The organism is Blautia sp. Marseille-P3087 (assembly GCF_900120195.1).
Taxonomy (GTDB): Bacteria; Bacillota; Clostridia; order Lachnospirales; family Lachnospiraceae; genus Blautia_A.
Genome location: NZ_LT635539.1, coordinates 461,372 through 692,057 on the forward strand (window position 1 = coordinate 461,372; position 230,686 = coordinate 692,057).

The following is a 230,686-nucleotide window of genomic DNA, read 5'->3' on the forward strand; positions in this document are numbered from 1 at the left end:
TGATAGTTTTGATTTCTTCAACGGTTTTGCCCTGAGCATCTGCAAGTTTCTTGATGTCAGCTTCTTCAGTAGGAACGAATTCATGAAGTGGCGGATCCAGGAAACGGATAGTAACCGGGTTGCCTTCCAGTGCTTCGAACAGTCCTTCGAAGTCTTCCTGCTGATATGGAAGAATTTTTGCAAGAGCTGTTTCTCTTTCTTCTACTGTTGTGGAGCAGATCATTTCACGGAATGCATCGATACGTCCCTCACCGAAGAACATATGCTCTGTACGGCAAAGTCCGATACCTTCTGCACCAAGCTCAACTGCTTTCTTAGCATCAGCCGGTGTATCTGCGTTTGTACGAACTTTCATAGTTCTGTATTTGTCAGCCCAAGCCATGATACGGCCGAACTCACCAGCGATTGTAGCGTCTACAGTCGGGATGATTCCGTCGTAGATGTTACCTGTTGTACCATCGATGGAGATGAAGTCTCCTTCATGGAATTCTTTGCCAGCCAGTGTGAATTTCTTGTTTTCTTCATCCATAGCGATATCACCGCATCCGGATACACAGCACTCACCCATACCACGGGCAACTACTGCTGCGTGAGAAGTCATACCACCACGAACTGTCAGGATACCCTGAGCAGATTTCATACCTGTGATATCTTCCGGAGATGTCTCAAGACGTACAAGAACGACTTTTTCTCCTCTTTCTGCCCATTCAACAGCATCATCTGCTGTGAATACGATTTTACCGCAAGCAGCTCCTGGAGAAGCACCAAGGCCTTTACCCATCGGTGTAGCAGCTTTAAGAGCAGCTGCATCGAACTGCGGATGAAGCAGAGTATCAAGGTTACGTGGGTCGATCATTGCAACAGCTTCTTCTTCTGTTCTCATTCCCTCATCAACGAGGTCACAAGCGATCTTCAGAGCAGCCTGTGCAGTTCTTTTACCATTACGTGTCTGCAGCATGTAAAGTTTACCGTGCTCTACAGTGAACTCCATATCCTGCATATCTCTGTAGTGGTCTTCCAGAGTTTTGCAAACCTGTTTGAACTGTACGAATGCTTCCGGGAATTTCTGTTCCATTTCGGTGATGTGCATAGGTGTACGAACACCGGCAACAACGTCTTCACCCTGAGCGTTTGTCAGGAATTCACCGAACAGACCGTTAGCTCCTGTAGCAGGGTCACGTGTGAAAGCAACACCTGTACCACAGTCATCACCCATGTTACCGAATGCCATCATCTGTACGTTAACAGCTGTTCCCCAGGAATATGGGATATCGTTGTCACGACGATAAACGTTTGCACGCGGGTTGTCCCATGAACGGAATACGGCTTTGATAGCACCCATTAACTGTTCCTTAGGATCAGTTGGGAATTCAGCACCGATTTTTTCTTTATATTCAGCTTTGAACTGTTCTGCAAGTTCTTTAAGATCTTCAGCTGTAAGTTCAACGTCCTGTTTAACGCCTCTCTTAGCTTTCATTTCGTCGATCAGTTCTTCGAAATATTTCTTACCAACTTCCATAACTACGTCAGAGTACATCTGAATGAATCTTCTGTAGCAGTCCCAAGCCCAACGTGGGTTGTTGGATTTCTCAGCAAGAGTATTAACTACTTCTTCATTTAAACCAAGGTTCAGGATAGTATCCATCATACCAGGCATGGAAGCTCTGGCACCAGAACGAACGGAAACAAGCAGAGGATTTTCTTTGTCACCGAATTTCTTACCGGTAACTCCTTCCATTTTAGTGATTGCTTCCATGATCTGAGCCATGATCTCGTCATTGATCTGTCTTCCGTCTTCATAGTACTGTGTGCAGGCTTCTGTTGTGATTGTAAAGCCCTGCGGTACAGGAAGACCAAGGTTTGTCATTTCAGCAAGGTTGGCACCTTTACCACCCAGAAGGTTTCTCATATTAGCGTTACCTTCTGTAAACATGTAAACCCATTTTGCCATTTTACATTTTCCTCCTAATTATTGTTCTTTTCACATAAAAACTATGTTTTATACGCACATAATTATTGTATAGACTTTAGTACAAATAGTCAAGGTTAAACTGTCAAAAAATGGGGAAAGTTTTTAGCATGATGCAAAAACTTTCCCCATTTGTACGCTGTATTATCAGCGTCTCTTCTTCAGATTAAGTACAAGATGTCTCGGAAGACCATTTACCATAATCGGCTGATAATCTCCCTGAATGAGCGGACTGATATAATCTACAAAGTCTTTTGTAACATAGGTGGCATCTTTATTCATCCAGCTGCGCGGTACGACTTTTTCTTCGTTTGCAATGCGGTGCACATCATAAATACCTGTCGTGGCCATATATGGATCATCAGATACACGGTCAATAACAATCATCTTACCGGTATCTCCTTCATCTGCAGCTTTGACCGCAGCACCGCCAACCATAAATGCCTCATCAATGTCTACTCGGGATGCCATGTGAGAAGCGCTTCTCTGTAAAGTAGAGAGTTCTACTGCTCTCGTCTTGCATCCGCATTCTGCTGCAAGGAAGTTTGCCAGATATGTTGCGGTTCCGGCAAGCTGTTTATGACCGAAGGCATCTACGTAATCACCCGAGCTTCCGAGTTCGCATATATACCGACCGTCAGCAAGGCGGATTCCCTCTGAAACAGCAATAACCACGGAAGATTTTTTCTTAATGAGATCTTTGACTTTGGTAAGAAACTTATCAATATCAAACGGAACCTCCGGAAGATAAATAAGATCTGGTCCGTCACAATCTTCTGTGCGGGCAAGTGCTGTTGCTCCGGTAAGCCATCCTGCATTGCGTCCCATAATTTCCATAATCGTGATCATGCTCTTTTTGTAGGTAAGTCCCTGTGCATCACGGATGACCTCTTTTGTTGATGCGCCGATATATTTAGCTGCACTTCCGAATCCAGGAGTATGGTCAGTCAGTGCAAGGTCATTGTCAATAGTCTTTGGAACACCCAGGAATTTCTGTGTCTGTCCAGTCAGAATCGCATAATCAGAGAGTTTTTTGATCGTATCCATGGAATCATTGCCGCCGATATAGATAAAGGCATCAATATCCAGACGGTTCAGAATGTCAAAGATCTTTTCATAGATGGATTTGTCTTCGTGAATCTCCGGAAGTTTGAAACGGCAGGAACCGAGGAATGCAGATGGTGTCCGTTTCAGTAATTCAATGTCAAGTTCAGAATGAATCTGGGTAGAAAGATCAATGTATTGTTCGTCCAGAAGTCCCTGAATACCATGGAGCATACCGTATACTTTATCAAAGCCACGTTCGATGGCGTTTTTGTATACGCCTGCAAGGCTGGAGTTGATTACGGATGTCGGACCACCGGACTGTCCTACGATGATATTACGTTTTTTTGCCATACTGTTCTCTCCTTTGCGTCGCATATAATGTATAATTTTAACAAGTATTATATAAATAGTCAAGTTTATTTGTGCAGTATGTATTATTTGCAAAATAAAGATAAGTGTATATAAGAAGAAAATGCCTATACAGGGGCACGGACGCAGTATGTATTCTTGTGATTATGCTCATGTGAGAGACTTCTAATATACTAACCAGCCAGAAGATATACTAAAAACGCCCGGCAAAACAGCATAACTCGCTTACGCTCAGACAATGCTGTTTTTTCGGGCAACATATATTTCTGGCTGTTAAGTATATTCACGAAGTATCTCAGGCTCGCAGAATCACAAGAATATAACTGCTGGCCGTGATATTATGAAGCAATTTTTTTATATACATTTACTTTTACGGTAATTTCAACACTACTCTCCTGCATAAACAGTTTCTTGACGGGGAGAGATTGGCGGCGGGCGGAGCCGCCGCGATCCAGATGCCCGCGCCTGCCCGGCGCAGCATATCTTCGCAGAAAAGCTTTACCCCTTCTAAGTACATATAAAGAAAACGTAAAACACCCACCGATCTGATATCTGAATACAAGCGCTCTGCAGGAAACCAGCCAGTTCTTAGATGTGCATGAATCGTATTATATACAAAAATCATACTGTCTGAGCGAAGCGAGTTTATGATTTTTGTATATGCATTTAACGATGAAATTCACATCTTAGAACTGACGGTTTCCGAAGCCTGTTTGTATTTCAGATACCAGTTCCGGTGGGTGATATTTGTTTAATCTTTATTTACTTAGAATGTAAACTTATCAGCGAAATATGCATCAAGTTCATCAATCTTAATACGTACCTGCTCCATGGTATCACGGTCACGTACAGTAACAGCTCCATCATTTTCAGACTCAAAGTCATAAGTAACGCAGAACGGTGTACCGATCTCATCCTGTCTTCTGTAACGTTTACCGATGTTTCCACGGTCATCGTATTCGCAGTTGTATTTCTTGCTGAGCTGCTGATAAATCTTCTCTGCACCTTCATTCAGCTTTTTGGAAAGCGGAAGGATACCGATCTTAACAGGTGCAAGTACCGGGTGGAAATGAAGTACAGTACGTACATCATTCTTCTCAGCGTCAAGCACTTCCTCATCGTATGCACTGCAGAGGAATGCAAGCACCATACGGTCAGCACCGAGTGACGGCTCGATAACATATGGAATGTATTTCTGTTTCTTCTCGTCATCGAAGTATGTCAGATCCTGTCCGGATACATTCTGATGCTGTGTCAGGTCATAATCTGTTCTGTCGGCAATACCCCACAGTTCGCCCCATCCAAACGGGAAGAGGAATTCTACGTCTGTAGTAGCTTTGCTGTAGAAGCTCAGTTCTTCTTTGTCATGGTCACGATAACGAACCTCATCTTCTTTAAGGCCAAGGGAACTCAGCCAGTCAAGGCAGAACTTCTTCCAGTATGCAAACCACTCGAGGTCTGTATCCGGTTCACAGAAGAATTCAAGTTCCATCTGCTCGAACTCACGTGTACGGAATGTAAAGTTACCCGGTGTGATCTCGTTACGGAAAGATTTACCGATCTGGCCGATACCGAACGGGATTTTTTTACGGGATGTTCTCTGTACGTTCTTAAAGTTGACAAAGATACCCTGTGCTGTTTCAGGTCTTAAATAAACTGTATTTTTGGCATCTTCTGTTACACCCTGGAATGTCTTGAACATCAGGTTGAACTGACGGATGTCTGTGAAATTGTGCTTGCCGCAGGATGGACACGCTACTTCGTGTTCTTTGATGAAGTCCATCATTTTTTCCTGAGACCATGCATCTACACTGCCTTCAATCTCGATGTCATGATCTGCACAGAAATCTTCGATCAGTTTGTCCGCGCGGAAACGCTCGTGGCATTCTTTACAGTCCATCAGAGGATCGGAAAATCCGCCAAGATGACCGGAAGCAACCCAAGTCTGTGGGTTCATCAGGATCGCACAGTCAACGCCGACATTGTACGGAGATTCCTGAATAAATTTCTGCCACCATGCACGTTTTACATTATTTTTTAATTCTACACCGAGATTACCGTAATCCCAGGTATTTGCCAGACCACCGTAAATTTCAGAGCCCGGATAGACGAATCCTCTGGCTTTTGCCAGAGCAACGATTTTCTCCATTGTTTTTTCCATGATAGTTCTCCTCTTTGTTTTATTCGTTGCGTTTTCTCAACATTATACCGCATTTAAAATATATTTCAACTTTTTTATTGGATTTACTTACTTCATGACTTCAAGAATCTGAAGACTTTTGAATTTTCTGTCTGTATTTCGTGCTGTATACAGATGGATGATCTGTTCGAGCTCCAGAAGCACTTCCGGTTCTACACGGAAAGAATAAAGCCGCCCCATCGGCGCTGTAGCTATGTAACGCATGGCATATAAGGCGGATGGCGAGATACGTCTTGCATCTCTCTTTCCCAGAGCACAGGATATGCAGAGAATTCCATGCATATCCTGCGAAAAGAAGCAGTCTTCGCCGTCCGAAATCTCTTTTTCGCAGCCGGTGCACTGAAAAAGCTGTGGGCAAAGTCCCTGCTCGACCATCGTACGCAGCTCATAGATACAGCGTATCAGCCGGTTATCCAGCTGCTGGTTCATCAGTGCTTTTACTGTCACATAGAGAAGATTCATCATCTCTTTTTCGTCGGTTCCTTCTCTTCCGAAATAATCCGCCAGCTCCAGAAAATAATATCCATAATAGACTCCCGGCTGCATTGTCGCCAGTTCTACAAAATGATGGGTAACTGATACCTGATTCAGATTGTAGCTTGTCCGCCCCTCATATAATGTAAAATTACCAAATACAAAAGGATCCGCAGCCGCCATGAACGGACTGTTCAGACGTCTGGCCCCTTTTGCAAAGGCGGAAATCTTGCCGCGCTCTCTGGTCAGAAGTACAATACGTTTATCATATTCGCCTACAGGCATTGCCGAGATTACGACACCCTGTACGGTAATAAGATCACTCATCTTTCAGATTCCCTTTTTCAGATTAATCTTTTTAAATTTCTTTCTTGTCATAACCGAAGTTTTTGATCATAAAGTCGCTGTCGCGCCAGTCTTTTTTGACTTTTACCCAGAGTTTCAGGTTGACTTTTGCATCCAGCATACGCTCCAACTCATAACGTGCATTGCTGCCGATCTTTTTCAGCATGGCACCCTGTTTGCCAATGATAATACCTTTATGAGAATCACGTTCACAGATGATGGTCGCGTCAATATCAACCAGACGGTTTTTGCCCGGACGTTCTTTCATTCGGTCAATGGCAACGGCGATTCCGTGAGGAATCTCAGCATCAAGTGCATGCAGTGCTTTTTCACGGATAATTTCCGCGGCGATCTGTCTCTGCGGCTGGTCTGTCACAGTGTCCTCATCATAAAACATCGGACCGTACGGCAGATATTTCAGAATACTCGGAATGATATCTTCGGTATTCTGGTTACGAAGTGCAGAGCACGGAATGATCTCATCAAAATCATAAAGCTTGCGATAAGTATCGATTGCCTTCAGAATTTCATCTTTGTCTACGGTATCTACTTTGTTGATTACCAGAATGACCGGAATATGAAGTCCCTGTAACTGCTCTGCAATATGACGTTCTCCTGCCCCTATAAAAGTTGTCGGCTCTACCAGCCACAGGATAACATCAACGTCTTTTAAGGTACGTTCGGCAACCTGTACCATATATTCACCGAGTTTGTTTTTGGCCTTGTGAATACCCGGTGTATCCAGAAAGACGATCTGACCGTCATCGCAGGTATAAACTGTCTGGATACGGTTACGGGTTGTCTGTGGTTTCTTCGAAGTAATTGCGATCTTCTGTCCGATCAGATGATTCATCAGTGTGGATTTTCCGACATTCGGTCGTCCGATGATTGCAGTAAAACCTGATTTAAAATTTTCTTTCATTTAACAGCTCCTGTAAATTCTCTTTTGTTCAACCATTGATCAGTGGAAGTACAGTATCAAACAGTTCTTTTTCTTTATTGATTGCCGGCTCACTTCCCACGACACAGATTGCATCATTTGAAAGTACTGCTTCAATCAGTGGAGCAAGTGCCTGCATGGATACGGAATCTGCATTCAGGATCTCGTCTCTTTCTTTTTGTGCCATTTCTTCTGTAACACCGCAGAACCATGCATTTTTGGAAATTGCTCCCTGCATCTTCGGAGTACGCGGAACATCTTTGCCGCTGATGGTTCCGATGATATATTTGGTCATTTCTCGTTCATCTGCATTAAAGTTACGTACATATTCCGGAATGCCTTTAAATACATCCAGTGTACGTTTCAGGTGCGGATCACGATAGGATACGAAGAAACTTTCCCCACTGCGTTTAAAGCCGCTCATGCATCCATATGCACCGCCTTTGACACGGATATTTGTCCAGAGATAATCATAGCTCAATGCAACTTTTAAAATATTCAGAGCACCGGAGTATGCAAAACCTTTTTTACGGAAGTTTCCTGTCTGGGCAACATACTGCACCTGACCGGAAGTTGTAAAGGCTTCGTTTTTCTTTTCGCATGTAATGCTCTGTTCGCCGATTTCCACAGCTTCCTGATGAAGTGTCTGACGAAGGGCTTTTACCTGCTTCCGGACATCACTGAGAGATTCTCTCTCTCCGGTATAACTGATGCACAGATATTCCGGACGAAGAAGCTCTCTCATAAGTTCTGTAAGTTCAGCAACCAGAGTTTCTTTTCGTTCTTCAAATTCCCGATCCAGTGTTTCAATAAACTGATAATACGCAATTCCTGCCATCGCATCCTGAAATGCCGCCATCGGAGAAGTATAGGATGCAGCACGAAGAACTGCGGTCGAATGTCCGGCACTTACAAGAGACGACTGGGCTCTTGATTTTACCTGTGAAATAATCTCATGAAGTCTTCTGGTATCTTCAAGGCTGGAAGTATTGAGAATTTCACGGATCATTTTAAAGAGTACATCTGTCTTTGGATACATGGTCTTTCCGCGTACAGAGAAAAATGCCCGAAACTCATCAATCGATTCTGCATGATCAAAAACTTCTACTCCGCACATGATACCACCAGTCTCTGCATTGATCTCATTTGTGAGTTCGCCGTAAGTATAATGCGCAGTATCGACATACCCCAGAACGGACTTGAGAAGTCCGAGATACGGAACTTTCTCTGCCGGAAGATCCTTCACATCAAACATCAGATCAAGATAGCCGATACCGTTAGTAGGTACTTCATGATAAAGGAACAGACTTCCGTCAATATCCAACGCTTCATTTGTAAATGGAGTGATCTCTTTGCGGATGTCTTCTCTTTTCAGCATAGGAATGCATTTTGCAGTTTCCGGATCTTCCGGAGTTTCCTGATATCGTTCAAGCTCGACAGTCTTCTGAACCATCTCTGCCTTTTCTTCATCATTAAGTGATGCAAGATGTGCAGCAAGTTTCTCTTCGAGGGCCTTTGCCCTACGGGCAGTCAGACCTCTTGACGGGTTCAGTGTCAGGATCGAGCCGTGTGTATTATCAAGCAGATATTTCTGAATCAGTCCTTCAAAATATCGCTGATTTTTTAATTCTTTCAGTTTGTCAAACACAGGAATCAGCTGCACCTGTGCAAATGGATGCTCATCATCATAGAGCCAGTTGTCCAGAATATCCAGTCCGTAGATCAGTCCCTTCGGGTAGGAAGAGAAATCTGCTTCTCTGTAACGAAATTCCATGCAGTTGATGCCAGCCTCAAGTGCCTTCGGATCAATACCGTTCTGAACGATTTCTGTCAGAACACGGCGAATAATGGAAACGAACTCTTCTTTGCGTGACGGATCTGCACCTTTTGCAATGACATCGAAGTATGTCTGACGAATACCGTCTTCATAAGAACCATACACATCAGATCCGATCTCTGCATCCAGAAGCGCTTTCTTAAGAGGTGCGCCAGGTGCTCCAAGCAGTGCATAATCCAGCACATCAAATGCAGTACATTCGAGACTGTTCATTGCATTTCCTGTGACAACACTGTATGCAAGATAAGAATTGTTTTCTTCACTCTCGCTCTCGGCAACAGGGTATTCCATGACAAGATCATGCATTTTATCAAATGGTTTCTGCTCCTGAATTTCGGAATCAACATGTAAACTGTCAAATACAGAAAGATATTTTTTGTCAATGAAATCAAGTTTTTCTGTCATATCCATATTTCCATACAGATAAATAAAACTGTTGGACGGATGATAATAAGTTCTGTGAAAATCAAGGAACTCTTCGTAGGAAAGATCCGGGATATTTTCCGGGTCTCCGCCTGATTCACAGCCATACGTAATATCAGGGAAAAGAGAATTCATGATATCTCTTTCCAGAACATCATCCGGTGAAGAAAATGCACCCTTCATTTCGTTATATACAACGCCATTGTAAGTCAGCGGACCTTCCGTGTTTTCAAGATGATAATTCCATCCTTCCTGACGGAAAATTTCTTCTTTTTTGTAAATATTCGGATAAAATACCGCATCCAGATAGACATGCATCAGATTCTGAAAATCCTGATCATTGCAGCTTGCTACAGGATAACAGGTCTTGTCCGGATAAGTCATTGCATTTAAGAACGTATTCAGTGAGCCTTTTACAAGCTCTACAAAAGGATCTTTCAGCGGAAAGTCCTTCGATCCACACAAAACACTGTGTTCGAGAATGTGAGCCACACCGGTGCTGTTTTTGGGCGGGGTGCGGAATGCAATGTTGAAGACTTTGTTTTCATCATCGTTTTCGATTGCCATAACTCTGGCACCTGTTTTGATATGTCGAAACAGATAACCGGTTGAACGGATATCGTTCAGCTTTTCTTTTTTAACTAATTTATATGCCGTTAAACTGTCTAAATTCATTATTGCCTCCGATTTACATAGTACATATAGTATTTCTTAACAGAGCGTATTTATTCCGGGAATCCGCTCTCTTCCGGATATTCCTGCCCATAAACTTCATGAGCGGCTTTTGTGACAAGTGCCAGCTCTTCTTCCAGATTAAGATCCTTTGGAAGACGGATGGCTGTCTCATAAATGTCTCTCTTCATTTTGGCTTCGGAACTTTCTTTTTTGATAGTGATAAGCCCACAAAGAATACTGTTGTAGTTTTTGTCCTGCGCACAAAGAGTCATGTAAAATTTCACGAGATGCTTGCACTCTCTGTAAAGAAGCTCTTCGTGAAGCGGACTTTTGGCACGAATTTCGCGAAATTTGACATCATCGAGTTCTTTCAGGATTTCCTTCTGTGCTTTTCCCGGACCAAATATTTTGTGACCGGCATTGCGGTTAAACTCAAGAGCCATCCAGAATTTCAGATAACCGTCAGCAATGCCGCCATCATTTGTGGTATTTTTGTACCGTGCCTCATAGATTTCACGGCGGATTTCATTTGCTTCCTGATCCTCTCCGGATGCAATGGCCTGATCCAGAAGTTGTTTACGTTTTTTCGGTTCGGTCTCTCTATAATACTGTGCGATAATTGGTGTATCCATATGTCCTTCTCCTTTGATGGTATATTCTTTTGATCAGATTTCAGATATAAAAAAACCCTTTTTCTCCTCAATATGCCTATTATAGCAAATTGAAGTAAAAAAGGGTAGTCCTGTTTTTAGAGGATCAGCATGGCATCCCCAAAGGAGAAAAAGCGGTAACGTTCTTTTACTGCTTCTTCGTAAGCTGCCATGATATATTCTTTTCCTGCAAGTGCAGAAACCAACATAAGCAGTGTAGATTCCGGAAGATGGAAATTTGTAATCAGTCCATCGATCATTTTAAACTTGTAACCCGGATAAATAAAAATTTCTGTCCATCCACTTCCAGCATGGAGAATACCATTTTCATCAGTTGCGGATTCCAGTGTACGGCAGCTTGTCGTTCCTACGGAAATTACTCTTCCGCTGTTCTTTTTGGTATCGTTGATCAGTTTGGCCTGGTCTTCTTCTACCATATAAAATTCAGAATGCATATGATGACTTTCTACATCGTCAACTTTTACCGGACGAAAAGTACCAAGACCGACATGCAAAGTTACATGCGCAATCTTTACTCCTTTTTCTTCGACCTGCTTCATCAATTCTTTCGTAAAATGAAGACCGGCTGTCGGAGCTGCCGCAGAACCGTCATTCTTTGCATAAACAGTCTGGTAACGGTTTTTGTCTTTTAATTTATGTGTGATATACGGAGGAAGCGGCATTTCACCGAGCTGGTCGAGAATTTCTTCAAAAATCCCATCATAATGAAACTGGATCAGACGGTTTCCCTCATCGACAATATCGATAATCTCTCCTGTCAGGATTCCATCACCAAATGTAATCTTTGCTCCCGGGCGTGCTTTCTTTCCTGGTTTTACAAGACATTCCCAGATATCATTTTCTTTGCGTTTCAGAAGAAGGATCTCAATAAGTGCTCCTGTTTCTTCTTTATGTCCGTACAATCTGGCCGGAATGACTCTTGTATCATTAATTACCAGACAGTCTCCTTCTTTAAGATAGTCGAGAATGTCCGTAAAATGTCTATGTTCAAAAGATCCGTCTTCCATTGAAAGATGAAGAAGTCTGGAAGAACTTCTGTCCTCCAGCGGATCCTGTGCAATCAGTTCTTTCGGCAGATCATAATAAAAATCTGATGTTTTCATAAACTGCTCCTTTATTCCTTTGAAGCCTCATTTTCTGCGGCTTTCCACTCTTTTTTCCATTGACGTACCTGACTCCATTCTTTGTTTGTCAGGTCTGCTTTTTTAAGAAGATCCGGTCGTCTCTTTGCTGTTCGCATGACCGACTGCTCACGTCTCCATGCCTCGATATTGGCGTGATGTCCGGAAAGAAGCACCGGAGGAACCTTCTGCCCATGCCATTCTTCCGGACGGCTGTACTGCGGGTATTCGAGAAGATTACCGGCAAAAGACTCTGTCTCACCGGATTCCTGATTGCTCAGAACCCCGGGCACCATTCGGGAAATGGAATCCATCATAACCATTGCCGGAAGCTCGCCTCCGGTCAGTACATAATCACCGATCGATACATAGTCAGTAACGATTTCATCCAGTACACGCTCATCAATACCCTCATAATGGCCGCAAAGAAATACCAAATCCCTTTCTTGGGCAAGCTCTTTCGCCATCTCCTGATGAAAGACTTTTCCCTGAGGGGTCAGATAAACGACTCTTGGACGATAACCGATTTTTTCTTTGATAGCTTCATATGAAAGATAGACCGGCTCTGCCTGCATCAGCATTCCGGCCCCGCCTCCATATGGATAATCATCTACTTTCTGGTGCTTGTTAAAAGCATAATCACGGATATTTACAGCATTTATAGAAAGATAACCGCCTGCAATCGCACGCCCGATGATACTCGTATGCATCCCCTGCTCGATCATCTCCGGAAAAAGTGTTAAAATGTGAAAATTCATTTATAAAAGCCCCTTCATCAAATGTACTGTCATGGTATTTTTCTCAAGATCTACATCAAGAATACATTCTTTGATCGCCGGAAGAAGAACTTCTCCATGCTCATTTGAGTCAATGATATAAACATCATTTGCTCCTGTCTCCATGACATCGCGAAGCGTTCCGAATTCTGTTCCGTCTTCGAGGACAACTTTCAATCCCTGAAGATCAGCAATATAGTATTCATCCTCGCCCAGCTCCTGTGCTTCTTCTCGCGGTATCCAGAGATCTTTTCCTTTGTATTTTTCGATGTCATTAATGTTGTCAATGCCATCGAATTTTAAAATGACAAGGTTCTTAAAAAAACGGACATTTTTGATGTCCAGTCTGCGAAGTTCCCTGCCGGTGTCCAGAAGTACATATTCCAGCTCAAGAAAACGTTCCGCGTCATCTGTTGTAGGAAAAACTTTGATTTCGCCGCGAACTCCGTGAGTTGTGGTGATCACGCCGACTTTTAATAAATCTTCCATAAAAAACTCCCTTTAAAAAAGGAGCTATGTCTCCACAGCTCCGATCCTTTTTATTGCAGAATGTCTACAATTACTTTTTTGCTGCTCTTTGAAGAAGCCGCTTTTACTACAGTACGGATTGCCTTGGCAATACGTCCCTGTCTTCCGATGACCTTTCCCATGTCGGAAGGTCCTACTTTCAGTTCGATGATAACTGCATCATCTTTTTCGTTTTCGGTGACAACCACCTCATCCGGATGTTCTACAAGAGACTTTGCAATTACTTCAACCAATTCTTTCATTACATACCTCCCTGTACTGTCTATGAAAGGACTTCACAGAAATACCTTCTAACATAATAGCTTCGGAAGTATTTCTTATTTCTCGATTCCTGCTTCTTTGAAGATCTTAGCAACAACGTCTGTAGGCTGAGCACCTGCAGCAAGCCATTTTTTAGCTTCTTCTTCGTTTACTTTGTAAGCACTTGGCTCGATGTTCGGATCATATGTTCCGATTTCAGCGATGCATTTTCCGTCACGTTTGCTGCGGGAATCTGCAACTACGATTCTATAAAAAGGTGCTTTCTTCTGTCCCATTCTTCTTAATCTGATTTTTACTGCCATTTTTGTTTTCCTCCATTATAATATCTTTGTTTGTATTTACATTTATTAAAAAGGAAGCTTGAAGCCGCCTCTTTTACCCATTTTACCGCCCATCATACCGGGCATCTGCTTCATAAGCTTTCGACTCTGTTCGAACTGCTTGACCAGACGGTTTACTTCTGTAATATCCACGCCTGCGCCTCTGGCAATTCTGTTTTTGCGGGAAGGATTCAGGATTCCCGGATTACTTCTTTCTTTAGGTGTCATGGAAAGAATGATCGCTTTCGTTCTGTCGAGTGCTTTTTCATCAATCATGCCTTCCAGATCTTTCATCTTACTGCCTACACCCGGAAGCATATTTAAAACACTGCCGATACCTCCCATTTTATTCATCTGTTCCATACTGGTGAGGTAATCGTTGAAGTCAAACTCCATCTTTTTAAGCTTTTTCTGCATCTCAGCTGCCTGATCCTGATCAAGAGCTGCCTCAGCCTTCTCAATAAGGCTCATTACATCTCCCATGCCGAGGATTCGGGATGCCATTCGTTCCGGATAGAACTGTTCGAGATCGGAAAGCTTCTCTCCCATACCGACATAAAGAATCGGTTTTCCTGTAACTGCTTTAATGGAAAGCGCCGCACCGCCACGGGTATCACCATCCATCTTGGTAAGGATGACTCCGTCAATGCCAACCTTTTCAGCAAAAGTCTTTGCAACATTTACTGCATCCTGACCTGTCATTGCATCCACTGTCAGAAGTGTACAGTCTACATTGACATTTGCCTTGATATCTGCAAGTTCCTGCATCATGTTTTCATCCACATGAAGACGTCCTGCGGTATCAATAAGTACTACATTCTGCTGATTTGCTTTTGCGTGCTCGATGGCTGCTTTCGCAATATCAACCGGGTTTTGTTTATCACCCATGGAAAAGACTTCTACTCCCTGCTTCTCTCCATTGACCTGAAGCTGTGTGATCGCAGCCGGACGATAAACGTCACAGGCAACCAGAAGCGGTCTTCTGCCTTTGGATTTTAATTTACCTGCAAGTTTGGCAACGGTCGTTGTCTTACCGGCGCCCTGCAGACCAGCCATCATAATAACAGTGATTTCGTTTCCCTGCTTCAGCGGAAGCTCGGTTGTCTCACTTCCCATCAGACTTACAAGTTCTTCGTTTACAATCTTGATTACCATCTGACCGGGATTCAGACCGTTCATAACGTCCTGTCCTACCGCACGTTCCTGAACCGCCTTCGTAAACTGCTTAACAACCTTGAAGTTGACATCCGCTTCCAGAAGAGCCATCTTTACTTCTTTTAAAGCAACTTTAACATCCTCTTCTGTAAGACGTCCCTTACCGCGGAGCTTTTTGAAAACATTTTGTAATTTATCTGTCAAGCTTTCAAATGCCATACTTTATAACTCCTCTAATATCTCACTGGAGATTTCTGAAATATCACTGGCACCGTACCCTGAGGCAAGCTTTTGAATTTTCTGTACCTGCCTGCGGATATTTACAAATTTCTCAACCAGATGAAGTCTTGCTTCATAATCTTCCAGCGTATGATTACATCGTTTGATCATATCATGTACGCCCTGCCGACTGATTCCGAGATCTTCAGCCACTTCGCTTAAGGAGTAATCTTCCAGAACTACGCTTTCATATACCTGCTGCTGCCGTTCTGTAAGCAGTTCTCCATAAAAATCGTATAACAATGTCTGTTCAACAAACTTTTCCATTTGTAACCACCTTGGCTATCATACATGATTTATATTTGTGTGTCAAGTATTTTTTCTTGACATCGAATTTTTTTATTTTTTATAAAGTGTCTGCCGGATTTTCCGCTTCAAACTCAAATACACAGCGGTCATATGCATTAATCACATGTGTATCCATATATTTGTCATATCGTTTGTGCTGTCTTCCGTAAGACATATGCACATGTCCATGAAGGAAGTATTTCGGATGATACTTTTCGATCAGGCTACGAAAAATTTTAAAGCCCTGATGAGGAAGATCTCTGGCATCATTCAGCTGATAAGCCGGCGCATGCGTGACAAGAATATCAAATCCCCTTCTCCAGAGTATCTTCGGAAGAAGTTTGAATACTCTGTGCCGCATCTGCCACTCCGTATACTGATATTGCCCGGGCTTATATCTCATGGAACCGCCGAGTCCCATGATGCGGACACCCTCATGAACATAAATTTTATCGTCAATGCAGATGCATCCGTCCGGTGGGATCCGTTCATATTTGTCATCATGATTTCCATGTACATACAGAACGGGAGCCGAAGTAAACGTTGCAAGAAAGGAAAGATACCTCGGATCCAGATCCCCGCAGGAAATGATCAGGTCAATTCCCTCAAGCTTGCTCTTTTCGAAATAATCCCACAGATATTTTGATTCTTCATCTGCTATGGCAAGTATTTTCATAAAACTGCTTATCCCTTCTGTTTCTCCACACCAGATTGTTCCGTAACCGGTTGTGCCTGCTCAGTCAGTTCCCATGATGCCGGAATCGCACCGACAACATTATCCGCCAGCCAGTTCATGGTCATGATCTCTTCCGGTGAAAGAATTTTGTTCGGATCTGACTGTATCATACCATCCTGTGAATACAGAATCCCCGAAAACGGATGATATTCGCCCGTCGCAATCGCATGTTTTAACATAGAAAGCAGTTTCTGTGTACCAATCGGAAGTTTCTGTGAATAGATCACATCAATTACTTCTGCAGAAAGTCCCCACCAGTAATTGATTGCTTTAGTCTCATCTTTGTTGTCATCATATTTCCATGTACCATCCATGATCGTGCGGATCAGCTGCTCATAAAATTTGCCCCAGTGCCAGAGCGGCATTGCCAGATTGTGCGGTCCCTCTTCTGTCAGATGATACAGCCCGAAATAGCGGGATGCATCTTCCGGAATAACCATATCTTTACCAGAAACAACGGTAACACCCTTTTTCTGAACATTTTCCATGGCAAGCCTGATATCTACATCTTTTAATGTAGACCATTCCAGATAAACCCTTGCACGGGGATTTATCATCTTTGCCCCCAGTGCGAATGCATTGATATTCGCAATGGTACCGAAAATCGGATAATCTGCAATGTATGCAAGCTGTCCGTTTTCGGACATTGCTCCGGCAACAGCTCCCATAAGAAACTTGGCTTCATACATACGTGCATAATAAGTACGGATATAACGGTGTGACGTATTCAGCGAACAGTTCAGAATTTTTACATTTGGATGGTCGATAGCCGCCTGCACACTTGCTTTTACAAACTCCGGTGTAGTTGTAAAAATAATGTTGCAGTCCTTTCGGATGGCTTCGTAAATTGCTTTTTCTGCAAGATCCTGTGTAAGATTTTCATAGCATTCTGTTGTGACTTCTTCCGGGAAAGTCTGTTCCAGATGCAGTCTTCCAAGTTCATGCGCGTAGGTCCACGCAGAAGTAGCCGGTGTCTTTGCATACAAAAATGCAATCTTCAGCTTCGGCGTACTTGCCGGAAGCAACCGATCCAGCAGAGATTTCTTTTCGGTTCTGGACGGATCCATCTTGAGATCAATTTTCTGATTGTGTTCCAGAAGTTTGAATTCTTCCCAGGTTTTTGCAACCAGTTCTTTCATTTCATTGGTAGTTTTCTGATCAATCACTTCATAATTATAAATTGTCAGGAATGCAAGAAATGCATCTCCGGTCGTGATAGACAGTTTCTTTCCGCCAAGTGCTTCATATTCTATTGAAAAACGCGAATAAACAGAGCTGAACAGCAACCGGTCATCATCTGTCCAGACATCTTTTGGCCCCTTGCCGAATGCAGCCTGAAGTCTAACAAAACTTCCAGGTTTCGTAAACCAGATATAATTGATCTGGGTAACTGCATAGAAATCCACAAACTCATAGTAAAGTTTATTTTCTTTCTGGTCTGTCCGCGGAGGAAGGATTCTGGTCACATATCCGGGCACAGATACCGCATCAAAATATTTCAGGACGCTGACACGTTTGTTGCCTTCCTGTACATAAAATTTATTCATGTATTCGTAAGCTTTGATCGGTTCACGAATTCCTTTATCAATATGACTCTGGCTTAAGGTTGCCCATTTGTATGCAAATTCTGTGTTTTCTCTTAAGATCGGCATAAAATTGCCGGCAAAAGCATTGCTCCTGCCATCACTTTTTGTTCCGACTATCTGATCGATTGGTATCTGTACAAGTCCGAGTGGAACTTCAGAATAAGATCCCTTCGGAGGCAGGATATCATCAAGAACCTGAAGTGTCGGTAATTCCCCCCGCATCATTCTTGCCTGATAATCCTTTTTGCCGAGTTTATAAGCTTTCTGATAATCTTCCATTGTAAATGATGCCATACTCATTCACCTCTGTCTGAATTCTGAATAACGGGATACTTACAGGCTTGCGCGGATTACTTTCGGTCTGCATCCTGCATCTTCTAATGCCTGTACAATTTTTTTCTTATGTTCTGTACCGTATGCTTCCATCGTTACTTTCAGCTCCACAGCCGCATAACGGTTAGTACTGATAAACTGGTTGTGATCAAGTTTGATGACATTACCCTGATTTTCCGCAATAATAGATGCCACACGCACCAGTTCACCCGGTTTGTCCGGAATCAATACGGAAACGGTAAAGATACGGTCTCTCTGAATCAGTCCATGCTGTACCACTGAGGACATTGTGATCACATCCATGTTACCGCCACTTAAGATAGATACCACCTTTTTACCGGTGAAGTTCAGATGACGGAGTGCTGCAACTGTCAGAAGGCCGGAGTTTTCTACGATCATCTTATGATTTTCTACCATATCAAGGAATGCAACAATCAGTTCATCATCATCAATGGTGATCACATCATCCAGATTTTCCTGCAGATACGGGAAGATATGCTCTCCCGGTGTCTGTACAGCGGTACCATCTGCAATCGTATTTACATGTGGAAGTGTCACGACCTCACCTTTTTCAAGCGATGCTTTCATACATGCAGCTCCGGATGGCTCCACACCGATAACTTTGATATGTGGATTGAGGAGTTTTGCAAGTGTGGAAACACCTGTTGCAAGACCGCCTCCGCCGATTGGAACAAGAATGTAATCTACAAGAGGAAGCTCCTGTACAATTTCCATTGCAATTGTACCCTGGCCTGTTGCAACGGCAGGATCATCAAACGGATGGATAAAGGTATATCCCTCTTTTTCTGCAAGCTCCAGTGCATAGGCACAAGCTTCATCATAAACGTCACCTTTCAGAATAACTTCAGCACCGTAACTCTTTGTACGTTCTACTTTGATAAGTGGTGTGGTGGTCGGCATAACGATCACGGCTTTTGCTCCGAATTTGTGTGCCGCATAAGCCACACCCTGTGCATGGTTTCCTGCTGATGCTGCGATCAGACCTTTTGCACGCTCTTCCTCTGTCAGGGTACTGATCTTGTAATATGCCCCACGTACTTTGTATGCACCGGTACGCTGCATGTTTTCTGGCTTCAGATATACTTTGTTTCCGGTGAGATCTGAAAAATAGCTGCTTTTGATCAGCTTGGTTTCCTGAGTTACTTTTTTTACAATTTCTGATGCCTCTTCAAAGCTCTCTAATGTAAGCATTTTTGCTCCTCCTGTAATTTCCTCGGTCTACTCTTCTGTGTGTAATTCGTTCTGGTCAATATCAAACAGTGCATTTACGAATGCATCAGCATCAAATTTCTGCAGATCGTCGATCGTTTCTCCAACTCCAATATATTTTACCGGAATATCCAGCTCGGACTGGATTGCAACTGCAATTCCGCCTTTGGCTGTCCCGTCCAGTTTTGTAAGAATAATACCATTTACATTTGCAACTTCTGCAAACTGTTTTGCCTGTGCAAGCGCATTCTGACCTGTCGTTCCATCCAGAACAACAAGTGTTTCAAGATAAGCTTCCGGATATTCTCTCTCAAGAATACGGTAGATTTTGCGAAGTTCCTCCATCAGGTTTTTCTTGTTGTGGAGACGTCCTGCTGTATCACATATCAGTACATCCGCATTACGTGCTTTGGCTGCCGCCACTGCGTCATAGACGATGGATGCCGGATCAGCACCTTCCTGACCGCCGATCAGGTCTACTCCTGCACGCGATGCCCACTGTGCAAGCTGTTCTCCTGCTGCTGCACGGAATGTATCTGCTGCTGCAAGGATAACTTTCTTACCCTGGTCTTTGAGTTTACCGGCGAGTTTACCGACGGAAGTGGTTTTTCCGACTCCGTTTACGCCGATCACAAGAATTACGGATTTGCGGTTTTCAAACTCATATTCTGTACTGTCAACCCGCATCTGCTCTTTGATACTGTTGATCAGAAGCTGCTTGCATTCCATCGGGTTTTTGATATGCTGGGCGGATACCTGTTCTTTCAGATGCTCAATGATGGATGAAGTGGCATTGATTCCGATATCACCCATGATGAGGATTTCTTCCAGTTCTTCGTAAAAATCCTCATCAATGCTGGAATATCCGCTAAAAATGGAATCAAAGCCAGCCACGATATTGTCACGCGTTTTGGTCAGTCCACTGACCAGCCGCTTAAAAAAGCCTTTCTTTTCTTCTGACATACTCATGCCTCCTTATTTATGAATTTATTTTGTCAGCTGATTTTCTACCAGATCTACCGATACAAGGGTAGAAACACCTTTTTCCTGCATGGTGATACCATACAGACGGTCCGCAGCATTCATCGTGCCACGTCTGTGTGTAATAATAATAAACTGCGTATTTTTTGTTAATTTCTGAAGATAAGATGCAAAACGTCCGACGTTGGAATCATCCAGCGCTGCCTCAATCTCGTCAAGAAGACAGAACGGTGATGGTTTCAGGTTCTGGATTGCAAAAAGAAGGGCAATTGCCGTCAGTGCTTTTTCTCCACCGGAAAGCTGCATCATATTCTGAAGTTTCTTTCCGGGAGGCTGTGAAATGATCCGGATTCCTGCTTCAAGAATATCCTCATCCTCTGCAAGCTCCAGTGTTCCCTTTCCGCCACCGAACAATTCTTTAAAGGCCTTGTCAAATTCCCTCTGAATATCACGGAATTTTTCAGTAAACTGTTTGCGCATTCCCTCGTCCAGCTCCTGAATGATTCCTTCCAGTGTTTCTTCTGCTTTGACAATATCTTCGTACTGCGCGGATAAAAATGTATGACGTTCAAGAAGATTTTTGTAATCTTCGATTGCGTTGACATTGACGGAACCCAGCTTACGGATTTCATCCTTGATACGAAGAACATCTTTTTTGATCGTCTGCCGGTCTGTCAGCTCCTCTTTTCGGTACTGAAGGGCATTGTTCGGTGTGATTTCATATTCTTCCCACATATAGGAAATCTGGGATTCCCGCTGCTCTTCAATTTTTTCTGCCTGACTGCGCAGACGGAAACACTCTTTATCAAGCAACGATGTCTTTTCAGAGAGATGATCCCTCTTTTCGAAAAAAGACTTGTGGCTGGTACTGCGTTTTTCCTTTTCTTCCTGCCATTCGATACGTCTGGCATCCAGAACCTCTTCCTTACCTGTACATTCGGTAACAGCTTTTTTGAGTTCTTCAATACCGTCCTCTTTTTTATGTATTTCTTCGGCACTTCTGGAAAGATTTTCAGTGATTTCTTCGGACTCCCTGTGGTATGCTTCAATCTCATTTTCCAGACGGCTGATATTTTCCTGAAGGAAATGGTTCTGCTGCTCCAGAGATGATTCTTCCAGACGGATCTTTTCAAGTACATGATTTTTCTCTGTCTCTTCTGCCTTCCATTCCTCTAATTCTTTTTGCTTTGTCTCGATGAAAACTTCAAGTTCTTTTTCATCTTTCTGGGAATCTTCCAGTTCACGGGCGATGCTGCTGTGATCCTGACGGATCTCGCCTGCCTGCTGTCGCAATTCCTCCTGTTCGCGTTCGATCCGGCGGTAACTGCTCTGAATTTCATCTTCTTTTTCCTGAATCTGGGCAAGATTCATCTTTGCGGTATTCTGCTCGACATACTTCTGTTGCAGCTGCTGCTGGAAATCAGCAATGGTATCTCGAAGTACATTACGTCTGCTGCGATTTTCACCGATCGCACGCTGCGTCTCTTCAAGTTCTTTCTTGAGGATTCCGACGCTTCTCTCCAGTTCTTCAATCTCACGTCGTCTTCCGAGCAGATTACTGTTATTTTTGAACGCACCACCTGTCATGGAACCGCCCGGGCTTAAAGATTCACCCTCGATTGTAACCATACGGAGACTGTGACGGTATTTTTTACCAATAGCAATCGCATGGTCAATATTATCTACGACCAGCACACGACCAAGAAGATACATAACGAGTTCGCTGTACTCAGCATCTGCTTCTACAAGCGTATTTGCTGTTCCGACAACACCCGGTTCACGCAGGACATCTTTCTGCGCAAGGCCACCACGTCCACTGATATTGGAAAGCGGAAGGAAAGTTGCCCTTCCGTAGCGGTTCTTCTTCAAAAAGCTGATCATACGCTTCGCAGTCTGTTCATTATCTGTAACAATATTCTGGATACTGCCACCAAGTGCTGTCTCGATAGCAACTTCATAATCTTTCTGTACATGAATAATATCGGCAACTACGCCCCGGATACCCGGTTCACGGCTTTTTTGCTCCATAACGCGACGGATACTGTTACCGTAACCATCATACCTCTCTGTAATGTTGCGGAGAGATTCCAGACGGGATGCCTCCCTGTGATATGCAGTTTGTCCGATTTCCATCTGAGAATTCTGTTTCTTTAATTTTTCCTGAATCTGATGGATTTCTTCATCGAGACGTACACATTCTGCATTTGTTGACTGAATTACATTGGTCACCGCATCATATTGTTTCTGCGCTTTCTCACGGTCACTTTCCAGAATTGCTTCTTCACTCTTCAAACGAAGGATACGCTGACTGACTTCTGCCTTACGGATATCAAGCTGTTCCATCATGGCATCAAATCGCTGTGCTTTACCTTTGGTTGTCGCACGGCTGTTGAGAATCTCAATGATCTCATTTTTGCCGTCTTCCACTGCCTGTGTACATTCATCTACATTGGAGACAATATTTTCGAGAGATTCTGTCTCTTTTTTCAGATTGTCTCTGGTTTCTTTTAATCTATTGTAAAGAGCTGCCCTTTCTTCGGTCAGCTTTTCTTTTTCTTCGCTTCGCTTCTGAAGATCGTCTTTTAACACTGTCAGACGTGATCTGAAATGTTCACTGTTTTGTCTGCCGGATGATATCTGTTCTTCAAGGACTTTGACCTGCCCCTCATACTGCTGTTTGAGAAGTGCATTTTCCTGCTGTTCCTCTTTCAGCGCATCCAGCTTTGTATTCAGCTCTTCCAGTTCCTGTTCCAGGCGCTCATACTCTGCCTTTGTCTGTTCGTATGCCGACTGCGCCTCGTCAAGTTCCTGCTGTGCCTGCGAAAGCTTTGTTTCCAGCTCATTCAGAAGTTCGCCTGTACGCTGGTGATCCAGAAGGAAAAGGTTGATATCCAGTTCTTTCAGTTCGTCTCTTTTTGCAAGATAAATTCTGGCTGTTTCGGACTGACGTTCCAGAGGTCCGAGCTGTTTGGTCAGCTCACTTAAAATATCTGTCACACGCACAAGATTCTGTCTTTCTTCATCCAATTTCTTGAGTGTGGTTATTTTTCTTCGTTTAAATTTGACGATTCCGGCAGCCTCGTCAAAAAGCTCCCGTCGTTCTTCCGGCTTACCACTCAGGATCTTGTCAATCTGTCCCTGTCCGATAATAGAATAACCTTCTTTACCGATACCGGTATCATAAAACATCTCCTGAATGTCTTTCAGACGGCAGCCGCTTCCATTGATCAGATATTCGCTTTCACCGGAACGGTAAAGTCTTCTGGCAACAGTCACCTCGTTATAGTCTACCGGAAGTTTGTGATCGCTGTTATCCAGTGTGATTGAAACAGATGCAAAGCTTAAAGGCTTTCTGTTTTCTGTACCGGAAAATATGACATCCTGCATATTTCCGCCTCGAAGCTGCTTGGCGCTCTGTTCACCGAGTACCCATCGTACTGCATCACCGACATTACTCTTGCCACTGCCGTTCGGTCCGACGATTCCGGTGATTCCGTTGTGAAATTCAAAGTTGATTTTCTGAGCAAAGGATTTGAAGCCATATACTTCAATATTCTTTAAATACATATCTCACCTGCCCGTTTAATTTGTGGCTGTCAGAATTTCTTTTCCTGAATCGCCTGATAGGCAGCTGCCTGTTCTGCTGCCTTTTTAGTGTGACCCGTGCCATTTCCCACAACCTGACCGTTAACCTGAACGACTACAGTAAAGCATTTATCATGATCCGGTCCCTCTTCACCTGTAAGTACATATTCAATCGGCTGAAGTCCCTTTTCCTGTACAAGCTCCTGAAGAATCGTTTTGCTGTCATAAAAAAGCTGTTTATGTTCAATATCATTCAGAATAAAATTCAGAACAAATTTTTTCGCATTGGAAAAACCACCGTCCAGGTAGATTGCGCCAAGAAGCGCCTCTGTCGCATCGGAAACGATAGAATCACGGTTACGTCCTCCTGTCATGTTTTCTCCCTTACCGAGAAGCAGAAATTCCGGAAGACCAAATTCTCTTGCGCAATATGCCAGGCTTGGTTCACACACAAGACTTGCACGTTTTTTTGTCAGCTCACCTTCCGGGATCTGCGGAAATTTTTTGTAAAGAAAATCACTGCTGATCAGTTCAAGTACAGCATCTCCAAGAAACTCCAGACGTTCATTACATCCAAGTTTTCCGAGTTTTTTTTCATTTGCATAAGAACTGTGTGTCAGCGCCTGTCTCAGCAGTTTTTTGTTCTGAAATGTATATCCTATAATCTGTTCCAACTGTTCCATTTTATTGTCCTTCTTTTTTTATTCTTTATCCGGTGCCTCAAAATGAACCGACTGAATACGTTCTGCAATTTTTTCGTTGATCTTCTGCTGTTTGAACTGCACACACTGGAAAATCGCGTGTTTGATCTCAACAGCCTTCGCGCTTCCATGCGTCTTGACAACAAGTCCTTTGAGTCCGAGAAGCGGAGCCCCACCGTATTCGGTAGCATCAAAACTCTTCAGAGTCTGTTTCAGTGCAGGTTTTACCAGAAGTGCTCCAATCTTGCTCTTCATGGTACTCATCATTCCTTCTTTTATTTTGTGGATCAGCTCAGAGCTGACACCTTCATAAAGTTTGAGAATGACATTTCCGACAAAAGCTTCGCAGACAATAACGTCTGCATAGCCGGCTGGAATATCCCTTGCTTCAATACTTCCGATAAAGTTGATTCCCTCTGCTTCTTTAAGAAGCGGGAAGGTCTCTTTGACAAGTGCATTGCCTTTTTCTTCTTCTGCACCATTATTGACAATCGCAACACGTGGATTTTTGATTCCGACAACATGCTCCATATAGATGGAACCCATTTTTGCAAACTGTACCAGATGAGATGGTCTTGCATCTACATTTGCTCCACAGTCAATCAGAAGCGAGACTCCCTTGGCGGTCGGAATCAGCGGGGCAAGCGGCGGTCTCTCAACGCCTTTGCTTCTGCCCACCAGCACCTGCCCGCCTACAAGAACTGCTCCGGTACTTCCGGACGAAACAAACGCATCTGCTTTTTGTTCTTTGACCATTTTCAGCCCGATAACGATGGAAGAATCTTTCTTCTTACGGATTGCAAATACCGGAGGTTCTGCTGTTTCGATTACTTCTGTTGCATTTACCACCTCAATCCTGTCTGTCGGATAATCCTGATATTTCTTAAGTTCTGAATAGATCACTTCCTCCTGTCCTGTAAGAATCACCTGAATATCATCCCGCTCCTTCACAGCGTCCACTGCAGCTCTGACTGGTTCCACAGGTGCAAGATCTCCGCCCATGGCATCTACAACAACTTTTACTAATTCTGCCATATTGTTCCTCCTGTATATTCTGTATCTATTTAAAAATGTCCTGTAATGATTGTAAAAAATCTCAAACTTTATCATACTAAAGAATCAGCAGAAAATCAACCCTGTTCCTGGTTGATTCTGCTGATTCCATATATCAGATATAGAATTTTCTATTTCTGTGCTTCAATCTGTTCTGCAAGATCATTCAGATACACCCAGCGGTCCATCTTTTCTTCAAGCTGTGCCTCTGCTTCTTCTTTTTGCTGTGTAAGTTCATTTAACTTACCGGAATTTGTTGCATTAGCCATGATATCAGCATCCAGTTTCTCAATTTTGCTCTCCAGCGCTGCAATATCATCATCAATCGTTTCAAATTCACGCTGCTCTTTGTAACTGAATTTCAGTTTTGAAGGACGATTTTGTTTCCATGTTTTTATGGATTCTTTCTCTTCAGCAGAATCAGCAGAAACATTTTTTGAAGCAGAAGATTTTGCGGACAGTATTTCCTCTGAAAGGCCTTTACGTTTTTTTGCTTCAAGGTAATCTGTGTAGCCACCTTCATACTGTGTAAGATTTCCCTCACGGTCAAACTCAAAAATACGGTCTGCAAGATTATCAAGGAAATAACGGTCATGCGATACGGCGATCACAATACCTGCAAAAGAATTCAGATAATCTTCCAGAATCGTCAGTGTAGGAATATCTATATCATTGGTAATCTCGTCAAGCAGCAGCACGTTTGGAGCAGATGCGAGTACTTTCAAAAGATAGAGGCGCTTCTTTTCACCACCGGAAAGCTTCTCGATTGGTGCATACTGCATGGCAGCATCAAACAGAAACTGCTCAAGAAGTTTTGATGCACTGATCAGTCCATCCTTTGTCGGAATAAACTCTGCAACGTCTTTGATATAATCAATAACGCGCTGCGAAGTATTCATATCTTCGATTTCCTGTGAAAAATATCCGATCTTTACAGTATCACCGATTTCAACCTCTCCGCTGTCCGGCTGAATGATTCCTGCTATGATTTTAAGAAGAGTGGATTTTCCGCAGCCGTTCGGCCCTATGATACCGAGACGCTGATTTTTCAGAACAATATAATCAAAGTCCCTGATGCATACACGGTCACCGAATCTTTTTGAAATATGATGCAGTTCAATTGTTTTTTTGCCCATTCTCGTCTCGACAGAATCGATTGCAACATTGGAATCCCGTACAGGTGCTGACAAATTTTTCATTTCTTCCAGACGGTCAAGACGTGCTCTCTGCTTTGTGCTTCTCGCGCGACATCCACGTTTTGCCCATTCAATCTCCATACGGAGGATACTCTGTTTTTTACGCTCAGAAGCCATTTCCATTTCTTCACGCTGAGCTTTTAATTCAAGAAATTCCGAATACTTTGCTTCATAACTGTAAAGTTTACCGTGGCTGATCTCCAGTATCTTATTCGTAACGCGATCAAGAAAATAACGGTCATGTGTAACCATGATCACAATTCCCTTAAAGCGGTTAAGATAATCTTCAAGCCAGGACGACATCTCATTATCCAGATGGTTGGTCGGCTCATCAAGGATCAGCACATCGGTGGGATTTACAAGCACGGCAGCCAGCGCTACACGTTTTTTTTGTCCGCCGGAAAGATGTGCGATCTCTTCTTCGTGCTCCTCGATTCCCAGTTTATTCAGGACCATATGTGCTTCTGTCTCCGGATTCCAGCTCTGTTCTCTCTGACCCTGTGTCACATAGGAAAGAATCGTAGCCCCTTCCGGGAAAGTCGGATGCTGAGAAAGAAAACTGATACGCAGGCCATTCTGCATGATCACCTGACCGTCATCTGCTTCTTCCAGTCCTGCAAGGATACGCAGAAATGTTGTCTTTCCTGTTCCATTGATTCCGATGATTCCTATCTTGTCTCCCTGATGGATTCCGCAGGAAATATCATCAAAGATCACTTTATCTCCATAAATTTTACTGATATGTTCCAGGTTTAAAACATTCATGTCTTTTTCTCCTCGCCGTTAAATCTGTGATTCTTTTTTTGGAAATTTCATAAAATAATAAATAATAAACAAAACAGCGGTAATTCCCCACGAAACCGGATAACTCAGCATGATCGTGTTGATTCCGGAATGAGTCGGGAAGACACCGAACATCCATATAATACGGATCAAACATACACCGCCACATGTAAGCAGCATCGGAACCAGCACCCGTCCTGCTCCACGGAGTGCACCGGACAAAATACCGATCACAACATACATAAAATATGACGGAAGCAGGAAATGCATCATATCCACGCCAATCCGAACAACTCCCTCGTCCGTCGTAAACAGACGGTAAAGAGGACCTGCCAGTGCATACAGGACACCGCTTACCAGAAACGCTCCTGCATATGCCATCACCATGCATACACCCACGCTCTTTCGCATCCTGCGCACTTTCCCTGCACCAAAATTCTGACCGACAAAGGTTGTGATCGAGATTCCAAAGGCATTGACAACCATCCAGTAAACTGCATCGATCTTTGCAAAGGTTCCCCAGGCAGCCACCGTATCGGTACCAAGTTCGTTGACAAACACCTGAATGATCAGGTTTGCAATCGTGTACATCGTTGCTTCCAGTGCTGCCGGGACGCCGATTCTAAGAACTGCACGAAGAGATACTCTGTAAAAACGAATTTCCCGAAGCTTTAACCGAAACAACGGATGCTCCTTCATCAGCATTGATGTAACCAGAATCGAGCTGATTCCCTGACAGGTGACAGTTGCCAAAGCAACACCCATAACTCCCAGGTGAAAAATCACTACAAGCAGGATATCAAGAACGATATTCAGTCCGCAGGTGACCATCAGGACGTACAGAGGTCTTCTGGAATCTCCTACGGCACGGAGAATTGATGCCCCCATATTATATATAATATTGAAAATCATTCCACAGAAATAAATATGTAGATAAAGTCTGGAATCAGCCATTAATTCCTGTGGTGTCTTCATAAGTTCAAGCACCGTATTCGTAAGAAAAAGCCCGATCACAGCCACCACCAGACCAATCGCAATACCAAATGCATAGGAAGTGTGAAGTGTCTTATTTAAATTCTTTCTATCTTTTGCTCCGTAAAACTGCGCCACAATGACGGAAGCTCCGGATGTCAGACCGACAAAAACTTCCACGACTAGATTTACAATCTGATTTACAGAACCACCGACCGCCGCCAGTGCTTCTTTACCTACAAAACGACCGACAACAATACTGTCGGCCGTGTTATATATCTGTTGAAAAAACGTTCCGATTACAATTGGAAAAAAGAAAATCAAAAGCTGTTTCCAGATCACACCCTCTGTGATCTGATTCTTCTGTTCCATAGAATTCCTCCACGATACTATAATAATTCCTTATCTGTACAAGTATAACAGAGGTAAGTCTGAAAAGCAATGCAGAGAAAAACCGTCCTGCATAAAATTTCTTTTACACAAGACGGCGTCTCTTTTTTACTTTATAGAAAAAAACAGAACCCCGTATCAGGATTCTGTTTCTCATAATCTGTGATTAGTCTTCAACTTTCACGATTTCTTTCTTGTTGTAGCTTCCGCATTCTTTACAAACTCTGTGAGGCATCATCAGAGCACCACATTTGCTGCATTTTACCAGATTCGGAGCGCTCATCTTCCAGTTTGCACGTCTTTTATCACGTCTAGCTTTAGATGATTTGTTCTTTGGACATATGGACATAGGTTACACCTCCTTAAATTTACTAAATATATCACTGATAGCCGCCATACGTGGATCCTTTGGTTCCTCAGCACATCCGCAGGATCCTTTATTCAGATTCTTCCCGCATCGGCTGCAGATTCCTTTACAGTCTTCTCTGCAAAGGACTTTCAAAGGCCAGCTCATCAGTACCTCAAGATAGACCAACCGGTCCACATCCAGGTCCATACCAGTGAGATAGTCGTTCTCATCCAGATCCTGTACTCTTTCAGTATCAGATTTCTTCATATCAAGTTTCTGCTCAATTTCATACGGAATCTTAACAGCAACCTGCTCCAGACAACGATCGCACGGAATACCTACAGTTACACTGCCGATTCCCTTCAGCTCAAGAACCTTATTACCTGTATTTGTTATCTCAAGTTCTACCGGTGTTTTCTCCAGAATCGGATAATCTCCCATCTGAAATGAAATCTTGTCCAACTCAAGTTCCGGCTGGAGCTGTATATGTTTTCCTTCACTGTCTGTAACATCTGATAAATGAATCTGCATAGTTCTCTCCTATTCACACTTTATCAATTATACATAGGAGGTACCTGTTTGTCAACGAAATTTTTATTTTTATTTCTATATTTTTCCGCTGTTTTATTTCTCCACAACTTCACTCCGAACAGGAATGGATGCCGTCGCGCCGGCTCTGGAAACTGCAATCGCGGATGCCTTTGCAGCAAGCTTGAGCCCGTCCTGAACAGGCATTCCATCAATAATAGATGAAATGAAATATCCGGTAAATGTATCCCCTGCCGCTGTCGTATCAACAGCCTTTACTTTAAAAATTCCCTGACGGTAAATTCCTGTTTCATCCTGATATACGGAACCGTCGCCCCCAAGTGTCAGAACGACTTTTGCCTTTGGATAAAGTTCTTTCACTTTCGCAAGAATTCTGTCAGGTTCTTTTTCTCCGGTAATCTGGAATCCTTCGATCTCATTCATCAGGAAAAGACTTATCTTCGACAGATCACATTTTTCAAGTGCACTGTCAAAAGGTGATGGATTCAGAATGATCATCATTTTCTTTTCGTATGCACGGTCAATGATATAATCCAGTTCATTGATTTCATTCTGAAGGAGGATGATATCACCCTCATCAAAAGAATCCAGAACTGAATCTACAAATTCCTTTGTCATACTTCTGTTTGAGCCTCCAAAAAGGAGGATACAGTTCTGACCATTCCGGTCAACCTGAATGACTGTATGACCGCATGGCCCCGGAATCTGCCTGATAAACTCTGCATTTACACCGTTCTCTTTACATACTTCAAGCAATGGTTCGCCGCCTTCTCCGATCAGTCCGGCATGATATACAGGAATCCCGGCCTTTGCCAGTGCAATGGACTGGTTCAGACCTTTACCGCCACAAAAGGTCTGTCTGCTTTTTGATGCCTGTGTCTCTCCGGGAATCAGAATGGATTCCACCTGGTACACATAGTCCAGATTAAGAGAACCAAAATTTAATACTTTCATTTCTTAAATTCCCCCATTTCTTTCAATCGGATTATGATTTATTTTCATATTACTATATGACTGACAGTAGTGAAAAAAAGGGCCTGCCAGTGACAAGCCCTTTTTAATCCATTTATAACTTATTATTTTACTAAAGCTACTGTATCTCTGCAGATTGCAAGTTCTTCATTGGTAGGAATAACTGCAACCTTAACTTTGGAAGACGGAGTAGAGATAACGATTTCTTCGCTGAATGTATCATTTGCTTTGTCATCGATCTCAACACCGAGGTATCCGAAGTAGCTGCAGACATCTTTACGAAGCTGTCCTACGTTTTCACCGATACCAGCGGTAAATACGATTGCATCTACACCGTTCATGGCTGCCACATAACCACCAACGAATTTAGCGATACCATAGCAAAGTACATCATAAGCGTTCTTTGCATCTTCGTTTCCGTCTGCAATTGCAGCTCTGATATCACGCATGTCACTGCCGACTCCGGACATACCCTGAAGACCAGATTTCTTATTCAGGACATTCATAACACCTGCAATATCAAGATTTTCTTTCTTTGCGATAAACTCAACGATTGCAGGGTCAATGTTACCGGAACGTGTTCCCATTACAACACCTTCAAGTGGTGTAAGACCCATAGTTGTATCTACGCATTTACCGTTTTTTACAGCACTGATGGAAGAGCCGTTTCCAAGGTGACATACGATAACTTTGGAGTTATCTTTATCAAGTCCAAGGAATTCAACAGCACGTTTGGATACGAAGCTGTGGGAGGTTCCGTGGAAGCCGTATCTTCTTACTTTATATTTCTTATAGTATTCAATCGGAAGTCCGTACAGATATGCTTTTGCAGGCATTGTCTGATGGAAAGCTGTATCAAATACACCTACCTGCGGTACGCCCGGCATCAGCTCAGAGCAGACATCAATACCGATCAGGTTTGCAGGATTGTGAAGAGGTGCAAGATCATTGCACTCTTTTACTGCTGCGATCATTTCATCTGTGATTACTGCAGAAGCTGCAAATTTCTCACCGCCATGTACGACACGGTGTCCGATTGCATCTACTTCTTTAAGGCTCTTGATTGCACCTGTTTTTTCATTTGTAAGAGCGTCCAGAACGAACTGGATAGCTTCTTTATGAGTAGGCATAGCACATTCTGTGATTTCTTTGTCAAGTCCGGCTTTCTGATAAACCAGTCTTCCATCGATACCGATTCTTTCGCAAAGACCCTTTGCAAGAACGTCTTCTGTATCAGAGTTGATCAGCTGATATTTCAGTGAAGAACTTCCGCAGTTAATTACCAATACATTCATTTTAATATTCTCCTATTCGATATGATTCAGATATGTAGATCTTATTTATCCTCAGCCTGGCACTGTACAGCAGTAATTGCAACAACACCAACGATATCATCTGCAGAGCATCCTCTGGAAAGGTCGTTGACCGGTTTTGCGATACCCTGTGTAACAGGTCCGTAAGCTTCTGCTTTACCAAGGCGCTGAGCAAGCTTGTATCCGATGTTTCCTGCATCAAGGTCAGGGAATACCAGAACATTTGCTTTACCTGCAACTTCGCTGCCCGGTGCTTTGGATGCGCCAACGCTCGGTACGATTGCTGCGTCAAGCTGGAATTCACCATCAAGTTTGAGTTCCGGATGCTCTTCTTTTGCGATTCTTGTAGCTTCTACCATCTTATCTACGTCGGCATGTTTTGCACTTCCCTTTGTTGAGTGTGAAAGCATGGCAACGATCGGCTCTTCCTCAACAAGAAGCTGGAAGGATTCAGCAGAAGAAGCAGCGATAGCAGAAAGTTCTTCCGGAGTCGGGTTCTGGTTCAGGCCGGAGTCAGCAAATACAAATGCACCGTTTGCACCGTATTCGCAATCCGGAACTACGATCAGGAAGAAAGCGGATACAAGCTTTGTTCCCGGTTTTGTTTTCAGAATCTGCAGACATGGACGGAGTGTATCTGCTGTAGAATGGCATGCACCGGATACCATACCGTCTGCATCACCCATTTTTACCATCATTACACCATAGTATGGGTACTGAGTATGAAGGATCTCTTTTGCTTTTTCAGGTGTCATACCTTTTTTAGCTCTCAGTTCTACAAATTTGTCAATGTATGCCTGAGTTTTGTCAGATGTCTCTGGATCAACGATGGTTGCTCCGGAGATATCGAATCCGCCTTCAGCAGCTTTCTTATTGATTTCTTCTTCGTTACCGATGAGGATGATCTTAGCAACTCCCTCTTTAAGAATCTTATCAGTTGCCTCGATAGTTCTCATATCCTCTGTCTCTGGCAGTACGATAGTTTTGATGCTTTTTTTTGCTCTTTCTTTGAGTAAATCAACAAATCCCATGATTAAATGGCTCCTTTCGTTATTTCGGTCAAATGACCGCGTGAGAGTCTGAAACATGATCTCACAGCTAGAATCATTATACCCCCTGTTTTCGCGCATTTCAAGTAGTTGACAAGGAGATTCTTCCAAAGAGTGGTATTTTTTGACGTGCAATCCTGACAGAATGACGAAAAATTCTGCGTTCCGTATTTTAGTGATAATATTGTCACGCTTCCAACACTGTGTTACAATATCGAAATCAGCCAAAATATACAAAAAGAAGTAGGAAGGCAATATGAAAGTAACTGGAATCATAGCAGAATATAACCCTTTTCACAGAGGACATAAATACCAGATAGATTACTGCAAAAAAGAGCTACATTCAGATTATGTGGTCGTTGCCATGAGTGGCGATTATGTACAGAGAGGTACACCGGCGCTTCTCTCAAAACATGCTCGGGCAGAAATGGCACTTCGATGTGGCGCGGATCTCGTGCTTGAATTGCCGGTATCGGTGAGCACAGCCAGTGCGGAAGCCTTTGCTATGGGTGCTGTCTCTATGCTGGATGGACTACGTGTTATAGACCATCTCTGTTTCGGTAGTGAATATGGGAAAGTTTCTGCTTTGCGGGAACTGGCTGCTGTTCTTGTCAGTGAGCCCAAAGAATACCGTCTGTTTCTGAAAGAATTCTTAAGTGCAGGCTGCTCTTTCCCGTCAGCACGCAGTCAGGCACTGGTGGAATATTTCAAAAACCCTCATAACTTCGAAGGAGATACTTTCGACGGCATTCTGACTCCGCTTTTGAATCAGATCACACAAATTTTAAATTCACCCAACAACATTCTCGGAATTGAATATTGTAAGGCTTTAAATCGGCTGAAAAGTAATATAAAACCAGTTACATTGAAACGCCAGGGGATGGGGTATCACGATACGCTTACCGTTGCTTCTTCTGCTCATGCCGTATCTGCTGACATTTCCGGCAAAAATCTCCCCTTCGCCTCTGCTTCTGCCATTCGTGAACTTTTAACTTCCACTCTCACACAGGAAACAATTGCACAGATTTCTGCACAGGTTCCGGATGAGGCTTCCGCATTCTTTGTTTCTTCTCTGCGAAACAATGGATACCTGAGTGAAGAGGTTCTGGACGATCTTCTTATCTATCGAATCATGTACGAAGATGCAGAATCTCTTTCGCAATATCTGGATGTTTCGGGAAATCTTGCAGAACGCATAATAAACTGTCGAAATGAGATCTCCGGTTTCACACAGGCCGCTTCTCTTTTGAAAACAAAAGATCTTACCCAGACACGCATTCAGCGTGCACTGCTTCACTCAATTTTACAGATACGCGAAGCTCCTCTGTTGGTTCCTTATTCACGCGTACTCGGATTTCGCAAAGAAAGCAGTCCGCTTCTGAAAGAAATCAAAAAAAACAGTGCCATTCCAGTGCTTACAAAACTTGCCGATGCCGATGCATTCCTCGATGAGACAGGAAAACGCCTCCTGAGCGAGACAACAGCAGCATCCAACCTTTATGAAAAGCTTCTCTGCAAAAAAAACGGACAGAAATTTATTCACGAATATCAGAAACAGATAGTTATTTTATAACTAAATATGTAAAACAAAAACAGCCGTCATCGATTTGGAAATATTATCTCTTCCCTCTCGATGATGGCTGTTCTGCTATTTGATATTATTCTGACAGCAGGATTCTGTCATTATCAAGAGCCTTTCCGGCTCCGCTTCTGAACTTCTTAAGAAGTCCCTCAACTGTCATGTTCTTTTTCTCTTCGCCACCGATATCCAGAACTATCTTACCGGAATCCATCATTAAAATTCTGTTTCCAAGATCAATTGCGGACTGCATATTGTGTGTGATCATCAGACAGGTAAGCTGATGTTCTTCTACTATACGTCTGGTCAGAGACAGGACTTTCTCTGCCGTTCCCGGATCAAGTGCTGCAGTATGCTCATCCAGAAGAAGCAGTTTCGGCGGATTCATTGTTGCCATAAGAAGTGTCAGCGCCTGTCGCTGACCACCGGAAAGAAGTCCGACCGGATGACTCATGCGTTCTTCCAGTCCGATATCCAGTTTCTTTAATTCTTCACAGAAACGCTCTTTTTCCTGTTTGGTCGTATGGGAAAGCCAGCCACCTCTGCCGGCTGCAAGCGCAAGATTTTCTTCAATCGTCATTCCCGGAGCAGTCCCCCTCATCGGATCCTGATACAGGCGTCCGATACTTTTGGCACGTACATGCTGTGGAGTAAATGTAATATCTTCTCCATCCAGAATAATCGAGCCGGAATCTGTAAGGAAATCCCCGCAGACCGCATTAAAAAATGTAGATTTACCGGCACCGTTAGAACCGATGATCGTGGCAAAATCACCTTTTTTTAATTCAAGCGAAAAATCTTCCAGAGCCTTTTTTTCATTTACAGTGCCCGGATTAAATGTTTTTGAAATATGGCTGATTTTTAACATGGATCATCTGCCTCCTTTTTGGTGTGTCATCCTGCGTCGGATCTGCGGCCACTGTTTTTTCAGATATGGACCGGAAATTGCAAGAACAACAATAACAGAAGATACAAGTTTCAGCATAAATGCCGGCATATTAAACCGGAGCGCGATCGTATATACAAGGCGGAAAATAAAGGAACCAAGTACCATTCCCACTGCTCTTGCAAAGATGCCGCCATGTCCGAGAAGTGTACCTCCAATCAGAAGGGATGCCAGTGCGATGGTGACCATACCCTGTCCGATATTGATATCTACGGATTTCTGCGACTGAGACAGAAGGCATCCGGAAAGTGCGGTAAAAGCATTTGCAACGCACAGACCGATGACTGTTGTAAATACCGGGTTGATGGAAGAAGATTTTACCATATCAGAGTTATTTCCTGTTGCTCTGATCGCAAGACCGAGTCTTGTTTTCAGAAAAAATACAAGAAATATAATTACGAGAATCACCGCGATTGCTGCAATGATGATATCTTCTCTGCCTTTTAACGGAGTTCCGGCAAGTGCATCCTTCATCATACTGAACACCGTTGTTGTACGGTTCATATTGATCAGGGACGAGCCGCCCATGACCGCAATATTTACAGAATATAAAGCTGTATTTACGATAATTCCGGCAAGCAGACTGTCCACACCGAGTTTTGTCTGCAGAATCGCAGTTACAAAACCGGAAAGAACTCCAGCAGCCATTGCTGCCACAATAGACAGAAACGGATGCCCGCTAACAGCTACTACCGCTCCCACAGCGGCACCAAAAGTAAAGCAGCCGTCTGTGGAAAGGTCACAGACATTCAACATAGAATAACTAAGAAACAGGGCAAGAACTGTCAGCGAACAGATCAGTCCAAGTTTCAGGGCAGTCTCTCCAAGAGAGAGCATTGTTGCAATTGTCACGGTAATTTCCTCCAATTGGTATTATTGGTTATAACAACCTTATTTTGTTTCTACATCATCAAAGCTTTCTGCAGTAGTAATTTCATTTACCTGTGTGCAAAGCGGCTCAAATGCTGTCTTGACAGTATCAAAATCAAGACCAAGCGCTTCACATGTTTCTGTGTTGACAGTTGCAGTGCCATTGTCAAATGTTTCAACAGCTGTTTCAGATGGTTTTGCTCCATCTACAAGGATGTCAGCGATCATATCAGCTGTTTTCTGTCCGAGATTTGCATAGTCAACGCCATATCCTACAAATGCACCGTTCAGTGCGAAAGAATCAGCTCCTGTGTAGTGAGGGATGCCTGCTTCAATGAATTTTTCATAGATAGAAAGCTCTGCTGTCATAATGGTATTATCTGTTGGTGTGAAAACTGCATCCACGCCATCGGCGATGAGTGCTTCTGCTGCAAGCTGAACTTCATCTGTTGTTGTTCCGGTACGCTCTACGTATTCGATACCTTCTTCATCAAGATAATCCTTTGCTTCCTGAATCGCTGTTGTGGAAGAATCCTGTCCGACATCATAAAGAAGTCCGACTTTCTTTACATCCGGGTTCTGTGCCTGGATCAGTTTCATAATCGAAGAAGTATCCAGATAATCACTTGTTCCGGTAATGTTTGCTCCCGGTGCTTCCAGAGAATCTACCAGGCCGGAACCAACCGGATCGGAAACAGCGGAAAATACGACCGGTGTATCTGTTCCTTCTGTTGCAGACTGCATACGCATTGCTACCGGTGTAGCTACACCAACCATCAGGTCTACATTGTCAGCCTGGAAGTCGGAAATGATCTGTTCCATAACACTGGCATCTGCATTGCAGTTATCATAAGATACATCAAAAGTAATACCTTTTTCTTCTCCGATCTCTTCCAGACGGGACTGAATATTGTCTACGATCTGATTCAGGGAAGCATCATCTACATAATTGCAGATGCCTACTTTAAAATCATCTGCCATTACCGGGGAAGCCATCATCATACTGGTTGCTACTGCTGCTGCGATTACTAACATTCTTTTTTTCATAGTCTTTTTCCTCTCTCTTTCTACATTTTATGTGCCATGAGAAAAAAAGAACCGTCCCAAGCTATGCTTGAGACGGTAATAATTTCTTATTATCGCGGTACCACTCAAATTGACGTATCGTCCACTTTCTCATGTACAAACATACACTCCTGATTGATAACGGGTTCGGTTCCCGTCAGCGCCTACTCTTATGATCATCATTTCGGGCTGCCCTCGAAAGGCCATTCAATAATCTGCCTCATACAGGATTCCACCACTACCTGCTCTCTGAAATGATTCAGGATTATTTACTCTTCTTTCTCATCGGTTTTGCTGTTTTCTACTTTACCACAGGAAATTGTGAATGTCAATCATTTTTTATAAAACTGAACAAAGGTTTTTTCAGACTGAGTGCCAGTGACAGAGGATCCACATGACCATTGACTGCAAGTATTGCCGGATCGTATTTCCAGAGCTGAATTTCCGACTGTGTTTCTGCATTCAAAAGTTCGTGGCCGCCTGTATAATGAAAGTCCTTTTTATTTACTGCATAGGATGGATAACCTTTTCCTTCTTCTGTGTCTGCTATTATGCCGCCTTTTATAACATCTTTATCAAGATAAATTATGTCTGCCAGCGGTGAAATCAGATACGGTTCCAGTTTATATAAAATCTCATCCGGTGAACTCTTTCCCTTCAGATATTTCTGTACACCGGTCTTTCCTGTTTCAAAACACCCGGTCTTTTCAAGCTGGCGAAAAGCACGTGTTATCGTCATTGCAGAACACCCCAGCGCTTTTACTGCACCATGCATATAGATACAGTTTTCTTTAGCATAGTACCAGTAGAAGAGCAGTAGTTGTGTGGACGGCTGTAACGTTTCCGTACTTTGTATTTCCATTCGATACTTTTCTTCAAGACAGGTACCCATAAACGGAAGATAAATCTGACTGTCCGGCACTATAAATGAAATATGTGCTTTTATGAATGCAGTCCTTCTGTATGCGTCTATCATATCCATAATGAAAACTACAGGCAGTGCTTCTTCCATTTGGATACGACGAAGTTGCTTCTTCAAAGAGCCAATCTGACTTAGTTTATCTTTGGGCCATAGGAAAATACATTTCATTTTATCAAGTTCCACAAGCCGCATTTCATATCGTTCGGTAATGTAATATGGTAACTCCAATTCACCTTTCCAACGATGATATTTCACTGACACACCAAGCATTTTCTCCAGATATTCCATTCTGTTATTCTCCCATATATATTTATAACTTAAAAATCATATTATAACATATATAATGTTATATCATAATTATTATGTTAAATAAAGGATTTTCAATAATTTTGCACAAAAAATCCCCTGACAGAGGATTCTCCGGGATTTCCGGAAATATCTCCTTCAGGGGATTCGTTATTATAACATCGTCCAGTAAAAATCAGACATTTTCTTGTTTCGCATCAGTTCTTGAAGCTGTGGATCGGTGCCGGGATGCGTCCACCGCGCTCTACAAACGCATCACAGGAGAACTTGTTAACCGGCATGATCGGAGCATATCCGAGAAGTCCGCCAAACTCTACTGTCTCTCCTACTCCTTTACCGATAACAGGGATTACACGTACTGCTGTTGTCTTCTGATTGATCATACCAATCGCAGATTCATCAGCAATGATACCCGCAATTGTAGATGCCTTTGTATCACCCGGAATTGCAATCATATCAAGACCTACAGAGCAGACACAGGTCATTGCTTCGAGTTTTTCTAGTGTCAGTGCACCTAGATTTACAGAATCAATCATTCCCTGATCCTCGCTGACCGGAATAAATGCACCGCTCAGACCGCCTACTGCCTGTGCTGCCATAACACCGCCTTTTTTGACCTGGTCATTCAAGAGTGCAAGTGCTGCGGTCGTTCCAGGTGCTCCTACTCTCTCAAGACCAATCTCTTCGAGAATTTCTGCCACACTGTCGCCAATTGCCGGTGTCGGTGCAAGAGAAAGGTCCACAATTCCGAACGGTACATTCAAACGCCTTGATGCTTCCTGTGCAACAAGCTGTCCCACGCGCGTTACTTTAAATGCTGTACGCTTGATCATTTCACATAAGGTCTGGAAATCAGCACCGCGAACAGATTCCAGTGCTGTTTTGACTACGCCAGGGCCGCTGACACCGACATTAATAATACAGTCTGCTTCTGTCACACCATGGAAAGCACCTGCCATAAACGGGTTATCATCCGGTGCATTACAGAATACTACAAGCTTCGCACAACCAAGAGAATCCTGCTCTTTGGATGCTTCTGCAGTTTCAAGAACAATCTCACCCATTAGTTTTACCGCATCCATATTGATACCAGTCTTTGTGGAACCTACATTAACGGAGCTGCATACACGTTCTGTCACTGCAAGTGCCTGTGGAATAGAACGAATCAAGAGTTCTTCTGCCGGTGTCATACCCTTACATACCAGAGCAGAATATCCACCGATAAAGTTTACGCCGATTGTTTTTGCTGCACGATCCAGCGTCTTAGCTATAGATACAAAATCTTCTGTCGTATGGCATGCCACACCGCCGATTAAAGCGATCGGTGTCACGGAAACACGTTTATTCACAACAGGAATACCAAATTCTGCTGCAATCTTGTCTCCTGTAGCAACCAGATCTTTTGCTTTGGTTGTGATTTTGTTGTATATCTTTTCATTCATGATATCGAGATCACTGTCAATACAATCCAGAAGGCTGATTCCCATTGTGATAGTACGCACATCCAGATTTTCCTGCTCGATCATCTTATTTGTCTCATTAACCTCAAAAATATTGATCATGTCAACTCTCCTTTTCTGTATGATACGATTAAATACGATGCATTACATTAAAGATATCTTCGTGCTGACAGCGGATCACTACGCCGATCTTATCGCCGATTTCAGAAAGTTCCTTTGAAAGAGCAGCTGCGTCTTTTTCTGATTTGCTGGTATCTGCAACCATCATCATGTTAAAATATCCCTGTACGATAGTCTGAGAAATATCCAGAATATTTACATTGTTGTCTGCAAGATACGTACATACCTTTGCGATGATGCCTACTGTGTCATTTCCTACTACTGTAATTATTGTTTTTTTCATGACTTTTATCCTTTCTTTTATACGGTAACTACATCGGAAATCAAATCCCGTTTCGCTACCTGAATTCTGAAATCTTTTGATTTGTAAGGGTTGTCTCCCAGTGTTACCTCTGAACAAACAGTCTCGTACGCAAGCTCTTCATAATTATTTTCTCTGCTTAGATGCCCCAGAAAAATTGATTTCATGTTGTCATGAAGCAATCTGCATAACAGTCTGCCTGCGTTTTCATTGGAAAGATGTCCCCGTTCTCCGAGGATACGTTGTTTCAGATAATATGGATATCTGCCTACCTGCAGCATCCGGATATCATGATTTGCTTCCAGAAGAAGAGCATCCAGATTCTGAAGGTTTTCAATGATATAATCGTTATATTTTCCAAGGTCGGTCGCAATTCCCACAGAATGCCCTTCACATTCCAGTCTATAACCGACCGGCTGTGCTGCATCATGCGGAATAGAAAAAGGTTTTACCGTAAGATCTCCGATTTCAAACGATTCATCCTCTTTTATTTCATGAAAAATCTCGTCCGGAATCTTGCCAAGTGCATTGGTACGGGCCATTGCGTCCACAGTGCCTCCTGTCGTATAGATCGGAATTCCGTATTTTCTTGATATAACCCCCAGCCCTTTGATATGATCGGAATGTTCATGCGTGATCAGAATTCCGTCCAGATCACGTCCGGTAAGATCAAGACTGTTTAAACCGGCCTCCATCTTTTTGCCACTGATCCCGGTATCGACAAGTACATGCGTATTCTCTGAACCTACGTAAATACAGTTTCCGCTGCTTCCGCTCGCAATACTGCAAAATCTCATAATTTCTTAATCCCTTCTTCTATCTGGTGCCATGTTTCCTCTGGCAGACCGTTATTTGTAATCACATAATCCGTATTCTGCCGGAAAAACGCCTCGGAAGCCTGTCTCTTTATGATGCTCAGAGCTTTTTCTCTTGTGTAACCTCTGCTGCTCATAAGACGTTCTATACGTATCTCCTGATCCGTATGTACATACCAGACCTGATCACAGAAAGCATCATACTTTTCTTCCAGAAGAAGCGCTGCCTCTACTACGACCAGAGAACAGCCGGCTTCCCTTTGCTGTTCAATCTGGTTCAATATAAATTGGCGAACAGCCGGATGAATAATCGCATCCAGACTCTGACGCATTACCTCACTGCCAAATACTACATCGGAAACCATCTTCCGGTCAATGGTTTTGTCATTTTTTATGACTCGTTTTCCAAATAATGCAACCACACTGTCATAACAGATCCCATCAGGCTCCATAACAAGATGTCCGACCAGATCCGCCTGAATCACATATGCATGATATTTTTCTTTCAGAAAATCAAGCACTGTGCTTTTGCCGGCGCCGACACCGCCTGTAATTCCCAGAATTTTCATCTTATTTTGCCTCGTACCAGTTGCTGCCTTCATGCATGTCTACTTCAAGTTCTACAGAAAGATTTGCCGCACCTTTCATTTCTTCTTCCAGAATTCGGGACACAATCTCCAGCTCGTCTTTCTTTGTCTCGATCAGCAGTTCGTCATGCACCTGAAGCACCAGCCGCGATTTCAGCCCTTCCTGCCTGATTCTCTTATAGACTCGGTTCATCGCAATTTTAATAATATCCGCTGCAGTTCCCTGTATCGGAGAATTCATAGCTACACGTTCACCGAAAGAACGCTGCATAAAATTGCCGGACTTCAGTTCCGGTATCGGACGTCTCCGTCCGAACATGGTCGTCACATATCCTTTTTCTTTTCCTTCGGCAACAAGACCATCCAGAAAACTTTTTATTTTCGGATATGTTTCAAAATACTTTTCAATATACTCTGCTGCTTCTTTTCGGGTAATGCTTAAGTCCTGGCTGAGTCCGAAAGAGCTGATTCCATACACAATTCCGAAGTTTACCGCTTTTGCATTCCGTCGCTGAAGAGACGTTACTTCTTCAAACGGAACATGAAATACCTGCGACGCAGTCAGACGGTGAATGTCCTGCGCCTCCCTGTATGCCTGAATCAGAGTCTCATCTCCGGACATATGTGCAAGTACCCGGAGTTCGATCTGTGAGTAATCGGCATCCAGAAATACGTATCCGTCCTCCGGTACAAAAACTTTACGGATCAGACGACCGAGTTCCATACGTACCGGAATGTTCTGAAGGTTCGGTTCCGTACTGCTAATTCGTCCGGTGGCTGTAATCGTCTGATTAAATGTGGAATGGATTCTTCCATCCGGCTCAATGACTGCCGCAAGACCATCTGCATAAGTAGATTTCAGTTTTGCAAGCTGTCGATATTCCAGAATATCTTTGACGATCGGATGCTCTGGTGCCAGTTTCTCAAGGATATCGGCTGCTGTGGAATAACCGCTCTTTGTTTTTCTGCCTCCGGGAAGTCCCATTTTTTCAAAAAGTATCGTTCCGAGCTGCTTCGGAGAATTGATATTAAATTCTTCACCGGCCTCCTCATAAATCTGTTTTTCCAGTTCTTCAATACGCACCTGAAGTTTTTTTCCATATGTTTTTAATTCTTCACCTTTTACGCAGATTCCATATTTCTCCATAGAATCCAGCGTAAAAATCAATGGAAGTTCAATCTCCCGATAAACCTGCCACATACCACTGTCTTTCATCGAGATTTCGAGTGGAATACGTGCAGTAAGCGCGGTGTATGCCATATAACAGCCATATGGCATCAAACCGTCCGACGAACCCTCCCACACCTTTTTAAGGGAATCTTTACCCAGCAGATCCTCCCGTGTAGGAAGAAGTATTCCGTCCAGATATTCCTTCGCAACATCATCGTATGTGTATGTGGATTTCAGCGGATTCAGAAGATATGCTCCGATTCCGATGTCAAAGACCTGCGTTTCATCTTCGAGCGGCACACGTTTCAAAAACTGTTTGATATCCAGCGCACAAAGAACTGTTGTTTTTGCCAGATCTTTCAGGGATGCGCACAGAAAATCCCCGGTAAGCAGTCCCTCCACTGGCATATAGTATATTTCTTCTTTTTCAAGGGCAATCCCAAGGCCATAAACACTTTCTTTATCTGCAAGAAGCGAAATTCCGACATATGCCTTACCGGCTGCTTTTTTAAATAATGCATCTGCACCGGAAAGGTCATTGCAGACAAAGAAGTTCTGTTCGATTGGATTTTCCGGCACAACCGCTGTATCAAATTTTGAAAGAAGATTTTTGAATTCAAGTCGTTTGCAGAGCTGATATGCCTCTGGCGTATAGAGGTTCTTCAGTTCTGCTTCTTCATAAGAATAATCTATCGGACTATCTGTATTGATTGTCGCAAGTGTTTTACTTAAAACAGCCATATCATAATGTTCACGCAGTGATTCTTTTGCTTTATTCGGCTTCACTTCCTCCAGATGCGCATAGGCGTTTTCTATTGAACCAAACTCTACGACCATCTTTGTTGCTGTCTTTTCACCAACTCCAGGGATGCCCGGAATATTGTCAGCAGAATCTCCCATCAGGGCTTTTAACTCAATGATCTGCGGTGGTGTTACCTGATATTTTTCAATAACTTCCTGTGTATGGAAGTTCTCGATGGTTGTCTTTCCTCTCGAAGTCTTCGGAAGGCGAATCAGGACTTTTTCTGTTGCAAGCTGGAGAAGGTCACGGTCACCGGACAGAATCGTTACATCCATGCCAGCTTTTTCACTTCGTACAGCCAGTGTTCCTAGAAGATCATCCGCCTCAAATCCCGGTTTGTAAACAATCTTGATGCCCATTGCCGTAAGCACATCTTTGATCAGCGGCACCTGTTCCCTTAATTCTTCCGGCATCGGTTTACGGGTCCCTTTGTATGCATTGTAAATTTTGTGACGGAATGTAGGCTCGTGAAGATCAAAAGCAACCGTCAGATATTTTGGCTTCTCCTCCTCAAGGATACGAAAAAGAATGTTAAGGAATCCATAAACCGCGCCTGTATGTCTGCCTTCGGAGTTTGTCAGATCCGGAAGTCCGTAAAATGCGCGATTCAGAATACTATGTCCATCAATCAGTAAAATTTTGTCACTCAAAATGTGTTCCCCCTGTATCTATTTATAGGAAATGTGCTATATCCATGATAAAAAATATAATAAAAATAAGCAACAGAATCGCAAATACTGCCAGCAAAAGACCTGTCAGGAAATGAAACCACCGTTTCTTACGGATATATCTGCGTGATTTTCGGATATCCTGATCCAGAAGTTTACGAAAATCAAGTACCGAACCATCTTCCGGCTCATCCAGCTGCTGTATTGCTTCATGCACAATAAAATATGTCTCAAGTTCATCATAACAGGACGAACAATGACTGATATGATCCAGAAATTCTTCAAGTTCATCGACGCTTAAGCTATGATTGATGTATTTGGTCACCATGCTCTCAGCGGTTCTGCATTCAATATCCGGCATTCTTTCTTCCTCCTGTCCCTGTTTTCACTTCTTTGTAGTATAGCACAAAAAGAGGTACTTCACAACGACCGTTTCGTCGGAAGCACCTCTTTCATATATAAGGTCCTGCTATTCTTCTGTTACAGCAGCCGGAGTTTCTTCCGGTGCCTCGAGTATTTTCATAAATTCATCACCTGTGATCGTCTCATGCTCATACAGATATTTTGCCAGCTCATGAAGTTTGCCGATATTGTCCTGAAGGATCTGCAGCGCTTTCTCATGCTGTCTCTTTACAAGCTCTACAACTTTCTTATCGAGAAGTGTCTGCGTCTCAAAAGAGCAGGCAAGGCTGGAATCTCCGCCTAGATACTGGTTGCTGATATTTTCCATGGCAACCATATCAAAATCATCACTCATGCCGTAGCGTGAAATCATTGCTCTTGCAATCTTGGTTGCCTGTTCAATATCATTGGAAGCACCTGTTGTAATAGAATGAAAGATAAGTTCTTCCGCTGCACGCCCGCCTGTAAAAGTAGCAATCTTATTTTCCAGTTCTTCTTTTGACATCAGGTAATGCTCATTATCATCAACCTGCATCGTGTAGCCCAGCGCACCCGATGTACGTGGAATAATTGTAATTTTGTGAACAGGAGCAGATTCTGTCTGTTTGGCTGCGACAAGTGCATGTCCAATTTCATGATAGGATACGATCAGTTTCTCTTTATTAGAAAGAACACGATTTTTCTTCTGGTATCCTGCAATAACTACTTCAATGCTTTCTTCAAAGTCTGCCTGCGTAGCAAATTTACGTCCGTCGCGAACTGCACGAAGTGCTGCTTCATTGACAATATTGGCAAGTTCCGCACCAGAAGCTCCGGCAGCTGCCTTTGCAATATCATCAAATCGAACAGTATCTGCAATTTTAATTTTCTTTGCATGAACTTTCAGAATCTCTTCTCTACCCTGCAGATCCGGAAGTTCTACCGGAATACGGCGGTCAAAACGTCCCGGACGGAGAAGTGCCGGATCAAGTGAATCCGGACGGTTGGTTGCTGCCAGGATTACAACACCCTTAGATCCATCAAATCCATCCATTTCTGTAAGGAGCTGGTTCAGGGTCTGCTCTCTCTCGTCATTTCCGCCTGTAAAACCGGCACCGTCACGTTTCTTACCAATTGTATCAATTTCATCAATAAATACAATACACGGAGCCTTCTCATTTGCCTGTTTGAAAAGATCTCGTACTTTCGCAGCACCCATACCGACAAACATTTCTACGAATTCAGAACCGGAGATTGAGAAAAACGGAACTTCCGCCTCACCTGCAACTGCTTTTGCAAGAAGTGTCTTACCTGTACCAGGTGGCCCCACAAGCAGAGCTCCCTTCGGCATAGACGCACCAATCTCTGTATATTTCTGAGGATTGTGCAGATAATCTACGATTTCAGTAAGAAGCTCCTTCGCCTCGTCTTCTCCGGCAACATCGGAAAATTTAATTCCTGTGGAGGATTTTACATAAACCTTTGCATTGCTCTTTCCGAAAGACATTGCCCCACCAGGGCCTCCGCCCATAGAGGACATCATCTTCTTACTCAGCCAGCGTCCGATAAAGATAAAGATTACGATCGGAACGATATAGCTCAAAAGAAGTGTCATAAGGATTGATGGACTTTCCGGAAGAACTTCATCCATAGTTACACCCGCATCCAGCAGACGATTGACCAGATCAGCATCATCCATCTTGACTGTCTTGCATAAAACAGTTCCATCTGTATCGTCAGCTTTCATTTCATAATAAATATAACTTTCTTCTACAGTTGCTTTGGTGACGTTGCCTTTCTCCACATTTTCAATAAAAGTAGAATAATCGGTCTTCTGCACACTTCTTTCCTGTACAGCCGGAACCACAAGCATATTCAAAATAATAATAATAATACCTGCAATAATGTAATAGACATACATTGGTATCTTTTCTGGCTTTTTGCGATTAAACTTCATTTATATGTTTCCTCCAAAATCATTTATGTCATGTACCATACCATTTTTATGGTACATATTCAATGTTCTTTCTGTGAAATAAAATGAAATATTATAAACTTTTCATAAAGCTCTGTATATATCCTGTTCAATTAAATACAAAAAAGGATTCTCTGTAAACCAGAGAACCCTTATGCCGCTGGCCGGACTCGAACCGGCACGGTTTCCCGCTTGATTTTGAGTCAAGTGCGTCTGCCAATTCCGCCACAGCGGCAAATGAACCGAAAATTATATTACCATAATTTTCAGTTCACTGCAAGCATTTTAATGTAATAATTGCAAATTATTTTTATAATTTGTCTTCATCTTCAAGCATTTTTTCATAGATCGGGAAGCAGTCAAATGTTGCGAAATAATCTCTTGGTGTTTCTGCACGACGGATCATATCAAAGCTTCCATCTTCGTGAAGAAGAATCTCTGCGGATTTCAGCTTACCATTGTAATTATATCCCATAGCAAATCCATGTGCACCAGTATCATGAATTACAAGCAGATCTCCCATCCCAATCTCCGGAAGATAGCGGTCAATCGCAAACTTATCATTGTTTTCGCAAAGGGAACCGGTAATATCATACAGATGATCGCACGGCTTGTCTTCTTTACCCATAACAGTGATGTGATGGTATGCACCATACATTGCAGGACGCATAAGGTTAACTGCACACGCATCTACACCGATGTATTCTTTGTGTGTATGTTTCTCATGGATTGCTTTTGTAACAAGGCATCCATACGGTCCCATCATGAAGCGGCCAAGCTCAGTATAAATTGCAACATCGCCCATTCCTGCCGGAACCAGAACTTCTTCATATACCTTACGTACACCTTCTCCGATCACGCGAATATCATTTGGTGTCTGCTCTGGTCTGTAAGGAATACCAATACCTCCTGAAAGATTGATGAATCCGATATGGGCTCCGGTTTCTTTCTGAAGTTTTACAGCAAGTTCAAACATAACTTTTGCAAGCATAGGATAATATTCATTTGTTACTGTATTACTTGCAAGAAAAGCATGGATACCGAATTCTTCGGCGCCTTTTGCTTTCAGTGTACGGAACGCCTCAAAGATCTGATCTGTTGTCATACCATATTTGGCATCACCCGGATTATCCATAATGTCGTTACTAATCTTAAACAGTCCGCCCGGATTATAACGGCAGCTGATCGTCTTCGGAATATAACCGACAGCTTTCTCTACAGCTTCAATATGTGTGATATCGTCAAGGTTGATGATCCCACCGATCTCATTTGCATAGCGGAACTCTGCCTCCGGTGTATCATTGGATGAAAACATGATATCACCTTTTTTGCAGCCGATTGCTTTGGAAAGCATCAGTTCAGTCATAGAGGAACAGTCACATCCACATCCGTACTCCTGAAGAATCTGGATCAGATATGGATTCGGTGTTGCTTTAACTGCGAAGAATTCTTTAAATCCTTTATTCCATGCAAAGGCTTCTTTTAATGCTTTGGCGTTTTCACGGATTCCCTTCTCATCATAAAGGTGAAAAGGTGTAGGGAATTTCTCAGTGATTTCCTGCAGTTTTTCCAGTGTTACAAACGGCTTTTTTTTCATAATATTTATCTCCTCGTATAGCATTATTTCACATGCTGATGTGTAAACAGATGATCCTGACAATATTCATAATTGCCATTACATTTTGAACAGAAACGGAATTCCAGATTCGGATCATCCTTTTCTGTGCGTCCACAAATTGCACATTTGTGTTTTGTAATTCCTCCTGTTGCCGGATTCACCCGACTCTGTGCCATGGCTTTCTTAAATTCTCTGCGGCGATGCACTTCTTTCGGGTTATAACGCTGCATATTCCTTGTGCTGAAGAAAAACAGAATAAAGTTAAGCAGTGATGCAAGTATCGGCACTGCCATCACCCACAATCCGACACGGATATAGGAGATCATGTTGTACAGAATAATTGCGCCGTACACACCTGCCATCCATTTCATCTTGATCGGAATCACAAACCATAACAAAATCTGCATATCCGGATAACTCATCGCATATGCCAGGAAGACGGAAAGACTGACATAATAAGTCGTAAACACGCCTCCGCCAATCATATAGGTCATACCATCGATCACTACAAAACCACCTGTAATGAAATAGGTAATAAATGCTGCGATCAGCACAAACAAAAGTCCTGAAAAAATATACAGGGTATAACGAAAACTGCCCCATGTACGTTCCAGTGACGTACCTACCGGATAATAGAAAAACAAAATAGAAATTACAAACAAAAAGAAATTACCGGTACTCGGCGGATAGATGACCCAGGTCACAAGTCTCCAGATCTGCCCCTGAAGAATCTTGGATACATCAAGGCTCATCATACTGAGCATCGAAGGATTCATATAACTCAGCAGATACCCAACCACATAACAGATAATCACATAGACTGTCAGGTTCGGAATTCCTCTTCCCCTGAATTTACGTTCCATTTTATCGATCCAATTCATAAGACACTTTTCTCCTTTTTCTGTTGATTTATACAGTCCGGAAAGATGAATTGTATTTGTTGCCAAATAAATCAAAAATACTTTTTCTTGGACAGGAACATTGCCGCAACAATACTCGCACCGATAGAAATCAGAATTACGATTGCAAATCCCAGTGTTGTGCTTGAAAAAGGCATACCTGACGGAGCAAGGTTCATTCCATAGGCACTGAAAATAATCGTCGGAATACTCATGACAATCGTGATCACCGACAGTATCTTCATCACATCGTTCAGATTATTCGAGATAACAGATGCAAAAGCATCCATCATACTACGCAGGATACCACTGTAGATATTTGCCATCTCGATCGCCTGTGTGTTCTCGATAATGACATCTTCAAGTAGTTCCGTATCTTCGGGATATTTCTTAATACTTTCAACCTTGATCAGTTTCTCGAGTACAGCCTCATTCGAACGCAGAGAAGTCGTAAAGTATACCAGTGATTTCTCCAGTTCAAGTAACTCTATCAGTTCCTGATTTCGTGGTGAAAAATGGAGCTTCTCCTCCACCTGTTCACTCTTTTTGTCTATGATACGCAGATAACGCAGGTACATACTGGCATTGCGGTAAAGAATCTGCAGAATAAAACGTGTCTTCATATAAGTGAAGAAATTACGTACACGGCCCTCCATAAAACGTGTCAGAACCTGTGTATCCTCCAGGCATACCGTAAAGATCATTTTATCAGTAACAATAATACCAAGTGGGATCGTACCATACCAGTCTTTATCATTTCGCTCTTCGATCATAGGAACATCAACCAGAATCAGAGTGTAAGTATCCTCCACCTCAATACGTGACCGTTCTTCTTCATCCAAAGGAGCCCTCAGATCATCAACTTCGATCTGGAACTGTTCAGATATTTCAAATATTTCTGTTGCTGTAGGATTTGTAAGGGCAATCCAACATCCATCCTGCGGTTCCTGAATTTCATGAATGGCACCGTCTGATGTCCGAAACATTCTAACCACGATTACACTCCCCTTCCACTCTCTTTTTGGGTCATATGGTCAATTATAAAATGCCGTATAATTTTTGTCAATTCCAACTGAATTGTATTTACAAAATTTTATTCAATTTATACGTTAAAGTGACATAGTGCAAATTGTAGACTTTCTATATTTAATATGTTAAGATTAACTACAGTTAATAAGGGAGGACTCAATACTTATGAATAAATCCAGCTTCGGCTCACATTTCACCGTAACTACATGGGGCGAATCCCACGGAAAAGCTCTGGGTGCAGTCATTGACGGCTGTCCTGCGGGGCTTTCTCTCTCAGAAGAAGATATCCAGAAATTTCTGGACAGACGCAAACCAGGACAAAGCCGCTATACAACCGCACGTAAGGAGGGCGATCTCGTAGAAATCCTCTCCGGTGTCTTCGAAGGAAAAACAACCGGAACTCCGATTTCCCTGATGGTGCGAAACACTGACCAGCGCTCCCGTGACTACGGTAATATTGCTTATTCTTATCGTCCGGGACATGCAGATTATACCTTTGATGCGAAATATGGCTTCCGTGATTACCGTGGCGGTGGACGATCTTCAGGCCGTGAAACGATCGGACGTGTTGCTTCCGGTGCAGTTGCATCCAGACTCCTTGCATCATTGGGTATTTCGTTCTGCACCTACACGAAATCTATCGGACCGGTCTCTATTAAAGAATATAACCCTGAAGAAATAAACAACAATGCATTCTATATGCCGGATGCAGATGCTGCTGCCAAGGCAGGTACTTATCTTGAGGAATGTATGAAAAATCAGGACAGCGCGGGTGGTGTGATCGAATGCCGCATCAGCGGTGTCCCTGCCGGTCTCGGAAATCCTGTTTTTGAAAAGCTTGATGCCATGCTCTCTCAGGCAGTCATGTCTGTCGGTGCAGTCAAAGCTGTTGAGATTGGTGATGGTATTCAGGTTGCTCATATGAAAGGTTCAGAAGATAACGACGGATTTTTAATCAAAGACAACGTGATAACTAAAACTTCCAATCATGCCGGCGGTATTATGGGTGGAATCAGTGATGGCAGCGAGATCATCCTTCGCGCCTACATCAAGCCAACACCTTCAATCAGTCAGCCTCAGCCGACGGTCACCAGCCAGGGTGAACAGATTTCCCTTGAAATACATGGCAGACATGATCCTGTCATTGTCCCGAGAGCAGTTGTTGTTGTCGAATCCATGTGTGCCCTCACCATTACAGATGCATTATTTGCTAATATGACTTCAAGACTTGATAAAATTCAGGAATTTTACTCAAAATAGCCATAAAAAGATCCCACAGCTTAAAACTGAGGGATCTTTTTAAATTATCGATATTTTATCACAAACTATTACTGCTCATCATCTTCCTCATCAGATAACGGCTTGACAGCTTCAAAATCCTGAGGTACAGGCCACATATGAATGCTGTTTGGAGTCTCAACTTTATGGGGTTTATCATTCATAACGATGATGTTATTGTCATAGTCAACTTTGAAAGTAGTGATAGTATTGCTTGCATGATTTGCGACAGCAATATGCTGGTTATCCGGAAAGATCACAAGATCCTTCGGATAATCTCCACTGATTGGCAGTGTAAACTTCTTTTCGAGAAGTCCTGTTTCTGCATCAATCTCATACATAGAAACTGTATTTTCTCCTGCAGTTGTACAGAACAGATGCTTGCCATCTGGTGCAAGAGCCAGACCGGAAGCTGCATTATGAATCGCATCTTTATCATGCTTTTTACTCAGCGTGGAAACACTCTGTAAAAGCTCAAATTCCGGATTGACTCCGCTGCCATCATACCTGTATACCTTAATCTCGTTGCTCAATTCAAACAAAATGTACGCATATTTGCCATCCGCACTGAAACGGATGATCCTCGGTCCACTCTCTCTCGGACAACGAAGAATATCAACCAGTTCAAGCTTGTGACGTCTCTTATTGATACGATAGATTTTGACCTGATCAATACCATTGTCAACTGCGCAGAGATATTTATTGTCCGGTGTCGGTCGTACGCAGTTTACATGTGGACGGAAGTTACGCTCAGCGACACTTCCAAGTCCTTTATGGAACACGCCGTCCATAATACGTCCAAGACTTCCATCTTTATGCGTATGTACAACAGTCACCTTACCATCATGATATCCTGCTACATACAAATATCTGCCGTCTACGTCTGTGGCAAGAAAACAGCCTCTCATTCCGTCAATTCCCACACTGTTGATACGGGTGAGGTCTCCATGCTCGTCACGCTGGAATACCGCAACACCCTCATCCTCTATGGAATACAGGAACTTACCGTTTTTGGAAACTGCTGTGTGTGATGCATTGCTGACCTTCACTTCGCCTCGCTCGATCAGTTTGCCGTTCTCTACATCTACATCATAGACCTGAATGCCTTTGCTGTTGCCATGGGTATATGTTCCCACATAAGCCACATATTTCTTGTTCCCCATTATACTGCCTCCTAAAATTCGATGAATATGTGCGAAAGCTCTATCCGCATTTGGTGTCCTAATTATAGCACATTCCATTTATAAGAACAAGTTGACATTCTACGTTGAATGTGTATTTTCTTACATACTTTACTTCATAAAATACTCTCGTACTTTAGAAAGTGTGTTTTCAATCACAGCATCTGTATGCGCTGTGGAAAGGAACATTGCCTCAAACTGAGACGGTGCCAGATGAATTCCTGATTTCAGCATTGCAAGAAAATAATCTGCAAATGCCTTTGTATCGGATGTTTTTGCACTTGTATAATCGACCACTTCATTTTCTGTAAAGAAAAGGCTTCCTAAAGATGAAACATGATTTACATGGTATGGCTTTTTATATTCTTTAAGAATCTGTTCGATTCCACCATAAAGTTTTTCGCCCTTTTCTTCCAGTTCCTTATAAACTTCCTGATGTTCATACAGATATTTCAGCTGTGTCAGACCTGCAGCCATTGCAATCGGATTACCACTCAATGTACCTGCCTGGTAAACCGGGCCTGCTGGAGAAACCATCTCCATGATTTCTTTTTTGCCGCCGTATGCACCAACCGGCATACCTGCACCAATAATTTTACCATAAGTAACCATATCCGGTATCACACCAAAATATTCTGCTGCTCCGCCAAATGCAAGACGGAATCCTGTAATAACTTCATCAAAGATCAGTAATGTTCCGTGCTCGGTACAGAGACTGCGAAGACCTTCCAGGAAGCCTTTCTTTGGCGGAACCACACCCATATTGGCTGCAACAGGTTCCACAATCACCGCCGCCACCTGTCCCGGTGCCTGTTCCAGAAGTGCTTTTACGCTGTTCAGATCATTATAAACTGCTGTCATGGTATCCTGTGTGCAGCCTTTTGGTACTCCGGCACTGTCCGGTACACCACTTGTCATCACACCGGAACCGGCACTTACCAGAAGTGCATCACTGTGTCCATGATAACATCCTGCAAATTTGATGATCTTATCACGACCGGTATAACCCCTGGCCGCACGAATTGCACTCATGACAGCCTCTGTGCCGGAATTGACCATACGCACCATCTCAACATGCGGAAGATGTTCACAGATAAATTCCGCCATCTCTACTTCTATCTCCGTAGCACATCCAAAACTCAGACCGTCTGCGCAGGCTTCAACTACTGCTTCCCGGATCTGTGGGAAATTATGACCGAGGATCATCGGTCCCCAGGAATCGATATAATCTACGTATTCATTGCCATCTACATCATAAATGTGACAGCCATCTGCACGTTTGATAAATCTCGGAGCCATTCCGATCGCACCATACGCTCTGACCGGACTGTTGACGCCGCCCGGAATTCTTTTTACTGCACGTTCAAATAATTCTTCTGATCTTCCCATTAGCCGATTCTCCCTTCATCGATAAAGCGGGCAAGCTCTTTTGCATAGTAAGTCAGATAAATAGAAGCTCCTGCACGATAGGCACTTGCAGCCATCTCACAGACAATTCTGTCTTCTTCGATCCATCCCATCTTGGCAGCTGCTTTGACCATTGCATATTCACCGCTTACACTGTAAGTAGCAATCGGAACATTTGTTGCCTTGTAAACTTCCGAAACCATATCCAGATAAGACATTGCAGGTTTGATCATAATGATGTCTGCGCCCTCTTCGATATCTGTCAGTGCTTCTTTCATTCCCTCACGACGATTATGAAAATCCATCTGATAACTCTTACGGTCACCAAAGGATGGAGCAGAACCTGCAGCATCACGGAACGGACCATAAAATGCAGATGCATATTTGACTGCATAGGACATGATCGGAGTTTCTTTATGTCCTGCCTTGTCCAGACATTCACGGATTGCACGTACACGGCCGTCCATCATATCAGAAGGTGCCACCATATCTGCGCCGGCTTCTACATGAGAAAGTGCTGTTTTTGCAAGTAATTCAAGTGTTGCATCATTCTCTACTTCATGACCGCAGAGAACACCGCAGTGTCCATGTGAAGTATATTCGCACATGCACACATCTGTAATATAATAAAGATCCGGGAACTGTTTTTTAGCTTCTCTTAAAGCTTTCTGTACGATTCCGTTTTCATCGTAAGCACCACTTCCCACTTCATCTTTGTGATCCGGGATTCCAAAAAGCATGATATTGCTCACACCAGCCTTCTGTAAACGTTCCAGTTCGTAAGGAAGACGATCTACGCTGTAGCGGTACTGTCCTTCCATAGATGGAATTTCTTCCTCAACACCTGTACCTTCCTTTACAAAAAGCGGATAGATCAGAGAAGATTTATCAATCCTTGTTTCTCTCACCATTTTACGGAGTGTTTCACTTCCGCGAAGTCTTCTTGGTCTCTGAATAAGATCCATTGTTGCTGCACCTCTTTCTTATCTTAAAAATGTTATTTGTTTTTTATCTTCACAACGAGATCGATCAAAGCCTCAATCGTTGCTTTTTCTGCCACATATGTCTGCATGCCGTATGCATCAGCCGCAGCTTTTGTCTGTTTGCCGATACATGCTGCCACAACACCGGAATAATCTGCAAGTGCTGTGCTTTCGACAAATCCTTTTACCGTTGATGCACTTGTAAATACCACACAGTCGATAGAACCTGTACGAATTTCTTCTCCAACATTGATCAGCCGGCTTTTTTCATAGACGGTATCATATGTTGCAATATCATCCACCCTGGCACCATGAGTTTTAAGAATCTTTACAAGATTTTCATTTCCTTTTCGTGCTCTTGGGAGAAGAATTTTCTCTCCGCCTGTGAGTTTTGCCGCAAGGGCTTCTCCCAGTGCATCTCCATCATAAATTTCCGGAATAAGATCTACGAGAATACCTCTTTCTTCCAGTACTTTCGCAGTTCCCTGACCGATTGCCGCAATACGTACTCCTGCCAGACTACGGATATCTTTGTGCGCATTTTTCAGTTCTTCAAAGAAAATCTCTGCGCCTGTCGGACTTGTAAAAGTAATCCACTGATAAGTGTCTATTCTGTCAAATGCATGCCAAAGCTCCGTCTGCTCATCCAGTGCAACAGTTCTGACAGACGGCAGTTCCAACACTTCTGCCCCTCTTCTTCGAAGATCATCTGCGGTACGGGAACTGCGTCCCTTCGGTCTGGTTACAAGCACTTTCCATCCTGCAAGAGAAAGTTTTTCATACCATCCGAAGTCTGCTGCAAGCTTACATACTTTACCGACTACAATAATTGCCGGTGTCTCGATTCCCTGCCTTTCTACCTCTTCTTTCAGAGTGGAAACGGTTGCTACAACGCGCTTCTGATCAGCTGTCGTTCCCTTCTGGAGAACTGCCGCCGGCATATCCGGATCCATTCCTGCATTAAGAAGTCCCTGGCAGATATCAGCAAGTGCTGCAATTCCCATAAGAAAAACCAGCGTTCCCTTCGTATCTGTCAGCGCCTTAAAATCAATGTCATATTTTTTCCCTGCTCTCCGATGTCCGGTAATGATATGCACTGATGAACAGAAATCACGATGTGTAACCGGAATTCCGTTGTATGCCGGTACTGCAATGGAAGATGTAACTCCCGGAACGATCTCATACGGAATTTCATTTTCTGTCAGAAGTTCCAGTTCTTCTCCGCCACGTCCGAAAAGGAACGGATCACCGCCTTTGAGGCGGACAACACGATTTCCCTTCAGGGCTTCCTCCAGAAGCACCTGATTGATTCCTTCCTGTGGAATCGTATGTTTATCTGCACGTTTTCCTACATTTATTAATCTTGCCTCTGTCGGAATTTTTGCCAGAACACCCTGACCTACAAGACTGTCATAAACAACAACATCTGCTGCTTTAAGGACTTCCATTCCCTTCAAAGTAAATAGACCGATATCTCCAGGTCCGGCTCCAACAAGCCATACTTTTCCCTTTTTCATAATGAAAGCCCTCCTGTTATGTCATTTTCATATATATCCTGCATCCGTTTGGCAAGGTCTCTGCCCAGTTTTTCTGCCTCTGATTTCGGTCCCCGGATGCTGTCTTTAAAATAACGACCGTCACATTCCCTGTAATAGAGTCCGCGAAGAAAGAGTTCATCTCCCTCTACCACACCAAAAGCGGCAACCGGCGAAGAACAGCCTCCGTTCAGATATTTTACAAAAGCACGCTCTGCACTGCCTGCAATCCATGCTTTTTCATCTCGATAGCCTTCCAGATAATCATATGTCAGATCCCATCTTCCCTGCACAGCAAGGATTCCCTGACCTGCTGCCGGAAGCATCTCATCCTCTGAAAAATACCGGCAGATTCGATTTCCTAAGCCAAGGCGTTTCAGGCCTGCTGCAGCAAGAATCAGACCGGAATATTCTCCATTGTCCAGTTTCTGTAAACGGGTCTGAAGATTTCCACGAATACTTTTTACTTCCATTTCCGGATATAGTTCTTTAAGCTGAAGCGTACGCCGAAGGCTTGAACATCCCAGCGGTTTCGTAGGATCCAGTTCACCGACTCCCTGCGGGAGCACCAGAACATCCCTCGGATCTTCTCTCTTTGAAAACGCAAGAAGAGGAAGTTCTCCAGGAACTTCCATCGGCATATCTTTCAGGCTGTGAACCGACAACATGGTTCTGCCCTCCAGCAGTGCTTTATCCAGTTCTTTTACAAAGAGGCCCTTGCCTCCGACCTTATCAAGTGTCCGGTCTAAAATTTTATCACCTGTCGTTTTCATTGTCAGAATCTCAACATCCAGCTCCGGATGCTGTGTTTTTATGTAATCGCGCACCATCTCACTCTGCAAAACTGCCAGACGGCTCTCCCTGCTTCCAATGATCACTTTATTCTGCACTTCTGTCTTCACCATCTGATGCCTCCATTGCTTCCTGAATTGCGATACGGACTTTTTTTGCGCGGCTGTGATCCAGCCCACTTGCTGTAATTCCGACAACCACTTCATCCTTCATATAAATACCCGGGAAATAGAAATCGCATTTACTCTTATCGTCGGCAACATTTACATAGATGCCCTCTTCCTTACAGACACGGTAAATCTCATCATTCAGTTTCCAGTCATTTGTTGCTGCGATCACCATATATGCCATGTCAAAATCCGAACGTTTGACCGCGCGTGTGATCAGATGAACATATCCTGTCTTTCCGAGTTCCTGCAGTTCCATCGTACACTTCGGTGCAATTGCAGTAATATTTCTTGTAAACTGCAAAAGTGTCCGTACTCTTCTGGTCGCAATATTGCCACCGCCTACAACGACGATTTTTTTGTCTGACAGATCAATAAACATTGGAAAATATCGTTTAGTCTTCATATACCTTCTCCAATCCTGCAACACATTCCAGAAAAGCTTCCTGATTCAGACTGTCCCTAAGACCGAAAATCATTTTATTAACAACTTTTCCAGCTGCGGTGTCTACTGCCTCAAGAAGACTTGCCCTGTCTTCTTCCTGCATCGGTGTTTTTTTGAGAATTTTTTCGATACGCAGATTCAGATCCTGCACTGCTTCCGCACGGATTTCCTGAATTCTCGGAATAACGTCACGGCCATCCAGCCACTGAAAAAATTCTGCCATCTGTTCTTCTACGATCGAAGCTGCTTTTATAAGACTCTCATGTGCCTCCGGCGAAAGTCTTTCTGTACGGAAGCTGTCCATATCATAAAGCGTAATTCCGTCCCTGCTGCCAAGAGACGGATCAATGTCCCTCGGAACTGCAAGATCAAGAAGCAGGAGCGGTTTTTCCAATACAACATCCTGAAAAAGTTCATCCCTCAGAGTAAAGTTCGGACTGGCTGTAGCACTTACTACAACGTCACAGTTCGGCAAAAATCTCATTCGCTCTCCATAATGAATACGGCTGCATCCAATCGGAATACTGACAAGTCCGCTTCGATACTGGCGGACTGTGACTGTTACATTGGCTCCGGCATCGCGAAGCGTCTGTGCGGCAACTTTTCCCATTTCACCATTTCCGATGACCATACATGTTTTGCCATGCATATCATAACCCTGTTCTTTCAAATGGCTGACTGCCTGATGAATAACAGAAGGATTCCCATGTGCAAGAGGAGCTTCTGTCTTGATCTTTTTTCCAGCGGTTACAGCCATACGAAACAGTACTTCCAGCACACTGTCTGTTGTAAAATGCTCACGTGCAAGATTTAGAGCATCCTTAATCTGCGTTAGAATCTGATCTTCACCGAGAATCTGAGATTTCAGTCCTCCGGCAAGATAAAAAAGATGCTCTACAGCTTCCTTATCTTTGCGTGTGATAAAATATTTTTCGTAAGAAGTATCCTGTATCCCCTTCAGACGGCACAGACACTCATACATGGAAATTTCCTGTTCTTCTTCGTGACTGGTCCATATTTCAAGTCGGTTGCAGGTCGACAAAATGATACAGCCATAAATTCCTGCCGTCTCTTTAAGTCTTTCCATTGCTTCTCCCGCATTTTTCTTTGTAAACGCAAACAGAGCCCGAATATCTACGGGTGCTCTGTCGTGATCAATTCCTATCATGGATATTGTCATGATATTGTGTTTCTCCTTTGTCTGACTATATCCTTTCCTGAATGGGATATACCATATCCGCGTGGATCCTTCAGGAAAACATACTATTTTAATAATAGTATGTTCGAGAAAAGTTGTCAATAAAATTTACATGGGGTTTTCCTGTGTGTTTTGAAAGAAAAACAATATCTTTAAATCTCTACATTTTTTGTTGCAATCATATCCACCCCTGTGTGTGCGACATCACGCAGAATCACATCTCCGATATGTACAGGAGCCGGTACAGTAATTTCCTTCATTGCACGAACACAGGCAAAAATTTTATCTTTCGGAATATCTTCTTTTGTTTTAACAGACACCACAGGTTCCGTTCCACCACTTACACGAACGGTCGTTGTCACGATTCTGGTCGGATTCGTAACCTCTTTTTTTCCATATACGGCACCTCTTTTGCAGCTATTTCCTTCTATACTTATGACTTCTGTGTCCTCAAGTTTCACAGTAAGAGGACATCCCATCGGGCAGCCGATGCATGTCAGATTTCTGATTTCCATATCTATTCCTCCTCGATTTTTAATGTAATTTTCTGCAATAAAAGATTCTTCATTATCTGTTCTCTGGTAAGTTTGATCTGCTCCATCTCCCCCGGAGCTACGACCGGACGTTTGCGGTGAAGGATTCTTTCTCCATCGAGATAGCAGCTTATATAGCAGTTTTTGTATACACCTCCGACGCGGAATCGAACAGTCAGTTCTTCCGGCATATGATCCGGACGTATTACAGACGGAACCGTATAACGTACCCCCTTTTCCGAAAACAGAATGATTTCTTTTTCTGTCAGATTTTTTGTATTTTCCTGGCTTCTGCATGCATTCTGTACATAAAGTGAGGCATTTCGTCCAGCCATAGCCGCTTCTTCCGATACAAAGTCAACCAGGTCATGTACATGAAGCACGTTTCCGCATGCAAAAACACCCTCTATATTTGTCTCCAGACTTTCATTGACTTTCGGACCGGATGTCACAGGATTCATTTCTATACCCATGCCGCGTGATAATTCATTTTCTGGAATCAGCCCGACAGAAAGAAGTAATGTATCACACTCATATTCTTCTTCCGTACCCGGAATCGGTCTGCCCTCTGCATTGACTTCGGCAAGAGTGATTCCTTCCACACGTTCTTTACCTTTAATATCAATTACCGTATGGCTTAATTTCAACGGAATCCCAAAATCATCCAGACACTGCACAATGTTTCGTTTCAGGCCGCCGGAATAAGGCATCAGCTCTGCAACCACCTGCACGTCTGCCCCTTCCAGCGTCATTCTCCTTGCCATAATCAGACCGATGTCACCGGAACCTAAGATCACAACTTTTCGCCCCGGAAGATACCCTTCAATGTTTACCAGACGTTGTGCCGTTCCTGCTGAAAAAATCCCTGCCGGACGATAGCCTGGTATGTTCAGTGCTCCTCTTGAACGTTCACGGCAGCCCATTGCAAGAATTACGGCTTTTGCCTGAATCTGAAACATTCCTTCTTCCTGGTTCATTGCTGTTACGACTTCGTCTGCGCTGATATCCATAACCATAGTATGTAATTTGTATTCTATCCGAAGTTCCTCTGCCTGCGTAATAAATCTTCCCGCATACTCCGGCCCTGTCAATTCTTCCTGGAATGTATGCAGCCCGAATCCATTATGAATGCACTGATTCAAAATTCCGCCAAGTTTGTCGTCACGTTCAAGAATCAAAACACTTTCTGTTCCGTTTTTTCTGGCTGCCACAGCTGCAGAAAGTCCTGCCGGACCTCCGCCGATGATCACAATATCATAATTTTTCATTTTGTTTTCCTCCTCAAAATGTATCCTTATTGATTCCTTCGATAATTCGGGAATTTCCGCCGGATTTTGTAATTTCTTCAATCGATTTTCCAAGCTCACGGCTCAGGATCTCCATAACCTTAGGTGAACAGAATCCCGCTTGGCATCGTCCCATACCGGCACGTGTACGCCTCTTAACTCCATCCAGTGATTTTGCCCCCAGCGGCCTTTTGATTGCATCTATGATTTCTCCCTCTGTCACCATCTCGCAGCGGCAGATGATATTTCCATATGCAGGATTCTTATGAATTATTTCATTCCGTTTTTCAAGCGTCATCGAATTCAGATCCGGTAATCCTGTTCTTGTGGAAATAAAATCTATTTTTTCTTTCAGATCATATTTTTTCTGTACAAGTTTTCCAATAACTTCACCTATTGCCGGTGCACTGGAAAGTCCCGGTGATTCAATTCCCGCACAGTCTATAAAATCATTTTCTGTTTCTCCGATGACAAAATCATCTCCGTCTTCGTGTGCACGCAAACCGGCAAATGAAGTAATCACCTGTCGTGTTGGAATATTTTTCACACTGTCTGCAGATTTTTCAATAACTTGCTGTAACCCGTCCCGTGTTGTATTCACACCTTCTTTATTTTCAATATCCATTGCAGTCGGTCCAATCAGAAGATTTCCATGAACCGTCGGTGTGACAAGAACACCTTTTCCAAATTTTCCCGGAAGAGTAAAAATCGTTCTTCTTACATGATTACCGGCACTTTTATCCAGCAGACAATATTCTCCTTTTCGTGGGGTAATATGAAGTTTCTTTTCACTTACCATATTGTGGATCTTGTCTGCATACACACCGGCTGCATTGACAATACACTTCGCATTGTATTCTCCCTTACCGGTTGTGATTTTCCATCCTTTTGCCTCTCGTTCAATTTGCTGCACTTCCGTATTAAAATGGAATGACACACCATTTGTATATGCGTTTTCTGCAAAAGCAATCGTCATATGAAACGGACATACAATTCCGGCTGTTGGTGCATATAAAGCCGCATAGACTTTATCGGAAACATTTGGCTCCATCGAAAGCACTTCATCTCTGTTCAGGATCTGAAGCTCTTCTACCCCATTTTCGATTCCTCTGTCATAAAGTTTTTTAAGATCCGGATAAGCTTTTTCATCCAGACAAAGCACAAGTGAACCATTCCGTCTAAACGGAAAGTCAAGCTCTCTTGAAAGTGATTCGATCATTTCATTTCCCCTCACATTCAATCTGGCTTTCCATGAGCCCGGTTCTGCATCATACCCTGCATGAATAATCGCACTGTTTGCTTTTGAGGTACCGCAGCAGACATCCTCTTCTCTTTCCAGCACACAGACTTTACACTGATAACGTGACAGTTCCCGTGCAATTGCTGTACCTGTCACTCCTGCACCAATAATAATCACATCATAGTTTTTCATATTTATATCCTCCTGTATCGTAAAAAGCCTGACAAATAAACCCATGTCTTATGGATCTACTGTCAGGCTCTCTTTTCTCTTGCCTAAATATTTAATTTGAATTCAGTCACTTAAAAGTGACTCCTAATCATTAATCTTCTTCGTCTCTTGCCCAGCCATAGGCATATTTGACTGCTTTTTCCCATCCTTTGATTCGCTTAACTCTCTCTGTATCCGCGATCTGGGGAGTAAAGGTTTTATCAATCGCCCAATTCTTAAGTACATCTTCCTTGCTCGTCCAGTAGTTTACTGCAAGACCTGCCAGATAAGCTGCACCCATCGCAGTAGTCTCGACACATTGCGGACGATTTACCGGTGCATTGATGATATCTGCCTGTGTCTGCATCAGAAAATCATTCGCACTCGCGCCACCATCGACTTTCAGTGAAGCAAGCTGAATTCCGGAATCGGCTTTCATCGACTGTAATACATCATTTACCTGATATGCCAGAGATTCCAGAGTTGCACGGATAATATGGTATTTATTTACGCCTCGGGTGATTCCAACGATTGTACCTCTCGCATACTGATCCCAGTGTGGTGCTCCAAGTCCAGTAAATGCCGGAACAACGTAGCAGCCATTTGTATCCTTTACTTTCTTTGCCATATATTCAGAATCTTCAGCAGAATCAATCAGGCGCATCTCATCACGCAGCCACTGGATTGCAGCCCCTGCCACAAAGATAGATCCCTCCAGCGCGTAATTTACTTTTCCATCAAGCCCCCAGGCAATTGTTGTAACAAGGCCATTCTCGGAAAACACCGGTTTCTCACCTGTATTCATAAGCAGGAAACAACCGGTACCATATGTATTTTTTGCTTCACCGGCCTGAAAACAGGTCTGCCCAAACAATGCGGACTGCTGATCTCCCGCTGCACCTGCAATCGGTATCGGACCGCCTAAAAATGACGGATCTGCCATACCGTAAACACAGCTGGACGGTTTCGGTGTCGGAAGCATACATCTCGGAATATCTAATTCTTCAAGGATTTCTTCATCCCACTGTAAAGTATTGATATTAAAAAGCATTGTACGGGATGCATTGGAATAATCCGTAATATGAACCGCACCCTTCGTCAGTTTCCAGATCAGCCAGGTCTCAACTGTTCCAAAAAGCAGATCTCCACGCTCTGCTTTTTCTCTGGCTCCCGGCACATTGTCGAGAATCCATTTTACTTTTGTTGCAGAAAAATAGGCATCTATCACAAGACCGGTCTTCATACGGAATTTATCGGTAAGACCTTTTGCCTTCAGTGAATCACAGTATTCGGATGTTCTGCGGCACTGCCAGACAATTGCATGATAGATCGGGTCTCCGGTGTTTTTATCCCATACGATTGCAGTCTCTCGCTGATTTGTAATACCGATTGCAGAAATATCATGTGCTTCTGCACCAATCATATTCATAGCTTCTACTGCCACACCAAGCATACTTGCCCAGATTTCATCTGCATCGTGTTCCACCCAGCCGGGCTTCGGGAAATACTGATGAAATTCCCTCTGTGCCACACTGCACATTTCACCTTTTTCATTAAATAAAATGCATCGGTTGCTGGTGGTACCCGCGTCCAGCGCCATTACATATTTTTGCATATAAAAAGCCTCCCTCATAAAAGAGTTTCTTTTATAATATCGTTTTTATATTCCTCTTATTTATCTTATTAAACAAAATCTTTTATAATTAGTCAATAGGATATCGACTTCTCAGGATACAATTCTATAATAATCAGATAAATTATCAGGGAATGGAATTACAGTTTCCATACGTTGTGGTTGGTGGAGGATACGGCGGTGGCGCCGGCGGTGAGGGCTCCCATAACGGATTCTTTGTCGATAATGAGACCTCCGGCGATTACGGGTACTTTGATTTCAGAGCAAAGTTTCTGAATGACTTTTGGCATTGCACCAGGCAGGACTTCTATAAAATCTGGATGGACGATATGCTGCTGTGTCAGAATATTCTCGTAAGCCATTGAATCCAGTAGGAAATAACGCAGTACCGTATACAGCGAAAGTTCTTTTGCTTTTTTGATCAATGATGGTTTTGTGGTAATAATTCCATCGGCATCGGTATTATTTTTCAGATATTCAACTGCTATCTCGCGTGGGCTTAATCCTCCGACCAGATCTACATGCACCATGGCAATCTTGCCTGCAGCCTTGATTTTCTTTACAATATCTCCAATCGAACATATATCCCCAAACAAAACAAAGACAACTCGTATGTCCTCCAGCTTACAGCATCCTTCCAGATCATCCATACTTTTTACTGCCGCAATGATCGGATTGTCCTCCACCGCATCCCAAAATTCCTGTTCCATTCCATGCCCTTTCTCTGGTCATAAATCCATTATCTACAACCACCTGGTATTCTATATATTCTAATATATCATATTCATTTTTGATAAACAAACAAAAACAGGTAAGAATTCTGTAAAATTCCTGCCTGTCTTTGGTATTTCCCGTCTTGTTCTTTTAAAGACAATACCATAACTAAATAATATTTGCTCACGTATAAATAATATGCTCATATACGACCGCGTGGCCAACAAGGGGGAGTCTGAGGGGGAAGTGCGGCCTTCGCAACTGTGAGCTCTTCCCCCTCAGATTCTTTTTTCAAATATCAAGGTTTCGGGGCACCCACGAAGGCTCCTAAGGAAGTTCCCTTAGATCACCCAAAAATTATCGGTGCAAACAACTTTTCTGTATGTCTCAAATCTGAACCATTTATTATGCAATTCGGATCTGTTTTCTGCAGTTGCTGCTTTCACTTCTTCGAGGAATTTGTCCAATTCTGCTCTGTTTTTCACAAGCAGTGCCATCCCACGCTCATCCACTACCGGCAGTCCCATGTAGCGATAATCTTCAATCTTCTGAATATCTTCAACTTTACCGTCACGAATCAGGACAGCTGCACCGTCCTCAACGGACAAAATATCAAAGTATTCCGGATATTTGAAGCTGTCACCGGAAACCGGCACTGCATCTCCTACATGATAGGTTTTCCTATCAGATCCTGTTTTGGACATCATAGCATTTTCCAGATTGAAGTAAAATTCTTCAAACACATAACCGCCGACTTTGATATCGTCCTTCTGGAAATATGGTTTTTCGCTGTCATTTTCTACCGTTTCCAGTACACCGCATGCAGAAGTCATATGGCTGACACGGTCGATCAGGATCATTTCACCAAGTGTTTTATGTTTCTTAAATTCATCCAGCACAATTTTTTCTGCCAGTTCGATTTCGCAAAGTGCAATTTCATTTTTTTCGATATAATCAGCAGAAATATGTTCTCCTGTGTTGACATCGATTTTATATTTGATACTGCGGATAAATCCCGGAATCCTCTTAGTACCGAGTTTTACCAGATACTCTTTTCCGAGAGTCAGTCTGCTGTCATCCATCCAGAGAAGCGTTGCTGTAAAGCTTTTTGCAACGGAAAGCTGTGCCTGATCTGTCAGGACACATCCACGGCTGACATCCACTTCTTTGTCAAGCTGGATTGTCACTGCCTGGCCTGTCACTGCTTCCTCTACGGATGTACTTCCATTCAGTAATGTTTTGACTGTTGCAGTTTCATTGCTCGGAAGTGTGGTTATGGTCTCTCCGACTTTGATCCTGCCACTTTCAATCTGTCCCTGAAATCCTCTGAATTCATGATTTGGACGGCATACACGCTGTACTGGCATATAGAATCCGGCTTCGCTCTCAGTCTCTGTCACATCAACCGTTTCCAGATGATCCAGAAGTGTTTTTCCTGTATACCATGGCATATTTTCGGATTTGACAGTCACATTGTCACCTTCAGTCGCGCTGACTGGAACGATCACAACATCCTGAAGTCCGAGACTTTCAGAAAGCTCATTAATGTCTTTTATAATTTCATTAAATCTCTCTTCACTATAATCCACAAGATCCATTTTGTTGACTGCAAATACAAAGTGATGAATTCCCATCAGCTCACAGATACGGCTGTGGCGTCTTGTCTGTACCGGAACACCCTGTTTTGCATCGACCAAAATGATTGCAAGCTGTGCAAAGGAAGCACCAACTGCCATATTTCTTGTATATTCTTCATGACCAGGTGTATCTGCAACAATAAAGCTTCTTTTATCTGTAGTAAAATAACGATAAGCCACGTCGATTGTGATACCCTGTTCTCTTTCTGCCATCAGGCCGTCGAGAAGAAGTGAATAATCGATCGCACCACCTCTGGATCCAACTTTGCTGTCAAGGATCAGGGCTTTTTCCTGATCTGCATAAAGCAGTTTTGAATCATAAAGTATATGTCCGATCAGTGTGGATTTTCCATCATCCACACTTCCGCAGGTAATAAATTTCAGTAAACCACTCATTTAGAAATACCCCTCTCTCTTTCTCTTTTCCATGCTCGCTGCACCACCGTCAGAATCGATGATTCGGCTGGTTCTTTCGGATTCCACAGAACTTAATGTCTCATCAATGATTGCATCAAGTGTATCTGCTTCTGAAAGGATACCTCCGGTCAGCGGATAACAGCCCAGTGTACGGAAACGTACTTTTTTCATCTCCGGTTTTTCTCCCGGTTTCAGACGCATACGCTCATCATCCACCATGATGATATTTCCGTCACGATATACCACCGGACGTTCTTTTGCAAAATAAAGAGGTACGATCGGAATATTTTCTCTCTGTATGTACTGCCAGATATCTTTTTCTGTCCAGTTGGAGATTGGAAAAACACGAATGCTCTCGCCTTTGTTGATCTCAGTATTATAAAGCTTCCACATTTCCGGTCTCTGATTTTTCGGATCCCACGCATGATTTTCGTTGCGGAAAGAAAAGATACGTTCTTTTGCACGGCTCTTTTCTTCATCACGACGGCCGCCGCCAAAAGCTGCTGTAAAACCATATTTGTTCAGAGCCTGTTTCAGAGCTTGTGTTTTCATGATATCTGTATAAGCTGAACCGTGATCGAAAGGATTGATTCCCTGCTTTACACCATCTTCGTTAATATATTCCAGCATCTCGATTCCAAGATCTTTTGCTGTCTTATCACGAAACTCAATCATTTCTTTAAATTTCCATGTTGTATTGACATGTAAAAACGGGAAAGGCGGTTTTTCCGGATAAAAAGCTTTCAGTGCAAGATGAAGCATTACTGAGCTGTCTTTTCCGATGGAATAAAGCATTACTGGTTTTTCGCATTCTGCTGCCACTTCCCGGATAATATATATTGCTTCTGCTTCCAGTTCATCTAAATGTGATAATCCGCTCATATTTGGTCTCCTGTCTTAATATTTATTGGAATTTCTCCGGTCAACACTGATCACAAGTTCGCTGCCGTCTGCTCTGGTGATATTCCAGTTGAGAAGATCACCTTTTTGTGTGACATTCATTGTTCCACCCATGCCGCCGATGTCTGCACCAAGATAGAATTCAATGGCTCCTGCCCTGCATTCTTTTACGCAGGAAACACAGCCCCAGCAATTCTTCGGGTATTTCATGACTGCCTTTTTATCTATGATCTGAATGAGGGTGCCTGGACATACTTCCTGACATTTTCCGCAGCCGATACAGCGGTCTTTACGAATTTGTATGCTCATAAGTATCCCCCTTTATCAGATCCCGGAACAGAATATGGAGCTTGCCGTCTTCCATTCTGGAATTTACATATTTTTCAAATTTTTCATCTGTCTCCGGATGATCAAGATTTTCGTTAAATGAATGCCAGCGTGTTTCTTTTCTGTTTTTGAGATGTTCGATCAGAACCTGACAGACAAGAAGTCTTTCTTTTAACTCGTAAGCAAAAAGGAGCTCATGCATATCCTCTGCCCCGATCTGCTCTGCCAGTTCACTTAAACGCGCGATTTTTTCTTCTGCAAGTTTTAACTGTTTTTCATTAAACTGATAATTGCTTGCGATTCCGCCTGCATATTCGTCCATAACTTTCTGCATGGCTTCTTCCAGATCATCAATTGTAAATAATCCGTTCTGTGTACTGCGGATTTTTTCGTAATCTTTCAAAATCACCTGTGCCTGTTTTTCGATTGTGGACGTTGTTTCATCAGAATCACTTTTCAGCTGTTCGATGATTGCAAAAGAGGCAATCTTGCCCTCAGCCAGAGCACCAGTTACATATTTCTGCGGACATCCGCCAGCAACATCACCGGCCGCATACAGTCCGTGAATGGTCGTTTTTCTCTTTGTATCTACCCAGAAACCACTTGCCGTATGACCACCTACAATATATGGCTCTGTTCCCTGAATCTCTACGTCCTGTTCACTCGGCATTTTGCCGTTTTCAATCCATTTAAGGGTCTGGCTCGGTGCCATGTTCAGATATGCTTTCAGAAGATCCCGATCCTGCTCGGACGTGATACCGGAAGTCTGAAGATAACACGGACCATGTCCCAGCTGGTTTTCTCTGACTGTTCCATAAACTCTCTGGCTGGTTGTCAGGCCATAGATATGCTCGTAAACTTCGCCTTTTGAATTAACCTGCTTTGCCTGTACACCCTGCGCAATGGTTCCGGTCGGAGCAATTGTATCTTTGCATCTCAGTGCAATAAAACGCATCTCAAAGGTTGTCATCTCTGCACCGGAACGGATTCCCATCGCATATCCGGCTCCTGTGTTAAAAGGAGGATACCACATTTTATGTCTGGAAAATCCCGGGTTGTTTGGTTTATAAATGCCTGCAGCGCCACCTGTTGCGATCAGGACTGCCTTTGCATGAATCACATAGGCTGTTTCTTCCATAATGGAAAAACCGACTGCGCCATAAACACTTCCGTTTTCTGTAAGAAGATCTGTAATATTTACGTAATTTAGAACGTCTACATTTTTGCTTTTGTATACAGCATCTGCAAGAAGTGGTTTGAAGTTCTCGCCATTGATCTTAATGTTGCGGTTACCTCTCGCCACATAGTCTCCGTTTTCATCTTTGAGAATTACAAGACCGAGGCTTTCCATGTCTGCTGTTACATTGTTAAATTCTTCGGCTGCCGTCAGAAGCAGGTCATTTCTGACGATGCCTGCTGCATCTTTTGTTGCGTAGTCTACATAATCCTGAGGTTTACGTCCTTTGACGATATATGCATTGATGGCGTTAACACCAGCTGCCAGACAGCCGCTTCGTTTGATATTTGCTTTCTCTGCTACCAGAACAGAAGCATCTGAATTTCTGCTGATTGTAAGTGCCGCGTAACAGCCTGCGGTACCGCCGCCGATAATCAGGACATCTGTATCTATCTGTTTTACCTGTAAGGATTTGCTCATGGTTCTTTCTTCCTGACTTTATTCTGTAATCTCGATTTCGTGGATCGTAACGTTTTTTTCTTTGTCGATTTCAAATGCTTTCAGCACCGGATTTCCTTCCTCCATAAGGGAAAGGATAAGATATTCGATGGTCGGATCAAATGCCAGTCGTTTGTCTTCCTCTGACGGACGGGAAGGGGATTCAGGATGGGAATGGAAGTTCCCTATGATTTTATATCCGTTTGCTCTGGCATCTTTGAGTGCTTTAAGCTGTTCTTTCGGATCCATGGAGAAGTGTTCTATGCTGGCATCTACGTTTGTGAGGAGATAGACTTTTGTGACGGTGATCTCCTCATCTTCTTTGGTTCCTGCGAGGAGGCCGCATGACTCGTTCGGGAGGCCGGCAGTACAGTGTTCCAGGATGGTGGTGTAATCGGATTTTTTCAAATATAGTTTCATAATAAAACTCCTCGATGTTGTCAAGTTACGTGTGTGCAATAATCAATTCAACGAAGATACGCTTTCGCTGCCCTCGACTGGCAGCAGTACATAAGTGACCAGAATACGGTCACTAAGTACTGGCCGTCTCAGAGCATCTTCTTATGAATTATTATTCACACACTGTTTCTCGAAATATGTTCGTCGTACAATTGTCGTGTGGGCCGCAGTAATAGTTACGTTCATAATTGCAAACCAGCAAGTATCTGTATTTAAGAATTTCTATAAGTACTTCTGCAATATACAAATATAAGCCTTTTCTTTCCGGTACATGACATATGTCAGGCTGCGTTACGTCCTGTCTGCAATTTCCAGTGTGTGGATAATTATTTCGTGAGAAGACGCTCTGAGACGGCCGGTACTTAGGGATTGTTTTTTAATCCCTTAGTATCCGCTGCCAGTCGAAGGCAGCGAGAGCGTGTCTTCGATGAAATACTTATCCAACACACGTAGTCCTCGCATTTTCCCACTATCGCAGCATTACATATGCATGTCACATTCCGCCTGCTCGTAGTCGATCAGTTTTGTGATGGTCGGGTGATCGCCGCATACCGGGCAGTCATGGTTCTTAGGAAGTTTGATCGTACGGAAAGTCATTGTCAGTGCATCATAAGTAAGAAGTCTGCCTGTCAGGAGATCTCCTTTTCCGATGATGTATTTCACTGCTTCCATTGCCTGTAGGCTTCCGATGACTCCGCCCATGGCTCCGATAACTCCGGCCTGCTTACAGGTCGGCACTGCATCCTTCGGCGGCGGATCCTTAAATACGCATCTGTAACATGGTCCTTCTCCCGGCACATACGTCATAAGCTGACCTTTGAAACGAATGATTCCTGCATGGGAGAATGGCTTCTGTGCCATGACACATGCATCATTGATAAGGAATTTTGCCGGGAAGTTATCTGTTCCGTCGATGATGAAATCATAATCCTTGATGATGTCCATGATATTTTCTGATGTGATAAACTTACGGTATGTATTAACTTTGACATCCGGGTTGATTGCCTGCATGGTTTCTTTTGCAGATTTTACTTTCGCCTTGCCAAGGTCTGCCGTTGTATGGATGACCTGTCTCTGAAGATTGGAAAGATCAACTTCATCGGCATCTGCAATTCCAATGGTTCCAACTCCGGCTGCTGCCAGATACATAGCTGCCGGTGCTCCAAGTCCGCCTGCGCCAATGATCAGTACACTGGAATTCAGAAGCTTCTTCTGTCCCTTCGCACCAACCTCTTTGAGGATGATGTGGCGGGAATAGCGCTCTAACTGTTCGTTTGTAAATGCCATTATCTTGCGCCTCCTCCCATGAAGTACAGAAATTCAACTTCATCACCATCTTTAACTTCTGTAGATTCGAAAGCACCACTTTCTATAAATTCGTCATTGATTGTTACGGTAACATACTGTGGTGTCTCTACGTCTTCTTTTTCAATCAGTTCCTTTACGGTAAGTCCTTCCGGGTATTCCTTCTTCTCTCCTTCAACTTTAATAAACATATCTCTTATCTCCTTTTATACTCAAAATTTGTGAAATTGGTTGTCAGATCATCTTCTTGTGAAAATGTTTATGAATCCCCTGAATATCCCCAACAAGTTCTTAAATAATTTTACAGCTTTGACAAGAATAATTAACCGTTTCACAGGAATTTCTCAACCATTGTCGTGCTTCCCGCCGGCAGGCTGGCTACCCACCGTCTTGATAATTTCCAGTGTGCGGATAAATATTTCGGGAGAAGATGCTCTGAGACGGCCAGTACTTAGAAACCGTATTTTGGTTTCTTACGTACTGCTGCCAGTCGAAGGCAGCGAGAGCGTATCTTCGATGAAATATTTATCTGACACATGTAAACTTATCAAACGTATTTTTCAAACAACTCTTCTATTTCTTCCTGTTCTTTCAGTCCTACAGTCTTTCCTTTTGCTTCTCCGTTTACGAAGCAGATCACTGTCGGAACTGACATGACTTTGTATTTCTCAGCCAGTTCTTTGTCATAATTCACATTTACTTTGTAGATGTAAATATTATCTTCATTCTCGTCTTCAATGTCTCCGAGGATTCCTGCCATCTGTTTGCACGGGATGCAGCTATCAGAATAGAAATCCACAAGAACCGGCTTGTCTGCTTTTAACACCTTTTCTTCAAAGTTCTCTGCATTGATTCTGAGTGCCATATCATTCATCCTCTACTTTCTTAACGATCAGGGTAAATGTATCATCCCCGTTGTCAGTGAGTTTCAGAATCTGATGTCCTTCTTCTTTAATGCTTCGCGGTACATTCTGTACCGGTTCTCCGTTATTCATACGGACTGCAAGGATCTGTCCATCGTCCAGTTCCTCAAGTGCAACCTTTGCTTTTACAAATGTTACCGGGCAGACAACATCTGTAATATCTACAGTATCATCAATCTTATAATCAGCCATCATAAGCTCCTTTCAGTACTTCGTACAGTTTTTCTTCTCCAACTCTGTCAATTGTAAATTTGAATCGCTCTCCTGCATTTGCATGATCTGCAAAAAACTGAATTGCCGCATCTGTCACACGGAAAAGCTGTTCTTCGGATGTTATCAGCGGAAGGAATTCTCTTCCTTTACTGATATGGTTTCCAAAAGTACCGCCAAATGATACAAGAAATGCTTTATTTACGTCCCATGCATCAACCGGGCAAGATTTTGCGCAACGTCCACAGTAATTACATAGCTGAGTGTCGATTACGAGCTTGCCATCCTGAAAAGTAACTGCTTCTTCCCTGCAGGCTTTTTCACAGACACCACAGTGAATACAGGTATCCTCTTTCCAGCTGATCTGTGCAGCGCCCTTGATTCCTACATCATTTTCTTCAGCTTTGAGGCAGTTGTTCTGACAGCCTGTTACACCAAATTTGAATTTATGCGGAAGCTCACGTCCGAAATATCTTTCATTTAATTTAACAGCTATATCATAACTGTTGATATTTCCACTCGGACAGACTGCATTTCCCTGACATGCTGTCACTGTTCGAACGCGTGGTCCGCAGACACCCGGGCGACATCCGCCCTTAGCAAGATCTACTGTCACATCATCAATATCATCTAATTTAATAAAAGGAATCTCTACACCCTGTCTGGATGTCAGATGTACGTAGCCATCTCCGTATTTCTCTGCAACCTCTGCAATTTTTTTGAGGTTTTCAGCGGTAAGTGCACCACCGACGCAGGCAAGTCTCAGGGAAAAATTGTTTTTCTGTTTCTGACGCATAAAGCCGCCTTTTTTTAATGTTGCGTAATCAACTTTCGCCATTTTTGTCCTCTCCTTCTATTACTCTTCTGAAATCTTCTTTTAAATCTTCAATATCTTCTATTCCCACACTGATTCGAATCATATCATCATATACACCGGAAAGTTCTTTTTCTTCCTGTGTCAGATGTGCCGCAATTGTGCTGGATGGATGTATCGCAAGTGTTTTCGTATCTCCTATATTTGATACCAGCCATGGGATCCTCAGTTCATTCAGGATTCGGAAAGCACGTTCTCTGCTTCCTGCTCTTAATGTAATGATTGCTCCGTACCCACCATGGAACTGTTGTGCCGCAATCTTATGATATGGATGTTCCGAAAGACCGGGATAGGAAACAGTAATTCCATGACCAAGTTCTTTCAAAAACTCCGCCAGCTCCATGGCGTTACTACAGTGGCGCTGCATTCGAAGTCCAAGTGTTTCAAGTCCGAGTGTATTCAAAAATGCATTCTGCGGTGCCAGACAGGCGCCCATACTTCGAAATAAACCGTTTCGCAGTTTTGCAAGATATGCAAATGGACCGAACTTCTTAAATTCTGCCATACCCGGAAATTTCTCTGCATTCCATTTGAAACCGCCGCCGCTGATCAAAATTCCACTGATTGCATCACTGCTCCCGTTTATATATTTTGAGGAGGAATGAATCACGATGTCAGCTCCAAGCTTTAACGGATTGATCAGATATGGGGTTGCAACTGTATTATCTACCAGAAACGGAACCCCATACTTATGTGCAATTTCCGCCACTCCCTGAATATCCGTTACATCCAGTTTCGGATTGCCAATTGTTTCTGCAAAAACAGCTTTGGTCTGAGGTGTAATCTCCGTTTCAAAAGCCTGTGGTGTATTCTCTCGTACATAAGTTGTCGTAATCCCGTAAGCTTTCAGTTCATCCAGAAGTTCTACTGTGCCGCCGTACAATCCTGCCGCTGCAACTACATGATCACCATTTTGCAGGATATTCATAAGAGCCATAGTCAATGCCGCCATTCCTGACGCGCATGCCACACTTCCTATTCCACCCTCAAGCTTCGTCATTCGTTTCTCAAAAGCTTCAACTGTCGGATTGTTGATTCTTGTATATGAATATCCGGCCCGTTTATTTGCAAAAATCTTTTCGAGTTCCTCTGCTGTATCGTGACGGAATGCACTGGACTGGTAGACCGGAACCTGTGTCGCGCCAAAAGGATTTGTCTCCTCTGTCCCATGAAGCAAAGTTGTATTAAAACCGTATTCTTTCATTCCTGTGCTCCCTTATATCCTTTCTTTTTGTTGCTATTACTATATACCCATAAACATACCATGTCAATATGTATTATATGTTTTTTCCAGTTTTTCCTTTTTCAGGATAACACAAACATTAAAAAACAGGACCAGATCAGTTCAATGACAAATCTGTCCTGTTTTACTTCTTTTACGGACTCGTTATACTTGCAAAATTCGTCCTGTCTCAGATTACATAATCACCCATATCTGCATTTTGTTCAAGCAGATCTTCCAGTGTGATTCCGTCAAAATATTCATTGATCAACTTGTAAAAATTTTCCCACATCTGTAATGTCTTGCAGGATGATGCTCTCTCGCACTGATTCGGATGATCATCAAGACATGCTACCGGTGCCATTGAGCCTTCTGTAATTCTTAAAATACTGCCGATCGTATATTCTGCCGGAGTTTTGGCCAGACGATATCCGCCTCCTTTTCCGCGTAATGCCTTTACAAACTTCTGTTTACTCAGTACAGATACAATGGATTCCAGATACTTTTCTGAAATCTCCTGTCTTCTCGCAATGTCCATTAATGGAATATATTCTCCATTGTTATGCTCTGCAAGATCCAGCATAACACGAAGTGCATAACGTCCTCTTGTTGATATTTTCATGTAAATCCCTCCATATATACCTATTATACTACAAGGTTATAGGGAAAACAAGTAATATCGTCAAATCACAAGATAATCTTCTCTTGCTGAACGGTTTTCCAACGCATAAACTTTGTTTTCTTTTATAACAAAAATGCGCTGTACAAAAACGTCTACTGTCTCCCCTGTATGTACAAGCGTTTCATCCAGTCCCCTTCGCGCGCTCAACTGAATATCTCCTACTTTCAGTCCCAGTTCAAAATAACTGCCGCGGAAGGCGACACGTTCTACCACCGCTTCTGATGCAGAACTTTTGTATTTCTGCACTTCATTTTTTCTGGTCACTTTGACAAATTCCGGACGGACGATTGCATGCTCTGCTCCGGCAATATCTTCAAAATAGTTGAAAATGTGATAATCCTTCACAATTGCTGCCTGACCAAAGAAAGATGCGCTGAAAGCAGTTTCCGGGCGCTGATATACTTCCACCGGACTTCCCTTCTGCTCAATGTGACCTTTGTTTGTAATAATGATCTCATCTGCAACTTCAATCGCCTCATCCTGGTCATGTGTGACAAAGATACTGGTGATACCGAGTTTTTCAATCATGTCTTTCAGCCATGTCCTAAGTTCCTGTCGAATTTTTGCATCAATAGCGGCAAATGGTTCATCCAGAAGCAAAAGCTGCGGATTAGGCGCCAGCGCCCTTGCAAAAGCAACCCTCTGTCTCTGACCACCGGACAGTTGGCTCGGATATCTTTTTTCCAGTCCTTTAAGGCCGATCAGTTCTATCAGCTCCGTTACTCTTTTTTTGATATAAGTTTTGTCAGCTTTCTGTACTTTCAGGCCAAATGCTATATTGTCATAAACAGTCATATAACGAAACAGCGCGTAGCTCTGGAATACAAAACCGATGCCGCGCTCACTTGCCGGAATGTTATTTACTACTTTTCCGTCGATGACGATCTTTCCGCTGTCCGGCTGTTCCAATCCGGCAATCATACGCAGGATCGTTGTTTTTCCGCTTCCACTTGGTCCTAAAAGTCCGATCAGTTTTCCTTTCTCAATTCCGAAGGAAACATGATCCGATGCTTTATAATCTCCAAAAGTCTTATTGATGTCTTTTAATTCCACGTACATTATGCTTCCTCCTTTTTGCCCCGGTGCTCCATGATGCTTCGTATAATCAGAAGAATCACCGCCATAATCACAAGAATTGACGATACTGCGAATGCCGGCACATACTGAAATTCATTAAATAAAATTTCCACATGCAGTGGCAGCGTATTTGTCAGACCTCTGAGGTGCCCGGATAATACCGATACGGCACCGAATTCTCCCATTGCCCTTGCTGTACATAAAACTATTCCGTACAGAAGCGCCCATTTGATATGTGGAAATGTGATTTTTGAAAAAATAGTCCAGCCTTTCGCTCCCATCAGTGCTGCTGCTTCTTCCTCATCTGTCCCGATGGATTCCAGCACCGGAAGAAGTTCACGGAAAACAAATGGAAACGTCACAAATACTGTGGCAAGAATAATTCCCGGCACTGCAAATACAATCTGAATCCCGGCTTTTTGCAGATACGGATACAAAATACTCTGTTTTCCGAATACGAGCAGATAAATCAGACCAGCGATGATTGGAGAAACAGTAACCGGTACATCGATCAGTGTTGTCAGGATTTTTTTCCCTTTAAACTGAAATCTCGTCACTGCCCATGCCGCACACAATCCGAAAAAGGTATTACAGAGCACAGCGATCACTGTTGCCTTTAAGGTCAGCATCAGTGCATCAATCGTATAAGAATCTGTCACAGCTTCGACATAAATCTGCCAGCCTTTTTTTAATGTTTCCGTAACAACAACAAACAACGGCAGCACCAGCATCACGAAAAGAAAGAGGACGCTGATTCCAATCAGCAGATATTTTACTGCTTTTGATTCTGTTTTATTATTTTCCATCAGATGGCTCCTCCTCTCAATCTTTTTGAATTACGTGCCTGCATCAGATTCATCAGAAATAAGATTAAAAACGATGCAATGAGCATGACCAGTGCAATGGATGTTGCACTCTGGTAATCAAATTCCTGCAGTTCCGACATGATGATCAGTGGTGTGATTTCTGTTTCATACGGTCGGTTTCCTGCAATAAACACAACGCTTCCGTATTCTCCGAGGCAGCGCCCGAATGCAAGCCCTGTTCCGGTCAGAAGCGGAGGCAGAAGTTCCGGAAGAATTACTCTTCGAAAAATCAGCCCCGGTTTTGCACCCATGACACGTGCTGCTTCTTCATAAGAACCATCCAGTTTTTCAAGCACAGGCTGTACTGCCCTTGCTACAAACGGAATTCCTACAAAAATCAATGCAAATGTAATACCCAGTTTGGTATAAGCGATCTTGATACCGAATTTTGCAAAAAAACTTCCGATCAGTCCCTGGTCTGCTGTAAGAGATGTGAGCGAAATGCCTGCTACTGCTGTCGGCAGTGCAAAAGGAAGCTCTATCATCCCATCCATGATCCGTTTGCCAGGAAATTCATAACGCACCAGCACCCAGGCAAGAATCAGTCCCATCACAGCGTTGACCAGTGATGCACCAAGTGCTGTGATAAAACTTACGTAAAAGCTGGACAATACTCTTTTTCTTGTGATTACTTCGAAAAACTCTTTCAGTCCAAGCTGTGAAGAATATACTACAAGTGATGCCAGCGGAATCAGGACTATGATACTCAGCATCGTGATCGTCACACCCATTGTCAGTCCGAATCCGGGAATCACTCTTTTTTTACTTTTTTTCATAATATCCGCTCCTCATCTTTTAGTTGCCGTAAATTCTGTCAAATACTCCGCCGTCTGCAAAATGTTTCTGCTGAACTTCCTGCCATCCTCCGAAATCATCGATGGTCTTCAATTCCATGCTGAGGTCAAAAACATCTTTATATTCGTTTAAGATCTGTTTATTTACCGGGCGATAATAATTCTGTGCGGCAATGCGCTGTGCCTCATCAGAATACAGATAATTCAGATATTCTCTTGAAACCTCTTCCGTACCACGGTTTTCTGCCACTTCGTCAACAACTGCTACAGACGGCTGTGCAAGTACACTGATGCTCGGATTCACAATTTCAAACTCATCCGGATCATCTGTCACAGAGAGAAAAGCTTCATTTTCCCATGCAATCAGGACATCTCCCTGTCCATTTTCTACAAAGGAGGTTGTTGCACTTCTTGCACCGGAATCCAGCACAAGAACATTCTGATATAAATTTTTGATAAAATTTTCCATTTGCGCTTCATCACCATCGTATTGTTTCTGTGCATATGCCCATGCCGCAAGGTAATTCCAGCGGGCACCACCGGAAGTTTTTGGATTTGGGGTAATGACATCCACATCATCCCGAATCAGGTCATTCCAGTCCTGAATGTTTTTCGGATTACCTTTTCTTACAAGAAATACGATCGTTGATGTATAAGGTGCGCTGTCATCAGGAAGTTCCTCTTTCCATCTGTCTCTGATCATCCCTGAATTTTCGATTGCATCGATATCATATTCAAGGGCCAGTGTCACAACATCTGCCTGAAGTCCATTGATCACTTCAAGTGCCTGTTTGCCGGAACCTCCATGTGACTGGATGACATCGACATCCTGTCCTGTTTTTTCTTTCCAGTGTTCTTTGAATATTTTATTATAGGATTCATACAGTTCTCTTGTCGGATCATAAGAAACATTAATAATATGTACATTCGTTCCTGCTCCGGCATCGTAGGAACAGATGCCGGCAAATCCGGCGATTCCAAGAACTGCTGCCAGACAGAGGTTTCGAAATTTCTTTTTCTTCATTTGTGCCACTCCCTGTAGATTATTATAACATATGCAAATGATATGTTTTATGTTAATGGCATTATATACCAATAAACATATCTTTTAAATATGTTTATTAGAAAACGTTTGCACAGCTTGAAATTTCAGAAAAAAACAGCCGCTGTCATTTCGACAGCAGCTGCTCAATATTCCTGTATTTATTTCACATCATCATAGGTATCAAGGAAATTATGTCGTACCCCATCCTGCTTATATCCAATAACGGTGTTGAGGTTGACATTCTCCACACTTCGAAAAATATTATATTCAATAACCGGATCTTTCTGGGCAAGTTCATGGATCAGTTCTTTAATCTCAGCCCTCTTTGAACCTTTTTCTGTACCGCCGCAGGATGCACAGTGCTCTGTAAAGCGGCATGCACACTGGATAAAATGCAGGTCATTATAATTTGCCCAGTGAATGATATCCGCCTCACGGATTAAGTACAGGGGGCGGATCAGCTCCATACCCTCAAAGTTTGTACTGTGAAGTTTCGGCATCATGGTCTGCACCTGTGCGCCATAAAGCATTCCCATAAGAATCGTCTCGATCACATCATCATAATGATGACCAAGCGCAATTTTGTTACATCCAAGTTCTTTTGCCTTACTATAAAGATATCCCCTTCTCATACGTGCGCAGAGATAGCACGGAGACTGCTCCTCAGAGGCTACAATATTGAAAATGTCTGATTCAAACACTGTAATCGGCACATTTAGAATCTTTGCATTATCTTTGATAGTCTGGTAGTTTATTTCATTATAACCCGGATTCATCACAAGAAAAACAACTTCGAAATTTTTCTTTCCATGACGGGAAAGCTCCTGAAAAAGCTTTGCCATCAGCATGGAATCCTTGCCTCCGGAAATACAGACCGCAATCTTGTCTCCATCCTGTACCAGTTCATATTCCCGGATTGCCTTTGTAAAACGTCTCCAGATCGGTTTACGAAATTTCTTGATAATACTACGTTCAATATCCTTTGTACGCTGCTCTGCTTCATTGTGATTTGCCATCAATCTGCCGAGTTTGAGCTTCAGCCATGCACGATAGCCGTTTTTGACACTGTAGATCTCATATCCCTGTTCCGTCAGTTCTTCCGCGATCTCCTCACTCTTCTGCCCGGTATAACAAACCAGATAGACCGGACAGTCCCTGCGAATCTCATCCATATGCTCTTCAAGCTCTTCCCAGTATATATTGACTGCACCCGGATAAGTCTCTTTTTCAAAGTCAGCCTTATCACGGATATCTATTACCTGTTTTTCCCTTGTATCCTTTTCTAATTCTTCAATCGTTCTTATACACATATCAATCTTCCTTTATCTTTTCACATATTCCCCGGCTGTAATGTTACTGTTCATTCCGTTCACAGTAACTACTATATACAGTAATCACTCCAGAAACTTTCCGAAACATGTGAACAGCTGTTTCTCACAAGAAGTTTTCCTGACAGTTCCATCCTCACAACACCACTGTGTCCGCCCTTCATCCGGTCCAGAAGAAGATACAGCGCAAAACGTCCCATTTCCTCTTTCGGAAGGCCAACAGTTGTCAGCATCGGTTTCGTATACTGTGCCTCTTCAATATCATCACTCGCTATTATCGACGGAGTAAAATAGAGATTTCTGCATCGCCGCAGACATTTTAGCATTCCCACAGCTGTAATATCATTCGCACAGTAAATTCCGGTTGGACAGTCTTCAGATTTCAGAAGTTTCTCCATTGCCTCAAAACCTTCAATCTCGGTCTGGTTCGACTCTACAACATATTCCGGTATCACATCCAGATGGTTCTGCTTCAATGTATCCAGATATCCGTTATAACGGTCTTCATTCCTGCATCCACCCACATAACCGATATTACGATGTCCCAGTGAGATCAGATGCTCTACTGCCATCGCGGCAATCTTTTTGCCGTCGCAAAGGACCTCATCTACTTCATAATTCGTTGAATTTCGGTTTACTGAAACCACGCTCCGGTATTTCTGATTCAGTTTTTTCAGGGCAAGCGGATTACATCGCCCGATAATGATCAGACCATCCTTTTTTTCTTCTGTCTCAGTATACATGCCCTGAATGATCTGGTCAAGATTTTCTCTCCGGCATTTTCGGTCATCTGAAAAGAACGGTTTGTACCACACCTTTGAAAGGATACAGTTCTGTCCATGAATTTCACTTTCTATAATATGAAGAAGCTCTGTAAAAAAAGGATCCGTTCTGGACTCATCTGTTCTAGTCATCAGAACATGAATATGCCAGATTTTGCTTTCTTTTGCCTGTGTTCCTTTTTTGAGGTTACGTGCCGCTTCATTTGGGACATAATTCAACTCCATTGCAATGGACCAAACTTTTTCTCTGAGACCCGGTACGGAACATCTGTAATCGGGCTTATTCAGGATACGGGAAACAGTTGATACCGATACTCCTGCTTTTTCTGCGATTTTTTTAATTGACATGTGTATTTCCTCTTTCTGCCAGACATACGCTGCGTATATAAGAATAACCGGAAGCCAAAGCGACAAAGCCGCCTGAAACCTCCGGTCATATTCAGATATAGTACATTTCCTGTTTTTCATAATGATCGGCATAATATCCGGTCATCTGTGCCAAAGTAAGATTTGACAGAATCTGATCAAGCTCCTGATTGACGGAATCCACCACCAGTTTCTGAATCGTATCGGAGATTCCTTTGTAACTGTTTTCCGCCAGAACATCCTCATCTTCGAGATGATAGCTTCCCTCCAGGGCTTCTACCACGGATGCAACAGTGATCTCGTCAGCATCTTTTGCCAGATTGTATCCTCCCTGCGAGCCTTTGACACTTTTTACGATACCCGTCCTTCGAAACGAGGCAAATATGTGTTCCAGAAACTGTAAAGAAATGTCATTTCTCTCAGCAATGGTTTTCAGGGCTACCGGTGTGGTGGACGGCTGTGCTGCCAGATCCACCAACGCAGTGAGACCATATCTGGTTTTTTTACAGAATTTCAATTACTGAATTGCCTTGAAAGCTTCATCCAGATCCTGAATGATATCATCGATATTTTCCGTTCCGATAGAGAGACGGATAGTGTTCGGTTTGATACCCTGATCCAGAAGTTCTTCCTCTGTGCACTGGCTGTGGGTGGTGGTTGCCGGATGGATAACCAGTGATTTAACATCCGCTACGTTTGCAAGCAGTGAAAACAGTTCCAGATTGTCGATGAAATCTTTGGCTGTCTGTGCATCTCCCTTAATTTCGAATGTGAAGATAGATCCACCGCCATTCGGGAAGTATTTTGCATACAGTGCTTTCTGGCTCTCATCATCTGTTACAGACGGATGATGTACTTTTTCAACCTGCGGATGATTGTTGAGGTACTGAACAACTTTCAGTGCGTTCTCTACATGACGCTCTACACGAAGAGACAGTGTTTCCAGTCCCTGGAGGAAGATAAAGGAGCTTACAGGAGAGATCGTTGCACCTGTGTCACGAAGAAGGATTGCACGAATCTTTGTAACAAACGCTGCCGGTCCGCATGCTTTTGTGAAGCTGATTCCATGGTAGCTCGGGTTTGGCTCTGTCAGGGACGGGAATTTACCGGAAGCTTCCCAGTCGAATTTACCGCCTTCTATGATTACACCACCGATAGTTGTTCCGTGTCCACCGATAAACTTGGTTGCTGAATGAACAACGATATCTGCACCGTACTCAATCGGTCTTACAAGGTAAGGTGTTGCAAATGTATTATCTACAACAAGCGGAATCTGATGTCTGTGTGCGATTTCTGCGCATGCTTCAACATCAACTACATCAGAGTTCGGGTTTCCAAGAGTCTCGATATAAAGTGCTTTTGTGTTGTCCTGAATTGCATTTTCTACTTCTTCAAGATTGAAGATATCAACAAATGTTGTTGTGATTCCGTATGCCGGAAGTGTATGCTCCAGAAGGTTTGTTGTTCCACCGTAGATATTCTTTGCTGCTACAATATGATCCCCGTTCTGTGCAAGGTTTTCGATTGTGTAAGTGATTGCTGCTGCACCGGAAGCTACTGCAAGTGCTGCGCTGCCACCTTCAAGAGCTGCGATTCTCTTTTCGAATACATCTTCTGTCGGGTTTGTCAGACGTCCGTAGATGTTACCTGCATCTGCAAGTCCGAAACGTGCTGCTGCATGGTCGCAGTTACGGAATACATATGAAGATGTCTGATAGATTGGAACAGCTCTTGCATCAGTAACCGGATCCGGCTGTTCCTGTCCTACATGAAGCTGAAGTGTTTCGAATTTAAATTTTCTATTTTCTCTTGTAATTTTTTCACCCATGGATCTAATCCTCTTTTCTGTTTTTTAGTAACTGTTCAGTACCTTCACAGTTACGAGTCAAAATGCATTCCAAATCACCTTCGGTGATGGCATTTTGCCTTATATGTCTCGGGATTTTGGCAAAAAATATGCCAAAACGCCTCGCGGGATACTACCTTCTGAATAGTTACGTTTTTTATTATTATTTATGTCCGCTATATATACATTATGAAATGCTGCGCAGCAAGATTACTCTGTAAACAATGCTGTTGAATAATATCTGTCACCTGTATCCGGAAGAAGAGCTACGATTGTTTTACCTTTGTTTTCCGGACGTTTTGCCTGCTCGATTGCTGCATAGAGAGTCGCACCTGAGGAAATACCAACCAGGACACCTTCTTTCTTTGCAAGAAGTTTCGCTGTTGTAAAGCATACTTCGTTATCGATCGGCATAATCTCATCATAAACCTGTGTATTCAGCACTTCCGGAACAAATCCTGCACCGATGCCCTGAATCTTATGTGGTCCGCCTTTTCCTTCGGAAAGTACCGGAGAAGTTGCCGGCTCCACTGCTACGATCTTGACATTCGGATTTTTCTCTTTCAGGTATTCACCTGTTCCGGTAAGTGTTCCGCCTGTACCAACACCTGCAATAAAGATATCTACCTTACCGTCTGTATCATTCCAGATCTCAGGACCTGTGGTAGCTTTATGTGCTGCCGGGTTTGCAGGGTTTACAAACTGTCCAGGAATAAAACTGTTCGGAATCTCTTTTGCAAGTTCATCTGCTTTTGCGATAGCACCTTTCATTCCCTTGGCACCTTCTGTAAGAACCAGCTCTGCTCCGTATGCTTTCAGGATATTTCTACGTTCGATACTCATTGTCTCAGGCATTGTAAGAATGATTCTGTATCCTTTCGCTGCTGCGATGGATGCGAGTCCGATACCTGTATTTCCGGAAGTAGGCTCGATGATTACGGAACCTTCTTTCAGAAGTCCTTTTGCTTCTGCATCTTCGATCATAGCTTTTGCAATTCTGTCCTTAACGCTTCCTGCCGGATTGAAGTACTCAAGCTTTACAAGTACTGTTGCTTCCAGTCCAAGCTCTTTCTCTATATTTGTTACTTCTACCAGTGGAGTGTTGCCGATCAGTCCAAGGGTTCCTTTATAAATGTTTGCCATAATAGTTACCACCTTTCCCTGTATTTTCATCTTGTTTTATTAACATACCTCTTTGATATGTTTAGTATGTTATTCTATTTTTAATAAATTGTCAATAGGTTTTGGAAAAAAATTGAACTTTTTTCGATGCTATAGTATAATCCTGATTACGCGAAAATTTATTTTAGGAGAATACATTTATTATGGAACATCAATCCCCAAAAGCAATTCTGGTTGTCAGCTTCGGCACCAGTTATGAAGCTTCACGAAAAGCAACGATAGAAATAATCGAACAGGATATTGCAGATGCATTTCCTGATCACAGAATCTATCATGCATGGACCAGTAAATTTATCATCTCTATTCTGAAAAAAAGAGACAGTATTTCCATTCCTACTGTGTGTGAAGCAATGGAACAGATGATTCATGATGGCATTCGGTCACTCATCGTTCAACCCACACATATTCTGGATGGCATTGAAAACAACGTTATGAAAGAGGCAGTTCTTTCTTATAAAGATTCTTTTGATCAGATTGTTTTCGGTGCTCCACTTCTTGCCACTTCAGAGGACGAAACACGTGCGATTGCAGCTGTAACTTCTGAATTTAAAAACTTAAAAGAAACGGACGCTCTTGTCCTTATGGGACATGGCACCACTCATCAGATAAATACTGCTTATGCAGAACTTGACCGGCATTTCAAATCACTTGGACATTCCAATGTCTTTATCGGAACAGTCGAGGCCGATCCGACTATTCATAATCTTGTGAAGGAAGTAACTGCCTTCCATCCAACCGGTATTTATCTGACACCTTTTATGATCGTTGCAGGAGATCACGCACATAATGACATGGCAGGAGATGCTCCGGATTCATGGGTCAGTCAGTTTAGCTCTGCCGGCTTTGAAGTATGTCCCGTCCTGAAAGGCCTCGGTGAGTACCCAGGCATACGTGCGCTCTTTGTAGAACATGTAAAAGAAGCAATCTCTGCACTTTATTAATTATCAGTACACAAAAAGGTCCGGATTCCGAATATATCAGATGATCCAGACCTTTTTCTGTCTTTTTCTAATTTGATTCAATTTCAGGTATCCTGCCGACTCTTTTTGCAGATCTGTATTCCCGCCAGAAGCAGAATCGGAAATACGATTGCAGCAAAAATTCCCATTCGCAGATTATTTCCAAGATTACTTGAAACAAATCCTGCCAGTGTCGGACCTCCGGAGCATCCAAGATCCCCCGCCAGCGCAAGCAGTGCAAACATTGCTGTACCGCCGCCCCGTATCGATGCCGATGCAATACTGAATGTACCCGGCCACATAATTCCTACAGAAAATCCACAGATTGCACAGCCCAACAGACTGAGCAGAGGATTCGGTACAAAAGAAATACAAAGATAGGAAATCACACAAAGTATACTACTGTATGTCATGAATCTCTTCAAATCGATTTTTTCACCGTATTTACCATAAAGAAGCCTTGCCAGCCCCATCAAAAAAGCAAATGACATCGGACCTGCGAGATCTCCCACAGTTTTACTTACTTTCAGGCCCTCTTCCGCAAAAGTAGATGCCCACTGGCTGACAGCCTGTTCACTGGCTCCTGCACAGGTCATCATCAGCATTACCACCCAGAAAATCTTTTTACCAAAAAGTTCACGGATCGTAAGCCCTTTCTCACCCTCTTCATGCAGCGAATAGATTGGTGAAAACAGAAAGACGATTCCATTCAGCACCGGAATAACTGCCCAGATACGTGCAAGGATCTTCCAGTTTTCAATTCCCATCGTACTGAAAAAAATAGTTGAAATCAGTACTACTCCGACATGTCCCCAACAATAAAACGAATGCAGAAGGCTCATTGCTTTTTCTTTATTATCTGTCGGACATGCCTCTATGATCGGACTGATCAATACTTCAAGCAAGCCTCCACCTACTGCATAAATGGCAACAGCAATCAGGATTCCGGCAAAAGGATCTGCTGTAAGCTCCGGAAGCAATGTCAATGCCAAAAGGCCGACTGCTGAACAAATATGCGCGATCGTCACCGATGCTTTGTATCCGATTCGGTCTACAAATCCTGCAGACAAAAGATCGATCAGAAGCTGGATTATAAAGTTGATCGTGATCAGAAGTGTAATCTTTGACAGCGGAATCTGGTATGTCTTCTGAAACGTTACAAATAATAATGGTACAAAGTTATTGACGATTGCCTGCACAATATATCCTACAAAACAGGCATACATCGTTCTTTTATAAGATGTTTTCATTATTTCTCCATTTGTTTTAAATCTCTTTCTGTCATAACATCTGCATCCTGACTTCCGGCATCAGTTGTTCTATCAGCGCGCTGTCCGGTGGTTTCGTACCGACAGTTATTACAGCACCTGCTGACACAGCCATGCAAAGTCTTACCATTTCTTTTTCAGAAAGCTTTCTGTCATGGGCATATGCCAGTGCAGCCACCATTGCATCTCCGGCACCAACTGTGGAATGTGCTTTCACTGGCAAAGCAGGACAGTTTATCTTATAGTTTTCTCCTGCAAAAACAGCTCCGTCTTTTCCCATAGAAACTGCCACTGTCTGTATTCCTTTTTCGTGGAAGTTTTCTGCGGTTTCAATAATTTCGTAAACAGTCAGAACGTGATCTGTGCCAGTGTATTCTTCAAGTTCCGATCGATTTGGTTTTATTATATCCGGAACTGCCTTTAATGCCAGCCGAAACAATTCTCCATCTGCATCCAAAAGAACTTTGCCGCCCTTTTTATGGACACATTCTGTAATCTCTGCATAGATAGTTTTTCTGACTCCGCCTGGAACACTTCCCGCAAGAACGACCAGTGTCTCATTGTCTGTATACGTACAGATTTTCTGAATCAGTGCTTCTGTCTGATTTTCCGTAATTGCCGGTCCCGGTTCATTGAGTTCAGTCACACCTCCGACACAGTCAAAAATTTTTGTGTTGGTTCTCGTATCTCCATCCACATAGATAAAATCATGACGGATATTCCGGGCATTTAATACATTTTCGATTGTCTTGCCGGTATTTCCTCCAAGGAACCCCATAGCAAGACTTTCCCCTCCAAGCGCATGGATCGTTTTGGAAACATTAATTCCCTTGCCGCCGGCATCATACTCGATCCGCCGGATACGATTCAGAGCGTATGGCTGAAATTTGTCAACCTCCACCGTCTTGTCGATTGCCGGATTCATTGTTACTGTTATAATCATTTTTTACTCCTGTAACTTTTAGCAGCGATTTCTTTTGTTTACGAAATAATTAAGGATTCCGCCTCCGACAATGATCACCATTGCCACTGCTACGACACGTTTGGCCGCCTCCTGCGGAAGCTGACTCTTAGATCCGATAGAATCTGAATAAAAAGTCAGATTATAGTCGATCTCATGTGGTGCTCCCATTGCAGTGGTATCTGCGATTACAGGCATTGCCTCATCCATGGAAAGCACCGGAATCTCAAAGACGGAATTCATTCCTTCTTCATTTGTCGGAAGATATTTCTCTCCATCCACGATCATGTAATCATAATTGGAACTGCTCCACTGAATCTGGGCATATGCCTTCCCGTCTTCTACCGTAAGGATCGTCGGGGAAGTTACACTTGCCTTACCACTTCCACCTTCAAGATCTACCTGTATGGAATATTCCCCGTCCTCTTTATCGACTGACATTACATCCGCCTGACATACACCGGAAAAAGCTACAATCCCTGTAAATGCCGCCGCAAGCAGCCAGGTAATTTTTTTCTTCATAATTTATTACTCCATTTTCTCATTTTCTCACCTAATATAACACAGCAAATCTTACATTGCAAACACTATACACTTCTAGTATAATAAAAAGAATGTGATTTAAATTAATCTTAAAATTATCAGGAGGATTTGTATAATGAAAGGAACTTTATTTGGAGTTGGCGTCGGACCTGGAGATCCGGAATTAATGACACTGAAAGCAGTACGTATGATCCGTGAAAACGAGGTCATTGCAGTACCGGGTGCTGATGTCAGAGAAACCGTTGCTTATAAAATTGCTGTTCAGGCAGTACCGGAGCTTGCAGATAAGGAACTTCTTCCAATCTACATGCCGATGACCCATGATGCCGAAGAACTGGAACTCAATCATGCAAAAGGAGCCAAGACTCTTGAATCTTATCTGGATCAGGGAAAAAATATTGTTTTCCTGACTCTCGGGGATCCATGTGTTTATTCTACATTTTCCTATCTGCAGCATCGTGTGGAAGCAGACGGATATCATACAGAACTTGTCAGCGGAATCACTTCTTTTTGTGCAGCCGCAGCTCGCCTGAATATTTCTCTGTCCGAGTGGAATGAACAGCTTCATATCATTCCAGCCGTTCACCGTCTGGACAATGAACTGACAGAATCCGGAAATTATATTCTGATGAAATCCGGCAAAAAAATGAATCAGGTAAAGGAAATCCTGTCACGAAGCGGTAAGGATGTTCTGATGGTTGAAAACTGTGGTATGCCGGATGAGCATATTTACCACAGCGTAGAAGAAATCCCGGATGATGCTGGATACTATTCTCTGATCATTGCAAAGGAGCACAAATGATCGAAACCAGAAATCTGACAAAAACTTTTGACAATTTCACGGCCGTAGATTCTCTGGATCTGAAAATTGAGACCGGAGAGTTTTTCGGTCTTCTCGGTCCCAACGGTGCCGGTAAGACAACAACGATCAGTCTTCTCTCAACCCTCCTGCTTCCTACAAAGGGCGAGATTCTGATCGATGGTCAGAAACTTACCCGAAACCGTCCGGATCTCAAGCGCAAGATCAGTGTGATCACGCAGGAATATTCCATGCGTCAGGATATGAATATGGACGAGATCATGGAATACCAGGGTCGGCTTTATTTTATGCCTCGTAAGGAGATCAAACGACGCACGGAAGAGCTGCTGGAATTCTGTGATCTGATCAAATTCCGCAAACGTACAGTACGTAAACTTTCCGGCGGTATGAAACGTAAGCTGATGGTTTGTCGTGCACTTCTGACAGATCCGGAAATTCTGCTTCTTGATGAACCGACTGCCGGTATGGATGCATTGTCCCGTCGTCAGATGTGGAATCTTCTCCGCAAACTGAACGGCAAAAATCTGACTATCCTGCTCACAACACATTATATGGAGGAAGCACAGAATCTCTGCAGCCGTGTAGCACTGATGGATCATGGCAAACTGGAGGAAGTCAGCACACCATCTGCCCTGATAAACAGTCTTGGTAATTATACTGTAGATGAATTTTCAGGTGATGAAACAAAAAGTCACTATTTCCACACCCGTGAAGAAGCGATTGCCTATCTCTCCGGTCTTTCCGGTCAGGCTTCCTTACGTGAAACAACGCTGGAGGATGTTTTTGTCGAACGTGCCGGCAGACATCTGATGCCATCATAGGGGGGACTGAGTATGGGAATTATTACAATTTTATGGGAAAAATGGGTGGAATTTCGAAGAGATTTTTATAAAATCACTCTGGCCGCGATGATTGCACCTCTGATGTATCTTGTTGTATTCGGAATGGGTATCCAGACGATATCGCACGGAGAACCATATCTTAACTTTCTGATTCCGGGTGTCGTCTCACTGACAACTATGAACGGAAGTTTTAATGCAATCGCGCAGAATCTGAATGTACAGCGTCTTTATGAAAAGGCATTTGACCAGGTTATGATCTCACCGACACCTCTGTGGCAGTTTATCGCAGGACAGATCATCGGTGGAAGTCTCCGTGGTTTTTATGCCGGTGGAGTGATCCTGATTCTGACACTGCCGATTGATACAGGTCTGATCTTTAATGGATGGTCTTTTCTGATCATGTTTTTGAATGGTGCTGTCTTTTCTGCAATCGGTGTTGTGGTTTCTTTCCTTGCAAAGAACCATGCAGATGTGCCGCGTTTTTCGAATTATATCATTATGCCGATGGCATATCTCTGTAATACATTTTTTTCTACGGAAAAGCTGCCTGGGATTCTCGGAAAGTTTGTGTCTGCGCTTCCGCTTTCACAGACCAGCCATATGATCCGAAGTATTTCCGCAGGGGAAGGCCTTCAGATGACGGGAATCGCCGTACTGGGGGCATATCTCGTGGTGTTTACTGCGATTGCATCGTGGTTTATATATAAAAAGAAGAATCTGTAAGGGTATTATTTACGAAAAGGCTACATGTATCTGTTCTGCCACAGGCTTCAGAGTTTTTGACAGTAGACTGCTCACGCAGTCATTCAGAAGAAAGGACAGGTTCTGTGCCAAAGCTGCGTTTTCTACTCAGAACATGCGCCTGTTTGCTGCCAGTCGCCCAAACTCGCCTGCGACTCAAACAGTGGGCTTGATGGCCGCAGCTGGCATGTTCTTCGCTACGAAAGCCTCGCTGACGGCGTAGAACCTGTTCTTTTTCTGAATCTACTGCTGAACTTAGCTGCTGTCATAATAAAAGTCAGCCAGGAAAGGCACATGCAGCCTTTTCTGTCCATTATACCTTACAAGGATTCCGGTAGCCGCAGGCGCAGTAGACTCGCTCCGAGCGGAACACCCTCGCTAGTTTGAATTTGCGGCTGATTTGTTGTCTGTTGAAAAAACAGGAAAGCTTCGTACGATCTGTGAGTTCACTTCCGGACTCCGAAGCCTGTGATCGAACAGATCTTACGAAGCTTTCCGTAATTTCAACAACGCCTAAAATCAGCGGGCTAACTCATACAAATACTTCTCAAAACAAATTCCTTCATTGCGGTCTGTCTCTTCTTCAACCGCATCGCGTATCCCTTTTGCAAGAAAATTTACTGCTTTTCGGACAGACTCCACCGTATCCGTTCCTTTCACCATCCCGGCACTTAACACCGACGCAAACAGATCTCCCGTTCCGGAATAACTTCCGCCATGCTTCTGTGCTTTTATCCACTGGACAGAATCCCGGCTGCAGATCAGATTTCCCATCTCCTGCACGCCATCTTTTATCGGCAGATCAATCCCGGTAATGACTACTTCCGTCTCATACGCTCTCGCAAGCTTATATCCCGTCTCCTCTACAAATCTCACCAGATCATTTTCTTCAAAATCACAAAGTTCTGTCCATACTTCATGTGCACGCTCCCTGCCATAAAGCAACAACAGCGCCTCCGTCAGATTTGGCGTAATCACAGCTGCTTTTTTCGCCAGAAAACGCATCTTCTCACAAAGCTCCTCTGTATAAATCGGGTATTCCTCTCCGTCGTCTCCCATTACAGGATCCACCAGAATCTTCACATTCTCTCCCCCGAACAGTGCTATAAACGACAAAACCTTATCCGCCTGTGCCGCATCCGCAAGAAACCCCGTATAGATTCCGTCTGGCTGAAAGTCAAGTTTCTTCCATTCATCCATAATCTTATCCATACGGTCTGTATAATCATCACAAAAATAGGACGGAAAACCTGTCTGGCAGCTCAGCACTGCAGTCGGCAGCGGACATGCCTGGATTCCCATCACAGAGATCACCGGAATTGCCGCTGTAAGAGAACATTTTCCCAGTCCTGAAAGATCATTTAACACCGCAATTTTTTTCAATCTCAATTCTCCTTATCTTGCATTTTGTCACATTCTGGTTTAGAATAGCACCTAAGTGTATTTAGAAAAATAACCACTTTTACTCATTTTTCAGGGGACAGTTTATGAGCTTAGCATTTCATTCAAATAAAGAAAGCCTGTATCTGCAGGTATATGATCATTATAAAAATCTTATCATGGAAAACCGTCTTCCGGCCGGAAGCCGTATGCCTTCTCTCCGCCAATGTGCTGCTGAATTAAAACTCAGCCGTACCACGATCGAGAATGCCTATCTGCAGCTTGCTGCCGACGGCTACATTATTGCACGCGCGCAGAGTGGATACTATGTGACCGACATTGCCTCACAGGATCCGGTATCACCCGTATCTCGTCATCCCAGTTTTCCACCGGTAAAATATGATTTTGCCTCCAATGGGGTAGACCATGAAAGTTTTCGCTTTGATCTGTGGCAGCGCTATCTTAAAAGCGCCCTTCGCCAGAGTGAACGTCTCCTTTCCTATGGGGAGCCACAGGGAGAAGCCGATCTGCGCCAGGTACTTGCCGACTATATCCGTCAGCGTAGAAATGTAAACTGTTCTGCCGACGATATAGTTATCGGAGCCGGAGTTCAGAGCCTTCTTAATATTCTCTGCCCTCTTATCCGTCACAAAAAGACCGTTTCTTTTCCGAACGCTTCTTTCGTACAGGGAAGTACGATCTTTGCAGATTATGATTTTGATGTACGTTACCGCAATAAAAACTGTGACGTCATTTATGTTTCTCCTGCACATATGACCAAATGGGGGGAAATCATGCCGGTCAGCCGTCGTATGGAACTGGTGCATCATGCTGCCGAAAAAGGCAGTCTGATCATTGAAGACGATTATGAAAATGAATTTGTCTATTTTCAGCGGCCGACACCTTCACTCTTTAATCTTGCAGGCGGACACGGAGTAGTTTATATAGGCTCTTTTTCCCGTCTGCTGCTTCCGTCTATTCGCTTAAGTTTTATGGTCCTGCCGCCTTCTCTGTCCGAAAAATACGCTGCTGTCGCAGAAAGATACAGTCAGACAGCTTCTAAAGTTGAACAGATTGCGCTCTGTCAGTTTATACGTGACGGACATCTGACGTCACAGACAAAAAAATTAAAAAAGTTATACGCTCAAAAACTGAAAGAACTTAAAACTGTAGTTCAAAATATGTTTGGTGAAAACTGTACAATTCAGACCGGTGCTGCCGGAACCAGCCTTGCACTGACTGTTCCGTATACCCGTACCGGACTTGAACTAAAAAAAGAAGCCCGCATGAACGGGCTATCCATCCTGATTCTCGAAGAAAATGCAGATGCGATTACACTTCTGCTTTCCTGCTCTTCGATTGCAACAGATGAATTTGTACCGTCATGTCGGCTTCTGAAGAACATTCTGAATTAATCTCTTCGATTATCAATCATATAAAGCAGTGCATTACAGATGCAGGCGGCGATATTACTTCCGCCCTTACGGCCTTTTGCAACAATATACGGAGCACCGGATTCCATGATAAGCTCTTTTGACTGCACTACATTGACAAAACCAACCGGTACACCGATGATCAGCTCCGGAGCCAGTTTACCGTCCTCGATCAGTTCATAGAGACGCACCAGTGCTGTCGGTGCATTTCCAATCGCAAAAATCAGTTTTTTGTCCAGGGAAGCAGCCTTATCCATACTTGCTGTCGCACGGGTCGTTCCGTTCTCTTTTGCAATTTTTGCAACATCCTCGTCCGACATAAAGCAGTATACTTCGCCGCCATAACGGGCAAGTGCACGTTTATTAATCCCTGCTTTTGCCATTTGTGTATCTGTCACTATACAGGCTCCTGCTTTGATTGCCTCAAGCGCACGCTGCACGACTCCTTCAGAAAAACAGAGGTTTTCTGCATAATCAAAGTCTGCGCTTGTATGGATACATCTTTTAACGATCAACTCCGTTCCCGGCACCAGCTGTGTATCTCCAAGCTCCTCTGTAATGATCTCAAAGCTTCTCTTTTCGATCTCCATCGGCTTTACATTTTCAAGTTCTACTTTCATTCCTGTGCCTCTCCTTCTGTCTCGATTCCCTCTTCCAGGATTTCATAAATCCGTTTCATATCCAGATGTTTGCGAAGCTCCGAAGCAAGAATATCATACTGTGTTTCTTTAAAAGCCGCAAAATCCACTCCTGCCATATCAGAGACATCGATGCCTTTTTTCTCTCCAACTGCACGCACAAGCCCCATTGCCACATCTTCTTTATCAAAAATACCATGCACGTAGGTACCACATACATTCTTTCGGAAGGTACCCTCTGTTTTTTCTGTTCCTGTCACACTGTCGCAGGTAAAGGTACTTGCAGTCGCACCGTCTTTTCGTCTGCTCTCTCCCATATGGATCTCATAACCGGTAAATTCCACATTAGAAAGTGTCTCGAATTCCTGATCCATCTCCAAAAATCTTCCATTTACCTGTGTGCGTGTTTTTTTCTCGGCAAAAACCGTATCCATCGGAAGAAGTCCCATTCCACGCATACTTCCACCAGCTTCGACACCATACGGATCACTTAAAGTCTCACCAAGCATCTGATAACCCCCGCAGATTCCGAAGATAAGCGTACCTGATGCTGCCGCCTTCAAAATTAATGTTTCCATGCCACTTTCGCGAAGCCACTTCAGATCCTCCATGGTGTTTTTGGTTCCCGGTAAAAAGATCACATCCGGATGCATCAGATCTGATGGATGCTGTACATACCGAAGTGATACTCCCGGAATACTTTCCAGCGGATTAAAATCTGTAAAGTTTGAAATACGTGGTATACGGATAACAGCCATATCGATCTGTCCAACTTCCTGCGGACGCTCAAAACGTTCTGTAAGGCTGTCCTCATCTTCCACCTGAATGTTCATATACGGTGCAACACCAACAACCGGAATGCCACATTTCTCTTCCAGCATGGCAACTCCCGGATCCAGAATAGTCTTGTCTCCGCGGAATTTATTGATGATCAGACCTTTGATCATCTTTCGCTCATCTTCTTCGAGAAGCTCCACCGTGCCGTACAGCTGCGCAAAAACGCCGCCACGATCGATATCTCCCGCAAGAAGAACCGGAGACTTTGCCATCTTTGCCATTCCCATGTTGACAATGTCTTCGCTTTTCAGATTGATCTCAGCCGGACTCCCCGCACCTTCAATGACGATAATGTCATTTTCCTCTGCCAGTTTGTTGAATGCCTTCATAATATCCGGCACCAGTTTTTTCTTATATTTGAAATAATCCCGGGCACTCATCGTTCCGAGGACTTCCCCGTTGACAATTACCTGAGAGCCAACATCATTGGTTGGTTTTAAAAGGATCGGGTTCATAAGGACTGATGGTTCTATCCCTGCCGCCTCAGCCTGCATGACCTGCGCCCTTCCCATCTCCAGACCTTCGCTCGTAATAAATGAATTCAATGCCATATTCTGGGATTTGAACGGAGCTACCCGATACCCGTCCTGATGAAAAATCCTGCACAGTCCTGCCGCAAGAAGACTTTTTCCTGCATTGGACATCGTACCCTGTATCATGATCGTTTTTGCCATTTATGATTCCTCCTGCATGGACTGTATAAGCTTTTCATTCTCTTCATGTGTGCGGACAGCAACCCGGTAATATCCTCTTTTCAGTCCGAAATAATTGCTGCAGTCACGGATCAGAATACCGTGCTCTACACATTTTTCAAACAGATTCTCCGGTCCTTTAAAGAAAATATAATTCGCCTCAGACGGAAAAACTTCCATTCCTAGTTCCTGTAATTTTTCCTTGAGGTACTTCGCTTCCTCAAATACCATCTGCCGACCGTTTTCGACATACTCTTTTTCTTTCAGTGCCGCAATTCCTGCTTCCTGTGCCATCACAGAAATATTCCAGGGCTGTGTGACCATCGTCATTTTTTCAAGTAATTCTGTATTTTCCGAGATTCCGTAACCAAGACGGACACCCGCCATCGCATAACGCTTTGTAAATGCTTTCAGAAGAAAAAGATTGTGATACCTTGATAGCTGGGCTTTCAGTGAATGTTTCTCCGGTTCTTTTATGAAATCCAGAAAACACTCATCTACAACAAGAAAAATCTCCATCTCCCTGCATATACGTAAAATTCGGAACAAAAGATCCCGGTCTATGGAAATTCCGGTAGGATTATTGGGATTACACAGAAAAACTATATCCAGATCTTTGTGCAGCCAGTTCACAAAATCTTCCTGCAGCGTAAAACCATGTTCCTCTTTTAAAAGAACATGTTCAACTTTACAGTCCACACTCGCAAGTGCCTGCTCATACTCTGCAAATGTCGGTCCCGGCAGCAGCGCTTTCTTCGGTTTCAGCGCATGGCACAGAGAAAATACTATTTCCGCCGCACCATTTCCACAGATGATATGCTCTGATTCTACCTCCTCATATGCTGCAATTGCCTCTTTGAGCGGCTGATATCCGACCTGCGGGTAATCTTTTATCTGTTCCAGACTGTCACGTACTGCCTGTTTCACACTTTCCGGAGTTCCAAGCGGATTACAGTTCGCCGAAAAGTCAAGGCAGTTTTTGTAAGTATATATATTGCCTCCATGTACGTGCTTCGTCATTTCAGTTTCCTCCTGCCTGTTTCGGCATCAAAATATAAAAATCAGAGTAACTGTTCAGTACCCTCACAGTTACGAGTCAAAATGCATTCCAAATCACCTTCGGTGATGGCATTTTGCCTTATATGTCTCGGGATTTTGGCAAAAAACATGCCAAAACGCCTCGCGGGATACTATCTTCTGAATAGTTACAAATCAGACTCTGTATTCAACTCCAGCACAAAATAAGTACGATTCTGATGAACAGGAACAGAACGACTCCGGTAATTGCTGTCGCATACAAAAGTCGGTTTGCACGACGAATATCCTCCGATTCAATCAATCTGATCGGATCACCAATCGTTGGTTTTTCATATAATTTTCCAAAATAATATGCATTACCTGCAAGCTGGACATCCAAAGCACCCGCCATTACAGATTCTGTCTGTGCAGAATTCGGACTTGTGTGATTACGACTGTCCCGCCGAAAAATTTTCCAGGCATTCCAGCCATCAAATCCGCTAAAATATGCAGCCAGAACCATCAATCCGCCTGATATTCTGGATGGCAGATAATTCGCCGCGTCGTCAAGCTTTGCCGCACATCGTCCGAAATAAAGATAACGGTCGTTTTTGTATCCAAGCATGGAATCCATGGTGTTGATTCCTTTATAAAGAAACATCAGAGGCGCACCACCGATTGCCATATAAAGCATCGGTGCAATGACACCATCTGAAGCATTTTCCGCCACGGTCTCAACCGCCGCTTTCGTCACTCCTTCTTCCGTAAGTGCCGTTGTATCACGGCCTACGATCATGGATACCGCCTTACGTGCTTCTTCCAGCGTTCCGTATTTCAGGCGATCATAAACCCTCATACTTTCATCTTTTAAAGATCTGGTTGCCAGAAGCTGGTAACACCAAAAGCTTTCCAGAAGCAACGCAAGCCCTGGAACCTTCGGATACAATGAATAAAGAATCACTCCCGGAATTCCAAAGGAAAGAATACAGACAAGCAGAACTTCGATCAGTCCGCCGGTCAGTTCCCCGGAGCTTGTTTTCGGTAAGATCTTTCGAATTCTTTTTTCAAGGAAAGAGATCAGATTACCGATCAGACAGACCGGGTGGTACAGCCATCTCGGATCTCCGAATATCAGATCAAGTATAAATCCTGCTGCCAGCGCTATGGTGTGGTATATCAAGTGTTTCTCCCTTCCCGATGTTTTATATTCCAAAACATCTCTGCTCTTTTTCATTTATTCATAACTGTTCAGTACCTTCTCAGTTACGTTTGTTCTTTATCTGGCATCCTGACGACCGTACTGGCTGCACTTACGAAGAAAAGCCTCCGGCACCTTCGGATTGCCATAAAAATACAGGTGCGGAAATCCCGCCATCATGGTATCTGTGCCATGAATGCAATTCCATTTCCTGTGGCTCTGTGGTTTCTTCGCATCAAAATCGTCCCCACAGTTTTCAGAATCGAAATAATGAAATTCATGTGCAGGTATTCCACCCATATCATTCATTCCAAAAACTTCTTTCTTCTGTGTCAGAGTCACGTAACCAAAACGATTCAGTCTCTGCGTACGATAAGCTCTGCCGGAAATCACGCCCGCCATATGATAGCTGTTTCCATCCATGGCCTCCATCTCATCATGAAGATACATAAAGCCACCGCATTCTGCCAGACACGGCATTCCATCATTCAATACACGGCGTACATCCTCCCGCATGCTCGCATTCGCTTCTAATTCTTTGGCATTAAGTTCCGGATAACCACCGCCCAAAATCAGCCCTTTAAGGTTCTCCGGAAGATGTACATCTCGCATTGGTGAAAAAGTTACCAGCTCTGCTCCCATACTTTTAAGGAGCCGGAAATTATCTTTATAATAAAAACAAAATGCTTCATCCTCAGCAACACCGATTCGTACTGGTTTTTCCAGATGAAAAGAAATTTGCGGCTCTGCTACCTGAACTTCCGGTGCATCTGCGGCAAGCTTTAGTATTTCATCAATCTCCAGTGTATCTTCCAGTATTCTTGCAAGTTTCTGTAATCTTTCACGAAGCTGCGGAATCTCATCAGGAAGTACCAGACCAAGATGTCTGCTCTCGATTACACAGTCTTCAACTTTTGGCACATAACCCAGAACCGAAAGTCCGGTCTCTTTTTCCAGAAGTTCTTTCATTCTCGGATAAAGCATCGGAGACATCTGATTCAGGATCACACCTTTAATGTGACTGTCCTTTCGGTATTCGGCAAAACCTTTGATATAAGCCGCGAGTGACATGCTCATTCCCTTGCTGTTTACGATCAGAATAGCCGGCGTATCTGTAACAGAAGCGAGATCATAAGCGCTCGCCTGTGTTGTCGTTCCTGCAACTCCGTCATAATATCCCATAACGCCTTCCATCACCGCGATCTCACAATTTGCAGCATTTTCTGAAAGAAGATACCGCGTAACTTCCGGAGATGTAAAAAATGTATCCAGATTTGCAGATTTTGCACCGATCACACGACTGTGAAACATTGGATCAATATAATCCGGACCACATTTAAAAGATGCCACAGTAAGATTTCTGTTTACCAGTGCCTGCAAAAGCCCGCAGGTAATCAGCGTTTTTCCACTTCCACTTGCGCCTGCTGCCAGAAGGATTCTGGGAATTCTCATAAGCTCATCTCCTTTTTGTGTGCCTGTACTGTGATAATATAGATTGGATTTTCTCCCAGCATCATATGGTACCTGCCGATATTTTTAGCTCTTGACACGGCAAGCTGAACCACTTCTGATTCCCATTCCTTATCTGCACCAAATTCCTCAAGTTTTCGTATACAGGAAATCGCCTCTGAAACCGTTTCCAGCGTAATACAGTTAATTACGATCCGCACTTGTGGATTTTTGGCAAGTAACAGATTTATGATCTTATCAAGATTTCCTGATGAGCCTCCGATAAATGCATGCGTCGGTGCCGGAAGGTCTTCCATAGCCTCCGGTGCGGTTCCCGCTATGATCTGCATTTGATCCAGTGCAAATTTCTTTTTATTTGCTTTCAGAAGATTAAGTGCATCTTCTTTCTTTTCGATTGCATAAACCTGTCCCTGTGAAGCCCTCAGCGCCATTTCTACCGATACAGAACCTGTACCGGCACCTATATCGTAACATACAGAATTTTCATCTAATTTCAGTTTCGTCAGTGATACACTTCTCACTTCACTCTTTGTCATAGGTGCCTTACCTCGCAGAAATACCTCATCTGGCATTCCATGTGTCGCCGGAAGCGGTTCTGCCTCCGGATTGTATACACAGACGACGCTGAGCGGATCCGCCTTGTAATCAGTCAGTTCACGCGCCATTTTTGCAAAGATCTTCTCATCCGGGTATGACAGTTTTTCTCCAACATACACTATAACCTCACCCATGCCATATCCGGTCAGTTTCTTTGCCAGTTCCGCCACACCATCTGCGGTTCCGAGAATTGCAAAAGTTTTCTCATATGAATAAATCAGTGAAATAAGATTACAGTTCTTTCCATGTGCACTGACGATCTTCGCGTTGTCCCAGGAAAGTCCGATTTTTGACATAAAATACACAACAGATGAAATCCCACAAATGATCTCCGGCTGTATGGATGCCTCTCCAAATAGTTCGAGAAGTTTTCTGGCGCCACTGTAAAAACCAACATCCCCGGAAAGTGCAACCACTATATTGCTATACTCCGGATGATTTTGAATATAATCTACGATTTCCCTGCTTCTGTATTCATAAAACACTTCCTGCCCCGGAAGTGCCACTGCATCTGCAATCCGTCTGGCACCAATGATGAGATCCGCCTTTTCTACAGCTCTTTTTCCCTGTATGGTAAGCGTATCCTCACTGCCCATACCAATTCCAAGAAGTGTAATATGCTGATTTCCCTCACAGAAAAAATATTTTGCAAGCATTCTTTTACACTCGGTAAGAGAAATACCTTCCTCCTGCACCGGTCTTCCTATAATCACCGGAATTACACCGCACGCAAACGCAGCATCGATTTTTTCCTGAAAACCGCCGGCTTTACCGGAATCTTTCGTAACAAGATACTGACATTCATACTGCCGGAGCGTTGCTTCATTCATTTCCTTCGAAAACGGTCCCTGCATGGCGATCAGATGTTTTCCCTCAAAGCCAAGTTTCTGACAGGCTTCAACCACAGCCGGAAGTGAAAGTACACGAGCATAGATTCTTTCCTGATAATCCGGTAACGTCGTAAAAGCTGCCAGTTCTTTACTTCCGGTCGTAAGAAAAATTCTTCCCTCTCTGTCTCGAAGGTATTCTACCGCCTGTTCTGCTGTTTCCACATAAACAGCATTCTGCGACTGACTTTCGGCTCTTAAGACACGTATATACGAAATGCCGGATGCAAGTGCCGCACTTTTGATATTTTTTGTTACTTCCGTTGCATAGGGGTGTGTCGCATCCAGAATAAACTCCGGCAGTTCTTTATGAAAAAGTTCTGTCATCTCCTGTTCATCCAGACGCTTTGCCTGTATTTTAAGATAATCTCCTGCCTCTAGTGAATGAGAACCGTATTCTGTTGCCACACAAGCAAGGGCAGAAATTTTATTTGCAGAAAGAAAACGGCAGATTTCATATCCTTCCGTTGTACCGGCAAAAACAATTGCCTTATACATCGCGATATCCTCTCGGTGTCACCATCTTACCGTTAATTTCTTTTGTCTGAGAATTACCGATAAATACGGTTGTAAACATATCAACTTTTGTATCACGCAGTTCTTTCAGTGTCATAACATGATATTCTTCCCCTTCACGTCCGATGTTGCAGACAGTTCCGCAGACGGTTTCCGGGGATTTATACTGCATCATCAGATCACACGCTTTCTGAAGATAATCATGTCGTTTTTTACTTGACGGATTATAGAGACAGATCACAAAATCTGCCTGTGATGCACCAAGCAATCTTGCTTCGATTTTTTCCCATGGAGTAAGAAGATCACTTAAACTGATCAGGCAGAAATCATGAATCAATGGTGCTCCGAGAACAGCGGCGCCCCCAAGAGCGGCTGTTACGCCCGGTACAATTTCAAGTTCAACTTCCGGATATTTTGTACCAACTTCATACATTAGACCAGCCATTCCATATACACCTGCATCTCCGCTGCAGATCATGGAAACACTTTTGCCCTTCATTGCCTCCTCAAAAGCAAGTACACAACGGTCTACTTCTTTTTTCATCGGAGTCGTCAGAAATTCTTTATCCGGAAATGTATCTTTTACAAGGTCTACATAAACCGTATAACCGATTATGGTATCACTGTTTTTTAATGCCTGCATGGCAATTCCGGTCATCTGGTCACAGCCTCCCGGTCCGATTCCTACAACATATATTTTATTCAAAATGTACCTCCCAGTCCCGGAGCGCCAGCGCCGTAGTCACGCCGTTACGCCCTGTTTTCTTTTTTATCAGTCTGCCCTGCTCCGCGCCCAGGACCGCACTTCTCTCACAGACATTTCCTACACCTGTGATCTTTTTTACAAATTCTGATTCTTCAAATGTCCCTTTTGCATTCTGCAGCTCTGCCTCGCCAAATGTACAAAAAGGAATGTTCCAGTCTGCCGCCAGTGCAAGAATTCCCTGCTCCTCTTTTTTCAGGGAAATACTTGCGATCTGACTGACTGCTTCCTGATAAATACTTTCTGACTCCAGACAGGCTTCCGCTTCCTGCCGGATGATCTCTGCTTCTTTATCTTTTTTACATCCAAGACCAAGAACAACAGCCTTTGGCACGATCTGCACTGTAGATGTAAAAGGCAGACATGCACGATGCACTGTCACGGCAATCCCTGCCTCTGGTTTACCTGAATCTTCCGGAGTGCATACTTTCAGTCCTCTCGGAAGTGACCCTGCCCATGGAAATTCACTGTAAAACCCGACAGATTCACCTGCCAGTATTGCCGCAGATACTTCTTTCGCGGCTTTCATATTAAAGATCGCACAGTGATTATTCTTTGCAAATACATCCACCGCAAATCGGTCATGGAGATCCGTTGCCGTTGTCACCACCGGCTCTGCCCCAAGTATTTCTGCTGTTTTAAGCGCAAGTGCATTTGCACCTCCAAGATGTCCGGACAAAAGTGAGATGACGAATTTTCCGCATTCATCGACCACTAACACTGCCGGATCTGATTTCTTACTTGCAACATAAGGGGCAATGCTGCGCACTGCGATTCCACATGCACCGACAAAAATAAGTCCGTCATCTGTCTTGAAATGATGTCCTGTCCAGACTGCTGTATTCTCTGCAATGGAATCTTCCAGATATTTACTTTTCTTAAAAAGATTGGTCGTAAACCCACACTGCAGCAGTCCTTTTTGAAGCTGCTCTGCCGTAGTATAGCCAGTCAGACTGAAACAGATGATCGAAATTTGCATCTTCTTTTCCTTTAGCTTAATTCTTATTTTGTTGCTTCTCTGAATTCCGTCGTAAATCCCGGATCATACAGCTTAGAGCGGTCATAATGTGCCGCACTCACAGAATCTCCAATGATCATCAAAGCGGTTTTCGTGATATTATTTTCTGCTGCTGTTTTTGCAAGTGTGCCTACTGTGCAGACAAATTTCTTTTCATCCGGCCATGTTGCCTTATAAACGATTGCAGCCGGTGTGTCTTCCTTATATCCGCCCTCGATCAGTCTTCTGCTCAGTTCTTCCAGCATACCGGTACTTAAAAATACAACCATCGTTGCCTGATGTGCCGCAAAAGACTGGATACTTTCCCTGGATGGAACCGGTGTACGGCCTTCCATTCTTGTAATGATCACACTCTGGGAAATATCCGGAAGTGTATATTCAAGATTCAGAGCACTGGCTGCCCCACAGAACGCACTGACACCCGGACAGTAATCATAGGCAATGCCTTTTTCATCCAGAATGTCCATCTGCTCTCTGATCGCGCCATAGATACACGGATCTCCGGTATGAAGCCTTACTGTCATTTTGCCCTCTGCTTCAGCACGTTCCATAACTGCAATAACTTCTTCAAGTGTCATTTTTGCACTGTTATGAATTGTGCAGACATCTTTGCTGTATTCCAGAAGCTGCGGATTTACCAGAGATCCTGCATAAATAATCACATCTGCCTCTTCCAGATACTGTTTTCCTCTTACTGTGATAAGATCCGGTGATCCCGGTCCTGCTCCTACAAAATGAATCATATTATTTTTCTCCTTTGCTTATCTTATTTATCAGTTCACCGGCATCTGCTGTCTGTCCCAGATATCCATATTCATTCGAAAAAACAACTGCTCCGAGCAATATCTGATGATAGGAATGATGATCAAGATAAAACTGGATCTGCCGCATGATCTCCTCCATCGTTTTTTTCAGAATTTGATTACTGTCCAACACCTGCAGTGCCTCATCTGTCGTATTACAATCAAGAACTTCTCTCGCACACTCAAGTGTACATCCGCAACGGATTGCCGCTGCACAGAGTGTTTCCATTCTCGCATCCGCATTGTGAGAATGTGTATTCATGATTCCGGCAGCCACCTTGACAAATTTTCCGATATGCGAGATAAAGAGAATTCCCTTTGCTCCCATATTGATTGCCATATCAATTGTTTCACCGACATAATTACTGCATTTCATATTTTTTTCAAAGGGAAGATCCATATGTGCTCTCAGATAATCCGCTCCATAATTTCCCGGTGTGACCAATAAGTAGTTTTCACCCTGTGCAAGACGCTGTGACATTTCTACCCGTATACTGTCAACCAGTGCCTTCTCACTCATCGGCTCCACGATTCCAGAAGTTCCGAGAATCGAAATGCCTCCTTTTATTCCAAGCCGCGGATTAAACGTCTTCGCCGCAATCTTCTCTCCATCCGGCACAGAGATTGTAGCTTTCAGATTGCCTTCATACTGGTATCTGTCCGCTGCTTCCTCCAGCACCCTGCATATCATGGAACGAGGAACCGGATTGATCGCCGCCTCGCCGACTTTTTGTGAAAGTCCCGGTTTTGTCACTCTGCCAACACCAATACCACCATCGACGATCCATTCTCTCTTTCCTGAAACTTTCTCAACCTTTGCATATACAAGTACTCCATCCGTTGTGTCCGGATCATCCCCAGCCTGTTTGCGGACGGCACATGTCACTGCATTATTCTCAATGGTAATATCATGTAATTCCAGATGAAGAAGTATTCCCTTTGGTGTCATAAGAGAAATTTCACGGATGATACTGCCGCCAAGAAGCATTTCAGCTGCTCCTTTTGCGGCTCCTGCGGCACAGGAACCGGTCGTATAACCCATTCGGAGTTTTTTATTATTTTTGATTACATAAAAATCTTCCAGTCCTGTTTTGTGCTCCATAAAATCCTCCTTATTACATACCTAATCATTATATTATTTTGCCAAAAACTTGTCAATGAAAGGAAATCTTTGTGCGGCAGTATGACGAAAAAGCTGAATCTTAAATAGACTCAGCTTTCATTGCAAACATAAAATTTTCAGATGTTTTATACATCATTGATTTCTCTTCGAAGTTTGTGGAAATCACCTACAGCTTTCCATCCAATCTTTACGATTTTCTTAATATTGATAGAGTTCACGCCGCCCTGTCTCGGCTTAAAAGTAATCGGAATAAATATGACTTTTTCATGATGATACACAAAATAGGTCGTAAACATGATATTCGGAATATTGAAATTTTTCGGAAGTTTTCCTATATATTTTTCAACCAGCGATGTCTTCATCAGCCGAAACGGTGCATTCGCATCTTCGATTTTTACGCCAAAAATCATCCGAAGAAGCAGACAGACAATATTCTCTACAAATTTGCGGTCTTTCCCATCTCCACGTTCAATACGGTTTCCGATCACTGCATCATACTTTTCCCTTGCTTCCCAGAACTCTTCAAATTCTGCCGGATCTGTTTGTCCGTCGGAATCTGTCTGAAAAATATAATCCGCATCGTGTCTGATTGCATATCGATAACCATACAGTACCGTATCTCCATGTCCGCCATTTGCTTTTGTCAATGGTGTAAACAGCGGTTTATCTTTCGCCAGTTTCTGCATAATCTCGTAAGTGTTGTCTTTGCTTCCATCGTTGATTATCACAAGTCTTGACTCACCATTTCCATTGTGTCTCTCAACGATCGGATACCAGTCGTCTATACATTGTTCAATATTCATTCCCTCATTGTAGGCTGGAATGATCACATATAATTTTTCCATAAGTCTCCCAAACTAACCAAATATCATCAGATTTGATGATTCCTGACTGCCAAAATTAATAAATAATGATCGGATATCCTCCGTCTATCGTATTGTAGATCAAAGCCGCCTGATCTGTAGGAAGATTGATGCAGCCATGGCTTCCTGCGCCGGATTTGTATCTGTTTCCGCCAAAAGAAGACTGCCAGGATGCATCATGAAGTCCCTGACCATATACAAAAGGCATCCAGTATTTTACGGTTACATTATAGCCATATTCCGAACTCGAAAGATTGTACGGGCTTGCCTTATATGCAATCGGCCATGCTCCACGGTAAGTTTCTCGTCCGGCTTTCGGTGCACCGCTTACAATATCTGTCTCTGTCACCAGTGCTCCATCCTTATAAAGCCAAAGATGCTGATTATCAAGGCTTACTTCTATGTAACTTCCGGCAAGATCATCACTGCCATTTCGCTGCATGGCACTGATGCTGTAAACCGGATCACGGCTTACTTTACTGCCACTGGCAATATCCTTCAGAAGCTGCTGTAGTTCTCCATCCTGATCGATCTGAAATCCATATTCATTGTCTGATACTGTCACATCATTTCCATAAGAAGTATGGAATGTACGAGGTACATAGATCGTATTATATTTCGTTGCAAGATCCTGTACGTATGTCTTTACCGCATCCTGATCTACACTGATACTGTCAGAAGATATCTGAAGCCATGACTCGATCGTTGACGTATCAACCACCTGAGTTTCATTTCCAAGTGTATAGGTAACTGTCGAACTGCGGTATTTATTCAGCTTTTCATTTAGTCCAGAAAGCTTGTTCTGCATATCATCTGAAACTGTCACAGATGGCTGCTGATATACATCTGTTCCCATAACAAGCTTGATCTCGCCTCCAAGAAGCTGTGACGGAAAAAGAGACTCCAGTGACTGGTCAACATATGCCAGCAAACGAGACTCATCAATCTGATTTCCCTGTACATCACTGATCAGGGTAAACTGCTTCTGATTCTCATTGTACTGAATTGCTGCATCTACTGATGCAGTTCGTTCTTTATCCCCAAAATTTGATTCCTGAAGTGCTGTTTTTTCCTGTTCTTCATCCTTCTGGATTTCATAAGGAATCTTCTGATCTTCCTGTGTCGCAAACAGTTTTCGGTTGGCTTCTCTGGTCTTCTGAAGTTCAGTAAGCTGTGTTTTAAGCGCATCTTCATTCAGATCATAACCAAGATTTCCAAGAGTCGTTTTATATACGACTTCACCATCTTCCTGAAAAGCAACTTTTCGTTCACGGAAATCTTTCAGAATCTTCTGCTCAGCTTTATCAACAGTGAGTGTGGAAACATCAAGACCATAGATGGAAATCTTCCTTCCAAGTGTATTCGTATCTGCAATATACAGGTAAATAAAAAGTCCTGCGATCAGGATCACCATCGCACCGATGCATCCACCCAGTATGATCTTCTTTGTCTTCCTGCTTACCTTGAATTTCTTCCCCATAATTTATTCCTCGTATCTGCTGTAGTGTAAATTTATGAATACATTTTGTGTTTTATTATAGCATCCATATAAAATCACACGTAATCTTGAATTTCTATTTTTTGCCAGTCATATGTTTCAGCTTCTTAGGAATATACAATAATGCTTTACCGGCTTTTAATGTTGTGCTGGATTTCAGTTTCTTAAGCTCTTTTTCTGCTTTTTTTGCTCTCGACTGCCATTCTTTCATTTCCTGCGCCTGTCTGAAAAGATATTCCACCGCACTGCATTCTTTCATCTGCATATAAATCTGATATTTTGCAGCATTATAAGAGTAACATTCTTCTTCCGTGAAATCATCCAGATCAAATTCTGCAAATATTTCATTATTCAGTCGCTCATAAATCTGGCAGAATGCTTCTCCTGCTTTAAGTGAACACATATTGTAAATGCTCACTCCAAAAGCAAGGTTTTTAAAGCTCGTCTCTACAGTATCATACAAGTCCAGTTCTTTCAATTTATCACGGATTGCCTTTAATGCCTCATACCAGTCCCATGGAGTTTTCGTATTATTTGCCTGAAGGCTGGTGCTTCTCTGGCGATAATTGACAAGAACTTCCTGAATCATCGTGATTCTTTTTGCAAGGACAAGTGCCATATTTACAAAGTAAATATCATTCGAACGTGAAAGCGCCATAAATTCAAGCTTATTTTCATCGATCAGGCTCTTTTTAAACAAGCTTGTCCATGGGCATCCCGTACCAATATTGAAAACGTATGGAAATGACTTTCCTTCTACCGGCATCGTCTGCGGAATATATTCTTTCTTCTGTATAACATTACTTTTTCTGTATTTTCCGGTATCACCAAAATAAAGCCTTGCATCATACATGCAGACATCTGCCTGATCTTCTTTGATCTTATTCAGACTGTGTTCCATAAGTTCCGATTCAAAGAAATCATCACTGTCCAGAAACAGCAGATATTCTCCCTTTGCTCTTTTGATCCCCTCATTTCTCATCAGTCCGGCTTTTCCGCAATGATCCATTCCTACATATTGAAAACGTGGATCAGATACTGCATATTCCTTAATGATATCGACTGTTCTGTCATCCGAACCATCATCCACACAAAGAACTTCAAAATCTGTAAATGTCTGCTTTTTCAGACTTTCCAGACATTCTCCAATATACTCTTCTACATTATAAGAAGGGATAATGACTGTTATCTCTGGTTTTTTATTATTATTTGTATATGTTTCCATCCAAATACCCTCGATCAGATCTTTTTGTCTCAGTATAGCATAACCCCTGTTTTTCGTAAACAGATCAATAAAGACTTTCTGTCACTCCCTTTTTATGATATGATAAATACAATATCAGCAAAGGAGTATCGATATGAATCAGACAGTTTCTGACTATCGTTTTAAATTTTCTGTTGTCACAGCTGTTTATAATGTTGAACCATATCTTGCCGAAGCCATTGAAAGCATCCTGGCTCAGGATATCGGTTTTGAAGAATCCGTGGAAATGGTTCTTGTAGATGACGGTTCTACAGATGGATCCGGTGCAATCTGTGATGAATATCAGCAGAAATTTCCAAACAATATTAAAGTAATACACAAAAAAAACGGTGGCGCTGCATGTGCCCGCAATACCGGAATCAGCCATTGCGAAGGACAGTATATCAGTTTTATGGACGCTGATGACAGACTGACTTCCAGTACTTTATCCGATGTATATGGCTTTTTCAACACCTGTGATGCAAATATTCCGTTTGTATCTGTACCTATTTATTTCTTTGAAAAAAGAGATTTCGGTCACCGTCTCAATTACAAATACGAATGCGAAAGTTCCCGTATCATTGATCTTGCCCATGAATATTCATTTGTTCAAATGTCTGCCTCATCTGCGTTTTTCAGACACAAAATCCTTCAGGATCGTTCTTTTGACACAACTTTAAAATATGCAGAAGATGCAAAACTGATCATGGATATCCTCCTTGACTATCCACAATATGGAATCGTACCTTCCGGCCGTTATATGTACCGTACCCGAAATGCGCTGGATTCTGCGTTAAATGTTTCCAAGCACCGTAAAGAATGGTATATTGACAGCCTTAAATATTACACATTCTGGGCACTGGATGAATCTGAGCGTCGACTGGGATATATCCCGGATTTTGTTCAGTATACGATCATGTATGATCTTCTGGCACGTTTCCGGATGAAAAAATTTCCGGATGGTGTAATGACTTCACATGAAAAAGAATCTTTTCTGAGTATGTTATTTCGTGCGTTACAGCGAATCGACGATCATATCGTCATGGAGCAGCATAATCTTTCTCCGGAATTATGTGATTACTTATTAAGTATAAAAAAAGCACCGGATTCCGGTACTTTTGTTTATGATGCGGATGCTGAAGATCAGTATTTTCATTACAGTGATCTCGATTCACGCTCCAGCGGATCTTTTCCTGTAAACCTTGAAGCGCTTGACTTCGCAGAAAATGAACTGACTATACATGGTTTTTTTAAAGTCTATACGCGTTTTCCGACCCCTTCTAAGTTATTTCTGCGACTTACCTCCGAGAAGGGAACACAGACTTTAGACTGTAATTTAGAGGAAGACCGCAGTAAAGGTGCCGCCTTTAATGAACACCAATTGTCTGTAACAGAATATTTTACAGCCTCTATTCCGTATAAGCTTCTCAAAACGAAAACAACAGTTGAATTGTGCATGCTTTCCGGAGACCATGTAATCAGGTTTCATAAACTGAAACGGAAACCAGAATTCCCAATTACCAAAAAAGAAAAGATTTTCCGCCTCGGCAAAAAATCCTATTATCTTTCTCTCTCTCCACAGGCATTCTCTTTCAAACCTGCAACACCTGTGACTTATCTCAAACGACAGACAAAACGATGTATTAATGCTGTGCGTTGTCGTCTGTAAACACAACTTATATCAAAAAAGCTCCCGGTATATGCCACACATCCAAAGTCCAATTTGGAATAAATGCCACATACCGGGAGTTTGATTGTACCAGAATTACATTGCTATAGTTTTCTATTTTAATTTAATTGCCGACTCATCATTTGTCTCAGCTATAATGAAATGGGGTCTGTGTTTTGTCTCCAGATACGTCTTGGATATGTACTGCCCCATAATTCCCAGGCATAAAAGCTGAATTCCTCCGATAAAAATAACTACACAGATGATAGAAGCCCAGCCTGCAACCGGGTCTCCGAATATCAGCCGACGGATAATGATGACCGCAAGCGCCAAAAACGAAAAGAATGTCATCGTTGTTCCAAACCAGGACGCTATGCTCAAAGGAACATGTGAAAAATTAATGATTCCATCAATCGCATATTTAAACAATTTCCAAAAATTCCATTTCGTTTCCCCAGCTACTCTCTCCACATTTTCATATGGCATCCAGTAAGTCCGAAATCCCACCCAGCCAAAAAGACCTTTGGAAAATCGGTTGTACTCACCCATGGCAACAATTGCCTCTACCATACTCTTTTTCATAAGACGGAAATCCCTGGCTCCATCCACAATATCTGATTCAGATATTCTGTTCATAATACTGTAAAATCTTCTTGCAAACCAGCTTCTTATAATTGGCTCGCCCTCGCGGCTCACCCTTCTCGTTGCCACGCTGTCATATTCGCCTGTTTTAAGTATCTTAAGCATTTCAGGCAACAGCGCCGGCGGATCCTGAAGATCTGCATCCATAACCGCAATATAATCACCTTTTGCATTGCAAAAGCCTGCATACATCGCAGCTTCTTTTCCGAAATTACGTGAAAACGACAGATAAATCACGTGAGAATCTTTTGCAGAAAGTGCTTTCAGCTCTTTCAGTGTTTCATCTTTTGATCCGTCATTTACAAACAGCAGCTCATATTCCTCACCAATTTCCTGCAGGATACGTGTTGCTTCTTTGTGAAAAAGAGGAAGCGCCTCCTGTTCATTATAGCAGGGAACGATAATAGAAATCATAATAACCTCCTTAGTTAAATGATTTATGTTTACCATTTTATCTCTTTTTGAAATTAGTCACGTTTAAAAATATCACGAGTATATACTTTATCCTTCACATCATCGAGGCAGGAATCATATCTGTTTGCAATAATTGCCTGACTCTTCTTTTTGAATTTCTTAAGATCATTTACCACAACTGAACCAAAGAATGTTTCACCATTTTCCAGAGTCGGTTCATAGATGATAACAGTAGCTCCCTTAGCTTTGATTCGTTTCATAACCCCCTGAATAGAGGATTGTCTGAAGTTATCTGAATTGGATTTCATAGTTAAGCGGTATACACCGATAACACATTCTTTCTCCTGATCCGGAGTAAAATCACCTCTATTATAATAGTCATAATATCCTGCCATATTTAATACCTGATCAGCAATAAAATCCTTTCTGGTTCTATTACTTTCTACAATAGCAGAGATCATATTCTGTGGCACATCATTGAAATTGGCCAGAAGCTGCTTCGTATCCTTTGGCAGACAATATCCACCATATCCAAAGCTTGGATTATTATAATGAGAGCCAATACGTGGATCCAGACATACACCATTAATGATTTCCTGCGTATTTAACCCTTTTGATTCCGCATATGTGTCAAGCTCATTAAAATAAGATACTCGAAGCGCAAGGTATGTATTTGCAAAAAGTTTAACTGCCTCAGCTTCTGTAAAGCCCATAAATAATGTATCGATATTTTTTTTGATTGCTCCCTGCTGAAGAAGTTTTGCAAAAATTTCTGCTCTTTCTCTGGACTCTTCATCACATGACACAATAATTCTTGATGGATACAGATTATCATAAAGCGCCTTTGATTCGCGAAGGAATTCAGGACTGAAAATAATATTTTTAGTGTTATATTTCTTCCTGACAGACTCTGTATATCCAACAGGAATCGTTGATTTAATAATCATAGTAGCGTTCGGATTAACTTTTAAAGCTAACTCGATAACTGCTTCTACTGCAGAACAATCGAAAAAGTTTTTCTTACTGTCATAATTGGTCGGAGCTGCTATAACAATGAAATCCGCATTCTTATAAGCTGTTTCACCATCAAGCGTTGCTGTCAGATCAAGTGTCTTTTCTGCCAGATACTTTTCAATATATTCATCCTGAATAGGTGATTTTCGGTTATTTATAAGATTCACCTTATCCGGAATAATATCAACTGCCATTACATGGTTGTGCTGAGACAGAAGCGTCGCAATGGATAATCCCACATAACCGGTACCGGCAACAGCAATATTATACTTTTTATCAATAACTGACTTTTGCAAATCCGCTTTATCATCTTCAAACAAATCAACAACTTCAAAATTAAGTACTTCACCGATAGCCTGAAGTTGATCGATAGAAGGAGTATAATCACAGCTTTCCAGGCGGCTGATCATGCCTCTGTTAATTCCGGTAGCTTCTGCAAGCTGAACCTGAGTCATTTTTAATTCTTTTCTTTTGCTGATTATAGTATCAGCCATTTTGGTCATAGATAATTTTTTCATAGCTGCCCTCCAAATGATATTATTTATAACATTTTCCATGTTATATAATAGTTATTTATCTAAATTAATATAATAATAACAAGTATAAATGACAATGTCAATCGCAAAAACATTTGGTCTGTAAATATTCAATATTTCATACGAAAATGTTATTTCAAATTACAAATATAAAAATATCAGGATTGCCACAAAATTAATTGTCTGTGTGAATCGTAGAATGGTTATCAGAACAGCCCGGGATAAAAGATGATGAATGAAAGTATCTGAAAAACTAGAAATTTATAAAAATAAAAAATAACTTGTATTCAGTGTAGGAATACAAGTGTAGAAGTAATGTACTAATAATGTACTAGCGGCTTACTTTCGAAAGATTTCAGCCGCTTTGTACATCTGTTTAAACCCTTGATTTTACTGGATTATTTAGAACTTGCCTGCATCTGCAGCTTCCTGTACCGCTACTGCAACAGCAACAGTCATACCAACCATCGGGTTGTTACCTGCGCCGATAAGACCCATCATCTCTACATGAGCCGGTACGGAAGAAGATCCTGCGAACTGAGCGTCAGAATGCATACGTCCAAGAGTATCTGTCATACCGTAGGAAGCAGGACCTGCTGCCATGTTGTCCGGGTGAAGTGTACGTCCTGTACCACCACCTGATGCAACAGAGAAGTATTTCTTGCCTTTTTCGTTACATTCTTTCTTGTATGTACCTGCAACCGGATGCTGGAAACGTGTCGGGTTTGTGGAGTTACCTGTGATAGAAACGTCAACGCCTTCTTTCCACATGATAGCAACACCTTCCGGAACGCTGTTTGCGCCGTAGCAGTTAACTTTTGCACGAAGTCCTTCAGAGTAGGATTTACGGAATACTTCTTTAACTTCGTTCTTGTACGGATCATACTCTGTCTCTACATATGTAAAGCCGTTGATACGGGAGATGATCTGTGCAGCGTCTTTTCCAAGACCGTTCAGGATAACACGAAGAGGTTTTTTACGAACTTTGTTTGCTTTTTCTGCGATACCGATAGCACCCTCAGCAGCTGCGAAAGACTCATGTCCTGCAAGGAAGCAGAAGCAGTCTGTCTCTTCTTCAAGAAGCATTTTACCAAGGTTACCATGTCCAAGACCTACTTTACGTGTATCAGCAACGGATCCAGGAATACAGAATGCCTGAAGACCTTCACCGATAGCTGCTGCAGCATCAGCTGCTCTTCTGCAGTCTTTTTTGATTGCGATAGCTGCACCTACGATGTATGCCCAGCAAGCGTTCTCAAAACAGATCGGCTGAATGCCTTTGATCTGGTTGTATACGTCAAGACCTGCATCTTTAGTGATTTTTTCTGCTTCTTCGATAGAAGCGATTCCATAGCTGTTTAAAACTGAATTGATTTTGTCAATTCGTCTCTCATATGATTCAAATAAAGCCATTTACTTATCCTCCTGAAATTATAATCGGTATAATTATTCTTTACGTGGGTCGATGATCTTAACAGCATCTGCAACACGGCCATACTGACCTTTTGCTTTTTCCCATGCAGTGTTCGGATCGTCACCTTTTTTGATGAAATCAGTCATTTTGCCAAGGCTTACGAACTGATAACCGATAATTTCATTATCTTCGTCAAGAGCGATACCTGTAACATAGCCTTCTGCCATTTCCAGATAACGAGGACCTTTTTTGAGTGTTCCGTACATTGTACCAACCTGAGAACGAAGTCCTTTACCAAGGTCTTCAAGTCCTGCACCTACTGCAAGTCCGTCTTCAGAAAAAGCAGACTGAGAACGTCCATAAACAATCTGAAGGAACAGTTCTCTCATCGCTGTATTGATAGCATCACAAACAAGGTCTGTATTCAGAGCTTCCATAACAGTAAGTCCCGGAAGAATCTCAGAAGCCATTGCTGCGGAATGAGTCATACCTGAACATCCGATTGTCTCAACCAGTGCTTCCTGGATGATACCTTCTTTTACGTTCAGGGACAGCTTACAAGCACCCTGCTGAGGAGCACACCAGCCTACACCATGTGTGAAACCGGAAATGTCCTTTACTTCCTTAGCCTGAACCCATTTTGCTTCTTCCGGAATCGGAGCAGCTCCGTGATGCACACCCTGTGCAACTGGGCACATTTCTTCTACTTCGCGTGAATAAATCATGTTAAAACTCCTTTCAAGTATAGATTTACTTATAATGTTGTTAAAAAGATAGACTACTAACAACCTGACAGTATTTTCTCACAAAGTCCTACTGTTAGTCCAGTCAAACTTAAATCAAAAATGCGAAGATTTGACATTATTATACACATAATTGCTGTTGTGACGTCTTTATGGTAAAATCAAAGAAAAAAGTCAAAGGAGCTTTAACGATGTCCAGCAAACTTCCACCCAGCATTTTTCCGGCACGTTTTCAGATCTTAAGCGGCAGTATGCTCAAAGTGATCGCATGTATCGCCATGCTGATCGACCATACCGGTGCTATTGTCCTCAGCCAATATCAGCCAGCTCTCACAAATCTATTTTATATTAATGGAAGGGGTATCTCCGCATACCGCATTGTACGCGATATCGGACGTTGCGCCTTTCCAATCTTTTGTTTCCTTATTGTAGAAGGTTTCCTGCATACACATGACCGCCGGAAATACGGCAGAAATCTCCTGTTGTTCGCACTGATTTCCGAAATTCCGTGGAACTATATGTTTGCCAACTCCTGGCATTATACTGATAAACAAAATGTATTTTTTACACTCTTTCTCGGATATCTGGCATTCTGTGCGCTGGAATATTTCTGGGAAACACCATGGATGCAGCTTGCCTCTCTTCTGGCACTGCTTGGCATCTCTATCGTACTCCATGCAGATTACGGCTGGCGTGGTTTTATCTTTCTTGTCCTGATGTATCTTCTCCGAAACGAAAAGGTCTCTCAGGCAATCGTCGGAAGCTGCTGGCTCAGCTATGAATGGAAGGCCTGTTTCGCGTTTATTTCTATTAACATGTATAATGGAAAACGCGGCTTTATCCATGGAAAAGCCGCGAAATATTTCTTCTATTTATTTTATCCTTTACATATCACGATTCTCGTGATCATAAGGAACCTGTATTTTCTTTCTTAAAGCAGATTCAATCTGTTTAATTTTTCTTAACAATCTCGGCTGCGTTTTTGTAGATACTGTCTGCCGGAATGCAGCCTCTTACCGGTGAAAGCGGATAAATATTGCTGTTTCTGCCGATCACAGTTCCCGGATTCAGTACAGAACCACAGCCGACCTCTACATGGTCACCCAGCATTGCACCGAATTTCTTAAGACCTGTCTCAATTTTTTCTTCTCCGTCTTTGACAACAACCAGTTTCTTGTCAGACTTCACATTTGAGCAGATAGAACCTGCACCCATATGAGATTTATAGCCAAGAACAGCATCACCGACATAATTGTAATGCGGAACCTGTACTTTATTAAAGAGTACGGCATTTTTAAGTTCTGTGGAATTTCCTACAACAGCTCCCTCTCCTACGATTGCATTTCCACGGATAAATGCACAGTGACGTACTTCTGCGTCTTTTCCGATGATCGCCGGTCCATGAATATAAGCAGTCGGTGCAACGGTTGCTGATCTTGCGATCCAGATATTGCCCTCACGGCACTCATACTCAGACGGGCTGAGTGTCGGACCAAGTTTCATGATAAATTCTCCGATCTCCGGAAGCACTTCCCACGGGTATGTTTTTCCTTCGAATAATTCTGCAGCAATTGTTTCATTCAGATCCAGAAGATTTGAAATTGTAAAATCTTTTAACATAATTATGCTTTTCCTCCTCGTTTCGCAGTTGTCGGTTTCTTTGTATAATTGGCTGCCGCAGCATCAAAAAACTGCCGCAATGCATATTGATAATTGCTCTGCTCTACCTGATTAGTACGCACCCTGACAAAATGTTCCAGCTTCTCCATATATTCCTGCGGAGTAATACTTCCCTCAGCAACATAAGTCAGCCCCTTTTCCCAGCTTGCCGTCAGCTCCGGATTCAGAAGGGAACGTATTGAACAGTTTACCACATCAAAGATCATCTCTCCCAGAAGTGTAGGTGTGATCACCTGTGTCTTTTTATTGAGAGACAGATATTTAATAGAAACAAGTTTCTTAAGGATTTCCGCTCTTGTCGCACTGGTACCGATTCCGCTTCCTTTGATCTGCGCCCTCAGTTCTTCATCCTCAATCAGCTGTCCGGCATTTTCCATCGCAAGGATCATAGATCCGGAATTGTAACGTTTCGGTGGTGAAGTCTCGCCTTCTTTGATATTCAGCGCATCTACCGTCAGTATATCATTCTTTTTGAGTGCCTGCAATGCATTCAGCAGCTGTGAATCACATGACACATCTTCATCCTCATTTTTCTCTGCATCTTTCTCCGCCAGAGATTTCTTCGCAAAAGAATTGGTCGCATATTTCAGATAGCCTTCTTCCTGCAGCACCTTAAAACTGGAAAAAAATTTCTCACCCTGCATCTCCGTAGTCAGACTGACTTTCTGATAAACTGCCGGCGGACAAAATACACACAGAAAACGACGCACGATCGTCTCGTAAACTCTCTGTGACGTCAGAGAAAGTCCGTTCAGCGCGTTCAGCCCCTGTCCGGTCGGTATGATTGCATAGTGGTCTGTAATCTGTTTGTCATTGACATATCTGGTCTTTGCTATTGACTTATATGAACCCATCTGTAGAATTTCTTCGGCAGCGTTATCAATAGCCGGATAGCGGCGCAGACCGGAGATATTTTTGTAGATTTCTTTTGCTACTGCGCTCGATAATACTCGCGCATCGGTTCGTGGATAGGTAACAAGTTTCTTTTCATACAGTTCCTGCGTGATCCGAAGTGTCTCATCCGGGCTGATCTTAAAAAGTTTGGAACATACATTCTGAAGCTCCGCCAGATTGAATAAAAGCGGCGGATTTTTATTTTCTTTTTTGCGCTCGACCTTTTCGACACGACAGCTCAATGGATGCTGTGCCTGAAGCATACCAATCAGTTCTTCAGCATGCTTCTTTTCTTTAAATCCGTTTTCTTTGTACAGGTACGGAGACTGAAAATATCTGCTGCCGTCTACGGCTCTCCACTCTCCTTCAAAACGCTCTCCCTCCAGCACAATACTGGAAAGTACACGGTAAAACGGAGTCTTCACAAAAGATCGGATTTCCCGTTCTCTTCGCACGACCATGCCAAGTACACAGGTCATTACCCTGCCGACGGAAATTGCCTGATGCTTACTGTTCAGATAATTGGAAACACTGTTCCCATAACGAAGCGTCAGTACTCTGGAAAAATTAATTCCCATCAGATAGTCTTCTTTTGCACGAAGATACGCAGAATCTGCCAGATTATCATAGGCCGAAAGTTCTTTTGCCTCGCGGATACCACGCAGGATTTCTTCTTCTGTCTGGGAATCGATCCAGACACGCCGCTGATCCTTATCTTTTACGCCTGCCATCTGAGCCACAAGGCGGTAGATATACTCTCCTTCGCGCCCAGAGTCGGTACACACGTAGATTGTCTCTACATCCGGACGGTTCAGAAGCCCCTTAACAATGTTAAACTGTTTCTGAACTCCCGGAATCACTTCATATTTAAATTCACGCGGCAAAAAAGGCAGGGTATCTAAACTCCACCTTTTGTACTTGATATCATATTTCTCAGGATAGCTCATAGTGACCAGATGCCCTACGCACCAGGTCACTACGGAATCTTCTGATTCCAGATAGCCATCCCTTCTCTGTCCATTAATTTTTAACGCCTTAGCAAATTCCTGAGCAACACTTGGTTTCTCAGCTATGTATAAGGATTTACCCATATTACTTATCTGCACTCATCTTTCTGAGAGGCCATGCAAGCAACACTGCACCGCCTACCATATTTCCTAAAGTGACGATCACCATGCTCTTGATCATTGCCCCAATGGAAAGTCCCGGTACAAGGCACGCTGCGGTAACAAAAATACCCATATTTGCCACGCAGTGCTCGAATCCGCTGACAACGAATCCGGAAATACACATAACGATCATCAAAAATTTCGCTGCTTCACTTTTCAGTTTGATGCCACAAAGAACCCCTAAACATACAAAGAAATTACATAAAACTGCACGGAAGAACATCTGTCCTGCCGGAATTGCAAGTTTGTTTCCGATAAATCCGGCAAAATAATCTCCCGTTCCTGATGCTCCCGCCCACACAAAAATCAGGGAAAGAATCAGACATCCGACAAAATTTCCAATGTAGCTGATCAGCCATACCTTGCCGGCTTCACCCCAGCTTACTTTTTTGTCATAAGCTCCAAATGCCATAACAAGATTGTTTCCAGTAAACAATTCACCGCCTACCAGCGAGATCAGAAGAACTGCGATTGAAAACACCAGTGCCCCGAGGAATTTCCCCCATGCCGGTTCCTCAGCACCTGAAAAAACATTTCCGACCACATTGGAAAAGATCATGGCAACTACAATAAAAAAGCCCGCCATGATTGCCCGCACAAAATACTTGAAGAAATTGTCCTTCAATAAAGTGCTCTTTGCGATTGCCGCATTTGACAGTTTTTCTACATCCTCATGATTCATAAAAAAGACCTCCCTTTCCCGGGAACATCGTTTCTTGTATACGTTTGTCCCCTCCACATATTGTATTCTTGAATTATATCATTTTCGATAAAAATTCTCAATACATATAGTATGAAGTTTGATATTTTTATGACAATTTTACATTCCTTTTTGATAACTGTCAGTTATCGAATCAGTAATGTATGCTTTTCCCTGTCAATTACTTCCCCGATCACTGCACATGAAAGTGATAATTCTTTCAGTTCCCTCAGTATTTCATCTGCTTCTTCTGCCGGAACTGCTGCCAGAAGTCCGCCGGAAGTCTGTGGATCAAACACAAGGTCTTCGAGCCAGAGCTTCGCAGTACTTACATAGCCTGTTTTTGCTGCAAATTCTCTGTTACGATATGCGCCACCGGGTATCAGTCCCATAGATGCATATTCTTCCACATCCGGAAAAATCGGAAGCGCCTGTGAATCTATTACAAGCGTCTTGTCGCTGCCAGCTGCCATTTCTGTGCCATGACCGCCAAGACCGAATCCGGTAATATCTGTACAGGCATGAATCGTATATTTCTTAAGGATCTCACATGCATACTTGTTTAAAGTCTTCATGGATTTCAGTACAGCTTCCCGTGCTCTCTCCGAAACAAGATCTGCTTTGATTGCTGTATTGATGATTCCGGCACCAAGCGGTTTTGTCAGGATCAGTTTATCACCGGTCTGTGCGCCATAATTTTTCCAGAATTTATCCGGATGAACAAAACCGGTCACACTCAGCCCGTATTTCGGTGTATCATCCTGTATCGTATGTCCTCCTGCAAGTACTGCTCCTGCCTCCAGAACTTTGTCTGCACCGCCCTTAAGGATTTCACCCAAAATTGCTGTGTCCATGTCCTTTGGAAACGCAACAATATTAAGTGCAGTCTTTGGTTCTCCGCCCATTGCATACACATCACTTAAAGCATTCGCCGCCGCAATCTGTCCGAAATCATAAGGATCATCCGCAACCGGTGTAAAGAAATCCAGTGTCTGGATCATGGCAAGCTCATCTGAAATCTTATATACAGCCGCATCATCTGAAGTTTCAGTCCCAACCAGAAGATGAGAATCCTGAAATTTCGGCAGCCCGCAAAGTACACCGGCAAGCGTTCCCGGTCCGACTTTTGCGGCACAGCCACAGTTTGGCGCAAGTTTTGTAAGATATACCTTTTCCATTTTACCGAATTTCCTTTCTGTCTTAATCCTTTTCATCTATGATAACATAATTTTTCTTTTTTCTCCATGTCTTTTTTGATAGAAAAACTGCCCGGGCGAATTCTACCCGGGCAGTTTCTTATTATTCAGAGCATATTATTTCTTAGTGATGTAGCCTTTTGCTTTCAATGTTTCGGCACAGAGAACAGCTCCGCCTGCAGCACCTCTTACAGTGTTGTGGGAAAGTCCTACGAATTTGTAATCGTAAACTTTGTCCTCACGAAGACGTCCGATAGATACGCCCATGCCATTTTCATAGTTAACATCCTCGCTTACCTGCGGACGGTTGTCTTCTTCGAGATACTGAATAAAATGCTTCGGTGCACTCGGAAGTTCTAATTCCTGCGGAAGTCCCTTGAAGTTTCGGAGGGCTTCGATCAGCTGTTCTTTTGTAGGTTTCTTACGGAATTTTACAAATACAGCTGCTGTATGTCCGTTCAGTACCGGAACACGCAGACACTGGCATGTGATAACAGGTTCTGTAGCCGGTACGATCACACCGTCTTCAATCTTGCCCCACAGTCTCAGTGGCTCTTTTTCACTCTTTTCTTCTTCTCCGCCAATGTACGGGATAATGTTGTGTTCCATTTCAGGCCAGTCTTTAAATGTCTTTCCTGCTCCGGAGATTGCCTGGTATGTAGTGGCAACTACTTCATATGGCTCAAATTCTTTCCATGCAGTAAGGACCGGTGCATAGCTCTGGATGGAGCAGTTTGGTTTTACAGCGATGAAACCTTTCTTTGTGCCAAGACGTTTCTGCTGATATTTGATAACATCAAAGTGTTCCGGGTTGATTTCCGGTACTACCATCGGTACATCCGGTGTCCAGCGGTGAGCGCTGTTGTTGGATACGACCGGTGTCTCTGTCTTTGCATATTCTTCTTCAATTGCTTTGATCTCGTCTTTAGACATATCAACTGCGGAAAATACAAAATCTACAGTAGATGCAACTTTTTCTACTTCGTTGACATTCATAACAACGATTTTCTTCACTGCTTCCGGCATCGGAGTATCCATTTTCCATCTGCCGCCTACAGCTTCTTCATATGTTTTTCCGGCACTTCTCGGGCTTGCAGCAAGGGTAACCACTTCAAACCACGGATGATTCTCCAGAAGAGAAATAAATCTCTGTCCTACCATACCTGTAGCGCCTAAAATGCCGACTCTCAGTTTTTCGCTCATAACAATGTTCTCCTCATTCTTTTATTTCGCATGTGTCTTTGTGTAGCACACATCTGTTTTCCTTGTACATACTATACCACTTCATCAGAAATTGCAAGATGTTTTTAATTATTTTTCAGATATTCTTTATTTGCCGCAATAATCTGCTCCATAACCTTCGGTCCCGGAGCGCCATAAGTTTCACGCTTTTCGACACAGGTCTTCATGCTGATTGCTTCATAGATATCCTGTTCAAATACCGGTGAAATCTCTTTGTATTCTTCCAGGGAAAGCTCATCAAGAGAGATTCCCTTATCAATACAGGTAAGTACCAGACGGCCTACGATGCCATGGGCATCACGGAACGGAACCCCGTGGTTTACCAGATAATCCGCTGCATCTGTCGCATTTGTGAAGCCGTTCTTTGCACTGGATTCCATTATATCTTTACGGAATTCCATAGTAGAAACCATTCCGGTAAACAATGCGATACATCCCTTTACAGTATCAATTGCATCGAAAGTCAGCTCTTTGTCTTCCTGCATATCTTTGTTGTATGCAAGCGGAATGCCCTTCATTGTAGTAAGGATGGATGTCAGAGCACCATACACACGACCGGTCTTTCCTCTTACAAGTTCGGCAATATCAGGATTCTTTTTCTGTGGCATGATACTGCTTCCGGTACTGTAAGCATCGTCAATCTCAACAAAACGATATTCGTTGGAGTTCCAGAGAATGATCTCCTCACAGAAACGGCTCAGATGCATCATAACTGTCGACATTGCAGAAAGAAGTTCAATCACATAGTCTCTGTCAGATACTGAGTCCATGCTGTTTCTTGTCGGCTCATCAAATCCCAGAAGCTCTGCTGTATAAAATCTGTCAAGCGGATAAGTAGTTCCCGCAAGCGCTCCTGCACCAAGCGGACAGGTATTCATACGTTTGCGGATATCTGCCATACGGCTTCTGTCTCTGCGGAACATTTCAAAATATGCACCTACATGATGTGCCAGTGTTACAGGCTGTGCTTTCTGCAAATGGGTAAATCCCGGCATGTATGTATGAACATTGTTTTCCATAATAGTCTGCAATGCTTCGAGAAGTTTCTTAAGTTCTGCATCGATTTCTTCAATTTCATCACGTACATAAAGTTTCATATCCAGTGCAACCTGGTCGTTACGGCTTCTTCCGGTATGAAGCTTCTTACCCGGATCACCGATACGGTCGATCAGATTAGCCTCTACAAAACTGTGGATATCCTCATATTCTGCTGTGATCTCCAGCTTTCCGGATTCTACATCGGCAAGGATGCCATCCAGTCCTTCCAGGATCTGGTCTCTCTCTTCTTCTGTCAGTATTCCCTGCTTCGCAAGCATTCTTACATGCGCCTTGCTTCCGCGGATATCCTGTTTATAAAATTTCTGATCAAATGAAATTGACGCATTAAAATTGTATACCAGTTTGTCCGTTTCCTTTGTGAAACGTCCTCCCCATAACTGTGCCATAATTTCCTCCTTGTTGTACGGTAAAGTTTGCATTCCACTGAACTTTCGTCCAAAGATGCATAAGTTTCTATCAGTTTACCACATTCCAGTGAAAAATCAAATAGCCGAACTCTCTGAAATCTGTTTTTGTTTCATTTTTTCTTCCTGTTCCCGCTTTGAAAACACACAGCCGCAATAGTTTTGCCGGTACAGATCGTACTCATGAGATAATTCGATGGAACGTTTGTAGCCGTTTTTCTTTTTGAAATCAGAAGGCAGATGCGGAACCTTATAGATTTCTGCCAGTTCTTCCCCGATCTCGTTGATCTTTTCGGCGTTCTTCAGCGGGCTGATGGAAAGTGTCGTAGTAAAGTAGTCATAATTGCCTTTCTGTGCCAGTCTGGCCGCTTCTTCCATACGGAGTCTATAACATTTGAAACAGCGCTCGCCGCCCTCCGGCACTTTTTCCAGCCCCTTTGCCATATCATAAAAAATCCGGGGATCGTAATTTCCCTCCTCAATGTGTACCGGATGTGTAAAAGACATTTCTGATACAAGACGACGGATCTCTGCAACTCGCTTATGGTATTCCTCTTCTAATGAGATATTAGGATTGTAAAAAAATACAGTAATCTCAAAGTACTGAGATAAGTATTCCAGTACATAACTGCTGCATGGTGCACAACAGCTGTGCAAAAAAAGACGGGGGACTTTTTTTTCTTTTTTAATATTTTCGATAAGCTTATCCAGCTCTTTCTGATAATTTCGTTTATTCAATTCTGTTACCTTCTTTTCAATGATATCTGTAAATCGTAACTGTTCAGTACCCTCACAGTTACAAGTCCTGTCATATATCATAGCACATGAAATGTTTTTCGCATATCTTAAAATATAGATTCTCGGAGGTATATTTATGAAACCCCTTCTGGAAATCAGAGACGTTTCGCTCTCTTATCATACATCTGCCGGAGAAACACCCGCACTTTCCCACCTGACATTTGATCTGATGCCCGGAGAATTTCTGGCGGTTGTCGGTCCGTCCGGCTGTGGAAAATCCACTCTTTTGAATCTGATCTGCGGACTTTTAAGTGCAGAAGAAGGCACTATACTGATGAATGATACAGTTCCCTCTCCCGGTGATCCACGAATCGGATATATGCTTCAGAAAGATCATCTTCTCGAATGGCGTACAATCTATCAGAATGTAACCCTCGGTCTTGAGATCCGTCGGGAACTCACTTCCGCAAAGCTGGAATATATTGAAGAAATGCTCTGCACTTATGGGCTTGACAAATTTCGAAATGCACGCCCTTCTCAGTTATCTGGTGGCATGCGTCAGCGTGCGGCACTGATCCGCACGCTTGCCCTGAAGCCAGAACTTCTCCTGCTTGACGAGCCTTTTTCCGCTTTGGATTATCAGACTCGCCTGAATGTCAGTGACGATATTGGACGGATTTTGAAGAAAGAGGGAAAACCTGCCATTCTGGTCACTCATGATATTTCTGAAGCAATCAGCATGGCAGACCGGGTGATCATCCTGACAAAACGTCCGGCAACTGTTGCTCGTATTGTGACCATCGATCTCGGTCTTACCGACCGGACACCACTTTCTTCCCGAAACGCTCCGCAATTCAAATCTTATTTTAATCTTATCTGGAAGGAGCTGAATCAATATGTCTGAGCATTCACCTGCACAAAAGCAGTATCTTCTCCGTGTAAAACGTGAAAAAAATCTGATTCACGTGTCCAGAATCCTTCTGTTTCTGGGCTTTCTGATTTTATGGGAGATTTCCGCCCGTTTCGGATGGATTGATTCCTTTATTTTCAGCAGTCCGTCGGAGATCTGGATAACTTTTCTTAAGATGCTGAAAGACCAGTCTCTGTTTACACATATTGGGATCACACTTGCCGAAACGCTCGTCAGTTTTGTATTCACGGTTCTTCTTGGTATCGGCACAGCCGTCCTTCTCTGGACATGTCCCAGACTTTCACATGTTCTTGAACCATATCTGGTGGTACTGAACAGTCTTCCGAAATCTGCACTTGCTCCTCTCCTCATCGTATGGCTGGGTGCAAATATACGAACGATCATCGTCGCCGGAATCTCCGTTGCAATCTTTGGCTCCATCATTAATCTTTATACAGGATTCCGTGAAGTCGATCCCGAAAAGCAGAAGCTCATCCAAACGCTCGGTGGCAGTAAAAAAGACGAACTGACAAAAATTGTCCTTCCGTCTTCTGTTCCACTTATTTTAAGCGTAATGAAAGTAAATATCGGTCTTTGCCTGGTTGGTGTGATCATCGGAGAATTTATCGGTGCAAGACAGGGACTCGGTTACCTGATCATCTACGGTTCGCAGACATTTAAACTCACCTGGGTGCTCATGTCCATCGTGATCCTGTGCATGATCGCAATGGGGCTGTATGCCGCACTGGATCTCATCGAAAAACACGTCCGAAAGAGATAAATTGAAGTTCAGGTCATCCATTTTCAGTACAATGCTTCATTTTGGCTGACCTGAATTGATTTTTTTACCACACCCTCTCTCACATCCACCGCTGGCGGTATTTCCAGCTCCAGGCCATCCGAAAGAGAATCGTCGTCAGTGTCATTCCTGCTGCCATACTTGCCGCAAAAAGAATTGTATAGGTTCCATCTGCGCAGAACTTATCCCACTCCTGCATCATCATCCAGTTCATGGTCCGGTACAGGGCAGCTCCCGGAATCAGCGGAATCGTTGCCGAGACAAGAAACACTGTAACCGGAGTCTTGTGAATCCGTGCCATACATTCTGCATACAAAGTAATTGTCACCGTTGACCAGAAACCACAGATATATGGACTGGATGTCCATATCCCGACTATAAGATAAACTGCCCATGACAGGCACCCGCCAAGAGCCGCAAACCAGAGTTTTTTTCCATGTATATTAAATAATACTGCAAATCCAAGCGATCCCGTAAAGGAAACCAGCAATTGTATCATCTCATGCATAATTTTCTCCTTTGTCTAAAACAAAAGATTCGCCGCCGTGAATCCCAGCCCAACCACAAATGCCAGCAATACGGATTCCATACAGCGTATCAATCCTGTGATCGTATCACCTGAAAACAGATCTCGCAGAGAATTCGTAAATGCAATTCCCGGTATCAAAAGCATGATATTTCCGATACTGATCAGATCTGCACGATGTCCCAGGCCGATAAGAACCGCGAAGTTAGCCAGAATGCCACCCACTCCGCAGCACAAAAATACCGTTATCAGCGAATTCAGCGAACTCTTTTTCAGAAATGATTCCAAAAGTTTCAGAACGATTCCAATCAAAGCCGACGCAATCATATCCTGAAAGTCTCCCCCGAAAAACACAGAAAAAGATCCGGAAATAACAGCATAAATAAGAATCTGCATCCGCAAAGAATATGTCGGTCTCCGGTCTATCTCACTCAACCGTGAACCGATTTCCGCCGGTTCCGGCCTGTATTCACAGATATATCTCGAAAGCTGATTCAGATCTTCCAGTCTGCCAAGATCATTCGCCATTCCACGCACGCGCCTTGTCTGCGTACAGATGCCAAAATTGCCATACATCGTTGTCACAATACTGGAAGTAATAGAAAATACATCTACCCTCTCTGCCCCATATGCCATACAGATACGCCGTATGGTATCTTCTACACGACCAACCTCTGCACCACTGATCAGAAGCTGTTCTCCAATTGTCATTGCATAGTACAGATACTGTTCTGCTTCCTCACACCTCATTCGGCCTTTCCTCCTTTCAGTTCATTCCAAACGATTTTCCTTTAAGTGGAAGTCCCGCAACTTCTGCGAGCCGTCGCACTCCCATCTCTGCTGTTGATACATCGCTTTCTACATGATTATAATCGGTTGCACTGTAATCAAACAAAATATTTCCCTGTGCTTCAAATTCCTCATCTCTGTCCCAGAAATAAAAACGCATCGGTTCACATGCAAACGCATTGATCTGATAGCCTACATCGCCCTGCGGAAGTTCTGTCCCGTTCAACTTCATAAACGCTTTCCGAAGTTCCTCTGCATGTCCGGAAAAAGTCTCTGCAAACACATCCGTCACACCAATCTTATATGCCGGTGCAAACGGCCTCGCATTTCGAAGATCCGCAAACGGCACCCATTTATCCATAAAAAAAGCCTGTTCTTTTACATAGCCGAACAATGTATAAATATTCAGCATTTCCGTCGCATTGGCCTCGGTCTTTCCATCCAGCCGTTCAATTTTGCCGTCTGATTCCCGGACTCCAAAAGGCACGCCAAAATGCACAATTTTCAGATAGCCGTCCTCCTGCTTCAGTTCCGGAAGTTTTTTCATCAGCTCCGCTTTATCCATCCGGAGAAATTTTTCTGCCCATTCATCGCAGAGTTTTATATAATTAGATACTCTTTCCTCTTTCAAAATTTTTCTCCTTACATAATTTCATCATCAGACTTTTGTCCTTTGCATGATACCCCTGGCAGATATTTTTCTGCACCAAAAGACTTTCCACAGAAATATTTTCTATAGAAAGTCTCTTACATACATTACGATGATTTTACTTTATTCCAGAGATCACCGTATACCTGATCTGCCTCGGTACCAAGATACTGGAATGTTTCCAGATTATCATACCTGGACAGATCCGGGAAGGCGATTTCGCTGTTACGGATAGATTCATCCTCAATCAGCTCTCTTGCGGCCTCATTCGGTGTAGAATAAGTGATATATTCAAAGTTTTTGAGTGCAATGTCCGGTCTGCAGAGGAAATTGATGAATTTTTCCGCATTTTCCTTATGCTCTGCATTCTTCGGGATTACCCAGGAATCGATCCAGATATTGGAACCTTCCTTCGGAATCACATATTCAAGATTTGGATTCTCTTTCTGTGTATAAATTGCTTCACCGGAATAAATAACACCCAGAGCCGCCTCGTTTCCAATCATCTTGTCACGCACCTGATCAATAACATACGCCTGCACCAGCGGTTTCTGCTCGATTAGCAGATTTTTCGCCTCATTCAGCTCATCAAGATCCGTAGAATTCAGTGAATAACCAAGATATTTCAGCGTCGCGCCAAACGCATCACGCACAGAATCCTGCATCAGGATATTATCTTTGTATTTCGGATTCCAGAGGATAGACCAGCTGTCGACTGGTTCATCAACCATTGTCTTATTGTACAGAATACCAACGGTTCCCCAGCAGTATGGCACGGAATATTTATTTTCCGGATCAAACTGTCTGGACTGTTCAAGGTACTGCTTGCCGATATTTTTCAGATTCGGAATGTTATCAAAGTTAATCTCGGAAAGCAGATCATTCTCTATCATTCGCTGGATCATATAATCGCTCGGGCAGACCACATCATATGCGATTGCGCCGGAGCTTACCTTCGGATAAAGGATCTCGTTTGTCTCAAATTCCTCATAAACTACATGGATGCCGGTTTCTTCTTCAAACATCGTCAGGACATCCGGATCGATATACTCACCCCAGTTATAAACGATCAGTTCCTCGCCACCCATGACGCCGCCTTCTTTTGCATAGTAGAAACCGCCGCCGATAAATACGATACAGATTACTACCGGGATCACACGCTGAATAAGTACTTTTTTGATTTTGGATGGTCTGCGCACTTTCTTTCGAACCGGAACTTCCTCTTCTTCCTTCGGAGAATAGTTTACCAGAAGCAGAAGGACAAGAACTGTCACGAACATAATCGTAGACAGTGCATAGATTTCCGGCTTGATGCCTTTTCGTACCTCAGTATAAATTTTGGTAGAAAGTGTATCAATACCCGGACCCTTCGTAAAATGTGTGATAACAAAATCATCCAGTGACATGGTAAATGCCATCATAAATCCGGAAAAAACGCCTGGTACAATATCAGGAAAAACGACCTTAAAAAACGCTTTCAACGGAGAAGCACCGAGATCCAGTGCCGCTTCATAAGTATAGCGATTTGTCTGCTTCAGCTTCGGAGCCACACTTAAAATCACGTACGGAATATTAAATGTGATATGTGCAATCAGAATTGTTCCGAATCCAAGTGTCATACGAAACGCGATAAAAAGAAGCATCAGGGAAACCCCCATAACGATCTCTGCATTCATCATCGGAATATTGGTAAGTCCCATATACATAGTCTTCCATTTCTGCTTCATACCCTGAATCGCAATCGCCGCAGCCGTTCCGATAAGTGTTGCAACTGCTGCCGAAATAAATGCAATGATCAGCGTCGTATAGAATGCACTCATGATCTGTTCATTCTGGAACAATTCCTTATACCATTTCAGGGTAAAGCCGCCCCACTTAGCCCTCGTCTTTGACTGGTTAAAAGAAAGTACGACAAGCGTAACGATCGGTGCATATAACAAAATAAAAATCAGGGTCAGATATATCTTCTGTAAATATTTTCTGATCAAAATGCTGACCCTCCTTCTTCTTTATCGTATTTTGCAACAAGTGCCATACTTGCAATGATAAATACCATCAGTACAAGAGACAGTCCGCTTCCTACATGCCAGTTACTGTTCTGCTTGAAGGACTGCTCGATCACGTTTCCGATCAGCAGAATCTTGCCGCCCCCCAGAAGGTCGGAAATAACAAATGTTGTCAGCGCCGGTACAAATACCATCGTAATACCGCTGATCACACCCGGAATACTCAATGGAAAAATAACCTTGCAAAATGTCTGTACTGAGTTTGCTCCCAGATCACGCGCTGCATTGATCACGTTTCGGTCAATCTTGATAAGAACATTGTAGATCGGAAGCACCATAAATGGCAGGAAGTTATAAACCATACCGAGAATAATGGCATACGGTGTATTGATGATCTCAAGTGCCGGCAAATGCAAAAATCCAAGTACACTGTTGATGACACCGTTTTTTTCAAGCAGTGTCTGCCATGCCAGTGTACGGAGAAGAAAGTTCATCCACATCGGTAAAATAAAAATCAGAACGATAAAACTTGTCTGATTGACCTGCTTCTGGCTCAGGATCATTGCAAGTGGATACGCAAGAACCAGACAGATCAGTGTACTCAAAAATGACAGAAGCAGGGACATTCCCAGAGCCTTCAGATTTTCCGGTGTCGTAATCTGGGCAAGATTCGAAAAGGTAAATGTCCCCTCATCACTCGTAAACGCATAATACACGATCACCAGCAATGGAATCACGACAAAGGATACTGACCAGAACAGATAAGGTCCGGCAAGCATACGCTTATTCTTCAATATTTACCGCCTCCTCATCTTCGGATTCCGGTTTTTTCATAATCTGTATGTCAAACGGGTCTACATGGATACTGACTTCCGTTCCTACCGGAAACATATCTGTGCTGTGTACCAGCCACTCGTAATTATTCGCCATGACCTCCATCTCATAATGGACACCCTTGAAGATCATATGTGTGACAACACCATCAATACTTCCCTGTCCCGGTTTCAAAAGATCAATATCTTCCGGACGGATGACTACATCGACCGGTTTGTTCTGACCGAATCCTTCATCCACGCACGGAAAATTAACGCCAAGTATCTTGACCAGACGATCTTGCACCATAGTCGCGGAGATGATATTACTTTCTCCGATGAAATCTGCAACAAAAGCGTTTTCCGGTTCATTATAGATTTTTTCCGGGGTACCGATTTGCTGGATGTATCCCTGGTTCATGACCACAATCGTATCAGACATAGTAAGCGCCTCTTCCTGATCATGTGTAACGTACAGAAATGTGATTCCAAGCTCATTTTTAAGCCTGATCAGCTCATACTGCATATCCTGCCGAAGTTTCAGATCAAGTGCTCCAAGCGGCTCATCAAGAAGCAGCACTTTCGGCTCATTTACAATAGCTCTTGCAATCGCAATACGCTGCTGCTGGCCTCCGCTCAAAGAATCCGGCATACGATTTTCGAATCCGTCCAGATTGACAAGCTTCAGCGCATATTTGATCTTGTCATAAATATACTGCTTGCTTTTATTTTTTATCTTTAATCCAAAGGCAATATTATCTGCAATATTCATATGAGTGAATAATGCATATTTCTGAAATACGGTATTAAGCTGACGTTTATTAGGCGGAAGATTCGTAATGTCCTGTCCATCAAAGATCACACGTCCCTTATCAGGTGTCTCAAATCCGCCTAAAATACGAAGTGTAGTTGTTTTTCCGCATCCACTCGGCCCAAGAAGCGTCAGGAATTCGTTTTCTCTGATGTACAGATTCAACTCATCCAGGACGGTCTGCATTCCATAAGATTTAGAAATGTCGATCAAGTCGATCAGCTTATTGCTCATTGGCTGTTCCTCCCTAAAAATCCCCTCTTTTGTAAAAAAACATATGAATAGTAGCTTTACTTTTGTATCACAAAAATCTCCTGATTTCAATATGTTTTATGATATTTAACATAAATTTATCATGGATGGAGCCAGCTACTGTGTATTTTTGCCAGAAGTCTTGCATTATGATATGCCATTTTTAATGTCAGGCATGTCCTTCCAAGATATTTTCTACCGTCTTCTGTCTTTACACAGGCAAGTGCAAGATCGGCGTTTGCAGGATTCTGCAGACACACCGGTACCAGAAACTGAATGCTGTGATTATAATATTGCGGAACAGCCGTACGATAATCTGCTTCCAGCATATGTTTCGTCTGGCGAAGTGCTCCATCAAAAATCTGTACCTTCATCCCACTGTTGCGGATACATTCCGGAAGCCGCATATTGTTTTCTGCCTCTTCAAAGATATGCTCGTACTGCGGAAGAATATCCAATGTTGTATCAAAGACAAGTTCCGCGGGATCTTTGACATATTCCGCCCGCTTCGGAAGACTGACAATTCCTGATTTCAGTAAATAATACTCCGTATAAAATCCCTCCAGATACCATCTCTGCCTGTCCGGGACGAGATTCGGGATAAAATATGCATATACCGGCTGATAATATCGGTTAAATAATCCGGTATTAAAAATCGCATATTCAGCTGTTTCCAGTATTTTTCCTTCTTCATAAACTCTCTGAAAAGTGTGTTCCAGATATCCTTTCAGTATGCCATTATCATCTGCACCGTCAAAACTCCATTTCTCCGGAACGACCCGGGAAAGATTTTGTATCTGCCGGTTATAATTTCCGCAGTACGTATAATCAAACAAATTCAATTCATCTACCTCCTGCACCATAAAATTAACTACTTATATAAATATTGTATTTGGGAAATCATCCGACAGAACCGCCGGTATAGAATATACATTAAAAATAGCACAGATCCACCCAAAGTGCAATTTCGAGTTTTGGCGAATCCTGTCTTCCATTGCAGATGGCGACATGTTATAATAAAGAACTGAAATAAGCACTTTCCGACAGGAATGCGGAGCTTACAGGCAAGTTGCTTATGTATTTTATTTTTCATCAAGGAGGCAACTATCTAATGACAAAAGAAGAATTTCGAAAGCTGACTGAACAAACGCTTATTCTGGACGGGGCAACCGGATCCAATCTGATGGCGAGCGGTATGCCTCGAGGTATCTGCACAGAGACATGGGTCATTGATCATAAAGATATCATTCAGAATCTGCAGCGTGCTTATATAAAGGCTGGCAGTCAGGTGATTTATGCTCCGACATTTGGCGGAAATCGTCTTAACCTCGAAAAACATGGTCTCGCTGACCGTATTGAAGAAATCAACCGTACACTTGTAGGTTATTCTAAGGAACTTGCCGGAAACGGTGTCTATGTAGCCGGTGATATTACAACCTCCGGTTCCTTTATCACAGCAGATGGTGATTATACCTACGCAGAGGCTTTTGATATGTATCAGGAGCAGATTCGTATTCTGGCTGATTCCGGCATCGACCTGATTGCAGCAGAAACCATGATTAACATCGAAGAAACTCTTGCAGCCGTGGACGCTGCTGCTTCTGTCTGCGATCTTCCGATCATGTGCACCATGACTGTTGAAGCTGACGGAAGTATCTTCAGTGGCGGAAATGCAATTGAAGCAGCCATTTCTCTGGAAGCCGCCGGTGCAGATGCAGTCGGTATTAACTGCTCTGTCGGACCAGATCAGCTTGTATCTGTCGTTCGAAACATCCAGGAGAATGTATCAATTCCGGTTATTGCCAAACCAAACGCAGGTATGCCGGTCATCGACGACAGCGGCAATGCAGTCTACAGCATGCATGCTGAGGACTTCGCCTGCCACATGAAGGTTCTGGTTGAAAACGGAGCTTCCGTAGTCGGTGGATGCTGCGGCACCACTCCTGCATTCATCAAGGCTCTGCACGATGCGATAAGATAAGCCTCACATTTAAAGGGCATTGCTTCATGGTTGTACGATCACCCGTGAAACAATGCCCTGGTTTTTTATATTATTTTACTTTTATTGCCTTCTCCGGGCACATTTCCTGGCAGCAGAAACACCGGATACATTTCCTGTAATCGTAAACTGGTGGATTTTCTCTGCCCTTTCGGAAATCCACAGCCTTATCCGGTACAGGACAGCTCTTTACGCAAATTCCGCAACGAATGCATCGCTCCGGCTCAATGTACGGTTTCTTCTGGAAAATATTCAGCGCTTTTGCAAGCCGCTCCCACATACCCGAACACGCCACACGCCGATCTACATCAAAATACGGATTTCCATACTGGGCAACAGCATCTTCCATACTGATCATTCCGGCAGGAGTCATGATCTCTATCTCTTCTTTTTTCCAGGTACCAAGTCCCATCTTTTCGCCATGATAATTGGTCGGTACCATTTCCGGCTTAAGATGTATCAGGTTACAAAACACACTGTCCAGTGCTACAGGGTCCTGCGACATCAACATCACATTCATTGGTGCCGGATCTCCGGAACCTGGTCCGTTCCCTTCCATCGCAACAATGCCATCCATAATATAAAGCCTTGGCTTTACATACTGATTCAGATCGACAAGCATTCTCGCAAAACTATCTGCACTCGGATAAAGGGTATGTCCTTTCGCCTTATGGAATCCATAGATAAAGCCATAACTGTTTTTTACTGCGCCGGTAATTCTCTCCAACGCATGCGTCTTCATCTTGCAAAGAGAAATCACACAGTCTTTTTCCAGAAGTTCTTTCGGCAGGATAAATTCTTTTGCCTGAATCCCCTCCGGATATTCTACACGTATTCCCTTCGAATAATCAATTGCCGTAATCCCATACTTTTCCAGATACCTGTCGATTCCGGTACCATGAATCACTCTGGTTGTCGTACCATTACCACAGGAATCAGCAAGTGAAAGATCCTGATATCCCTTTTCTCTCATCAATCTGGCAAACATACCGACTACAGACGGATGCGTGATGACTGCTTTGTCAACTTCTGCTTTTTTGAGCAGATTGGGTTTCAGCAGAATAGACTCTTCTTTCTTTACAATCTTCTCGATTCCGCCCAGAAGCTCCAGGCCGATTTCAAGATTCTCATAAACAATTTCTTCCCTGTATGAACTACAGGGAAGAAGAATTACTTTACTTTTTTTATTCATTATTATCCTCATTTACTTCCGGTGCAGATACTCCACTAAGATCTGTTTCCCGAATTGCTTTACGGACAGGAAGTACGCACGCCGGTACAACTGAAAGAAAATCAACTCCCATTTCAAGGAATTTACCGGTAAGAGCTGTATCCGCAGCAAGCTCCCCACAAATTCCAACGCGCTTTCCTTCTTTATGTGCCGATTCCACCACCATTCGCACCATACGAAGGACGGCCGGATGATGGTCATTGTACTTGTCCTTCAAAAGCGGATTCTGACGGTCCATCGCCAGCGTATACTGTGTAAGATCATTCGTTCCGATGCTCAGAAAATCTACTCTGATTGCAAGTTCACGGCTGATCATAACTGCTGCCGGTGTCTCGATCATGATTCCTGTCATGATATCCTTAAATGGAATATCTTTCTCGCGCAGGCCTTCCTTCACTTCCCCGATAATCATCTCAATCTCATCCATTTCTTCTTCGGAATCGATCATTGGAAACATCATCGCGAGATTGCCGTAAGCACTGGCACGATAGATTGCGCGAAGCTGTGCCTTAAACATTCTTCTTCGATCCAGACAGAGACGGATTCCGCGGTTACCCATGATCGGATTGGTCTCCTGCGGAATGTCCAGATAAGGTGCCTGCTTATCTGCGCCAAGATCTGCAGTACGAATCACAGCCAGCCGTTCTCCCATCGTCTCAGCCACTTTTTTATACGCACGGAACAACTCGTTTTCTCTCGGATAATTCTCACGACCGAGGTACTGGAATTCACTTCGAAGAAGTCCGATACCCTTCGCACCGTAATAAAGCACGCTGCTCAGGTCACTCATGTTGCCGATATTTGCATAAAGTCCGATCTTTCTTCCATCTTTTGTCTCATCCTTCTGGGCTTTTAATTCAAGAAGAGCCTCTCGCTCCCTGTGGTCTGCCTCGAGGCGAATTTCATATTCCCGTCGGATCTCCGCATCCGGATTCAGATAAAATGTGCCGGTATATCCGTCTACAATTGCAGTCATTCCATCCCACTCATCATCAGCGGCAATGTCAACCAGCGTCGGGATTTCCATTGTCTTCGCCATGATCGATGCATGCGAAACGGTAGAACCATGGTGCATGACCACTGCGAGAAGTTTATCTTTATCCATTTCCATGATTTCCGTCGGAGACAGCGCCTCCGCCACAAGGATCACCGGCTCATCCCCGAGGTTGATGCGGATTGCCGCACCACCAAGGATCTGAATCAGGCGATTGGAAATCTCCTGCATATCGTTGATTCGTCTGCGAATGACCGGTTCTTCCAGATTACGGAATGTCTCAACAAGCTCATCTCTATTGATCATAACTGCATAAGCAGCATTCACCTTTTCATGGGCAATGCTGCTTTCGATTGCATTCTGATAACTTTCTGATTCCAGAAGTTTGATCTGTCTTAAGAAAACATGTGCCTCCTGCTCATTGAGGAGCCGGCTGGCTTCATACAGTTCGTGTAATTTATGAACTGCCTGAAGCCTTGCTTCCTGAAAATCGCTGATTTCTTTTTTAATGTTGCTGACCAGACACTGACGTATCTGGTACTCCCCTCTGCTGTAATACAGTACTTTGCCGATGGCTATTCCTGAAAAGGTAGCAATACCTTTATAGATTTCCATCCTGCTTCCCCCTTGTTCTTATCAGTCGCAGGCTGCCTTAAATTCTGTCCAGTTCTTATTGTAAGCTTCTTCTGCTTCTGCGCTGATATTTTCTACTGCGGAACCTTCTGTTACAGAATCCGGTACAACGAGATTCTGGTTTTCCAGAAGTGAATCTGCTGCTTTATTTGTACAGTAGTATCCAATGTAATCAAAGCATTTTGCTGCATTTTCCGGCTGAAGGATGTAATCCATAAACTGATATGCTTCATCCTTATCCGGTGCTTCACTCGGAATGAACATACCCATTACACCAAATCCAAGACCCTCTTCCGGATATACGACCTTAAGGTCCGGGTTTTCCTGAAGGGCTGCAGTTACCTGTGATGTATAAAGGAATGCCACACTTGCTTCTCCATTAAGGAGAGAATCCTGTGTATTGTCATCCTGGATCAGACGAACATTCGGAGCAAGCTCGAGAAGTTTTTTGCCTGTTTTTGCAATATCATCCAGGTTCTGATCGTTGAAATCCTGACCAAGCGCCAAATTTGTAATACCATTGATAACACGATAGTTTGCTGTCAGTGCAATGCTGTCCTCAAGAGATTCATCCCAGAGATCTCCATAACCTTTGATGTCAATGTCTACCATATCCGGATCATAAACGATCAGCGGAATTCCTGCGCCGTACGGAGCGGTATATTCATCATTCGGATCATAGAACTGGCCCTGATACAATGGATTGATGTTGTCCCATCCGGATAATTTGGAAGTATCAAGTTTTTCTACAAGTCCTTCCTGGATTGCTGTTTCGATAATATAGTCATCTGCAACAACGACGTCATAATCTCCGCCTTTTGCCATGGAAAGCTTCTCCAGCATGTTTTCATCTGTATCAAAGTTGGAATATACCACTTTTATTCCAGTTTCTTCTTCGAAGCCATCCAGTACTTCCTGCGGAAACATGTTTTCCCATGTGTAAAGTACCAGTTCCTTGGAATCTGCGCTTACAGATACGCTGAATGCAGGAACTACCATTGCTGCACATAATGCACATACTAACAATTTTTTCATATTCGTCTCTCCTCTTCTAGTCTTTCTTGTCTCTAGATAACCTCTTTACAAAGTCCAGACATGTTCAGTATAACTTACTTTGCCCTTATTGAAAAGAGTTTATTAGCTGTTTTTGTTGTTTCCCTTTGTCACCTTGCCTATCATTGTATAAACGAATAAAATCAGAACCGTAAAGACAAGCATGATTGTACATAGGGCATTTACCTCCGGTGTAACTCCTGTCTTGATCTGCGTATACACTTTAATCGGCAGAGTTGCCAGACGTGGTCCGTTAATAAAAATGCTGATTACGACATCATCCATGGACATAGCAAATGCCAGAAGTGATCCGGACATAACTGCCGGCATAATAAGCGGAAGAATGATGTCCCAGAAAGCCCGAAACGGTCCGGCTCCAAGATCTCTGGCCGCCTCTTCAAGCGAAGGATCCATACCCGCAAGTCTTGCCTTGACCTCCATCAGAATATACGGCACACAGAATACCGTATGGCCGATCAACAGTGTCAGCATACCAAACGGCAGATTCATCATATAGAAAAATGCCATCAGTACCATACCGAGAATGATTTCCGGAATCATGAGCGGAAGAATGGAAATATATTCCAAAATGCCTTTTGTTTTCCAGTGGATTCTGGAAAGGCCGACCGCACCCAGAGTTCCGATCACTGCGGAGACAAAGCAGCTTATCACACCAAGGAATAAACTGTTGCCCAGTGCTTCCAGCATCGCATCATCATGAATCAGTTCCTGATACCATTTCAGTGAAAATCCGGTAAATCTTACAGGGAGTTTTGATTCATTAAATGAAAATACAATGACGACCGCGATCGGCAGATACATCAGTACAAAAATCAGACCCAGATAAAATCCGGAGAGTTTTGAATTTTTCTTTTTCATCCCACACCCTCCAATTCTTTTGCATTTGTTATTTTACGATACAACATGATCATAAGAGTTGTCAGAACCATCAGAACAACTGCCAGCGCTGCTGCAAACGGCCAGTTATTTCCTTTTGTCATCTGCTCCTGAATCAGACTTCCGACAAGGACGATTTTGTTGCCACCGAGGATATCTGCAATAAAAAACAGTCCCATGGACGGAATAAATGTCAGGATCACCCCGGATAAAAGCCCCGGAAGTGTCAGTTTAAAAGACACCGTCCAAAAAGCCTTCATCGGACTTGCGCCGAGATCTCTTGCTGCTTCTACAAGTGACCAGTCCAGTTTCTCTGCACTCGAATATACAGAAAGGATCATAAACGGCAAAAGTACATAAGTCATACCGATTACGATTGCGGGATAACTGTACAAGATCCTCAGAGGCTTTTCAATCAGTCCCAGACTTTTTAATACGTGATTTAAAAGTCCTTTTGTCTGCAGGATTATCATCCATCCATAAAGACGTATCAGTGAATTTACCCAGAACGGCAGCATCAGAAAGATCATCGCACGTTTTTTCCATTTATCAGACAGCTTTGCCATAAAATATCCAAACGGATAACCGAGCAGACAAATGATGAGTGTACTGGTTACCGCCAGCTGAAAGGATCCTGTAAATGTCTTCATATATACCGGATCAAGGATTTTACGATAATTATCAAGGGTAAAAATCCATTCTACACCATGTCCTGCCTTCGGCTGTGCAAAACTTAAGGCAACCATATAAAGCAGAGGACCCGCAACAAAGATCAGTGTAAAAATATACAGTGGCAGGATCATCCAGACAGAGCCGGATTTCTGTTTTTTCATACTTCTGCCCCTCTTTCTGCTTCGTCCGGAAGATCAACCAGAACCGCATTTTCTGCTGCAAAGGAACAGGTTACTTTCTGTCCCGGCTCCACACCTGCATCAATGCCATGTCTGTTTGCAACAACTTCTGTTCCGTCTGCAAGTTTCAGTACGACACGAAGAAGACCACCTGCAAAACTTTTTTCAATAACTTCTGCCGGAAGGCCCTCTCCGCAGTTTTCATCAAAGATCAGATTTTCGCTTCGGACAGCCAGAGTAACTGGCTTACCCACCTTAAGTTCTCTGCCTTCAGATACAACAAGAACGCTGCCTCCGGCAATGGCAATCTTAAGGTCTGCACCTTCTCTTCCTTCCACTGTACCTTTCAGGATATTGGCATTTCCAACGAATGTCGCTACATAGCTCGTTTGGGGATGATTATAAATCTCATCCGGTGTTCCGATCTGCTCGAAAGTACCCTGATTCATAACTGCGATACGATCAGACATATTGATGGCCTCTTCCTGATCATGCGTGATATAGATAAAAGTAATACCAAGTTTTTTCTGTAATTTCTTCAGTTCAAGCTGCATGGCACGGCGAAGCTGGAGATCCAGAGCGCCAAGAGGTTCATCGAGAAGAAGGACCTTCGGATTATTGACCAGTGCTCTTGCGATTGCCACACGCTGTCTCTGTCCTCCGGATAGCTCGGACGGCTTTCTTTTCTCAAATCCCGGAAGCTGCACGAGATCCAACATCTCCGATACACGTTTCTTAATCTCCGCTTTCGGTGTTTTTTTCAGTTTCAGTCCATATCCGATATTGTCTGCAACTGTCATATGCGGAAAGAGTGCATAATTCTGAAATACTGTATTGACATCACGCGCCTCCGGTGCCAGGCCGGTCACATCTCTGCCATCAAGGAATACTCTCCCGGAATCCGGTGTTTCAAGTCCTGCTATAATACGCAGTGTTGTCGTCTTTCCGCAGCCGGAAGATCCAAGGAGCGTGATAAACTCTCCTTTATCAATCGAAAGACTGATCTCCTTCAATACGGTCTCTTCTTTTGAAAACGACTTTTTTATCTCTTTTAATTCCAAACATTTTTCTGTCATTTTTCTTCTGTCTGTCCTCCTGCTGTTTTTCTTATTATATTAATCAGCCTTTTTCTCTGTGATTTTCTTTACATATTGTATGTAGCTGTCTTTATCAAAAAACGGTGTGTAGCTGTCTTTGATTTCTTTTGCCTCTTCTCCGCCATTTCGAAGGAGCTTATATGCAGTCAGTGCCAGAAGCTTCGCCGGCAAAATATAAGCTTTTTCCGGATCGGTGATCTTAAAGTCAGCCCCGTGTAGTTTACCTTCAAATCCTTTAAAAGTAAAATTAACGATCGGAAGAAGGTGACTCAGATCCCCTACATCGGTACAGGCATTATTGAAATCGCCTTTTTGTACTGTGCGATAATCGAGTCCCAGATCATTTGCCGCCTCAATCAGCGCTTCATCTGCCTCACGAGGAAGAATCGGCATATAGCCTTGAAGGACTTCTCTTTCTATTTTCCCACCAAAAGCATAGGCTGAACCGGCATACGCACGGTTTACCATCTCCATAACCTGCTCGATCCGCTCCAATGATGCCGCACGTACCTTCGTCTCAATGACTGCCTCATCCGGCACACTGTTGATCACATCGCCTGCCTTACGGATCACATTGTGAAGTCTCACATGATCTTCCTCCCGGAAAGTCTCTCTCATCAGCCCCATCATCTGGATTGCACTGGTCGTGATGCTTAAGGCATTTACTCCATTCCACGGATCAATCGCCCCATGTGCTGCCTTTCCCCGTACTGTCACTTGCTCTGCCGTATAGCCGTTGCATGGAGGATTTCCAAGGTAAAAATCTTCTTTTACCGGGACCATATGCACATGTGTCGTAAGTGCAATATCTGTATCATCAAATACCCCTGTTCGGATCATCTCACTCTTACCACAACAAAATTCGATTCCTTGTTCTTTCAGGCGGGTACGCTTATCTGCATCAATATATTCTTCTGCCGGAACCGCAAGAAAATTCACATTGCCATCCAGCTCTTCCTGTATTTCCGGATCAGCCATTGCAATCGCGCAGCCGATCATCGCTGCCATCTGTGCATGGTGTCCGCAGGCATGAGCAACCCCGGTCTGTCTGTCAGCCATCGGATGAGAATGGCATCCGATCGCATCCAGCTCGCCAATCACAGTCAGCGTCGGACCGTCTTTTCGCCTCGTCTCACCTTTTACCCCGGTAAAGGCAAGGTTCTCTGTCAATTTATAACCGAGAGATTTCAAAAACTCTGCCGTTTTTCCGGCCGTCCGTACTTCTTCAAACCCTGGCTCCGGATGTGCAGCAATATCCTCTGCAAATGCAATAATCTGTTCTCTGTGCGCATCTATTCGTTCGAGAATACATTTCTCGGTTTCATCTATCATTCAACTCATCTCCCTCTGTAGATGCTTCTCATTTCGCAACGCTTTTATGAGTTAATACGTTATATAAATAATATATTCATATTCTCCTATCATAACATAAATTTTACTCATTGCAAGCACTGAAAAAAATGCATGCCCACTGAAAAACTTTTTCTTGCAATTTTGCTGAAATACGGTATAATATATTTTGTGTCTAAACATAAGCTGAAATAGCTCAGTTGGTAGAGCACTTCACTCGTAATGAAGGGGTCGTGGGTTCGAGTCCCATTTTCAGCTTTATTTTTTTTCCAAAAACAGCCGCCAGTTTCAAACTGACGGCTGTTTTATTATACTGCAATATCTTTTTTTATGTTCTTTTTCGCTGTTGTTTTTTGGGCTGTTGTTGTCTTTTTTGCCGGTATTTTCTTCGCAGCAACCTTCTTTGCGGCTGCTTTCTTTGTGCTGTCTTTCTTCGCGGCTATTTTTCGGGTTGTTTTCTTTGCCGTTTCCGGCTTCTTCGCAGCTACTGCAAGCTTCTCTGGTTTCTTTCCCGGTGTGCAGGAAAATACAGCTACACCAAGTGCCGGGATCTTGAAGGTAACGGAATACTCTCTTTCATCGCACTCTGCCTGCTTGCAGGTCTTTGCACGCAGATTAACGATTCCCTGTCCGCCATATTCTTTGCGGTCACTGTTGAAGATTTCTTTATATTTTCCATAGAAAGGAACTCCCACCTGATAATTTTCATATGGAACTGCCGCAAAGTTGCAAACTGCCAGAAGTGTTTCATCCGGGTTTTCCGTCTTACGAAGGAATGTCAGGACATTTTCTTCATATTTCATAAGCTGGATCCATTCAAATCCCTCATAATCATCATCCATCTGATACATAGCCGGCTGTGAAACGTACAGTTCATTCAGATCATGAATAAATTTCTGAAGTTCTTCCGGTGCCTCTTTATCCGGTGCCATCATCTTACATCCCGGATGAAGCATCATATAAGAATATGCCGCACGGATCTGACTCATCTTTTGCGCATCATCCCCAGGAAGTTTCGCCATAAAGCTTTCCTGGTCGCCGGTCTGGCGGCTTCCAAGTGGAAGCACAAAGTGCTCACAGTACGTGTACAGCATAGACAATGTCAGCTGGTCATGGACATACTGGCGCTCAATCGGATCTTTCGACAGATAATTCAGGAAATCTCCAGCCCAGTTGTTGTTCCATTTATAAGAAAAACCAATATTATCATCCTCCACGCTTCCTGTCAGTTCTGACCAGAGACCGTCCTCCTGCGCGATAGTCATCGTTCCCGGCAGTTTTTTCTGTAGTATGGAATTCAGATGTTTCAGAAATTCTACTGCTTCAAGATTTTCATTTGTTCCGTAGATATTCGGTCTCCACTGTCCATATTCTCTGCCAAAATCAAGATACAGCATAGAATCGACATCGTCCAGCCTCAGACCATCTGCATGATAAAATTCCATCCAGTAAAACGCATTGGAAAGAAGGAAATCCTTAACCATAGGGCTGTCAAAATTAAATAACAGAGTTCCCCACATCGGATGAATTGCCATGGACGGATCTGGATTTTCGTAAAGCGGTGTACCATCAAAAAGTTCGAGTCCGCCTTCCTCACGTGGGAAGTGTGACGGTGTCCAGTCCAGAATTACACCGATATTCTCTTTGTGAAGTGCATTGACCAGCTGCTGAAAATCTTCCGGCATTCCGAACCGACGATCCGGTGCATAATAAGCAAAGGTGCTGTACTCTCCGGAATCCTCATTCAGATATTCCATCACCGGATGAAGTTCCACATGGGTATATTTCAGTTTTTTTACATAATCGACCAGTTCCTGCGGATTTTCCCAGGCAGTCAGGCTTGTCTCATAAATAGATACTGGCTGATGACGATCCTTGTATTTCTCACGTGCATCCATCCACGCAGCATCATCCCACACATAATTACGCAGGTCTTTGACAACAGATGCTGATGCCGGCGGGAGTTCCGTACATACTGCATACGGATCCGATTTCAGTTGGATCGTACCACCTTTTAGTTTCATTTCGTATTTATAAACTGCACCATCCCCAACTCCGGGAATAAACAGTTCGTAGATTCCTGACATCGGCATACGGTGCATCATATGGCATCTGCCATCCCAGTTATTAAAGTCTCCGACTACACTGACACGAAGTGCATTCGGTGCCCATACAGCAAAGCTGGTTCCGGTCACTCCGTCTATCTCTTTCGGATGCGCTCCCAGTTTTTCATATGCATGGTAATACACACCGGCACAGAAAGCCTTTTCTTCGTCCTCGGTAATCTGTACAGGAAATGCATATGGATCTGCCACCGTACGGACTTCTTTGCTTTTCGTGATGCGGTACTGGTATGACGGAATCTTGCGCATAGGAAGCATTACTGCAAAATATCCCGCCTCATCCTGTTTTTCCATCTTGTAGGTCTTTGTATCTACAAGTACTTCCACACTGTCTGCATCCGGAAAGAATCCCTGTACCAATACTCCATCAGCTGTCATTCGCGGTGCCATCAGATCACGCGGTGCTGCCTCTTCCCCGTAAACAACCGCTTCAATCTCTGGCCAATCCATATATTTATATACTTTGCTTTCCATAAAGTCCCTCCTGTCTCTATTTCATCAGGATTTTCTCCCGAATTGTAATCCTCTGTTTTAGTTTAGCATTTTTTTTGTAAAAAATAAAGAAAAGAACGAAATTAGTTTGACAAAACAACCTTACTACGATAAATTGATGATAGTATCTTTCTTTCTAAAAAGAAAAACTACAGCTACTTAAGGAGGTTTTAATCCTATGAAAAAAAAACAGTTTGACGTAACAGCTCTCGGTGAGTTGCTGATCGATTTTACAGAAAATGGAGAAAGTTCTCAGGGAAATCCTCTGATGGAAGCCAATCCGGGCGGTGCACCCTGCAACGTACTTGCCATGCTGGAGCGTCTTGGCAAAAAAACAGCTTTCATCGGCAAAGTCGGTAAAGATATGTTTGGTAATCAGTTAAAATCGGCGGTGGAGGAAGTCGGTATCGATACGCGTAATCTGATTCTTGACGAAAACTACCACACAACGCTCGCTTTCGTTCATACATATCCGGACGGTGACCGCGACTTTTCTTTCTACCGTGATCCGGGTGCCGATATGATGCTTACAAAAGAGGAAGTACAGAGAGATCTGATCCAGTCCTCCCGTATTTTCCATTTCGGTACACTTTCTTCAACTCATGAAGGTGTGCGCGCGGCTACACGCCATGCCATCGAACTAGCAAAAGATGCCGGATGCATCATCACTTTTGATCCAAATCTGCGTCCGCCACTCTGGAAATCTCTGGATGATGCAAAAGCAGAGATTGAATATGGCATGTCCAAATGCGACGTCTTAAAAATTTCCGATAACGAAGTGGAATTTATGTGCGGAACCACAGACTACGACAAAGGCGCTGCCATGATTCAGGAAAAATACAACATTCCACTTATTCTTGTCACTATGGGAAAAGACGGAAGCCGTGCTTATTACAAAAATATGCGTGTAGAAGTTGCTCCGTTCCTTCAGGAAAACACGATTGAAACGACCGGTGCAGGTGATACCTTCTGCGCAAGCACTTTAAATTATGTACTTGACCACGGCCTTGAGGATCTGACCGAAGAAAACTTAAAAGAGCTGCTTACCTTTGCAAACGCTGCTGCTTCTCTGATCACCACACGTAAAGGTGCTCTGAGAGTCATGCCGACACGCGAAGAAGTCGAAAACTTTATTGCAAGCCGTAAGTAAAACTTATATAGACAGCAAAAAAGCCCCGGACAATTATGTCCGGGACTTTTTATGGCTACGGGGTACTCCTCTTTATTATTTAATCACACGTACTTTGGATACACCTTCGATTGCTCTCAGTTCATCCAGTGCCTCTTTGGATGCTGCACTTTCCAGATCAATGATGGTATATGCATATCCGCCACGGCTCTTGTTGGTCATGTCGGCAATGTTCAGACCTTCACTTCCGAGAATCTTTGTGAACTGACTGATCATGTTCGGGATATTTTTGTGAGCAATGGTAATACGTCCGACTGCTACACAGGTTCCCATATCGCAGTTCGGGAAGTTTACAGAGTTTTTGATATTTCCGTTTTCAAGGAAATCTCTTACTTCTTTCACTGCCATTACTGCACAGTTTTCTTCGGATTCCTCTGTAGATGCACCAAGATGTGGTGTTACAAGGATTCCCTGTCTTCCTGCAACCAGCGGGTTTGCAAAGTCTGTTACATATTTCTTAACCTTTCCGCTGTCAAGTGCTTCGATCAATGCTTCTTCATCTACAAGAAGATCTCTCGCAAAGTTCAAAAGTACAACACCGTCTTTCATCTTTGTGAAAGCCTCTCTGTCTATCATCTTGCGAGTATTATCGGTAAGCGGTACATGGATGGTGATGTAATCGCACTGGCTGTAGATCTCATCCAGAGATTTGCTGTGTTTGATGGTTCTGGAAAGGTTCCACGCTGCATCAATGGATATAAAAGGGTCATATCCGTAAACTTCCATACCAAGATGTGTTGCAGAGTTTGCAACCATTGCTCCGATTGCACCGAGACCGATGATACCAAGCTTTTTACCGCTGATCTCGCATCCTGCAAACTGTTTTTTCTGTTTTTCAGCCAGTTTGTCAATATGTTCTTTATCTTCTTCATGTGCTACCCATTCGATACCGCCAACGATATCACGTGAAGCAAGAAGCATACCTGCAAGGACAAGCTCTTTGACTCCGTTTGCATTTGCTCCCGGTGTATTAAATACAACAATACCTTTTTCTGCACACGCGTCAACAGGAATGTTGTTGACACCAGCACCTGCACGTGCGATGACTTTGACATGCTCCGGAAGTTCCATGTCATGCATTTTTGCACTTCTTACCAAAACTGCATCGGCATTGTTCAGGTCTTCTGTCTGTTTGTATTCTTCTCCAAATAGTCCGAGACCTGTCTGGGAAATTGGATTGAGGCATTTATACTGGAACATTATGCATTTTCCTCCTCGAATTTTTTCATGAATGCAACGAGAGCTTCTACGCCTTCTTTTGGCATTGCATTATAGATACTTGCACGCATACCGCCTACTGTTCTGTGTCCTTTGAGGTTTACAAGACCTGCTGCCTTTGCTTCTTTTACGAATTTGGCATCCATGTCTTTGTCACCTGTAACAAAAGGAACGTTCATCAGAGAACGGGAAGCCGGCTCTACTGTGCCTTTGAAGAGTTTGCTCTGATCAAGGAAATTATAGAGAATTTTTGCTTTCTCAATATTTCTTCTCTGCATTTCTTCCAGACCGCCCATAGCTTTCAGCCATTTGAAGACTTTGCCACATACATAAATGCAGTAAGCATTCGGGGTATTGTAAAGGGAGCCTGCATCTGCATGCGTTTTGTATGTAAGCATGGTTGGTGTTCCCGGAAGAACATCCTCTGTGATGAGGTCTTCACGGATGATTGCGATAACCATACCTGCAGGTCCGATATTTTTCTGAACGCCACCATAGATAATGCCATATTTGCTTACATCTACAGGCTCAGATAAGAAGCAGGAAGAAACATCTGCTACCAGAGTTTTGCCTTTTGTGTTCGGAAGTGTTTTGAATTTTGTTCCGTAAATTGTATTATTTTCACAAATGTATACATAATCTGCATCCGGGCTGATCGGAAGATCGCTGCAGTCCGGAATATAGGAGAAGGTTTTGTCCTCGGAAGATGCAATTTTGTTTACTTTTCCGTATTTCTGTGCTTCCTGGTAAGCTTTTTTGGCCCACTGACCGGTAACGATATAGTCAGCAACTCCATTTTTCATAAGGTTCATCGGAATCATGGCAAACTGCTGTGATGCACCGCCCTGAAGGAATAATACCTTATAGTTGTCCGGAATGTTCATCAGATCTCTTAAATCCTGCTCTGCATCATCGATGATTTTCTGGAACTCAGGGCTTCTGTGACTCATTTCCATAACGGACATGCCGCTTCCCTGGTAATCCATCATTTCTGCTGCGACTTCTTTCAGCACAGGTTCCGGCAGTACGGCCGGTCCTGCAGAAAAATTATACACTCTGCTCATTGTTCTTCATATCCTCCTCGTCAAATACATCATTAAGACTTGCACCTGCCGGCACCATCGGGAACACGCTGAGATCCTGATCGATCCAGCAGTCCAGTACCACAGGTCCTTCTGTAGCCAGCGCCTCGCGGATCGCCGGTTCTACTTCTTCCATCTTCGTAACACGGATTGCCTTCGCACCCATGCCCTCAGATATTTTCACAAAATCCACTGCGTCGTCAAGAACGGTATGTGAATATCTGTGGTCATAGAATAAGGTCTGCCACTGACGAACCATACCAAGTACATGATTGTTCAAAACAATCTGTAACAGCTGTTTACGGCATCGTACTGCGGTTGCGATCTCATTCATATTCATTCGAAAACAGCCGTCTCCTGCAATGTTGACCACTGTTTTGTCCGGCCTGCCCATTTTTGCGCCGATTGCAGCTCCAAGTCCGTATCCCATTGTTCCGAGACCACCGGAAGTCAGGAAAGTACGTGGTTCTTTGTACTTGAAGTACTGTGCAGCCCACATCTGATGCTGACCGACATCTGTTGAAATAATTGCATCGCCATTGGTGATTTCATAAAGTTTCTCTATAATGTATGGTCCGGTAAGCTGTGAATGATCATAATTCAGTGGATATTTTGCTTTCATCTCCTGAATATGTTCGATCCACTCCGGATGCTTTTCTTCCGGAATCATTTCCAGAAGTCTGCGGAGAACTTCTCTTACATCTCCGATCACAGACGCATCTACCACAACATTCTTATTGATTTCTGCCGCATCAACATCAATCTGAAGAATCTTTGCCTGATTTGCAAAAGTCTTCGCATTACCTGTTACACGATCACTGAAACGAGCGCCGAGTACGATCAGAAGGTCGCACTGTGTCACGCCAAGGTCGGAAGTCTTTGTTCCATGCATACCAAGCATACCGGTATACAGAGGATCTTCTCCTGAAAACGCTCCCTTACCCATCAGACTGTCGCAAACCGGTGCCTGAATCTTGTGCGCCAGTTCACTGATTTCTTTTGATGCTCCGGAAATAACAGAACCGCCTCCGACAAAGATATACGGTTTCTGTGCTTCCTCGATCATCTGTGCTGCAACCTCAAGGTCTTCTTTGCGAATCGTCTCGACTTCTCGATTAATCGTAGCCGGACGGCGAACGGAATACTCATAAGTGGCTGCTGTCACGTCTTTTGTTACATCTACCAGTACCGGACCCGGACGTCCGCTTTTGGCAATATAAAAAGCCTTGCGAATCGTATCAGCCAGCATGGAAATGTCTTTTACGATAAAACTGTGTTTTGTGATCGGCATTACGATACCGGCAATATCAACCTCCTGGAAGGAATCTCTTCCAAGAAGTGGTTTTCCTACGTTCGCGGTGATTGCCACCACCGGAACAGAATCCATGTATGCGGTCGCAATACCTGTAACCAGATTTGTGGCCCCAGGGCCGGAGGTTGCCAGACATACTCCGACTTTTCCTGTAGCACGGGCATAACCATCTGCGGCATGAGAAGCACCCTGTTCATGAGATGTCAGAACATGATGGATCTCATCACTGTGTTTATAGAGAGCATCATAGACATTGAGGATCGCACCTCCCGGATAACCAAAAACAGTATCTACTTTCTGTTCTTTCAGGCATTCAATGATAATCTCTGCACCTGTAAGCTGCATTGTATTTCCTCCTGTATGAATCTTTACTTTATATTATTTTGCTTTCGGAACTTCAAGGATTGCTCCTCTGTTTCCTGAGGTAACCATTGCAGCATATCTTGCAAGATATCCGGTTGTAACTCGTGGCTCACGTGGCTGCCATTTTGCTTTTCTTGCTTCCATTTCTTCATCAGAAACTTTAACTTCCAGTTTCAGTTCCGGAATATTGATGCTGATAATGTCGCCTTCTTCGATCAGAGCGATCGGACCGCCTACAGCTGCTTCTGGTGAAACGTGTCCGATAGAAGCACCACGGGATGCACCGCTGAAACGTCCGTCTGTAATAAGAGCTACAGAAGAACCAAGTCCCATTCCTGCAATTGCCGAAGTCGGGTTCAGCATCTCTCTCATTCCGGGGCCGCCTTTCGGTCCTTCATAACGGATAACAACAACATCTCCTGCTACGATCTTGCCGCCTTTAATCGCTGCGATCGCATCTTCTTCACAGTCAAAGACTCTTGCCGGACCTTCATGTACCATCATCTCTTCTACAACTGCGGAACGTTTAACAACACCACCGTCCGGAGCAATATTTCCTTTAAGTACTGCAAGGCCGCCTGTCTGACTGTACGGGTTTTCAATCGGGCGGATAACTTCCGGATTGAGGTTTACACAGTCTTTGATGTTTTCGCCTACTGTTTTGCCTGTTACTGTCATGCATTCTGTATAAAGAAGTCCTTTTTTGTTCAGCTCGTTCATAACTGCATAAACACCACCTGCTTCATTCAGATCTTCCATATAAGTCGGGCCTGCTGGTGCTAGGTGACAGAGGTTTGGCGTCTTTGCACTGATCTCATTTGCAAAGCTGATATCAAAATCCATACCGACTTCATGAGCGATTGCCGGAAGATGAAGCATACTGTTGGTAGAACATCCAAGTGCCATATCTACTGTCAGTGCGTTCAGAATGGCTTCTTTTGTCATGATGTCGCGCGGACGGATATTTCTGCGATACATTTCCATAACCTGCATACCCGCATGTTTTGCAAGACGAATACGCTCGGAATATACAGCAGGAATGGTTCCATTTCCACGAAGTCCCATACCAAGAACCTCTGTCAGACAGTTCATAGAGTTTGCAGTATACATACCGGAACAGGATCCACATGTAGGACATGTTTTGTTCTCAAATTCTGTAAGTTCGTCTTCTGTGATCTTACCTGCTGCATAAGATCCGACAGCTTCGAACATACTGGAAAGGCTTGTCTTATGTCCGTGTATATGGCCCGCCATCATCGGACCGCCGCTTACGAAAACGGTGGGAACGTTCAGTCTGGCAGCAGCCATCAGAAGTCCAGGTACATTTTTGTCACAGTTCGGGACCATAACAAGGGCATCAAACTGATGAGCCATTGCCATTGCCTCTGTAGAATCAGCGATCAGATCTCTTGTTACCAGAGAATATTTCATTCCGACATGTCCCATTGCAATACCGTCACAGACAGCGATTGCCGGGAATACAATTGGTGTACCGCCAGCCATTGCAACGCCCTGTTTCACAGCTGCAACAATCTTGTCAAGATTCATATGACCCGGTACGATCTCATTATAGGAACTTACAATACCTACTAAAGGACGTTCCATTTCTTCTTTTGTTAATCCAAGGGCATTAAACAGGGAACGGTGAGGTGCCTGCTGTGAACCCGTCTTTACTGAATCACTTCTCATTTTTCTGTCTCCTCTTTATTTAAAACTCTCGTTATAAGGCTGCTGCGATCAGATCGCCCATCTCTTTTGTTCCAACTGCCTTGCATCCTTCTGACATGATATCACCTGTACGATATCCGTCTGTCAGAACTTTCTGTACAGCCGCTTCTACTGCATCTGCTTCCTCATCAAGATTCAGTGAGTACCGGAGTAACATTGCTGCGGAAAGGATCGTAGCAATCGGGTTTGCCTTATTCTGTCCTGCAATATCCGGCGCAGATCCGTGACTTGGCTCATACAGACCGAATTTTGTTTCATTCAGACTTGCGGAAGAAAGCATTCCGATGGAACCAGTTACCATACTGGCCTCGTCAGATAAGATATCACCGAACATGTTCTCTGTAAGAATAACATCGAACTGTCCCGGATCATGTACAAGCTGCATTGCACAGTTGTCAACCAGCATATGTTCCAGTGTTACTTCCGGATAATCCTTTGCGACTTCTTCTACAACTTTTCTCCAGAGTCTGGAAGAATCCAGTACGTTTGCCTTGTCAACGCTTGTGACTTTCTTTCTTCTCTTCATTGCAATGTCAAATGCCTTGATGGCAATACGACGGATCTCATTTTCATTATAGGAAAGTGTATCGATTGCTTTCTTTACACCATCTTCTTCAATTGTTTTTCTTTCTCCGAAATAAAGACCGCCGGTAAGCTCACGGACAATGATCATATCAAATCCGTCTTCCCCTATCACTTCTTTCTTGATCGGGCAGGCTTCCTCGAGTTCTTTATACAGGTATGCCGGACGAAGGTTTGCAAAAAGATTCAATGCTTTACGAATTGCAAGAAGTCCTGCTTCCGGACGTTTGGACGGCTCAAGTTTGTACCACGGAGATGTCCTGGCATCACCACCGATAGAACCCATCAGAACTGCATCAGAAGCTTTTGCTGTTGCAATTGCTTCATCTGTAAGCGGTACGCCGTGAACGTCAATAGAAGCTCCGCCGAGAAGCACCTCTGAATATGTAAATGTATGATGATATTTTTCACATACTTTATCAAGAACTTTTTTTGCTTCATTTACGATTTCCGGACCGATACCGTCTCCTCGAATTAATGCGATCTTGTATTCCATTTCTTCATTTCCTCTCTCTGCACCACACGAAAACCGCAGAGTCCTTTCCTTCTGGATATTGTTATTATAATAACGCACTTTTTTACACTTTTCAACCCTTTACTACGTAAAAGTTTGAACGTGTTACAAATGCGAATAATTCCTATACCCCATTTCAACGGAATTTTGAAAAAAAAGAAGTGCCGCATCTTACGCAGCACTTACTTTCTTATTTGCAGTTATGCGGATGCCTGTTCTGCCTTCTCCACTTCTGCAATAGCCTGTTTTCTCATTGGGATACGGCAGTTCTTGTTATTGCCGAATTCTACGATGACATCTTCTTCTGTCATATCGATGATCACTCCATAGAAGCCGCTTGTAGTAACGATGCTGTCACCGACTTCCATACTGTTGAGCATTGCCTGAAGTCTCTTCTGCTCTTTCTTCTGAGGACGGATCATCAGGAAATACATAACTCCAAAGATAACTACCATCCATAAAATCATCATACCCATACTCGCGGTACTTTCGTTCATTTCAGATTCCTCCTGTCTGCTGACTTACATTCCTGCTGTTCAGGAACACTATATATCATCATACACAAAAAAGCCCGTAACTTCAAGTGTTTTTCGATTTTTTATACGATTTAAAGCTTTTCGCTTATTTCTGCTCTCCTGCTGCAAATCCTTCCAGACGCATTTTCTTATATTCAGCAAATCTTCCCTCATCCAGCGCATCACGGATTTCTTCCATCATATGGTTATAGAAATATAGATTATGCAGCACACAGAGACGCATACCAAGCATTTCTTTTGCCTTCAAAAGGTGACGAATATAAGCTCTGCTGTAATGACGGCATGCCGGACAGCCACAGCCTTCTTCGATCGGACGGCTATCCAGTTCATATTTGGCATTGAACATATTCATCTTGCCATGGTTGGTATATACATGTCCGTGGCGTCCATTACGACTCGGATATACGCAGTCAAAGAAATCAATACCTCTCTCAACACCTTCCAGAATGTTTGCCGGGGTTCCGACACCCATAAGATAGGTTGGCTTATCCTGCGGAAGATACGGAACGACTGCATCAAGGATACGATACATTTCTTCATGTGTCTCACCAACTGCAAGCCCGCCAACTGCATAGCCATCCAGGTCCATCTTTGCAATCTCTTTTGCATGTTCAATACGGATATCTTCATAAATAGCTCCCTGATTGATACCAAACAGAAGCTGTTCTTTATTAATGGTGTCCGGCAGGCTGTTGAGACGTGCCATCTCTTTTTTGCATCGTGCAAGCCAGCGTGTCGTACGCTCTACAGATTTCTGTACATAATCTTTCTCTGCCACACTGCTCGGACATTCATCAAAAGCCATCGCGATGGTAGAGCCGAGATTAGACTGGATCTGCATGCTTTCTTCCGGTCCCATAAAAATCTTGTGGCCGTCAATGTGCGACTGGAAATGCACACCTTCTTCTTTTATCTTGCGTAGTTTTGCAAGGGAAAACACCTGGAATCCGCCGGAATCTGTCAATATCGGTCTCTCCCAGTTCATAAACTTATGCAGGCCGCCAAGCTGTTTGACGATCTTATCGCCTGGGCGGACATGCAAATGATACGTATTAGAAAGCTCCACCTGTGTTCCGATCTCATAAAGATCCTGTGTAGAAACCGCACCTTTGATTGCGCCAATTGTTCCTACATTCATAAACACAGGAGTCTGAATCGTGCCATGCACAGTCTCAAACTGCGCACGCTTCGCACGACCCTCAGTCTTCATTAATGTATATTTTGCCATATTAAACCTCTTTATTCAGATTCTTCTGTGCTGTGGACAGCATCAGTTTGATTCGGTTCAGCTGATTTACTTCACTTGCACCCGGATCATAATCGATCGCAACGATATTTGCTCCCGGATGTTCCCTGCGGATTGCCTTGATAACTCCCTTTCCTACGATATGGTTCGGAAGGCATGCAAATGGCTGGATGCAGACGATGTTCGGTACACCACCGTGAATCAGCTCCATCATTTCACCGGTCAGGAACCATCCTTCACCAGTCTGGTTACCCGGTGATACGATCGGCTCTGCCAGTTTTGCCAGATCTGCAATATTTGCAGACGGTGTAAAATGACGGCTCTGTGCAAGTGCTTCATTTGCGGTTCCTCTTAGCCACTCGATAGCTTTGATTCCCCAGTTTGCGATCGTTGCTTTATTTTTCTTAAATCCAAGGAACTCAGATTTAAAGTTCTGATTATAAAAACAGTAATTGATAAAGTCTATCAGATCCGGGCACACTGCCTCGGCACCCTCTGCTTCCAGAAGTTCTGCCAGATGATTGTTTGCTGCCGGAAGGAATTTGACAAGAATCTCTCCGACGATACCAACTCTTGGCTTCTTCTCTCCGGTGATCGGGATCATATCAAACTCATGTACCATCTCACGGCACATCTTCTTAAACTGACCATGGCTGACACTGCTTCCTTGCAGGAAAGAGATTACCCTCTGTTCCCAGATTTTATGTTTACGGTTGACAATTCCCGGCTCTGCCTCATATGGACGCATACGATAAACACATTTCATCAGAATGTCACCAAATACTGCTCCATAGCAGATACGCTTGATAAGCGGAAGTGTCAGTTTGAATCCCGGATTGCTTTCCAGACCACTTAAGTTGATGGAAATAACCGGAACCTGTTCCATACCGGTTTTCTTTAATGCACGGCGGATAAACGCAATATAGTTGGATGCACGGCATCCGCCGCCTGTCTGTGACATGATGACAGCTGTCTTATTCAAATCATATTTGCCGGAAAGAAGGGCATCCATAACCTGGCCGACTACCATCAAAGAAGGATAGCATGCATCATTGTTTACATATTTCAGTCCGACATCTACCGCATGTTTGTTGTCATTAGGAAGGACTTCCAGGTGATAACCGCAGGTATTAAATGCCGCCTGTAAGATTCCGAAGTGGAACGGAGACATCTGCGGGCAAAGGATCGTATAATCCTTACGCATCTGTTTGGTAAATACAACTTTTTCGATAGAGGACGGTCTGATCTCACGCTCTTTGTGCTGTGCATCTTTTGCACGGAGTGCAGCCAGCAGGGAACGTACACGGATTCGTGCCGCACCGAGATTATTAACCTCATCGATTTTTAAGCATGTATAGATCTTACCGCTTCTTTCAAGAATCTCATAAACCTCGTCTGTAGTAACAGCGTCCAGACCACAACCAAAGGAGTTCAGCTGGATCAGATCAAGATTATCCTGTGTTTTGACATAGTTTGCTGCCGCATACAGACGTGAATGATACATCCACTGGTCATTGACACGAATCGGGCGTTCTACTTCCCCGAGGTGAGAAACAGAATCTTCAGTCAGTACCGCAATACCGTAGCTGTTGATCAGATCCGGAATACCATGATGAATTTCCGGGTCGATGTGATACGGACGACCTGCAAGTACGATACCGCGTCTTCCTGTCTCTTTCATATACTGAATGGTCTCTTCGCCCTTTTTCTGAACATCTTTACGCGCCTGCGCAAGTTCTTCCCATGCAGCATGGGCTGCTGCTTTGACTTCTTCTGCCGGAATATCTTTAAATACTTCAACCAGACGGTCTGTAAGGATTGCTTCCGTCGTAAATGCCATGAACGGATTCATGAATTTAATGCTCGGATCTTTCAGCTCATCTACATTGTTCTTGATGTTCTCTGCATAAGAAGTGACAATCGGGCAGTTGTAATGATTGACTGCATCAGGGAACTCATTACGTTCATATGGTACACAGGGATAGAAAATAAATTTCACACCTTTTTTGATCAGCCAGCTCACATGCCCGTGTGCCAGTTTTGCCGGATAACATTCAGATTCACTCGGAATGGACTCAATACCCAGCTCATAGATCTTACGTGTGGAAGTCGGCGAAAGTATGACTTCGTATTTCAGCTTCGTAAAGAAAGTGAACCAGAACGGATAGTTTTCAAACATATTCAGAACACGCGGGATACCCACCTGGCCTCTGGTCGCCTGATCTGCACTGAGCGGCTCATAGGAAAACAGTCTTTTGTATTTATATTCATAAAGATTCGGAACATGATCTTTGTTCTTTTCTTTACCGATGCCTCGTTCACAGCGGTTTCCGCTGACAAACTGACGTCCGCCAGTGAATTTGTTGATTGTCAGACGGCAGTTGTTTGTACATCCGCGACAATTTGCCATAGATGTTGTATATTTCAGTTCATTGATCTTGTCAATGGAAAGCATTGTGGTTTCTTTGCCTTCCTCATAACGCTCTCTCGCAATCAGTGCAGCACCGAAAGCTCCCATAATACCGGCAATATCCGGACGAATAGCTTCACAGTTGGCAATACGTTCAAAGCTTCGAAGAACAGCGTCATTGTAGAAGGTACCACCCTGTACAACGATATGTCTGCCAAGTTCAGTCGCATCGGAAACTTTGATAACTTTGTAAAGAGCATTCTTAATAACAGAATAAGCCAGACCTGCTGAAATATCTGATACCTCTGCGCCTTCCTTCTGTGCCTGTTTTACCTTTGAGTTCATAAATACGGTACAACGTGTTCCCAGATCAATCGGATGTTTTGCATAAAGAGCAGCTTTTGCAAAATCCTGTACACTGTAGTTCAGGGATTTCGCAAATGTCTCAATAAAGGAACCGCAGCCGGAGGAGCATGCTTCATTAAGCTGTACACTGTCTACGGTCTGGTTCTTGATCTTGATACATTTCATATCCTGACCACCGATGTCGAGGATACAGTCTACTTCCGGATCAAAAAATGCAGCAGCATAATAATGGGAAACCGTCTCAACCTCGCCCTCATCAAGAAGAAGTGCAGCCTTGATCAGTGCCTCGCCGTAACCGGTAGAACATGCATAGGCGATCTTTGCACCTTCAGGAAGTATCGAATAGATTTCCTGAATGGAACGGATTGCAGTCTTGAGCGGACTTCCGTTGTTGTTGCTGTAAAATGAATACAGAAGACTTCCGTCCTCTCCTACCAGTGCAGTCTTTGTCGTCGTTGATCCTGCATCAATACCAAGGTAACAGTTTCCTTTATAGGAAGCCAGATCTCCAGTCGTAACCTTGTAGGAAGACTGTCTCTTATTAAATTCTTCATAATCTTGTTCTGTCGCAAACAGCGGCTCCATACGCTCTACTTCAAAGTCAAGCTTAATAGAATGACGAAGTCTGTCTTTCAATTCAATAAGAGAAACTTTGACATCCTCTTTTGCATTCAGTGCAGAACCGATTGCTGCAAACAGATGAGAGTTCTCCGGCACGATCGTATGCTCATCGTCCAGTTTCAAAGTACGGATAAACGCAGTTTTTAACTCAGAAAGGAAATGCAGCGGACCGCCCAGAAATGCTACATGTCCACGGATTGGCTTACCACAGGCCAGACCGGAAATCGTCTGATTGACAACTGCCTGAAAAATAGATGCTGAAAGGTCTTCCTTCGTTGCGCCTTCATTTATCAGCGGCTGTATATCTGTCTTTGCAAATACGCCGCATCGTGCAGCGATCGGATAAAGTGCCTTGTAATTCTTTGCATATTCATTCAAACCGGTAGCATCTGTCTGTAGAAGTGATGCCATCTGGTCGATAAAGGAACCTGTACCACCGGCACAGATACCATTCATTCGCTGCTCGATATTTCCGCCTTCAAAATAAATAATCTTTGCATCCTCACCACCAAGCTCGATTGCAACGTCTGTCTGCGGTGCAATCTTCTGTAAGGATGTAGATACAGCGATTACCTCCTGCACAAATGGAATCTCCAGATGATTTGCCAGCGTCAGTCCGCCGGAGCCAGTAATTACCGGACTGAGTGTCATCTCTCCCAGCTGTGCATGTGCTTTTTCCAGAAGATCTGCCAGTGTCTCCTGAATATTTGCAAAATGTCGTTCGTAATCTGCAAATAACAGCTTTTCATTTTCATCAAGAATCGCGATCTTTACTGTCGTAGATCCGATGTCAATTCCCAATGTGTATGTATTCAATAAATCGACCTCCTCGTCATAAATCTGTATCTTCAGATATGAATATAACGTGTTTCTTCTTATTAAAAGTATTTTTCAAAATCCAATTCCGTAACATTATACGACAAAGTTTTACAAATGACAATGACCAACTTTCACAATTTGTCTCACATCCCACGGCATAACTTTGTTTGATTATCAAACTTTATAAATAAAAAGAATATCTGCCCTCTGTTCAGCAGATATTCCTTATTTTTTCTTATTATCAGGTCATCTTCCACCTATCGTCTGATCTTCTGGGCAATTCTGACGAGATAAGCGCCACCCGGCATTCTGGAAAGTCTCTCGGATGCTGTTTTGTCCACGAGAATATATACCAGAAAATATGCCATAGCTGCCAGAATGATTGCCACACCAAGACAGATGACATTTGACGGAAGCAGTGCATACAGTCCATAATACACACCAGCTGCCACAACACCCATCACGGCAGATGCAATGATCGGACTTACGTATGCCGCTTTCCACGGATTCTTATAATCCAGATATTTTTTCATAAAGAAATCGTTCAGCACACATACCACGATTGCATAAACGATCATCGCAACCAGCAGTGCATAAATCCCAAGGTTCGTAAACATCAGAAGTGCTACCACGACAACTACATCAACCACAAGTGCCACAGCTGCTGTTATCATCGGAATCTTCGGTTTACCGATTCCCTGAAGGACACCGTTTGAAATGTTGGACATACCATTCAAAAGAATAGTAAATGAACCCAGCATAAGAAGCTGTCCTGCCACACCATTCGTTCCATGAAAAAGAAGTGACACAATCGGCTGTGCCAATACAGCAAGACCTACCGCACATGGGATAGAAATGAACATAGAAAGCTGTACTGTCTGATCTACTCTTCTGCTTGTCTCATCGATATCCCCGGTCGCATACAATGCAGAAACTTCCGGAATCATGGAAGTCGGTGCCGCACTGGAAAGTGTCAGCGGGATATTGATAATGCTCATAAAATATGTCGCATATTCTGCATATAACATACTGATCGTATCTGCATCCATACCATGATTGCCCATAATCTCGGAATACAGGACGCCATTCAGATATCCGTTAATATTGTAAATAAAAGAGCTTAAGATGATCGGGGAAACAATAAGAATGATCAGTTTCAGAATTTCTCCATAAGATTCTTCTTTATGGACACGGTCTCTGTCTACTCTTCTTCTTATTGCCCTTCGGTTAACACCATATACCATCAACATGAACAAAAGCGCAATAACAACGCCCGCAGTCGTACCTACTGTCGAACCGGCTGCACCCCATTTTGCCACACTTCCGTCACTGCCGTCTGTAAAATATCTGATAAACAGCCATGCAGCGATCAGGCTGACTGCCGCATTAAATATCTGCTCCAGAATCTGTGAGATCGAGGTCGGCATCATATTACGATATGCCTGAAAATATCCTCTGTACACTCCAAGTATACCGGACAGAAAGATTGTCGGTGATAAAATCTGAAGTGCAAGTATCGCATTTGGCTGATTACTTGGGATAATAAATCTCGCCCCAAACAGGCACACCAGCGCCACAATTCCGCCTACGATTGCTGCATAGATCAGGGAACCGTGAAAAATCTTCTGTGCATTTTTGTAATCTTTTAAAGCTATTCGTTCTGAAATCAATTTGGACACCGCCTGCGGAATACTGAAAGAGGCGATCATCAGAAGAATCATATAGGCATTTTGGGCAAGACTGATATATCCCATTCCCATATTGCCTACGATCGATGAAAGCGGACTCTTATAGAGAAGACCAATGACCTTCGAGATCATCGCCGCAATCATCAGAAAAGATGCATTTTTTACAAGATTATTCTTCTGACCCATGTTTACTCCTTGATTTCCTGTTGTGTTTTATTTTCGATCTGCCAGTCAATCGGCTCCAGACCGTTCTGAACTAAAAATTCATTTGTCTTGCTGAAATGTCTGCATCCGAAAAAACCTCTGTATGCAGAAAGCGGGCTCGGATGAGGTGCTTCCAGGATCAGATGTTTCGGGTTATTGAGCATGGATTTTTTCATCTGTGCCGGGCGTCCCCACAGAAGAAATACAATCGGTCTGTCCTGCTCATTGAGGATACGGATTGCCGCGTCTGTAAACTGCTCCCATCCGATTCCTCTGTGTGAATTGGCCTGATGTGCGCGTACTGTCAGTACCGTGTTCAGCATCAGCACGCCCTGTCTCGCCCATTTTTCCAGATAACCGTTATCCGGGATATAACAGCCAAGATCATCATGAAGCTCCTGATAAATGTTCACCAGTGACGGCGGGATCTCTACATCCTTTTTTACAGAAAAACAAAGTCCATGTGCCTGTCCGTCATTGTGATACGGATCCTGTCCAAGTATCACGACCTTGACCTGGCTTAACGGTGTAAAATGAAATGCATTGAACATATCATCTGCCGGAGGAAAAATCTTCCGTGTCTGATACTCCTGCATGACGGTTTTATATAATTTTGTGTAATATGGCTGATGAAATTCACCTTTTAATGCTTCCAGCCATTCTCCTGATAAAGGAGCCATTTTCCTTCACCTCTTATCTTCTTACGGAGATTCCCCTCTCTGCCAGATAATCTTTTACCTGACGGATCTCCAGTTCTTTATAATGGAATAAAGACGCTGCCAACGCCGCATCCGCACCACCTTCTGTCAGTGCATCATAAAAGTGTTTGAGTGTTCCTGCACCGCCGGAAGCAATGACAGGAATGCTGACTGCATCCGCGATCGCACGTGTAAGCTCGATATCATAACCGGCTTTTGTTCCGTCACAGTCCATACTGGTAAGAAGGATTTCACCGGCACCGAGTGCTTCGGCTTTCTTTGCCCATTCTACGGCATCCAGACCGGTATCCAGACGTCCGCCATGTTTATAAATATTCCAGCCTCCATCCGGTCTTCTCTTTGCATCAATCGCAAGCACTACGCACTGACTGCCGAATTTCTCCGCCGCTTCACGGATCAGTTCCGGACGGTCTATTGCTGCGGAGTTTACCGAGATCTTGTCTGCACCTTCACGGAGAAGCATCTTAAAATCATCAACCGTGCGAATCCCGCCGCCTACTGTAAATGGGATAAATACACAGGCAGCAACTTTGCGTACCATATCAACTACCGTCTCACGCTGCTCACAGGATGCAGTAATGTCAAGAAAAACAAGTTCATCTGCACCGGCAGCATCATATGCTTTTGCAATCTCAACCGGATCACCGGCATCCCTAAGATCTACGAAATTTACTCCCTTCACGACACGGCCCTTGTTGACATCCAGGCAGGGAATGATTCTCTTTGTAAACATCTCAGTTCCCCTCCTTTTCAAGCTTTGCAAAATTTTCCAGTATTTTCAGTCCGTATTTACTGCTCTTTTCCGGATGGAACTGACATGCAAATACATTGTCTTTTTCTACAGATGCATGGATCGTTGTACTGTAATCTGTCACCGCTTTGACAATCTGCGGCTCTTCTGCATGTAAATAATAAGAATGTACAAAATATACATACGTCTCTTCCGGAATACCACGAAACAGTCTGCCATCATTCTGAAGATGAAGTGAATTCCATCCCATATGCGGAATCTTAAGCCCCTCAGACGGAGGAATCCTTAATATACGACCTTTAAGGATACCAAGCCCCTCTACTCCCGGAGTCTCTTCACTGCTCTCAAAAAGGAGCTGCAGTCCCAGGCAGATTCCCAGGAACGGTGTGTTATTTTTTACCATTTCTTTAATTACAGGTACCAGATTATATCTATGAAGATTCTCCATTGCCTGTCCGAAGCTTCCGACACCCGGAAGGATCACTTTGTCTGCTTTTAAAAGCACCTGCGGATCTCTGGAAACAACAGTCTCCTCTCCAAGATATGAAAGTGCCTTTTCCACACTGCGAATATTGCCTGCGTCATAATCAATAATTCCAATCATTGTCTCTCACATCCTGTCTTTATCGAATATCTTCAAGTATAACCCAAAAAAAGACAGATGCAAAGCTATTTCTTCACATCTGTCCTATTTTGTATGGTTTTACTGATTCTTCTTATCTAATGTGAACCAGAATTCAACGCCATTGTCGTAGTTTTTGACACCGTATTGCTGATGGAGTCCTTCCATGATTGCCTTGACAATCGACAGACCAATGCCGCTTCCGCCGTACTCTCTCGTTCTCGCCTTATCTACCTTATAGAATTTGTTCCAGAGATTCGGAACATCTGCTTCTGGTATAGGTTTACCGGTATTAAATACAGTAACTTTCACATGGTCATCTTCCGTAAGTACACGGATCTCGATTTCCCTGTCTCCCTCCAGATGATTCAGTGCATTACTTGTATAGTTCGTTACAACTTCTTCAATCTTGAATTCATCTGCCCACACATAAACCGGTTTATCAGCATTGAAACTTACTTTTGCTTCTTTTTGCTGAATCATGATATCCATCGACTGCAGGACCCCTCGGATCACACTGACAATATCAAAACGTTCTACTGTCATCTCATCCCTTCCGGATTCCAGCTGATTCAAAGTGAGAAGATTACGGACAAGCTTGTTCATCTTACCGGCTTCATCCATAATGACATCACAGTAAAACTCCCTGCTCTCCGGATCTTCGGAAATATTTTCTTTCAGACCTTCTGCATAGCCCTGTACCAGTGCGATCGGCGTCTTCAACTCATGAGATACATTATTCAGGAACTCCTGTCTCATCTGATCGATCCGTTCTTTGTTCTCAATATCTTTCTGGAGCTGATTATTGACAGATTTCAATTCAGAGATTGTCTTTTCAAGCTGTTCTGACATCCGGTTAAAATTCTCACCCAGTTCATCGATCTCATTGCCGGAATGGCTCTGGTATTTTGCCTCAAAATCCAGATCACTCATCTTTGTAGAAAGAAGCGTCAGTTCACTGATCGGACGCGTGATACGTTTCGTCACAAACCAGATTACAAGGCCGCTGATAACGATGATCATAATGCCGACATAGAAATAGAATTTATTGGATATGGAGACGCTCTCACGAATGCTTTCCAGAGGTGTACGGATCAGGAAATAACAACCGTTATCCATCTCTCCCCAGCTCTCCACGTATTCCATGCCTGCAAAGCGGTCACTCACCTGCTGGATAACATAATTGTCATTCTGCTGGATAACTTTTGCATGGTCGTTCTTCTTATCAAGATCATACACATATCCTACCAGCCGCGCCTCCAGAAGATCTTCGTTACTTCCTACCGCACATACAGTCTGTCCGTCCGCAGTAATCACGATCCAGGTCAGGTTATTCTCTGAACTGTCCTTAAACATTGCATCTGAAACTTCTGCACTGCAGCTTCCATCCGATGTAGTCTCGACTTTAAGATCCTCCAGATTCTCGACCGCTTCCTGCAGCACCTCCGTTTTTTTGCTGATGTAATAATGCTCCAGAAACAGACCATTGATCACAGTCGTTATGACCATGGAAAGAAGTAAAAGCCCGATAAACCAGACCGAGATCTGCAGACGCAGTGGGTGAAATTTTTTCTTTTTTACTTTCACGCCAGATCTCTGTGGTTTTTTCATTGTGCATCTACCTCAAATTTGTATCCCATTCCCCAGACAGTCTTAATGTATTCTCCTTTATCGCCCATTTTGCTTCGCAGTTTCTTGACATGGGTGTCAATGGTACGTGCATCACCAAAATAATCATAGTTCCACACAGAATTTAAGATTTTCTCTCTGGAAAGGGCAATTCCCTGATTTTCAAGGAAATATGTCAGAAGTTCAAATTCTTTAAAACTGAGTTCCATAGGTTTTCCATCCACCGTCGCCTGGTGTGCAGATTTGTCGATTACGATTCCACCGGCGGCAAGTACATCATTACCGGCATCCTGACCGGTTCTTCGAAGGATTGCCTCCACGCGTGCAACAAGGATTTTCGGACTGAACGGCTTTGAAATATATTCATCCACGCCCAGGTCAAACCCGAGAAGTTCATCACGCTCATCTCCTCTGGCTGTCAGCATAATGATCGGCACTTTAGAGTTTTTGCGGATCTCACGGCACACTTCCCACCCATCCATCTTCGGCATCATTACATCAAGTATCAACAGCGCAATATCTTTTTCTTCATAAAAAATGTCCATTGCCTCTTCACCGTCACCGGCTTCCAGTACGTGGAAATTTTTCTTCTCAAGGAAATCCTTTACAAGCTTGCGCATACGGCTTTCATCATCTACTACAAGAATCTTCGGGGCTTCCATTATTCTTACCTCCATCAATAGTTTTACATTTTCTTTATCTTAGCAGAGATTTATGTAGGTTTTGTGAACGTATTACGGAAATTTCAGGTAAATCGTCAAAAAGTCGGAAACCAGATACCGGTTCCCGACTTCTTTTCGCATCGTTATATTCAATTTTATAAGATTATGCAAGTGCTTTGCCAAGTGCTTTGCAGCTTTCTACTGCATCGTCATCCGGCTCATCCTGGCAAATGACACCGTCGGATACAAGAACTGCACCGTCTTCTTTGCATTTGTCTTCCCAATTATGCATCCATTCTCCGTCTCCCCATCCATATGAACCGAAAAGTCCGAGTTTTTTGCCGGAAAGCTTTGCTTCGCAGGAGCTGAACATTGGTTCAAATTCGTCTTCCTCAAGAACTTCATCGCCCATAGCCGGACAGCCAAATGCGATTGCATCAAATTCATCTACTTTATCAGTGGAAAAATCGGACGTTTCAAAAGTTGTCACTTCTGCGCCTGCTGCCTTTGCACCTTCTGCCACTGCATTTGCCATAGATTCTGTGTTTCCTGTGGAGCTCCAATAAACTACTGCTACTTTACTCATCTTACTTTACCTTATCCTTTCTATTTATGCTGCAACAGTCAACTGAAGGATTGAACGTCCATCTGCAAACAAACGTCTGTAGATTTCTGAACATTTCTTCAGTTTACGGAAAAGGATCCGGGTCTGCTGTTCATCCCCGTATACTTTCCAGATTCCGCAACACTTATAATTTTTACCCTTCTGTTCGATAAAACCAGTTACATCATCCAACGGATATCCAAGGAACAGCCCCACTTCATGAGGGAAACAGTCGTTTTCAAAGAAGCGCTCCTGAAGCTTTCTGATACAGCAGTCAGCTTCCTGACACTCATAGCCACAGTTATTCAGCAATGTGCAGGCACCTTCACAGCTTAAATCCTGTTGCAGTTTTTTCTTGCGGTATACATAAACAAGAGCTTTGTACTCACTCATTCTAAGTACTTCCACAAAAACACCTCTGCTATTCAGCTTATTATTTTCCTCTTCAATTTCTTTATAAAAGCCATCCCTGTTCTCAGGTGTGTAAGTAAACATGTTTGCAGTTTTGATTCCTGCCAGCGTAGGCGCGCAGTGTGCTATGATTTCAGCTTCTAACATCCTCAGATCCCCTTGTGAATTAGTTTTATCTAACTATCGGTTTTAAATTTACGGATATGTTTCCATACCCGTAAATTTATTATCTGTTAGTTATTTCTAACTGGTATGATAGTACAATATTTTCCGCGTGCTGTCAAGAGTTTTTTGTGATTAACTTTTTATAGTTTATTATCGGATCAAAGTACAGATTTCATGGAATCCATGCCAATCAAAAGCGTTGATGTATTATGAAGCAATGCAGACATTGTCGGCTGGATCACTCCGGTCACACCAAGCGCGATCAGACTTCCGTTGATGCCAACGATACGCCTGTAATTCTTGTGGATCTTGTCCATCAGACCATTACTGATTTCTTTGAGTGTTACCATAACACTCAGATCATCTGCACCGATCGTGATATCTGCAATTTCTCTTGCAAGTTCTGCCCCGTCACTGATTGCAATACCGACATCGGCTGCTGACAGAGCCGGTGAATCATTGATACCATCCCCTACCATCAACACTTTGCGGCCCTGTGCTTTTGCTTCTTCTACAAATTTTGCCTTATCCTCAGGAAGAACTTCTGAATAATATTTGTCGACACCAACTTTCGCTGCGATTGCTTTTGCAGTACGATCACTGTCGCCGGTCATCATAACGATCTGGGTAAATCCGGCTTTTCTTAATGCCTTAATTACCTCCGGTCCCTCCGGGCGGAGCGGATCTTCAATACAGATTACCGCTGCCAGTTCTCCCTCGATACCAAGATACAGATGAGAATATTCTTCCGGAAGGTTTTTGAAAATCTCTTCTTTTCCTGTCGGAATCGCGCATTTCTCATCTTCAAAGACAAAATGATGGCTTCCAATGATTGCTTTTCGTCCGTTTACAGTTGTAGAAATACCATGTGCCACGATATATTCAACTTTTGAGTGCATTTCTTCATGTGTCAGGCCACGTTCTTTCGCAGCGTCCATAACCGCTTTCGCCATAGAATGCGGGAAGTGTTCTTCCATGCAGGCCGCCAGTCTCAGCAGATTTTCTTTGGAGTCGCCGTTGAAAGATACTATATCTGCAACTGTCGGCTGCGCTTTTGTCAACGTACCCGTCTTATCAAATACGATTGTATCAGCCTCTGCCACTGCTTCCATGAACTTACCGCCTTTTACCGTGATATGATGCGCATTTGCCTCGCGGATTGCTGCAAGTACAGAAATCGGCATGGCAAGTTTCAGTGCACATGAGAAGTCAACCATCAGAATAGACAGTGCCTTCGTCACATTTCTGGTAAGTGCATAGGTAAGTGCAGTTCCGGCAAGTGTATACGGAACAAGGCTGTCTGCAAGATGCTCTGCCTTACTTTCTACCGCAGATTTCAGTTTCTCTGTTTCTTCGATCATTGTCACGATCTTTTCGAACTTGGTAGATCCGGATGTTTCTTTTACACGGATGGTAAGTTCGCCCTCTTCGAGAACAGTTCCTGCATAAACATAGCTTTCTGTATGTTTGGCAACCGGCATGGATTCACCTGTCAGGGAAGCCTCATTGACCGTTGCCTCTCCATCTGTAACAACACCGTCAAACGGAATCACAGTTCCCATATGTATACGTACCCGATCACCCGGTTTGATCGTATCTGTGCCGACCTGAACTTCTGTGTCGTCCGTAACCAGCCATACTTTACTTACATTCAGGGACATACTTCGCGCAAGATCATCCACAGATTTCTTATGCGTCCAGTCTTCCAGTATCTCACCAAATCCAAGCAGGAACATGACGGAAGATGCTGTACTGAAATCACCTCTTAAGATAGACACACCAATTGCAGTTGCATCCAGTACCGGTACCTCGATTCTGCATTTTGCAAGTGTACAGACACCCTTCCAGATGTATTTTACGGATTTAAGTGTGGTAAGGAATGTACGGATCGGAAGAGGAAGGAAAATTTTCTTTCCATAATGAAGTACCACATGGTTGACCATTTTTTCCCAGTATTCCCCGTTCATTTCTCTGCCGGAATTCTGAAGATAGCTCTCCGGTGCCTCTGCCTTCTCATAAGAAAATCCCTGTACCGCTTTCAGAATCTCTTCTCTGCTTCCCCAAAAGCTGATCACAGCATCCTGGTTTCGTTCTACGACCTTTGCAGCTGTTACTCCCTCGAGATTTGTCAGGAAATATTCCAGCTGATCTGCCTGTCTGCATGTCATTCGTTTCTGACAGATATGAAGTCTTACTCTGCCTCTGATCTCATGTTCTATTTTAAATCTCATATTATCATCACCTTTAGTTATAAAAACACCTGCAGTGCTTGACCACAGGTGTCTTTTATTTATTCCTCTTCTGCTGCAGTTTCCTCTGTTTCTTTAAAGGACTCTTCCTCAGCAGTATCTTCAAATACTTCCTCAGCTGCTGCACGGTCTTCGTTGATCTGCTGTGCTTCTGCGTAAATGTCTTCTGCGTTTTCCTGAACTTTAGATACAGTCTTCATTACGCAGTCTTTTGCACGAAGAACTGCTGCTGTACAGTTTGTGTAAACTTTTTTTGCATCTTTGCTGGAAAGAAGTTTAATTCCTGCTGTGCCAAATAATACTCCTGCTGCAAATACTCCGCTGTGTTTCTTATCAAATTTAATCATGGTAAATTCCTCCTCTATATCATTAATTTTTTATCATTTTCACCGCCTCGTTGCCTTGGCATTACACATATTATAAATTCTTCAAAGCAAAAGTCCAGACTAACTTGAGTAAATGAGAAATTTTCTCAATGTCATCAAAAATCAAAGGTATTTCACCGCTTTGTATATTTTTTCGGCAGAAACCGGTTAGTTGCCGCTTTCTACCAGTACTTTACTTACTCTTCTTGACTGAAGATAGCCGCAGGATTCCATACCCTTTTCAATAATTTTACAAAGCTTTTCATTATCAAGGCGGATGTTCGTCTGGTCATCCAGCTGCACACAACAGATTGGTACCCCTGCCTGCTCATCGCAGAGCCGGTAAGCACTTTTTCTTTTTAATGCACCGATTTCCTCCAGAAGATTGATCATTCTGTATATCGTTGCCATTCCGATGTTGGGATCTTTCTTCGATGCAAGGAAATAGATTTCTTTACAGCATGTACATTCTTCCTGAAGAATAATATCAAGTATGATTTTTCTCTGTTTTGTGATTCTGCAGCCCTCACGTCTGAGTCTGTCCACAATGGCACTGCGCTGCATACTGCCTCTCTGATACTGCTGATTACGGAAGGATTCCCGAGCAGAATCTGATGTATGATCATATATTTCTTCTTGTAGTACTTCCATTTTCGCTCCTCCTGATCCGACCGGTTTGTTTTCTGTTACCTTACTTCGCGTTCGGTAACTGTAGTTTGTTTTAGCTATCACAAGTTTATATCTTCTAACTAGTGCTGTCAAGATTTTTTCTTATTTTTATAAATTCCATCAAAAACAACGCAACTATACTTGACAAGCAACCGTGTTCTTTCATATAATAAGAATCAGTCAGAACAAAAGCATCGTCTGTTTACCAGTAATATCGGAAGATTTTTTATTTGTCTTTCGTACCTTTTCAGGGCTTGTACTGGTTTCGACGGGGGCTTTGAAGTTGAGGCAGCCATCCGCAGACTCCTGGACTGCGCATCAACCGGGAAACTAAATATAAACGCAGACGAACAGTACGCGTTAGCAGCCTAAGCGCTGCTCGTCAGCCCTAGAGCACTCACACTTTAGGAATCTGGCGTCGACTATGTGAGAAACCTTGCCGGGTAAGCTTTGCCCCGGTAGATGTATCATGAAGCTACTGAAGCAGTAAGCCTGTCGGTGGGCGTGCTGCCGAGGGAATGTCAAATCAGCGACTGTGATGGGAGATACCGCAAGGGATAGGCTTTCGGACGCGGGTTCGATTCCCGCCAGGTCCATTTTGGAATATCTCATAGATCTGTAAGATCATAACAACAAAAAACTGACGTTCATCCTGAAACCACGGGATGGACGTCAGCTTTTTTTCAATGAAATCAAATTATTTAATTTTCATTAAAAAGTTACTGTTCTAAAAGAATTATATATATCTCTCCTGCAACTGGCTGTCATACATTTGCTTAGACCCTATAGTTTTGCGTCACCAGATTTCCCCGGCTATGCCTTTTTATTAAAATAAATATAGTCTTTTATTGCATAAACGTTAATAAGTTCCATTTTTACAGATTTTTGTTTCTGTGATACTATTCCGCATGTGCAAGGCACTGACCCTGATTATTTAATACCCCCATATTCATGAGCATTTTTATTGCATCTCCCATTCCTGCTACATAAGACATGTCTGCATATCTTTCATCTCTTGATTCCAGGCATGCTATATAGTCATCAATTACTCTTCTGATCGTATGGGGAATATTCAGGCTGTTGTACCGTTCTTCCAGATAAACAAGATCTCCGTTGTCCTGCTGAATATATTCATCAGAAGCAAATATTCTCTGCCTCCTTTCTTTCATCATTGTTTCAATGTAATTTGCGATTACGATTTCAGTTTTATTTTCCAATTTTCTTCCTCCGTTTGTGCAATAACTATAGGTTTCATCATCATTCTATATTCCGACTCGTCTTTACGTCAACTCAATTCGTCATACAATTACATAGCTTTTTCGACAAATGCGGTCTTTGGGGTCAGTCGTTTTTTCCTGATTTTATGCGCTTTCTCAGTCTTTTTTGTGTGATTTGTTTTTTCCGCAGCTCGTCCATCATTTTTACAAGAATTTTCTTTACTTTTTTCATGTTTTCGAATAATATTGTAGGTATGTGCATATCCGCAGATGAATAAATATGCATTCAACAGAAGGGAGAGGAACTTATGACAACATCACACATCTGTATTATGATAGCGATCATCGTCTATCTGGGTGCTATGCTCTATGTTGGATACCTGTGTTCCAAGAAAAACAACGACACCTCTGATTTCTATCTGGGCGGCCGAAAACTTGGACCACTTGTTACTGCAATGAGCGCTGAGGCATCCGATATGAGCAGCTGGCTTCTGATGGGACTTCCCGGACTAGCCTATCTTTCCGGAATCGCAGATGCCGGATGGACTGCTATCGGCCTGGCGATCGGAACCTATCTCAACTGGAAGATCGTAGCAAAAAGAATTCGCCTCTACACACATGTGTCCGGCAATTCTATCACACTGCCATCCTTTTTCAGCAACCGTTTCCGCGATAATCGAAAAATCCTGCAGTCAATCGGAGCTATTTTTATTGTTATTTTCTTTATTCCATATACAGCTTCCGGATTTGCTGCATGCGGCAAGCTTTTCTCCAGTCTTTTTGGAGTAAGCTATCTGACAGCAATGATCATCAGTGCACTTGTCATTGTCGGATATACCACTCTGGGTGGTTTCCTTGCAGCATCTACAACAGACTTTATCCAAAGCATCATCATGTCCATCGCACTGATCATTGTATTTGGCTTCGGTGTTTCTGTAGCAGGCGGTCCTTCCGCAGTTATTGATCATGCAAGATCCCTTCCGGGATATCTCACTATGATGACTACTTACGATCCGGTAAGTGGCACAGAAGCTGCCTACCCGCTCATTAATATCATATCCATGCTTGCATGGGGACTTGGATATTTCGGAATGCCGCATATTCTTCTTCGTTTCATGGCAATCGAAGATGAAAAGAAACTTTCTTTATCCAGAAAAGTTGCAACCACATGGGTTGTAATTTCACTTGCTGTTGCCGTACTGATCGGTGTGATCGGTCTTGGTATGACAGAAGCCGGCAAACTCGAAATGCTTCAGGGCTCTGCTTCCGAAACGATTATTGTTAAGATTGCAGATCTTTTAAGTACATATGGTATAATTCCGGCGCTGCTCGGTGGTACGATTCTTGCCGGTATCCTTGCTTCCACCATGTCAACAGCTGATTCGCAGCTGCTGGCTGCTTCTTCCGCGGTTTCTTCCGACCTTCTCGGAAGCATCCTTAGGAAAAAAGCAGACAAGAAAGAAAGCATGGTTGCTGACCGTGTTACACTGCTTCTGATTGCAGTAATTGCTGTTATCATTGCCCGTAACCCGGACAGTTCCGTATTCAACATCGTTTCCTTTGCATGGGCAGGTTTCGGTGCTGTATTCGGCCCGGTTGTACTGTTTGCCTTATTCTGGCGTCGTACCAACTGGCAGGGAGCTCTCGCAGGAATGGTTTCCGGCGGTGTTATGGTATTCGTATGGAAATACCTTGTCCGTCCAAATGTATCTTTCCTGAATTTCTATGAACTGCTCCCTGCATTTCTGTTTTCCAGTATCCTGATCATTCTGGTGAGCCTTGCTACAAAAGCACCATCCAAAGAAATCACCGATGAATTTGATCTGGTACAGAAAAAAATGGCAGAGTAAAAAACGGACCGGCTGTTAGCCGGTCCATTTTTTATTACCATATATAAGAGAAAATTGAAGCTCCTATAACTGTACAGAGTCCGCATACAACGATTGCAAGACTGCTCATAGCGCCCTCTACTTCTCCCATTTCCATTGCTCTTGCCGTACCAACTGCATGAGATGCGGTACCGATTGCAAGACCTTTTGAGATAGTATTACGGATACGGAACATTTTGCAGATAAATTCTGCCGACATATTTCCGAGTACACCGGTAATAATAATAACTGCAACGGAAATCGTCACATAGCCGCCAAGTTCCTCCGAAACACCCATTCCGATTGCGGTTGTGATTGATTTCGGAAGCATGGTGACATATTCTTTATGGTTCAACCCGAACACCATTGACATTGCCAGTACGGAACCCAGACTTGCAAGCACTCCTGAAAGAACACCCGTCATAATTGCCACGATATTCTTTTTCAGAAGATCCAGCTGCAGATACAATGGAATTGCCAGACAGACTGTTGCAGGAGTCAAAAGATAGCTCAGGTATTTTGCACTCATATTATAACTGTCATAATCTACATGAAAAACAACAAGAAATACAATCACAAGTGCTATGGAGATCAGAAGCGGATTTAAAATCGCCAGTTTCCATTTACGCTGTGCTGCAAGACCAATCTCATATGCAAGCAGGCTGATCACAATTCCTATCGTTGCAGAACTTAAGATCAGATTATCCATATTACTTTTTCCCCTCTTTTTTTGAAATTAAAAAATCTGTTACTTTTCCGGTTACAATCATGACTACAAACGTAGATACCACTGTGATCACAAGCAGCGGCACCAAAAAAGGCTGCAGCTGACTCCATGAAGTGATCAGCCCAACCCCTGCCGGTATAAACATAAGCGGCATGATCTCGATCAGAAACTCTCCGGTCTCTTTCACATGTTCTACTTTGATCACCTTTGCCAGAAGAAGTACAAACATCAGAATCAGTCCGTAAATACTGCCCGGTATCGGAAGCGGGATAAAATATTTCATGATCTCACCCACACATGTCACAGCAAGAATGATTCCAAATTGTCTAAGGTATTTCACTATATTCGCCTCCCGAATTAAAATCTGGTCATTATCCGTATAATCTTTACGAACAACGAATCGTCATTTATTATAGCACACCGTCTTTTGTCGTAACAAGTCAAATAAAGTACAAAAAATCGCCATATTTCAGGCGATTTTTTATTAAAATATTTTATTAATGTCAATTTTTGGTCTTTCATGCATTACTCACATCTGCTATATGCAGCTTCATAAAAGAACTCCTGCGAATTCAGCGGCGTATCCTCTACTTTTCTTACATTGTCCATAATACTGTATTGCTTCAAAATCAAATACAAGGGTGGTTTATGTAAAATTTGTGGAAAATTCTTCATTCATTTCTTTATTAGGATGTCGGAAAGTTTGCGCTTCGGTACGTAGTGTACGTCGTTTTCATCGCGGTAGTAGGCGATATTTTCGCCTTCTTCAATTTCTTTGATGATGATTTTCTCGGCTGGTTTGCCGAATGCCACGATCAGTACCGGTGCAAGGTTCTCAGCCAGATTCAGTTCTTTTTTGACAGAATCTGCATTGTAATTTCCAATCATGCAACCGCCAAGTCCTTTCTCAGCTGCTGCAAGGAGCATGGTCTGTGCTACAATTCCGACATCTTTCTGATATCTCGGAATAGATGCTCCCAGATTTAAGTCCTGACAGATGATGATAAATCCTGTCGGGCACATCCCCGGGTGCGGAAGCTTCATCTGCGGCAGTGCTCTCGCCCAGTTTGTCAGTTTCTGGATGCGTGAAACTTCTTCTTTTTCCCATGCCAGATAATAACGGAACGGCTGTGCATTCACGCTGGACGGTGCATAACGTGCACAATCTACAAAATCCTCCAGCTCTTCTTTGATAAAATGATATGACTCGTCATATCCTCTGTAGCTTCTGCTTGCTTTTACTATATCTTTAAACATATCATTCTCCCATATCTTTTGCACACTGTTTTAGCTTTTCTCTGATTGGCAGATGGTACGGACATCTCGGCTCACATTTGCCGCATTCGATACATGCGGATGCCTTTACCGGCAATGTGCGGTATCGGTCTTTTGCCCAGTCTGCCAGATCATATCTCTGCAAATATCCTGCAAAAAGGAAGACGCTCGGAATATTGATACCGACTGTACAAGGTGCACAATAATTGCAGCGACGGCAGAAATCGTTACCAAGCTGTTCACGAATCTTGTCCATCTTAGCCAGTTCCTCTTCGGTAAGTGGTTCTGTATTAGAACATGCTTTGATATTTTCATCCAGCTCATGAACTTCTGCCATTCCCGGGATGACAACTGTCACATCTGGGTTGGAACAGACATAGCGCAGTGCCAGCGTAGCATCTTCGATTGCTCCGCCTGCCAGTGGTTTCATATCAATAAATCCAATATTTTTCTCTGCACATCTGTGGAGCAGCTCTGCTCCCTGCTGTTCTACAATGTTATATGGGAACATGATCGTTTCTACCCAGTCCAGATCAAGCGCACGCTCAAATACAGCAGTAGAATGCGCAGTAAGACCGATATGACCAATCTTGCCCACTGATTTTGCTTCCATAAGCGCCTCCAGAGCGCCACCCTCACCGATTACCTGATCAAGCTGTTCCATACTCGGGTTATGAACCTGATAAAGATCAATATAATCTGTACGGAAATTTTTCAGACTGGTTTCAATATCAGCAGCCATTGCTTCCTTTGTTCTTGCCATGGACTTCGTTGCAAGCACGAATTTATCACGAATTCCTTCCAGTCCATATCCGATATACTGCTCACTGACTGTATATCCTCTCGCAGAATCAATATAATTGATTCCCCTCTTCATCATTGTATGAAGAAGCTTTTTGGTTCCTTCCTCATCGATTTTCTGGATTGGAATGCCTCCGAATCCCATACGTGAAATCTTTAATCCTGTCTTTCCAAGCGTTCTATATTCCATGATATCATTCTCCTTATTCTGTTAAAAAATATTTCTCTGTATAAAAAAATACCACCGAATCTCTCCGGTGGTATCATCACTTCTAATCAATTATACACGAGACAGATATTCACCTGTTCTTGTATCGATTTTCAGTTTGTCTCCCTGGTTTACAAACAGAGGAACCATTACCTGTGCGCCTGTCTCAACAGTTGCCGGTTTGGTTGCACCCTGTGCAGTATTTCCGGCGAATCCTGGCTCTGTCTCGATAACTTCAAGCTCTACGAACAGAGGCGGCTCAATAGCATATACATTGCCATTCCAGGAGCAAACTTTAACAACTTCGTTTTCTTTAACGAATTTGAGGGAGTCACCTACCTGCTCTTTCGTAAGTGCTACCTGATCATAAGTTTCTGTATTCATGAAGTTGTAAAGGTCTCCATCATTGTACAGATAGCTCATATCAACACGGTCAATACGTGCCTGCGGGAACTTCTCTGTAGGACGGAAAGATTTTTCCAGTACAGCTCCTGTGATAATATTTTTATATTTTGTTCTTACGAATGCAGCGCCCTTTCCAGGTTTTACATGCTGGAACTCAACGATCTGACATACATTTCCTTCAATTTCAATTGTGACACCGTTTCTGAAATCACCTGCAGAAATCATTTTAATTATCCTCCTTCTTTGTGTGTTCGCTACCAACTATTTTATAATATACAGAAAGTTTTTTCAACTATTTTTTTCATATGTAGACAATTTCTCTTCAATTTCTTTAATAAGTTCCTCAAATGGCACTTCTCCGGTAACGACCTGAATGTCTGCAAACTTCTGATATACCGGATCTCTCTGTTTCAAAAGCTTCTTGATCTTGTCATCCCGGTCTTCTCCGTCAAGCATCGGATCTTTCTTGGAATCTGCCAGACGCTTTTTCAGCGTGGTCAGTGATCCTTTCAGATATACGACCGTTCCCAGTTCTTTAAGATATTTTTCGTTTTGTTCCTGAAGCGGAACTCCTGCACCCAGTGAGATTACTTTTCGCTCCGGGTCCTGAATCAGTTGCTTCAAGGCAACTGTTTCCAATGCACGATAATATGGTTCTCCAAATTTCTCAAAAATTTCCCGCGCTGAAAGATTCATTTTTTTGGTGATAAGTTTGTCAAGATCGACAAACTGCAGCCCCAGATCTTTAGAAAGCTGCTTTCCTACTCTTGTTTTACCTGAACCCATAAACCCAATGATAACCACGTGGTTCATGAAATCCCCTCCTCCTTTTTGTAAAAATGTAGTACTATTTTTTCCAGATATCGTTTCAGAACGATCTGGATTTCTTCTTTTGGATGGATCGGCTTTACGAGAATATTGCGGATGCCGGTCCTTTTGGCTCCGTATACATCTGTAAAAAGCTGATCCCCTATAAAAATCGTATTGCCGGTATCCGTTCCCAGAAGTTCCATTGCCTTCCGGTAGTTCTTCACAGACGGCTTGTGGGCATTTTCGATATATCTGGCCTGAATCGCATCTGCAAAAGGCGCCACCCGCTCAATTTGATTGTTTGACAGAAGGCAGTAACCAAAGCCGATTCCGCGAAGCCGTTCAAAAAGAGCTATCGCCCTGTCATCTGCCGGTGCCCCGTGAGGCACCAGCGTATTATCAATGTCATAGATCAGTCCACGATACCCTTCTTCGTAAAGCTTCTCGTAGTCGATCTCATATGCTGAATCCAGATATTCATCCGGAAAAAAACAACGAAACATCCTTTTCTCCTGTCTGTAACTTTTATCGTTCATCAAGCGGAACATATGCCGCTTCCGGAAGAACGTTCTTGTATGCCGGACGAATGATCTTGTCTGTATTGATCAGCTCCTCCATACGATGTGCACTCCAGCCTACGATACGAGCTACCGCAAACATCGGTGTATAGAGTTCAAGCGGAAGATCCAGCATACTATATACAAATCCACTGTAAAAATCTACATTGGCACTGACACCTTTGTAGATTCGTCTCTCTTCTGCGATTACTTCCGGAGCCATCCACTCTACCATGGAATACAGGCGATAATCTTTCATGCGGCCTTTTTCTTTGGCAAGGCTTTCTACGAAGCCTTTCAGGACTTCTGCTCTCGGATCCGATACCGAATAGATTGCATGTCCCATACCATAAATAAGACCTCTCTTATCAAATGCTTCTTTATGAAGAAGGCGTTTCAGATAATTTCTTACTTCGTCTTCATCCTCCCAGTTATGCACTTCTTTCTTCATGTCCTGGAACATCTGAATGACCTTAATGTTGGCACCACCGTGTTTTGGTCCTTTCAGGGAGCCAAGTGCAGCCGCTACAGCAGAATATGTATCCGTTCCGGATGAAGAAACTACATGTGTCGTAAAGGTAGAGTTATTACCACCGCCGTGCTCCATATGAAGGATCAGCGCAAGATCAAGAATCTTTGCTTCCAGATCTGTATATTTTTTGTCCGGTCTCAACATACGCAGGATATTTTCCGCTGTGGAAAGTTCCCTCTTCGGATTGTGTATATAAAGACTCTTTCCTCTTACATAATGATTATATACCTGATATCCGTAAACGGAAAGAAGCGGAAATACACTGATCAGGTTCAGACACTGACGCATAACATTCGGAAGTGAAATATCATCCGGATTATTATCATAAGAATACAGTGTCAGCACACTTCTGGAAAGTGCATTCATAATATCACGTCCCGGTGCTTTCATTATAACATCTCTTACGAAATTTGTCGGTAATGAACGTTGATTTGCAAGTAATTTCTGAAAATCTTCCAGTTCTTTTCTGTCTGGCAGCTTACCATAAAGGAGAAGATATGTCGTCTCTTCAAATCCGAAACGGTTATCTCTTACAAATCCAGCTGTCAGATCCTTGATATTATACCCACGGTAATAAAGACTTCCCGCACAGGGAACTTCCTTACCATCTACGACTTTTACTGCCTGTACATTGGAAACCTGTGTGAGTCCGGCAAGGACACCTTTACCATTGATATCACGAAGGCCCCTCTTTACATCATATTTTCCATAAAGAGACAGATCTATACTGGAATGATCTTTGCATTCCTGTGTCAGTCGTTCGATTTCCGGTGTTACCTTTGTGTTAAATCCTGCCATGTAATATTGCTCCTTTCAGAAATTCAGATTTTTTTCTCCGCTTCTTTTTCTCCGCTTTTCCTCCTCAAAATAAAACCTTATAATAATGTAACTCTTTACTTATGCTGACGATAAGAACTTAAGAACTCACGCAGCTTTTCCGATGCGCGCTCAAGCTGTCTGACGTTCGGCAGATAAACCACTCTGAAGTGATCCGGCTGCATCCAGTTAAATCCCTTACCCGGAACAAGAAGCACCTGCTTCTCATGAAGAAAATCCAGTGCAAACTGCTCATCATCCGTGATGTTGAATTTTTCTGTATCGATCTTCGGGAAAATATAAAATGCCGCATGTGGTTTGACAACAGAAATTCCCGGAATATCTCTCAGTGCATTGTAGATGCATTCTCTCTGCTCATAAACTCTTCCGCCCGGTTTGATATATTCGGTAACACTCTGATATCCGCCCAGTGCAGTCTGCACAATGGACTGAGCCGGAACATTAGAACACAGACGCATGGAAGACAGCATCTTGATTCCTTCTATGTAACCTTTAGCTTTGTCCTTCGCACCGCTTAAGATCATCCAGCCAATACGAAAACCTGCAATCATATGTGACTTCGAAAGTCCGGAAAATGTCACACAGAAAACATCCGGTGCCAGAGATGCGATGGAAGTATGTTCATATTCATCCATAACCAGACGGTCATAAATCTCATCCGAAAAGATAATCAGTTCTTTCTCTCTTGCGATCTGTGCGATCTGCTCCAGAATTTCCTTCGGATAAACTGCTCCGGTTGGGTTGTTTGGGTTGATGATAACGATTGCCTTTGTTTTGTCTGTAATCTTGCTTCGGATATCGTCAATATCCGGATACCAGTCGGACTGTTCATCACAAATATAATGTACCACATTACCACCGGCCAGTGTTGCTGTCGCTGTCCAAAGCGGATAATCCGGTGCCGGAATCAGGATCTCATCACCATTATCAAGAAGTGCCTGCATGCAGAGATTGATCAGCTCACTGACACCATTTCCTGTATAAATATCATTCATTGAAACATTTGGAATATTTCGAAGCTGCGCATACTGCATAATTGCCTTACGTGCTGAAAAAATCCCTTTCGAATCAGAATATCCCTGAGATGTACGAATGTTGCTGAGCATGTCCAGAATGACTTCCTGAGGAGCGGAAAAACCGAACGGATATGGATTTCCGATATTCAGTTTCAGGATTTCCTTTCCTTCATCTTCCATTCTCGCCGCCTCGTCAACCACCGGGCCTCTCACATCATACAGTACATTATCGAGTTTCGTTGATTTGTCAAATGTTCTCATTTTTTCACTCCTCTCCATGAGTTTTCTATTCGTATTGTAATATAATCTCATATTCAGACACTTTTCGCAAGGTAAAATTCCATACAAAATTTTGTTTGCGCCCCGAAATATATTTTTTTTATTTTTTTTACAATTTTCTTTGCAACTTTACCACTTTCGTGTATAATAGTTCATGGACAAATGTCTTACACAGATAGACATGATTCAATAAGCGAATGAGGAGGAAATCAACATGTCTTACACAGAAGAAGTTTATGAAAGAGTCGTTGCACAGAATCCTGGCGAGCCAGAATTCCATCAGGCAGTAAAAGAAGTTCTGGATTCTCTTAAAGTTGTTATCGACCGTAATGAAGAAAAATACCGCAGTCTTTCCATTCTGGAACGTCTGGTAGAGCCAGAAAGAATTATTTCTTTCCGTGTTCCGTGGGTAGATGACAACGGAACCGTACAGGTTAACAAAGGATATCGTGTACAGTTCAACAGCGCAATCGGACCTTACAAAGGTGGTCTTCGTTTCCATCCTACAGTAAACCAGAGCATTCTGAAATTCCTCGGTTTCGAACAGGTATTCAAAAACTCTCTGACGGGTCTTCCGATCGGCGGTGGTAAAGGTGGTTCCAACTTCAATCCTAAAGGCAAATCCGACAGAGAAGTTATGGCATTCTGCCAGAGCTTTATGACAGAGCTCTGCAAATATATCGGCGCAGACACAGACGTACCGGCTGGTGACATCGGCGTTGGCGGACGTGAGATCGGTTATCTTTTCGGACAGTACAAACGTGTTCGCGATCTCTATGAAGGTGTCCTGACAGGTAAAGGACTTACCTATGGTGGTTCTCTGATCCGCACAGAAGCAACAGGATACGGTGTTGTATATATCCTTAATGAACTGATGAAAGATCACAGCGATTCTCTCGACGGAAAGACTGTTGTTGTTACAGGTTCCGGTAACGTTGCTATTTACGCAGTACAGAAAGCTACTCAGCTTGGTGCAAAAGTTGTTGCTATGTGCGACTCCAACGGATACATCTATGATCCGAACGGTATCAACCTTGATGTAGTGAAAGATATCAAAGAAGTAAAACGTGGACGTATCAAAGAATATGCTGACCGCGTAGAAGGCGCTACCTATACAGAAGGTGTTGGCATCTGGAACATCAAATGTGATGTATATCTTCCATGCGCAACTCAGAATGAACTTGATGTTGACGGCGTAAAGACCCTCGTTGCAAACGGATGCAAATATATTGTAGAAGGTGCTAATATGCCTACTACAAGAGAAGCAACAGAGTACGCTATGGATAACGGTATTCTCTTCCTTCCGGGAAAAGCTGCAAACGCTGGTGGTGTTGCTACCTCCGCACTGGAAATGAGCCAGAACTCCCAGAGACTTTCCTGGACATCTGACGAAGTTGATGCGAAACTTCATCAGATCATGGTTGACATCTACGCTAAGATCAGCGATGCCGCAAAACGTTATGACCTGACAGACAACTATGTTGCCGGCGCAAACATTGCAGGTTTCGAAAAAGTTGTAGATGCTATGATCGCTCAGGGTATTGTTTAATTCTCTGACTGTATAAAAGCATAATTTTTAAGGCGTTCCGGTTCTGACCGGAGCGCCTTTTTATTGGATAATTCAGCTTAATGCTTCTCTCCTGTTTCCTTATTCTTCTTATGGCTCCATGAATTTCTTCAGCTCATCCATAAATGTGCTGACATCTTTAAATTCACGATATACGGACGCAAAACGTACATAAGCAACTGCATCCAGGTCTTTCAGATGTTCCATCACAATCTCGCCAATACGGGTACTTGGAATCTCCCTGTCCGCACTGTCAAAGATGTCCCCTTCTATAGAATCCATCGTCATTTCAATCTTTTCTATCGGTATAGGACGCTTGTAGCAAGCGCGTAAGATTCCATCCTGAATCTTTGCACGGTCATACTGTTCACGTGTCTGGTCTTTCTTGATCACACTCAGTGGAATCGTCTCTACCTTTTCGTATGTAGTAAAACGTTTGCCGCAGGATTCGCACATTCTTCTTCTGCGGATGGAATTGGTGTCTTCTACCGGTCTTGAGTCTACAACTTTACTGTTATCCTGATTACAAAATGGGCATCTCACAGTATTTACCCCTCTTTCCCCTTTAATAAAATAATTATATTTATTTTTTCTGACAGTGTCAACAAAAGGTCATGTATATCTGTAAAAAATATTCATATATTAAAAAAAACGGTGTTTTTATGAGACTTTGTGAGCTTCGACAGAAAGAAATCATTAATACCTGCACCTGCAAAAGCCTCGGCTGTCCCGTCGATCTGGAATTTGACTGTACCACAGGACGCATAAATGCCCTGATCGTCCCGGGTCCCGCTAAATTTTGCTGTTTCTTCGGTCACGACAATGAATATGTCATTCCATGGAACTGTATTCGCCAGATTGGTGATGACATTATCCTCGTAGAAATCCAGGAGGAAAAATGTTTTCATAAAGAACACCTTCTCTGATCCTGTCAAGGTCTATTATTTTTTATATTTTTTTCAAAAAAGAATATTTCTCATCCTCCCTGTGAATCATTTGTAATACCAAATGAAATAAGGAGGATATTTCGATGGCACTTAATAAAGTAGAAATCTGCGGGGTCAACACTTCCAGTCTTCCGGTCTTAAAGCAGGAAGAAAAAGATGAACTGTTCCGGCGTATCAAACAGGGCGACACCGAAGCCAGGGAACAGTATATTAAAGGAAATCTGCGTCTTGTGTTAAGTGTTATCCGACGTTTCCAGAACAGCAACGAAAATCCTGATGACCTGTTTCAGATTGGCTGCATCGGCCTTATGAAGGCGGTTGATAATTTTGACGATACCCTGATGGTCAAATTTTCTACTTATGCAGTTCCGATGATCATCGGTGAGATCCGCCGTTATCTGCGAGATTATAACAGCATCCGTGTCAGCCGCTCCCTGCGTGACATTGCCTACAAAGCTATTTATGCAAAAGAAAATTACATCCGCCAGAATCTGAAAGAACCTGCCATGGAAGAAATTGCAGAAGAAATCGGCATTGAAAAAGAAATGATTGTCTATGCACTTGATGCTATACAGAATCCTGTCAGTCTCTACGAGCCTGTCTATTCCGAAGGCGGTGATACCCTCTACGTTATGGATCAGATCAGTGACCGCAAAAACAAAGAAGAACACTGGCTGGAAAGGCTGTCTCTCAAAGAAGCCATGAAACGGCTCGGCAATCGCGAACGTCACATCATTGAAATGCGTTTTTACGAAGGAAAAACACAGATGGAAGTCGCAGATGAAATTGGAATCTCACAGGCGCAGGTCAGCCGCCTCGAAAAAAATGCTCTCAAAACCATGCGGAATTATCTCCGCCCATGATCTCGCTCTATATAACGTCAAAAGAAAAAGCCCCTATTTCAGGGCTTTTTCCAGTTCATTAATAATGATCTTTAATGCTTTGATACGTGCATATTTTTTATCTACAGATTCAAGGATATGCCATGGTGCAAATGTAGTACTTGTCTTTTTGAGCATTTCATTAACAGCTTCTTCATACTGATCCCATTTTTCACGGTTGCGCCAGTCTTCATCTGTGATCTTCCACTGTTTTTCCGGATTATTCTGACGCTCGGTAAAACGTTCAAGCTGTGTATCTTTGTCGATCTGTACCCAGAATTTAATAATCACAGCGCCCCAGTCATGCAGTTCTTTTTCAAACTCATTCATTTCATTATACGCACGTTTCCAGTCATTTTCACTGCAGAATCCTTCAAGACGTTCCACCATAACACGTCCATACCATGTACGGTCAAAAATTGTGATATGTCCGTCCTTCGGAAGCCTTGTCCAAAATCTCCAGAGATAATGTCGTGCTTTTTCATGCGGCTCCGGACTTGCGATCGGCTGCACCTCATATCCGCGCGGATCCAGCGCACCGGTGACTCTCTTGATGTTTCCGCCCTTTCCGGCAGCATCCCATCCTTCATAGGTAATAATTACCGGCACACGTTTACGATACAGGCGGTTATGCAATTCTCCGAGCCTGCTCTGTAATTTCTTTAATTCTTTCTGATATTCCTCTTCATCTATTGTCTTGCCTTCCAGCTCAACATCTTTCAGTTTCGGCATTTTCACAAGTGGAAATACATTCTGGAGAATCGGTACGGAATGACTCTGATTCTGCAATGCAACCTCTATACTGCTTACCAGTATATCCATAACCTGCAGTTCTGCCCACTTTTTATCCGCCGCATCTATGATATACCATGGGGAAGTTGACATGTTGGTATCTTTCATATAACGGTCGATCACATTTTCGCATTTTTTGTAATGCTTGTGCTGCCATTTATCAGCACCGGTCACACGCCACTTCGTATCTTCTTTGCCCAGAAGCTTCTCCATGCGCTTTCCTTGCTCATCTTTATCGATCTGCATGAAAAATTTCAGTACAAGATATCCATTATCGGTCAGCTGGCGTTCAAATCGGCGGATACTTTCAATTCTTTTTTCATACAAATCACCTTCCAGATCACCGGTGAGAACATCCATGACACTCTGCTCCATCCAGCCAGAATCGAGGAATGTAAATTTGCCTTCTTCCGGGATCTGTTTCATATAACGATACAAAAACGGTCTGCGCAGTTCTTCTTCTGTCGGTGAAGACATCGTTGCAACTTTGAAAAAACGAGGATCAATATTTTTGATCACTTTGCCGATCATACTGCCTTTACCTGCCGCGCTCCATCCTTCAAAAAGAACCAGCACCGGCAGCTTATGCTCCTTGATCTTCATCTGGAGGTCATACAGACTGCTTTTCGTTTTTTCAAGCTGTATTTTCATTTCTTCCCTGTCCGGCATTTCGCCCGGCGTCCATGATTTTAACATATAGATTCCCCATTTCTTTTTTTGTACATAGTATATCATACTTAATCATAGAATATAAATTATTTTTGTGCATTTTTTACTATTTATGTGAAAAAGCACATAAAAAAACAGAACCATCTGTTTTCGGACGATTCTGTCTTTTATTTTATAAACAAGATCAGGAAAGTTCCAGTTTTCCGGTATATAACTGGTAATAGGTACCCTTCTGTCTGATCAGATCTTTATGATCACCTCTCTCGATGATCTTTCCATGTTCAAGTACAATGATCGCATCACTGTTTCGGATTGTGGAAAGACGATGGGCAATAACAAATACAGTACGTCCCTTCATCAGGTTATCCATACCTTTTTGTACAATGCTCTCTGTACGGGTATCAATACTGGAAGTTGCCTCATCCAGAATCAGTACCGGAGGATCTGCAACTGCTGCACGCGCGATAGAAAGAAGCTGTCTCTGTCCCTGTGACAGTTCCTCACCGTCTCCGCTCAGCATAGTATCATATCCCTTCGGGAGCATCTGGATAAACTGGTCTGCATGTGCAAGTTTTGCAGCTGCATAAATTTCTTCATCCGTTGCATCCAGTTTACCATATCGGATATTGTCACGGATCGTTCCGGTAAAGAGGTGTGTATCCTGCAGAACGATTCCCAGTGAATGGCGCAGATCATCTTTTTTGATCTTTGTAATGTTGATTCCATCGTAGCGGATCTTACCTTTCTGAATATCGTAGAAACGATTGATCAGGTTGGTGATCGTTGTCTTTCCTGCACCGGTAGAACCTACAAATGCAAGCTTCTGTCCCGGTTTTGCATACAGGCTGATATCATGAAGGATTGTCTTGTCCTCATTATATCCAAAGGTTACATCTTCAAATCGTACATCACCCTTTAACTCTGTATAAGATACGGAACCGTCTGCAGAATGTGGATGCTTCCATGCCCACATACCGGTTCTCTCTTTGCATTCCACGATGTTGCCGTCTGCATCTTTTCTTGCATTGACAAGAGTGACATAGCCCTCATCCTCTTCCGGCTTTTCATCGATCAGATTGAAGATACGCTCCGCTCCGGCAAGTGCCATAACGATGGAATTGAACTGCTGTGCCACCTGCATAAACGGCTGTGTAAAGCTCTTCGTAAACTGAAGATAAGAAGCCATGACACCGAGCGTGATTCCGCCGACTCCGGCAACGGAAAGCACACCTCCGAGAACCGCTGTCAGTACAAACTGTAGGTTACCGATATTTCCGATCACCGGTCCCATCATATTCCCGTACTTGTTTGCCTGCGCTGCGCTCTCAAAAAGTGCTTCATTCAGTCTGTCAAACTCTTCTTCCGATTTTTTCTCATGGTTGAACACCTTTACAACACGCTGACCGTTCATTCGTTCTTCTACGAATCCTGTTACATCAGCAAGTGACATCTGCTGGCGTACAAAATATTTTCCACTCTTTCCGCCAATCTTTCCTGTGACAGTCATCATCACAAAAATGATCAGCACTGCAAGAATTGTCAGAAGCGGGCTTAACACCAGCATCGAAATAAATGTTACAACAATCGTGAACAATGCCATCAATGCCTGTGGAATTGCCTGGCTGATCATCTGACGCAAAGTGTCCGTATCATTGGTATAAAGACTCATGACAGATCCATTTGTGTTCTGATCAAAATAACGGATCGGAAGTGTCTGCATATGTTCAAACATATCGTCACGTACTCTTTTGAGCACACCCTGTCCGATATAAACCATCATTCTTGTATAGATAAATGTGGCAACAACACCTGCAAAGAAAATGCATCCAAGAACTGCCAGTGCTTTATAAAGGCCTTCAAAATCCGGGGTTTTCTGCCCGATCAACGGAAGGATAAAATCATCCAGAAGGTAACGAAGAGAAAGGGATACCGCAGTTGTCGCAACTGCACTGATAAGAATACAGAAAAATACAAGGATAAACTGAAGCTTATATTTTTCTGTCACATATTTCAAAAGACGTTTCGCTGTCTTTATGTCATTTTGCGTCATTCTTGTTTTCTTTTTCTTATTCATCCTCTTCGCCTCCTTTCACCTGTGATTCATATACTTCTCTGTAGATTTCATTTGTTTTCAAAAGTTCCTCAGAGGTTCCCACACCGGCAATCTTACCACCATCAAGCACAATGATCTGGTCTGCATCTTCGATCGAGGAAACTCTCTGTGCAATGATGATCTTGGTCGTATCCGGAATTTCTTCACGGAATGCCTTACGAATCAGCGCATCTGTCTTTGTATCTACCGCACTGGTAGAATCATCCAGAATCAGAATCTTCGGTTTCTTAAGCAACGCACGTGCAATACAGAGACGCTGTTTCTGTCCACCGGAGACATTGTTTCCTCCCTGCACGATCATAGTGTTATATCCTTCCGGAAACTCGCTGACAAACCCATCTGCCTGTGCAAGACGGCATACTCTTTTAACATCTTCATCACTGGCATGTTCGTCGCCCCAGCGAATATTCTCATAGATCGTACCGGAAAATAATACGTTTTTCTGCAAAACCATGGATACCTGATCTCTCAGAACTTCCAGATTGTAGTCACGTACGTCAACTCCGGCTACCTTAACAGCTCCGGAAGTAACATCATAAAGACGCGGGATCATCTGCACAAGAGTGGATTTTGCACTTCCTGTACCACCAATGATTCCGACTGTCTGGCCTGATTTGACATGAAGATTTACATCCCTCAGGGAAAGATTTCCACCCTCACCTGCATAGCTGAAATCTACATGGTCGAAAACAATTTCACCGTTTTTGACTTCTTTTACCGCATCAGTCTTATCCTGCATCTCCGGGACTTCATCAAGTACTTCTGTGATACGGTCTGTAGATGCCTCTGCGATCATGATCATAACAAATACAAATGTTACCATATTCAGTGACATCAGAATCTGCAGTGCATATACGATCACGCTTGTCAGTTCACCTGTCTCCATAGTTCCGAACACAATACTGCGTCCGCCGATCAGTGCGATCAGAATCACAACCGCGTACATCATAAACTGCAGAACCGGAGAGTTCCATGCCACGATTTTTTCTGCTTTTGTGAACAGCGTATATACATAATCAGATACACCATGGAATTTATTTACTTCATAGTCCTCTCTTACAAAGGCCTTGACAACACGAGCTGCATTGACATTTTCCTGAACAGAATTATTCAGTTCATCATACTCATCAAATACCTTTATAAAATGCGGATGTGCCTTTTTTGCAATAAACAGCAGTGTTCCGCCAAGAAGCGGGATAACAACCAGGAAAAGCAGGGCAACCTTTACATTGATCATCAGGGTCATGATCCAGGAAAGAAGTATCATGATCGGTGCCCTTGCCAGAAGGCGGATACTCATCATATATGCCATCTGGACATTTGTAATATCTGTTGTCATTCGTGTGACCAGTCCCGATGTGGAGAAATGGTCAATATTTTTGAAGGAAAAATCCTGTACCTTGTAGAAAATATCATGACGAAGATTTTTTGCATATCCGGCAGCTGCCACAGCCGCCATATTTCCTGCCTGCACACCAAAAAACAGAGCAAGCATCGCCATAATCACAAGAATCACTCCACGCTGTACAATATATCCCAGATCACCATTTGCAATACCCACATCAATGATCTTTGCCATTTCCAGCGGAATGAGCACTTCCATCAATACCTCCAGAATTACCAGTATCGGAGCCAGTATAGACTCTTTTTTGTATTCCCTGATTGATTTAAACAGTTTCTTGTTCATTTTTTCTGTCAGCCTCCTTATCTGTCTTTTTATTCATTTCCGAAAGATTGTGATACATCTGACACAATACTTTTTTACAGGTTATAACATCTTCCTCCGAAATTCCTTTTGTAAGATAATTCTCCGTAAACGCAATATGCTTCAGAAGAATCGGTCTCAGTTCTTCCGCTTTTGGAGTTGGCACTATTTTTTTCAGACGGGCATCTTTTTCTACACTTTCTCGGTATATATACCCATGCTTCTCCATCAGCTTCAGTATTCCGGTTACAGTAGATTTACGAATCTGAAATTCTTCTTCAATATCTTTTTGATAAAGATCCCTGTGGAGAGATTCCAGAAGAACAAATTTCAACACATGTTTTTGCATGACCGTCAGTTCATCATTTTCAATTACAGACTCCATACCATTTGAATTCCGCTTCATCTGATGCGACAACATATGAATCAGTCTTCCCATGTGAGCATTTTCCAGTTTTTCATCAAATTCGCACATTTTCTCTCCTTTCTCAATTTTAGTTCGCGTCCTAACTTTTGACATTATACAAATCATCATGCGGAAAGTCAACAGCTTTTTTGTGTCTTTTTGGACACAATTTACAACCATCTTTCCTATAAAGTAAAAAAAATGTCCCATTATAAGGACATTTTTTCGCTTTCGTATATTGTTCTTACTTCCTCTGCTCTGGTTCGATGCGGAAAGCAGATATTTCCAAGCTGTTTTACCGGCATGACTCCCATCAGAGAATTCGTAACAAAGCATTCTTCATAATACATCAGTTCATCCGGATAGATGATTGTCTCCACCACGCTGAATTTTGACATTACGTATTCTCGCAGAATTCCCGGCAATAATCCACAGGACAGCTGCGGTGTATAGATCATATTTTTGCGCACAAAGAAAATATTGCTGACTGTTCCCTCGCTGATCTGGCCTTTTGTATTGACAAAGACCTTCTCATTGATACCGGCTGCCGCTGCAGCTCTTTTTTCAAGGATACAGTCACCATAATTCAAGGTCTTGTGATAAACCAGCGGAGATGTCTCATTTCTGCGCACTTTACTGATGTCTGCCACAAAGCCTTTTGCATAATCCTCTTCAGAATATGTATTCGTTCTCATCTGGAAAAATAAGTTTTCGGCTGAACAGACAATTTTTAATACACCATGATCTGTGAACTTAGAACCCTGACCTGCAAGATACGACAACACCCTTTCCCTTGAAAGTCCACGTTCACTGCACGAGCCAAGTTTAAAAAAATCTGCTGCCTGTTCCAGTCTTTCCAGATGTTTTTCAAGCAGTATTGGCTTTCCCTTTTCGACAGCAATCGTTTCAAACGCACCCATCCCGAACAGAAAACCTTCATCTAACCTGATATCCATACTTTACTCTCCAATTACTTATTTCATAGCCTGAAGAACCGCCTTCGCTTTCTGAAGTGTTTCTTCATATTCAAATTCCAGATCGGACTCTGCGGTAATACCGCCGCCCACACCCAGATAATATTTTCCATCTTTATGCAACGCAGTCCTGATCACAATATTAAAATCACAGTCACCATCCAGTGTCAAATAACCGATAGATCCTGTGTAAAGATTTCGTTTATTATTTTCCAGCTCATCAATGATTTCCATTGCACGATACTTCGGTGCTCCCGTAATCGACCCTCCAGGAAAAGCTGCCTCAAGAAGATCCATGACCGTTTTTCCTTCTTCCAGATTTCCCTCAATATCCGAAACCAGATGGAATACCGTTGCATATTCTTCTACTGTAAAAAGCTCAGTCACCTTAACGCTTCCCGGACGGCATACTCTGTTCAGATCATTACGTTCGAGATCCACGATCATCAGGAGTTCACTTTTGTCCTTCTCGGAATTTTCAAGTTCTGTCCGCATGAGCAGATCTTCTTCCGGTGTCTCCCCGCGCTTACGTGTGCCTTTGATCGGTCGTGTATTTACATGCCCCTTCTGCATTTTAAGAAAACGTTCCGGTGACGCACACACGATCTGAAAATCCCCATAATCAAAATAGCCGCCAAACGTAGACGGATTATTTTTCCGAAGATCATAAAACACATCCAACGGTACTTTATCACTTTTCACAGTGAGCTGCTGTGTCATATTGGCAATGTAGATATCTCCCTCTATAATATAACGGATCATACGATCTACTGCCTGCTTGTATTCGTCCTTCGCAAAATTCGGTCGCACTTCGATCGGATATTCTGTATCTGACTCTTTCTGCATATACACCGGTTTCCCGTTTATCCGGGTCTCCATCTCATCCAGCAGTTTCGCAGCTTCCCTCGTGTTGCCATTCGCAATCAAATATGTACGCTGTTCCTGCCTGTCCTCTATAATAAAGAAATCATAAAAGACAAGTACCGCATCCGGAATCGAGACAAGATTCTCTTTCGCAGAATCCACTTCCATCAATTTTCTTCCATATTCATAGGAAAAATATCCTATTGCACCGGAAATTATCGGAAGCTCTGTATTATTTTTGTCTTTGTGTTCTGCCAGATACTTTTTCAGGTATTCTTCAAAAGAATATGTTGTTTCTTTCTCTCCATTAATATAGAAGCTATTCTCATCCTTCACCAGTTTCAGATATGGCACAGCACCTATGATTGAATAACGTCCAAGCCGGTTAACCAGAGAAGAATCCAGGAATGCACTGTCTTCCTCTCCTGCAAAATATCTATAAAGCTCTGCTGCATTTCTGGCAGGCTTCATTTCTTTTATAATACGGGTTTTATTATACATCGTTTTCTTTCCTCTGTCCATTATGACGGACATTTCCTTTATCTTTTTTTCGTACGGTTTGTACTATATCGTTTTAGTTAATGTGTACATTCCGCAATTCGGCAGAAATTTTCAAGCAATTCATGCCCATACTCTGTCAGCACTGCCTCTGGATGAAACTGAACTCCATACAACGGAAGGTTCTTATGTGAAAGCCCCATCACCGCACCATCCTCTGACACAGCGTCGATATGGTAATCCGCCGGAATGCTGTTCTCTTTTACAATCAGCGAATGATAACGCGTTACTTTGAACTTTTTCGGAAGTCCTTCAAAAACACCGGTTCCCATATTTGTGATATCCGTCACCTTTCCATGCATCGGCCGCTCACCTTTTTTTACCGTTGCGCCACAACAGTATCCAAGTACCTGATGTCCGAGACAGACGCCAAGAATCGGGATTTTTCCCCGCAAACGTTCCACAGTCTGTACACAGACTTCTGCATCCCACGGACGTTTCGGTCCGGGGGACAGAATGATTCCCTGTGGCTGCATTTTTTCTATTTCATCCACGGTGATCTGATCGCTTCTTTTTACAACAATCTCCCTTCCAAGCTCCTCAAAGTAAGCCTTCAGGTTATAGACAAATGAATCATAGTTGTCGATCATTAAATACATAGCGTCCTCCCTGTCATCAAATCGCGGATAAAATAAAAAAAGAGACAACGAGTGTGCGTATTTTCATGCACACAGTCGTTATCCCTGATTGATCCGTAATCTGTGAAATTTTTATCTGTTTCTTTGCTTTTCTTCTATAGATAGCTTTATGCTATCATATCTCTCATTTCACGTCAATAATTATTCAACCTGAATATTTTTTTCAACAAATTACCCCTTTTCTATCAAATACATCTATGCTATACTGTACGGGAAATGAATGATATGCAAAATAGGATCTTATGCGTCAAGTGTTCAGCGAATGGGGAGTTGTCGCCGAAACGAAAAGTCCGTCTTACGGTATAGGATCCGCACCCGTTGCGACAATATAAGAGGCTATCTCATATTGTGTAGGGATACGTTTTTCGACATACGTTCTATCACAATTGGAGATATCTTTTTTTGTTTTATTTTACAAATACATTGACAAAAAGCAGACAATCTCCACGATACACAATATCATTATAATAGGAGGTTGTTTTTTTATGGTAGACAAACAAAAAGTAGAACAGGCAATCCGACTTCTCCTTGAAGGAATCGGTGAAGATACAGAACGTGAAGGACTGAAAGATACCCCGGACCGCATTGCACGTATGTGCATGGAAATCTACGGTGGTCTGGATGAGGAAGCAGATCAGCACCTCGCCAAACAATTTAAAGTAGAAAATAACGAAATGGTCCTGGAAAAAGACATCACATTCTATTCCATGTGTGAGCATCATCTGATGCCATTTTACGGAAAAGCTCACATTGCTTACATACCCAACGGCAGAGTTACCGGGCTCAGCAAACTTGCCCGTACCGTAGATGTTTATGCAAGAAGGCCGCAGATTCAGGAGCGTCTGACTGTACAGATTGCCGATGCACTCGAGCGTGCGCTGAATCCCAGGGGCGTTATGGTCATGCTTGAAGCAGAACATACCTGTATGACGATGCGTGGCATCAAAAAACCGGGCAGCAAGACCATCACCACAGTAACACGAGGGGACTTTAAGACAGACCGTGAACTTCAGAAACAGTTTCTCTCTATGGTAAAAGACTGATGTCTGCTGATATGACAAGAGTTCAGGCCATCTGGCAGCATCCGCTTTATCAAAAACACCTGACTGCGCTTACCCGGCTGGAGGCTGACCGCATTTTCTGTCGCCACACCCCGGAGCATTTTCTTGATGTGGCAAGACTGACTTACATTTTTGCGCTGGAGCGAAATCTTGACTGTTCCCGTGAGCTGATCTACTGCACTGCCCTTCTCCATGACATTGGCCGTGCCGAGCAGTACACAAATGGTATTCCGCACGATGAGGCAGGTGTCTCTATAGCAGGACAGATTTTATCTGATCTGAACTTTACAGAAGAGGAAAAAAGCCAGATCCTGAATGCCATTGGAGAACATCGTTCCTCTAACGAAAATCTCCCGGTACTCAGCCGGCTTATTTATGAAGCAGACAAAAAATCACGTAATTGTTTCCTGTGTCCTGCTGAGAAAGAATGCTACTGGGCTCCTGAGAAAAAAAATATGACGATTCAATATTAAAAGGAGAATCTTTAAAATGAAAATTGGAAATCGTGAATTTGACGTAAAAAACAGAACCTATATTATGGGAATCCTGAATGTCACACCGGATTCTTTCTCTGATGGCGGTAAATGGGACTCTATGGATCATGCTCTGAAGCATGCTGAGACAATGATTGCCGAGGGTGCTGATATTCTGGATGTCGGCGGAGAATCCACCCGACCGGGACATACTCCGGTAAGCGCCGAAGAAGAGGCGGCCCGTGTCGTTCCGATCATTGAGGCGCTTCGCAAACATTTTGATGTTCCGATTTCTGTAGATACATATAAAGGAAGTGTTGCTGACGTTGCCGTACAGGCAGGCGCTGATCTTGTCAATGATGTATGGGGACTGAAATATGATCCGAAAATGGCAGGTGTAATAGCCAAACACGATGTAGCCTGCTGCCTGATGCACAACAAGGCCAACACAGAATACAACAATTTTCTCACCGACATGCTTACCGAAACGCAGGAATGCGTAAATATCGCGCGCAAGGCAGGCATCAAAGATGAACGTATTATTCTTGACCCGGGTGTAGGATTTGGAAAAACATATGAAATGAACCTTGAAACCATGAACCATCTGGAGCTTTTTCAGCATCTCGGATTCCCGGTACTTCTCGGCACTTCCCGTAAATCCATGATCGGTCTTACACTCGATCTCCCAGTTGACCAGCGTGTCGAGGGAACAATTGCCACTTCTGTCATTGGAGTTATGAAAGGCTGTGCTTTTGTACGTGTTCATGATGTAAAAGAAAACAGACGTGCTGTACTGATGACCGAAGCGATTCTCGGCAGAAACATCAAATAAAGAGATAATTAAAAGGATTAAAAATAAATGGATATTATTGAGATTAAAAACCTTGAGATTTTTGCTAACCACGGAGTTTTTCCGGAGGAAAATGTACTCGGTCAGAAATTCGTCGTATCAGCCAAACTTTATACCAGTACACGTAAAGCCGGTCTGACAGATGAGCTGACTGCTTCGATTCACTATGGAGAAGTCAGCCAGATGATCACAAAGTTCACCAAAGAGCATACCTACAAGCTTCTGGAAACTCTTGCTGAAAACCTCTGTCAGATGCTTTTGCATGAATTTCCACTGATGAATGCAATTACTCTGCGTATTGAAAAGCCATGGGCACCGGTCGGACTTCCACTGGATACAGTTGCAGTAGAAATCACGCGTGGATGGCACACCGCTTATGTTGCTTTTGGTTCTAACCTCGGAGATAAAAAGAAATATATCGATGATGGCATTCAGGGCCTTCGGAACACTCCCGACTGTGAAGTCGAGGCCGTATCAGAATATCTTGTCACAGAACCCTATGGAGGTGTAGAACAGGATGAATTTCTCAATGGTGTGCTCCGTCTCCGCACGCTTCTGACTCCAGAAGAACTGCTTGACCGTCTTCACGAACTGGAGGCTGCCGCCAACAGAGAACGCATCATCCACTGGGGGCCTCGTACCCTTGATCTGGACATTCTGTTTTATGACAATGAAATCATTGATACCCCGAATCTCCATATTCCTCATATTGATATGGAAAACCGCGATTTTGTGCTGAAACCGCTGGATGAGATTGCTCCGTATTACCGCCATCCGGTTCTGAACAAAACCATCCATCAGCTTCTTAATGAGCTTCTTTCAAAAAGCAATTAAAAATGTCAAAACTTCTGAGTCCCGGTCATACACCAAGACTCAGAAGTTTTTTTGCTTCTTCAAGACGTTCATAAAACTGTTCGTAGAAATCTTTTTTCTCATCGTACTCTTTATAATAGAAGCGACTGAGTACATACATATTCAGATTCTTAATAAGATCTGCATCTTCTGTCTGATAAAAAACCTCCTGCACATCAAGAAGAAACTGATGCCACTCCCATATAAATTTTTCATATTGTTTCAAATTCGGTGTATCTAGCCATTTTTTTACTTTGATCTTTGAACGGTTTTTCTTCGTACATTCATGGATCTGCAAAATATATTTAAACCCCTCTTCCGAATAATATCTTCCGAGTGGGAACAAACGGCAGAATCCCGGACGAATTGCATGGACCACGCATCTTCCTTCTTCGTTTAGAAATACACAACGTTCTTCTGCTCCTTTCATTGCAAGATGCGGAAGAATGTTTCCATCCGAAATTCCAAGTTCCAGCACATTACCAATCAGATCTTCGGGAGTTCTCTGAAGTCCCCGGCTCAATCGGCAGACATCATAGGGGTCCAGAAGCACAGAATCCCCCATCCCCTTACAGCAGTCGCAGCAGCCTTTACAGTCCTGACAGTCCGCTTTTACCATATCATTTGCATCATATAATTTTCCATCTGAAATTTCTTCCAGCGTTACTTCACGTCGCATAGATTTTCCTCTTTCTTCCTATACTGTTCCTATATTACTTGCATGACTTATGATACAGGACTATAATAGTGCTTGTCAATCATCAAGAAAAACGGAGGAACAGAAAATGCGATCTCTCGCAATCTATCTAAAAAACTATAAGAAAGAAAGCATTCTTGCACCTTTCTTCAAATTTCTGGAAGTTGTGTTCGATCTGCTTGTTCCGGTAGTAATTGCCCAGATCATTGATGTGGGTATCACAGGAAATGACCGTTTATACATCATTGAACGATTTTTTATCCTTGTGCTTATGGCAGCCGCCGGACTTACAGTCAGTATCACTGCCCAGTTTTTTGCAGCGAAAGCCAGTGTAGGATTTGCCACAGAACTGAGGCAGGCTGTTTATGACCATATTCAGAAGCTTTCCTATACAGAACTTGATACTCTGGGAACCGATACACTGATCACCCGTCTCACCGACGATATCAACCAGGTACAGAATGGCGTAAACATGGGACTTCGCCTTCTTCTTCGAAGTCCTTTTATTGTGCTTGGTTCCATGGTCATGGCATTCACGATCAATACTCGCTGTGCCCTGATTTTTGCTGTTGCCATTCCGGTACTTTTCCTTGTGGTATTTGTTATCATGTATCTCAGCATCCCACTTTTTGGTAAGGTACAGAGACGCCTTGATACAGTTACCGGTCTCACCAGAGAAAACCTGACCGGTGTACGTGTCATTCGTGCTTTCTGCCGTGAAGAAGAAGCAGTCCGTGAATTTGACGAGAGCAATACCGCACTTACAAAATTAAATGAATTTGTCGGAAAGCTTTCCGCTCTCCTCAATCCGGTCACCTATGTGCTCATCAACATTGCTACCGTTATCCTGATCAATAATGCAGGACTTCAGGTAAACTTAGGTAACATGCAGCAGGGTGAAGTTGTTGCGCTTTACAATTACATGGCACAAATGATCATTGAGCTCATCAAACTTGCATCTCTGATCATTACTCTGAACAAATCTGCCGCATGTGCAAACCGTGTTGCCGACATCCTTAAAGTAAAAACTTCCATGGATTATCCGGATAACACCGCTTCTGCTTCCGCAGCCGCTGAAAATGCCGTAGAATTTCAGGATGTTACCTTTGCCTATGCAGGCACAGGCGCACCAAGTCTTTCTGATATCTGCTTTTCTGTAAAGAAAGGCCAGACTGTCGGAATCATCGGTGGTACCGGCAGTGGTAAATCCACTCTCGTCAACCTGATCGCACGTTTTTACGATGCCACAAAGGGAACGATTATGATAAATGGGCAGGATATCCGAACCTACAGCCAGCATGATCTTCGTGAAAAAATCGGTGTTGTACCGCAACGTGCAGCACTTTTTAAGGGGACGATCCGCGAAAATATGAAATGGGGGCGCGAAGATGCAACCGATGAAGAAATCTGGGATGCACTGACCACTGCCCAGGCACGTGAAATCGTTGAGGGAAAAGACGGTCAGCTTAATTTCAAGCTGGAACAGAATGGACGAAATCTTTCCGGAGGTCAGCGTCAGCGACTGACAATTGCCCGTGCTGTCGTTAAGAAACCTGAATTTCTGATCCTTGATGACAGTGCAAGCGCACTTGACTTTGCCACAGATGCCGCACTTCGTAAATCTCTTCATCAGTTAAGCGGAAATATTACCACTTTCCTCGTCTCACAGCGTGCCGCAAGTATCCGTCAGGCCGATCTGATCCTTGTTCTGAATGACGGTGAACTTGTCGGCAAGGGCATTCATGATGACCTGATCCGTACCTGTGACATTTACCGTGAGATCTATTTCTCCCAGTTTCCGGAAGAACGGGCGAAATATACTTCATCAAATACTGCCGTATCCGGTGGAACTATGGAGGTGGTATCATGAACAAAACAACAAATGATACAGCAAATGCAAGCAGTATGGAGACTCTCTGGAAAGTACTCCGTTTCATCGGAAAATACCGTTTTCTCCTGATCTTAAGCATTATTCTGGCAGCTGTATCCGTTATTCTTCAATTATACGTGCCGGTACTTTTTGGTAACGCGATCGATCAGGTCGTTGCCGAACACGACGTAAACTTCAGTATGATGTGGTACTATCTGACAAGAATTCTTGTCATGGTCATCATCTCCAGTGTCGCTACCTGGATCATGAACATCATCAACAACCGCATGACTTTCCGTACAGTACAGGATATCCGCGCAAAAGCGATCCGTCAGATTCAGGTACTGCCGCTCTCCTATCTGGACAGCCACAGCACCGGTGACATCATCAGCCGTATCATCGCCGATACCGATATCCTTTCCGATGGTCTTCTTCTCGGATTTACACAGTTGTTTTCCGGAATTGTAACCATCATCGGAACTCTGATCTTTATGTTTTCCAAAAACATCCGGATCACCCTGATGGTCATTATCCTCACCCCGGTCAGTTTCTTTGTAGCAAGATTCATTTCTTCCCGCTCTTTCCATATGTTCCGGAAACAGAGCGATGCACGTGGCCGTCAGACAGCCCTTATTGAAGAAATGATCGGTAACCAGAAGATCGTACAGGCTTTTGGGTATGAAGATAAATCTTCCGCACGTTTTGCAGAAATTAACAATGAGTTGAAAGAATACAGCCAAAAAGCCGTCTTCTACAGCAGTCTGACCAATCCGTCCACCCGTTTCGTAAACAATGTTATTTACGCAGGTGTTGCACTTGTCGGTGCATTTATGATTCCGGGCGGTGCACTTACTGTCGGCGGTCTCTCTGTATTGCTTTCCTACGCAAACCAGTACATGAAACCGTTCAACGACATCAGTTCTGTTATCACAGAACTTCAGAACGCACTTGCATGTGCGACCAGAATCTTTGCACTTCTTGAAGAATCTCCGGAAAGTGCAGATCCGAAAGAAGCCCTTACTGATGCAAAAGGCGAGGTCAAGATTGATCATGTCAGCTTCCGCTATGTTACTGATAAAAAGCTGATAGAAAACTTCAATCTCCATGCAGAACCGGGCAAACGTATCGCGATCGTCGGTCCGACCGGCTGTGGAAAGACCACCTTTATCAACCTGCTGATGCGTTTCTACGATGTGACCGGTGGCACCATTTCCATTGACGGACACCCGATCAATGAAATTTCCCGCCACTCCCTGAGGAGCAGTTTCGGTATGGTACTTCAGGATACATGGATCAAGAACGGAACTGTCCGTGACAATATTAATATCGGAAAACCTGATGCTACCGATGGAGAGATCATTGAAGCAGCAAAACGTTCCCACAGTTGGGAATTTATCCGCCGACTTCCAAATGGGCTGGATTCTCAGTTAAAAGAGGACAGCTTAAGCCAGGGCGAAAAACAGCTTCTCTGTATCACACGTGTTATGCTGTGTCTGCCGCCTATGCTGATTCTGGACGAAGCGACCTCAAGCATCGATACCAGAACAGAGCTTATGGTCCAGGAGGCATTTGACCGTCTTATGGAAGGACGTACCAGTTTTATCGTTGCACATCGTCTCTCCACAATCCGCAATGCCGATGAAATTCTTGTTATGAAAGACGGAAGTATCATCGAACAGGGTTCTCATGACAACCTTATGGCAAAAGGCGGATTCTACCAGAATCTGTACAACAGTCAGTTCGTAAAAGTATCTGAATAATTTTATATATTACAAAACCCGTCAGAGCAGTTGGTTTTATGCCATCCGCCCCGACGGGTTTTCTTTTTGGGTTTTATTTATTTGACTGAAGGACTACTGTCGTCATTCTTCTTTATTTTTCTGTGCAGCCAGATATTCTTCTGTGAGTGCTACTGCATCACGGATACAGTCCGGACAACTTCTGAGGACTTTACCTGTCTCTACGCCTTTTAATTCTTTACAGAGATATGAGCCGTTCTGCTCTTTAAATTTTGCAGCATACTCTCTGACTTTTTTGTAGGTATCGCCTTTCGTCATTTTTCCTTTTTCCGGATTGCCCACACTGTTCTGCAGACCAATGATCATCATCATTCCGGAAAGTGCGCCGCACACCTCCATCATTCCCATGCCAAGTCCGAATCCTTCTGCAATACGGAACATCTCTTCCTCGTCCACTCCGAATTCTTTACAGAATGAACATGCAACTGCCTGTGCACAATTGTATCCTTTGTCATGAAATGTGATTGCCTGTTCTGCTTTTGTACTCATTTTGATTCCTTCTTTCTATCGTTTTCGTTTTCTTTCGGATTTATTCGATATTACTATATCAGAATTATTACAATTTATCCACCATTCTGTTGAATATACTCTCATATAATGGTATAATTATTCTTAATATTAGAGTAAAAGGGCGTATTTTTATGAGTATAACAAATGTGCTGTACAGCCGCTCAGAGTTTCTCGAGAACGTAAACGATTTCCTTAAAAGCCATGCACTGTCTGACTGGTGTATCATATCTATTGATATTGAACGATTCAAATTATTTAATAACTGGTACGGTCAGGAAGCCGGAGATATCCTGCTTACCAATATCAGTCAGTATCTGCTTCGTATTCAGCAGATGAAAGGCTATCTCGCCGGTTATTTTGGGGGAGATCATTTCTTCATGTGTATTCCGGACGATGACCAGCTTATCAACCTGATTTATAAAACGATCCGGAGCTATATCGGCATCCACAGCCAGAACGAGGGATTTCTGCCTATCATTGGCATCTATTCTATCCCTGATGATCGTCCGGATGTTGCAACGATGTGCAACAATGCACAGCTCGCAGGTTCTGATATAAAAGGCAATTTTAATAAACGTATTTCTTATTTCACTGATGAAATCATAAATCAGCTCGAAAAGGAACAGCAGATGATCCACGATGTAACAGTCGGTCTGGAAAATAAAGAATTCACCTTTTATCTCCAACCAAAATGCAACAGCGAAACAGGTGCTATCGTCAGTATGGAGGCACTCTCTCGCTGGATCAGTCCGGTTCGTGGTTTTGTTGCCCCCGGTGAGTTCATCCCGTTTCTTGAAAATAACGGCATGATCACTTCACTTGATACATATATCTGGGATGCCGTGTGCCAGACGCTTTCCTACTGGAAACATGATCACCTTTATGTTGTTCCTATTTCAATCAATGTATCTGTTACTGATATCGAAACGATCAATGTTCCTGAATACCTGCAGGATCTCATCACAAAATACGACCTTTCTCCTGAGATGCTGCTTGTTGAAATTACAGAGACGGCCTTTTCAGAAAACAATATCATTGTAAGAGAAACCATCGATCAGCTTCATCAACACGGTTTCTGCGTTCTGATGGATGATTTCGGAAGTGGCTACTCTTCTCTTAACATGTTAAAAGACACAAATGTTGATATTTTGAAACTTGATATGAAGTTCATCGAAATGAATCCGGAAAACTGCCAAAGGGGAATTCAGATCATCGATTCTATTGTCAATATGGCACATAAACTCAACCTGCCGATTATTGCAGAAGGTGTAGAAAGCCCTGAACAGATTAAAATGCTGCGTTCTATGAATTGTATCTATGCGCAGGGATATTATTTCTACAAACCAATGCCGATCAGCGATGCAGAGGATCTTCTAACCACAGTTCCTCACGAGAAGTACCATCACGTATGCAAACAGGATCCGGCTGATTCTCGAAATACCGCGGATGCGTTTCATGAAGCATCAGTTACGCATTCTATTTTCAAGATTCTTGCAGAAAATTCACTTGTTCTCGCCAGATTAAATCTGAATAACGGTGAATACGAAATTTTAAAAAGAGATTACCGGCTCCATGGATGTGGACTTGAAATGGAACATGATTTTGAATCATACAACCGTCGCATATTAAATGAAAAGCTGATCCATCCGGATGATGAAGAGCGGTATCGCGCCAGAATCACATTGTCCTCATTGCATGATTTCTTTTTTGACGGCAAAAAACAGCTCAGCTATCAATTTTGCCGTCAGTTGAATAATGAATATACTCACACTGTTATGGATTTTTTTGCAGGCAACCGGTGTGATGTACAAAATCCATGGATTGTTGTACTTATTCGAGAAATATCTTGACAGTGCACAGTGAAAAGTGCTATTTTTACTGTAAAATTTTAAAAATCATATGACGAGGTGCAAAGACATGCAGGAATTAAAACCAATTAAAGAAGGTAAAGTACGTGAGATCTATGATAACGGAGACAGTCTGATCATGGTAGCTACTGATCGTATCAGTTGTTTCGATGTTATCCTGAACAATGAAGTGACCAAGAAAGGAACAGTACTGACACAGATGTCCAAGTTCTGGTTCGACCTGACCGAAGACATTCTGCCTAATCACATGATTTCTGTTGATGTAAAAGACATGCCGGAATTTTTCCAGCAGGAAAAATATGCTGGAAAATCCATGATGTGCCGCAAGCTGAACATGCTTCCGATCGAGTGCATCGTTCGTGGCTATATCACAGGCAGCGGCTGGAAAAGCTATCAGGAAAACGGTACCGTATGCGGCATCACACTTCCTGAAGGTTTAAAAGAATCTGACAAGCTTCCGGAGCCAATTTACACCCCGTCAACAAAAGCCGAGATCGGTGACCACGATGAGAACATTTCTTTCGAACAGAGTATAGATCATCTTGAGAAATATTTCCCGGGCAGAGGTCAGGAACTCGCAGAAAAACTGCGCGACAATACCATTGCCCTCTATAAAAAATGTGCAGAATACGCACTGAGCAAAGGTATCATCATTGCTGACACCAAATTCGAGTTCGGTCTGGATGAAGACGGAAATATGGTAATCGGTGATGAAATGCTGACACCGGACAGCTCCCGTTTCTGGCCTGCAGACGGTTACGAACCTGGACATGGACAGCCATCTTTCGACAAGCAGTTTGCACGTGACTGGCTGACCTCTAATCCGGGAAATGACTGGACACTTCCACAGGAAATCGTGGATAAAACCATCGAAAAATACCTGCAGGCATACAAAATGCTTACCGGCAAAGATCTTGACTAATATATATTAAAGGAGTGAATTTTACGAGTGGACGCAAGTGACACTTACCAGTTGATTATCCTGATCATACTACTGGCATTATCTGCATTTTTTTCATCAAATGAGACTGCACTTATGGCAGTCAATAAAATCCGGCTTCGTACGCTTGCCGATGAAGGCAATAAAAGAGCAGCCAAAGTTCTGGACATTGTCGAGAACCATACTTCCAAAATGCTCAGTGCCATACTGATTGGAAATAACCTTGTTAATATCACCGCTTCCTCTCTTGCCACCTCACTGGCATACAGCTTTGGCGGCTACATGATAAGTATCGCCACAGCTGCATTAACGGTGGCAATCCTTATTTTCGGTGAAATTACACCAAAGAATTACGCTACATTAAACGCAGAAAAAATTACATTACGTTATATTCCGGTTCTCAGCTTTTTCATGACGATTATGACTCCGTTCATCTTCATCATCGATTTGTTTTCAAGAATCTTTATGAAGCTTCTGCGAGTGGATTCGGATGCAGCCAATAAAGCCATGACCGAAGAAGAGCTTCGTACGATTGTTGATGTCAGTCATGAGGACGGTGTCATCGAATCTGATGAGAAAAAAATGATCTACAATGTGTTTGATCTCGGGGATGCCGATGCAAAAGACATCATGGTTCCACGTGTCAACGTCACATTTGCCGATGTAAATTCGACTTATGAAGAACTGATTGATATTTTCCGCGAAGACCGTTTTACCCGTCTGCCTGTATACGAAGACACACAGGACAATATCGTCGGAATCATTAATATGAAGGATCTCCTTCTCTATGATCCCGATGAACGATTTGATATCCGCAGTTTTCTCCGCAAACCTCATTTCACATATGAGTACAAAGACATTTCCGAACTTCTTGTAGAGATGCGTGAATCCACTTTCAATATTGCCATTGTTCTTGACGAGTACGGTGAAATGACAGGACTCATTACTCTGGAAGATATTCTGGAGGAGATTGTCGGTGAGATACATGATGAATACGATGAAAATGAAAATGAACTGATCAAAAAACTTTCTGATCGCGAATATGTCATTGAAGGATCTATGAGTCTTGATGATGTTAATGACCATCTTGGAACACATCTTGAATCAGAAGACTATGATTCACTTGGCGGTCTTGTGATTGAACATCTGGATCGTCTGCCCGTCGCAGGAGATCAGGTAATCACCTCTGACGGTATCCGCCTTGTCGTTGACAAGCTTGATAAAAACCGTATCGAAAATGTACGTGTATTTCTTCCTGAAAAGGGACCTGATGAACCCCAAGTAAACGATTCTGATGTATCTGCAGAATCTTAAATGATCTAGTTGAATCTGATCTTCACATGCAATAATCTCTTCATAATTCTTATAAAGATCACAATTATCTTCAAAAAGGAAAAATAATTTGCGCAATAAAAGACTGTACTGAATATAAACTGTACAGTCTTTTTCTAATACTTATTTTATTCTGCAATCGTTTTCACGGTTTCCTTTTTGCTGAACTGTAACAGATCCAGCAGGACTTCATATACTGCTTCATTCCCTTTTACAATGATTGCAAATTCTTCTCTTGCCTCATTCAGGCGGTGAAAAAGCGTGCGTACCGCAGTCGGTTTCTGATGCTTCTGTCTCTGTTCACGCAGATAGCCTTTCTCATCGTAATAGTAACGTTCATCTATTATAAAAACGAGTTGATTTTGATAGCCTTTCAGAAGAATGCCTGCTTCTTCGTCATCATTTGCATACACCACCTGAATATGCGGATAATAACGTACCATTCTTTTTTCAGGTAAATGCATCATATTTTGAATGAAAGATGAAAGTTCTGCATTTGTACGGATACGGTTTGTCAGATGAAAGCTCTGAATATCCGGCAGATGCTCGATTTCACGGAGCATGGTCCTGTCCATTTCTTCATCTGAAATCATATCTTCATCGTCACCGGAAAAGATTACCGGATGCTTCTCGCTCAGCTCCAGTATCCTATGGAGTTCCTTCACCGAAAGTAAATGCGCCTCATCTACCAGAATTGCACTGTATTCCTTAAGATCCGGACATTCTTCAAGCTGGCTGTCCGATAAAAATGCGATCCGTAACAATCTGTCGTGCAAGATTTTCCATTCTTTTCCGGTTTCTCCACAGTGGATCATACATACCTTCTGATGTACCGAAAGCTTCATTGCTATGTCATAAAGCAATAACGTTTTCCCTGTTCCCGGCAGACCACTGAACCAGAAGTAACCGTACTTGACTTTTCGTATTTTATCCAATATTCTCCGCTCAATATCCTTCTGCTGCGAAGTCAGAAAATATTCTTTATTCAGAAATCTTTCCGGCTCGGTCACTGGTGAAAACAGATACATTTCTGCCTGAAAAAGATCTTCGATATCTCCCTCATAATCTTTGCCGTGTCTCTGTAAGGCAAGACACAGCTGATCCCAGTCTGCCTCAACAATATGATCATGATTGTTCAGTCGTACCAGACGTTCCTGGCTGCTGATATATGTATAAGACTGAATCATTTTCCCCTGCACAGACAGATAATATCGATTCTGTAAAAGCTGTTTGCGTACTGCCTCGTCTGAGACTTTTCCACTTTTTAATTCAATATTTACAATCTGATCGTCTTTTATCTGCAGAAGGTCAAATTCCTTGCCAAGTCTCGGGACCTGAAACGAATAAAAAAAACGCAACGCATGTACATCCTGCATATGCACCTCCAGCTCTCGTACCAGCGCTTTCATACTTTCCAGTTCCCATTCCCGCATTTTCAGGAAATATGTTCTTCCCGATAACTGCCGCTCCAGTTTCTGCAGGCACTCAATATTCTGATTTCTTGTAATCGTATAAATTGAAATAGACTTCATTTCCTTCCACCTGCTCCGACATCTCGTTTTACTCTCTTATTCTATGCTTACTCTTTGATCTCTGCCCATGCTTCTTTCAGCCGATCCAGTGAATATCCTGCATTGGCAGGACTTGTAGACGGCAGTTTATGTGCTTTGATTCCGTTTACCGGATAAATGTATTTGCAGTACAGCTCATAAGCCTTGCCACCGTTAGTATAAATAGTCTGTATATCTGCAATCTTAAGAATTTCCGACAGATCGTTCGGTATCACGTCTCGGATGCTGGCATCAGACGAGCCTTCGATTTCACAGCTTTTGATTACATCCCAGACTGCAATGTGATTTGCAAGCAGCATTGCTTTCTTTTCTTCTATTGTATGTGGAACTTCACATCCCAGGATTCCGGCAAGTACCTTCCAGAAACGGTTCTGTTTATGTCCGTAGAAAAACTGCTGTTCCCTGGACTTTACCGATGGAAAACTCCCCAGAACCAGGATTCTGGAGTTTGCATCATAGACCGGTGGAATTGTGTGTTTTATCATGGTGATCCTCCTTTCCACTAAATAGCAACTCATGTAGCGCTAAACAATCACTATATATCTCAATCTCATATCAACACCTCCAGATTTCTTCTCCTTCAGCATCATAGACAGCAATGCTGTGCACCACCTTGACAAATACTTAAAGTCGAATGTATGTTCTTTATTATTTTAGCATATACGCAGTAATTATTCCAGTGCCAAAATTATATTCAAAAGGCTTTCGTTAAATATCCATAATGGCAAGTTTTGATTAGTCTGTTTCTTCTATTATCAATTTGCTTTTTCAAAGTCGCTGCTTTCTTATCTTTCATACAAAAACATATTGACTCTATAGACCGATTAGTCTATTTTATAAATAGCTTATATAACATTCTTGGAGGAGTATATGATAGATATGATTTCTAATTATGAAAAAGCAAAAATTTCTATGGCACGCGTTTTCCTGCAATATGATCAGGCTGCAATGATACATAAATATTCATTAGAATACGATTCTGGCTGGTTATATATTACTTTATGTTATTCAAAAGATGGTTGCCATCTGGCTAATGAATTTGTAAACATAAACAGTCTTTCTACAATCATGGCTGGAAATCTTTCCCAGAACAGCGGATTTTTTAAGAATACCGCTGACTTTTTTAACGGAAAAACCGTTGAATTACGTAATGCCTGTGTAGCTCTTTCCGGAAAGGAACTGGGAAAAGGAGATGTTGCTTTCGAATTAAAACTTTTTCCTTTTTTGCCGATTATCATTCGTTTCTGGGAGGCTGATGACGAATTCCCGGCAAGTATTCAAATTCTTACAGACAGGAATACTTTAGATTACATGCATTATGAAACGCTTATGTTTGCACTTACACATCTGTTTTCCAGACTGAAGGAGGAAATGCAAAATGAAGAAAGGTGAAGAATCCAGACAACGCCTAATCGAATGTGCTGCTGAATTATTTTGGAAAAATGGGTATTCTGCCACTGGAATCAGCGAAATTCTAAAACAAACAGGCCTTCCAAAAGGATCTTTTTATTTTTATTTCAAAAGCAAGGATGATCTGGCAACAGCAGTGACGGAATACTATCAAAAAATCTTACTGGAACAATTTCGAAGCAGTTCTCAGGGAAATGACTGGGAAAGTTTTATAGAAGAAATCTTCGATTATTTATTCGGAAGGGCAACTGGACAGACATTTGCAGGCTGCCCATATGCGGTGATGGGCATGGAAACAGCCCTTAGCAAGCCAGCGGTTGCATCTGTATTTATGGAAGGACTAAAAAAATTCGAACAGATTTTTCAGGAAGTATTGTTATACTCCGGATTGTCTCCAGATCATGCAAAGATTCTTTCTCAGCGTATGCTTTCCATCTATCAGGGATATCTTCTTCTTGGACGAATCAACAACAATACTTCCTTTTTGAAAAATGCAAGAAAAAATATGCTTGAAATGTATCGAGAATACCGATCATATCATGAAATCTGAATGGAGCCCTCAAAAATGAAGGGGCACATTCTTCAAGCCCTCTCCAGTCTGCCGTCAGATGTGGATACTATTTTTGTAGCTATGGGTTCTGCGGCGGATCATGGCAGGATGTGTCCTGCTCTAAAACCCTGGTGATTCCCAGAGTTGCTGACTGTGTTGCACTTACACTAACCACACCAGAACAATATGCCCTGGATCTGAAAGAACCAGGGCATATGTACCTGTTCAGAAATTGAGAAAATGGATTTTCTGTTCAGGCCATTTATGAAAGTCTTCTGAAGGAATATGATAAAGAAATGGCAGATATTGTCAACATGTATTTTGAGTATTATTACTATCTGGATATTATTGACAATGGTCTGTACAACTGCTATGACTTGAATTATATGGAACGTGCACAGGCAGATGCCGACAGGATTCATGCCGAACTGGATTTTGTACCTGGAAGTAATATTCTTCTGGAAAAGCTGAACGGAAACAATCATGAAAAACAATAAACTTTTTACCAGCCTTGCCAAAATTCTAGAATACTCTACTTTTCGGCACTTATTTATCTTTTCTTGACAGCAAACAGACTGTCTCGCAATGTTCGGTCGCGGGGAACATATCAAACGGTACTGCTGTGACTGCACGATAGCCGTGTTTGGTAAGGTATTTGAGGTCACGGGCAAGTGTTGTCGGCTCGCAGGAAACGTACACGATCCGTTTCGGACGTAACGTCACTACAGAGGATAAAAACTTCTCGTCACTTCCGCTGCGTGGCGGATCCATGAATACAACATCCACACTTTCGCCTTCATTTGCCATCTGGCGCATAAACACACTTACATCATTACGGTAGAATCGCACATTTTTGATTCCGTTTCGTTTTGCATTGACAATTGCGTCTTTGACTGCATCCGGATTCAGTTCCACACTGACGACCTCTTTTGCCTTGTCGCTGGCAATCAGACCGATCGTACCGATTCCACAGTATGCATCGATCACCCGTTCTTTTCCTGTCAGTCCGGCAAGCTCGATTGCTTTTGCATAAAGCTTCTCTGTCTGAACCGGATTGACCTGATAAAAAGATTTTGAAGAAATGCGAAAGGTATGTCCACAAAGCTCATCTTCAATGTACCCTTTACCGTACAGTACGGTTTCTTTTTCGCCAAGAACCATACTTGTCTTCTGATCATTGACATTCAAAATAATCGTCGTAATCTCCGGATGAAGTTTACGAAGTGCTTTTACAAAATTGTTTTTGGATGGCAGAATCGGGGAGCCAAGTACAAGAACCACCATCACCTGTCCACTGTGATAACCGGTGCGTACCAGCACATGGCGAAACAATCCGTATCCGGTGTCCTCATTATAGGTCTTTATCTTAAATGATTTCAGAAGTCCGCGAATATCGCAGATAATCGCATCTGCTCTCTTATCTTCAATCAGACATTCATCAACGGGTACGATAAAATGCGTTCCCTGTTGGTATGTTCCTGAAATCACGGTACCGTCCTTTCGATGGCCGAATACAGCATGTACTTTGTTTCTGTAATGGAACGGATCCTCCATTCTGATGATCTTCTCTGTCTTGCAATATGGCTGAAGAAGTTTACTTACATGATTCTGTTTCTTTTTCAGTTGCTTCTCATAAGGCATATCCAGAAGCTGACATCCGCCACATTTTCCATGCACCGGACAGAGTGATTTTTCAGTCTTCTTTGAAGCCACTTTTTTAGGCTCGCATTTTTCGTCTGTTGTCTTCTGTTGCTTTTTCACCGATTCTTTATAAGTTTTCTTTATCATATATGTGTTGTTTTTTGTCTTCTTTTCTTCACTCTTAAAATCTCGTTTCTGTCCAAATTTCTTCGTTAGTTTCTTCTCAGCCATTTATACTCCCTCTCCATCAAATTCCGGTATAAAACTTTCTTTTGCCGTTTCACCTTCCTGAATAAAACCATTATTCAATCCCAGCGAAATTGCATAATCAATCAGTCTCTCATATTCTCTGTCTGTTACTTTTCGTGATAACTGCGGATCATCTTTCATCGCCGGCATCGGTGTGTATTGGTTCATCATGCTTATATAAATTTTGTCTCCATAAGTTTTATACAGATACTTTAATACATTTTTTGAATTTTTTACATGTCCCGGCAATAACAGATGTCGAACGATCACACCTCGCTTCATCATCCCGCGGCTGTCAAATTCTGGCATTCCCGTCTGCCGAACCATCTCCTCCAGTGCCAGCTTCGCCACCTGCGGATAATCCTTCGCATGAGAATACTTCCCTGCAAGTTCTGGATCCATATACTTAAAATCCGGCAGATAAATATCCACCAGGCCATCGAGCATGTTAAGCATCTCTGTTTTCTCATAGCCACTGCTGTTATATACGACCGGGATATGCAGTCCCCGTGCCTTTGCTCTTTTCAGCGCTTCCGCCACCTGTGGCAGAAACTGTCCTGCCGTCACCAGATTAATATTATTTGCCTTCTGTTCCTGCAGATTCAAAAAAATGTCCACAAGGTGTTCGATCGTAATCTGCTTCCCGCTCTGTCCTCTTGATATGCGTCTGTTCTGGCAAAATCCGCATCCCAGCGAACAGCCTGAAAAAAACACAGCTCCCGATCCTTCTTTTCCGGAAATGCAGGGTTCCTCCCACATATGAAGAGCAGCCCTTGCAACCATCACTTTTGCATCTACGCCACAGAATCCTTTCTTTCCTTTCAGCCGGTTCACGTCACACTCTCTCGGACAGAGCCTGCAGGCTTCCATCAAATGCAGGATCATATCTGTTTCGTTCATCTGATCTTTATCTCCAAATATCATTTTTGTGCGTCCTGATACTACCCATTCTATCCACAGTAGTCACACTTTTTTCTATTCTATCAGAAATTGTGAACATTGACAAATATAGTCTCTTATTTTATAATTATCTCCATAGTTGTACCGCGGATTTTCGGTCCTGAGTGTTTTATATGCTTGGGATTTTTTTATAGACTTTAAAGCGAATTTATCCGCTTTATTGTATAGAAGGAGGTAGTCTATTGAGACAGATTTCAGGAAATAAATTACTGGTAAAAGCCTTAAAAGAAGAAGGCGTAACCACCTTATTCGGTTACCCGGGCGCATGCACCATCGATATCAGTGATGAACTATATCGCCAGAGTGGCATTGACATCATCCTGCCGCGTCATGAACAGGCACTTGTCCATGAGGCAGATGCTTACGCAAGAACTACAGGAAAGGTCGGTGTCTGTCTGGTAACCAGCGGCCCGGGAGCTACCAATCTCGTCACCGGACTTGCTACAGCAAACTATGACAGCGTGCCACTTGTCTGCTTCACCGGACAGGTTGCACGTCATCTGATCGGAAATGATGCTTTTCAGGAAGTTGACATTGTCGGCATTACACGTAGCATTACAAAATACGGAGTCACTGTCCGCAACCGTGAAGATCTCGGCCGCATCATTAAAGAAGCTTTTTATATCGCAAGAACCGGCCGCCCCGGTCCTGTCCTGATCGACCTTCCAAAAGATGTCATGGCAGAACTCGGCAGTGCAGAATATCCAAAGAACGTCAATATCCGTGGTTATAAACCAAATACCAGCGTACATATGGGACAGCTAAAGAAAGCTCTGAAGATGCTTCAAAAAGCAAAAAAGCCTCTGTTCCTCGCCGGCGGTGGTGTTAACATTGCCAATGCAAATGAGATTTTTACCTCCGTTGTAGAAAAAACTCAGATTCCGGTTGTTACAACCGTTATGGGCCGCGGTGCTATCTCCACGAAACATCCTCTCTTTATCGGAAATCTCGGCATGCATGGTGCTTATGCTGCAAATATGGCTGTTACCAACTGTGATCTTCTTTTTTCCATCGGTACACGTTTTAACGATCGTATCACCGGTAAACTCCACGAGTTTGCCCCGAATGCCCAGATCGTTCATATCGATATCGACACAGCATCTATTTCCAGAAATATCCATGTAGATGTCCCAATCGTTGCCGATGCTAAAGAAGCCATCACAAAAATGGCTGAATATGTTACTGAATGTAATACGAAAAAATGGCGTGCGGAAATCGATGCATGGAAAAACGAACATCCGCTTACTATGAAGAACCGTCCGCTGATGGGACCTCTGGATATTTTCGCTGAGATCAATAAACAGTTTGACAAAGCGATCATCGTAACCGATGTCGGACAGCATCAGATGTTGACCTCCCAGTTCGTAGATATCACTGAGAACCGTAAACTTGTCATGTCCGGCGGACTCGGAACCATGGGATACGGACTTCCGGGAGCAATCGGTGCACAGATTGGTAATCCGGGTACTCCTGTCATCTCCATTTCCGGTGATGGCGGTATGCAGATGAACATTCAGGAACTGGCAACTGCTGTTCTTGAAGAATTGCCGATTATCAACTGCATCTTCAATAATACTTACCTTGGTATGGTACGTCAGTGGCAGAAACTTTTCTACGGAAAACGTTACTCCATGACTAACTTAAGATCCGGTGCACTTTCCCGCCGAACAGACGGACAGGAATATCCAAAATATACTCCGGATTTTATCAAGCTTGCTGAAAGTTATGGTGCAAAGGGAATCCGCGTAACTTCACGTGAAGAAATTGCAGCTGCATTTGAAGAAGCGCGTACAAGCACAAAGGTACCTACCGTGATCGAATTTATCATTGATCCGGAAGAAATGGTTTATCCGATGGTCAAACCAGGCGGAACACTGGCTGATCTGATTATGGATTGTTAGGAGGAATCAAAAATGGATAAAGGAATGAAAACTAGATGGATCTCTCTTTACGTTGAAAATCAGGTCGGTGTACTTTCCAAAATCTCCGGACTTTTTTCCGGGAAGTCCTATAACCTGGACAGTCTTACTGTAGGTACTACAGAAGATCCGACCGTCTCCAGAATGACGATTGCAACCGTCAGCGATGATGAAACATTTGAGCAGATCAAAAAACAGCTCAACCGCATGGTAGAAGTCATTAAAGTCATCGACTTCACTGATGTATTTGTCCGCATGAAAGAAATTTTATATGTAAAAGTACGGAAATGTTCTCCTGCTGATAAAGTAGAATTGTTTCAGATTGCAGAAACCTTCAAAGCCAGAGTCATTGACTATGGCAAAGACAGTCTGCTTCTCGAATTTATACAGACGGCAACCAAAAATGACGCAGTTGTTAAACTGATCAAAGAAGAATTCAAAAATATAGAAGTGGTACGCGGAGGCAGTGTGGGTATCGAATCCATTAGTATGATGGAACGCTGATACCCTGCCAGTCCGCTTTTATCAGTCGATCAGATCGTTCTGAAATCTTGAAAGATGTTCATATGGAAGGATCAGGCGGCCGCGGTACAATCCGCAGCCGTCATTGATCAGACTGTTATTTACTGCCGAAAACATATTCACATCCAGTTCGGACAATTCCAGTCCGAGCAGCTTCATCCCCCGCTCATAAGCCTCATCAAAATAAATGCATTCCCCTTTCGGAATGGCATCTCTTCTGACTCTTTCACTCTCCTGCTTTTTCTCATATCCAAGATGATTGGCAGGTCCGATTTCCGCTATGTCATCCATTGTCTTTGTACGAAGCTGAACCTCCATATAAGACCTTGAACTGTTATCATAAAATGTAATATGTAAAGACTGATATTCATCCGGTTCTGTCCCGCAAATATAATCCCTGTAGTATGGTCGTACATCTTCATTTAAAAGCGAAGAGGTACTTTCTTTTACACCATTTGCCGATTCCGCCGTAAATCCTCTCTCCTCAAGAAAACCCGGAAGTACATTGGCAATTTCATATAAATATTTCAGTTCTTCCTTCTCACGATCCCCTTCACATTTCAGATGACACCTCGGCATCGCGATCACAATACGATACGCAATGAAATCACGAAAACAACTGAGCCTGTTTTTCAGCTCCGTAAGCGACGGATATTTCCCGTGTTCTGTATAATAATTATAAATATACTCTACAACATACCCATTAAACTTTTCTTCTGCACGTATCAGTGACTTGATCCGCCCCCGAAACGTAAACGCAAGAAACGGATATTCTTTTGCCATATATTTATAAAATTCTCTGATCTGTTGAGACTGCGCAGTAAGGAAATCATTATGTTCCAGAAGTTCTCTGATCAGAATCAGGAAATTACAGTGGATCATATCGATTTCATTATGCGTTTTCTTTGCATCTTTTCTGAGATCATGAATATAATTATGCAAAATACGAAGTATCGTATCTCCTGAATAAAGGTAGTCATTTAGTGTAATCATAACTGTCGCCTCCTTTCTCCTCATTTTACCAGAAACTATCACTTTATCAAGCTTTATGTTTCATTTCCTCTTCCTGATTCTATTATTGACATTTTCCCTCCCTAAAAGCTAAAATAGGCAATAGCAGACAGGACTGACAGAAAGGATTTTTGAGACATGGATGGTTTACAGTTTGAACATCGCTGTGCAGAATTATTACGTTACCGCGGATTTCACAAAGTTACCGTAACCAAGGGAAGTGGTGACCAGGGCGTTGACATTCTTGCGCAGAAAAACGGATTGAAGTATGGAATCCAGTGCAAATATTACTCTCATCCCGTTGGCAACAAAGCCATTCAGGAAGCCTATGCCGGTGCAGATTTCTATGACTGTGATGCCGCCATGGTCATGACAAACAATACCTTTACCCGCGCAGCAAGAGAGCTCGCAGAAAAGCTCGAAGTCGAACTCTGGGAGTACTGCTCGCCAAATGGCAGTTCACCTTTTGTAACTCGCCTGATGCGCATTTTTAATGCTTTTTTTCTGCTGACCGGTGTTGCTATGAGTATTTCCGCAGGTCTGCTTGATTTTCCGCAGAATACTCTTACAAATTATATTTCATTTCTCATGCTGATCCTTGCCGCATTGTCCGGCCTGATCGGCTGGAATCATTTTCTGCCATGTATACTGTCCGGAATGTTGTACTTTTGTTTTTTTCTGGCCTTTGTGCTTCCACTGATACTTCTGTCCGATTCCAACTGGTACGGAATCCTGATGTTGCTTCCGTCTCTGATCACCGTCGTTCACGCAATGTACGCAAGATTTCGGAACCGCGAACCGGTTCAGTAACAAAGTTCCTGCATCAGATCATGCACGGTTGTCATCTCATGAATACGGTCCACATTTTCTCCGCAGAAAATGAGACCGTTCTTTATGTCTCCTCTGACTGCATCGATCAGTGCTTTTGTGATACAATACGGCACTGACCGCGGATCACATTTCTCGAGACAATTATAACATTTTGTGATCGGTTTTCTGGCATTTTCCAGACCTTTGATAAATTCATTTCGAAGAGCTCTTCCCGGCATTCCGACCGGACTCTGAATAATCTGGATATCTTCTTTCTTTGCATTTATATAAGCCTGTTTATATTCTTCAGCAGCGTCACATTCCGCTGTTGTCACAAACCGGCTGGCAATCTGCACCCCATCAGCCCCTAATTCCAGTGCATGATCAATGTCACTTCTGTCAAAAATCCCCCCTGCCACAATCACCGGAATCTTTGTATGAAATTTTTCTTCATATACTTTTTTACATTCAATAATTTCTTTAATCTCCTGATCATAATCAAGTGCTTCCACATCCTTTAACTGCTCTCGTGAAAACCCCAGATGACCTCCGGCCTTCGGTCCTTCAATCACAAGAAAATCGGCTGTACGCTCATAACGATGCGCCCACATTTTCAAAATCAGCTGCGCAGCTCTTTTAGAAGAAACGATTGGTGCAATTTTTGTTACACTGTCTCCGACTAATTTGGGCAGATCCATCGGAAGTCCGGCTCCGCTGATGATTACGTCTGCGCCGGCCTTCACAGCTTCCTGCACATGCTCTTTGTAATGTTTCAGTGCCACCATGATATTGACACCAACCAGACCTCTGCCGCCAGCGATCTCTTTTGCCCGGCGGATGTGTTTACTTATGGCAAGGCGGTTACATCCTGCCTGATCCCGTTCAAACCCTTCCTCATCATATCCAATCTGTGCCGTCGAAATAATCCCGATGCCTCCTTCTGCCGCCACTGCACCGGCAAGAGAGCTTCTGCTGACACCAACTCCCATACCGCCCTGAATGATTGGTTTCTCTGCTGTCAGTTCCCCTATCTGAAGTGGTTTTAATGATGTATTGTCTGTATGCATAGTATCTCCTTTTTCTTTCTGATATTTATTTTGATTATCAAACTATTTGTTAGTATAAATCTTTTCACTATGTATGTCAACGTTTTATTGTTTTATTTTCTTTGTGATATAGTTTTTATTACTACGTTTATGTGTAAAAAAGGAAAGACATCATCAGTCTTTCCCGTTCGTCCCAAATACTTTTTTCAAATGTACATTCATAATGAAGAAATACATTACGATCAACAGCGCCGCCGCCAGCGACCATGCGGCCGGTCCTGCCAGACAGACTCCTGTATAACTGCGCATTTCTCCGGCGATCACTGCCACAACTCCACGTCCGATCAGCTCTGCCACACCGGCCATCATCGGCAGAAGTCCATAACCAAGTCCCTGAATTCCGTTTCGATAAATGTTTACGATTGCCAGCGGAATGAAGAAAATTCCGATACATTTCAGATAAACATCAACAGAACTCATGATCACATTTACATCTTCTGATACAAACAGATAGGTCATAAATTTTCCCACCGTCATAATGAACGCTGCGGCTGCAACAGAATACACGGCACCGATGATCGTGCATGCTCGGAATCCTTCACGGATACGCTTTACAGAACCGGCGCCCATATTCTGCGCACCATAGGTTGCCATAGTTGTTCCCATAGCTACATATGCCTGTGTGACTACCTGTTCGATTTTTCCTGCTGCAGTATATGCCGCAACCAGTGTAGATCCCAGAATGTTTAATGACGACTGTACCATCATCGTTCCGATAGCTGTGATTGAATACTGCAATGCCATCGGAATTCCTATACGAAGCTGATTTTTGTATATATCACTTTCTACATAGAAATCTTCCCTTTTCAGATGAAGCACCGGCACCTTCGCAATAATATAAAACAAACAAAGCACTCCGGATGTTCCCTGTGCAATCACGGTCGCTACTGCTGCTCCTTTTGCGCCCATATGAAATCCTATGATAAACACCAGATCCAGCACAATATTCAAAAGTGCACTGATAATCAGAAAATACAGTGGAAGTTTACTGTTTCCCAGTGCACGCAGAATACTGGACAATAAATTGTACAACATCTGCGCAAGGATTCCGCCGCTGACGATCATGATATATGCATACGCATCCGCAAAAATATCAGACGGCGTATTCATCAAAGTCAGAAGAGGTTTCATAAATACCATAAACAATACGGTAAGCAGAGCACCCACAATAAAGGATAACACCCCTGCGCCTACTACTGTCTTGCGCATGCTTTTCATATCTCCGGCTCCGAATTTCTGTGCCGTAAGTACGGTAAATCCCGCAGTCATGCCGACTACAAACCCATAAATCAGAAACATGATCGTACCCGTACTTCCGACTGCCGCCAGCGCTTTATTGCCGACAAATTTACCAACGATCACGGCATCGGCCATATTGTAAAACTGCTGAAATACATTTCCAATAAAAATCGGAAGCGTAAAGCTTAAAATAATCTTCATTGGATTTCCAACAGTCATGTCATTTTGCATTGATTTCATATTTAATTATCACCTTTCAGCTGTCTTTTTTGTCTGTATACAATCCGTAAATCATAGCACTACAACCTTGTTTTTCTTTGCTCTGATACATTACACTGTCAGCATTTTTGTACAGCTCATCAAAAGAAACTTCCTCAGTTCCCTCGTAAAAACATGCTCCCATACTTATTTCTATACTTTTCCCCTCCATTTCCTCAATATCGATCTGTCTGATATTCTCAAACAGTCTTGAAAAAAATTTCTCTGCTGCCTTTTGCTCCATAATTCCCGGCATAAATATTGCAAACTCATCGCCTCCAAGGCGAAAAGCCACATCCTTATCACGGCATAATTTCTGTAAAGTTTCTGTAATGGCTATGATAACCTTGTCCCCTACAGCGTGACCATATGTATCATTTATGGATTTAAATTTATCACAGTAGATCAGGCAGAGCAATCCTGCTTTTCTTTCTTTCAATGTTAATTATCCTCTGATGAATATAGCTATAATCATTCAGTTTTTCCGTATTAAATGACCTGTACCTGAATAACGTTCTTCTCATACGTATCCTCTCCCTTTACTCTCGAACAAGCTTTATTATATTACACTAATTATAATGAAGCAGCCGCTTACCCATTCAATAAGCAAGCGGCTTTGTCATTAAATCATCTCAAAATGTTTCAAGGCATCCTTTATTGCTTCCACTTTCTCGGCTGTCGGATATTTTCTGGGATGTTTCAATTCTTCTACTGCATTAGGAGCGTCATACATTGGCAAGCCCAAACTTCTCTTCACCTCTGCTATATACGCAGTATGTACTTTGAAGCCATATTTAGCTTCTATATATTCCTTTATCATCTTGTATATAACTCGCTCTTTCGGCTTGTATGCCTCAACTCTTTTAGCGACATTATCCAACGGTACTTTTCCCTCACCCTCGCCAAACTCAACTTTTACGTTGATATGTCCATCTGGCTTTTTGTGGGAAAGCAGTGCTACCGTCTCCACATGCGTTGATTTCATCTTACATTCCTTCCTGTCTCGTCCATCTTATCCAACAGTTTTTTATAAATATGTGCTACAAGCCAAGGTTCCGAAGATTTTTTTAATGCTTCTTCCGGAGCGAACCAAGCTACTCCACTGTTCTCGTCTTCTTTTATTGAAACAGTTTCTTCAGAATCCGCTTCAAGAAGATAGGTTATATTAAGATGCAAATGACTGGAAATATAGCTGCCATTTTTAATATGACCATCTACTGTAAGTGATTCTAGAGAAAAAATATCCTCTGTTACAGGACAGACTTTTTTAATTCCTGTCTCTTCTTTGACTTCGCGCATGGCAACTGCCAGAAGATCTGTTTCTCCATCTGCATGTCCGCCAACCCATGACCATGAATCATAAATATTATGATATACCATAAGGACTTTGCTTCTGTCTTTGTTTACCACCCAACCAGTTGCAGTAATATGAGCAATTTTATTTTCTCTTGAAAATGCATCCTCATTGTCCATGATCCACTCTAAAAGAAGATATTTATCTTTTTCTTCCTGTTCATTAAAAGCTTTATACTTTTTTATCTGACTTATCAATTCGAATCTGTTCATTCTGTCATCTCCCTATGTAGTCTATATTGCTATTCCTCCGGCAATACAAAATGCGCATTTCCAGCCTCAAGTCCATCAATCAAGATGTTCTGTCCTGTACAAAAAAGAGTTGTTACAGTCATAAAATATGCCCACTTGCAGAACCAATTATCAATACTGCCTTTATCCCTGGATGAATTCCATATATTTCTTAATCTGGTTGCTGCCCATCGTGTGCCAGCCACTGACATTTCGTCAGCTGCATATTCTTAAATATTGCTTTAAAGGATGACTCTTCCGGTGAGCAGGCATAAACTCCAAACCGAATTTGATTTCCACCTTCATGAAGATGACAGACACGCATCTGGGAAAACTTAATCCCATCTGCTGAACACTCTATACAATAATCATCTTCCCTTCTGCTTAAACGATACCACATTTTCTTTACATCCGCACGAATTTCTGTAGTTGCCCAATCTGAATAACCATGATTGGTTACCACACTTCCAAGATGTTGAAATTTTTTATTTTCATATTCGATAGAACCTTTTAACCAATTCTCACTATCCAGATAAAGTACAATCCCACACTGATCAAATCTCGTATGACTATCCATAAAATCGGTCTCAACTACAAAACTGAAATATTTTTCATTCGTTTCCATCTGCAGAACAGGCGCATTATCATTCCTAAAATGATAATATGTTCTCTGCCATAAATCTGTATGAGGTTCTGTGACAATCTCAATCTCATTTTCCGTAATTTTATATTCTTTTGGTTCACGAATCCATTTGAAATTCTTAATATCAATTTTCATCCATCATATCCCCCATAAACTTTATTGAAAGAAATTTTTGCCTTGCAAAAATAAAAAGCATGATTAATAAAATAACCGGGAACAAAAGTCCAACTCCCATACCTGCACGAATATTGTCTCCTGCACTTTGTGTAACACGTCCAACAATCCCCGGACCTATGCTTCCACCCAGGTCTCCCGCCATAGCAAGCAAAGCAAACATAGCCGTTCCACCTGCCGGAAATCTTTCTGATGAAATACTGATTGTGCCGGGCCACATAATCCCAACAGAAAAGCCACAGATAATACATCCAATCAAACCTGATATCGGATTCGACGATACAGAAGCAAGCAGGTAGCATATCACGCATAAAATTCCAGATCCGATCATAAATTTCATCAGATCTATTTTATCACCATATTTTCCGAAAATTATACGACTGATTCCCATTGTAACAGCAAACATGCAGGGACCGGCCAGGTCACCAACTGTCTTTGACAGCCCCAGAGCAGCCTCCGCATAAGCAGATGCCCATTGTGCCATAGCCAGTTCTGATGCACCGGAGCAAATCATTAAACATATGGAAATCCAGAAAAGAGGTTTTCGAAACAGTTCTTTTATTCCCATTCCTTCCCCCTCATCTACCAAATGCTCGATCGGACAGGTTGCAAAATTATAGATATTTATGGCCGGAACAAGTGCCCATAAGACAGCCAGCCATTTCCAGCTGTCCATGCCAAACACCGCAAAAAACAATGTGGAAATCACAATCGTTCCCACTGCTCCCCAACAATAAAAAGAGTGAAGCAGACTCATCGTTGCCTCTTTGTTATCAAATGGACACGCCTCCACTATCGGGCTGCAAAGTACTTCAATCAGACCACTTCCAACTGCATATACTATCACACTCAGGATAATTCCAACAAGCGGTTCCGGCAAAAGATCCGGCAAAAAAGCCAGACCAACCAATCCTGCTGCGGAACACACCTCAGAAATAACAATACAGATACGATACCCTATTTTGTCCACAAACTTAGCACAAAACAGGTCTACCAACAACTGTGTAAGGAAAAAGCAGGTAGAAATCAATGCGATTTTTCCAAGTGCAATCTGATAATCATTATGAAATTTTAAAAATAACAATGGGGCAAAATTAGCTGCAATTGCCTGTGTAATAAATCCCATATAACAGGCTCTTTTTGTTTTCTGATAATTTGACATGGTCATCACTCCTTTTGTTTTCTACAACATATTTTAATCACATTTCCATCCTCACACAGAAAGCATCCTTCATAATTTCCCGATATATAACGAGGCTCATAATTAACGGTAAATCCCGCTTCTATCAGATTGATCATTAATTTATTTACCTTCCTCTTATTGCCAACATACAGAGAAAGACTCTTTCCTGATATGGAATTTTCTATTTTCACCATTATTTTCATAAGATATTAGGAATCACCAATCCTTTTTTCCAGCTCTGATATTTTTTACTGTTCTTCTCTTAATAGACAAATTTTCATATACACGTTTTCCCCATCCCTGTAGGAGCGAATATTTCAATATTATCCCCCTCCATCATTATTTCACTTTCATTTAACCATTTAAATATCATGTTCTTTCACCTCGTTTTTTATTGAATTATATAACATAATATCTTTGTTTTCATTGATTTATTTCCGAAATTTATTGTATAATATCGTAAAATGTGTTTCAAAGAAGGAAGTTTCTATGAATATAAATACAACCTATACTAAAATCATTACAGATGAAGATTTGATGGAAACAATTCAGCACGGAAGCAATCTCTATCCTTTCCAGTTTTATTATGAAGATCTGTCAGTTTTTGATTTCAACTGTGTCGAATGGCACTGGCATACAGAATTGGAGTTTATTTATATTGAATCCGGAACCGTTACTTTGTGGATTGGGGAAGATCAATTTAATTTAACCGAAGGAAATGGTATATTCATTAATACAAAGGTAATCCATCGCCTTTATTCTCCCTCAAAAGCCCTCATTCCCAATTTTGTATTTATGCCTTCTTTTATTGCCCCTTGCGACAGCCTGATTTATCAGAAATATATTCTGCCGATCATTTCTTACCCATTGCCATTTCTCATATTTCATAAAGAAGTATGCTGGCAAGCAAAGGTTTTATCTATCATGCGGCAAATTATTTCTGCACAGGATTCCGTTTCGTCCAAAGAACTCCTTACCAGTTCTCTCCTTCAGAATCTCTGGCTGGAAATATTTGAAAACACAGACATTTCATACCAGGAAGAGCACAAGGAGCATTCAACCGCTTCTCAAGCCCGGTTACAGCTCATGATGCAATTTATCCACCTAAATTACTCACGGAGTATCTCATTGGATGATATTGCAGAACAGGCAATGGTCAGTAAGAGTACCGCTTTGAATCTGTTTCGGAAATATTTACATATAACGCCGGTTAACTATCTCATTAACTACCGTTTAAAACAGGCCGGTCAGTTGCTTTCAAAAACTGAGAAAAAAGTCAGTCTCATTTCTTCTGAGACAGGATTTCATAACGTTGACTATTTTTGCAGATTATTCAAAAAACGCTACAAATTAACCCCAACGGAGTACCGGAAACAGAAGCACTTTCTGTAAACCTGTTTACCATATTTCCTGAAAGAAAAAGGCGCCTCCAACGTTTTCATGGAGACGCCTTTTTGATATGATTCATGTTTCTCGTTATATTATTACAAGTCAAATTCATACATATTAAAAAATATTTTTCCCGTAGACGGATAGTCCAGTTTGATATCGCCTTTATACTGAAACTGTCGCTCAATCTGCAGTAAATATTTAAAGAACAACTCTCTAAGCTCTGCATCAAACTTATACAGACTGACTATTTCTTCAAAACTTGTTCCTGCTTTATCTTTTTTGTGTTTGATATTCTAAAAAGATGTTTATATCCTCCCATAAGAGGAAACTATCCTATTTGCCGTAACATCTCTTCCGCATATTCTCTGTCTTTTATTCTTATTCCCTTTTCATCACTGATCCAGGAAACCTGGTCACTAAAAGAAGAGAATTTTTTCGGTGTCTGCATATCATTTCTCCTTAAACCAAAAGAGGGAGAGACCCGCAGGCTCTCCCCCGCCTGTAGGCTTCGCAAGTTTCTACAGAACGATCACTGAGCTTAGTATATATCATTTCAAATGTCCTGTCAATATGCCAAAACATTCCCTGTCGTATCAGCTCGAAATTATTCTATGCTACTTTTCTCCAAATTATCATTCTTTTTTATCAGCTTTTAAAATTTATTTGATTTAAAAATGCATAAAAAAAGCGACAGTCTGATTTACATTTTGTATTTCAGGAAACTGCCACTTCTTTTTCTTCTTTATCAGGAAAAATTAGCCCATACCATCCACCAGAATCTTCTTCCACTGATGCCTGACTGTAATATGGCTATACAAGATATTTACACTTTATTCATTCAGGATGACAGCATCTCAGATGCGAAAAAGAAAAATCTGACTCCCTTATATAAACCAGCCAGTTTAAGACTGCTGTTTCTTGCAAAACTGATTTCTTTTGGCATGGAACGCCAATTCATCAAACGTAATACCCAAAATCAGAAGCTGCTCGCCGGAGGCGCTTTATCCCCCATTGTGCTGGATTATATTATGGACAGTGAGGTTCCGAAACCATGCCGTCATTTTATCGAAAGAGATAAAGAACTGGAAGAATTATATACCATGCTTGAGGAAAACCGTCATGTTTTTCTTTGCGGAATCGCCGGAATCGGAAAAAGTGAACTTGCCAAAGCCTACGCAAAGCGGTACATAAAGCAATACACCAATATCCTTTATGTAGAATATACCGGCAATCTTCATCAGGATATTACTGACATGGATTTTATTGACGATCTTCCGGAAAGCACTGAACAGGAACGGTTTCAAAGACATAACCGTTTCCTGCGTTCCCTGAAATCTGATACTCTGCCATTAAAAGAAATAGAGGATATGAACGCTCTCTTCCAGCTGGCATCAGTATTTTATTCAGAGGCAAACACGTACCGGGCAACAGTTGAAAAGATCATCGAAACTGTTCACTCTCATACTTTTGCCGTGGAACTGGCAGCAAAACTTCTGGAAAATGCATTTCCATACATAGATAACTATAACTACCACAAAGGTATGAATGGAATCATTCAGGAACTGAAGGGGCTGTTAAAGACAAAAAACATTGGAACCGACTCTGACCGGGCATTATTACTAGATTTTCAGGCAACTCTTGAAACCAAACCTGAAAAAGCAATAAAACTGGAAAAAGATGCACTTGCCCAGATAGAAACTATCACTGTTGACAATGCTCGCCTTGTTTCCAACCTTCATGCCAATCTGGGTGGACTTTACCGCATGAATGGTCATCCCGATCTTGCAAGAGAACACATGGAAAAAAGTATCTCACTGCTTGACCAATTTAACCTGCTTCATATAAATGACAGCATACCTCAGATTGCCAATTATGCAATGTTCCTGACAGAACAGCAGGAACCCGAAAGAGGAATCTCCGAATTGCAAAAATTATCCGGCATCATCAAGGAATACCATTCCGATCACTGTCTGGATTATGCCAAAGTACAGGCAACCCTTGGAACCATTTATCTGATGACTGCCAATCTTCCGCAAGCTAAAACACATTTTAAAAGAGCTTTCAAAATATATGAAAAGATCTGGACTGATGAACCAGAAATGATTGAAGCAAAATATCAGTAAATCCAAGAGTTATATCCACAGGTTGGTTTCTTTCTTGGACAACAGCTATCAGACTTTTTAACAAAACAGACATAATTTTACGGCGGACATAATTGTTCGCCGTAAAATTTCTTTTTCCCACTTTTGGGAGAAAGTACTTATTTCAGTTTTCCATATATCTCATCCGTTACTATTTCACACCATTCGGATGATGTTTTTTCTCCCGGTACTTCAATTGCCAGATGTGAAAACCATTCATCTGGTGCTGCTCCATGCCAGTGTTTTACTTCTGCCGGAATATTGACACAATCTCCAGGTTTCATTTCTACTGCTTCTTTTCCTTCTTCCTGATAGTATCCACGTCCTGCAATGCAGATAAGAATCTGCCCGCCTCCGCTTTTTGCATGATGAATATGCCAGTTATTCCTGCAACCAGGTTCAAAAGTCACATTGAAAATTCCAACCTGTGACGTAGACACAGGAGCCAAAAAACTTTTCCCTGTAAAATATTGTGCAAATTTATCATTTGGCTCTCCAATCGGGAATATCATCTTTTTAGCATGAGCTCTCATTGCTTCATCTTCATATGAAAGATCACCTTCGTCTATACTCCAGACATCTTTTGCAAGATTGAATGCCGCCCATCCTTTTGGCCACCCTGCATAAAATGCTATATGGGTAATCACGGCTGCAATTTCTTTCTGAGTCACTCCATGAGCTTTTGCATTTTCAAAATGATGTACTAAAGATGTATTAATCATTCCTGAAGCGATAAGTGCTGTGACTGTTATAATACATCTTGTCTTTACATCAATATCCTGATTATTCCAGTTTTCTCCAAACAAAACATCATCATTAAAATGTGCAAACTGTGGTGCAAATTCATTCAGTGCGTTTCTTCCTGCTGTCTGTACAATTTTTTTCACTTTAATCACCTGTCCTTATTTTAACTTTGCTCCATCCTTAAAAGCATTTCCCACACGTTCTCCAAGTCTGTAATATCCGTGATGTACCGGATCATATGTAATTGGTATAAACTTACTAAGTTTTCATTGCTCACCTCTTTTATTTCTTCTGTATTTTTGAACCTCCAAACACCTGCGACATCGGCATATGGGCAAGCATCTCATCAATAGATTTTACTTCATCCTGAGTCAGCTTTATATCTGCTGATTCCATATTTTCTTCCAGTCTATTTACTTTTCTTGTTCCCGGAATTGGTACGATATATGGTTTCTTTGCAAGCATCCATGCAAGAGAAATCTGTGCAGGCGTGGCATTTTTTTCTTCTGCAATCACTTTTATCCAGGACATAAATTCATTATTTTCCTTTAATCCTTCTTCTGTAAACTGTGGCATTGCGCTTCGATAATCTCCCGGCTTTTCAAATTCCCCATGGGAATGATATGCTGCTGTCAGTAATCCATTTGCAAGCGGCGAAAATGCAACAAATCCTATTTTCAATTCTTCAAGCACCGGGAATAATTTCTCATAATCCCTGTACATCATGGAATATCTGTTCTGAATCGCTGTAACCGGGCATACTTTATGTGCACGTCGAATAATCTCTTCACTGGCTTCTGATAACCCCCAGTGTGTGATTTTTCCCTGCTCCATTAACTCCTTCATAGCTCCTGCCGTCTCTTCAATCGGTACAGTCATGTCGATACGATGAATATAATATAAATCAAGATGGTCTGTGTTAAGTCTCATTAAAGATCCCTCAATCGATGCTTTAATCGTCTCCGGTCGTCCATCAGGAATCAAAGGTTTATTTACAGTTGTTGCAGTTTCATCAAAACGTATCCCACACTTTGATGCAAGGACAATTTTGTTTCTATATGGCCTTAACACTTCCCCAAGCAGTTTTTCATTGTGATGAGGGTCTTTTGTTGTTCCGTATATCTCTGCCGTATCAAAAAATGTGCAGCCTTCATCGATCGCTTTTTCAATCAATTCTTCTGCTTCTTTCTGTGTTGAAACAGTTCCATATGCATGACTCATTCCCATACATCCAAATCCGATTTCTGATACTTCTAAGTCTCTTCCTAAAATTCTTATCTCCATCTTTATCTTCCTTTTCTATATTTCAAACTTTACTGTAAGTATAAGAAAAAGAGACTCCGGACAGAAGTCTCTCTTTGTTAGGCAGTTTAAACCTAAAGGTTATGTCTTACTTATTACGATTCCTCCAAATATTTTTATATTCTTTTATAATCCAAGACTGTCTATCCATGAACTGATATCTGCTTCAGACGCTCCACCATGGAATCGTTCCCCTTCTTTCCAGTCACCTGTTCCTGTCATCTCTTCCAGAAGATTACCGCTGTCACCGATTCCCGAGGTCGCTGCTGTACAGAATGGGATGACTGTTTTTCCTGTAAAGTCATTCTCTTTTACAAAGTTATCTACTGGCCATGCTGCAATTCCCCACCAGATAGGGAAGCCAATGTATACCGTATCATATGAATCCCAGTTATCAACTGTTGTAGATACCAGTTCCACATCTCTTAAGCTCTCATCATCATGTTCTCTTGACACCCGGCTGTCATCATCTGTCCAGTCAAGGTCATCATCTGTATATGGCTCCACAGGCTCTATTTCAAACAGATCTGCCTCTGTAATTTTTGCTATCTTTTCAGCAACATCTTTTGTATTTCCTGAAGCTGAATAATATACAACCAATGTTTTTCCATTTCCTGTTGATGTATTTTCTGTTGTATCTGTAGTGTTTTCGGAATTTGTATCCGCTTCTTCATTTCCAGACTGGTTTGTACTTGTAGACTGGCTGTCATTATTAGAAGCAGACTGGTTGGTATTGCTTGTTCCACATCCTGCCATCAAACCGATTGCCACGATGCATGTTAAGAGTACTGCTGCTATTTTCTTTGTTTTCATTCTAAGGTCACCTCCTGTCGTATAAAATGTTTGTCACGCTAATTTCTATCGGATGAAATTGGTAAATACAAAATCCGGTGCCTTTGGCATTTCAATTCCCATTTTTGTCGCAACATTTTTACAGTTAATGAAATATGCCATATTGTTTCCAAGGATCTGCATAACCTGCATTCCTTCGAGATCCTGTTTTACTTCATCCGGATTCGTCCCATGTACCATATTCCAATATCTCGATGTGATAATCGGCATCTGCATCAGACCAAAATATTTATTTACCTGATCCCATGTGGCCGTTGTTCCGGCCCTTCTTGCTGAAATTACCACAGCGGCAGGTTTCAGGCGGAATCTGTCGCCGCCACCGTTTAAATCGGCATAAAAGACTCTGTCCATAAAGGATGTGATTGCACCGCCTGCACCACCCCAGTGTACCGGAGTTCCAAATACGAATCCGTCATAATCCCCTGCTATTTCCAGAAATTCATTCACGATATCATCCAGGATGCATTTATTTTTTTCCTGACATTTTCTGCAGGCAATACATCCTGAAATCGGCTTGTTTCCAATCCAAAAAATATCTGTACTTATGCCATTTTCATTTAATGCACTGGATACTTCACAAAGAGCTGTATAAGTACAGCCATTTTTGTGTGGACTGCCATTGACAAGTAATACTTTCATTGATTTTTTCCTCTTATGCTTACCAGTTCTTTTTTTCTTTTGAACTGTCATTATTCTTTTTTCTTTCCTCAACCATCTTCACGAACCATTCCACCATATTCGGATCCTGATGCGAGAAGAAGGAACTTGTCTTCTTGTCCAGTTCTGCAATAGTCTTCATATCTTCATCAGAAAGTGTGAAATCAAAAACATTAAAGTTTTCTTCCATTCTCTCAATGTGTGTTGATTTCGGAATAACCACTACCCCTCTCTGAATATGCCAGCGAAGCATAATCTGTGCCGGAGTCTTCTGATATTTTTCTGCAATCTCTGCGATGACAGGATTCTCAAAGGTGCCTCCTCTGCCCTCACCGAATGGTGCCCATGCTTCTAACCGGATATCATATTTGTCTGCCCATTCCTTCATCTCTTTCTGCTGATTGAAGATGTGGGTTTCCACCTGATTTACCATAGGTTTAATGCGGTTGAAGGATGCAAAATCAACCATTCTGTCTACATAAAAGTTGGAAATTCCGATTGCTCTGATTTTTCCCTCATCGTACAGATCTTCCAATGCATGGTAAGCACCGTAAGCATCTGAAAATGGCTGGTGAAGCAATACCAGATCCAGATAATCTGTCTTTAACTTTTTCATGGATTCAAGAACTGATTTCTTTGCTTCTTCATATCCATAATGTTCAACCCACACCTTTGTTGTAAGGAAGATTTCTTCTCTTGGAATGCCTGACTTTTGGATTGCATTCCCAACCTCTTCCTCATTAAAATAACTCTGTGCTGTATCAATCGCCCGGTATCCAACTTTTAAAGCATCAAGCACACATCTTTCACATTCCTCTTTTGTTACCTGATATACGCCATATCCCAGTATTGGCATTTTTACACCATTATTTAATGAAATATATTCCATTGTCGTATCCTCCTTGTTTGTTTTCTTTCATTCATCTTACATTCATACTATAATACTGATAGATTCCTTTGAGAAGTTTCGATAAGTTTTTCAGTCTTAACCTTTCGGTTTATTCTGGTTCTTACTGATTGAACAGCCATCCCATAATTTCTTTGTCACGACAAAACAGATAGCCACCGCCATGCTGATAAGTGACCGGTGTTCCTTCAAAGTAATCTTTATCTTTTACATCCAGTACCACCAGTTTATCAATCTCTGATTCCGATAATCCCTGTTCTTTGTAAAGCTCATGTATCTGCTGGTATGCCTCTTTAAAAGGTTCTGATCCATAGTATTCGTCGCTTTCGCCAATCACAAAATATACCGGCGTTTTCATCTCCACAACCGGCTCATATGCACCATCCCACTGAGAGCTGCACATAAGTGCCGCTGTATATAATTCCGGCTGCTTTGCCAATACCAGTGACAGGGTTTCTCCTCCTCCGGAATAACCATTAATATATACTTTCGATGGATTAATAATATAATGCGCCAGAACCAGGTTTTGAAAAGTAGATATATACCATGATTACCATTGCTAAAATAACAACTCCAATAATTGTAAGTACTAATTTCCGCTTTTCCATAAATACACCACCTTCTTTCAGTATGAACCTTTTCGTTTTCTCTTACCTGTTTTCTTTAGAAACACTCCACTATAATATCCAATAAATGCTATCAATATCATTACTGCCAGATAATCCAGCAGAAAAGGAAATATCCCCTTTTCATAATCATAAAATACAAAATGCATCCTCATAATCAGATAATCTCCTATCTGTCTCCTGTAAAATGCATATAAACCATAACCTGCAATTACGACTGCAACAA

General features: G+C 42.8%; 208 protein-coding genes, 2 tRNA genes, 1 other RNA gene, 3 pseudogenes, 2 riboswitches and 1 other annotated feature (2 of these 217 cut by a window edge). Of the genes and pseudogenes, 36 read left to right on the plus strand and 178 right to left on the minus strand.

All coding sequences use genetic code 11. From position 1 onward, the window contains the following. The 28 genes from ppdK to pta form a co-directional block, all read right to left on the minus strand. On the minus strand, positions 1-1,951 hold the 5' portion of the coding sequence (ppdK, locus tag BQ7344_RS02150; RefSeq protein ID WP_072521231.1) for a pyruvate, phosphate dikinase. The gene continues 680 nt to the left of window position 1, outside the view; the window shows 1,951 of its 2,631 coding nt (coding positions 1-1,951); it begins with the start codon at positions 1,949-1,951; the stop codon falls past the left edge of the window. Between the two features lie 165 nt (positions 1,952-2,116). Further along, entirely contained in the window at positions 2,117-3,367 is a 1,251-nt protein-coding gene (locus BQ7344_RS02155; protein WP_072521232.1) for a 6-phosphofructokinase, read from the minus strand. A 784-nt stretch (positions 3,368-4,151) separates the two neighbouring features. Then, positions 4,152-5,546, minus strand: coding sequence for a glycine--tRNA ligase (locus BQ7344_RS02160; protein WP_072521233.1), 1,395 nt, complete (start codon positions 5,544-5,546; stop codon positions 4,152-4,154). Positions 5,547-5,633: 87 nt separating this feature from the next. Then, positions 5,634-6,386 (minus strand): DNA repair protein RecO, encoded by a 753-nt coding sequence (recO, locus tag BQ7344_RS02165; protein WP_072521234.1) that lies wholly within the window; start codon positions 6,384-6,386, stop codon positions 5,634-5,636. Between the two features lie 31 nt (positions 6,387-6,417). After that, entirely contained in the window at positions 6,418-7,326 is a 909-nt protein-coding gene (era, locus tag BQ7344_RS02170; RefSeq protein WP_015542596.1) for a GTPase Era, read from the minus strand. Between the two features lie 28 nt (positions 7,327-7,354). After that, positions 7,355-10,279, minus strand: a complete 2,925-nt coding sequence (locus BQ7344_RS02175) for an insulinase family protein (RefSeq protein WP_072521235.1) — start codon at positions 10,277-10,279, stop codon at positions 7,355-7,357. 50 nt (positions 10,280-10,329) lie between these two features. Beyond that, complete coding sequence (locus BQ7344_RS02180; protein ID WP_072521236.1) at positions 10,330-10,911, minus strand: DUF6553 family protein; 582 nt, start codon at positions 10,909-10,911, stop codon at positions 10,330-10,332. Positions 10,912-11,027: 116 nt separating this feature from the next. Then, complete coding sequence (gene queA / locus BQ7344_RS02185) at positions 11,028-12,053, minus strand: tRNA preQ1(34) S-adenosylmethionine ribosyltransferase-isomerase QueA (RefSeq protein WP_072521237.1); 1,026 nt, start codon at positions 12,051-12,053, stop codon at positions 11,028-11,030. 11 nt (positions 12,054-12,064) lie between these two features. Continuing rightward, the gene (trmD, locus tag BQ7344_RS02190; RefSeq protein ID WP_072521238.1) at positions 12,065-12,829 is read right to left on the minus strand and encodes a tRNA (guanosine(37)-N1)-methyltransferase TrmD; all 765 of its coding nucleotides are present in this window, start codon (positions 12,827-12,829) and stop codon (positions 12,065-12,067) included. Next, entirely contained in the window at positions 12,830-13,336 is a 507-nt protein-coding gene (rimM, locus tag BQ7344_RS02195; protein ID WP_072521239.1) for a ribosome maturation factor RimM, read from the minus strand. Between the two features lie 50 nt (positions 13,337-13,386). Continuing rightward, positions 13,387-13,617 (minus strand): KH domain-containing protein, encoded by a 231-nt coding sequence (locus BQ7344_RS02200; protein ID WP_015542590.1) that lies wholly within the window; start codon positions 13,615-13,617, stop codon positions 13,387-13,389. Positions 13,618-13,692: 75 nt separating this feature from the next. After that, positions 13,693-13,938: a 30S ribosomal protein S16 gene (gene rpsP / locus BQ7344_RS02205; RefSeq protein WP_015542589.1), complete on the minus strand. Its 246-nt coding sequence runs from the start codon at positions 13,936-13,938 to the stop codon at positions 13,693-13,695. Between the two features lie 45 nt (positions 13,939-13,983). Beyond that, positions 13,984-15,330, minus strand: coding sequence for a signal recognition particle protein (gene ffh / locus BQ7344_RS02210; RefSeq protein ID WP_072521240.1), 1,347 nt, complete (start codon positions 15,328-15,330; stop codon positions 13,984-13,986). A gap of 3 nt (positions 15,331-15,333) precedes the next feature. Further along, positions 15,334-15,657, minus strand: a complete 324-nt coding sequence (gene ylxM / locus BQ7344_RS02215; RefSeq protein ID WP_015542587.1) for a YlxM family DNA-binding protein — start codon at positions 15,655-15,657, stop codon at positions 15,334-15,336. A 79-nt stretch (positions 15,658-15,736) separates the two neighbouring features. Continuing rightward, entirely contained in the window at positions 15,737-16,354 is a 618-nt protein-coding gene (locus tag BQ7344_RS02220; protein WP_072521241.1) for a metallophosphoesterase family protein, read from the minus strand. Between the two features lie 8 nt (positions 16,355-16,362). After that, positions 16,363-18,294 (minus strand): BMP family ABC transporter substrate-binding protein, encoded by a 1,932-nt coding sequence (locus BQ7344_RS02225; protein ID WP_072521242.1) that lies wholly within the window; start codon positions 18,292-18,294, stop codon positions 16,363-16,365. Between the two features lie 39 nt (positions 18,295-18,333). Next, positions 18,334-19,545, minus strand: coding sequence for a threonine ammonia-lyase (gene ilvA, locus BQ7344_RS02230; RefSeq protein ID WP_072521243.1), 1,212 nt, complete (start codon positions 19,543-19,545; stop codon positions 18,334-18,336). Between the two features lie 27 nt (positions 19,546-19,572). After that, positions 19,573-20,526, minus strand: a complete 954-nt coding sequence (gene ftsY, locus BQ7344_RS02235; protein WP_178705574.1) for a signal recognition particle-docking protein FtsY — start codon at positions 20,524-20,526, stop codon at positions 19,573-19,575. A 24-nt stretch (positions 20,527-20,550) separates the two neighbouring features. After that, on the minus strand, positions 20,551-24,111 hold the full coding sequence (gene smc / locus BQ7344_RS02240; RefSeq protein ID WP_072521245.1) for a chromosome segregation protein SMC: 3,561 nt from the start codon (positions 24,109-24,111) through the stop codon (positions 20,551-20,553). A gap of 29 nt (positions 24,112-24,140) precedes the next feature. Continuing rightward, positions 24,141-24,812, minus strand: coding sequence for a ribonuclease III (gene rnc, locus BQ7344_RS02245; protein WP_072521246.1), 672 nt, complete (start codon positions 24,810-24,812; stop codon positions 24,141-24,143). 18 nt (positions 24,813-24,830) lie between these two features. Continuing rightward, positions 24,831-25,865, minus strand: a complete 1,035-nt coding sequence (gene plsX, locus BQ7344_RS02250; protein WP_072521247.1) for a phosphate acyltransferase PlsX — start codon at positions 25,863-25,865, stop codon at positions 24,831-24,833. Positions 25,866-26,014: 149 nt separating this feature from the next. After that, on the minus strand, positions 26,015-27,844 hold the full coding sequence (locus tag BQ7344_RS02255; protein WP_072521248.1) for an ABC-F family ATP-binding cassette domain-containing protein: 1,830 nt from the start codon (positions 27,842-27,844) through the stop codon (positions 26,015-26,017). Between the two features lie 18 nt (positions 27,845-27,862). Continuing rightward, positions 27,863-29,206: an MATE family efflux transporter gene (locus BQ7344_RS02260; protein WP_072521249.1), complete on the minus strand. Its 1,344-nt coding sequence runs from the start codon at positions 29,204-29,206 to the stop codon at positions 27,863-27,865. 184 nt (positions 29,207-29,390) lie between these two features. Beyond that, positions 29,391-29,573, minus strand: coding sequence for a 50S ribosomal protein L32 (gene rpmF, locus BQ7344_RS02265; protein ID WP_005425421.1), 183 nt, complete (start codon positions 29,571-29,573; stop codon positions 29,391-29,393). Between the two features lie 3 nt (positions 29,574-29,576). Further along, complete coding sequence (locus tag BQ7344_RS02270; RefSeq protein ID WP_072521250.1) at positions 29,577-30,104, minus strand: YceD family protein; 528 nt, start codon at positions 30,102-30,104, stop codon at positions 29,577-29,579. A 93-nt stretch (positions 30,105-30,197) separates the two neighbouring features. Next, positions 30,198-31,076, minus strand: coding sequence for a ribokinase (locus tag BQ7344_RS02275; protein WP_072521251.1), 879 nt, complete (start codon positions 31,074-31,076; stop codon positions 30,198-30,200). A gap of 122 nt (positions 31,077-31,198) precedes the next feature. Then, positions 31,199-32,389 (minus strand): acetate kinase, encoded by a 1,191-nt coding sequence (locus BQ7344_RS02280; RefSeq protein WP_072521252.1) that lies wholly within the window; start codon positions 32,387-32,389, stop codon positions 31,199-31,201. A 41-nt stretch (positions 32,390-32,430) separates the two neighbouring features. After that, positions 32,431-33,438 carry a phosphate acetyltransferase gene (pta, locus tag BQ7344_RS02285; RefSeq protein WP_015542567.1) on the minus strand — a complete coding sequence of 336 codons (1,008 nt, stop codon included), beginning with the start codon at positions 33,436-33,438 and terminating at the stop codon, positions 32,431-32,433. 274 nt (positions 33,439-33,712) lie between these two features. Here pta and BQ7344_RS02290 point away from each other — a divergent pair, with 274 nt between their 5' ends. Then, positions 33,713-35,029 carry a tRNA(Met) cytidine acetate ligase gene (locus BQ7344_RS02290; protein ID WP_072521253.1) on the plus strand — a complete coding sequence of 439 codons (1,317 nt, stop codon included), beginning with the start codon at positions 33,713-33,715 and terminating at the stop codon, positions 35,027-35,029. An 85-nt stretch (positions 35,030-35,114) separates the two neighbouring features. Here the strand turns inward: BQ7344_RS02290 and BQ7344_RS02295 are convergent, their stop codons facing one another. From BQ7344_RS02295 to BQ7344_RS02365, 15 genes are all read right to left on the minus strand, one after another. Continuing rightward, positions 35,115-35,903, minus strand: a complete 789-nt coding sequence (locus BQ7344_RS02295; RefSeq protein ID WP_072521254.1) for an ABC transporter ATP-binding protein — start codon at positions 35,901-35,903, stop codon at positions 35,115-35,117. Between the two features lie 3 nt (positions 35,904-35,906). Beyond that, complete coding sequence (locus BQ7344_RS02300) at positions 35,907-36,818, minus strand: ABC transporter permease (protein WP_072523325.1); 912 nt, start codon at positions 36,816-36,818, stop codon at positions 35,907-35,909. A gap of 54 nt (positions 36,819-36,872) precedes the next feature. Then, positions 36,873-37,898 carry an ABC transporter substrate-binding protein gene (locus BQ7344_RS02305; protein ID WP_072521255.1) on the minus strand — a complete coding sequence of 342 codons (1,026 nt, stop codon included), beginning with the start codon at positions 37,896-37,898 and terminating at the stop codon, positions 36,873-36,875. A 65-nt stretch (positions 37,899-37,963) separates the two neighbouring features. Beyond that, positions 37,964-38,211, minus strand: a binding site (T-box leader). A gap of 33 nt (positions 38,212-38,244) precedes the next feature. Then, positions 38,245-39,126 (minus strand): hypothetical protein, encoded by an 882-nt coding sequence (locus BQ7344_RS02310; RefSeq protein WP_072521256.1) that lies wholly within the window; start codon positions 39,124-39,126, stop codon positions 38,245-38,247. A gap of 215 nt (positions 39,127-39,341) precedes the next feature. Beyond that, entirely contained in the window at positions 39,342-40,706 is a 1,365-nt protein-coding gene (locus BQ7344_RS02315; protein ID WP_072521257.1) for a PFL family protein, read from the minus strand. 28 nt (positions 40,707-40,734) lie between these two features. After that, positions 40,735-41,007 carry an ACT domain-containing protein gene (locus BQ7344_RS02320; protein ID WP_072521258.1) on the minus strand — a complete coding sequence of 91 codons (273 nt, stop codon included), beginning with the start codon at positions 41,005-41,007 and terminating at the stop codon, positions 40,735-40,737. Positions 41,008-41,024: 17 nt separating this feature from the next. Next, positions 41,025-41,822 (minus strand): MBL fold metallo-hydrolase, encoded by a 798-nt coding sequence (locus BQ7344_RS02325; RefSeq protein ID WP_072521259.1) that lies wholly within the window; start codon positions 41,820-41,822, stop codon positions 41,025-41,027. Then, positions 41,819-42,409 carry a dephospho-CoA kinase gene (gene coaE / locus BQ7344_RS02330; RefSeq protein WP_072521260.1) on the minus strand — a complete coding sequence of 197 codons (591 nt, stop codon included), beginning with the start codon at positions 42,407-42,409 and terminating at the stop codon, positions 41,819-41,821. Before coaE ends, BQ7344_RS02325 begins: the two co-directional genes overlap by 4 nt. 1 nt (position 42,410) lies before the next feature. Beyond that, positions 42,411-45,050 carry a DNA polymerase I gene (gene polA, locus BQ7344_RS02335; RefSeq protein WP_072521261.1) on the minus strand — a complete coding sequence of 880 codons (2,640 nt, stop codon included), beginning with the start codon at positions 45,048-45,050 and terminating at the stop codon, positions 42,411-42,413. Between the two features lie 22 nt (positions 45,051-45,072). Further along, complete coding sequence (locus BQ7344_RS02340) at positions 45,073-45,429, minus strand: zf-HC2 domain-containing protein (protein ID WP_072521262.1); 357 nt, start codon at positions 45,427-45,429, stop codon at positions 45,073-45,075. A gap of 108 nt (positions 45,430-45,537) precedes the next feature. Next, positions 45,538-47,406 carry an ATP-dependent zinc metalloprotease FtsH gene (gene ftsH / locus BQ7344_RS02345; protein ID WP_072521263.1) on the minus strand — a complete coding sequence of 623 codons (1,869 nt, stop codon included), beginning with the start codon at positions 47,404-47,406 and terminating at the stop codon, positions 45,538-45,540. Positions 47,407-47,579: 173 nt separating this feature from the next. After that, positions 47,580-47,659, minus strand: a tRNA-Leu gene (locus BQ7344_RS02350). 75 nt (positions 47,660-47,734) lie between these two features. After that, on the minus strand, positions 47,735-49,021 hold the full coding sequence (locus BQ7344_RS02355; protein ID WP_072521264.1) for a diaminopimelate decarboxylase family protein: 1,287 nt from the start codon (positions 49,019-49,021) through the stop codon (positions 47,735-47,737). 23 nt (positions 49,022-49,044) lie between these two features. Continuing rightward, a complete protein-coding gene (locus tag BQ7344_RS02360; RefSeq protein WP_072523326.1) occupies positions 49,045-49,923 on the minus strand; it encodes a rhomboid family intramembrane serine protease in 879 nt (292 codons plus the stop codon). Positions 49,924-49,994: 71 nt separating this feature from the next. Next, positions 49,995-50,936 carry a magnesium transporter CorA family protein gene (locus tag BQ7344_RS02365; RefSeq protein ID WP_072521265.1) on the minus strand — a complete coding sequence of 314 codons (942 nt, stop codon included), beginning with the start codon at positions 50,934-50,936 and terminating at the stop codon, positions 49,995-49,997. Between the two features lie 199 nt (positions 50,937-51,135). Between BQ7344_RS02365 and aroC the strand changes: the two genes are divergently transcribed. Further along, positions 51,136-52,230 (plus strand): chorismate synthase, encoded by a 1,095-nt coding sequence (gene aroC / locus BQ7344_RS02370; RefSeq protein WP_072521266.1) that lies wholly within the window; start codon positions 51,136-51,138, stop codon positions 52,228-52,230. Positions 52,231-52,298: 68 nt separating this feature from the next. Here aroC and BQ7344_RS02375 read toward each other — a convergent pair whose 3' ends face one another. The 33 genes from BQ7344_RS02375 to cysK all read right to left on the minus strand — a co-directional run bounded on the left by BQ7344_RS02375 (position 52,299) and on the right by cysK (position 85,450). Next, complete coding sequence (locus BQ7344_RS02375; RefSeq protein ID WP_072521267.1) at positions 52,299-53,411, minus strand: lactonase family protein; 1,113 nt, start codon at positions 53,409-53,411, stop codon at positions 52,299-52,301. Positions 53,412-53,540: 129 nt separating this feature from the next. Beyond that, entirely contained in the window at positions 53,541-54,818 is a 1,278-nt protein-coding gene (hemL, locus tag BQ7344_RS02380) for a glutamate-1-semialdehyde 2,1-aminomutase (RefSeq protein ID WP_072521268.1), read from the minus strand. After that, on the minus strand, positions 54,818-55,801 hold the full coding sequence (gene hemB / locus BQ7344_RS02385) for a porphobilinogen synthase (RefSeq protein WP_072521269.1): 984 nt from the start codon (positions 55,799-55,801) through the stop codon (positions 54,818-54,820). Before hemB ends, hemL begins: the two co-directional genes overlap by 1 nt. Positions 55,802-55,833: 32 nt before the next feature. Then, positions 55,834-57,336, minus strand: a complete 1,503-nt coding sequence (gene cobA, locus BQ7344_RS02390; protein ID WP_072521270.1) for a uroporphyrinogen-III C-methyltransferase — start codon at positions 57,334-57,336, stop codon at positions 55,834-55,836. Beyond that, complete coding sequence (gene hemC / locus BQ7344_RS02395; RefSeq protein WP_072521271.1) at positions 57,333-58,259, minus strand: hydroxymethylbilane synthase; 927 nt, start codon at positions 58,257-58,259, stop codon at positions 57,333-57,335. Before hemC ends, cobA begins: the two co-directional genes overlap by 4 nt. Next, complete coding sequence (locus tag BQ7344_RS02400) at positions 58,234-58,719, minus strand: precorrin-2 dehydrogenase/sirohydrochlorin ferrochelatase family protein (RefSeq protein ID WP_072521272.1); 486 nt, start codon at positions 58,717-58,719, stop codon at positions 58,234-58,236. The genes hemC and BQ7344_RS02400 overlap by 26 nt, the downstream gene beginning before the upstream one ends. Then, on the minus strand, positions 58,709-59,938 hold the full coding sequence (gene hemA, locus BQ7344_RS02405; RefSeq protein WP_072521273.1) for a glutamyl-tRNA reductase: 1,230 nt from the start codon (positions 59,936-59,938) through the stop codon (positions 58,709-58,711). Before hemA ends, BQ7344_RS02400 begins: the two co-directional genes overlap by 11 nt. A gap of 170 nt (positions 59,939-60,108) precedes the next feature. Next, positions 60,109-60,471, minus strand: coding sequence for a DUF1667 domain-containing protein (locus BQ7344_RS02410; RefSeq protein ID WP_072521274.1), 363 nt, complete (start codon positions 60,469-60,471; stop codon positions 60,109-60,111). 2 nt (positions 60,472-60,473) lie between these two features. Continuing rightward, positions 60,474-61,757 (minus strand): NAD(P)/FAD-dependent oxidoreductase, encoded by a 1,284-nt coding sequence (locus tag BQ7344_RS02415; protein WP_072521275.1) that lies wholly within the window; start codon positions 61,755-61,757, stop codon positions 60,474-60,476. A gap of 13 nt (positions 61,758-61,770) precedes the next feature. After that, positions 61,771-63,207 carry an NAD(P)/FAD-dependent oxidoreductase gene (locus BQ7344_RS02420; RefSeq protein ID WP_072521276.1) on the minus strand — a complete coding sequence of 479 codons (1,437 nt, stop codon included), beginning with the start codon at positions 63,205-63,207 and terminating at the stop codon, positions 61,771-61,773. A gap of 130 nt (positions 63,208-63,337) precedes the next feature. Further along, positions 63,338-64,840, minus strand: coding sequence for a glycerol kinase GlpK (gene glpK, locus BQ7344_RS02425; RefSeq protein WP_072521277.1), 1,503 nt, complete (start codon positions 64,838-64,840; stop codon positions 63,338-63,340). A gap of 158 nt (positions 64,841-64,998) precedes the next feature. Next, the gene (locus BQ7344_RS02430) at positions 64,999-65,568 is read right to left on the minus strand and encodes a glycerol-3-phosphate responsive antiterminator (RefSeq protein ID WP_072521278.1); all 570 of its coding nucleotides are present in this window, start codon (positions 65,566-65,568) and stop codon (positions 64,999-65,001) included. 345 nt (positions 65,569-65,913) lie between these two features. Next, positions 65,914-67,605 (minus strand): sulfate adenylyltransferase subunit 1, encoded by a 1,692-nt coding sequence (locus BQ7344_RS02435; RefSeq protein WP_072521279.1) that lies wholly within the window; start codon positions 67,603-67,605, stop codon positions 65,914-65,916. Next, entirely contained in the window at positions 67,606-68,508 is a 903-nt protein-coding gene (gene cysD / locus BQ7344_RS02440) for a sulfate adenylyltransferase subunit CysD (protein WP_072521280.1), read from the minus strand. A gap of 15 nt (positions 68,509-68,523) precedes the next feature. Next, positions 68,524-68,835, minus strand: coding sequence for a 4Fe-4S dicluster domain-containing protein (locus tag BQ7344_RS02445; RefSeq protein ID WP_072521281.1), 312 nt, complete (start codon positions 68,833-68,835; stop codon positions 68,524-68,526). Then, the gene (locus BQ7344_RS02450; RefSeq protein WP_072521282.1) at positions 68,816-70,510 is read right to left on the minus strand and encodes an adenylyl-sulfate reductase subunit alpha; all 1,695 of its coding nucleotides are present in this window, start codon (positions 70,508-70,510) and stop codon (positions 68,816-68,818) included. The genes BQ7344_RS02445 and BQ7344_RS02450 overlap by 20 nt, the downstream gene beginning before the upstream one ends. Before the next feature lie 18 nt (positions 70,511-70,528). Then, positions 70,529-70,948, minus strand: coding sequence for a M67 family metallopeptidase (locus BQ7344_RS02455; RefSeq protein ID WP_072521283.1), 420 nt, complete (start codon positions 70,946-70,948; stop codon positions 70,529-70,531). 519 nt (positions 70,949-71,467) lie between these two features. Further along, the gene (locus BQ7344_RS02460; protein ID WP_072521284.1) at positions 71,468-72,274 is read right to left on the minus strand and encodes a HesA/MoeB/ThiF family protein; all 807 of its coding nucleotides are present in this window, start codon (positions 72,272-72,274) and stop codon (positions 71,468-71,470) included. Beyond that, positions 72,274-72,483 (minus strand): sulfur carrier protein ThiS, encoded by a 210-nt coding sequence (gene thiS / locus BQ7344_RS02465; protein WP_072521285.1) that lies wholly within the window; start codon positions 72,481-72,483, stop codon positions 72,274-72,276. Before thiS ends, BQ7344_RS02460 begins: the two co-directional genes overlap by 1 nt. A gap of 356 nt (positions 72,484-72,839) precedes the next feature. Next, positions 72,840-73,157 carry a thioredoxin gene (gene trxA, locus BQ7344_RS02470; protein WP_072521286.1) on the minus strand — a complete coding sequence of 106 codons (318 nt, stop codon included), beginning with the start codon at positions 73,155-73,157 and terminating at the stop codon, positions 72,840-72,842. Between the two features lies 1 nt (position 73,158). Beyond that, on the minus strand, positions 73,159-73,407 hold the full coding sequence (locus tag BQ7344_RS02475; RefSeq protein ID WP_015542534.1) for a sulfurtransferase TusA family protein: 249 nt from the start codon (positions 73,405-73,407) through the stop codon (positions 73,159-73,161). Next, the gene (locus tag BQ7344_RS02480) at positions 73,400-74,263 is read right to left on the minus strand and encodes a 4Fe-4S binding protein (RefSeq protein ID WP_072521288.1); all 864 of its coding nucleotides are present in this window, start codon (positions 74,261-74,263) and stop codon (positions 73,400-73,402) included. Before BQ7344_RS02480 ends, BQ7344_RS02475 begins: the two co-directional genes overlap by 8 nt. Further along, complete coding sequence (locus BQ7344_RS02485) at positions 74,250-75,503, minus strand: O-acetylhomoserine aminocarboxypropyltransferase/cysteine synthase family protein (RefSeq protein WP_072521289.1); 1,254 nt, start codon at positions 75,501-75,503, stop codon at positions 74,250-74,252. Before BQ7344_RS02485 ends, BQ7344_RS02480 begins: the two co-directional genes overlap by 14 nt. Before the next feature lie 208 nt (positions 75,504-75,711). Continuing rightward, positions 75,712-76,143, minus strand: coding sequence for an RrF2 family transcriptional regulator (locus BQ7344_RS02490; RefSeq protein ID WP_072521290.1), 432 nt, complete (start codon positions 76,141-76,143; stop codon positions 75,712-75,714). A 60-nt stretch (positions 76,144-76,203) separates the two neighbouring features. After that, positions 76,204-77,262, minus strand: coding sequence for a sulfate/molybdate ABC transporter ATP-binding protein (locus tag BQ7344_RS02495; protein ID WP_072521291.1), 1,059 nt, complete (start codon positions 77,260-77,262; stop codon positions 76,204-76,206). Further along, positions 77,262-78,086 (minus strand): sulfate ABC transporter permease subunit CysW, encoded by an 825-nt coding sequence (cysW, locus tag BQ7344_RS02500; protein ID WP_072521292.1) that lies wholly within the window; start codon positions 78,084-78,086, stop codon positions 77,262-77,264. The genes BQ7344_RS02495 and cysW overlap by 1 nt, the downstream gene beginning before the upstream one ends. Next, positions 78,086-78,922 carry a sulfate ABC transporter permease subunit CysT gene (gene cysT, locus BQ7344_RS02505; RefSeq protein ID WP_072521293.1) on the minus strand — a complete coding sequence of 279 codons (837 nt, stop codon included), beginning with the start codon at positions 78,920-78,922 and terminating at the stop codon, positions 78,086-78,088. The genes cysW and cysT overlap by 1 nt, the downstream gene beginning before the upstream one ends. A 19-nt stretch (positions 78,923-78,941) precedes the next feature. Further along, on the minus strand, positions 78,942-79,964 hold the full coding sequence (locus tag BQ7344_RS02510; RefSeq protein ID WP_072521294.1) for a sulfate ABC transporter substrate-binding protein: 1,023 nt from the start codon (positions 79,962-79,964) through the stop codon (positions 78,942-78,944). A 179-nt stretch (positions 79,965-80,143) separates the two neighbouring features. After that, positions 80,144-81,295 (minus strand): PP-loop family protein, encoded by a 1,152-nt coding sequence (locus tag BQ7344_RS02515; protein WP_072521295.1) that lies wholly within the window; start codon positions 81,293-81,295, stop codon positions 80,144-80,146. A gap of 71 nt (positions 81,296-81,366) precedes the next feature. After that, positions 81,367-82,443: a LacI family DNA-binding transcriptional regulator gene (locus tag BQ7344_RS02520; protein WP_072521296.1), complete on the minus strand. Its 1,077-nt coding sequence runs from the start codon at positions 82,441-82,443 to the stop codon at positions 81,367-81,369. 91 nt (positions 82,444-82,534) lie between these two features. Next, the gene (locus BQ7344_RS02525; RefSeq protein WP_072521297.1) at positions 82,535-82,978 is read right to left on the minus strand and encodes an RrF2 family transcriptional regulator; all 444 of its coding nucleotides are present in this window, start codon (positions 82,976-82,978) and stop codon (positions 82,535-82,537) included. Beyond that, positions 82,979-84,289, minus strand: coding sequence for an O-acetylhomoserine aminocarboxypropyltransferase/cysteine synthase family protein (locus tag BQ7344_RS02530; protein ID WP_072521298.1), 1,311 nt, complete (start codon positions 84,287-84,289; stop codon positions 82,979-82,981). Positions 84,290-84,517: 228 nt separating this feature from the next. After that, positions 84,518-85,450: a cysteine synthase A gene (gene cysK, locus BQ7344_RS02535; RefSeq protein ID WP_072523327.1), complete on the minus strand. Its 933-nt coding sequence runs from the start codon at positions 85,448-85,450 to the stop codon at positions 84,518-84,520. A 182-nt stretch (positions 85,451-85,632) separates the two neighbouring features. Here cysK and BQ7344_RS02540 point away from each other — a divergent pair, with 182 nt between their 5' ends. Continuing rightward, positions 85,633-86,430 (plus strand): sirohydrochlorin cobaltochelatase, encoded by a 798-nt coding sequence (locus BQ7344_RS02540; RefSeq protein ID WP_072521299.1) that lies wholly within the window; start codon positions 85,633-85,635, stop codon positions 86,428-86,430. A gap of 83 nt (positions 86,431-86,513) precedes the next feature. Here BQ7344_RS02540 and BQ7344_RS02545 read toward each other — a convergent pair whose 3' ends face one another. The 3 genes from BQ7344_RS02545 to BQ7344_RS02555 are packed head-to-tail and all read right to left on the minus strand — an operon-like array spanning position 86,514 to position 89,199. Beyond that, positions 86,514-87,698 (minus strand): MFS transporter, encoded by a 1,185-nt coding sequence (locus tag BQ7344_RS02545; protein WP_072521300.1) that lies wholly within the window; start codon positions 87,696-87,698, stop codon positions 86,514-86,516. 31 nt (positions 87,699-87,729) lie between these two features. Beyond that, positions 87,730-88,659, minus strand: coding sequence for a 1-phosphofructokinase (gene pfkB, locus BQ7344_RS02550; protein ID WP_072521301.1), 930 nt, complete (start codon positions 88,657-88,659; stop codon positions 87,730-87,732). An 18-nt stretch (positions 88,660-88,677) separates the two neighbouring features. Further along, entirely contained in the window at positions 88,678-89,199 is a 522-nt protein-coding gene (locus tag BQ7344_RS02555; RefSeq protein ID WP_072521302.1) for a hypothetical protein, read from the minus strand. A gap of 136 nt (positions 89,200-89,335) precedes the next feature. Between BQ7344_RS02555 and cobI the strand changes: the two genes are divergently transcribed. From cobI to BQ7344_RS02570, 3 genes are read left to right on the plus strand one after another with little or no spacing between them, the layout of a single operon-like run. After that, a complete protein-coding gene (cobI, locus tag BQ7344_RS02560; protein WP_072521303.1) occupies positions 89,336-90,022 on the plus strand; it encodes a precorrin-2 C(20)-methyltransferase in 687 nt (228 codons plus the stop codon). Then, positions 90,019-90,861 carry an ABC transporter ATP-binding protein gene (locus BQ7344_RS02565; RefSeq protein WP_072521304.1) on the plus strand — a complete coding sequence of 281 codons (843 nt, stop codon included), beginning with the start codon at positions 90,019-90,021 and terminating at the stop codon, positions 90,859-90,861. The genes cobI and BQ7344_RS02565 overlap by 4 nt, the downstream gene beginning before the upstream one ends. Positions 90,862-90,873: 12 nt before the next feature. Next, a complete protein-coding gene (locus tag BQ7344_RS02570) occupies positions 90,874-91,605 on the plus strand; it encodes an ABC transporter permease (protein WP_072521305.1) in 732 nt (243 codons plus the stop codon). A 537-nt stretch (positions 91,606-92,142) separates the two neighbouring features. Here the strand turns inward: BQ7344_RS02570 and BQ7344_RS02575 are convergent. Next, complete coding sequence (locus BQ7344_RS02575) at positions 92,143-93,006, minus strand: pyridoxamine kinase (protein WP_072521306.1); 864 nt, start codon at positions 93,004-93,006, stop codon at positions 92,143-92,145. 104 nt (positions 93,007-93,110) lie between these two features. On the opposite strand from BQ7344_RS02575, the gene pdxR reads away from it, so the two are divergent. Further along, positions 93,111-94,418, plus strand: coding sequence for a MocR-like pyridoxine biosynthesis transcription factor PdxR (gene pdxR, locus BQ7344_RS02580; RefSeq protein WP_072521307.1), 1,308 nt, complete (start codon positions 93,111-93,113; stop codon positions 94,416-94,418). Here pdxR and BQ7344_RS02585 read toward each other — a convergent pair. The 13 genes from BQ7344_RS02585 to BQ7344_RS02645 form a co-directional block, all read right to left on the minus strand. Further along, the gene (locus BQ7344_RS02585) at positions 94,415-95,056 is read right to left on the minus strand and encodes a precorrin-8X methylmutase (RefSeq protein WP_072521308.1); all 642 of its coding nucleotides are present in this window, start codon (positions 95,054-95,056) and stop codon (positions 94,415-94,417) included. The genes pdxR and BQ7344_RS02585 overlap by 4 nt on opposite strands. Next, on the minus strand, positions 95,053-96,585 hold the full coding sequence (locus tag BQ7344_RS02590; RefSeq protein ID WP_072521309.1) for a cobyric acid synthase: 1,533 nt from the start codon (positions 96,583-96,585) through the stop codon (positions 95,053-95,055). Before BQ7344_RS02590 ends, BQ7344_RS02585 begins: the two co-directional genes overlap by 4 nt. Beyond that, on the minus strand, positions 96,586-97,623 hold the full coding sequence (gene cobD, locus BQ7344_RS02595; RefSeq protein ID WP_072521310.1) for a threonine-phosphate decarboxylase CobD: 1,038 nt from the start codon (positions 97,621-97,623) through the stop codon (positions 96,586-96,588). A 205-nt stretch (positions 97,624-97,828) separates the two neighbouring features. Continuing rightward, on the minus strand, positions 97,829-98,854 hold the full coding sequence (cbiB, locus tag BQ7344_RS02600; protein WP_143143531.1) for an adenosylcobinamide-phosphate synthase CbiB: 1,026 nt from the start codon (positions 98,852-98,854) through the stop codon (positions 97,829-97,831). 42 nt (positions 98,855-98,896) lie between these two features. Then, a complete protein-coding gene (locus BQ7344_RS02605; RefSeq protein ID WP_072521311.1) occupies positions 98,897-100,270 on the minus strand; it encodes a cobyrinate a,c-diamide synthase in 1,374 nt (457 codons plus the stop codon). Then, entirely contained in the window at positions 100,267-102,270 is a 2,004-nt protein-coding gene (locus BQ7344_RS02610; protein ID WP_072521312.1) for a bifunctional cobalt-precorrin-7 (C(5))-methyltransferase/cobalt-precorrin-6B (C(15))-methyltransferase, read from the minus strand. The genes BQ7344_RS02605 and BQ7344_RS02610 overlap by 4 nt, the downstream gene beginning before the upstream one ends. Next, positions 102,263-102,994, minus strand: a complete 732-nt coding sequence (gene cobJ / locus BQ7344_RS02615) for a precorrin-3B C(17)-methyltransferase (RefSeq protein WP_072521313.1) — start codon at positions 102,992-102,994, stop codon at positions 102,263-102,265. The genes BQ7344_RS02610 and cobJ overlap by 8 nt, the downstream gene beginning before the upstream one ends. Then, positions 102,987-104,030 carry a cobalt-precorrin 5A hydrolase gene (locus BQ7344_RS02620; protein ID WP_072521314.1) on the minus strand — a complete coding sequence of 348 codons (1,044 nt, stop codon included), beginning with the start codon at positions 104,028-104,030 and terminating at the stop codon, positions 102,987-102,989. Before BQ7344_RS02620 ends, cobJ begins: the two co-directional genes overlap by 8 nt. A 23-nt stretch (positions 104,031-104,053) precedes the next feature. Further along, positions 104,054-104,812: a precorrin-4 C(11)-methyltransferase gene (gene cobM / locus BQ7344_RS02625; protein WP_072521315.1), complete on the minus strand. Its 759-nt coding sequence runs from the start codon at positions 104,810-104,812 to the stop codon at positions 104,054-104,056. 1 nt (position 104,813) lies between these two features. After that, positions 104,814-105,974 (minus strand): cobalt-precorrin-5B (C(1))-methyltransferase CbiD, encoded by a 1,161-nt coding sequence (cbiD, locus tag BQ7344_RS02630; protein WP_072521316.1) that lies wholly within the window; start codon positions 105,972-105,974, stop codon positions 104,814-104,816. A gap of 146 nt (positions 105,975-106,120) precedes the next feature. Further along, the gene (locus BQ7344_RS02635; protein WP_072521317.1) at positions 106,121-106,840 is read right to left on the minus strand and encodes a glycosyltransferase family 2 protein; all 720 of its coding nucleotides are present in this window, start codon (positions 106,838-106,840) and stop codon (positions 106,121-106,123) included. A gap of 55 nt (positions 106,841-106,895) precedes the next feature. Further along, entirely contained in the window at positions 106,896-108,338 is a 1,443-nt protein-coding gene (locus tag BQ7344_RS02640) for a L,D-transpeptidase family protein (RefSeq protein WP_072521318.1), read from the minus strand. Between the two features lie 94 nt (positions 108,339-108,432). Further along, positions 108,433-109,581, minus strand: a complete 1,149-nt coding sequence (locus BQ7344_RS02645; protein ID WP_072521319.1) for a glycosyltransferase family 2 protein — start codon at positions 109,579-109,581, stop codon at positions 108,433-108,435. A gap of 133 nt (positions 109,582-109,714) precedes the next feature. Here BQ7344_RS02645 and BQ7344_RS02650 point away from each other — a divergent pair, with 133 nt between their 5' ends. Continuing rightward, positions 109,715-111,268 carry a glycosyltransferase family 2 protein gene (locus tag BQ7344_RS02650; RefSeq protein WP_072521320.1) on the plus strand — a complete coding sequence of 518 codons (1,554 nt, stop codon included), beginning with the start codon at positions 109,715-109,717 and terminating at the stop codon, positions 111,266-111,268. Between the two features lie 114 nt (positions 111,269-111,382). Here BQ7344_RS02650 and BQ7344_RS02655 read toward each other — a convergent pair whose 3' ends face one another. From BQ7344_RS02655 to BQ7344_RS02670, 4 genes are all read right to left on the minus strand, one after another. Next, the gene (locus tag BQ7344_RS02655; RefSeq protein WP_072521321.1) at positions 111,383-112,324 is read right to left on the minus strand and encodes a glycosyltransferase family 2 protein; all 942 of its coding nucleotides are present in this window, start codon (positions 112,322-112,324) and stop codon (positions 111,383-111,385) included. Between the two features lie 53 nt (positions 112,325-112,377). Beyond that, the gene (locus BQ7344_RS02660; protein ID WP_072521322.1) at positions 112,378-113,856 is read right to left on the minus strand and encodes a nucleotide sugar dehydrogenase; all 1,479 of its coding nucleotides are present in this window, start codon (positions 113,854-113,856) and stop codon (positions 112,378-112,380) included. Between the two features lie 420 nt (positions 113,857-114,276). Beyond that, positions 114,277-115,287, minus strand: a complete 1,011-nt coding sequence (locus BQ7344_RS02665) for a GGGtGRT protein (protein ID WP_015542493.1) — start codon at positions 115,285-115,287, stop codon at positions 114,277-114,279. A gap of 33 nt (positions 115,288-115,320) precedes the next feature. Further along, the gene (locus BQ7344_RS02670) at positions 115,321-116,013 is read right to left on the minus strand and encodes an iron-sulfur cluster assembly scaffold protein (protein WP_005422272.1); all 693 of its coding nucleotides are present in this window, start codon (positions 116,011-116,013) and stop codon (positions 115,321-115,323) included. Positions 116,014-116,222: 209 nt separating this feature from the next. On the opposite strand from BQ7344_RS02670, the gene BQ7344_RS02675 reads away from it, so the two are divergent. Then, positions 116,223-116,966, plus strand: a complete 744-nt coding sequence (locus BQ7344_RS02675) for a TraX family protein (protein ID WP_072521323.1) — start codon at positions 116,223-116,225, stop codon at positions 116,964-116,966. Between the two features lie 16 nt (positions 116,967-116,982). On the opposite strand, the gene BQ7344_RS02680 is transcribed toward BQ7344_RS02675, so the two are convergent. The 7 genes from BQ7344_RS02680 to BQ7344_RS02710 all read right to left on the minus strand — a co-directional run bounded on the left by BQ7344_RS02680 (position 116,983) and on the right by BQ7344_RS02710 (position 125,113). Further along, positions 116,983-117,651 carry an acyltransferase gene (locus BQ7344_RS02680; protein WP_072521324.1) on the minus strand — a complete coding sequence of 223 codons (669 nt, stop codon included), beginning with the start codon at positions 117,649-117,651 and terminating at the stop codon, positions 116,983-116,985. 2 nt (positions 117,652-117,653) lie between these two features. Continuing rightward, entirely contained in the window at positions 117,654-119,696 is a 2,043-nt protein-coding gene (locus BQ7344_RS02685) for a DNA topoisomerase (RefSeq protein WP_072521325.1), read from the minus strand. A 1-nt stretch (position 119,697) separates the two neighbouring features. Continuing rightward, the gene (locus BQ7344_RS02690) at positions 119,698-120,456 is read right to left on the minus strand and encodes a formate/nitrite transporter family protein (protein WP_072521326.1); all 759 of its coding nucleotides are present in this window, start codon (positions 120,454-120,456) and stop codon (positions 119,698-119,700) included. Positions 120,457-120,620: 164 nt separating this feature from the next. Continuing rightward, a complete protein-coding gene (gene selD / locus BQ7344_RS02695) occupies positions 120,621-121,652 on the minus strand; it encodes a selenide, water dikinase SelD (RefSeq protein ID WP_083585578.1) in 1,032 nt (343 codons plus the stop codon). 135 nt (positions 121,653-121,787) lie between these two features. Continuing rightward, a complete protein-coding gene (gene asd / locus BQ7344_RS02700) occupies positions 121,788-122,873 on the minus strand; it encodes an aspartate-semialdehyde dehydrogenase (protein ID WP_072521328.1) in 1,086 nt (361 codons plus the stop codon). A gap of 104 nt (positions 122,874-122,977) precedes the next feature. Further along, positions 122,978-124,357 carry an argininosuccinate lyase gene (argH, locus tag BQ7344_RS02705; protein ID WP_072521329.1) on the minus strand — a complete coding sequence of 460 codons (1,380 nt, stop codon included), beginning with the start codon at positions 124,355-124,357 and terminating at the stop codon, positions 122,978-122,980. A 96-nt stretch (positions 124,358-124,453) separates the two neighbouring features. Then, entirely contained in the window at positions 124,454-125,113 is a 660-nt protein-coding gene (locus tag BQ7344_RS02710; protein WP_072521330.1) for an epoxyqueuosine reductase QueH, read from the minus strand. 136 nt (positions 125,114-125,249) lie between these two features. On the opposite strand from BQ7344_RS02710, the gene BQ7344_RS02715 reads away from it, so the two are divergent. Beyond that, entirely contained in the window at positions 125,250-126,017 is a 768-nt protein-coding gene (locus BQ7344_RS02715; RefSeq protein ID WP_072521331.1) for an ABC transporter ATP-binding protein, read from the plus strand. Beyond that, positions 126,010-126,804, plus strand: a complete 795-nt coding sequence (locus tag BQ7344_RS02720) for an ABC transporter permease (protein WP_072521332.1) — start codon at positions 126,010-126,012, stop codon at positions 126,802-126,804. The genes BQ7344_RS02715 and BQ7344_RS02720 overlap by 8 nt, the downstream gene beginning before the upstream one ends. A 79-nt stretch (positions 126,805-126,883) precedes the next feature. Here the strand turns inward: BQ7344_RS02720 and BQ7344_RS02725 are convergent, their stop codons facing one another. The 7 genes from BQ7344_RS02725 to BQ7344_RS02755 form a co-directional block, all read right to left on the minus strand. Next, the gene (locus BQ7344_RS02725) at positions 126,884-127,330 is read right to left on the minus strand and encodes a threonine/serine exporter family protein (RefSeq protein WP_072521333.1); all 447 of its coding nucleotides are present in this window, start codon (positions 127,328-127,330) and stop codon (positions 126,884-126,886) included. A gap of 15 nt (positions 127,331-127,345) precedes the next feature. Further along, positions 127,346-128,098 carry a threonine/serine exporter family protein gene (locus BQ7344_RS02730; RefSeq protein ID WP_072521334.1) on the minus strand — a complete coding sequence of 251 codons (753 nt, stop codon included), beginning with the start codon at positions 128,096-128,098 and terminating at the stop codon, positions 127,346-127,348. Between the two features lie 16 nt (positions 128,099-128,114). Then, entirely contained in the window at positions 128,115-128,768 is a 654-nt protein-coding gene (locus BQ7344_RS02735) for a DUF3786 domain-containing protein (protein ID WP_072521335.1), read from the minus strand. Between the two features lie 125 nt (positions 128,769-128,893). Next, a complete protein-coding gene (locus tag BQ7344_RS02740) occupies positions 128,894-130,774 on the minus strand; it encodes an extracellular solute-binding protein (RefSeq protein WP_072521336.1) in 1,881 nt (626 codons plus the stop codon). Beyond that, positions 130,771-131,586 (minus strand): ABC transporter permease, encoded by an 816-nt coding sequence (locus BQ7344_RS02745; protein WP_072521337.1) that lies wholly within the window; start codon positions 131,584-131,586, stop codon positions 130,771-130,773. Before BQ7344_RS02745 ends, BQ7344_RS02740 begins: the two co-directional genes overlap by 4 nt. Then, positions 131,576-132,649, minus strand: coding sequence for an ABC transporter ATP-binding protein (locus BQ7344_RS02750; protein WP_072521338.1), 1,074 nt, complete (start codon positions 132,647-132,649; stop codon positions 131,576-131,578). The genes BQ7344_RS02745 and BQ7344_RS02750 overlap by 11 nt, the downstream gene beginning before the upstream one ends. 119 nt (positions 132,650-132,768) lie before the next feature. Next, positions 132,769-133,509 carry a DUF3825 domain-containing protein gene (locus BQ7344_RS02755; protein WP_072521339.1) on the minus strand — a complete coding sequence of 247 codons (741 nt, stop codon included), beginning with the start codon at positions 133,507-133,509 and terminating at the stop codon, positions 132,769-132,771. A gap of 269 nt (positions 133,510-133,778) precedes the next feature. Between BQ7344_RS02755 and BQ7344_RS02760 the strand changes: the two genes are divergently transcribed. Then, complete coding sequence (locus BQ7344_RS02760; RefSeq protein ID WP_072521340.1) at positions 133,779-134,648, plus strand: homocysteine S-methyltransferase family protein; 870 nt, start codon at positions 133,779-133,781, stop codon at positions 134,646-134,648. Between the two features lie 70 nt (positions 134,649-134,718). Here BQ7344_RS02760 and BQ7344_RS02765 read toward each other — a convergent pair whose 3' ends face one another. The 7 genes from BQ7344_RS02765 to BQ7344_RS02795 form a co-directional block, all read right to left on the minus strand. Further along, positions 134,719-135,858 carry a DUF362 domain-containing protein gene (locus BQ7344_RS02765; RefSeq protein WP_072521341.1) on the minus strand — a complete coding sequence of 380 codons (1,140 nt, stop codon included), beginning with the start codon at positions 135,856-135,858 and terminating at the stop codon, positions 134,719-134,721. Continuing rightward, on the minus strand, positions 135,851-137,506 hold the full coding sequence (gene ptsP / locus BQ7344_RS02770; protein WP_072521342.1) for a phosphoenolpyruvate--protein phosphotransferase: 1,656 nt from the start codon (positions 137,504-137,506) through the stop codon (positions 135,851-135,853). The genes BQ7344_RS02765 and ptsP overlap by 8 nt, the downstream gene beginning before the upstream one ends. Positions 137,507-137,527: 21 nt before the next feature. Continuing rightward, positions 137,528-138,559, minus strand: a complete 1,032-nt coding sequence (locus BQ7344_RS02775; protein WP_072521343.1) for a polyamine ABC transporter substrate-binding protein — start codon at positions 138,557-138,559, stop codon at positions 137,528-137,530. A gap of 102 nt (positions 138,560-138,661) precedes the next feature. Continuing rightward, positions 138,662-139,456 carry an ABC transporter permease gene (locus BQ7344_RS02780; protein WP_072521344.1) on the minus strand — a complete coding sequence of 265 codons (795 nt, stop codon included), beginning with the start codon at positions 139,454-139,456 and terminating at the stop codon, positions 138,662-138,664. Further along, positions 139,453-140,307, minus strand: coding sequence for an ABC transporter permease (locus tag BQ7344_RS02785; RefSeq protein ID WP_072521345.1), 855 nt, complete (start codon positions 140,305-140,307; stop codon positions 139,453-139,455). The genes BQ7344_RS02780 and BQ7344_RS02785 overlap by 4 nt, the downstream gene beginning before the upstream one ends. Next, entirely contained in the window at positions 140,304-141,401 is a 1,098-nt protein-coding gene (locus BQ7344_RS02790) for an ABC transporter ATP-binding protein (RefSeq protein WP_072521346.1), read from the minus strand. The genes BQ7344_RS02785 and BQ7344_RS02790 overlap by 4 nt, the downstream gene beginning before the upstream one ends. Positions 141,402-141,440: 39 nt before the next feature. Further along, positions 141,441-142,754: an amidohydrolase gene (locus tag BQ7344_RS02795; RefSeq protein ID WP_083585466.1), complete on the minus strand. Its 1,314-nt coding sequence runs from the start codon at positions 142,752-142,754 to the stop codon at positions 141,441-141,443. Between the two features lie 203 nt (positions 142,755-142,957). Between BQ7344_RS02795 and BQ7344_RS02800 the strand changes: the two genes are divergently transcribed. Then, positions 142,958-143,030, plus strand: a tRNA-Thr gene (locus BQ7344_RS02800). A gap of 50 nt (positions 143,031-143,080) precedes the next feature. On the opposite strand, the gene glgB is transcribed toward BQ7344_RS02800, so the two are convergent. Next, positions 143,081-145,369 (minus strand): 1,4-alpha-glucan branching enzyme, encoded by a 2,289-nt coding sequence (gene glgB, locus BQ7344_RS02805; protein ID WP_072521347.1) that lies wholly within the window; start codon positions 145,367-145,369, stop codon positions 143,081-143,083. A gap of 196 nt (positions 145,370-145,565) precedes the next feature. Between glgB and BQ7344_RS02810 the strand changes: the two genes are divergently transcribed. Continuing rightward, on the plus strand, positions 145,566-146,537 hold the full coding sequence (locus BQ7344_RS02810; RefSeq protein ID WP_072521348.1) for a carbohydrate kinase family protein: 972 nt from the start codon (positions 145,566-145,568) through the stop codon (positions 146,535-146,537). 75 nt (positions 146,538-146,612) lie between these two features. Here BQ7344_RS02810 and BQ7344_RS02815 read toward each other — a convergent pair whose 3' ends face one another. The 19 genes from BQ7344_RS02815 to BQ7344_RS02905 form a co-directional block, all read right to left on the minus strand. Beyond that, positions 146,613-147,776: a phosphoglycerate dehydrogenase gene (locus BQ7344_RS02815; RefSeq protein ID WP_072521349.1), complete on the minus strand. Its 1,164-nt coding sequence runs from the start codon at positions 147,774-147,776 to the stop codon at positions 146,613-146,615. Next, positions 147,776-148,858, minus strand: coding sequence for a 3-phosphoserine/phosphohydroxythreonine transaminase (gene serC / locus BQ7344_RS02820; RefSeq protein WP_072521350.1), 1,083 nt, complete (start codon positions 148,856-148,858; stop codon positions 147,776-147,778). Before serC ends, BQ7344_RS02815 begins: the two co-directional genes overlap by 1 nt. After that, positions 148,842-150,533 carry a biosynthetic-type acetolactate synthase large subunit gene (gene ilvB, locus BQ7344_RS02825; RefSeq protein WP_072521351.1) on the minus strand — a complete coding sequence of 564 codons (1,692 nt, stop codon included), beginning with the start codon at positions 150,531-150,533 and terminating at the stop codon, positions 148,842-148,844. The genes serC and ilvB (BQ7344_RS02825) overlap by 17 nt, the downstream gene beginning before the upstream one ends. A 33-nt stretch (positions 150,534-150,566) precedes the next feature. Further along, entirely contained in the window at positions 150,567-152,240 is a 1,674-nt protein-coding gene (gene ilvD / locus BQ7344_RS02830; RefSeq protein WP_072521352.1) for a dihydroxy-acid dehydratase, read from the minus strand. A 31-nt stretch (positions 152,241-152,271) separates the two neighbouring features. Next, complete coding sequence (gene leuB / locus BQ7344_RS02835; protein ID WP_072521353.1) at positions 152,272-153,357, minus strand: 3-isopropylmalate dehydrogenase; 1,086 nt, start codon at positions 153,355-153,357, stop codon at positions 152,272-152,274. Positions 153,358-153,575: 218 nt separating this feature from the next. Beyond that, positions 153,576-153,872, minus strand: coding sequence for a preprotein translocase subunit YajC (yajC, locus tag BQ7344_RS02840; RefSeq protein ID WP_072521354.1), 297 nt, complete (start codon positions 153,870-153,872; stop codon positions 153,576-153,578). Between the two features lie 124 nt (positions 153,873-153,996). Then, positions 153,997-155,139: a tRNA guanosine(34) transglycosylase Tgt gene (gene tgt / locus BQ7344_RS02845; protein WP_072521355.1), complete on the minus strand. Its 1,143-nt coding sequence runs from the start codon at positions 155,137-155,139 to the stop codon at positions 153,997-153,999. A gap of 1 nt (position 155,140) precedes the next feature. Beyond that, complete coding sequence (locus BQ7344_RS02850) at positions 155,141-159,370, minus strand: 2-hydroxyacyl-CoA dehydratase (protein ID WP_072521356.1); 4,230 nt, start codon at positions 159,368-159,370, stop codon at positions 155,141-155,143. Positions 159,371-159,630: 260 nt separating this feature from the next. Further along, positions 159,631-161,247 carry a putative polysaccharide biosynthesis protein gene (locus tag BQ7344_RS02855; RefSeq protein ID WP_072521357.1) on the minus strand — a complete coding sequence of 539 codons (1,617 nt, stop codon included), beginning with the start codon at positions 161,245-161,247 and terminating at the stop codon, positions 159,631-159,633. A 2-nt stretch (positions 161,248-161,249) separates the two neighbouring features. Continuing rightward, positions 161,250-161,945, minus strand: coding sequence for a uracil-DNA glycosylase (gene ung, locus BQ7344_RS02860; protein WP_072521358.1), 696 nt, complete (start codon positions 161,943-161,945; stop codon positions 161,250-161,252). Positions 161,946-161,958: 13 nt separating this feature from the next. Beyond that, positions 161,959-162,717: an imidazole glycerol phosphate synthase subunit HisF gene (hisF, locus tag BQ7344_RS02865; RefSeq protein WP_072521359.1), complete on the minus strand. Its 759-nt coding sequence runs from the start codon at positions 162,715-162,717 to the stop codon at positions 161,959-161,961. A gap of 1 nt (position 162,718) precedes the next feature. After that, a complete protein-coding gene (hisH, locus tag BQ7344_RS02870) occupies positions 162,719-163,339 on the minus strand; it encodes an imidazole glycerol phosphate synthase subunit HisH (protein WP_072521360.1) in 621 nt (206 codons plus the stop codon). A gap of 99 nt (positions 163,340-163,438) precedes the next feature. After that, a complete protein-coding gene (locus tag BQ7344_RS02875; RefSeq protein ID WP_072521361.1) occupies positions 163,439-164,968 on the minus strand; it encodes a sensor histidine kinase in 1,530 nt (509 codons plus the stop codon). Further along, positions 164,965-165,648, minus strand: coding sequence for a response regulator transcription factor (locus tag BQ7344_RS02880; protein ID WP_072521362.1), 684 nt, complete (start codon positions 165,646-165,648; stop codon positions 164,965-164,967). The genes BQ7344_RS02875 and BQ7344_RS02880 overlap by 4 nt, the downstream gene beginning before the upstream one ends. Before the next feature lie 163 nt (positions 165,649-165,811). After that, positions 165,812-166,234, minus strand: a complete 423-nt coding sequence (locus BQ7344_RS02885) for a flavodoxin (RefSeq protein ID WP_072521363.1) — start codon at positions 166,232-166,234, stop codon at positions 165,812-165,814. A gap of 24 nt (positions 166,235-166,258) precedes the next feature. Continuing rightward, on the minus strand, positions 166,259-166,810 hold the full coding sequence (locus BQ7344_RS02890; RefSeq protein ID WP_072521364.1) for a DUF3793 family protein: 552 nt from the start codon (positions 166,808-166,810) through the stop codon (positions 166,259-166,261). A 176-nt stretch (positions 166,811-166,986) separates the two neighbouring features. Next, the gene (locus BQ7344_RS02895) at positions 166,987-169,059 is read right to left on the minus strand and encodes a heavy metal translocating P-type ATPase (protein ID WP_072521365.1); all 2,073 of its coding nucleotides are present in this window, start codon (positions 169,057-169,059) and stop codon (positions 166,987-166,989) included. A gap of 59 nt (positions 169,060-169,118) precedes the next feature. Continuing rightward, positions 169,119-169,424 carry a DUF6110 family protein gene (locus BQ7344_RS02900; RefSeq protein WP_072521366.1) on the minus strand — a complete coding sequence of 102 codons (306 nt, stop codon included), beginning with the start codon at positions 169,422-169,424 and terminating at the stop codon, positions 169,119-169,121. Between the two features lie 186 nt (positions 169,425-169,610). Next, on the minus strand, positions 169,611-170,093 hold the full coding sequence (locus BQ7344_RS02905) for a transcriptional repressor (protein WP_015542455.1): 483 nt from the start codon (positions 170,091-170,093) through the stop codon (positions 169,611-169,613). A gap of 268 nt (positions 170,094-170,361) precedes the next feature. Here BQ7344_RS02905 and ssrA point away from each other — a divergent pair. After that, positions 170,362-170,710: a transfer-messenger RNA gene (ssrA, locus tag BQ7344_RS02910) on the plus strand. A gap of 150 nt (positions 170,711-170,860) precedes the next feature. Then, a riboswitch (cyclic di-GMP riboswitch) is annotated at positions 170,861-170,941 on the minus strand. A 69-nt stretch (positions 170,942-171,010) separates the two neighbouring features. On the opposite strand, the gene BQ7344_RS02915 is transcribed toward ssrA, so the two are convergent. Beyond that, positions 171,011-171,328, minus strand: coding sequence for a hypothetical protein (locus BQ7344_RS02915; protein ID WP_083585467.1), 318 nt, complete (start codon positions 171,326-171,328; stop codon positions 171,011-171,013). A 308-nt stretch (positions 171,329-171,636) separates the two neighbouring features. On the opposite strand from BQ7344_RS02915, the gene putP reads away from it, so the two are divergent. Continuing rightward, complete coding sequence (gene putP, locus BQ7344_RS02925; RefSeq protein WP_072521368.1) at positions 171,637-173,178, plus strand: sodium/proline symporter PutP; 1,542 nt, start codon at positions 171,637-171,639, stop codon at positions 173,176-173,178. A 34-nt stretch (positions 173,179-173,212) separates the two neighbouring features. Here putP and BQ7344_RS02930 read toward each other — a convergent pair whose 3' ends face one another. From BQ7344_RS02930 to BQ7344_RS02970, 9 genes are all read right to left on the minus strand, one after another. Then, a complete protein-coding gene (locus BQ7344_RS02930) occupies positions 173,213-173,905 on the minus strand; it encodes an LrgB family protein (RefSeq protein ID WP_072521369.1) in 693 nt (230 codons plus the stop codon). Between the two features lies 1 nt (position 173,906). Continuing rightward, positions 173,907-174,263, minus strand: coding sequence for a CidA/LrgA family protein (locus BQ7344_RS02935; protein ID WP_072521370.1), 357 nt, complete (start codon positions 174,261-174,263; stop codon positions 173,907-173,909). Positions 174,264-174,598: 335 nt separating this feature from the next. Continuing rightward, complete coding sequence (locus BQ7344_RS02940) at positions 174,599-175,180, minus strand: nitroreductase family protein (RefSeq protein WP_072521371.1); 582 nt, start codon at positions 175,178-175,180, stop codon at positions 174,599-174,601. A 1-nt stretch (position 175,181) separates the two neighbouring features. Continuing rightward, complete coding sequence (locus tag BQ7344_RS02945; RefSeq protein WP_072521372.1) at positions 175,182-176,189, minus strand: aldo/keto reductase; 1,008 nt, start codon at positions 176,187-176,189, stop codon at positions 175,182-175,184. A 90-nt stretch (positions 176,190-176,279) separates the two neighbouring features. Then, positions 176,280-176,837, minus strand: coding sequence for an elongation factor P (gene efp / locus BQ7344_RS02950; RefSeq protein ID WP_005427567.1), 558 nt, complete (start codon positions 176,835-176,837; stop codon positions 176,280-176,282). A 63-nt stretch (positions 176,838-176,900) separates the two neighbouring features. Further along, positions 176,901-177,425: a shikimate kinase gene (locus BQ7344_RS02955; protein WP_072521373.1), complete on the minus strand. Its 525-nt coding sequence runs from the start codon at positions 177,423-177,425 to the stop codon at positions 176,901-176,903. Beyond that, positions 177,422-177,925 carry a YqeG family HAD IIIA-type phosphatase gene (locus tag BQ7344_RS02960; protein ID WP_072521374.1) on the minus strand — a complete coding sequence of 168 codons (504 nt, stop codon included), beginning with the start codon at positions 177,923-177,925 and terminating at the stop codon, positions 177,422-177,424. Before BQ7344_RS02960 ends, BQ7344_RS02955 begins: the two co-directional genes overlap by 4 nt. 22 nt (positions 177,926-177,947) lie before the next feature. Next, the gene (locus BQ7344_RS02965) at positions 177,948-179,309 is read right to left on the minus strand and encodes a citrate/2-methylcitrate synthase (protein ID WP_072521375.1); all 1,362 of its coding nucleotides are present in this window, start codon (positions 179,307-179,309) and stop codon (positions 177,948-177,950) included. Between the two features lie 95 nt (positions 179,310-179,404). Continuing rightward, positions 179,405-180,625, minus strand: coding sequence for an aminotransferase class I/II-fold pyridoxal phosphate-dependent enzyme (locus tag BQ7344_RS02970; protein ID WP_072521376.1), 1,221 nt, complete (start codon positions 180,623-180,625; stop codon positions 179,405-179,407). Between the two features lie 232 nt (positions 180,626-180,857). Between BQ7344_RS02970 and gdhA the strand changes: the two genes are divergently transcribed. Beyond that, positions 180,858-182,192, plus strand: a complete 1,335-nt coding sequence (gene gdhA / locus BQ7344_RS02975) for an NADP-specific glutamate dehydrogenase (protein WP_072521377.1) — start codon at positions 180,858-180,860, stop codon at positions 182,190-182,192. Positions 182,193-182,300: 108 nt separating this feature from the next. Here gdhA and nrdR read toward each other — a convergent pair whose 3' ends face one another. Next, on the minus strand, positions 182,301-182,753 hold the full coding sequence (gene nrdR, locus BQ7344_RS02980; protein ID WP_072521378.1) for a transcriptional regulator NrdR: 453 nt from the start codon (positions 182,751-182,753) through the stop codon (positions 182,301-182,303). A 119-nt stretch (positions 182,754-182,872) separates the two neighbouring features. Here nrdR and BQ7344_RS02985 point away from each other — a divergent pair, with 119 nt between their 5' ends. Beyond that, positions 182,873-183,136: a YlmC/YmxH family sporulation protein gene (locus BQ7344_RS02985; protein WP_072523332.1), complete on the plus strand. Its 264-nt coding sequence runs from the start codon at positions 182,873-182,875 to the stop codon at positions 183,134-183,136. 104 nt (positions 183,137-183,240) lie between these two features. Beyond that, entirely contained in the window at positions 183,241-184,020 is a 780-nt protein-coding gene (sigG, locus tag BQ7344_RS02990; RefSeq protein ID WP_072521379.1) for an RNA polymerase sporulation sigma factor SigG, read from the plus strand. Positions 184,021-184,053: 33 nt separating this feature from the next. On the opposite strand, the gene pap is transcribed toward sigG, so the two are convergent. The 7 genes from pap to BQ7344_RS03025 all read right to left on the minus strand — a co-directional run bounded on the left by pap (position 184,054) and on the right by BQ7344_RS03025 (position 192,718). Then, complete coding sequence (gene pap, locus BQ7344_RS02995) at positions 184,054-185,526, minus strand: polyphosphate:AMP phosphotransferase (RefSeq protein WP_072521380.1); 1,473 nt, start codon at positions 185,524-185,526, stop codon at positions 184,054-184,056. A 157-nt stretch (positions 185,527-185,683) separates the two neighbouring features. Then, positions 185,684-187,573, minus strand: a complete 1,890-nt coding sequence (locus tag BQ7344_RS03000) for an ABC transporter ATP-binding protein (RefSeq protein ID WP_072521381.1) — start codon at positions 187,571-187,573, stop codon at positions 185,684-185,686. Further along, positions 187,566-189,299, minus strand: a complete 1,734-nt coding sequence (locus BQ7344_RS03005; protein ID WP_072521382.1) for an ABC transporter ATP-binding protein — start codon at positions 189,297-189,299, stop codon at positions 187,566-187,568. Before BQ7344_RS03005 ends, BQ7344_RS03000 begins: the two co-directional genes overlap by 8 nt. After that, a complete protein-coding gene (locus BQ7344_RS03010) occupies positions 189,280-189,792 on the minus strand; it encodes a MarR family winged helix-turn-helix transcriptional regulator (RefSeq protein ID WP_072521383.1) in 513 nt (170 codons plus the stop codon). The genes BQ7344_RS03005 and BQ7344_RS03010 overlap by 20 nt, the downstream gene beginning before the upstream one ends. A gap of 140 nt (positions 189,793-189,932) precedes the next feature. Continuing rightward, the gene (locus tag BQ7344_RS03015; RefSeq protein ID WP_072521384.1) at positions 189,933-190,679 is read right to left on the minus strand and encodes an aminotransferase class IV; all 747 of its coding nucleotides are present in this window, start codon (positions 190,677-190,679) and stop codon (positions 189,933-189,935) included. An 18-nt stretch (positions 190,680-190,697) separates the two neighbouring features. Next, entirely contained in the window at positions 190,698-192,083 is a 1,386-nt protein-coding gene (gene pabB, locus BQ7344_RS03020) for an aminodeoxychorismate synthase component I (RefSeq protein WP_235816016.1), read from the minus strand. A gap of 56 nt (positions 192,084-192,139) precedes the next feature. Further along, positions 192,140-192,718 carry an anthranilate synthase component II gene (locus BQ7344_RS03025; protein WP_072521385.1) on the minus strand — a complete coding sequence of 193 codons (579 nt, stop codon included), beginning with the start codon at positions 192,716-192,718 and terminating at the stop codon, positions 192,140-192,142. A 265-nt stretch (positions 192,719-192,983) separates the two neighbouring features. Continuing rightward, a riboswitch (THF riboswitch) is annotated at positions 192,984-193,080 on the plus strand. A 162-nt stretch (positions 193,081-193,242) separates the two neighbouring features. On the opposite strand from BQ7344_RS03025, the gene folE reads away from it, so the two are divergent. From folE to folK, 4 genes are read left to right on the plus strand one after another with little or no spacing between them, the layout of a single operon-like run. Then, positions 193,243-193,800 carry a GTP cyclohydrolase I FolE gene (gene folE, locus BQ7344_RS03030; RefSeq protein WP_015542434.1) on the plus strand — a complete coding sequence of 186 codons (558 nt, stop codon included), beginning with the start codon at positions 193,243-193,245 and terminating at the stop codon, positions 193,798-193,800. A gap of 11 nt (positions 193,801-193,811) precedes the next feature. After that, positions 193,812-194,291, plus strand: a complete 480-nt coding sequence (locus BQ7344_RS03035; RefSeq protein ID WP_072523334.1) for an HD domain-containing protein — start codon at positions 193,812-193,814, stop codon at positions 194,289-194,291. Positions 194,292-194,307: 16 nt separating this feature from the next. Next, positions 194,308-195,123 (plus strand): dihydropteroate synthase, encoded by an 816-nt coding sequence (folP, locus tag BQ7344_RS03040; protein WP_015542432.1) that lies wholly within the window; start codon positions 194,308-194,310, stop codon positions 195,121-195,123. 27 nt (positions 195,124-195,150) lie between these two features. After that, entirely contained in the window at positions 195,151-195,975 is an 825-nt protein-coding gene (gene folK, locus BQ7344_RS03045) for a 2-amino-4-hydroxy-6-hydroxymethyldihydropteridine diphosphokinase (RefSeq protein WP_072521386.1), read from the plus strand. A gap of 25 nt (positions 195,976-196,000) precedes the next feature. On the opposite strand, the gene BQ7344_RS03050 is transcribed toward folK, so the two are convergent. Further along, on the minus strand, positions 196,001-196,672 hold the full coding sequence (locus BQ7344_RS03050; RefSeq protein WP_072521387.1) for a YkgJ family cysteine cluster protein: 672 nt from the start codon (positions 196,670-196,672) through the stop codon (positions 196,001-196,003). Between the two features lie 106 nt (positions 196,673-196,778). On the opposite strand from BQ7344_RS03050, the gene BQ7344_RS03055 reads away from it, so the two are divergent. Further along, on the plus strand, positions 196,779-198,560 hold the full coding sequence (locus BQ7344_RS03055) for an ABC transporter ATP-binding protein (protein WP_072521388.1): 1,782 nt from the start codon (positions 196,779-196,781) through the stop codon (positions 198,558-198,560). Further along, positions 198,557-200,320 carry an ABC transporter ATP-binding protein gene (locus BQ7344_RS03060; RefSeq protein ID WP_072521389.1) on the plus strand — a complete coding sequence of 588 codons (1,764 nt, stop codon included), beginning with the start codon at positions 198,557-198,559 and terminating at the stop codon, positions 200,318-200,320. Before BQ7344_RS03055 ends, BQ7344_RS03060 begins: the two co-directional genes overlap by 4 nt. 102 nt (positions 200,321-200,422) lie before the next feature. Here BQ7344_RS03060 and BQ7344_RS03065 read toward each other — a convergent pair whose 3' ends face one another. Then, a complete protein-coding gene (locus tag BQ7344_RS03065) occupies positions 200,423-200,848 on the minus strand; it encodes a C-GCAxxG-C-C family protein (RefSeq protein WP_072521390.1) in 426 nt (141 codons plus the stop codon). Between the two features lie 152 nt (positions 200,849-201,000). Here BQ7344_RS03065 and BQ7344_RS03070 point away from each other — a divergent pair, with 152 nt between their 5' ends. From BQ7344_RS03070 to BQ7344_RS03080, 3 genes are all read left to right on the plus strand, one after another. After that, positions 201,001-202,719 carry a putative bifunctional diguanylate cyclase/phosphodiesterase gene (locus BQ7344_RS03070; protein ID WP_072521391.1) on the plus strand — a complete coding sequence of 573 codons (1,719 nt, stop codon included), beginning with the start codon at positions 201,001-201,003 and terminating at the stop codon, positions 202,717-202,719. 67 nt (positions 202,720-202,786) lie between these two features. Beyond that, complete coding sequence (locus BQ7344_RS03075) at positions 202,787-203,659, plus strand: phosphoribosylaminoimidazolesuccinocarboxamide synthase (RefSeq protein ID WP_072521392.1); 873 nt, start codon at positions 202,787-202,789, stop codon at positions 203,657-203,659. Positions 203,660-203,686: 27 nt separating this feature from the next. Further along, positions 203,687-204,991, plus strand: coding sequence for an HlyC/CorC family transporter (locus tag BQ7344_RS03080; protein ID WP_072521393.1), 1,305 nt, complete (start codon positions 203,687-203,689; stop codon positions 204,989-204,991). 146 nt (positions 204,992-205,137) lie between these two features. Here the strand turns inward: BQ7344_RS03080 and BQ7344_RS03085 are convergent, their stop codons facing one another. Together BQ7344_RS03085 and BQ7344_RS03090 are read right to left on the minus strand one after the other, a co-directional pair. Further along, on the minus strand, positions 205,138-206,541 hold the full coding sequence (locus BQ7344_RS03085; protein WP_072521394.1) for an AAA family ATPase: 1,404 nt from the start codon (positions 206,539-206,541) through the stop codon (positions 205,138-205,140). A gap of 47 nt (positions 206,542-206,588) precedes the next feature. Next, positions 206,589-207,065 (minus strand): DNA-deoxyinosine glycosylase, encoded by a 477-nt coding sequence (locus BQ7344_RS03090; protein WP_072521395.1) that lies wholly within the window; start codon positions 207,063-207,065, stop codon positions 206,589-206,591. Between the two features lie 385 nt (positions 207,066-207,450). Between BQ7344_RS03090 and BQ7344_RS03095 the strand changes: the two genes are divergently transcribed. The 3 genes and pseudogenes from BQ7344_RS03095 (at position 207,451) to BQ7344_RS16375 (ending at position 209,037) form a co-directional block, all read left to right on the plus strand. Next, on the plus strand, positions 207,451-207,972 hold the full coding sequence (locus tag BQ7344_RS03095) for a DUF3786 domain-containing protein (RefSeq protein WP_072521396.1): 522 nt from the start codon (positions 207,451-207,453) through the stop codon (positions 207,970-207,972). After that, a complete protein-coding gene (locus tag BQ7344_RS03100; protein WP_072521397.1) occupies positions 207,959-208,540 on the plus strand; it encodes a TetR/AcrR family transcriptional regulator in 582 nt (193 codons plus the stop codon). Before BQ7344_RS03095 ends, BQ7344_RS03100 begins: the two co-directional genes overlap by 14 nt. Further along, positions 208,537-209,037: pseudogene (locus tag BQ7344_RS16375) on the plus strand (DUF1638 domain-containing protein). Before BQ7344_RS03100 ends, BQ7344_RS16375 begins: the two are co-directional and overlap by 4 nt. A gap of 49 nt (positions 209,038-209,086) precedes the next feature. On the opposite strand, the gene rlmD reads toward BQ7344_RS16375, so the two are convergent. Together rlmD and BQ7344_RS03120 are read right to left on the minus strand one after the other, a co-directional pair. After that, positions 209,087-210,412, minus strand: coding sequence for a 23S rRNA (uracil(1939)-C(5))-methyltransferase RlmD (gene rlmD / locus BQ7344_RS03115; RefSeq protein ID WP_072521399.1), 1,326 nt, complete (start codon positions 210,410-210,412; stop codon positions 209,087-209,089). Further along, positions 210,413-211,354: a radical SAM protein gene (locus tag BQ7344_RS03120; protein WP_083585470.1), complete on the minus strand. Its 942-nt coding sequence runs from the start codon at positions 211,352-211,354 to the stop codon at positions 210,413-210,415. It lies immediately after the preceding gene. 218 nt (positions 211,355-211,572) lie between these two features. Here BQ7344_RS03120 and ilvB (BQ7344_RS03125) point away from each other — a divergent pair, with 218 nt between their 5' ends. Together ilvB (BQ7344_RS03125) and ilvN are read left to right on the plus strand one after the other, a co-directional pair. Then, on the plus strand, positions 211,573-213,291 hold the full coding sequence (gene ilvB / locus BQ7344_RS03125) for a biosynthetic-type acetolactate synthase large subunit (protein ID WP_072521400.1): 1,719 nt from the start codon (positions 211,573-211,575) through the stop codon (positions 213,289-213,291). A 12-nt stretch (positions 213,292-213,303) separates the two neighbouring features. Further along, on the plus strand, positions 213,304-213,813 hold the full coding sequence (ilvN, locus tag BQ7344_RS03130) for an acetolactate synthase small subunit (protein ID WP_072521401.1): 510 nt from the start codon (positions 213,304-213,306) through the stop codon (positions 213,811-213,813). A 21-nt stretch (positions 213,814-213,834) separates the two neighbouring features. On the opposite strand, the gene BQ7344_RS03135 is transcribed toward ilvN, so the two are convergent. Next, entirely contained in the window at positions 213,835-214,824 is a 990-nt protein-coding gene (locus BQ7344_RS03135) for a nucleotidyltransferase family protein (protein ID WP_072521402.1), read from the minus strand. 156 nt (positions 214,825-214,980) lie between these two features. On the opposite strand from BQ7344_RS03135, the gene BQ7344_RS03140 reads away from it, so the two are divergent. After that, complete coding sequence (locus BQ7344_RS03140) at positions 214,981-215,652, plus strand: restriction endonuclease (RefSeq protein ID WP_072521403.1); 672 nt, start codon at positions 214,981-214,983, stop codon at positions 215,650-215,652. Here BQ7344_RS03140 and BQ7344_RS03145 read toward each other — a convergent pair. The 7 genes and pseudogenes from BQ7344_RS03145 to BQ7344_RS03180 all read right to left on the minus strand — a co-directional run bounded on the left by BQ7344_RS03145 (position 215,646) and on the right by BQ7344_RS03180 (position 221,818). Next, complete coding sequence (locus tag BQ7344_RS03145; RefSeq protein ID WP_072521404.1) at positions 215,646-216,719, minus strand: NAD(P)H-dependent flavin oxidoreductase; 1,074 nt, start codon at positions 216,717-216,719, stop codon at positions 215,646-215,648. The two genes, BQ7344_RS03140 and BQ7344_RS03145, sit on opposite strands and share 7 nt — an antisense overlap. 153 nt (positions 216,720-216,872) lie before the next feature. Further along, a complete protein-coding gene (locus BQ7344_RS03150) occupies positions 216,873-218,237 on the minus strand; it encodes an MATE family efflux transporter (protein WP_072521405.1) in 1,365 nt (454 codons plus the stop codon). Positions 218,238-218,253: 16 nt separating this feature from the next. Continuing rightward, positions 218,254-218,694, minus strand: coding sequence for a GGDEF domain-containing protein (locus tag BQ7344_RS03155; RefSeq protein WP_235816017.1), 441 nt, complete (start codon positions 218,692-218,694; stop codon positions 218,254-218,256). Between the two features lie 183 nt (positions 218,695-218,877). After that, positions 218,878-219,237 (minus strand): annotated as a pseudogene (locus BQ7344_RS03160) (23S rRNA (uracil-5-)-methyltransferase RumA); the annotation flags it as partial. Next, positions 219,237-219,821: an NUDIX hydrolase gene (locus BQ7344_RS03165; RefSeq protein ID WP_072521407.1), complete on the minus strand. Its 585-nt coding sequence runs from the start codon at positions 219,819-219,821 to the stop codon at positions 219,237-219,239. The pseudogene BQ7344_RS03160 and the gene BQ7344_RS03165, both read right to left, overlap by 1 nt. 190 nt (positions 219,822-220,011) lie before the next feature. Beyond that, complete coding sequence (locus BQ7344_RS03175) at positions 220,012-220,617, minus strand: DUF1349 domain-containing protein (RefSeq protein WP_207726386.1); 606 nt, start codon at positions 220,615-220,617, stop codon at positions 220,012-220,014. Next, entirely contained in the window at positions 220,607-221,818 is a 1,212-nt protein-coding gene (locus tag BQ7344_RS03180; protein ID WP_072521408.1) for an MFS transporter, read from the minus strand. Before BQ7344_RS03180 ends, BQ7344_RS03175 begins: the two co-directional genes overlap by 11 nt. Before the next feature lie 510 nt (positions 221,819-222,328). Between BQ7344_RS03180 and BQ7344_RS03190 the strand changes: the two genes are divergently transcribed. After that, the gene (locus BQ7344_RS03190; RefSeq protein ID WP_072521410.1) at positions 222,329-223,231 is read left to right on the plus strand and encodes an AraC family transcriptional regulator; all 903 of its coding nucleotides are present in this window, start codon (positions 222,329-222,331) and stop codon (positions 223,229-223,231) included. A gap of 92 nt (positions 223,232-223,323) precedes the next feature. Here the strand turns inward: BQ7344_RS03190 and BQ7344_RS16760 are convergent, their stop codons facing one another. Further along, the gene (locus BQ7344_RS16760; RefSeq protein ID WP_334292789.1) at positions 223,324-223,521 is read right to left on the minus strand and encodes an Abi family protein; all 198 of its coding nucleotides are present in this window, start codon (positions 223,519-223,521) and stop codon (positions 223,324-223,326) included. Positions 223,522-223,977: 456 nt separating this feature from the next. Here BQ7344_RS16760 and BQ7344_RS16385 point away from each other — a divergent pair. Further along, positions 223,978-225,429, plus strand: a pseudogene (locus BQ7344_RS16385) (tetratricopeptide repeat protein); the annotation flags it as partial. A 62-nt stretch (positions 225,430-225,491) separates the two neighbouring features. On the opposite strand, the gene BQ7344_RS03210 reads toward BQ7344_RS16385, so the two are convergent. The 7 genes from BQ7344_RS03210 to BQ7344_RS03240 all read right to left on the minus strand — a co-directional run. Continuing rightward, on the minus strand, positions 225,492-226,259 hold the full coding sequence (locus BQ7344_RS03210; RefSeq protein WP_072521411.1) for a carboxymuconolactone decarboxylase family protein: 768 nt from the start codon (positions 226,257-226,259) through the stop codon (positions 225,492-225,494). Between the two features lie 139 nt (positions 226,260-226,398). Further along, positions 226,399-227,400 (minus strand): aldo/keto reductase, encoded by a 1,002-nt coding sequence (locus BQ7344_RS03215; protein WP_072521412.1) that lies wholly within the window; start codon positions 227,398-227,400, stop codon positions 226,399-226,401. A gap of 144 nt (positions 227,401-227,544) precedes the next feature. Then, on the minus strand, positions 227,545-228,231 hold the full coding sequence (locus BQ7344_RS03220; RefSeq protein ID WP_072521413.1) for a flavodoxin: 687 nt from the start codon (positions 228,229-228,231) through the stop codon (positions 227,545-227,547). A gap of 45 nt (positions 228,232-228,276) precedes the next feature. Further along, positions 228,277-228,909 (minus strand): flavodoxin family protein, encoded by a 633-nt coding sequence (locus BQ7344_RS03225; protein WP_006427000.1) that lies wholly within the window; start codon positions 228,907-228,909, stop codon positions 228,277-228,279. A 19-nt stretch (positions 228,910-228,928) separates the two neighbouring features. Beyond that, positions 228,929-229,816 (minus strand): aldo/keto reductase, encoded by an 888-nt coding sequence (locus BQ7344_RS03230; protein ID WP_072521414.1) that lies wholly within the window; start codon positions 229,814-229,816, stop codon positions 228,929-228,931. A gap of 121 nt (positions 229,817-229,937) precedes the next feature. Continuing rightward, positions 229,938-230,273: a hypothetical protein gene (locus BQ7344_RS03235; protein ID WP_235816019.1), complete on the minus strand. Its 336-nt coding sequence runs from the start codon at positions 230,271-230,273 to the stop codon at positions 229,938-229,940. A gap of 186 nt (positions 230,274-230,459) precedes the next feature. Further along, on the minus strand, positions 230,460-230,686 hold the 3' end of the coding sequence (locus tag BQ7344_RS03240; RefSeq protein WP_072521415.1) for a DUF4405 domain-containing protein. 466 nt of this gene lie beyond the right edge of the window; 227 of the gene's 693 nt are visible here — the last part of the coding sequence; its start codon lies off the right edge, out of view; the stop codon is at positions 230,460-230,462.

Bases quoted from the DNA above. Each gene is read 5' to 3' on its own strand.
- selD (WP_083585578.1), bottom strand. From the start codon at position 121,652: ATGGAAAAGGTATATCTTACAAAACTTGCGCCAAACTGTGGCTGTGCC.
- BQ7344_RS02480 (WP_072521288.1), bottom strand. From the start codon at position 74,263: ATGGCGAAAGTTGATTACGCAACATTAAAAAAAGGCGGCTTTATGCGT.
- BQ7344_RS03230 (WP_072521414.1), bottom strand. From the start codon at position 229,816: ATGGAATATATTTCATTAAATAATGGTGTAAAAATGCCAATACTGGGA.
- BQ7344_RS03070 (WP_072521391.1), top strand. From the start codon at position 201,001: ATGAGTATAACAAATGTGCTGTACAGCCGCTCAGAGTTTCTCGAGAAC.
- BQ7344_RS03090 (WP_072521395.1), bottom strand. From the start codon at position 207,065: ATGATAAAACACACAATTCCACCGGTCTATGATGCAAACTCCAGAATC.
- BQ7344_RS02570 (WP_072521305.1), top strand. From the start codon at position 90,874: ATGGGAATTATTACAATTTTATGGGAAAAATGGGTGGAATTTCGAAGA.
- serC (WP_072521350.1), bottom strand. From the start codon at position 148,858: ATGAGCAGAGTGTATAATTTTTCTGCAGGACCGGCCGTACTGCCGGAA.
- cobD (WP_072521310.1), bottom strand. From the start codon at position 97,623: ATGACGAAGCACGTACATGGAGGCAATATATATACTTACAAAAACTGC.
- asd (WP_072521328.1), bottom strand. From the start codon at position 122,873: ATGAGCGAAAAACTGAGAGTCGGCATTTTAGGCGCTACAGGTATGGTA.
- smc (WP_072521245.1), bottom strand. From the start codon at position 24,111: ATGTATTTAAAGAATATTGAAGTATATGGCTTCAAATCCTTTGCTCAG.
- BQ7344_RS02565 (WP_072521304.1), top strand. From the start codon at position 90,019: ATGATCGAAACCAGAAATCTGACAAAAACTTTTGACAATTTCACGGCC.
- BQ7344_RS02720 (WP_072521332.1), top strand. From the start codon at position 126,010: ATGTCTGAGCATTCACCTGCACAAAAGCAGTATCTTCTCCGTGTAAAA.
- BQ7344_RS02855 (WP_072521357.1), bottom strand. From the start codon at position 161,247: ATGGGTCAGAAGAATAATCTTGTAAAAAATGCATCTTTTCTGATGATT.
- BQ7344_RS02890 (WP_072521364.1), bottom strand. From the start codon at position 166,810: ATGTTAGAAGCTGAAATCATAGCACACTGCGCGCCTACGCTGGCAGGA.
- hemC (WP_072521271.1), bottom strand. From the start codon at position 58,259: ATGGTGAAGACAGAAGTGCAGAATAAAGTGATCATTGGAAGCAGGGAG.
- BQ7344_RS02520 (WP_072521296.1), bottom strand. From the start codon at position 82,443: ATGTCAATTAAAAAAATCGCAGAAAAAGCAGGAGTATCGGTATCAACT.
- hemL (WP_072521268.1), bottom strand. From the start codon at position 54,818: ATGGGAAGATCAGAAGAATTATTTGAACGTGCAGTAAAAAGAATTCCG.
- cysW (WP_072521292.1), bottom strand. From the start codon at position 78,086: ATGGAAAATAATAAAACAGAATCAAAAGCAGTAAAATATCTGCTGATT.
- BQ7344_RS02160 (WP_072521233.1), bottom strand. From the start codon at position 5,546: ATGGAAAAAACAATGGAGAAAATCGTTGCTCTGGCAAAAGCCAGAGGA.
- BQ7344_RS03165 (WP_072521407.1), bottom strand. From the start codon at position 219,821: ATGAACAGATTCGAATTGATAAGTCAGATAAAAAAGTATAAAGCTTTT.
- sigG (WP_072521379.1), top strand. From the start codon at position 183,241: ATGGCACTTAATAAAGTAGAAATCTGCGGGGTCAACACTTCCAGTCTT.
- coaE (WP_072521260.1), bottom strand. From the start codon at position 42,409: ATGAAAATTCTGGGAATTACAGGCGGTGTCGGCGCCGGCAAAAGCACA.
- BQ7344_RS02400 (WP_072521272.1), bottom strand. From the start codon at position 58,719: ATGAAGACTAAACGATATTTTCCAATGTTTATTGATCTGTCAGACAAA.
- cbiB (WP_143143531.1), bottom strand. From the start codon at position 98,854: ATGAAAAAGAGCAGAGATGTTTTGGAATATAAAACATCGGGAAGGGAG.
- BQ7344_RS02905 (WP_015542455.1), bottom strand. From the start codon at position 170,093: ATGGAAGTACTACAAGAAGAAATATATGATCATACATCAGATTCTGCT.
- rpmF (WP_005425421.1), bottom strand. From the start codon at position 29,573: ATGTCCATATGTCCAAAGAACAAATCATCTAAAGCTAGACGTGATAAA.
- BQ7344_RS02715 (WP_072521331.1), top strand. From the start codon at position 125,250: ATGAAACCCCTTCTGGAAATCAGAGACGTTTCGCTCTCTTATCATACA.
- BQ7344_RS03220 (WP_072521413.1), bottom strand. From the start codon at position 228,231: ATGAAAACAAAGAAAATAGCAGCAGTACTCTTAACATGCATCGTGGCA.
- ftsH (WP_072521263.1), bottom strand. From the start codon at position 47,406: ATGAAGTTTAATCGCAAAAAGCCAGAAAAGATACCAATGTATGTCTAT.
- era (WP_015542596.1), bottom strand. From the start codon at position 7,326: ATGAAAGAAAATTTTAAATCAGGTTTTACTGCAATCATCGGACGACCG.
- rimM (WP_072521239.1), bottom strand. From the start codon at position 13,336: ATGGAAGATTTATTAAAAGTCGGCGTGATCACCACAACTCACGGAGTT.
- folE (WP_015542434.1), top strand. From the start codon at position 193,243: ATGGTAGACAAACAAAAAGTAGAACAGGCAATCCGACTTCTCCTTGAA.
- BQ7344_RS02310 (WP_072521256.1), bottom strand. From the start codon at position 39,126: ATGGAATATCTGGAGAAAATGCTTGGTGTGTCAGTGAAATATCATCGT.
- BQ7344_RS02940 (WP_072521371.1), bottom strand. From the start codon at position 175,180: ATGTTTAAAGATATAGTAAAAGCAAGCAGAAGCTACAGAGGATATGAC.
- ilvN (WP_072521401.1), top strand. From the start codon at position 213,304: ATGGATAAAGGAATGAAAACTAGATGGATCTCTCTTTACGTTGAAAAT.
- BQ7344_RS03085 (WP_072521394.1), bottom strand. From the start codon at position 206,541: ATGAAGTCTATTTCAATTTATACGATTACAAGAAATCAGAATATTGAG.
- folK (WP_072521386.1), top strand. From the start codon at position 195,151: ATGGATATTATTGAGATTAAAAACCTTGAGATTTTTGCTAACCACGGA.
- BQ7344_RS03100 (WP_072521397.1), top strand. From the start codon at position 207,959: ATGAAGAAAGGTGAAGAATCCAGACAACGCCTAATCGAATGTGCTGCT.
- BQ7344_RS02640 (WP_072521318.1), bottom strand. From the start codon at position 108,338: ATGGGGAAGAAATTCAAGGTAAGCAGGAAGACAAAGAAGATCATACTG.
- plsX (WP_072521247.1), bottom strand. From the start codon at position 25,865: ATGGCAGAATTAGTAAAAGTTGTTGTAGATGCCATGGGCGGAGATCTT.
- cysT (WP_072521293.1), bottom strand. From the start codon at position 78,922: ATGAAAAAAAGTAAAAAAAGAGTGATTCCCGGATTCGGACTGACAATG.
- cobI (WP_072521303.1), top strand. From the start codon at position 89,336: ATGAAAGGAACTTTATTTGGAGTTGGCGTCGGACCTGGAGATCCGGAA.
- BQ7344_RS02460 (WP_072521284.1), bottom strand. From the start codon at position 72,274: ATGGCATTTACAAACGAACAGTTAGAGCGCTATTCCCGCCACATCATC.
- BQ7344_RS02510 (WP_072521294.1), bottom strand. From the start codon at position 79,964: ATGAAGAAAAAGAAATTTCGAAACCTCTGTCTGGCAGCAGTTCTTGGA.
- BQ7344_RS02635 (WP_072521317.1), bottom strand. From the start codon at position 106,840: ATGGAAAAATTATATGTGATCATTCCAGCCTACAATGAGGGAATGAAT.
- BQ7344_RS02885 (WP_072521363.1), bottom strand. From the start codon at position 166,234: ATGAGTAAAGTAGCAGTAGTTTATTGGAGCTCCACAGGAAACACAGAA.
- cbiD (WP_072521316.1), bottom strand. From the start codon at position 105,974: ATGGAGCACAAAACAGGACTGGAAGATTTTTATGTAATCAAAAATAAT.
- cobM (WP_072521315.1), bottom strand. From the start codon at position 104,812: ATGATTCATTTTGTAGGAGCAGGACCGGGATCACCGGATCTTATCACA.
- BQ7344_RS03015 (WP_072521384.1), bottom strand. From the start codon at position 190,679: ATGGATATCAGGTTAGATGAAGGTTTTCTGTTCGGGATGGGTGCGTTT.
- BQ7344_RS02685 (WP_072521325.1), bottom strand. From the start codon at position 119,696: ATGGGTAAATCCTTATACATAGCTGAGAAACCAAGTGTTGCTCAGGAA.
- BQ7344_RS02655 (WP_072521321.1), bottom strand. From the start codon at position 112,324: ATGATTTCTATTATCGTTCCCTGCTATAATGAACAGGAGGCGCTTCCT.
- glpK (WP_072521277.1), bottom strand. From the start codon at position 64,840: ATGCAAAAATATGTAATGGCGCTGGACGCGGGTACCACCAGCAACCGA.
- BQ7344_RS02315 (WP_072521257.1), bottom strand. From the start codon at position 40,706: ATGATCAATATTTTTGAGGTTAATGAGACAAATAAGATGATCGAGCAG.
- ilvB (WP_072521351.1), bottom strand. From the start codon at position 150,533: ATGCAGCTTACAGGTGCAGAGATTATCATTGAATGCCTGAAAGAACAG.
- BQ7344_RS02790 (WP_072521346.1), bottom strand. From the start codon at position 141,401: ATGACAGAAAAATGTTTGGAATTAAAAGAGATAAAAAAGTCGTTTTCA.
- BQ7344_RS03190 (WP_072521410.1), top strand. From the start codon at position 222,329: ATGAATATAAATACAACCTATACTAAAATCATTACAGATGAAGATTTG.
- BQ7344_RS02785 (WP_072521345.1), bottom strand. From the start codon at position 140,307: ATGAAAAAACAGAAATCCGGCTCTGTCTGGATGATCCTGCCACTGTAT.
- BQ7344_RS02225 (WP_072521242.1), bottom strand. From the start codon at position 18,294: ATGGCATCATTTACAATGGAAGATTATCAGAAAGCTTATAAACTCGGC.
- pabB (WP_235816016.1), bottom strand. From the start codon at position 192,083: ATGGACAGAGGAAAGAAAACGATGTATAATAAAACCCGTATTATAAAA.
- BQ7344_RS02605 (WP_072521311.1), bottom strand. From the start codon at position 100,270: ATGAGAATTCCCAGAATCCTTCTGGCAGCAGGCGCAAGTGGAAGTGGA.
- gdhA (WP_072521377.1), top strand. From the start codon at position 180,858: ATGTCTTACACAGAAGAAGTTTATGAAAGAGTCGTTGCACAGAATCCT.
- BQ7344_RS02780 (WP_072521344.1), bottom strand. From the start codon at position 139,456: ATGAAAAAGAAAAATTCAAAACTCTCCGGATTTTATCTGGGTCTGATT.
- BQ7344_RS02295 (WP_072521254.1), bottom strand. From the start codon at position 35,903: ATGTTAAAAATCAGCCATATTTCAAAAACATTTAATCCGGGCACTGTA.
- BQ7344_RS02410 (WP_072521274.1), bottom strand. From the start codon at position 60,471: ATGGAAATCAGAAATCTGACATGCATCGGCTGCCCGATGGGATGTCCT.
- BQ7344_RS02760 (WP_072521340.1), top strand. From the start codon at position 133,779: ATGACAAAAGAAGAATTTCGAAAGCTGACTGAACAAACGCTTATTCTG.
- BQ7344_RS02585 (WP_072521308.1), bottom strand. From the start codon at position 95,056: ATGAAAGTAGAACTTGAAAATGTAAAGCCGATGGAGATCGAAAAGAGA.
- BQ7344_RS02540 (WP_072521299.1), top strand. From the start codon at position 85,633: ATGGAACATCAATCCCCAAAAGCAATTCTGGTTGTCAGCTTCGGCACC.
- hemB (WP_072521269.1), bottom strand. From the start codon at position 55,801: ATGGATCTTATTCAGAGACCAAGAAGACTTCGCGGAAGTGAAACACTC.
- BQ7344_RS02495 (WP_072521291.1), bottom strand. From the start codon at position 77,262: ATGTACGTGGAATTAAAAGACATCAATAAGACTTTTGGAGATTATAAA.
- BQ7344_RS02590 (WP_072521309.1), bottom strand. From the start codon at position 96,585: ATGGCAAAAACGATCATGATACAGGGTACGATGTCCAATGCAGGAAAA.
- BQ7344_RS03095 (WP_072521396.1), top strand. From the start codon at position 207,451: ATGATAGATATGATTTCTAATTATGAAAAAGCAAAAATTTCTATGGCA.
- BQ7344_RS02275 (WP_072521251.1), bottom strand. From the start codon at position 31,076: ATGAAAGTATTAAATTTTGGTTCTCTTAATCTGGACTATGTGTACCAG.
- ffh (WP_072521240.1), bottom strand. From the start codon at position 15,330: ATGGCATTTGAAAGCTTGACAGATAAATTACAAAATGTTTTCAAAAAG.
- BQ7344_RS02300 (WP_072523325.1), bottom strand. From the start codon at position 36,818: ATGCTCTCTCTTGGAGAGACTGCCCTGAAACTTGGACTGATCTGTTCG.
- BQ7344_RS02515 (WP_072521295.1), bottom strand. From the start codon at position 81,295: ATGTGTATAAGAACGATTGAAGAATTAGAAAAGGATACAAGGGAAAAA.
- BQ7344_RS03150 (WP_072521405.1), bottom strand. From the start codon at position 218,237: ATGAAATCAATGCAAAATGACATGACTGTTGGAAATCCAATGAAGATT.
- trmD (WP_072521238.1), bottom strand. From the start codon at position 12,829: ATGAATTTTCACATTTTAACACTTTTTCCGGAGATGATCGAGCAGGGG.
- BQ7344_RS02475 (WP_015542534.1), bottom strand. From the start codon at position 73,407: ATGGCTGATTATAAGATTGATGATACTGTAGATATTACAGATGTTGTC.
- BQ7344_RS03180 (WP_072521408.1), bottom strand. From the start codon at position 221,818: ATGTCAAATTATCAGAAAACAAAAAGAGCCTGTTATATGGGATTTATT.
- ylxM (WP_015542587.1), bottom strand. From the start codon at position 15,657: ATGGAAAAGTTTGTTGAACAGACATTGTTATACGATTTTTATGGAGAA.
- queA (WP_072521237.1), bottom strand. From the start codon at position 12,053: ATGAAAACATCAGATTTTTATTATGATCTGCCGAAAGAACTGATTGCA.
- BQ7344_RS02660 (WP_072521322.1), bottom strand. From the start codon at position 113,856: ATGAAAAAATTATCTATGACCAAAATGGCTGATACTATAATCAGCAAA.
- BQ7344_RS02340 (WP_072521262.1), bottom strand. From the start codon at position 45,429: ATGCCGGATATTGAATGCAGAACCGCTGAGAGCATGGTGACCAAATAC.
- BQ7344_RS02260 (WP_072521249.1), bottom strand. From the start codon at position 29,206: ATGGAACAGAAGAATCAGATCACAGAGGGTGTGATCTGGAAACAGCTT.
- rnc (WP_072521246.1), bottom strand. From the start codon at position 24,812: ATGGAACAGTTGGAACAGATTATAGGATATACATTTCAGAACAAAAAA.
- BQ7344_RS03140 (WP_072521403.1), top strand. From the start codon at position 214,981: ATGGATGGTTTACAGTTTGAACATCGCTGTGCAGAATTATTACGTTAC.
- pfkB (WP_072521301.1), bottom strand. From the start codon at position 88,659: ATGATTATAACAGTAACAATGAATCCGGCAATCGACAAGACGGTGGAG.
- BQ7344_RS02955 (WP_072521373.1), bottom strand. From the start codon at position 177,425: ATGAACCACGTGGTTATCATTGGGTTTATGGGTTCAGGTAAAACAAGA.
- BQ7344_RS03055 (WP_072521388.1), top strand. From the start codon at position 196,779: ATGCGATCTCTCGCAATCTATCTAAAAAACTATAAGAAAGAAAGCATT.
- BQ7344_RS02810 (WP_072521348.1), top strand. From the start codon at position 145,566: ATGAAAAAAAAACAGTTTGACGTAACAGCTCTCGGTGAGTTGCTGATC.
- BQ7344_RS02645 (WP_072521319.1), bottom strand. From the start codon at position 109,581: ATGGAAACATATACAAATAATAATAAAAAACCAGAGATAACAGTCATT.
- BQ7344_RS02545 (WP_072521300.1), bottom strand. From the start codon at position 87,698: ATGAAAACATCTTATAAAAGAACGATGTATGCCTGTTTTGTAGGATAT.
- BQ7344_RS02290 (WP_072521253.1), top strand. From the start codon at position 33,713: ATGAAAGTAACTGGAATCATAGCAGAATATAACCCTTTTCACAGAGGA.
- trxA (WP_072521286.1), bottom strand. From the start codon at position 73,157: ATGGCACTCAGAATCAATGCAGAGAACTTTGAAGAAAAGGTGTTAAAA.
- pdxR (WP_072521307.1), top strand. From the start codon at position 93,111: ATGAGCTTAGCATTTCATTCAAATAAAGAAAGCCTGTATCTGCAGGTA.
- BQ7344_RS02485 (WP_072521289.1), bottom strand. From the start codon at position 75,503: ATGAAAGAATACGGTTTTAATACAACTTTGCTTCATGGGACAGAGGAG.
- BQ7344_RS02650 (WP_072521320.1), top strand. From the start codon at position 109,715: ATGAATCAGACAGTTTCTGACTATCGTTTTAAATTTTCTGTTGTCACA.
- cysD (WP_072521280.1), bottom strand. From the start codon at position 68,508: ATGAGCGGATTATCACATTTAGATGAACTGGAAGCAGAAGCAATATAT.
- BQ7344_RS03145 (WP_072521404.1), bottom strand. From the start codon at position 216,719: ATGCATACAGACAATACATCATTAAAACCACTTCAGATAGGGGAACTG.
- glgB (WP_072521347.1), bottom strand. From the start codon at position 145,369: ATGGAAAGCAAAGTATATAAATATATGGATTGGCCAGAGATTGAAGCG.
- BQ7344_RS02555 (WP_072521302.1), bottom strand. From the start codon at position 89,199: ATGAAGAAAAAAATTACCTGGCTGCTTGCGGCGGCATTTACAGGGATT.
- BQ7344_RS02155 (WP_072521232.1), bottom strand. From the start codon at position 3,367: ATGGCAAAAAAACGTAATATCATCGTAGGACAGTCCGGTGGTCCGACA.
- BQ7344_RS02270 (WP_072521250.1), bottom strand. From the start codon at position 30,104: ATGCAGATTCATTTATCAGATGTTACAGACAGTGAAGGAAAACATATA.
- BQ7344_RS03135 (WP_072521402.1), bottom strand. From the start codon at position 214,824: ATGATTACACTAAATGACTACCTTTATTCAGGAGATACGATACTTCGT.
- yajC (WP_072521354.1), bottom strand. From the start codon at position 153,872: ATGAACGAAAGTACCGCGAGTATGGGTATGATGATTTTATGGATGGTA.
- ftsY (WP_178705574.1), bottom strand. From the start codon at position 20,526: ATGTCAGAAGAAAAGAAAGGCTTTTTTAAGCGGCTGGTCAGTGGACTG.
- BQ7344_RS02690 (WP_072521326.1), bottom strand. From the start codon at position 120,456: ATGAATCATGAGGATGTAGAAAAACTGTCAAATGCGGCAATCGCAAAG.
- BQ7344_RS02175 (WP_072521235.1), bottom strand. From the start codon at position 10,279: ATGAATTTAGACAGTTTAACGGCATATAAATTAGTTAAAAAAGAAAAG.
- recO (WP_072521234.1), bottom strand. From the start codon at position 6,386: ATGAGTGATCTTATTACCGTACAGGGTGTCGTAATCTCGGCAATGCCT.
- BQ7344_RS02220 (WP_072521241.1), bottom strand. From the start codon at position 16,354: ATGAAAATACTTGCCATAGCAGATGAAGAATCAAAATATCTGTGGGAT.
- BQ7344_RS02375 (WP_072521267.1), bottom strand. From the start codon at position 53,411: ATGGGGAACAAGAAATATGTGGCTTATGTGGGAACATATACCCATGGC.
- BQ7344_RS02670 (WP_005422272.1), bottom strand. From the start codon at position 116,013: ATGATTTATTCACGCGAAGTAGAAGAAATGTGCCCAGTTGCACAGGGT.
- BQ7344_RS02325 (WP_072521259.1), bottom strand. From the start codon at position 41,822: ATGAGATTTTGCAGTATTGCGAGCGGAAGCAGCGGAAACTGTATTTAC.
- cysK (WP_072523327.1), bottom strand. From the start codon at position 85,450: ATGGCAAACATTTATAAAGGAACCCTTGGACTGATCGGCAACACTCCA.
- cobA (WP_072521270.1), bottom strand. From the start codon at position 57,336: ATGAAAAAGGGAAAAGTATGGCTTGTTGGAGCCGGACCTGGAGATATC.
- putP (WP_072521368.1), top strand. From the start codon at position 171,637: ATGACAACATCACACATCTGTATTATGATAGCGATCATCGTCTATCTG.
- BQ7344_RS02675 (WP_072521323.1), top strand. From the start codon at position 116,223: ATGTCCAGCAAACTTCCACCCAGCATTTTTCCGGCACGTTTTCAGATC.
- BQ7344_RS02490 (WP_072521290.1), bottom strand. From the start codon at position 76,143: ATGAAAATATCAACAAGAGGACGTTATGCACTTCGTGTTATGCTGGAT.
- BQ7344_RS02320 (WP_072521258.1), bottom strand. From the start codon at position 41,007: ATGAAAAAAACAATAATTACAGTAGTAGGAAATGACACAGTAGGCATC.
- BQ7344_RS02530 (WP_072521298.1), bottom strand. From the start codon at position 84,289: ATGGGTGAAAAAATTACAAGAGAAAATAGAAAATTTAAATTCGAAACA.
- hemA (WP_072521273.1), bottom strand. From the start codon at position 59,938: ATGACAATATCCATGATAGGAATTGATCACGACAGAGCACCCGTAGAT.
- BQ7344_RS03010 (WP_072521383.1), bottom strand. From the start codon at position 189,792: ATGTGCGAATTTGATGAAAAACTGGAAAATGCTCACATGGGAAGACTG.
- BQ7344_RS02970 (WP_072521376.1), bottom strand. From the start codon at position 180,625: ATGAGAACATTTGACAAATCAACGAAACTCGATAATGTACTGTATGAT.
- BQ7344_RS03050 (WP_072521387.1), bottom strand. From the start codon at position 196,672: ATGCGACGTGAAGTAACGCTGGAAGAAATTTCAGATGGAAAATTATAT.
- BQ7344_RS02775 (WP_072521343.1), bottom strand. From the start codon at position 138,559: ATGAAAAAATTGTTAGTATGTGCATTATGTGCAGCAATGGTAGTTCCT.
- BQ7344_RS02360 (WP_072523326.1), bottom strand. From the start codon at position 49,923: ATGAATTGGATCGATAAAATGGAACGTAAATTCAGGGGAAGAGGAATT.
- BQ7344_RS02610 (WP_072521312.1), bottom strand. From the start codon at position 102,270: ATGTATAAGGCAATTGTTTTTGCCGGTACAACGGAAGGATATGAAATC.
- hisH (WP_072521360.1), bottom strand. From the start codon at position 163,339: ATGATTGGAATTATTGATTATGACGCAGGCAATATTCGCAGTGTGGAA.
- thiS (WP_072521285.1), bottom strand. From the start codon at position 72,483: ATGTTTATTAAAGTTGAAGGAGAGAAGAAGGAATACCCGGAAGGACTT.
- BQ7344_RS02965 (WP_072521375.1), bottom strand. From the start codon at position 179,309: ATGGCAGGATTTAACACAAAGGTAACACCGGAAATCGAACGACTGACA.
- BQ7344_RS02960 (WP_072521374.1), bottom strand. From the start codon at position 177,925: ATGTTTCGTTGTTTTTTTCCGGATGAATATCTGGATTCAGCATATGAG.
- BQ7344_RS02795 (WP_083585466.1), bottom strand. From the start codon at position 142,754: ATGATAGATGAAACCGAGAAATGTATTCTCGAACGAATAGATGCGCAC.
- hisF (WP_072521359.1), bottom strand. From the start codon at position 162,717: ATGTTTACAAAGAGAATCATTCCCTGCCTGGATGTCAACAAGGGCCGT.
- BQ7344_RS02985 (WP_072523332.1), top strand. From the start codon at position 182,873: ATGAGACTTTGTGAGCTTCGACAGAAAGAAATCATTAATACCTGCACC.
- tgt (WP_072521355.1), bottom strand. From the start codon at position 155,139: ATGGCAAAATATACATTAATGAAGACTGAGGGTCGTGCGAAGCGTGCG.
- BQ7344_RS02445 (WP_072521281.1), bottom strand. From the start codon at position 68,835: ATGAGCATACAAATTCGTAAAGACCGCTGTATCGGCTGCGGAAAATGT.
- BQ7344_RS02815 (WP_072521349.1), bottom strand. From the start codon at position 147,776: ATGTTCCAGTATAAATGCCTCAATCCAATTTCCCAGACAGGTCTCGGA.
- ung (WP_072521358.1), bottom strand. From the start codon at position 161,945: ATGGCTCCTTTATCAGGAGAATGGCTGGAAGCATTAAAAGGTGAATTT.
- ilvD (WP_072521352.1), bottom strand. From the start codon at position 152,240: ATGAGAAGTGATTCAGTAAAGACGGGTTCACAGCAGGCACCTCACCGT.
- BQ7344_RS02435 (WP_072521279.1), bottom strand. From the start codon at position 67,605: ATGAGTGGTTTACTGAAATTTATTACCTGCGGAAGTGTGGATGATGGA.
- BQ7344_RS02725 (WP_072521333.1), bottom strand. From the start codon at position 127,330: ATGCATGAGATGATACAATTGCTGGTTTCCTTTACGGGATCGCTTGGA.
- ilvA (WP_072521243.1), bottom strand. From the start codon at position 19,545: ATGCTTACATTAGAGAGCTTTGAAGAGGCATCAGAAATTGTAAAAAAA.
- BQ7344_RS02900 (WP_072521366.1), bottom strand. From the start codon at position 169,424: ATGATTAAATTTGATAAGAAACACAGCGGAGTATTTGCAGCAGGAGTA.
- BQ7344_RS03065 (WP_072521390.1), bottom strand. From the start codon at position 200,848: ATGAGTACAAAAGCAGAACAGGCAATCACATTTCATGACAAAGGATAC.
- BQ7344_RS03175 (WP_207726386.1), bottom strand. From the start codon at position 220,617: ATGAAAATTGATATTAAGAATTTCAAATGGATTCGTGAACCAAAAGAA.
- BQ7344_RS02620 (WP_072521314.1), bottom strand. From the start codon at position 104,030: ATGCAAATTTCGATCATCTGTTTCAGTCTGACTGGCTATACTACGGCA.
- BQ7344_RS02430 (WP_072521278.1), bottom strand. From the start codon at position 65,568: ATGGAACAGGAATTTTGGGATGCGGTGGAGGACAATCCGATCATTGCG.
- BQ7344_RS02875 (WP_072521361.1), bottom strand. From the start codon at position 164,968: ATGAAAAAACCACAGAGATCTGGCGTGAAAGTAAAAAAGAAAAAATTT.
- BQ7344_RS02895 (WP_072521365.1), bottom strand. From the start codon at position 169,059: ATGAGATTTAAAATAGAACATGAGATCAGAGGCAGAGTAAGACTTCAT.
- BQ7344_RS03120 (WP_083585470.1), bottom strand. From the start codon at position 211,354: ATGATATTTGGAGATAAAGATCAGATGAACGAAACAGATATGATCCTG.
- BQ7344_RS02450 (WP_072521282.1), bottom strand. From the start codon at position 70,510: ATGAGCAAATCCTTACAGGTAAAACAGATAGATACAGATGTCCTGATT.
- BQ7344_RS02420 (WP_072521276.1), bottom strand. From the start codon at position 63,207: ATGAAAAACTATGATGTGATTATTATTGGTGCAGGAGTGACAGGTACA.
- BQ7344_RS02455 (WP_072521283.1), bottom strand. From the start codon at position 70,948: ATGAAACTATATTTGAAAAAATCCGATTACACCACCATCCTGGAACAC.
- BQ7344_RS02355 (WP_072521264.1), bottom strand. From the start codon at position 49,021: ATGAAAAAAAAGCCGTTTGTAACACTGGAAAAACTGCAGGAAATCACT.
- BQ7344_RS02730 (WP_072521334.1), bottom strand. From the start codon at position 128,098: ATGAGGTGTGAGGAAGCAGAACAGTATCTGTACTATGCAATGACAATT.
- folP (WP_015542432.1), top strand. From the start codon at position 194,308: ATGAAAATTGGAAATCGTGAATTTGACGTAAAAAACAGAACCTATATT.
- pta (WP_015542567.1), bottom strand. From the start codon at position 33,438: ATGGGATTTGTTGATTTACTCAAAGAAAGAGCAAAAAAAAGCATCAAA.
- rlmD (WP_072521399.1), bottom strand. From the start codon at position 210,412: ATGGCTGAGAAGAAACTAACGAAGAAATTTGGACAGAAACGAGATTTT.
- BQ7344_RS02415 (WP_072521275.1), bottom strand. From the start codon at position 61,757: ATGAAAAATTATGATATTGTGATCATCGGCGGAGGTCCGGCAGGACTT.
- rpsP (WP_015542589.1), bottom strand. From the start codon at position 13,938: ATGGCAGTAAAAATCAGATTAAGAAGAATGGGACAGAAGAAAGCACCT.
- BQ7344_RS03005 (WP_072521382.1), bottom strand. From the start codon at position 189,299: ATGAACAAGAAACTGTTTAAATCAATCAGGGAATACAAAAAAGAGTCT.
- BQ7344_RS03060 (WP_072521389.1), top strand. From the start codon at position 198,557: ATGAACAAAACAACAAATGATACAGCAAATGCAAGCAGTATGGAGACT.
- BQ7344_RS02680 (WP_072521324.1), bottom strand. From the start codon at position 117,651: ATGTTAAAAGATTTTACAATTTCAAATCTTCTGGATCTGAATGAAACA.
- BQ7344_RS03075 (WP_072521392.1), top strand. From the start codon at position 202,787: ATGCAGGAATTAAAACCAATTAAAGAAGGTAAAGTACGTGAGATCTAT.
- BQ7344_RS03000 (WP_072521381.1), bottom strand. From the start codon at position 187,573: ATGAATAAGAAAAAGAAAACAAGAATGACGCAAAATGACATAAAGACA.
- efp (WP_005427567.1), bottom strand. From the start codon at position 176,837: ATGATTTCTGCAGGTGATTTCAGAAACGGTGTCACAATTGAAATTGAA.
- leuB (WP_072521353.1), bottom strand. From the start codon at position 153,357: ATGGAATACAAGATCGCATTAATTCGAGGAGACGGTATCGGTCCGGAA.
- ptsP (WP_072521342.1), bottom strand. From the start codon at position 137,506: ATGGAAATCTATAAAGGTATTGCTACCTTTTCAGGAATAGCCATCGGC.
- BQ7344_RS03035 (WP_072523334.1), top strand. From the start codon at position 193,812: ATGACAAGAGTTCAGGCCATCTGGCAGCATCCGCTTTATCAAAAACAC.
- BQ7344_RS02305 (WP_072521255.1), bottom strand. From the start codon at position 37,898: ATGAAAAAAAGAATGTTAGTAATCGCAGCAGCAGTAGCAACCAGTATG.
- BQ7344_RS03225 (WP_006427000.1), bottom strand. From the start codon at position 228,909: ATGAAAGTATTACTTGTCAATGGCAGTCCACACAAAAATGGCTGTACT.
- BQ7344_RS02255 (WP_072521248.1), bottom strand. From the start codon at position 27,844: ATGAATGTTTTAAACCTGGAACATATCAGTAAAATTTATGGAGATAAA.
- BQ7344_RS02880 (WP_072521362.1), bottom strand. From the start codon at position 165,648: ATGGAAGCCCCGAAGATTCTTGTAGTAGATGATGAAAGCCGTATGCGC.
- BQ7344_RS02750 (WP_072521338.1), bottom strand. From the start codon at position 132,649: ATGAGCAATAAGCTGATCGACTTGATCGACATTTCTAAATCTTATGGA.
- argH (WP_072521329.1), bottom strand. From the start codon at position 124,357: ATGGCACAGTTATGGGGAGGACGTTTCACAAAGGAAACGGACAAACTG.
- BQ7344_RS02665 (WP_015542493.1), bottom strand. From the start codon at position 115,287: ATGGCTTTATTTGAATCATATGAGAGACGAATTGACAAAATCAATTCA.
- aroC (WP_072521266.1), top strand. From the start codon at position 51,136: ATGAATAAATCCAGCTTCGGCTCACATTTCACCGTAACTACATGGGGC.
- BQ7344_RS02945 (WP_072521372.1), bottom strand. From the start codon at position 176,189: ATGGAATATAGAACGCTTGGAAAGACAGGATTAAAGATTTCACGTATG.
- BQ7344_RS02180 (WP_072521236.1), bottom strand. From the start codon at position 10,911: ATGGATACACCAATTATCGCACAGTATTATAGAGAGACCGAACCGAAA.
- pap (WP_072521380.1), bottom strand. From the start codon at position 185,526: ATGTTAAAATCATGGACGCCGGGCGAAATGCCGGACAGGGAAGAAATG.
- BQ7344_RS02280 (WP_072521252.1), bottom strand. From the start codon at position 32,389: ATGAATGTATTGGTAATTAACTGCGGAAGTTCTTCACTGAAATATCAG.
- BQ7344_RS02765 (WP_072521341.1), bottom strand. From the start codon at position 135,858: ATGAATAAAAAAAGTAAAGTAATTCTTCTTCCCTGTAGTTCATACAGG.
- BQ7344_RS02930 (WP_072521369.1), bottom strand. From the start codon at position 173,905: ATGGATAATCTGATCTTAAGTTCTGCAACGATAGGAATTGTGATCAGC.
- BQ7344_RS03215 (WP_072521412.1), bottom strand. From the start codon at position 227,400: ATGGAGATAAGAATTTTAGGAAGAGACTTAGAAGTATCAGAAATCGGA.
- BQ7344_RS03025 (WP_072521385.1), bottom strand. From the start codon at position 192,718: ATGTATTTAATGATCGACAACTATGATTCATTTGTCTATAACCTGAAG.
- BQ7344_RS02200 (WP_015542590.1), bottom strand. From the start codon at position 13,617: ATGAAAGAATTGGTTGAAGTAATTGCAAAGTCTCTTGTAGAACATCCG.